The organism is Massilia sp. Masssp93 (assembly GCF_059491295.1).
In genome coordinates, this window is sequence record NZ_CP168502.1 from 230,687 (window position 1) to 454,899 (window position 224,213).

Genomic DNA, 224,213 nt, shown 5'->3' on the forward strand with positions numbered 1-224,213 from the left:
TACCTGAACGCCTCGCTGGCCGACAAGCGCGGCAACCTGTCGTGGTACGTGAACGTGACTGCCCAGCACAACCTGCGCGCAGCGACGAGCACGGAACTGGACCGGTTCACGGCGCCGGACGATACCGTCACGCTGCTGCGCGACGAAGTCGTCGCTCACCGCAACACGAACGTGATCGCCGGCGTCGCGCCGCGCCTGAACTGGCAGCTGTCCGACAACGATCAGTTGAACCTGAGCGGTAACCTGCTGGCGCAGCGCGCCGCGAGCGACGACACGAGCCTGGACACCAATCGCATCGGCGGCCTGCCTGCGCCCGACTATCTGCGCGGGCACGGGCGCAGCGATTCGTCGGGCCGCTTCGGTTCGGCGGAGCTGAACTGGGTCGCCAAACGCTGGGGCGGCAAGCTCGATGCCAAGCTGCGCGCATCGGACGCCGACTTCGGCCTGCGCACCGACCGGCTGATGGCCACGGCCGGCGACGCGCTCCGGTTCGCGCGCCTGCGCGACGGGCGCGTGCGTTTCTCGGGCGCGAGCAGCAGCGGCAAATATACGCGCAGCCTGTTCGACGGGCATGCGCTGGCGGCGGGCTGGGAAATCAGCCGCGAGGAACAGGACTCCAGGGCGCACCGGGTGGACGGCCTGGTGGGCCAGGTGCCGCTCGACTTCATCGAGGCGTTCGATCCGCGTGTGCGCCGCACGGCCGCCTTCGCGCAGGACGAATGGAACGTCACGCGGCAGTGGTCGATGTACCTGGGGGCGCGCTGGGAAGGTATCCGCACCGACAGCAGCGGTTCGGGCCTGGTCGATACCACCTCGAACGCGCACGTGCTCAGCCCCGTCGCGCAGACGCTGTACAAGTTTCCCGACAAGAGCGGGCGCCAACTGCGCCTCGCGCTGACGCACACGTTCAAGGCACCGGACACCAACCAGCTGAGCGCGCGCCGCGTCGAGACGGAAACGAACACCCGGTTCAGCGCCGACATCAGCGGCAACCCGGCCCTGCGCCCCGAGCAGGCGAACGGCATCGACGTCACCTACGAGCACTTCTGGGCGCCGGGGGCCGTGTTCTCGGTCGGCGGCTCGCAGCGCCGCATCCGCGACTACATCCGCACGATCCTCGGGCAGGACGCGAACGGCCGCTGGCTGTACCACCCGGTCAACGACGGCAACGCCGTGGTGCGCACGCTCGACGTCGAGGTCAAGTTTCCGCTGAAGGCCGTCATGCGCGCCGGCGCGGCGCCGCTCGACCTGCGCTTCAACCTGAACCGCAACTGGTCGCAGGTCGCGACCGTGCCGGGGCCGGACAACCGGCTCGACCGGCAGATCCCGCTCTCCGCCGTGTTCGGCGCCGACTACAAGAAGGAACCGTTCAGCTGGGGTATCAACCTGGCCTTTCGCGAAGGCGGCATGGTGCGCGTCTCGCAGGAGCAGAGCACGCAGCTGCAGGCGCGCCGCGACGTGGACGGCTACGTCCAGTACTCGCCGCGCAAGGGGCTCGACCTGCGGCTTTCCGTCGGCAATGCGCTGGGCGCGGACGACCTGGGTTACTCGCGCTACCGCGACGCCAGCGGCACCAGCGAAATGTGGACGCGCGGTCCGCAGTCGATCGAACTGCGCTTCAACCTCGGTATGAAATTCTGAGGGCGCAGGCTTACTGCTGCAGCGCCTTCTCGACGTCGCCCGCGATGTCTTCGGGCTTGGTCTGCGGCGCATAGCGATGCAGGACGGCGCCGTCGCGGCCGACGAGGAACTTGGTGAAGTTCCACTTGATGCCTTCCGTGCCCAGCACGCCGGGCGCCGCCTGTTTCAGGTGCTGGAACAAAGGATGCGCGGCGTCGCCGTTGACGTCGACCTTGGCGAACATCGGGAAGTTCACGCCGTAGTTCTTTTCGCAGAAGGCGCCGATCTCCGCTTCGCTGCCCGGTTCCTGGCCGCCGAACTGGTTGCAGGGGAAGCCCAGCACTTCCAGGCCGCGCGGGTGCAGCTCGCGGTACAGGGTTTCGAGGCCCTGGTATTGCGGCGTGAAGCCGCATTTGCTGGCGGTGTTGACGATGAGGAGGACCTTGCCGCGGTACTGCGCCAGGTCGACCGGCTTGCCGTCGAGGGAAGTGGCCTGGAAGTCGAACACGTTCATGGGAGTCTCCTGTAAGCTTGCGTTGAATCGAAGGCAACAGTGTAAGACAAAGGGAGGCAGCATGCAGACTAGTGCGAACATTCCCCTGGCCGTCGGTGCGCTGCTCAGCGCCGTCGCGGCGCTGCTCCACCTGGGCATCATCGCGGGCGGCCCCGCATGGTATCGCTTCTTCGGCGCGGGCGAGCGCTTCACGCGGGCGGCGGCGCAGGGCCGGCGGTATCCGACCGTCGTCACGCTGGGCATCGCCACCGTGCTGTCCACGTGGTCCGCGTATGCGCTGGCGGGGGCCGGTGTCATTGGCGGTCTGCCGTTCCTGAAAGTGGCGCTGGTGGCCATCACGGCCGTCTATCTCGTGCGTGGGGTCGCGTTCGCGCCGCTCGTTCTCGCCAAAGGCGGGGCGATCACGCCGTTCGTCGTGTGGAGTTCGGTGATCTGTTTCGGCTACGGGGTGGTGCACCTCGTCGGCCTCGTGCAGCGCTGGACGGCGCTCTGACACGATATGTCTGCGCCAGTATGCGCCGGGGTGCTTTCTGAGACGATAACGCCTGCATGACAAACGCTCGACGGAGGCTACATGGACGCAACAACGATCTGGGCACTATGCAAACCTTTGGTATGGGTTTGGCGCAAGTTGGCGGCCTTGATGAGGGCGTGGACAGTCGAGCCGATCTTTCGTCAGGCGCACGATCATCATGTCGCATTACGCCGCTGGCAACGGCGGTGGATCGAACTGGCTGATGGCGTAGCGTACAAGCTGCATACCCGGAGCAGCTTCGATGAAGCCGGTCATGTCGAGCAATCGATCCTGATACGAAACAGTGGAAAGGTGCAGGTCGACGACATGAAGTTTTGCGTCGAGGCCAGGCTCGGCATCATGTCATATCAGATACCGCTTACGGTGTACCGGTTGCAGCCTGGCCGGGTAGCGAAGCTGGCGCTGACCGGGCTACCGGTTGAGGATTTGTTCGTACATGAAGAAGGGATTTATGAGACCTACGAATCCATCCAGGTGTACCCGGTCCGGATCGTACGGGATCGCCACATCGAAGTCTACGCGACGGCCGGCATCGTCCAGAATCCGACCCACAATGATTTTCTTAACGGAGAATGGAAACGCTGGAACGGTCGCCTGTACAACACCAAGGCACTCGCGGACGCGCGGCGTGACAACCTGATCCACCTGTCCTATTCACTGTGCGGACGACATGGACTGATCGGTTTCGACGCCGGCACACTGCTGGCGCAGGCGCTGCGCACAAGGCGTTATCGGAACGTGCCTGGTGTGCTGATGTTCGGATTGGCGTCGTCTCGACCGATTCTCAATATCATTCTGTGGACCCGGCTGTTGTTGCGCATCGAGCGGATCACATTCGAGTGCGATGCCTCGATGGCGGCGGCGGCCGAACATGTGATGCACAAAGGCCAGAGCGCTGGCCCCGTTCGCGTGGTATCTCTGGAAGACGCTTCGATGACGAGCGACGGATATTAGACCAGCCCCAGCGCCTCGGTCCCCGCCGAGAAATCGCGATTCTTCGCGTGCTTGCTGTTGAGCTTGATGTTCAGGCGCAGGTCGTTCACGGAGTCCGCGTTGCGCAGCGCATCTTCGTAGCTGATCTTGTCGGCTTCGTACAGGTCGAACAGGGCCTGGTCGAACGTCTGCATGCCCAGCTCGCGCGACTTCTTCATGATCTCCTTGATCTCGTGGACTTCGCCCTTGAAGATCAGGTCCGAGATCAGTGGAGAATTCAGCAGGATCTCCATGGCGACCACGCGCCCCTTCGCTTCCTTCTTCGGAATCAGGCGCTGCGAGATCAGGCCCTTCAGGTTCAGCGAGAGGTCCATCAGGAGCTGCTGGCGGCGCTCTTCCGGGAAGAAGTTGATGATGCGGTCCAGTGCCTGGTTCGAGCTGTTCGCGTGCAGCGTGGCGAGGCACAGGTGGCCCGTCTCGGCGAACGCAATCGCGTGTTCCATCGTCTCGCGGTCGCGGATCTCGCCGATCTGGATCACGTCCGGCGCCTGGCGCAGGGAGTTCTTCAGCGCCGCCTCGAAGCTGTCCGTGTCGACGCCGACCTCGCGCTGCGTGATCACGCAGTTCTTGTGCGGGTGGACGAATTCGACCGGGTCTTCGATCGTGATGATGTGGCCGTAGCTGTTCTCGTTGCGGTAGCCGACCATCGTCGCGAGCGTCGTCGATTTGCCCGAGCCGGTGGCGCCGACCATGATCACGAGGCCGCGCTTGGTCATGATCACGTCCTTGAGCACGTCCGGCAGGTCGAGGTCCTCGAACTTCGGGATCGTCGTCGTGATCACGCGCAGCACCATGCCCACGGCACCCATCTGCATGAACGCCGAGACGCGGAAGCGTCCCAGGTCGCCCGGGCTGATGGCGAAGTTGGCTTCCTTCGACAGCTCGAAGCCGGCCGCCTGCTTGTCGTTCATGATGGCGCGCGCCAGGTCGGCCGTGTGCGACCCCGTCAGCGCCTGGCTGGACACGGGTGTCATGCGGCCGTCGATCTTCATCGCCGGCGGAAAGCCGGATGTGATGAACAGGTCGGAACCGCCCTTGCTGACCATCAGGCGCAGCAGGTCGAACATGAATTTGGAGGCCTGGTCGCGTTCCATCGTCGTGGTCTTTCGAGATTAACCTGGGAAGTTTTCGGGGATCTTGGCGGCGGCGCGTGCGGCCGCGGGCGAGATCACGTTGCGGCGCACGAGGTCCGTCAGGTTCTGGTCCAGCGTCTGCATGCCGACGTTGGAGCCGGTCTGGATCGCGGAATACATCTGCGCGATCTTCGCTTCGCGGATCAGGTTGCGGATGGCCGGCGTGCCGATCATGATCTCGTGCGCGGCCACGCGGCCGGAACCGTCCTTCGTTTTCAGCAGCGTCTGCGAGATCACGGCCTGCAGCGATTCGGACAGCATCGCGCGCACCATCTCCTTTTCCTCGGCCGGGAACACGTCGACGATACGGTCGATGGTCTTCGCGGCCGACGACGTGTGCAAGGTGCCGAACACGAGGTGGCCCGTCTCGGCGGCGGACAGCGCGAGGCGGATCGTCTCCAGGTCGCGCAGCTCGCCGACGAGGATCGCGTCCGGGTCTTCGCGCAGCGCCGAGCGCAGCGCGTTGTTGAAGGACAGCGTGTGCGGGCCCACTTCGCGCTGGTTGATCAGGCACTTCTTCGATTCGTGCACGAATTCGATCGGGTCCTCGATGGTGAGGATGTGGCCGTATTCGTTTTCGTTCAGGTGGTTGACCATCGCGGCCAGCGTCGTCGATTTGCCGGAGCCGGTCGGACCCGTCACGAGCACGAGGCCGCGCGGCCGCATCGCCAGCTCGGTAAATATCTTGGGCGCGTTCAGTTCTTCCAGCGTGAGGATCTTCGACGGAATCGTCCGCATCACGGCCGCCGCGCCGCGTTCCTGGTTGTAGGCGTTGACGCGGAAGCGCGCCAGCCCCGGGATCGCGAACGAGAAGTCGCACTCCAGCATCTCTTCGTACTGCTTGCGCTGGCCGTCGTTCATGATGTCATAGATCATGCCGTGCACGTCCTTGTGCTCCAGCGCCGGCAGGTTGATGCGGCGTACGTCGCCGTGCACGCGGATCATCGGCGGCAGGCCGGATGAGAGGTGCAGGTCCGAGGCCTTATTCTTCACCGAGAAGGCGAGCAACTCTGAGATGTCCATTTATAATCCTGTGGTGGGGGCCTCGCAAACCTGCTGCGCGTCGGATTTTCGTCCTGCGATGCTCGCCGTACCGTAAGTACGGCTGCGCTTCTCGAACGAAACTCCTTCCGCTCGCTACGGTTTTCGAGGCCCCTTTTGAAGTGCGTAGAACTGCAAAATATTTCCTGTAGAAAACCATTATGTCCACAATCGCTGGGAACTTGCAAGCTGTCGAAGCGACAATCCAGGGCGCCTGCGAGGCCGCGCATCGGCCCCGTTCCGAGGTCCGGTTGCTGGCGGTGTCGAAGATGTTTCCCCCTGAAGCCGTGCTGGAAGCGATCGACGCCGGCCAGCGCGCGTTCGGCGAAAACTATGTGCAGGAAGGCGTCGACAAAATCGCCGCTGTGGCAAAAGCGCGACCGGACCTCGTGCTCGAATGGCATTTCATCGGCCCGATCCAGAGCAACAAGACACGCTCCATCGCGGCCGGCTTCCAGTGGGTGCACACGGTCGAACGATTGAAAATCGCCCAGCGCCTGTCCGAACAGCGCCCGCCGGAACTGGGCCCGCTCGACATCTGCCTGCAAGTGAACATCAGCGGCGAAGCCACCAAAAGTGGCGTCAAGCCGGAGGAATTGCCGGACCTCGCCAAGGCCGTCGTCCAGCTGCCGAACCTGCGCTTGCGCGGCCTGATGGCGATTCCGGAACCGCAGGCCGATCCGGCCCTGCAGCGCGCGCCGTTCGCCCGCCTGCGCGCGCTCGCGCGGGACCTCGCCCGCGCCGGCATCCACCTCGACACGCTGTCGATGGGCATGTCGGGCGACCTGCAATCGGCCGTGCTGGAAGGCGCGACCATCGTGCGCATCGGCAGCGCGATCTTCGGCGCGCGCCACTACGAATAGACAAGCGCGCAACGCGCGCGCGAACACAAAGGACACCATGAAGATCAGTTTCATCGGCGGCGGCAACATGGCCACCGCCCTCATCGCCGGCCTGGCCGGCAAGGTCGCGCAAGCCGCGGACATCCACGTCGTCGATCCGAACGCGCAAGCACTGGAACGCCTGCGCACGCAATATGGCGTGACGACGTCGCCGGACATCGGTGCCACCGTCGCCGCCAGCGACGTCATCGTGCTGGCCGTGAAGCCGCAGCAGATGCGCGACGTGACCGCTCATTTGAGAACTGAGCTGCAATCGCAACCGGCGAACAAGCCGCTGCTGCTGTCGATCGCGGCCGGCATCCGCGGCGCCGACCTGTCGCGCTGGCTCGGCGGCTACGGCGCCATCGTGCGCACGATGCCGAACACGCCCGCGCTGATCGGGCAGGGCATCACGGGCATGGTGGCGATGGCCGGCACCAGCGCGCCGCAAAAGGATGCCGCGGACACCATCATGCGCGCCGTCGGCCAGACCGTGTGGCTGGACGAGGAAAGCCTCATCGATCCGGTGACGGCGGTGTCGGGCAGCGGCCCGGCCTACGTGTTCTACTTCCTCGAAGCGATGCAGCAGGCGGCCGCCGAGATGGGCCTGTCCGCGGAACAGGGCAAGGCGCTGGCACTGGCGACGTTCACCGGCGCGGCCCAGCTGGCGGCGCAGTCGGACGAACCGGTCGACGTGCTGCGCCAGCGCGTGACGTCGAAGGGCGGCACCACGCACGCCGCCATCACGAGCATGGAAGCGGCCGGTGTCAAGCAGGCAATCGTCGACGCGATGAAGGCCGCCGCCGCGCGCGGGCGCGAGCTGGGCGAGGAGATGGGCAAGGACGCCTGAGCGCAGGCCACGTGCCGTGCACCGGGCCGGCGCGAAAAGAAGTATCGTCGGGTTGCCTGCGCGCGTACGGCGCGTACGGCGCGATCGTCAAGGAGGTCAGCGACATGCACACCGACCCTGCCCGGAACACCTGGCGCTTCGCCCTCACGGCCCGGCTCCTGCACTGGATCGTGGCCGTGCTCATCGTGTGCCAGCTCGGCCTGGGCTGGACCATGATGACAATGGAGGACGACCCCGGTGCCGGCGCCCTGTTCGACCTGCACAAATCCGTCGGACTGATGGTGTTCGCCCTGGTGGCCGTGCGCCTCGGCTGGCGCCTGGCGCATCCGCCCGCGCCGCTGCCGGCAAGCGTGGCGCCGTGGGAGCGCACCCTCGCGAACCTGGTCGAATGGACGCTGTACGCCTGCCTGGTGGCGATGCCGTTGACCGGCTACCTGGGCGCGTCGCACCAGAAACATCCGCCGGCGTTCTTCGGCCTGCCGCTGCCCGCGTGGGCGGCGCCGGACCACGACCTCGCCGAACGCTTTTTCGGCATCCACGCCGTCATCGCGTGGCTCTTCGCGGCCCTCATCGTTGCGCACGTGGCGGGCGCGCTCAAGCATGCACTGATCGACAGGGATGGCGTGTTTCGCCGCATGTCGCTCGGCCGCAAGGCGCGCGGCGAACCAGGTCGGCAATGAAAAAAAACGGGAGCCGAGGCTCCCGTCGCCGGCACCGCGTCGCGGCAGTTCAGGCCCGTTTCGACTTGCGGCGGCTGCCCACCAGGCCGGCGAGCCCGAGGCCCAGCAGGGCGATACTGGCGGGTTCGGGAACGGCTTGCGTCACCACCGGCGCGCCGTACCGGAACTGCGTGCGGTTGCCATAGTTCTGGTTAACGCCCTCGGCCGTCACATCGCTGCTGAACGCGTATGCGCGGTCGAACACACCCGCGGGAAGGTAATTGGCTTCCACGCCGACGCCTTGCGCCGAACCGGAAATGCGCACGATATCCACGAGCAGGTTACCCATCGACGCATCGTAATTGAACTGGCCGTTGAAGCTGATCAGGGAACCGAAGCTGTTCGGACCGCTGAACGTTTCGGTATCGAAGACCTTGGCATCGGCACCGACGTTGCCGTCGAACGTTGCGCTCAGGCCGCCGACCGCCTTCGTCGTGGTCGACAGCGTCATGCGCCACGTCGACGTGCCGTTCCAGGACGAGCCATTGTTCGGGCTGGCGAAAAAGCTGACCTGGTCGATGCCGATCGCGCCCGACGGCAGCGCCGACGCCTTGTACACCTGCTGGTAGCGGGCGACGCACCAGAACGTGCAGTCCGACGAATAACTGCCATCGTTGGCCATGTCGCCGAGGGTCAGGACGGCGGCGTTGGCCTGGACGGCGCCGAGGGCCAGCAGGAGGGTGATTGCAACATTCTTGAGGGACATTTTTAGTTCCTTAAATTAATATTTGTTGCAATTCATTAAGCAATGTCCGTGCCATGGCTTAAAAATCAAAGGGTTATGAGATTTCTCAAAGAAAATTGAAATTTAATGTAAGAAATTTCGACATGTAATCTCGGGAGCCGCCGCCGCGCTTCTTCGCCCGCCAGCCGAGCGGGCCGACGAGGGCGATGCAACAGCAGGGCGCGCAAGTCGCGCGCTTTTTCGATGCCGAGCAAAATGTCCGTTGCGTTTTCGGAAAAATCTGGTAACGTTAACCTATTCGAACAAAAAACACGACGGAGAACAGGGAATGCCGGAGACGAAGAACAGCGGCGGCGCCGCGCACGTCACGTCGCACGACGTGGCGCGCAAGGCCGGCGTGTCGGTCATGACGGTGTCGCGCGCCATGAGCGGGGAAGGCTACGTGGCCGAGAAGACGCGCGAAAAGGTGCTGGCCGCCGCGCGCGAACTGGGTTACACGCCGAACCTGTCGGCGCGCATGATGAAGGGCAGCCGCACGAACGTGATCGGCGTGCTGGTCAACGACCTGCTGTCGACGGTGATCAACGAGATCGTCGGCGCGGTCAGCGTCAGCCTGCGCAAGTGCGGCATGGACCTGATCATCTACAACTCGATCGACGAGATCGGCGCGTCCGGCCGCAGCGGCGTGCAGCAGATGATCCGCAACCACTGCGACGGCCTGCTGTTCGTGCTGCCGCGCCTGTCGGACGGCTATATCGAATTCCTCGAGGCGAGCAGCCAGCCGACGGTCCTCGTCAACTACTGCCGCACCGATACGACCCTGCCCGTCGTCAGCGGCGCCAACTACGCGGGCGGCGTGGCCGCGGCCGAGCACCTGCTGGCGCTGGGCCACCGCCGCATCGGCTTCATCGCCGGTTCGCAGCACACGGGCCAGAGCCAGGAGCGCGAGCGCGGCTACAAGGCGGCGCTGCGCAAGGCCGGCATCCGCAGCGACCGCACGCTCGTCGCGCAGGGCGACTTCGGCCAGGGCTCCGGCTTCGAGGCGGCCGAGAAGCTGCTGCGCCTGCCGGACCCGCCCACCGCGATCTTCGCGGCCAACGACGACATGGCGATCGGCGCGATCAACGCCGCGCATTCGCTCGGCCTCGCGGTTCCGGACGACGTGTCGGTGGTCGGCTTCGACGACATCCCCGCCGCGTCGCTGCTGCACCCGCGCCTGACGACCTTGCGCCAGCCGCTGGCGGACATCAGCGCAGCCGCGGTGGCTGAACTGATCCGCCGCATCAACCACGCGGAAGGGCAGCAGCACCGCATCGAATTCCCGTGCGAGCTGGTGGTGCGCGAATCCACCGCCGCGGCACCGTTGCGCGAAGCGGCCTGACATGGACCCGCTCTCCCGCTCCCGCCGCATCGCGCGCGAACTGGCGCGCAACCGCAGCGTGTACGTGATGCTGGCGCCCGTGCTCGCGTACTTCATCGTGTTCCAGTACGTGCCGATGGCGGGCGCCATCATCGCGTTCAAGGATTTCAATCCGGCTTCCGGCATCCACGGCAGCCCGTGGGTCGGCCTGGACTGGTTCCGCCAGTTCTTCGACAGCCTGTTCGTCGGCCGCGTCATTTCGAACACCATCCTGATCAACGTGTACGATGTCCTCGTCGGCTTTCCCGCGCCGATCGTGCTGGCGCTGCTGCTCAACGAACTCACGGGCACGCGCTTCCGCCAGTTCGTCCAGACCGTCACGTACCTGCCGCACTTCATTTCCGTCGTCGTCGTCAGCGGCATGCTGCTGGACTTTTTTGCGCGCGACGGCGTGATCGGCCAGATCGTCGCGAGCCTCGGCGGCACGCCGCAGGCCGTGATGAACGATCCGGACTGGTTCCGCACGGTGTACGTCGGGTCCGAGATCTGGCAGAGCGTGGGCTGGGGCTCGATCATCTACCTGGCCGCGCTGGCGGGCATCAACCCGACCTTGTACGAAGCCGCGCGCATCGACGGCGCCAACCGCTGGCAGCGCCTGTGCCACATCACCCTGCCGGGCCTCCTGCCCATCATCGCCACCTTGCTCGTGCTGCGCCTGGGCCAGATGATGACGGTCGGCTTCGAAAAGATCATCCTGCTCTACAACCCGGCCACGTACGAGACGGCCGACGTGATCTCGACCTATGTGTACCGCCACGGCATCCTCGATGCGAACTACAGCTATGCGGCCGCCGTCGGACTGTTCAACTCCGCCGTCGCCATGGTCCTGCTGGTGGTGGCCAACAAGCTGAGCCGGCGCTGGTCCGGCACCAGCATCTGGTGATGCCATGACGACCCGAGTCCTCTCCCGTTCCGAACCCGAAGTCCGCGCCTGGCGCCCGCGCCAGGGCTGGGGTTCCGCCGCCTTCGACGCCGCCAACGCGGCCGTGCTGCTGGCGCTGTGCTTCATCACGTTCTACCCGTTCTATTACGTGCTGATCGCGTCGCTGTCCGACCCCGTCGCGCTGATGGCCAACCGCGGCTTCATGCTGCTGCCGCGCGGTTTTTCGCTGGAGGCCTTCCATCGCGTGTGGGACAACCCGATGGTGCGCAGCGGTTTCTTCAACACGCTCGTGATCGTCGTCGGCGGCACCGCGCTCAACCTCGTGCTGACCTGCTGCGGCGCATACGCCCTGTCGCGCAAGCGGCTGCCGCTGGAAAAGGCGTTCATGGTGCTGATCGTGTTCACCATGTTCTTTTCCGGCGGCCTGGTGCCCAACTACCTGCTCGTGCGCGACCTGGGCCTGCTCAATTCGCGCTGGGCCATCATCCTGCCGTTCGCCGTCAGCGCGTGGAACCTGATCATCCTGCGCGCCGCGTTCAACGCCGTGCCGAAGGATTACGAAGAGGCGGCGCGCATCGACGGCGCCGGCGACTTCACGATCCTGCTGCGCGTGTACGTCCCGCTGTGCATGCCGACCATCGCCGTCGTCGGCCTGTTCTATGCGGTCAGCCACTGGAACGGCTACTTCTATTCGATGATCTATCTCTCCGACCGCGACCTGTTCCCGATCCAGCTGGTGCTGCGCGAGATCCTTGTCTCCGGCAGCACGGATTCGATGATGACGGGCGAGGCCGTCGGCCGCGAGGCGCTGTCGAACACGATCAAGTACGCCACCGTCGTCGTGGCCACGATTCCCGTGCTGGCGGTGTACCCGTTCCTGCAGCGCTGGTTCGTGAAGGGCGTCCTGACGGGAGGGATCAAGGAATGAAAAAAGCCTGTCTTCTTGCGCTGATGCTGGTAACGTTAACGGATTGCGCGCGGTCCGCGCCGGAGCCGATCCTGCTACCGATCGTGAAGCAGCCGCTGCACCTGACGTGGTTCGCCAACTTCAACGGCAAGGCGGCCGTCTCGCTGAAGTCGTACGGCGAACAGAGCGCCTACCACGTGCTGGCGGAGCGCACCGGCATCACGGTCGATTTCCAGCATCCGCCGCTGGGCGCGGAGCGCGAGCGCTTCAACCTGCTGCTCGTGTCGGGCAACTACCCGGACGTCATCGAGGCCGACTGGTTCGGCTATCCGGGCGGATCGAGCAAGGCCTTGAAGGATGGCGTCGTCATTCCGCTCAATGACCTGATCCGCCGCTACGCGCCGAACCTGCAGGCGCTGCTCGACAAGCACCCCGAGGTCTACCGCCAGATCAGCACGGACGACGGCACGATCTACGCCTTTCCCATGCTGCGCATCGACCCGCAGGTGCGCAGCGTGTGGGGTCCGCAGGTGCGCCAGGACTGGCTCGATAAACTGGGCCTGCGGCAGCCGTCCACGATGGCCGACTGGTATCGCGTGCTGAAGGCATTCAGGACGCGCGACCCGAACGGCAATGGCCGCGCCGACGAGATCCCGTTCTCCGCGCTGACGATCCCCGGCGAGAAGACGGTGCCCGGCCTGCCGCCGCCGCTGTGGGTATTCCTCGGCGCCTTCGGCCTCGCGCCCGAGTTCTACCGCTGCGGCACGAAGGTCTGCTACAGCCCCGCGCAGCCGGCCTACCGCGACTTCCTCGCGACGATGCGCCAGTGGTATCGCGAAGGCCTGCTCGATCCAGACTACCTGGCGCAGACGGAGCGCCAGTTCGACGCCAAGATGACGAATGGCCTCGTCGGCGCGTACGCGGGCTACAACGGCAGCGGCCTGGCGCGCTTCACGGCGATGAACCGCGCGCGCTTCCCCGGCTTCAAACTGGTGGCGACGCCGTATCCGCAGGGCCCCGCGGGCAAGCGCTACGTCACGTGGCCGGAAGCGGGCGAGGAGTACATGGGCGTCGGCGCCGCCATCACGCCGAACAACCATCACGTCGTGGAGACCGTGAAATTCCTCGACTACGGCTATTCGGCGGCCGGCGGCCTGACGTTGAGCTTCGGCCGCGAGGGCGTCAGCTACACGATGGTGAACGGCGAGCCGCGCTACACGGATCTCGTCATGAAGAACCCGAAGCTGTCCGTGGCCGAGGCGATCTTCGCCCACGCCCGCCCGCAGCAAGGTCCGCTCGTGCAGGACGTGCGCTACCTGCGCCAGTTCTATTCGATGCCCGAGCAGCTGGAGGCCGTGCGCACGTGGTCCGACGCGTCGACCGAGCTGCTGCTGCCGCCGCTCGAAGTGGCGAGCCTTGACGCGCGCAAGTTCAACGCGATCATGAGCGACATGAAGATCTATGTGGCGGAGATGACGACGCGCTTCATCACGGGCCGCGAGCCGCTGGAGCACTTCGATGCGTATCGGCGCAAGCTCGACCAGGCCGGCCTACCGTTCGTCGTCGCCGCGATGCAGCGCGCGCTCGACCGCTATGACAGCAAGGCGATCCAGCCGACGCGGGAGCAACCATGACGCAAGCGCCTGCCGCTGAATTCGCGGCCCGATCTGTTAACGTTAACGGGTCCGCGCGCCGCCTCCTTTCCATACCAGTGCAAAGAACATGACGACACTTCTACTCAACGCCGCCGACCGGGACCTGTTCCGCGGCGCCCTGGACCAGGCCCTGGCCCAACTGGAGGGCACGTTGGCCGAATTCGGCGCGCGCTTCCCCGACGATACGGCGCCGCAAGACCGCTACCGGCCGCGCCGCTGGCTCGACTATCCGGACGGCGCCAACTCCGGCTGGACCACGGGTTTCTGGACCGGCATGCTGTGGCTCGCCCACGAGCTGTCGGGCCAGTCGGCCTTCCGCGCCGCCGCGCATGCGCACCTGGCGAGTTTCGAGGCGCGCCTGGAACGTCGCATCCAGATCGATCACCACGACCTGGGCTTCCTGTACATGCCGTCGTGCGTGGCGGCGTGGCGCATCCTTGGCGACGCCCATGCACGCACGGTCGCGCTGGGCGCCGCCGCCTACCTGATGCGGCGCTACCTGCCGCGCGCCGGCATCATCCAGGCCTGGGGCGACCTCGATGATCCGGCCCAGCGCGGCCGCATGATCATCGACTGCCTGATGAACCTCCCGCTGCTGCACTGGGCCGGCAGCGCCGGCGGCGACGCGCGCTACCGCGACGCCGCGCGGAGCCACCTGGAGCGCTCGCGCGACTTCCTCGTGCGCGCCGACGATTCGAGCTTTCATACGTACCACTTCGATCCGGAGACGGGCGCGCCGCTGTACGGCAGCACGGCGCAGGGCCTGGCCGACGATTCGTGCTGGGCGCGCGGGCAGGCCTGGGGCATGTACGGCTTCGCGCTGAATCACCGGCACGCGCCTGATCTCGGCCTGCTGGCGGTCGCGATGCGCCAGGCCGATTACTTCATCGCGCACCTGCCGCCGAACGGCATCGCGTACTGGGATCTCGCGTTCGGCCCGGGCAGCGGCGAACCGTGGGACAGCTCCGCCAGCGCGATCGCCGCATGCGGCCTGCTCGAACTGGCGGATCACCTGACCGGAGACGAGGCGAGTGCCGAGCGTTATCGCGCCGCGGCGCTGCACATGCTGCGCGGCCTCGTCACGCATTGTGCGGCGCGCGCGCCGGCCAGCAATGCGCTGCTGCTGCACGGCGTGTACAGCAAGCCGCACGGGCAGGGCATCGACGAACCGAGTTTGTGGGGCGACTACTTCTACCTGGAGGCGCTGGCGCGCGTGCTGCACGGCGCGAACGGCTACTGGTAGGACATACAAGGTGACATAAGAAGCGCCGCATGGCGGCAAGGGCGGGCGCGATATACCGGGCCCGGGACAGCAGTGATATCGTGGAATCCAAGACAGGAGATGGAGATGGCAGCGAATAACAAGACTTGTGATGTGCACCACCCGTTGAACCCCATGGCGATCGCCGTCGCCTGCGCCATCCTCGGCGCGACGGCCAGCGCCTCGGCGCAGACCGCGCAGACGGCGCATGACGGCCCGGCGGTCCAGCAGGTCGAAGTGACGGGCATCCGCGCGTCGAAGCAGAAGTCGCTGGAAAAGAAGCGCAACAACGACACGATGAGCGAAGTCGTGACGGCGGAAGACGTGGGCAAGATGCCCGACAAGAACGTGGCCGACGCGCTGCAGAAGCTCCCCGGCGTGAACACGCTGGCCGGCAGCGGCGGGCAGGGCGGCTACGACGAGAACGACCGCGTGAGCATGCGCGGCACGAGCCCCAGCCTGTCGCTCACGACGATCAACGGCCACTCGGTCGCGACGGCCGACTGGGACGCGAGCGACCAGCTGGCCGGCGGCGCCGGCTCCAGCGGGTCGGGCGCGGCGCGCAGCGTCAGCTTCCTGCTGCTGCCGTCCGAGATCGTCAGCCAGGTCATCGTGCACAAGAGCGCGGAAGCGGACCAGGTCGAGGGCGGCGTCGCGGGTGCCGTCGACATCATCACGCGCCGTCCGCTCGACGGCAAGAAACCCTTCAGCGCGGAAGCGAGCGTGCAGGGCGTGTATTCCGACCTGGCCGGCAAGACGAACCCGCAGCTGGCGGCCTTCCTCAACTGGACCAACGCGAACCGCACGGCCGGGGTCATGCTGCAGGTGTTCGACCAGAAGCGCAATGTGCGGCGCGACAGCCAGCAGATCACGTGGGGCCGCATCGGCGCCGCGACGAATGCGGGCAAGGCCAACGGCGGCGCGCTCGCGGGCACGCCGTTCGTCTCGGAAGTGATCGAGAGCCTGTTCCAGCAGCAGCGCAAGCGCACCGGCGGCCTGCTCGGTGCGGAGTTCAAGGTGACCGACGACTTCACGATCAACGCCGACATCTTCCGCTCCAAGCTGGACGCCAGCTACTCCAACAACCGCTTCGTCATGCGTCCCACGAACTCGATCGCCGGCGGCGTGGTGCCGACCAATGTGACCGTCGCGAACGGCGCCGTGACGTCCGCGCAGTTCGACAACACCGGCGCGGCCACGGGCACGCAACTGGAATCGCAGGTCAACCCGAGCGCCGCGTCGCGCACTGGCTATGAAAACGTCGACTTCAAATGGCGCGTCAACGACGCCCTGCGCGTGACGGGCCGCGGCGGCAGCACGAAGGCCGAGGGCGACACTTACCTGTACTGGAACTATGCGTTCCTGCCGAATACCGCGACCGGCTATGTCTACAACGGCCCGAACGATCCGGTGACGGTGCTGCTGCCGAACGGCGCGGCGGCCGCGAACCTGACGTCGAACCCCGGCAATTCCGGCGCGGACCAGAGCTACAGCCTGCAGCACAGCGAAGACCGCGAGCACTACGGCCAGCTCGACGCCGAGTACAGCTTCGAGAGCGGCTTCGTCAATAGCGTCAAGGTGGGCGTGCGCGGTTCCGATCACAAGCGCACCGGCACCCGCCCGCTGAAAGCCGGCCTGCCGGAGAACGCGGCGCAGAACGGCCAGGTGTCGGCCGCGTCGCTGCCCGTCATCGGCTGGGGCGGTGCGCAGTTCCCGTCCGACTTCGGCAGCAACCTGGGCGCGACGGGCGCCACCGGACCTTATATCTCCCCGGATGCGGTGGTGGCGTGGTCGCAGGCGAACCTGAACGCCAACGACGCCTTCAACAAGCCGGTGGCCGGCGTCTTCACCGTCAAGGAAAAAGTGAAGTCCGGCTATGTGATGGCGCGCTTCGGCAGCGACCGCTGGCGCGGTAACGCGGGCGTGCGCCTCGTGCGCACGGCAACAAGCGTGACGACGAACACGGGCCTGCCGTGCGGCGTGCCGTCGGCCACCAACGGCATCACGTACGGCAGCGCGGCACAGGCGACCGCCTGCGCGGGCTTCGTGCCCGCGGGCGGCACGCTCACGACCGGTTCACGCTTCGGCAACTTCTACACGCTGACGACGGATTCCAGTTACACCAAGGCGCTGCCCAGCATGAATCTCGTGTACGACGCGACGAAGGATCTCGTGCTGCGCACGGCGGCGGCGCGCGTGATGTCGCGTCCGGACTACAGCGCGCTCGGCGCCAGCATCAGCGGCTTCGCCTACAACCCGGCGGCGATTCCGGTGTCCACCGCGTCGGGCGGCAACGCCAAGCTCGGCCCCGTCCTCGCGAACAACTACAACCTGGGCGTCGAGTGGTACTTCCAGCCGCGCAGCCTGTTGTCGGCGCAGCTGTTCTACATCGACTTCGACGCGCTGGTCGGTGCGGGCACGTCGACGCAGCAGCTGCTCAACACGGCCGTGCCGGCGTCGCTCGGCGGGCCGCAGGTCGTGAGCACGGTGGTCAGCTCGCCGGTGATGACGACCGGACGTTCGAAGGGTATCGAATTCGGTTACGAGCAACCCGTGTGGGGCGGCTTCGGCATCCAGGCCAACTACACGTACGTCGACGCGAAAGAGGCGAGCGGCCTGCCGATGCTGGGCGCGTCGCGCAACTCGTACACGGCCGGCGGCTTCTACGAGAACGACAAGTTCAGCGCACGCCTCGTGTACTCGTGGCGCGGCGCCGCGCGCACCGGCCTGTACGGCCTGTCGCAGAACTATGCGGCGGCTTCGGGCACCGTGGCGGCCTCGCTCAACTACTCGCTGACCGAGGCGATCACGCTTACGTTCGAGGGCCTGAACCTGAACAATCCGACGCTGCGCTACTACAACGCCGCGGACGCGAACATCCCGTTCGCCGCGACGACGGCCCTGCACAGCAGCGGGCGCCAGTACTATTTCGGCGCGCGCTTCAAGTATTGAAAGGCGGGACATGGGTGATTTTCGTATCGAGGGCAACGGCTTCCTGCTGGACGGACGGCCCTTCCGGATACTGTCCGGCGCGATGCACTACTTCCGCATCCCGCCCGCGTACTGGGAAGACCGGCTGAGGAAGCTGCAAGCGATGGGCCTCAACACGGTCGAGACCTACGTCGCGTGGAACGTGCACGAGCCGCGTCCCGGCGAATTCGACTTCGACGGCATGGCGGATCTCGTGCGCTTCGTCGCGACGGCGCAGGCGCTGGGCCTGTACGTGATCGTGCGTCCGGGCCCGTTCATCTGCGCCGAGTGGGAGTTCGGCGGCCTGCCGGCCTGGCTGCTGGCGGACCCGGACATGGAGGTGCGCTGCTGTTATCCGCCCTACCTCGCGGCCGTGCGCCGGTTCTACGAAGCGCTGCTGCCACGGCTGCTGCCGCTGCAGATCCAGCGCGGCGGCCCGGTCATCGCGATGCAGGTCGAGAACGAGTACGGCAGCTACGGCAGCGACCGGGCATACCTGGCCTGGCTGCGCGACCTGATGCTGGAACTGGGCGTCGAGACGATGCTGTTCACGTCCGACGGCGCGACGGACCACATGCTCACGCACGGCACGCTGGACGGCGTGTGGAAGACGGCGAACTTCGGTTCGCGCGCGGACGGCGAGTTCGCGACGCTGCGCCGCTACCAGCCCGATGCGCCGCTGATGTGCATGGAGTTCTGGAACGGCTGGTTCGACCACTGGGGCGAGCCGCACCACGCGCGCGATGCGGAGGATGCCGCCGCCGCGCTGGACGAGATTCTCGCGGCCGGGGCGTCCGTCAACGTCTACATGTTCCACGGCGGGACGAGCTTCGGTTTCATGAACGGCGCGAACACGGACCTGGAAACGCGCCGCTACCAGCCGACGGTGAATTCGTACGACTACGACGCGCCGCTGAGCGAGGACGGCGAACCGACGCCGAAGTACCACGCGTTCCGGCGCGTGATCGGCAAGTACGTCGACCTGCCGTCGCTGGCCTTGCCGGCGCCGGTGCGGCGGCTCGACCTCGGTCCCATCCGCTTCACCGACCATGCGTCGCTGGCGGACAACGCGGCGCGGCTGGGCCCGACCATCGAAGCGGTCGCGCCGCGCTCGATGGAAGCGCTGGGCCAGGACTATGGCTACACGCTGTACCGCACCCGCGCGCGCCATCCGGCCGGCGTCGTGCGGCTGTCCGCCGAGCGCTTGCACGACCGCGCCCAGGTCTTCGTCGACGGCGTGCCGGCGGGCGTGCTGGAACGTGACGGCGACCTCGCCATCGACGTCGCGCTGCCGGACGGCGCCTGCGTCATCGAACTGCTCGTCGAGAACCAGGGCCGCGTGAACTACGGCCCGGACCTGCAGGACCGCAAAGGGCTGCTGGGCTGGGTCAGGCTCGGCATCAACAAGCTGTATCACTGGGAGATGATCCCGTTATCGTTGCGTCATCTGGACGTGTTAAGTTTTGACGCGTACGGCGGCGAACCGACGAATCGGCCGGGCTTTCACCGCGCGGCATTCGACGTGGCGGCGCCCGGCGACTGCTTCCTCGACCTGTCCGGCTGGACGAAGGGCGTGGCGTGGCTGAACGGCTTCAATCTCGGCCGCTACTGGGAGCGCGGTCCGCAGCGCCGCCTGTACGTGCCGGCGCCGCTGCTCAGGCAAGGCCGCAACGAATTGATCGTGTTCGAACAGCATGGCAGCGCGTGCCGCACGGCGGCGCTGCATGCGGACAGGGGAGAAGCATGACCAGTCTTTCACGCCGCCGCTTCCTCGGGAGCGCCACCGCCGCCGCCGTCCTCGAGGCGATGCCGCCGCTGCTGCGCGAGGCGCTGGCGGTGCCGGCGCGCCGCAAGGATGGGACGGGCGGCAGCATCGCCGACGTGCGCCACGTCGTCATCCTGATGCAGGAAAACCGCTCGTTCGACCATTACTTCGGCACGCTGGCCGGCGTGCGCGGCTTCGGCGACCGCATGACGATCCCCGTGCGCGACGGCCGCACGGTCTGGCAGCAGCACAACGGCCGCCGCATCGTGATGCCGTACCGGCTCGATGCCGGCGCCGGCAACGCGCAGCCCGCGCTGGACCTGCCGCACACGTGGCCGGACGCGCAGGCCGCCTGGGACGACGGCCGCCTGAACGCCTGGCCGCGCGCCAAGACCGATGCGGCGATGGCCTATTACACCCGCGCCGAGCTGCCCGTGCAGTTCGCGCTGGCCGATGCCTTCACCGTGTGCGACGCCTACCACTGCTCGCTGCAGGGCGGCACGAACCCGAACCGCCTGTTCATGATGACGGGGACGAACGACCCGTCCGGGCGTCACGGCGGTCCCGCCATCGACAACCGCATGGAAGGCTTCGGCCCCGTCGAGCAGGGCTTCACGTGGACCACGTACGCGGAGCGCCTGGAGGCGGCGGGCGTCAGCTGGAAGGTCTACAACGACATGGCGGACAACTACGGCTGCAATATGCTGGAGACGTTCAGAAGCTTCCGCGAAGCGCACGCCGCGCGGCCGTGTGCGCTGGCGGACAAGGGTTTATCGACGACCTTGCGCGACGCCACGCTGGATGGCCTGCGCGACGACGTCGTGAACGGCCGCCTGCCGCAGGTCAGCTGGATCATTCCGCCGCGCCTGTACAGCGAGCATCCGGGGCCGTCCACGCCCGTGCAGGGCGGCGCCTATACCTTGCAGGTGCTGGAAGCGCTGCTCGCCGACCCCGACGTCTGGAGCGGCACCGTGTTCCTGCAGATGTACGACGAGAACGATGCGTTCTTCGACCACGCGCCGCCGCCGGCGCCGCCCGCGTTCGCGCCGGACGGCACGCGCGCGGGGCTGTCGACGATCGGCTGCGCCGACGAATGCCATCGCGACGGCAGGCTGTACGGCCTCGGTCCGCGCGTGCCGATGCTCGTGATGTCCCCGTGGAGCAAGGGCGGCTGGGTGAATTCGCAGGTGTTCGACCATACGTCGATCCTGCGCTTCCTCGAAGCCCGCTTCGGCGTGATGGAGCCGAACATCAGCGCCTGGCGGCGCGCCGTCTGCGGCGACCTGACGAGCTGCTTCGACTTCGCGTCGCCCGACGCGTCGGCGCCGCGCCTGCCCGTCTATGGCACGGCGCAGGCCGACGCGGAGCGGATGCGCCAGCGCGCCACGCCCGGCATCGAGGTGCCGGCGGAGACCGCGCAGGCGGCGCCGCGCCAGGAGCCGGGCACGCGGCCGTCGCGCGCGCTGCCTTACTACCTCGAAGCGCTGGCCGAACCGCGCCCGGACGGCATCGCGCTCGCCTTCGCGAACGCGGGCACGGCCGGCGCCGTGTTCCATGTGTACGACCGCCTGCGCCTCGGCCGCATCCCGCGCCGCTACACGGTGGAGGCGGGCAAGCAGCTGGCCGACGTGTTGACCGCACCGCCCGTCGTCGCGAGCGCCGTGCCGGTCAAGGTGCCGCCGGCCGGCGCCTACGACCTGTGGATCCTCGGGCCGAACGGTTTCCATCGAGGCCTGCGCGGCACGGGCGTGCCGGCCATCCTTGTGCGGGCCATGCGCGACGGCGACCGCGTCGTGCTCGAACTGCGCAACGGCGCGGATGCCCCGCGCGAAGCGGTCCTGACGATGCTCGCGTACGCCGACCCGGCACCGCGCACGATCGCGCTGGCGGCACACGCCGTCGAACGCGTGGCGCTGCCCGGCCCGTGGTACGACGCCGTGGTGCGCAGCGGCGATGCCGCATGGCGCTTCGCCGGCCGCGTCGAGACGGGCTACGACGGCACCAGCGATCCCGCGATGACCCTCGCGTCCACTCAACCCTGGTAGCAGGAGCCAGCATGGCCGACATCCAACTGCAACACGTCCGCAAGTTCTACGACAACGGCTACCACGCCGTGAAGGATTTCAATTTGCACATCCGCGACGGCGAATTCGTCGTGTTCGTCGGGCCGTCCGGCTGCGGCAAGTCGACGACCCTGCGCATGATCGCGGGCCTCGAAGAGATCTCGGACGGCAGCCTGCAGATCGGCGGGCGCGTCGTCAACGACCTGCAGCCGAAAGAACGCGACATCGCGATGGTCTTCCAGAACTACGCGCTGTACCCGCACATGACGGTGCGCGAGAACATGGGGTTCGCCCTGAAACTCGACAAGGTGCCGAAGGGGCAGATCGCCGAGCGCGTCGACGAAGCTGCGCGCATGTTGCACCTCGACGCGCTGCTCGACCGCAAGCCGAAGGAACTGTCCGGCGGCCAGCGCCAGCGCGTGGCGCTGGGCCGCGCCATCGTGCGCAAGCCGCATGCGTTCCTGATGGACGAGCCGCTGTCCAACCTGGACGCCAAGCTGCGCGTGGAAATGCGCGCGTCGATCACGCGGCTGCACCGCAAGCTGGGCGTGACGACGGTCTATGTCACGCACGACCAGGTCGAGGCGATGACGATGGGCGACCGCATCGTCGTCATGAAGGACGGCGACATCCAGCAGGTGGCCAGTCCGCTCGAACTGTACGAGCATCCGGCCAACCGCTTCGTCGCGGGCTTCATCGGCTCGCCCGCGATGGGCTTTCTCGAAGGCCGGCTGGCGCGCGGAACGCTGGTCGGCGACGGCTTCACGCTGGCGCTGCCGGCCGCGCTGGCGGCGCATGCGGCGGCGTTCGACGGCAAGCCCGTCGCCGCCGGCATCCGGCCGGAGCACCTGGCGCTCGCGGACGACGGGATCGAGGCCGTCGTCGACGTCGTCGAAGCGCTCGGCGCGGACACGATGGTCGGCCTGCAGGTCGGCAGCCAGTCCATCGTCGCGCGGCTGGCGCCGGATGTGCGGGTGATGCCGGGCCAGCGCGTGAAGCTCGCGCCCGATCCCGCGCGCATCCACCTGTTCGACGTGGACAGCGGCGCCAACATCGGGTTGTCGGCGTCATGACGCTCGCCCTGCGCTTCCTCGCGATCGACGAAGGCCGCCAGCGCCTGCACCTGATCGACACCCGCGACGGCGCCGCCGGCTGGCAGCGCGACCTGGACCAGTATCCGCTGGCGCGCGACCTGCAGCGCATCGGCGCGGACCGCGCCCTCGTCGGCTTCGAGCGCGGCTTTGTCGAGATCGACGTCGACAGCGGCGACATCGTCCGCGTGTGCGACCGCTGGTCCGGCGTGACGGCAGCGCGCCGCCTGGACGACGGCCGCACGCTCGTCACGGGCATGAACCTGGACGGCGGAGAAAACGGCATCGACGTGCTCACACTGGACGCCGACCTGCGCGTGATCGCGACGGCGCGGCGCGAAGGCGATTACGTCCGCCTGATGCGGCCCGCGGGCGACGGCTATCTGCTGTGCACGAACGACCACATCCTCGAAACGGATGCAGCACTGCGGCCGCGCCGCAGGCTGGCCGCGCCGGGCTTCGAGCATGCGTGGATGGCCGAGCGGCTGGCCGACGGATCGACGCTCGTCGCGGCCGGCTACGGCGCGTTCATGGCGCGCTTCGATGCGGACGCGCGTCTCGTCCAGACGTTCGGCGGCAGGGACGCGGTGCCGGTGGATGTGGAACCGTTTTTCTACGCGACCTTCCAGGTGCTCGCCGACGGCCGCATCGCCGTCGCCAACTGGCAGGGACATGGGCCGGACAATGGACACAAGGGGCGGCAGCTGCTTGTGTTCGATGCGGATGGGACGCTGCTCGACACGTGGTCGGATCCCGTGCGCATTTCGTCGCTGCAGGGGTTATTGGTGCTGGCGTAAAAGCCCGCGAACCGGTAGGGTGGGCTCCCCGAGCCCACGCGTTCAACGCACGGCGGCATCGGCGCGGCGTATCCCATGCCACGTATCGTCGCGTGGGCACGGGGTGCCCACCCTACGGAACCAATGCCGTCGTTCCCGCGGCGGCGGGAACCCAAGTTCGCATCCAGAGTCGGAAAATCAGGTTACCGCCTGCGCGGGAACGACGGGTTACGCACGTTATCGATCGTCGGACCGATTCAGTGATAGACCACGTACAACACCGGCCGGTTCGCCGCCGTCGCCTCGCGCGAGCCGTAGTTCACCCACCCGTTCGCGCCGACGTTCACGGGTGAATCGACTTTAAGCGACAGCACCTTGCCCCCGCCGGCCGCCGCGACGGCCGCCGCCGTCACGTCCAGCGTGACGGCTTGTCCCGCCGCGCCGACGGCCCACGTACCGAGCACGGACGACACGCCCGGCATCGTGTTCCACGTGAGCCCGGTCTCCGTCCACGCGCTCGACGCGAGCAGCGACACGCGGTTGCTGAACGTGTTCGCGGCCCCGACGCTCGTCGGCATTAGCGCCAGCGTGGCGCCCGCAATCGTGCCGCCGATGCCGGACAGGTCGAACTTGAGCGCGGCCTGGCGCGCATAGCCCACGCCATCGTTCTTGACGACGAGCGTGTTCGCCGCGCCGAAGTTGGTGCCGGCCGCGGCGCCGTCCTGCACATACGTGTCGGCGGTGGGCGCCAGCGCGACGGTCGTTCCTTCCGCCAGCTGCACGGCGTAGCTGCGGCCGGCGGACGCGTTGACGTTCACGGTCAGCTTGATCGTGGGGTACAGCTGCGTCACCGTCACGGCCGGGTCCTTGCTGATCACCTGCCACGCGCTGCGATTGAGTTCGAGGTTGATCGTGCCCGTGTTGGCCTGCGTCGGGTCGGCGACGCCGATGTGCAGTTCCGATCCCGTGTCGCGCACGGTGACGGATGCCTTGCGGTTGCTCGTCAGGTAGGCGCCGCCGGCGTCGTTGACGGTCTTCGTCGCATCGTTCCAGAAGTTGACGCCCGTGACGCCGGCCGCCGTGTCGCGCGCGGCATGCGCATCGAGGCTGTTCTCGAGGATCGTCACCGTGGGGCTGGCCGCGAAGGCCGCCGTGCGCGCCGCCGTGTAGTTCGGCAGGATCACGTAGGCATACGATGCGTTCGTCGGCGCCGCGCCGTGGTTCAGCGCGAGGCTGAGGAAGGTGTTCGTCACTGTCGTGGCGGGGCCGCCCGTGTTGATCTGCTGCCAGCTGCCGCTGCGGGTCTCGCGCAGTCCTGCGAGGCTGACGGGGGAGGGGAACCAGTAGCCGATGTCGGTGCCGCTCACGTTGCCGGCCAGGTTCGCCCATTGCACGCTGGTCGTCGTCGCGGACCACCCGCTCGTCGTCGGCATGGACAGGCCGTTGACGGTCAGGGCGTTGTTGCCGGCCGCGTTCAGCTTGCGGTTCTCGACGATCGTCTCGACCGTGCGGCCGTCGGTGTTCGCGATGCCCGAGCCGAGCGCGATGATCTTGTCGCCGAACAGGAACCAGGACTTCTTGCCCTGCAGCGTGGAGCCGGTCACTTTCGACATCGAGAACTGCAGGCCGGCCGTCGCGTGCAGGTTGTCGACCTCCGAACCGCCGGCCCAGTTATACGTGTTCGGGTAATTGCCGAAGCTCGCCGGCGTGCCGCTGCCCGAGCCGTCCGTCGTCGTGCCGGGCAGGCGCGCCTGGTTCACCGTGGGCCAGTAGTCGCCGGAGAATTGCGTGAGGTCGTTGTTGTACACATAGGTCATGCCGGCGCCCGTCCACCAGGCCTTGATGTTCTCGCCGTTGCCGTATTCGAAGGCCGAGATGCGCGTCGAGAACAGCGACACCATGCTCGAATACCCCGCATAGCTGTGCAGCGCGCGGTCCATGCTGGCGAAGACGTGGGTCTGGATCTGCTCGGGATCGGGCGTGATGCTGCCGTCCGCGAGGATGCCTTTCAGGTTGGCGATGTCGTACAGCGACAGGCCCTTGTAGTAGTTGGCGAACGTCGTGTCGCGCTGCATCCAGTGCTTGACCGTGCCGTTGATGGCGGCGGCGTTGGCGGCCGGCGCGCCTTGCGCGAGCCGCGCCAGGGACACCGTCAGCGAGCGGCCCGCGTCGTGGTCGGTCGACGCCTGGCGCGAGATCGCGCGCCCGCGCACGGCATCCATCACGGCGCCCTGGTAGACCATCGGCTTGTAGCCGTTCGCGTACCAGTCGTAGACATTGCCCGCGTTGGCGTCCGTGACGGCCCAGGTGGACCCGTTCAGCAGGTAGTACAGGCGCGCGATGTCGGACATCAGCACGAGGCCATAGCTGCCCGTGTAGGCGACGTTCGTGTGCTGGATGAACGAGCCGTCCGCATAAAAGCCGTCGCCGCTCGTCACGTACAGGAGCGCCTGGCTGATGGCGTCGCGGCCCTGCGCGATCTTCGTGGCCGACTTGCCGATCACGCCGCGCAGCGCGACGACGGATGCCTTGTCCAGGCGGTTGGCGCCCGTCTCGACGAGCGTCGTGCCGGTGCGCCTGGTCGGGTCGGGCACGTAATAGTCGACGGCGGCGAGGTGGTTGGCGATCTGCGTGGCGGAGAGCTGGCCGTACATCAGCACCGTGATGTCGTTGAGCGCCTGCGGCGAGCCGATCTCCCAGTCCCACCAGTTGTCGTATTTCGTGATGCCGCTGCCGTAGTGGTTGGCGTTCATCCAGTCCAGCGCGGAGAGGATCGCCGTACCCAGCGCCGCGTTCCCCTGGAGCGAGGAGCCCGTCGTCGAATACGCCAGCGCCATCGCCAGCAGCCGGTTGTAGGTCTGCGTGACCGTCGTCGATTTGGTCCACGTGGCGAGGTCGCTCCACAGGTACGTGCGGCCGGACGCGGTCTGCAGCGTGTCCCAATCGCCCTGGGCGGTGCTCGTGATGGTCGCGATCTGTGCGGCGACGTCCGGGTCCGCCGTGTCGACGGCGGCACCGCCCGTGAGCTGCAGGCTCCATTTGGCGCGCAGCGTGTCGTATTCGTCGGCGGCCGCGGCTTCCAGGTGGCCGCCGCCGGACATCGATGACTGTGCGGGCGCGGCGGCGTCGTCCTGCGCGGGGCCGCCGCAGGCGCTCAAGGCAGCGGCCAGCAGCAGGAGGGGAAATCGGGTGGGCATGGCGTGGTCTCCATCGTTTGTGGTAACGTTAACGGAATGTCGCCATAAAATGATAGCCGAGCAGTTTGCATGCCCGGCCATGATATTTTTAAATCGTGGGTGGATGTGTTATGGCGTGATACGGCGGCTCAGTCGTCGAAGTCCTCGGCGAGGTTCTTCCAGCCGCGGCTCTTGGCGAACGGGGCGAATTCCTCGGGCGCCTCGAGCACGATGAGGCGGCTCTCCTGCAGGCCGGGATCGCTGTGGCCGAAGTCCGGCCCCTTGTACCCGACGGCGCGCAGGCGGTCGATGATCTGGCGTACCAGTACGGTATCCTTGTACGCGCCGGGTTCGAGCCGGGCCTTGAATTCCACGTACACGTCGATGATCCCGTAGCCCTCGTCGAAAATGCGGATCGCCTTGACGTCGAGGGTACGGCCCTGGCTGTCCCGGGCCTGGAATGGGCCGGACAGTTCAATGTCGGAATCGGTAGTCATGGAGGGAGCATACCATTCCTGGATTTTTTTTCGCAGCCCTGTCGATTTCGCGCGCGGCCGTTCGTCGTCAGGATGCAGGACCCGTCATCCAACCACTTTCCACACGAGGACATCATGAACAAGCAGATCATCTTCAACCTGCCGGTCAAGGACCTGGACCAATCCAAAGCGTTCTTTGCCGCACTGGGCTTCGGCTTCAACCCGCGCTTCAGCAACGAGAGCGCGACGTTCATGGACGTCGTGGACGACACGGTCCACGTCATGCTGATGACCGAAGCCTTCTTCAGCTCCTTCACCAACCGGCCCGCCGTGCGGGCGAAGGAGGCCAACGAGGTGATCATCTGCCTGAGCTGCGAGAGCCGGGACGAAGTGGACAGCCTGATCGCGAAGGCCACCGCCGCCGGCGCGCGCATCCCGCATCCGCCCGAAGACCACGGCTTCATGTACGACCAGGGCTTCGAGGACCTCGACGGCCATTTGTGGAATCTCGTCTGGATGGCGCCGCAGGGCTGAGCGGGCCGGAATGGTAGGATAGCGGTCCGCGCATCAACCAGAGGTAGCCATGACCGTATTCGCCATGCCCGTATTCGACGCCACCGTCATCTACGACGGCAAGGAGCTCTTCAAGGGCCGGGGTGCCGCGAGCATGTGGGCCGAAAAGCTCGCCAAGGAAATCGAAACCGCCGTCACCGTCGAGAAGATCGGCACCGGCTGGGCGTTGTGCGCCCGGCTGGACGGCGCCGACTGCCGCTGGGGCATCCTGGGCCAGCGGCTCAAGCGGCTGGACTGAATGGCCGCGCTGACGGTATCGAGGATCCTGCACGCGGGCTACGTGTTCGAATGCGGCGGCGCGCGCATCGCGTTCGACACCATCTTCGAAAACCCGTTCAGCCGCAACTGCCACGCGTTTCCGGACGTGCGCTTCGACGTCGGCCTGATCCGGCGCCAGCGCTTCGATGCCGTGTTCATCTCGCACTTCCACGACGACCACTGCTCGCTCGAGAGCCTGGACCTGCTGGACCGCGCGACGCCGCTCTACCTCTACTGCCTGTTCGACGACCTGTTCGACATGGTGCGCCAGCTGGGTTTTACCAGCGTGCACGCGCTGCGCCTGGACCAGCCGGTGGACGTCGGCCCGTTCCGGGTCGTGCCGCGCGAAGCGATGGATGCCGACGTGGACTCGATGTTCCAGGTCCGGGCCGCGGGACTGAATGTATTGAATGTGGTCGACTCCTGGATCGACGATGCGACGCTCGCGCGCCTCGTCGACGAGGCACCCTGGGACCTCGTGCTGTGGCCATTCCAGACCATGCGCGAACTCGAGGTGCTGGCGCCAACGCGCCACGCGCCCGCGCCGCCCGCGCTGCCGGACGACGCGCTGGACCAGCTGCGCGCGCTGGCGCCGCGCTATGTCGTGCCGAGTTCCTGCCAGTTCGCGCTCGAGCCGTGGTCGTGGTACAACCGCGCCTTCTTCCCGATCTCGTATGCCCGGTTCGCGCAGGAGGTCGGGGCGGCGCTGCCGCAGGCGCGGGTGGTGCGCATGGACCCCGGCGTGTCGATGCGGCTCGATGCCGACGGCTTGCATCCGGCGCCGCCGCTGGACTGGGTCATCCCGGTCGGCGACCAGGACGTCGACTACGTCTACGAAGGCAATGCGGACGCACCGCCCACGAGCGACGTCGCCCGCCATTTCCCGGCACTGACGGCAGCGCAGTGGACGCGCGTGCTGGACTACTGCCGCACCGGCGTGCCGGAGAAATATGCCGGCCTTGACGCCGCCGGCGAGTATTTCGACAGTCCCCGCATCTGGCAATTGTCGGTCCACGATCACGCGGGCGAGGTCACGCGCTTCCGCTACCGCCTGGACGGCAGCCACGCAACGCCGGTCGACGCCGCGGGCGGTCCGCTCGGCTGGGCCACCGACGTTCCCGCCGCGAAGCTGTACGCGGCGCTGGCCCTTGGCGAGTCGCTGACGTCGATGTACATGCGGATCAACGATGCCGTATTCGATGCCGGCACCGAGCGCGAACTGGCGGAGGCCGACGTGGTCGACGATCCGCTGATCCGCTGCCTGTTCAGCGACGGCTTCGGCGCCTACCAGCGCGCGCAGTTGCGGCGCCTGCTAGGCCTTACAGACTGAAACGTCTCTTACAGCGGCACCGACAGCTTTTCCCACCCTGACCTGACACACTGTGGCCATGCGTACAGACCGCGCCGGGCCGGCGCGGTAGCATCCGTCATCATTCGATCAGGAGAGAACAATGAACATCAACGTACCTGTCATGCGCATTGCCGCCATCCTCGCGCTGACCGCCGCGTCGGCGTCCGCGTTCGCGCAGAGCGCCGAATATCGCCGTGGCTACGACGACGGTTACGCGGCCGGCCAGCGCGATGCGCGCGGCGACCGCGGTCCGCATCGCGGCTGGCCCCGCGTGTTCATCGAAGACGCGGAATATGGCGCGCACGGCGCGGCGTGCGATGCGCGCCGGGCGGTGCGCGCTGAAATCGAGCGCAACCACGGCAACGTCCTGGCCGGCAACCAGCTGTGCGGCGATCCGGCGCATGGCCAGCCCAAGCGGCTGAGGATCGTCTATCGCTGCGGCGACAGCGAGGCGGTGAGGGTGGTCGCGCGCGAGAACGAGACGCTGCAGCTGAGCTGCCGGCACTGAACGGCTGAGTCTTCCTGGCCGTCGATGGCGCGGCGCGTCGACGTCAAAGTCCGACGCCCCATTGCTCGACGGTCACTTTCGACACGCGTTTTTCCGGCGTCGTGTCGACGAGAATGGCGACGTCATAGTGCGTGATAACGGATTGCGCCACGTCGTGTTCGACCGCGTAGCGTTTGAATCCCGTCCCGTTGTTCACACAGCAGACGAGCTGAAGGCCTCGGTCGGTAAAGAACTTCTCGGCAACGTCGAGCGACGTGCCCGCCGGCAGATGGCTGGCCGTCTCCGAACGCCAATAGTCGGCGCGTTCGGCCGCTTTGTGGTGGGCGCAGCCGGACAGCACGAGTGCGGCTGCCATGATGCATAGATTACGAATCATTCTTCATCCTTTCGATGTGTGCACGCCTGCTCTGGAATCCAGCTTTCTTCCTCATCCTGTTGGTCCACTTTCCAATGCAATGCATTGTCAACGGTACGTAGCGCGGCTGTCTTACCGTCGGTCTTGCCCGTCATTGGCGCATGCCTTTGGTGGCGGACTACAAAAGGGCTTCATATGACGCGGGCCACCGAGGCAATCAGGATCGCCGCCGGCACGAGCAGTGCTTGTGCCGCCACCGTGCCTGCCAATCGGCTTCCTACCAGCCAGACGACGGCCTTCCTGAACTGCCCCTCCGTCACCTTTCCTTCGACGACATCGTCGGTCATCCCGGACATGTGCGGGTCAATGAACATCGCCATCATGATCGTGGCGCCGCCGTTGACGATCGACGAGAGCGTGCTCGAGGTGACCCGAACCGATGGATCGAGGACGCCTGCATAAAGCGAAGCAAACACGCCGACCGTCCAGAGCGCCGTAGCGCCGACATTCAGGAGCGTGATCCGGCGTGAAACGCCATGTCCCGACCGGATCTCGGTGACGTTTCGCGCGGCAGGCACGGTAGCGACGTCCCGGACGTAAGAAAGACCGCCTTTAAAGAAACTGTGAAGGATCAGCTTGGGAATCGAGCGATAGACCTGGAAATGCAGCACGGCGCGGCAGAACACCCGCTGGAACGTCGGAATCAGCAGCGCACCCGCGACCGTCGCCAGGCTTGCCGACACCATCAACCAGCGAAAATCGCCCAGCAGCGTGCCGGTTGCGAGAGCGTTCAGGTTGGTCTCGACGCGCTTTGCCAGGAATGGACCAAGAAAGGAATTCGAGGTTCGGGACACGAGCATAAGAATGCTGAATAGCGCCATGGACACCGCGATCCGCTTCGTCCGTACGCCGGCAATCCGTACCGAGTAGGCGAGTGTGCCGATCAGGTGGATGACGAACGTGAGAAAGCAGATGAGGAAAAGTTGTTTGTCCATGTCTTAGTCTGTGGCGGGGAACGTAAGCCGCATCTCCATGGCAATCTTGGTTGTGAATGGACGCACGGCAGCATCGCTTTTGAACAGTAATAATTCATGCTACTTCTGGATTGGCGTCCAACCGAGTTCCGCATCGGACAGCAAACGCAGTGTGATCAACTTGTTGCTGCCACGGACAGTGGTAATGGTGTGGCCGCGCTTTTCGTTGACAACCCGCGTGAAGAACTCCTGTTCGGTAATGGGTTGAGACTTCTCGTCGAGGTAGATCGCCTTTTCGTACTGTGCGATGAGGCTCTGCTTCCAGGTTTCCATGTCAGCCATCGTCGGATGCGATGTCTCTGCGGCACGAGCAGCCGTCAGGGACCAAAAGAGGAAAGCGAAAACTAGAAACAGGTGCTTCATCAATCAAGTCCCAGGTTGTTTGCGTCGTCGAGATGTCCGTGATCCATGCTGGGCAAGCTCAGCCCAGCGGCGACGCGTCCACGCTTCAGTTCAGCGCTGCTCTTCGCCAGGTTGAGACCACGCGACCGCCCGGTAACGGCCAAGCTTAGCAGAGTCATGCGGTCAAAAAAGGCGCGCTTTCTCACGCCTGGCTCGTTTGTCTTCCTGCCGACTCCAGCGATTTACCCAGCATGGCAAATTGGCGATCCGGAAAACTCGCGAATCGTCACAGCCGTCTGCTACGGACTTTTCTTTTCGGTCCGTACCAACGCAGCGACATGCTCGAGCCGGCAGTTGTCGAGCAACGTCGTCGTCACATCGACCGGACCGTACCATTTATATACGCCGACAAAGCCGCCGGTGCGCAGGATCCACGCCTTCTTCCTGACGGTATCGAACAGGACCGAATGATGAAAGCCGTCGATGACGTGACTGGTATCCGGAATCGCGATCCGGACCAGGGATTCCCCGGCGGCCGCATCCGGCGCGTGCGCGGCCGGGATCTCGACCGTGAAGCCGGAATAGGAAATGCCGTAGCGTTCGACCAGTGCGTCCGTCATCGGGCATGCCGATGCATGGGTCGATAAACACATCGCGGTCACTGCGCACGCTAAAAATTTCATTGCTCGTCCATCCTGCACGCCAGCCAACGTACCGTAATCTTCATCATTGTGTGGAATCCTTTTACACCGTTTTTGGCACATGCAGCGCAATACCCAGCTCGCGATAAGGCCGCAGCAACGCCTCATCGGTCCCCGCCGGCACCACGATCCCGCTGATCTCGGAAAGCCCGACGATGCGATACGGCGACGCCGTCGCCAGCTTCTCCGACGACGCCAGCACGATCGTCTCGGCCGCCGCGTGGCACAGCGCGCGCTTGATGCACGCTTCCTCGTAATCCCCGGTCGACAGCCCGCTGTCCGGATGCACGCTCGTCACGCCCATGAAATAGGTGTCGGCGCGGATCTGCGCGATGGCTTCCAGCGTCGCCGCGCCCACGCCCACGGCCGAGTGCCGGAACAGGCGGCCGCCGAGCATGATGACGTCGATGTCCGGATGGTCCATCAACGCCATCGCGATCGACGGGCTGTGCGTGACGACGGTCGCGCGCAGGTGGCGCGGCAATGCGCGCACGAGCTGGGCGCAGGTGGTGCCGCCGTCGACGAACACGACCTGGCCCGGCTGCACCAGCGCGGCGGCGGTGCGGCCGATGGCCGCCTTGTCGTCCGTGGCGATGCCATGGCGCGTGGCGAAGTCCGCCAGCGCCGGACTCGTGGGCAAGGCGCCGCCGTGCACCCGCTGCAGCAGGCCTTCCTTCGCCAGTTCGCGCAGGTCGCGCCGGATCGTGTCTTCCGACACGTTCAACGCCGCGCTCATCGCCGTGGCGACGATCCGGCCGTCGCGCCGCAGGGCGTCCATCAGATACTGTTTTCGCTGGCTCGTCAGCATGCGTCCCTTTCGCCGTGCTTGACTGTGCACGATATTGCACGATAGTTTACACGAACTTCAATATCAGGAGAATATCGTGCAGGATCAAGTGGAAATCAGGCAGGTCGAGCTGCTGTCGGACGACTGGGGCGTGCTGAAAAAGACGACGTTCGCGCTGCGCACGCAGGACGGCGGCTGGGACGTGCAGACCCGCGAGACATATGACCGCGGCAACGGCGCGACGCTCTTGCTGGTCAACCGTGCGCGCCGTACCGTCGTGCTGACGCGGCAGTTCCGCCTGCCGGCCCATGTGAACGGGCACGACGGCTTCCTCGTCGAGGCGGCGGCCGGCCTGCTCGACGGCGCGAGTCCGGAAGCGCGCATCCGCGCCGAGGTCGAGGAGGAAACGGGCTATCGCGTCGGCACCGTGCGCCGCCTGTGGGATGCGTTCATGAGTCCCGGCAGCGTGACGGAGCGCCTGCACTTCTTCGTCGCCGAGTACGAGGCGCGCGACCGCATCGGGCCGGGCGGCGGCGTGGCGGAAGAGGGCGAACGGCTGGACGTGCTGGAGCTCGACATCGACGCGGCGCTGGCCATGATCGGCACGGGCATCGTCGACGGCAAGACGATCATGCTGCTGCAGTACGCGCAGCTGCACCTGTTCGCGCCGCGCGGGATGATGATCCTGGTCGCGGGGCCGTACCGCTCCGGCACGGACGGCGATCCGGCGCGCATCGCGCACAACGTGGCGGCGATGGAGGCGTGCGTGATGCCGCTGTACGAGGCCGGGCACCTGCCCGTGCTGGGCGAATGGCTGGCGCTGCCGATGGTCCGCGTGGCGGGTTCGCAGCAGCCGGGCGACGCCATATTCGACGCGATGTTCCATCCACATGCGCAGCGTTTGCTGGAACGTTGCGACGCGGTGCTGCGCATCGGCGGCGCGTCGGCGGGCGCGGACCTGATGGTAGCGACGGCGAAGCGGCTGGGCAAGCGCGTGTATGCGGCGCTGGACGAGATCCCCCGCGCGTCCGTTCAGAACGGCGTGTAATCGGCTTCCGCGGCGTTGTAGACGAGGACCTTGCCCGACGCATTGACCTGGTAGCGGTCGCGCACCGGCGCGACGTCCGGATCGCCGCCGCAGCGCTGGTCGTGGATTTCACGGGCGGCGAATTCCCATCGGTCTGCCGTGGCGTTGGCCGGGGTATCGTTCTCGTTCATGAACGTCAGGCAGTCGAGATCCTTCACGCGATGCGCCTTCAACTGCGCGACGAGCAGGTCCAGCGACTGCCGTTCCGAAATCTGCCCGGGCGCGGCGGCATGGCGCGCCGGCGTGTCCGGGGACGTGCGCGAACAGCCGGCCGACAGGACGGCCAGAACGAACAACGGCGCAGACAGGATGCGCAACACGAATGACATCGCCCGTCAGCGCCGCAGCTGCGCCACGAGCCCCAGCGCGCCGCGCGCCATCTTCCACACCGACAGCGCCGACGTGGCGACGCCGGCCAGGCGCTTGCGGCGCATGAGGACGAGTCCCAGCACGGCGCCGGCCGCACCCAGCACGAGCTTGCGGTTGGCGGCGACGTAGCCGGCCAGCGGATTGCCGGCCAGCGCTTTCGAAGGGCGCAGCGCGTCCAGCTCGTAGGCCAGGCCCACGCGCTGTTCCGCGCATTGCTCGATCAGCGCGGCGCGGCGTGCGGTGAGTTCGGACTTATTCATCGGCCGCTCCCGCGTGGTGTGCCGTGTGTTGGGCTGCCCCGTGGCGCAGGTAATCGATGTCGTTGCGCAGCTCGGCCAGGGTGGCGGACAGCAGCGGCGCCTCCGCGTTCATGCTGGCGCGCACCTTCAGCACGATGATGGCGGCCAGCGCGCCGAACAGGACGGCCATGCCGCCGACGGCTTGCAGGCGGTAGGTGTCCCAGAAGACGGCGATGACGAACAGCGCGGCCAGCAGCAGGGCGCCGGCGGCCAGGAACACGGCCAGCAGGGTCCACGCGAGGTGGCCCAGCAGGCGGCGTGCGTCTTCCTGGAATTCGACGGCGGCCAGTTCCAGGCGCGTGCCGGCCATGGCGACGAGTGTCGCCCCGATGCGGCCGGCCGTCGCGAAGAACGTCATTATTTACGGGCGATCAGCATGCCGATCACGACACCGACCGCGGTGCCGAGGCCGACTGCCTTCCACGGGTTTTCCTTGACGTATTCGTCGGTGGCCTTGGCGGCGACCTTGGCTTTTTCGACCGCGGCTTCTTCCAGGCGGATGATGTCGTCCTTGGCCTTGACGAGGGTGCGCTCGAACTTGGCCTTGGCGACCTTGAACTCTTCGCCCGTCAGGTGGCCGCTGTGGCGCAGCCAGGCTTCCGCGTCCTGGATGACGGTCTTCAGGTCGGACAGCAGCTGGTCGCGGGCGCCGGTCTGGGTCGGGATTTTTTCCATCATGGGTGAACCTCTCGTTATCGATTATGTTACGGACAATATTATCCTAATGCATAGTCTAGCGCGACGCCAGCGAACACGGCCGCACCCAACCAGTTGTTTTGGTTGAACGCGGCGAAGCATTGCATGCGGTCGCGCCCGCGGATCAGGGTGTAGTGGTAGACGGCCATCCCGGCAGCGACCGCGATGCCCGCCACGAACCACCAGCGCAGGCCCAGCATCCAGCCGCACGCCAGATCGATGCCGAGCGCCGCCGCATAGCACACCATGATGGCGAAGACGTCGTAGCGGCCGAACGTGATGGCCGACGTGCGGATGCCGATGATCAGGTCGTCGTCGCGGTCGACCATCGCGTATTCCGTGTCGTACGCGACCGACCAGAACACGTTCGCGGCCAGCAGCCACCACGCGACTGCCGGCACCTGGTCTTGCACGGCGGCGAAGGCCATCGGGATGCCGAAGCCGAACGCGATGCCGAGGTAGGCCTGCGGGATCGCGAAGAAGCGCTTGAAATACGGATAGCTGCCGGCCACGATCACGGCCACGACGGACAGTTCCTTCGTCAGCGTGTTCAGCGGCAGGATCAGCAGGAACGAGACGATCGCGAGCACGGCCGCCACCATCAGCGCTTCCCAGCCCTTGATGCGGCCGCTGGTGAGCGGACGGTCGACGGTGCGCTTGACGTGGCGGTCGAAGTCGCGGTCGGCGTAATCGTTGATCGCGCAGCCGCTCGATCGCATCAGCGCCGTGCCGACGATGAAGATGACGAGATACAGCGGATCGGGATGCCCGCCCGACGCCATCCACAACGCCCACAGCGTGGGCCACAACAGCAGCAGGATGCCGATCGGCTTGTGGGCCCGGACCAGGCGGAAATACAGCGCCAGCTTGTTCATGTCGTTCGAATTGAATAATTGAGTATCTGCAAGGTCAGGATTGTAGCCTGTCGGGGCGCGCCCGGCAGTACGGCGCCGATCGGGTGAACTCGGCGCGCGTCCGGAAACCGGTACGTAGACGATGCACAAGGCATGGCGCACGCGGGCGCTCTACGATCCGGTCTTTCGACTAAGGAGACCTCGTATGCAGTTCGCAATCATGGTGGTGCTGGCCGGAATCGGACTCGGCTGTTGTACGCTCGCGGACGCCGCCGGCCAGGCGGAGCAGGGGGAATGGACGGAGGCGCAGTCGCTGCGCGAGCTCCCCGCCGGCATCCAGGCGCTGCTGGGCGTGGGACTCGGCGCGGACGGCATCGCCGACCGGGGCGAGGATTTCAACGAAGGCGACCTCCGCGCCGACAACATGCCGACGCGCCGCTTCGCGCTCGGCATCGTCAACGGCGACACCGCCCTGGTGGCCGTGGAGCAGGGCGGCCGCGCCTATACCGTGCGCGCCGTGGAATTCAGGCAGGCCGGCACGACGTGGGACGCGGTGCGCTGCGCGTCGATGAACGAATTGCCGCGCCGCGGCGCCGAACTGGCCGACGCCTTTACCGGTCGCCATGCCGGGCATCCCGGGCCGTGCCGCGATTTCGGCATGCGGATCGCCCAGCCGGCCGGCGTATCCGCATTGCCGGCCGCCCCGGCGCGCGTCAGGCTGCGGCCTGGAGCGTGACCATCTCGACGCCGGGCAGCCCGCAGTCGGCGACGGCCTTCACGACGGCATCGATGGCGGCGCGGCGCGTAAAACTCTTGCGCCACACGATCGCGACGCGGCGCGACGGCGCCGGGTCCTGGAACGGGACGAAGGTCAGCATGCCGTGCGGGTCCTTCATGTCCGGCACGGATGCGCGCGGCAGCACGGTCAGGCCGATGCCGCTCGCGACCATGTGGCGGATCGTCTCCAGCGACGAGCCTTCGAACGTGCGCTGCATGCCGTTACCCGGCGCCGAAGAGAAGCGCGCCATCTCCGGGCAGACTTCCAGCACCTGGTCGCGGAAGCAGTGGCCGGTGCCCAGCAGCAGCATCGTCTCGCTCTTGAGGTCTTCGGCCGAGATGTCCGCGCGCGTGGCCCACGGATGGTGCTTCGGCATGGCGACGACGAACGGTTCGTCGTACAGCGGCTGCACGGCCATGCCGTGTTCCGGCAGCGGCAGGGCCATGATGGCGGCGTCCAGCTCGCCCTGGCGCAGCAGGTCGAGCAGTTTTACCGTGAAATTCTCTTGCAGCACGAGCGGCATCTGCGGCACGTGCTCGATGAGGTTTTTCACGAGCGGCGGCAGCAGGTAGGGGCCGACCGTGTAGATCACGCCCAGGCGCAGCGGGCCGGACAGCGGGTCCTTGTTCTGCTTGGCCAATTCCTTGATGGCAGCCGTCTGCTCGAGCACGCGCTCGGCCTGCGCCACGATCTGCGCGCCCAGCGGCGTCACGGACACTTCCGAGCCGCCCCGTTCGAACAGGGTCACGCCGAGTTCGTCCTCGAGCTTCTTGATGGCGACCGACAGCGTCGGCTGGGCAACGAAACAGGCTTCGGCCGCATGCCCGAAATGCCGGGCGCGCGCGACGGCGACGATGTACTTCAGTTCGGTCAGTGTCATGGGTTCTTTCTTACCAGCCGTGTTCTGGAAGACACGTTTGCCCAGGTTTTAGGCAGTCTGGCACTATTTTACCGGTAAAGCCATGGATATAATGGCCGGGCTGGCGATGTTGCCTGGCGTTAATAAAGAGGCATCCATGTCTTCGACCTTCGGCCCGGCGGAAGCCCAGGCCTATATGCACAAGCTGCTCACGGTGATGCACCACCAGGGCGGCTCCGACCTGTTCATCTCGGCCGATTTCCCGCCCAGCATGAAGCACCAGGGCGCGATGAAACCCTTGAGCAACCAGCGCCTGACGGGCGACGTCACGCGTGCGCTCGCCTTGGCGCTGATGAACGAGCGGCAACGCACCGAGTTCGAGGCCGAGATGGAGTGCAATTTCGCCATTTCCCTGCCCGGCGTGTGCCGTTTCCGCGTGAACGTGTTCGTGCAGCAGCAGAGCGTGAGCATGGTGGTGCGCACGATCGCGTCGGAAATCCCGAATTTCGAAAAACTCGACCTGCCCGAGGTGTTGAAGGACGTCGTCATGACCAAGCGAGGGCTCGTCCTCGTCGTCGGCGGCACGGGGTCCGGCAAGTCGACGACGCTGGCGGCGATGATCGATTACCGCAACAGCAATTCGGCCGGCCACATCATCACGGTCGAGGACCCGGTCGAATACGTCCACAAGAACAAGAGCTGCCTCATCACGCACCGCGAGGTCGGCGTCGACACGCTGTCCTGGCACAACGCGCTGAAGAACACGCTGCGCCAGGCGCCGGACGTGATCCTGATCGGTGAGATCCGCGACACGGAAACGATGGAACATGCCATCGCGTTCGCCGAAACGGGCCACCTGTGCCTGGGGACGCTGCACGCGAACAACGCCAACCAGACGATGGACCGCATCATCAACTTCTTCCCGGAAGAACGGCGCAACCAGTTGCTGATGGACCTGTCGTCGAACCTGCGCGCCATCGTGTCGCAGCGCCTGGTCCGCACGGAAGACGGCAAGGGCCGCAAGGCCGCCATCGAAATCCTGCTGAACACGCCGACGATCGGCGAGATGATCCTGAAAGGCAATTTCCAGAGCATCAAGGAGATCATGCACAAGTCGCGCGAACTGGGCATGTGCACGTTCGACCAGGCCTTGTTCGAGCTCTACAACAAGGGCTTCATCAGCTACGACGAAGCGATCCGCAACGCCGATTCCGCGAACGGCCTGCGCCTGCAGATCAAGCTGTCGGGCGAGCGCAAGGCGCCTGGCGAGGGCGGCGCCGCCGCGAAGCCCGCCGAGCTGTCGATGCTGATGGACGAGCCGGAAGAGGAACCGCCGGCCGCGGGGTAGAATGCACGTCATGTCTACCTTCGAACAAAAACTCTGCACCCGCGCCACCCTGCCGCAACGCATCGCCGACCTGCCGAAACCCGTCGTGCTGACGAACGGCGTGTTCGACATCCTGCACCGCGGCCACGTCACGTATCTGGCGCAGGCACGCGCGCTGGGCGCGTCGCTGGTCGTCGCGGTCAACACGGACGCGTCCGTGAAGCGGCTCGGTAAAGGCGACGACCGTCCGCTCAACACGCTGGCCGACCGCATGGCCGTACTGGCCGCGCTGGAATCCGTCAGCCTCGTCGTCGAATTCGACGAGGACACGGCGCTGGAAGTGGTCCAGGAAGCCCGGCCCGACATCTACGCCAAGGGCGGCGACTACGTCATGAGCGCCATCCCGGAAGGCAAGGCGGTGCTTGCCTACGGCGGCAAGGCCGTCGCCATCGATTTCGCGCACGACCGCTCGACGACCAAGCTCGTCGCGAAGATCCGCCAGTTCGGCTGACCTCCCGGCATCAAGCCCCGCCCGCGAACCCGTTCTGGCGCCACGCCTCGTAGACGACGACGGCCACGGTGTTCGACAGGTTCAGGCTGCGGTTGCCCGGCATCATCGGCAAGCGGATGCGCTGGGCCGGCGCGAACGATTCGCGCAGTGCCGGGTCGAGGCCGCGCGATTCCGCGCCGAACACGAACACGTCGCCCGGACGGAACGCGCAATCCGCGAACGGCGACGAGCCGTGCGTCGTCATGGCGAACATCCGGGTCGAGTCCGGCCTGGCGTCCGCCAGGAAGGCGTCCCAGTTCTTGTGGACCTTCATCGTGGCGTAATCGTGGTAGTCGAGGCCGGCGCGGCGCATCTTGGCGTCGTCCAGCGGAAAGCCGAGCGGCTCGATCAGGTGCAGCTGCGCCCCCGTGTTCGCGCACAGGCGGATGATGTTGCCCGTGTTGGGTGGGATCTCGGGTTCGACCAATACGACGTGAAACAATTGATTCTCCTTGAGTTACGGATGGGGCGGCGTGCGCGCGAACACGAAGTTCGTCACGCGCGCCGCGCCGAAGCGCTTGAACGTGGCCGCCAGTTCGCCCAGCGTGTGGCCGCTCGTCATGACGTCGTCGACGAGGCCGACGTGGCGTCCTTCGACGAGGTCCGGGTCGGCCACGGCGAACGCGTCGCGCACGTTGCGCGCCCGCGCGTCCGGCGCGACGCCCGACTGCGCGTGTGTGTCGAGCGTGCGCAGCGCCAGCGCCGGATGACATGCTACCCCGAGCGCCGCCGCCAGTGGCCGCGCGATTTCCAATGCCTGGTTGAAGCCGCGCTCGACCAGCCGGGCCGGTCCCAGCGGCACCGGGCACAGCAGGTCGGGCAGCGGCAGGCCGGGCCGGGCCAGCACGGCGTCGCGGATCCGGCGCGCGAACCACGGCGCGAGCGCGAGGCGGGCGCCGAATTTTAATTGAAGGACGAGCTGGTCGAGCGGAATCGCGTAATCGACGGCCGCGACGGTGGCGTCGAAGGCGGGTGGTTCGCGGAGGCAAGAGCCGCAGATCAAGGTCGCAACCCGATCAACGTCGTCCCCGCGCAGGCGGGGACTCAATTCTTCATGCGTACCCGGCGGCACAAACTTGGGCCCCCGCCTGCGCGGGGGCGACGGTATGTCTGCAGCATGCGTACCCGACTGCGCGAACTTGGGCCCCCGCCTGCGCGGGGGCGACGGTATGTCTGCAGCATGCGTACCCGGCTGCGCGAACTTGGGCCCCCGCCTGCGCGGGGGCGACGGTATGTCTGCAGCATGCGTACCCGGCTGCGCGAACTTGGGCCCCCGCCTGCGCGGGGGCGACGGGGTTTCTGCTGGTCGATCCATTGGTAGAGGATTCCCGCATTGCCCGCAGCGCACCGTCCGCGGCTGCGCATACGCGTCCCGGCACGCCGCGCACACGACGTCGTCGCAGCCGCCCCCGCACAGGGCGCAGACGGACGGCATCAGCACGCGCAGCAATGCGCGTGGCCAATGTCGCAGGGATGGATAACGGGTCGTCATCGTGATTTCTACCCATCATGTACACTGCCGCCATTATCCCATTCACCAGCAGTCGACAATGGTTTCGCCCCAAGCCCCCTCCAAGATGAGCGCCCCGATCGATCCGGTCCGTGTGCGCCAGCTGTTCGCCGACCCCGCCCGGGTCGCTCCCTCCGATTTCCTGCGGCGCGAGATCGCCCGTCGCATGTTCGACCGCCTCACGCTCGTCAAGACGGCGCCGCGCCAGGTGCTGGACGCCGGCTGCGGCACGGGCGTCGACATCGCCGAACTGCAAAAGCGCTATCCGGCCGCGCAAGTGCTGGGCCTGGATGCGGTGCCGGCCATGCTGGCGGCCGCCGGGGCCGCGCAGGCGCCGCGGTCGCTGCTCAGCCGTTTGCTCCCGGCCAAAGCCGGCATCGATCTCGTTTGCGGCGACTTCGGCAACCTGCCGTTCGGGCCGAACTCGCTCGACCTGGTCTGGTCGAACCTGGCATTGCACTGGCATCCCCAGCCCGACCGCGTGTTCGCCGAATGGCGCCGCGTCCTGCGCGTGGAAGGGTTGCTGATGTTCTCGAATTTCGGTCCGGACACGTTCCGTGAATTGCGCACGGCGTTCGCGGCGATGGACGAGACCCCGCACACGCTGCCCTTCGTCGATATGCACGACTTCGGCGACCAGCTCGTGGAAGCGGGGTTCACGACCCCCGTCATGGACATGGAACAGATCACGGTCACCTACGACAGCGCGGATAAATTGCTGGCCGACGTGCGCGCGTTCGGCGGCAATCCGCTGGCCACGCGCCACCGCGGCCTCGTCGGCCGGGCGGCGTGGCAGCGCATGCGCGACGCGCTCGAGGCGGGGCGCCGCGCGGACGGCAAGCTGGGGCTGACGTTCGAGGTCATCTACGGCCACGCATTCCGGCCGGCACCCAAAACGACGGCCGCCGGCGAGGCGATCATCCGGTTCCAGCCGCCCAAGCCGCGTTGAGCCTCGTCGGAACCGGCGTGCCGCGTTCCCGGCGCCCGCATGCAGCGTGTATACGATCGCGGTAATTTTCCTTGAATAAAAATTACCTGTTTCAGTATAATCAAAGACACTTTTTTCGACTGGATCAAAAAAGCGCTAAAAATTTAAGCACAAAAGCGTAAGGTCGAAGGGCATTTCGATAAATCGTCTCCAGGTTTATCGACGTGCCCGAAGGTTGGAGCATCACCCGGGGAGATCGGACAGCGTATCCGGTGTCCCCCGCAAGCAAGGTTAGAAGTCATCGCCCATCCAGGGAGCCAGACGGTTCCCGGCCGGGCGGTGTCGAGTCCCGAAGCGTCCGCCGGCGCGACGGGAAGTGGTTGCGTTTAGTTTAAAAAGGATTTCGGAACGGAAGTTGTCTTCCGTGGCCTCCTCCATGGTCACCCATAGGAGGGTCGCTTCCGTTCAAGAAATTTCTCTTCTAAAGGTGGTTGGGGACAACATGACATATGCAAAACGATTCAAAGCGTTGATGCCCGGTCTCGCGTTAGCGGTGGCCAGCATCCCGGTATTTGCGGAGCCCGGGCCCGTCGTGACCGGACGTCCGGAAGCGCTTCAGCTGAACCTGCAGCAGCCCGTCACGGGCATCGCAGCCTATATCTACAGCCTGCACAACTGGATGATGATCGTCTGCCTGATCATCTTCCTCGCCGTCTTCGGCGTCATGTTCTACTCGGTGTTCAAGCACCGCAAATCCCTCGGCCACAAAGCGGCCACCTTCCACGAATCCACGACGGTCGAAATCGCCTGGACCATCATACCGTTCCTGATCGTCATCGGCATGGCCCTGCCGGCCACGCACGCCGTCGTGCAGATGAAGGATACGTCGAACGCCGATCTCACGGTCAAGGTCACCGGCATGCAGTGGAAATGGGGTTACGACTACCTGAAGGGCGAGGGCGAAGGCGTCTCGTTCCTGTCGAACCTGGCCACGCCGCGCACCCAGGTGGGCGAACCGGGCATCGCGCCGACCGAGAAGCGCACCGAAAACTACCTGCTCGAGGTCGACAATCCCCTCGTCGTCCCGGTCGGCAAGAAGGTCCGCCTCGTGCTGACCGCCAACGACGTGATCCACTCCTGGACCATTCCGGCCTTCGCCGTCAAGCAGGACGCCATCCCCGGCTTCGTGCGCGACACGTGGTTCAAGGCCGAACAGATCGGCACGTACCGCGGCAGCTGCGTCGAGCTGTGCGGCAAGGACCACGCCTTCATGCCGATCGTCGTGAAGGTCGTCTCGGCCGACGACTACACCGCGTGGGTCAACGGCGAGAAGAAACGCATGGCCGCGCTGTCCGACGACCCGAACAAGGTCTGGACCATCGACGAGCTCAAGACGAAAGGCGAAAAAGTCTTTGCGTCCAACTGCGTGGCCTGCCACCAGGCCAGCGGCCAGGGCATCCCTGGCGCGTTCGCCCCGCTGGTCGGTTCGCCGGTCGTGCTGGGTCCGAAGGCCGCACAGATCGACGTGCTGCTGAACGGTAAGCACAGCGGCAAGTATCCGTCGGCGATGCCGTCTTGGAAGCAATTGTCGGATTCCGAGATCGCTTCCGTCATCACCTTTACCCGCAACAACTGGACCAACAAGGCCGACGAAAACATCGTCCAGCCGTCCGAGGTCCTGGCTGCGCGCGGCAAATAAGGCAGACAAGGCTCAACACGCGTTTGGATTCAAGGGACCGGGCCGTCGCGCCACCGCAAACGGCCCTTGTTGTCCCGCACGACTAGGATACTGACATGACTTCCAGCACCATCGATCACTCGCACGACCACGGCCACGATCACGCACACGACCATCCGGTCGGCCTGCGCCGCTGGCTTTTCGCCACCAACCACAAGGACATCGGTACGCTGTACCTGTGGTTCGCGTTCACCATGCTGCTCTCGGGCGGCGTGCTGGCGCTGATGATCCGCACCGAGCTGTTCCAGCCCGGCCTGCAGTTCTTCCGCCCCGAATTCTTCAACCAGCTGACCACCATGCACGGCATCGTGATGGTGTTCGGCGCGATCATGCCGGCGTTCGTCGGCTTCGCCAACTGGATGATCCCGCTGCAGATCGGCGCCTCCGACATGGCGTTCGCGCGCATGAACAACTTCTCGTTCTGGCTGCTGCCGCCGGCCGCACTGCTGCTGGCGACGTCGTTCTTCGTGCCGGGCGGCGCCACCGCGGCCGGCTGGACGCTGTACGCGCCGCTGTCGACGCAGATGGGCCCGGGCATGGACATGGCGATCTTCGCCCTGCACATCATGGGCGCGTCGTCGATCATGGGTTCGATCAACATCATCGTCACGATCCTGAACATGCGCGCGCCGGGCCTGACGCTGATGAAGATGCCGATGTTCTGCTGGACCTGGCTGATCACCGCCTACCTGCTGATCGCCGTGATGCCCGTGCTGGCCGGCGCCATCACCATGACCCTGACCGACCGCCACTTCGGCACGTCGTTCTTCAACGCCGCCGGCGGCGGCGACCCGGTCATGTACCAGCACATCTTCTGGTTCTTCGGCCACCCCGAGGTCTACATCATGATCCTGCCGGCGTTCGGCATCGTCTCGCAGATCATCCCGGCCTTCGCGCGCAAGCCGCTGTTCGGCTACGCGTCGATGGTGTACGCGACCGCGTCGATCGCGATCCTGTCGTTCATCGTCTGGGCCCACCACATGTTCACGACCGGCATGCCGGTGACGAGCCAGCTGTTCTTCATGTACGCCACGATGCTGATCGCGGTGCCGACCGGCGTGAAGGTGTTCAACTGGGTCGCCACGATGTGGAAGGGTTCGATGACCTTCGAGACCCCGATGCTGTTCGCCGTCGGCTTCATCTTCGTGTTCACGATGGGCGGCTTCACCGGGCTGATCCTGGCCGTCACGCCGATCGACATCCAGATGCAGGACACCTATTACGTCGTCGCCCACTTCCACTACGTGCTGGTGGCCGGCTCGCTGTTCGCGCTGTTCGCCGGCTTCTACTACTGGGCGCCGAAATGGACCGGCCACATGTATCCGGAAGGCCGCGGCAAGTTCCACTTCTGGAACTCGCTGATCTGGTTCAACGTGACGTTCTTCCCGATGCACTTCCTGGGCCTGGCCGGCATGCCGCGCCGCTACGCCGACTACGCCGTGCAGTTCACCGATTTCAACCAGGTCGTGTCGATCGGCGCTTTCCTGTTCGGCCTGTCGCAGGTGTACTTCCTGTTCTTCGTCGTGCTGCCGACCATCCGCGGCGGCAAGCAGGCCGAAGCGAAGCCGTGGGAAGGCGCCGAAGGCCTGGAGTGGACCGTGCCGAGCCCGGCGCCGTTCCACACCTTCGAAACCCCGCCGCTGGTGAAGTGAGGTCGTGATGAGCGACCATCGTTCGCAGCAGCAGAAGAAGGCCAACCTGCGCACGGCCCTGTGGCTGGCCGGGCTGGCGCTGTTCTTCTTCGTGATGCTGTTCGTCAAGCGCCTGTGGCTGAGCTGAGGTCGTCATGCAAGCGGAAACCAACGCAGGCCGCCACGAGGAAAGCGGCCGCCTGCGGCTAAACCGGACCACGCTCACCAAGCTGCTGGTGGTCGCGGCCATCATGTTCGGCTTCGGCTATGCCATGGTGCCGATCTACCGCCAGGTGTGCGAAGTGCTCGGTATTAACGTGCTCACGCAAAAGGACGGCACCGTGGCGCCCCCGGCCAACACCCAGGTCGACAAGGCGCGCACGGTCACCGTCGTCCTGGACGGCAACGCCCAGGGTCCGTGGCGCTTCCGCCCGACGCAGCGCAGCATCGACGTGCACCCGGGCGAGATGGCGACCGTGATCTACGAAGTCGTGAACACGCAGGCGCGCACCGTGAAGGCGCAAGCCATCCCGAGTTACGCGCCGCAGTCGGCCCAGCCGTATTTCAAGAAGGTCGAATGCTTCTGTTTCAAGGAGCAGATATTGAAACCGAACGAGGCGCGCCAGATGCCGGTCGTGTTCTTCATCGATCCGAAACTGCCGCGCGAAGTGAAGGACATCACGCTGTCGTACACGTTCTTCGAAGTCGGCGCCGTGACGGCGCAGAAGTGATATGGCAAACGACGACGATCCGCAGCACCGTCCGCCCGCACGGACGCAGACGTTCGGGGCCACGATGAAAGCCGTGTTCTGGTCGTTTTTCGGCGTGCGCAAGCGCCGCGACTACGAGCACGACGCGGCCAACCTGAATCCGGTCCACGTGATCGTGGGCGCTTTGATCGGGGTGGCGGTGTTCATCGGCATCCTGGTGCTGGTCGTGCGGATGGTCGTCGCCAAAAGTTAAAAATATATAAGCAACACGAAAGCAGGGAAGCGCAGCACCCCGGAATTCGAAACAATGCTTGATTGAGGAGATATACATGAGTTCACCCCATACCGCGCCGTACTATTTCGTCCCCGCTCCGTCCAGGTGGCCGCTGGCAGCCGGCATGTCGATGCTGTGCACGATGGCCGGCGCTTCCGGCTGGGTCAATGGCACCGCCTGGGGCCCCGGCGTCTGCACGGCCGGCATCGTCGCGATGCTGATCGTGCTGTACAACTGGTTCGGCGACGCCATCGGCGAGTCGGAATCGGGCAAGTACAACGAGCGCATCGACCTGTCCTACCGCTGGTCGATGAGCTGGTTCATCTTTTCCGAGGTGATGTTCTTCGGCGCCTTCTTCGGCGCGCTGTTCTATGCACGCACGATCTCGATGCCGTGGCTGTCCGACCTCGACCATAAAATCATCTGGCCGGATTATTCCGGCCACTGGGGCAATATCGGGCCGGCCGGCACCGTCGAGCAGTTCAGCACGATGGGCCCGTTCCCGATCCCGACGATCAACACGGCGCTGCTGCTGAGCTCGGGCGTGACCCTGACCATCGCCCACCACGCGCTGCGCGCCGGCCACCGCGCCCGCACGGCGCTGTTCCTGTTCGCCACGATCCTGCTGGGCGCCACCTTCATGGGCTTCCAGGCCTACGAATACCACCACGCCTACACCGAACTGAACCTGAAGCTGACCTCGGGCATCTACGGCTCGACCTTCTTCATGCTCACGGGCTTCCACGGCTTCCACGTGACGATGGGGGCGATCATGCTGTCCGTCGTGCTGTACCGCGTGCTGCGCGGCCATTTCACACCGGAACACCATTTCGCGTTCGAGGGCGCGGCGTGGTACTGGCACTTCGTCGACGTCGTGTGGCTGGGGCTGTATATCGTCGTGTACTGGTTGTAAATCAACCAATTTATGAACGTCGTCCCCGCGCAGGCGGGGACCGAAGTTTTTGCGTTACCTATGGCGCAAGCAAAATTGGGTCCCCGCCTCCGCGGGGACGACGTGTTTATGACGTGCTTAAAACGTGTTGATCACGTGCTTAGAACGTGTTTATGACGTGCTGACGATGCGCTTATGAATGCAGCCCTTTCGGCTGAATCCACCCCATCTTGTACGCGATCAGCACGAGCAGGAACAGCGTGATCGACAGTCCGACCCGCATCGCCAGCGCCTGGACGGTACGGTTGCTGCGGCCCTTGTCGCGCATCAGGAAGAACAGGGCGGAGGCAAGGCTGCCGATGATGAGCACGAAGGCGATGGCGACGACGATTTTCATGGGCGGCCGATGAGTTTGGTTGTTAGGGTTTCACGATCATTGTATGCGACTCCGCTTCCGTTTTAGAACCATTCCTTTCCTGGCGACGCTCGTGCTGGTCGCGCTCGGGATCGCGCTGGGCAACTGGCAGGTGCGGCGCGCGGCGGAAAAGACGGCGCTGCAGGCCCGGCTCACGCAGCGCGCCGCCCTGCCGCCCGTCGTGCTCGACGGGAACCCGGTCGACCCCGCCGCCATCGAATATCGCCGTGTCGTCGTGACGGGGGAATTCGCTCCCGACTGGCCGCTGTTCCTCGACAACCGGCCGCTCGACGGCCGCACCGGATTCGTTTTGCTGATGCCGTTTACAATAGCGGCTACCGGCAAGGTGGTCCTCGTCGCGCGGGGCTGGCTGGCGCGCGATCCTGCCGTGCACGACCGCGTGCCGCACGTGGCCGCGCCGGCCGGCCGCAGGACCATCGAGGGCCTCGCCGTGCTGCACCCGGCGCGCGTGATGGAACTCGGCAAGGCGCCGCCGCCTGAGCCCGGCGCCATCGTGCAGAACGTCGATCCGGCCGGCTTCGCCCGGGCCAGCGGTTTGAGCGTGCTGCCCGTGCTGGTCGAGCAGACGAGCGTGGACGGCACCGGCGCGCCGGCCACGGAACCCATCCGCAAATGGCCGGCCCCGGCCGTCGACGTCGACCGCAACAAGGGCTATGCCTTCCAGTGGTACGCGCTGGCGGCGATGGCTTTCTTATTCTTTGTGATGACAGGATTTCGAAGTGGAACCAAACAAGCCGGCTGACGCAGCCGCGATCCCCGCCGATGCCGCCCCCCGCAAGCGCGGGCGCCGCATGCTGTGGCTGGTGCTGGCCGTGTGCGCGGCGCCGATGATCGCCTCGTATTTCACCTACTACGTCATCAAGCCGCAGAAGCGCAACAACTACGGCACGCTGATCGACCAGCGTGCCCACCCGATCCCGGCCATGGCCACGACGACCCTCGACGGCCGCCCCCAGGCGCTGGACCAGTTCAAGGGCAAGTGGGTGATGCTGATGACGGGGCCGGGCGCCTGTCCCGACACGTGCCAGAAGGAATTGTTCGCCATGCGCCAGCTGCGCCTGATGCAGGGCAAGGACGCCGACCGCATCGAACGCGTCTGGCTCATCACCGACAAGGAACCGCTCGACACCTTGACCATCCGCGAATACGACGGCACCCACATGCTGCGCGCCGACGCCGCGACGGTGGCCGGCTGGCTGCCGGCCGACGCGGGCACGACGCCGGCCGACCACATCTACATGATCGATCCGTTGGGCCACCTGATGATGCGCTTCCCGAAGGACCCGCAGCTGCAGGAAGTGCGCAAGGTCTACAAGGACATCAACAAGCTGTTGAAGGCGTCGGCCGTCGGCTGAGTTCATCATGGAAGCCTCGAATTTCGTCCTGCTGGCCCTGACAGGCATCCTGGCGGCCAGCGTGCCGCTCGCGCTCGTGTGGACGGCGACCGGCACGAACAAATACCGCAAGCTGGCGTGGGTGATCGCCTTCTTCACGTTCGACCTGATCGTGTTCGGCGGCTTTACGCGTCTCACGGATTCCGGCCTCGGCTGTCCGGACTGGCCCGGCTGCTACGGCGAAGCGAACCCGTTCCTCGCGCACGCGCACATCGCCGCGGCCGAGGCGCTGATGCCCACCGGGCCCGTGACGACAATGAAAGCCTGGATCGAGATGATCCACCGCTTCCTCGCGATGGGCATCGGCTTCATGATCGTCGGCCTGATGGCCGCCTCCTGGCTGGAATGGCGCCGCGCCCGCGCGCGCGGGGGCAAACCCGCGCACGGCCCTCTGCTGCCGACCGTGATGTTCTTGTGGGTGTGCGTGCAGGGCGCGTTCGGCGCCTGGACCGTCACGATGAAACTGCAGCCGATCATCGTGACCCTGCACCTGCTGTTCGGCCTGACCCTGCTGGCGCTGGCCGTCTGGCTGGGCGGCCGCGAGGACAACCTGATGGCGCCGCCGCGCTTTTCTCCCGTGGCCGCGCCGGTGTCCGTGCTGCGCCGCCTGCGTCCGCTGGCGTGGCTGGCCGGCGCCGTGCTGCTGGTGCAACTGGCGCTGGGCGGGTGGGTGAGTACCAATTACGCGACACTGGCGTGCAGCGATTTCCCGCTTTGTAATGGACAAATTGTCCCAGAGATGGATTGGCAACACGGCTTCACGTTGTGGCGCGAACTGGGCAAGACGGCCGCCGGCCACTACCTGCCGTTCTCCGCGCTGACGGCGATCCACTGGGTGCACCGCAACTTCGCCCTCGTCGTCGTGCTCGTGCTGGGCTATACGGCCTGGCGCGCCTGGCGCCTGCCGGGCCTGCACGGCACGGCGCGCAACCTCGCGCTGGTGCTTGCCGCGCAGGCAACGACGGGCATCGCGACCGTGTTCCTGAACTTCCCGCTGCCGATCGCCGTGCTCCACAACGCGGGGGCGGCGGGTCTCGTCCTTCTGGTGACCATGTTAAACTACAAGGTACAGTATCAACTCGAGCTGGCGCTGCGCAGTCCACGACGTGAGGCCGCGACGTCCGCGAGCCATCCATGATTACGCAAACCGCCATCCATAAACCGTCCAGCCGCATCGCCCAGTACTGGTCGCTGACCAAGCCGCGCGTCACCCAGCTGGCCGTCTTCTGCGCCGTGATCGGCATGTTCCTCGCCACCGACGGCTTCCCCGGCTGGCACGTGCTCGTCTGGGGCACGATCGGCATCTGGCTGCTGGCCGGCGCCGCCTTCGCCGTCAACTGCCTGATCGAGGCCGAAGTCGACGCCCGCATGGCCCGCACCGCGCGCCGCGCCACCGCGATGGGCGAGCTGTCGCCCACGCAGGTCCTGATCTTTTCCGCCATCATCGGCGGCGCCGGCATGGGCGTCCTGTACACGCTGGTCAATCCGCTGACGATGTGGCTGACGTTCGTCACCTTCGTCGGCTATGCGCTGATCTACACGATCCTGCTGAAACCGAACACGCCGCAGAACATCGTCATCGGCGGCCTGTCGGGCGCGATGCCGCCGGCCCTCGGCTGGGCCGCCGTCGCGGGCGACGTGCCGATGCAGGCGTGGCTGCTGGTGCTGATCATCTTCGTCTGGACCCCGCCGCATTTCTGGGCGCTCGCGATGTACCGCCGCGACGACTACGTGCGTTCCGGCCTGCCGATGCTGCCCGTCACGCACGGCATGCAGTACACGGGCCAGCAGGTCTGGCTGTACTCCGTCGCGCTGGCCGCGTGCACCCTGTTCCCGTACGCCGTCGGCATGAGCGGCATCGTGTACCTGGCGGCGGCCGTCGTGCTGAACGCGGTCTTCCTGCGCTACGGCTGGCTGATCCACAAGCACTACAGCGACCAGGTCGCGCGCAAGGCCTTCGCCTGGTCCATCGTCTACCTGTCGCTGCTGTTCGCCGCGCTGCTCGTCGACCACTACGTGAAACAATACCTGCTGATCTGATGATGAAAAAACTGCTGCTTCCCCTGGCCGTCGCCTGCGCGCTGACCGTCTCCCTCGCCGCCTGCGACAAGCTGCCGGGCAAGCAGCAGGTCTCCTTCCAGAACACGGACGTCACCGGCCTCGATTACGCGAAAGGTTTCGCGCTGACGGACCACACGGGCAAGCCGCGCACGCTGGCCGACTTCAAGGGCAAGGTCGTCGTCGTCTTCTTCGGCTACACGCAGTGCCCGGACGTGTGCCCGACGACGATGGCGGAGATGGCGTCCGTGATGCAGAAACTGGGGCCGCTGGCCGACAAGGTGCAGGTCCTGTTCATCACCCTCGACCCCGAGCGCGATACCCAGCAACTGCTGGCCAACTACGTGCCCGCGTTCGACAAGCGCTTCATCGGCCTGCGCGGCACGCCGGAGCAAACGGCGAAGACGGCCAAGGAATTCAAGGTGTTCTACGCGAAGGTGCCGGGCACGGACCCCGGCAGCTACACGATCGACCACACGGCCGGCAGCTACGTGTTCGACCGCGACGGCCGCCTGCGCCTGTTCATCCGCCACGGCCAGGGCGCCGACCCTATCGTGCACGATCTCCGTCAGTTACTATCCTGATATCGTAAATAGCCGCATCAGGAGAGGCATGGATCGCCGACCAGGCAGAAACTATACGCGCGCCGGCGCCGTCATCCTGCTGACCCTCGGCTGCCTCTACGTCCTGCGCCCCTTCCTGGCCGCGATCCTGTTCGCGGCCGCCGTCGTCATCTCGTCCTGGCCGCTGTACCAGAAACTGCTGCTGCGCCTGCGCGGCCGGCGCACGCTCGCCGCGCTCACGATGACGCTGTCCCTCACGCTGCTCGTGATCATCCCGCTGGCGCTGGTCGCGTACAACCTCGCGGACAACGTGGCGTCGTCGTTCGACCAGATCCGCGCCGCGCTGAACCAGGGCGAGCTGCTGCCGCCCGCGTGGGTGCGCGAGATCCCGCTCGTCGGCGACCAGCTCGATAACTACCTGCGCCAGCTCGTCGCCAGCCGCGAGCGCATGATGGAGCTGGCGCGGCGCATGGTCGAACCGACCCGGCACGCGCTGCTGTCCGGCGGGTTGATGCTGGGTGCCGGCGTCGCGCAGATGAGCCTCGCCGCGTTCGTCAGCTTCTTCTTCTACCGCGACGGCGAGACGCTGACGGCCGTCATCGGCGCCGCCATGCGCCGCATCATGGACGAGGAGGCGGCCTCCGTCACGGAGATCGTCAGCCAGACCGTGCGCGGCGTGATGTACGGCCTGCTCGGCACGGCGCTGGCGCAGGCGCTCGTCGCGGCGCTCGGCTTTTCCATCGCGCGCGTGCCGGCGGTGCCGCTGCTGTCGGTGCTCGTGTTCGTGTCGTCGCTGATCCCCGTCGGGCCCCCGATCGTGTGGGGCGGGGCGGCCGTCTGGCTGTTCACGCAGGGCGAGACGGGATGGGGCATCTTCATGCTCGTGTGGGGCTTCTTCCTGATCAGCGGCGTCGACAACGTCGTGCGTCCGATGCTGATCAGCCGCGGCTCCAGCCTGCCGTTCCTGCTCACGCTCCTCGGCGTGCTGGGCGGCGTGATGGCGTTCGGCTTCGTCGGCATGTTCATCGGTCCGACCCTGCTCGCGGTGGGCTATTCGCTGATGAGCGGGTGGACTCATACGCGCGACCCGATCGTCAAGCAGGACGGCGACGGGGCCTAGCTGCTCGCGCCCTTGTGCATACCGGATCGCTTGCTTGTCGCGGCGATCATCCACATAACCCTGCCGTCGTGGACCTGGTAGGCGATCGCGTTCGGTTGCGCGTCCGCCGCACGGACGAGGGCCACGCCCGGAAAGTCCGGCAAGGGGACGTATTCGCACACGGGGTTGGCCCGCAATTCCCGTTTCGTCGGCACGATCCTGTTCTTCAGCCGGCCATTCGCGGCCGCCAGCGACATGCCGATCCTGAAATCGCCGAAGCCGGACGGGCGCAATAACGGCGCCCCATGCCCCGCTTGGCTCCAGGACATCAGCAGCATCAGCGCCCCGCGTGGATTCGAATCGCAGTCCGGATCGGCGACCCATATAATGGCTGCTCGAACCTTTTGCGAAACGACCCGATGGACCGACTGGCGCTGATGGAAACCTTTGTCTGTACCGTGGAAACCGGGTCGTTTTCCGGCGCGGCGCGGCGGCTGGGCGTGGGCCAGCCGGCCGTGTCGAAAGCGGTCGCGCAGCTGGAAGAGCGCCTGCAGGCGCGCCTGTTGTTGCGCTCCACGCGCGGCCTGACGCCGACCGAAGCCGGCCAGGCCTATTACGAGGCGGCCCTGCGCGCCATCGCGCTGGCCGACGAAGCCGACAGCGCGGCACGCGGCGCCGGCACGGCACTCGCCGGCCGGCTGCGCGTGTGCGCCGCCGTGACGTTCGCGCGCCTGCACGTGATCCCGCACCTGAAGCGCTTCCTGGACGCCCATCCGGCGCTCGACGTCGATGTCGTGCTGGACGACCGCAACATCGACCTGCTGGAGCATGGGATCGACGTCGCCCTGCGCATGGGCGACCTGGGCGACTCGTCGATGACGGCGCGCCGCATCGCCGCCGGCCGCCGCGTGGTGGTGGCGACGCCGCGCTACCTGGCCGGGCGGGGCGTGCCGCGCACGCCGGCCGACCTCGCGCACCACGACACGGTGACGTACCTGCAGGATATCGGCGCGGGCGGCACCTGGTCGTTCCGGCGCGGCGACACGGAACTGTCGGTCGCGGTCGGCGGCCGGCTGCGCGTGAGCGCGGCGGAAGGCGTGCGCGCCGCGGTGCTGGCCGACATCGGCATCGGCGTCGCGTCGGCCTGGATGTTCGGGCCCGAACTGGCGCGCGGCGACGTGACGGCGCTGCTCACCGACTGGGCCCTGCCCACGATCGACCTGTGGGCCGTGTATCCGTCCGGCCGCCTGTCCAGCGCGAAGGCGCGCGCGTTCGCCGCCTTCGTCCAGGACATCATCGAGACAGACGCTCCAGCACCGGCAGCAGGCTCTCCGGCTCCGGCCGCTGCGTATAGTCCGGATTGACCTCGGCGCAGGCGACGATCCCGTCGCGGCCGATCACATAGCGGGCCGGCATCGGCAGGGTCCATCCCGGGTCGCCGTTGAATGCGGGCAGGTCGTTCTTGAGCATCCGGTACAGGTCGACGAGATAGTCCGGCAGCGCGAAGCGCAGGCCGAATGCGGCCGCGACCTCGTTGCCGCCGTCGCTCAGGATCGGGAACGACAAGCCGTTCTGGCGCAGCGACTTGCGGCTGTTGGCGGCCGTCTGCGGCGAGATGGCGACGAGCGAGGCGCCCAGCGCGCGGAACCGCGGCAGCGTCGCCTCCAGTGCCTGCAGCTCGAGATTGCAGTACGGGCACCACACGCCGCGATAGAAACTCAGGACGAGCGGGCCGGCGGCCAGCAGGTCGCGCGACGACACCGGCTTGCCGTCCGGGTCGGGGAGCGTGAACGCGGGCGCGCGGTCGCCCGCCTTGAGCGCCCGGCCGGCCTGGCCCGAGGCGATCAGTTCGGCGGTCGCGCGTTCCATGATCGGGTGGATGTCCGGCGGCGCGAAATACGGCGCTTTGCCGGCCTTGAAGTCGGCCTTGAAGGCATCCAGTCTGGCTTGCAATGTCATGACGGTCTCCTGGTTCAAAGCGCGGGGGCGGCCGGGAAATCGACCGGCACGCCGGTCAGCGCATGCAGGTAGTTGGTGATGATCTTGTCGCCGACGGCCATCACGACGTCGACGAGATTGCCCTCGTCGTAGCCCGCGACGAAAAAGGCGTCCAGATGGTCCTGCGCGGCGCGGCCGCGATTGCGGGCGATGTCGGCCACCAGCCTGGCCAGCGCATCGAGCCGCCGGTCGAATGGCGCGGCGCCCTTGCGGATCTCGATGATCTGGTCGGGCGTGAAGCCGGCCATGCCGCCCAGGACGGTGTGGGCCGCGAGGCAGTAGGCGCACTCGTTGACCTGGCTGACGACCAGGTTGACGACTTCGCGCTCCCTGGCGTTCAGCGAGCTTGCGCCGTTTTGCAAGGCGAGATAGTTGCCGAGCGCATGGTCGGAATGCGCCAGCGTGGCGTACAGATTGGGCACCTTGCCCAGCTTGTCGTCGAGCTGTTCGAAGATGGCGCGGTTGGCCGGAGAGACGGATGCCGCGGTTGGAACGGTAAAGGTTGTCATGGTCGATCCTCGTTGGTGGTTGGGTGGTGCAACGGGATCGACTATGGGCGTTTTGCCCGGCGCGCAGTAGCCGCCGGGCGGGCATACCGCTTATTCCGCGGACAGGGGAACCAGCCGGGTCGGCCGCGCACCGGCCGTCCAGCGCGCCCGCAACCGCATGAACGGCGTCTCCACGCAGCGGTACAGCACCCAGCCGCCGGCCACGCCCGCGGCCATGGGCCGCGCAGGCGCGCGCTGGAAGTCGGTTCGGTCATGAGTTCTCGGGCAGGTCGAAGTACGGGCGGTGAACGGCCCGTCATTCTAGCTGTCGGCGGCGGGCGGCGGAACAGGCATGGCGTCGCGCAGCAATCCGGCGAGCAGGGCGCACGCGGCCTGCGCCTGCGCGGGCGGCACGTTGGTCACGCCCAGCAGCAGGCCGCCAGTCGCGGTATGTGCCTGCGTGCGCCACCACGACAGCGCCGACGGCGCCAGGCCGGCCGCGCGCGCCCGTGCGGCCAGCGCGGCATCGTCCACGCCGTCCGGCAGCGGCAGCAGCACGGACAGGCCGGCCTCCGCATGGGACAGGCCCAGGCCGCGCAGGCCGGCGCACAGCGCGGCGCGCCGTTCGCCGTACACGCGCTTCATGTGGCGCAGGTGGCGCAGGTAGTGGCCGTCGCGCAGGAATTCCTCGATCGCGAACTGGATCGCGGGCGCCGGCGCCGCCGCGCAGGCATCGGCCACGTCGGCGACGGCCGGCGCCAGCGCGGGCGGGACGACGACAAAGGCGACGCGCAAGGCCGGGCTGATGGTCTTGCTGAAGGTCCCGACGTGCAGCACGCGGCCCAGGCGGTCGCGCGCCGCCAGCGCCGGCGTCGCGCGTCCCTGCAACTGCAGTTCGCCCAGGTAGTCGTCCTCGACGATCCAGGCGTCGTGCGCCGCGGCCCAGTCGAGCAGCGCGTGGCGGCGCGCCAGCGACAAGGTCATGCCGAGCGGCGCCTGCTGTCCCGGCGTGACGACGGCCAGCGCCGCATCGCGCGCCCGCGCCATGCCGGCCGCCACGTCGAGGCCTTCGGCATCGACCGGCACCGGCGCCGGCGTCACGCCGTATTGCAGCAGCACGTCGCGCGCCGATGTGTAGCCCGGGTCCTCGACCCACGCGGTACGTCCTTCCAGCCGCAGCGCGCGTAGCGCCAGGCCGAGGGCCGCGGCATAGCCGTTCGCGACGAACACCTGGGACGGGTGGCAGGCGATGCCGCGCGCGATGCCGAGGTAGGCGGCGATGGCGGCGCGCAGACCCGGTTCGCCGCGCGGGTCCGGATATCCCAGCGGCTGCGCGGCCGCCGTGCGCGCCGCCCGCCCCATGATGCGCGACCACGTCTTAAACGGGAACACGTCCTGGCCGGGCACGCCGACCTGGAACGGGGCCGGTGCCGCGCGCCGTGCCGGCGGCGCGGCCGGGCACTCGACGGCGGGCGCGGTGCGCGCGGGCACAGGCTGACGGGCCACGCGCGTGCCGGCCGCGCCGGCCGTGACGACGAGCTGCTGGTCGCGCAGGCTGTCGTAGGCGGCGCGCACCGTGCCGCGCGCCACGCCCAGCTGCACGGCCAGGTCGTGCCAGGACGGCAGGCGGGCGCCCGGCGCGAGGCGGCCGTCGTGGATGGCGGCGCCGATCGCGGCGGCGATCTGGCTCGTGACCGGCGTGCGCGCGCTGCGGTCGATGCGGATGGCAAGGTCGTGGTCCATGCGCGAATGGTACAGCGATCCATGCAATTCTTGCGTCTTTTGCCTGATCCAAGCGGTGATTACGATGAAAGCCTCACCCATCGTCACCCATGAAGGACCGTATGACCCTCTTACGCCTCATCGCCATTGTCGCCACGCTGCTGGCCTGCGCGGCCAACGCCGCCGCGGACGACGGCGCCGCGCGCGCCGCGCGCGCGGGACAACCCCTGATCGGCCAACCCGCGCCCGCCGCCGTCCTGCGCACGCTCGACGGCGGCACCATCGACCTCGCGGCCCGCTACGGCCGCAAGCCCGTCTACCTGAAGTTCTGGGCCACGTGGTGCGTGCCGTGCCGCGAACAGATGCCGGGCTTCGAACGCATCTACCGCCAGTACGGCAAGCGCATCGACGTCATCGCCGTCAACGTGGGCTTCAGCGAGACCGAGGCGGACGTGCGCGCCTACCGCACCCGCCACGGCCTCACGATGCCGATCGCGCTCGACGACGGCAGCCTCGGACGCCGCCTGAACCTGCGCGTGACGCCGCAGCACGTGCTGATCGGCGCCGACGGCCGTATCGCCTGGGTCGGCCACCTCGATGACGCGGCCCTGCACGCCGCGCTGGACCAGGCCGCCGCCGCGCGGCCGGCCGCGGCGCACCCGGTCGCGCTGGCGCCGCAGGCGGCCGCGCCGCGCGTGTTCCGCGTCGGCGACAAGGTCGACGGCATTGCGCTGGCGACGCTCGACGGCACGCCGGCCGCCGTCGGCATGGCAGGCAAGCCCCGGGCGCTCGTGTTCTTTTCGCCTTGGTGCGAGACCTACCTGAGCGCGAGCCGCCCGGCCACCGCCCAGGCCTGCCGCCGCGTGCGCGACGATGCCACGCGCCTCGCGAAGAAGGGCGGGGTGGACTGGCTGGCCGTCGCCGCGCCGCTGTGGACGTCGCCCGCCGAGCTGGCCGACTACGGCCGCGCGCATCCCGGCACGCCGCCGCTCGCGCTCGACCGCGACGGCGCGGCGTTCGCCGCCTTCGGCATCCGCGCGATTCCCAGCGTCGTGCTGCTCGATGCGGACGGCCGCGTGGCGCGCGTGCTGGGACCCGACGAACGGGGCCTCGGCCAGGCGCTGCGCGCCATCGCCAAACGGGGCGCGCCATGATGCGCATCCGGTCCTGGTGCGTGGGCATGGCGTTGCTCGCCGCGCTGGCGGTGCCCGCGTTTGCCGCGCCCGAATTCCTCGATCCCGCGGACGCCTTCCGCATCACGGCCGCGCTGGCCGACGACCACACGGTCCTCGTCGCCGCCAGCATCGCGCCCGGCCATGCGCTGTACCGCGAACGCTTCGCCTTCAGCGCCGCCGGCGCCACGCTCGGCGCGCCGCAGTTCCCGCCGGGGCTGCGCAAGTACGATCCGATCCAGCACCGCGACGTCGAGGTGTACCACGACCGCGTGACGGTCCGCGTGCCCGTGCGGGCGGCCGGTCCTTTCACGCTCACGGTCCGTTCGCAGGGCTGTGCGGACGCCGGCCTGTGCTACCTCCCGCAGGATGCGACGTTCACGCTGCACGCCGCCTCCGCCGCCTCCGCCGCGCCGCCGCAGCGGCTGGCCGCGCAGGACCGCATCGGCCGCGCGCTGGATGACGCCAGCATCGTCGTGATCGTCCCGCTGTTCCTCGCCCTTGGCCTGGGACTGGCGTTCACGCCGTGCATGCTGCCGATGGTGCCGATCCTGTCGGCGCTCGTCGTCGGCGATGGCGGCCGCAGCGGCGGATCGCGTCGGCGCGGCCTGGCGCTGTCGGCGGCGTACGCGCTCGGCATGGCGTTGACGTACACGGCGCTGGGCGTGGCGGCCGGGCTGGCCGGCGAATCCATCGCCGGGGCGCTGCAGACTCGGTGGGTACTGGGCGCGTTCGGTGCCGTACTGGCGCTGCTCGCGTTGTCGATGTTCGGGCTGTACGACCTGCAGCTGCCGCCGGCGCTGCAGGCATGGCTGGCCGGCGCCGCCAATCGTCATCCGGGCGGCCGGTTCGCGGGCACGTTCGCGGCCGGCGCCGTGTCCGCGCTGATCCTCGGCCCCTGCGTGGCGCCGCCGCTGGCCGGGGTGCTCGTGTGGATCGGCCGCACGCGCGACGCGCTGCTGGGCGGCGTCGCATTGTTCGCGCTGGCGGCCGGCATGAGCGTGCCGCTGCTCGTCTTCGGCACGTCGGCGGGGCGCCTGCTGCCGCGGGCCGGCGCGTGGATGGGCACCGTAAAAATTCTGTTCGGCGTCGTGCTGCTGGCGACGGGCTGGTGGATCGTGGCGCCGCTGCTGCCGGCGCGCGTCGCGGCGGTTGGCTGGGCCGTGCTGGGCATCGCTTATGGGCTTTACCTGCTGCGCGGCGGCCGCTGGGCGCGCCATGCGGCGCTGGTCCTCGCGCTGGGGGCGGCGTGGCCGTTGACGTCGGCGTTCAGGGCGCCGGGCGTGGACGGCCCGCGCTTCGCACCCGTCGCCACGACGGCCGCGCTGGACGCCGCGCTGGCGGGCGGCCAGCCGGTGCTGCTCGATTTTTATGCCGACTGGTGCATCGCCTGCCGCGAGATGGAAGCGCGGACATTCAACGTGCCCGCCGTGCAGGCGCGGCTCGCCGGCGTGCGCCTGCTGCGCGCCGACGTCACCGCAGCCGGTCCGGCCGGGCGTGCGCTGCTGAAGCGCTTCGGCCTGTTCGGGCCGCCGGCCGTGCTGCTGTTCGACGGCAGCGGACGCGAGATCGCCGATGCGCGCGTCATCGGCTTCCAGGACGCGCCGGCCTTCCTGCGCACGCTCGACCGGCTCGCCGCGACCGCACCACCAACGAGGACGACACCATGAAGAAATCCGACCTGGCCAGCCTGACGGCGCTGGCCGCGCTGTGGGGCGCATCGTACCTGTTCATGCGCATGTGCGCCGGCGAGTTCGGTGCCATGACGCTGGCCGGTGCCCGCGCCGCCATCGCCGCCGTGTTATTGCTGCCGCTGCTCGCCGGGGACGCGGGCGCGCTGCGCCGGCACTGGAAACCGGTGCTGCTCGTGGGCGTGACGAATTCCGCGCTGCCGTTCGTGCTGTTTGCGCTGGCGGCGCTGGGCATCAATGCCAGCCTGTCCGCGATCTTCAACGCGGCCACGCCGCTGTACGCCGCCGTCATCGGGCGCGTGTGGCTGGGCGAAGCCATCGGCCGCGTGCGCGCCGCCGGGCTCGCGCTCGGGTTTTGCGGCGTGCTGTGGCTCGTGGCGGAAGGCGCCAGCTTCAGGCCGGGGGCCAGCGCCGTCACGACGGGATGGGCCGTACTGGCCTGCGTGGCGGCCACGATGCTGTATGCGTTTTCCGCCCATTTCAGCAAGCGTTACCTGGCCGCCGTGCCGCCGCTGGCCGTCGCCGCCGGCAGCCAGCTGGCCGCCGCGCTCGTGCTGGCGCCGTCCGCGCTCGCCCTGCATCCGCATGCGCTGCCGTCGGCCCGGTCCTGGGTTGCGCTGCTGTGCCTGGGCGTGGGCTGCACGGCGCTCGCGTACGTGCTGTTCTTCCGCCTGATTGACCGCGTGGGCGCGGCGAAGACGATGGCCGTGCCGTTCCTCGTGCCCGCGTTCGGCGTGCTGTGGGGCGTGCTGTTCCTCGGCGAGACGTTTACGACCGCGATGGCCGCCGGCAGCGCCCTGATCGTGCTGGGAACGGCGCTGGCGACCGGCGTGATCAACCCTGCGCGGCAGCGAGCAGCGCATCCGCTTCCGCGGCCCGGCGCGCGGCCGGACGCGAACTGACGCGGTCGATGTAGGCCATGACCTCGGGCAGTTCGGGCACGAGCTTGAACATCGTGGCCCAGCCGAGGGCCGTGCCCCACAGGACGTCGGCCGCGGAAAAGCGCTCGCCCAGCAGCCAGGGGCCGGCCCGCAGCTGGGCCGTCAGCGTGGCCAGCATCGTGTCGTAGTCGCCGTAGGGGCACATCATCGGCGGCGTCGGCTCGCGTTTCATGGCCAGGTCGGTGATCGCCGGCTCGAACGACGAACCGTAGAACGCGAGCCAGCGCAGGTAAGGCCCGCGCAGCGGATCGCCGGGTGCCGGCGCGAGACCGGCTTCCGGGAACAGGTCGGCGAGGTAGATGAAGATGGCCGTCTGCTCCGTGACGAGGGCGTCGCCGTGTCGGATGGCGGGCACCTTGCCCATCGGGTTGACGGCCAGGTAATCCGGCGCGCGCTGCTCGTTCTTCTTGAGGTTCAGCACGTGCAGCTCGTAGGGCGCGCCGAGTTCCTCGAGCAGGCATCGTGCGGCGCCGGAGCGGGAGTTCGGGGCGTGGAACAGGGTCAGGTTCATGGGATCCTCGTGATGGCGGTGAACCGACAGCATAGGCGGGCTTGCCGCCGCCGTCTTGGAAAAACGCGCGCTAGAATGACGCCATGACCACACCACCCACCGTCACGGACCGCGCCAAGGGCGTGGTCGCACCTGGGCTCGCCGGCAAGATGTTCCGCCTCGGGCGCTACCTGCCGCAGCCCGACCTGGCGCCTTTTCTCGACCATTACTGGGTCGTCGAATGGGACTTGCAGGGCCGGCCCGCGCACACGCAGCGCACCTTGCCTTATCCGTGCGTGCACGTCGTGTTCGATCGCGCCCGCACGGGCATCTGGGGACTGACGACGGGCTCCTTCGATTACGAGTTGAAAGGGGCGGGCAAGGTGTGCGGCCTGCGCTTCCGGCCCGGCGCCTTCCGCGCCTTCCTCTGCCGGCCGCTGCACACGATCACGGACCAGGTGCTGCCGCTGTCCGCCGTGTTCCCGTGGGACGAGGCGGCGGCGCAGGACGCCGTGCTGGACACGCCGGATGACGCCGCGATGATCGAGGCGGCGGGCGCGCTGCTGCGCCCCCATCTGCCCGCGCCCGACCCGCAGGTCGACCGGATCGCCGCCATCCTGCGCGCGGTGGAATCGACGCCCGGGCTGACCCAGGTGGAGGCGCTGGCGGCAGCGGCGCACATGAGCGTGCGCAGCCTGCAGCAGCTGTTCAGCGAGTACGTGGGCGTGAGCCCGAAGTGGGTGATCCGGCGCTTCCGCCTGCACGAGGCGGCGGACCGCCTGGCGCAAGGCGCCGCCGTCGACCTGGCCGCGCTCGCGCACGGTCTCGGTTATTTCGACCAGGCCCACTTCACGTCGGATTTCCGGCGGCTGGTGGGCAAGTCGCCGGGGCGGTATCGCGACGAAGCGCGCCAGGCGGCTGCCGGTTAATCGAGGTCGTCCTCGTCCGCCCCGCGCTCCAGCTGCGGAATCACTTTCACGAGCAGGATGCGCGGCCCGTTGGTCTTCTTGACGACGACGTCGAACCTCGGGAATTCGATGCGCTGGCCCTGCTTGGGGATGTCCCCCAGTTTGGCCATCAAGAGGCCGCCGACGGATTCGACTTCGTCCAGGCCCATCGCCTCGTTGTCGATGTCGATGCCGAGCACGCGTTCGAGCGACACGATGGGCAGGCTCGCCTTGCCGATGAAGGTGCCGTCGCCCTGCGGCAGCCAGTCGTTCTCGTTGAGGCGGAATTCGTCGCGGATCTCGCCGACGATGGCGCCCAGCAGGTTGTCGAGCGTGATGAAGCCGACGGGGCGCTTGCCCTTTTCGCCGATCAGCGCGAAGTGCGGGGCGCCGCCGCGGAACCGGCGGAACAGTTCGATCGCCGGCGTGCGCGCCGAGATCAGGTCGACGGGGCGCAGGTATTCCGTCAGGTCGTCGACGTGCTTGCCGGACTGCTCGGCGAAGAACAGATCCTTCAGGTGGATCACGCCCAGCACTTCCTCGCCGTCCGCGTCGAAATACGGGTAGCGCGAGAAGCGGTTGCGGCGCACCGTGTCGAGGTTCTGTTCGAGCGTGCGGCTGGCGTACAGCGCGCTCACCTCGTTAATCGGCCGCATCAGGTCGGCCACCGTGTGCTGGGAAAACTCCAGCGACTGCGCGAGGATGTGGCGCTCGTCGTGCGTGAAGCGCTCGCCCGGCGTGCCCGTGTTGGTGCGCAGGATCAGCTTCAGTTCATCGTTCGAATAATGCGTCTCGTGGCTGCCCACGCCGGACAGGCCGGCGACGCGCAGCACGAGGTTGGCGCTTTCGTTGAGGAGCCAGATGGCCGGGTACATGGCCCAGTAAAAGCCGTACAGCGGCACGGCGCTCCACAGGCCCACCGCTTCCGGCACGCGGATCGCCAGCGATTTCGGCGCCAGTTCGCCCACGACGATGTGCAGGAACGAGATCACGCTGAACGCGACGGCGAACGACACGCCGTGGATGATCTTGGGACTCGTCACGCCGATCAGCGCGAACACGGGTTCGAGCAGGTTCGCGAAAGCGGGTTCGCCGACCCAGCCGAGGCCCAGCGACGCGAGCGTGATGCCCAGCTGGCAGGCGGAGAGATAGGCGTCCAGCTGGCTGTGCACTTTGAACAGGATGCGTCCGCGCAGGCCGCCCGTCTTGGCGATGGCGCGTACGCGTGTCTTGCGCAGGGTGACGATGCCGAATTCGGCCGCCACGAAGAAGCCGTTCAGCGCCACCAGCAGCAGCGCGAGAACGACGAGTAATACATTTTGCATAAACGGTATGTTCGATCCAAAGGCAAAAGTCGAGCTGCATTGTAACGGTCAGGTGCCCGCCACGGTCTTTTGTGACGCCGCGAGGATGGCCTCGACCGCCGGATGCATGATCTTGCGGTCGCTCGAGATCATGTAGAACTGTTCGCGCACGCTCGGCACCGATCCCACGCGCACGGCGCCGAACTGCTCGGCCACGTCGTCCGCCAGCGCGGCCGGCGCGAAGAACAGGCCCAGGCCACGCCGGCCGAACGTGTTGAGCAGGGCGTTGTCCTCGAACTCACCGACCACGTCCGGCCGCACGTGGTGCTGCACGAACCATTCGTCGATCTTGCCGCGCAGGGCATTATTACGTGCCGGCAGCAGGAACGGCGCGCCGTTCAGATTCTGCGGGAACCCCGCGTCCGCGCCGCCGTAGCGCTGCGCGAGCGCGGGCGTGCCCACGACCACCATCTCGCTGTCGAACAGCTGGTGGCTGAACACCTTCAATGTCGCGCCGGCGCGCACTTCACGATCGGTCAGCACGACGTCCAGCTTGTGCAGCGCGAGGTCGGCCAGCAGCGCCTCGAACTGGTCTTCGTAGCAGACGATGCGCACCGGCCGGTCCATCCGCGTGACCGCTTCCAGCATGCGGTAGGCGGTCAGCTTCGGCAGCGAATCGGAGATGCCCACCGTGAGGCGGGTGCGGCCGCTGTCGAATTCGTTCAGCGCTTCCTGCATCTGCTCGCCCAGCAGGAAGATCTGGTCGGCATAACCCAGCGCCAGCCGGCCCGCCTCGGTCAGCACGAGGCGCCGGCCCTGCTGCGCGAACAGCGTCTTGCCCAGCGATTGTTCGAGCAGGGTCAGTTGCGAGCTGACCGTCTGCACGGCGAGCCCCAGGCGCTCGGCGGCGCGCGTGATGCCCCCTTCGTTGGCCACGACCCAGAAGTAGTACAGGTGGCGGAAATTGATGTCGGTTTTCATTATCACGTGAATAACGCAGGTTTTTGCGAAGTAATTCTCAAGTTATCTTCGCTTTTTCGATTGGATCATCGCCTCTACACTGCGCATTGTCAACAACATACATCCCAGAGGGGAGAAGAAAATGAAGCATTTCCGAGTGTCATTCATCGTCACGGCCTTGTGCCTGCTGGGCTCGGCCTGGTGGGGCTATTCGCACGGCGGCGTGGCGGGCGCGGTGACCGCGATGGGTATCGCTGCGATCCTGGCGGTGATGGAAGTCTCGCTGTCGTTCGATAACGCGGTGGTCAACGCGTCCGTGCTGAAAACCTGGGACCCGTTCTGGAAAAAGCTGTTCCTGGGTGTGGGCATCATCATCGCCGTCTTCGGCATGCGTCTGCTGTTCCCGCTCGTGATCGTCGCGGTGGCGGCCGACCTGGGCCTGATGGACGTGTGGAACATGGCGTTGCAGGACCCGAAGCAGTACTCGATGCACCTGACTAACCACCACGCGGAAGTGGCGGCCTTCGGCGGCATGTTCCTGCTGCTGGTCTTCCTGAACTTCCTGTTCGATGACGAGAAGGAGCACCACTGGCTCGGCCACGTCGAAGAGAAGCTCGGATCGCTCGGCAAGGTGTCGTCGATTTCCGTGATGATCGCGATCGGCGCGCTGATGGCCAGCCTGTCGCTGGTGTCGGAAGCGCAGAAGATGGTCGTGCTGATGTCGGGCCTGTGGGGCATCCTGATCTACGTCGGCGTGGACGTGCTGTCGAACATGCTGGAGAAGTCGGAAGAGGGCGGCGGCGACGTCGGCGAGATGGTCAAGCGCGGCGGTATCGGCGGCTTCCTGTACCTGGAAGTGCTGGATGCGTCGTTCAGCTTCGACGGCGTGATCGGCGCCTTCGCGATCACCAACGACGTCGTGATCATCATGCTGGGCCTCGCGATCGGTGCGATGTTCGTGCGTTCGCTGACGGTGTACCTGGTGGAGAAGGGCACGCTCGACCAGTTCGTGTACCTGGAACACGGCGCCCACTACGCGATCGGCATCCTGGCGTTCATCATGCTGGCCAGTATGAAGTTCCACGTGCCGGAGCTGGTGACGGGTCTCGCGGGTGTCGCCTTCATCGGCGCCTCGGTGTGGTCGTCGATCCGGTATCGCAGGAAGCAGGAAGCGTTGGGACTGGACCGTAAAGAGTTGGCAGCAGTGGAATGACGCAGGGTGGGCTCCCCGAGCCCACGCGGAAGCAGGCGGTACGCAAACGGCCGCGTGGGCGGAGGCCGCCCACCCTACCGGAAACGCATTCGGCCAGTGTGTAAATGAACGAAGTAGTACTTTTAACCTGAAGGAGAACCATCATGGCAATCAGTCTGCAAAAAGGCGGCAACGTCAACCTGTCGAAGGAAGCACCGGGCCTCGCGAACCTGAAACTGGGACTGGGCTGGGACGTGCGCAGCACCGACGGCGCGGCGTTCGACCTGGACGGCGTCGTGTTCCTGCTGAACCAGGCCGGCAAGGTGCGTTCGGATGCCGACTTCATCTTCTACAACAACCTGAAGTCGAGCGACGGATCGGTGGAGCACTCGGGCGACAACCGCACCGGCGCCGGCGACGGCGACGACGAGACCGTGTCCATCGATCTCACCAGGGTGCCGGCCGATGTCGACCGCGTCGTCCTCGCCGTGACGATCCACGACGGCGACGCCCGCCGCCAGAACTTCGGCCAGGTCGGCAAGGCGTTCATCCGTTGCGTGAACGGCGGGAACAACAGCGAGATCGCCCGCTACGACCTGTCCGAGGACGGTTCGACCGAATCGGCGATGATTTTCGGCGAGGTGTATCGTAACGGCGCGGACTGGAAGTTCCGCGCCGTGGGGCAGGGCTTCAACGGCGGCCTCGGCCCCCTCGCCAAGAACTACGGCGTGGCCGTTTGAACGAACCTGCATTGCCCGGGCAGCGATGCCGGGGCAATGCAGGCCCTCTTTGTTAAAGGAAGCCAGCAAAATGCCAGTGTTTACCGTGACCGGGGACGTCGATCCCTTCCTGCATGTGTCGCTCAAGCGCGGCGAAACCATCTACTGCGAATCGGATGCGATGGTCATGATGGAGTCGACGCTCGACCTCAAGGGCAAGATGAAGGGCGGCCTTGGCAGCGCGCTGATGCGCACCTTCGCCAACGGCGAGTCGTTCTTCCAGCAGCACATCGAAGCGGCCCGCGGCGACGGCGACTGCCTGCTGTCCCCCACGCTGCCGGGTGCGATGCAGGTGGTCGACTGCGGCCCGAACCAGTACATCATCAGCGACGGCGCGTTCGTCGCGGCCGCCTCCGGCGTGGACCTGCGCGTGCGCACCCAGAGCCTGGGCAACGCGCTGTTCGCCCAGAGCGGCGGCTTTTTCGTGACCGAGACCTCGGGCAGCGGACAGGTCGTCGTGTCGGGTTTCGGTTCGATGAGCGTGCTGGAGGTGGAGCCGGGCAAGGACGCGATCATCGACAACTCGCACGTCGTCGCCTGGGACAGCACCCTGCACTACGAGATCTCGATCACGACCGGCACCAGCGGCGGCTTCCTGGGCAATCTCATCAACAGCCAGACCAGCGGCGAAGGCATCGTCCTGCGCTTTTCCGGTCGCGGCAAGATTTACGTCTGTTCTCGCAACCGCACCGCATTCAAAGCCTGGATGCAGGCGCCGGGGCGCTGACGTTTTAAGAGGAGTAATGACATGGCAGTCAATTTGCAGAAGGGCCAGAAGATCTCGCTGGAGAAGGAAGCCGGCGGTGCCCTGTCCCGCGTGACGATGGGCCTCGGCTGGGACGTGGCGAAGAAGGGCGGCTTTTTCGGCTTCGGCGCGAAGAGCGAGGCGGTCGACCTCGATGCCTCCGTCGTGATGTTCGACGATGCGAACCGTCCGGTCGACGTGGTCTGGTTCCGCCAGCTCAAGAGCAAGGACGGCAGCATCACGCACACGGGCGACAACCGCACCGGTGCCGGCGAAGGCGACGACGAGCAGATCGTCGTCGACCTGCGCACGGTCCCGGCGGACGTGAAGTCGCTCGTCTTCACCGTCAACAGCTTCACGGGCCAGAATTTTTCGACGGTGCAGAACGCGTTCTGCCGCCTGTTCGACACGAACAGCGGCAAGGAGATCGCGCGCTACGACCTGTCCGTGCAGGGCACGCACACGGCCCAGATCATGGCCAAGCTGTACCGCCATAACGGCGAGTGGAAGATGCATGCGATCGGCGACAACGCCAGCGGCCGCACGTTCGACGATCTCATGCCGCTGATCGTGCCGCACCTGTAATCCTGTTTTTTTGTCGTCCCCGCGGACCAGTCTCCGTCCGCGGATCCAACGTGGGCGGCTTGGCGCCCACGCCCTTTAACGGCTCCCTCGCGGAGCCGTCTTTTTTGATATTGACGGCGATCAGCCGCCGGTTGTGCCCGCACGCGTAGATTGGGCTTCCTGTCTCATCCATTCATGGAGGAACGATGAAGCGCTACCACATCACGCTTGGCGCCGGGACCACGGCGGGAGGCACCGTCATCACTGCTTCGAGCGCGTCCACGATCAACGGTGCTGCCAAGGCGCTGGAGGGGGATGCGGTCAGTTGTCCGCGTTGTCACAGCGAAGGGGTGATCGTCTGCGACGGTCCCCGCCTCCCCGATCACTGGAACGGCAAGCGGTTCGCCCTGCAGGACGATCTGTGCGTGTGCAAGTGCGTTCCCGCGCCTCGTCTGCTGGCGATCCAGACATTGAAGTGCCAGCATGTGCAGGGAGAGCCGGACAATCCGGCCGCGCGTAACGAGCCCGTCAATGGCGTCGTTGCGGGGAGGGCGGCGGCAGAGGAAAAAGCGCCCCTTCGGCTGTTCGATGACGTGACGGGACAGCCCCATCGCAAGCGGCCATACAAGCTTGTTCTGCGGGGTGGCGGTGCGATGGCAGGCACAACCGATGACGATGGTCTCACGCAGCCTTTGACGGCTTCCGAGCGGGCGGCCGTCGTCGCATGGCATGTATCGGCACCGGCGTCGGCCTGAGCGAGGAGGCCGGCGTGCCCGATACTCCTTTTCTCCGTCAGGCCCAGGACCGGATCCCGATCGACCGGAACACGGTTCCTGTCCCTGAATGCAAGGTCAGTCCCGCGCTGAAGGGAGGGAAGGTCATCAAGGTGATCGACGTCCCTGTCCTCGGTTGTTCGGGCGTGTGGTTGCGGTGTCAAAAGGAAGCCGAGCGATGGGTGTCGGATTGCGACGGGAAAGTCCTGGCCGATCACGCGTTGCTCAATCGCCGTATCAATGCGGCCTACGCGTATTTGTACCTTGCCGATCGACGCTTCCAATGGGCCGGCCTGGCCGCCTTTGCGTCCAAACAGGTCGGATGCGGTCTGCTCCATGCGGCCGAGACGGTCAAGGTTGCCAATGCCCGCATCGGCGAGAAACCGGGCGAGGACAGCGGTGACTTCCTGGCCAAGAACATGTTCGACCTTGGTGTCGCGGTCGGTTCCGAGTTCATGGAGAAGGAACTTGCGCTCGGCAATCTCACGCTGTTCCTCGACATATATCCTCTGCACAGGTTCTACATGCTGAGGGGCATGGACGGGTTACGGAAATGCTTACGTGAGCGGAAAAATATCAGGAATCTCGTGTTCTGGCCCGAGGAAGCAAAGAAGCGGCTGGCGTTCGGGCAGTTTTTCGAAGAAATCATGGCCGGCTTTAAGCAGATAGACGAGGGCGAGATCCGTCGGAGCGTTGTAACGTTAGCCAGGCATGAACAGCTCAACATCCTTCAAAAGGTCATTTACGATGATCCGTTCACACAGAAGGTATTGGACGCAAACCAGTTTGCTTGGGTTACAAAGCTTCCGACCGGCGATTATGCGGAGATCCAGCTGACGCTGTCGGCGCAGTGTTCGGCCAAGCCGGGCTGGACACAGTGGTTCAGCAGATCGATGGATGTGCATTTATGGAATCCCGACGACAGGATAAAGTTCGTCTACCGTGCGGCGGAGGAGTTCGATGGGCTCTTGAAGGGCCGCCAACGTACTGAGGTCGAGCGGTCCATCGCGGAAATTTACATGGGCGGAGGTGTGCAATGAAGCGCGGCCTTGCTGTTCTCGCGGCCGGAATCGCGGTCTCGTGCCTTGGAACATGGTGGTACGCCCGGCCACCGGCGCCAACGTATCTCGTCTTCCAGCTTGACCAGACTTTTGAAGAGGTGGTCAAGAATTCAACCTATACGGTGTGGGAAAGGTCCAACCGTCCGGCTGAATATCCAGGCACGTTGAAAGCCGGCGCCACTTGGGTGGATCATCCGTCGGTCATCTTCAAGTTGGACGATGCGGCCAACGGCTTCTCCCTGCCGCCCACGACGTTCGGTTCGATCTCGTACATGGATAATCGTGTCCTAACGGTAGTGACAACGCCCATGCTCAAGGCGCTTCCTTACGACGATACGCTTGAGGTCCTGCAGGCGCTTCAGGATATGTTCAAGGCGAGGGGGTGGGTGCCGTGGGATGGCGATAACAGCCAGTGGTTCGACCTGTCACCACGGGGCCGGCAAAAGCTTCAGGATGAGCTTAGCAGCATGATCAGCCTGCGCGTGCCGAAGAAAAATCTCGAAATGTTTCTTAGCGTGTACTGTCATAAAAATTGCGACGACCGTCCCCAGTCGCGCTGGCTGATCAATGTCGAGATCGGCAAGAAAGAACTGTACCACTGGAACGGGGAGTAGCAAAAAATTCTTGACCCCGCCCTTTTTTCGTCCTACTGTATTACTCAATTAATACAGTAGACACCATGCCCACACACCCCGCCACCCTGTTTTCGATCGCGACCGGTTCTCCGGAACCGATCTACCGCCAGCTCGTCGAGCAGGTACGCCGCCTGTCGGCCAGCGGCCAGCTCCGGCCCGGCGACGAGATGCCGTCCGTGCGCGAGATCGCGCAGGCGCTGGCGCTGAATCCGATGACCGTCTCGAAGGCGTACGGCCTGCTCGAGATGGACGGCGTGCTCGCGCGCCGGCGCGGGCTGGGCATGGTGGTGGCCGATTCCGCCGCGCCGGCCGGGAAGGCCGATATTCTCGGCCTCCTCCGCCCCACGCTCGAACGCGCCGCCGTCGAGGCGCGCCAGCTCGAGCTCGATCCCGACACCGTCCTGTCCCTGTTCGCAACCATTCTGAAGGAAACAAAATGAGTGCCCCCATCGTTCGCATGTCTTCGGTCAGCAAGCATTTCGGCAGCCAGCGGGTGCTCGAAGGACTCGACTGGCAGATCGCGCCGGGCCAGGTGGTCGGCCTGCTGGGCCGCAACGGCGCCGGCAAGTCCACGCTGCTCGAATGCATGCTCGGGCTGCGCGAGGCCGACGGCGGCGAGGTCGCGCTGTTCGGCGAGCCCGTGGCCGCGCTGTCGGACGACGCGCGCGGACGCATCGGCTACGTCCCGCAGCGCACCGACCTGTTCGAGTGGCTCACGCCTGTGCAGATGTTCGACTATTTCAAGGCCATGTACCCGCGCTGGAACCAGGCCAAGGTCGAGGGCCTGCTGTCGCGCTGGGGCTTCGGGCCGCTGCTGCGCAACAAGCCGATCAAGCGGCTGTCCGGCGGCGAGCAGCAGAGACTCGCCATCATCCGCGCGCTGGCGCACGATCCCGAATTGCTGATCCTCGACGAACCCGTGTCCGCGCTCGACCCCGTCGGCCGGCGCGAATTCCTGCGCGAGCTGGTCGACCAGGTGATCGAGCGCGGCACGACGGTCGTGTTCTCCACGCACATCCTGTCCGACCTGGAACGCGTCGCGTTCGACCTCGCCTTCCTGAAGGACGGCCGCATCGCCCTGCAGGGACAGACGGATGCGCTGCTGGAAGGCGCGCGCCGCATCGTCGTCCCGGCCGCCGCGTTGCCGGGCGCGCCGCTGGAGGGGGAAGTGCGCCGGCGCCGCGACGGCGCGATGACGAGCGTGATCGTGCAGGCGCCGGGCGACGACGTCGCGTGTCTCGCGCGCGAGCCGGGCGTGCGCGTGGAGCCGTTGAGCCTGGAAGACCTGTATATGGAAATAATGAGCGAGGTGACGCAATGAATGCCGCGCTGCAGGACTATCGCATCATCTGGCGTGCGGCCGCGGCGCAGCGCGAGCCGGGCGCGGTGCGCACCCTGTACCTGACGTCGGGTGCCGTGGGCGCATGTGCCCTCATCCTGGCCGTGCTGGATGACCTGGGCGGCATGCAGATGCTGCACCTCTTCGTCGGCGCCGCCATGCTCGCGCTGGCGCTCGCCTGGACTTTCCTGTTCGCGCCCGGTTCCATCCGGATGAATTCGCCCATCAACGCCTGGCTGCTGCCGCGCCAGCGCCGCCGCCTCATGCAGATGACGACCGCGTACTGGCTGCTCGCCACCGCGTGCCTTGCCTTCGCCATGGGCGCGTGGTCGGCGCTGCCGCCCGTCGCCCTGGGCGTGCTCGGCCTGATGCTGCTGAGCGCCGGGAACAAGCACGTCGTGACCCTGCTCGTCGTGGGCGGCAACTGGCCCTGGCTGGCGCGCGTCGCGCTGCCGCCGGCGTGGGGCGACGTGGCGACCGGCGACGCCGCCATCGCGTTGCTGGGCGCCCTCGTCGTGCCGGCCGCCGTGTGGGGCCTGCGCTGGCTGTATCCGGCCGGCGGCGACAGATACCTGGAGCGCCGTGCCGACCAGATCAAGCGCGTGAGCCGGCTCGATTTCTGCAACGAGGACAAGCAACCCGTGCCCGAGGGCATCGCCTGGCAGGGCAATCTGTCGTTCTACCGCATCGCGTTGCGCTGCGATGCGGGAACAGGCCGGCGCAGTGCCGACCCGGCCGCCATGCTGATGCATGCGCTGGGCCCGACGGCCCACTGGACCGCCTGGATCGGCGCCATCGCCACCATCCTGCTCGTCGGTGGCGGTGCGCGCCTCGCGCTGGCGTGGACGCATGGCACGGACGTGCAGGCCCTCGTCGCCCAGATGGCGGCCGTCGGCCCGGGCCTGCTGGCGCTGGCCGTCGCATTCAGTACGGCCCAGTACGGCCAGCAACTGCGGCGCACGCGCGGCGAGCAGGCCTTGCTGCGCTTGACGCCGCTGGCCGGCGACGCCGCGCTGCTGAACCGGCGGCTCGCCACGCGCATGCTGACGCAGGCCCTCGTCATCTGGGCCGTGCTGACCGCGGCCGTGCTGGGCGTGACGTTCATCATCGGCGTCGCGCCGGACGCGCTGTTGCGCCAGCTCGGCCTGTGCTGCGTCGCCGGCCAGGCGGCGATGATGGGCCTGCTGGGCGATTACGCGTCCGACCGCGGCGGCTGGAGCGTGATGCTGGGAGTGCGCGCCGGCGCCTACGCGCTCGTGCAGGCGCTCGTCGCCGTGGGCCTCGGCCGCCTCACCGGCACGACGGCTTGGCCGTGGCTGGTCGCGATCCCGCCGGCCGTCTGCTGGGTACAATTGCGGCACGACTGGCGCCGCATGCTGGCCGCGCCGCCGGCGTTCCCGGCGGGGCGGATGGATTGATCAATGCCCGCGCTTCTGCACGAGCGCGGTGCCGGTGCCGTGCCGATGGCCTTCGCTGACGGCCGTCACGGTGCCGTCCGGATTGAACACGATGGCGTTGGCCGCGCCGATTTCTTCCGGCTTCGCTTCCCACTTGTGGCCGAATTTTTCCAGCGCCTCGGCCTGCGGCGTGCCGGGGAAGCCCGGCTCGACCGAGGTCTCCTTGTTGTTCCGTTGCGATAGCCGCGGCGCGTCGATGGCCTGGTCCATGGGCATGCCGAGGTCGACGTAGTTGACGATCGTCTGCAGCACCGTCGTGATGATCGTGGCGCCGCCCGGGCTGCCGATGGTGAACGCGGGCTTGCCGTCCTTGAAGGCGATCGTGGGCGCCATGCTGCTGCGCGGGCGCTTGCCGGCCTCCGGGATGTTCGGTGCCGGGCCGGTGAAGTCGAAGTCCGTCAGCTCGTTATTCAGCAGGAAGCCGTAGCCCGGCACGACGATGCCGCTGCCGCCCCACGATTCGATCGTGAACGTGTAGGCGACGACGTTACCCCATTTGTCGGACACCGTCAGGTGCGTCGTGTGCGTGCCCTCGCGCATGATCATGTCCTGCTGCGGACGCAGCGGGAAGCTCTTGTCGTTCTCGTACAGGAAGGCGTCGCCGGCCGGGACGACGCCGGACGCGCGGTCCGCCCGGATCAGCGAGCGGCGCTGCGCCGCGAACTGCTTCGACAGCATGCCTTCGATGGGCGCGTCGACGTATTCCGGATCGGCCACGTAGGCATTGCGGTCGGCGAAGGCGAGGCGGCTCGCTTCCAGGTACAGGTGCAGGGCGTTCGCGCGCGGCATGGATTTCAGGTCGAAGCCTTCGAGGATGTTCAGCGCCTCGGCCACCGTCACGCCGCCGCTGCTGGGCGGCGGCATGCCGTAGATATCGTAGCCGCGGTAGGTGGAGCGGATCGGCTGGCGGATGCGTACCTCGTAGTTCGCGAGGTCCGCGAGGCTCATCGTGCCGGGCCGGACCTGGCTGCCGGCCGTGACGGGCGGCCGGTTGACGGCGGCGGCGACGGCGCGCGCCAGCGGACCTTCGTAAAACGTTTTATACCCTTTCGCGGCCAGTTCCCGATACGCCTTGGCGAGGTCGGGATTCTTGACGATCGTCCCGGTCGGCAGCGCCTTGCCGTCTTTCAGGTACAGCCGGCTCGTCGTGCTGAAAATGCCGAATTTTTTCTCGTTTTCGACCATCAGCCCGTGCAGCGTCTCGTTGACCGGGAAGCCTTTTGTCGCGACCTGGATCGCGGGCGCCAGCACCTGCTTGAACGTCATGGTGCCGTAGCGCTCCAGCGCCTCGTGCCAGCCGCGCACGGTGCCCGGCACGCCGACGGACGCGCCGCTGGCGACGGCCGTGTCGAAATCGATCGGCCTGCCGTTGTCCTGGAAGACGGCGGGGCTGAACGACGCGGGCGCCGTTTCGCGGTGGTCGATCGTGATCACGCGCTTGTCCTTGGCGAGGTACACGACCATGAAGCCGCCGCCGCCGATGCCGCAGCTGAACGGATCGGTGACGCCCAGCGTGGCGGCTGCCGCGACCGCGGCGTCGACGGCGTTGCCGCCCTGGTTGAGGATGGCGAGCGCCGCCGCCGACGCCTTTTCGCTGATCGTGGCGACGGCGCCGCCGGTGCCCGTGGCGACCGGGGTCTTGGCGAGCGCGGGCGGCGGTGCCAGGACGATGGAGAGGGTCAGAGCGCAGGCGAGGGTTTTGACTGAGTGGGTCATGGCTGGCGCAGGGAGTGGGTGATCGTGGCCGTGCTCATTTCGTGCTGACCTTGAGCGTGACGGGAATGACGTCGCCGGGGCGCATGGTGCCGCCCGCGCGCGCGGGCGGGATCGCGGAGGTGTCGAGGACGATGCGGGCGCCGTGCAGCGCCGCCGGCGCGGCCGTCGGCTGGTCGGGGCCGAGCGTGAATTCTTCGATGCCGTCAGGGCCGTCGAGGAGGAAGCGGAAGATCAGCCGTCCGGCCCAGATGCAGCGCGTGTTCGCGGGGCAGCGGCTGTCGCTGTAGCTGTCGTACGTGAGGACGAGGCCGCGCGCCAGCTCGACGCGCTGCTCGGGCCGGAGCGGATACACGCCCTCGTGCAGCGGCGCGGCGGCGCACCCGGCCAGGATAGTCATCAGCAACATGGCGAACGGGCGCGGCAGCGTCATGGAGCGTCCTTGTGTACGTTTGGCCAATCATAGCAAAATCGCCAGTCGGGGCCGGCGCAATTCGGCCTCGGCCGGCGGACGTTCCCGCCACGCGCCGTTCAGTCGATCGGATAGCGGAGGAACACGGGCAGCGCTTCCGCGCGCGCGGCCCAGGCCGCCAGGCGGGGGAAGTCGGCGCTCGCGACGATCTGCGGCACCATCAACCGGACGAACGACCACGTGATGGCGGCCGTGATGGCGGCCTGGTCGAGGGCGGCGACGTCGAATGCGTCCGCTTCGGCCTCCAGCAGCCTCAATGCGGCGAGCAATTGTTCCTGCACGCGGTCGAGCCACGGCTGGTGCAGCTTTTCCGCCGGGCGCAGCGTGTGCTCGTAGACGATCTGCGCCGTCTTCTCGCACGCGGCCAGCGCCGGGCCGATGGCGCGCAGAGCCTGTGCGCGCGCGGCCGGGGCGGGCGGCAGCAGGGAGCGGCCCGTCAGCGCCTCGGCGTACTCGAGCATCAAGGTGGAATCGATCAGGAACGAACCGTCGTCCAGGACGAGCGTCGGCGCCTTGACCGTCGGATTGATCGCGGCGAATTCGTCGAAGTTGCGGAACACCGAGAGCGCCTTGTGTTCGAACGGGACGTCGAGCAGGTCGAACGAAATGGCGACGCGGCGGACAAACGGCGAATCGAGCATGCCGATGAGTTGCATGGGACCTCCTGATAGTTGCAGTTGCAGTTGCGGTTGCGGTGGTCTTTCATTCTATTGCCTTTGGGCCAATGCTGCTCGTTATGCAACTTGACTTGACGGCGGCGCCATCGCCGGTGGATATTTGAAATCGTTTTCATGAATAAGGGGGAAGCGATGGGCGACCCGATCCGTTTCGATTCCGGCGTCGCGGCAGGCATCTCGCGGCAGGCCGCGACGGCGCGGCCGGACGAGGATGCCGGCACGCGCGCGCCGCGCGTGCTCGCCATCGACCTGCTGCGCGGCCTGGCCGTGATGGGCATGGTGATGGTCGCGTACGCGGGCGGCTGGGAGCACCGCTTCACGTTCCTGACGCACGCCGACTGGCGCGGCTTCGCCATCGCCGACATGATCTTCCCGGCCTTCCTGTTCTGCGCGGGCGCCGCGCTGCCGTACGCGCTGCGGCGGCGCGCGGACCAGGGCAGAACCGCCCTCGTGGGCCACGTGCTGCGCCGCGCCGCGGCGCTCGTCGCGCTCGGCGTCGTCCTGAACCTGCTGCCCGGATTCGACTTCGCCCACGTCCGCCTGCCCGGCATCCTGCAGCGCATCGGCCTGTGCTATGCCATCGTGGGCACGGGCTGCGTGCTGGCGCTGCGCCGCGACGGCATCTCCGTGACCGTGCTGGTCGCGGCGACCAGCGCGCTGCTGGTGGGCTATGCGTGGCTGCTGCTCGCGTGGGATGCGCCCGGCTGCGGCCGCGCGTGCTTCGATTCGGCGCATTCGCTGCCGGCCGTCGTCGACCGCGCCGTGTTCGGCGTGCCGCACCTGTGGCCGTGGGGCAGGACGGGCGATATCGTCACGTACGATCCGGAAGGGCTCGTGGCCACGCTGGGCGCGCTTGTCAACGTGCTGTTCGGCGCGGCGGCGTCCGCGCTGCTCATGCGCTCGCACAGGCGCGCCACGCTGACGGTCCTCGCCGTCGCCGGCGTGGCCTGTCTGCTGGCCGGCTTCCTGCTCGATCCGCTCGTCCCCGTCGTCAAGAAGCTGTGGACGCCCAGCTTTGCCCTGCTGTCCGGCGGCTTCACGCTGCTGGCCTTGCTTGCCCTGATGCGCCTCGTGCCGCCCGGCCGCGCGGCGCCCGCGTGGGCCCGGCCGGTGCTGGCATTCGGCACCAACGCGACGCTGGCCTTCGTCGGCATCACGCTGCTCGACACGCTGCTGCAACTGCCGCTGGGCGGCGCGGGCAGCGGGCACGATCTGCTGGCGGGGCTGCTGGCGCGCGCGATCCCGCAGGCGCGGGTCGCGTCGGCCGCCTATTCGGCCTTGCTGTTGCTCGTGCTGGGCGCCGGGCTGTGGCAGCTGTACAAGCGGCGCATCGTCATCCGGATCTGAAAAACCGGCGTATGCTGGCGGTCATTCAACCGGACCGGAGGAAGGTGATGACACGTTTGACCGCAGCGGATTTCGACCCCGAGGTATTGCAGCTGTTCGATGGCTATGTGCACGGCCGCGTGTCGCGCCGCGATTTTCTGTCGCGCGCGGGCCGCTATGCCGCCGGCGGCACGACGGCCGCCACGTTGCTGGCGCAGCTGTCGCCGTCGTTCGCCGCGCCGCTCGTCGCCCCGCTCGATGCGCGCCTGAAGACCAGCTACCTGGACTTCTCGTCGCCGCAGGGCTACGGCAAGGTGCACGGCTATCTCGCCGAGCCCGCGCACATCAAGGGCAAGCTGCCGACGGTCCTCGTCGTGCACGAGAACCGCGGCCTGAACCCGCACATCGAGGACATCGCGCGCCGCATCGCGCTCGAGGGATATATCGCCTACGCGCCGGACGCGCTGTACCCGCTGGGCGGCTATCCGGGCGACGAGGACAAGGCGCGCGAACTGTTCCCCAGGCTGGACCAGGCGAAGACGCGCGCCGACTTCATCGCCGCCGCGCGCGCGCTGGCGGCGCTGCCGCAGGGGACGGGCAAGGTCGGCGTGGTGGGCTTCTGCTACGGCGGCGGCATTGCCAACTACCTGGCCACGCAATTGCCGGACCTGGCCGCCGTCGTACCGTTCTACGGCATGCAGCCGCCGGCTCTCGACGTCGCCCGCATCCGCGCGCCGCTGCTGATCCACGACGCCGGCCGTGACGAACGCATCCTGGGCGGCTGGCCCGCCTACGAGGCCGCGCTGAAGGCGAACCACGTCGATTACCAGCACTTCGTGTACGCGGGCGTGGAACACGGCTTCAACAACGATACGACGCCGCGCTACGACGCGGCGGCGGCCAGCCTGGCGTGGGGCCGGACGATGGCGTTCTTCAAGGCGAAGCTGGCGTAATGGACCGGCTGGCCGAACTGCGGGCGCTGATCGCGTCCGACGAGCGGCGCATGCAGGTGCTTTGCGCCGTGCGCGACCTCGGCCTGCCCGATTGCTGGGTCGCCGCCGGGTTCGTGCGCAACCGCGTGTGGGACCATTTGCACCGGCGCGCGACGTCGCCGCTGCCGCAGGATATCGACGTGATCTGGTTCGCGCCCGACGCGTGCGCTGCACGGCGCGATGCCGATCTGGAGGCCGCGTTGCGGAAGCGGGACGATACGCTCGCATGGTCCGTCAAGAACCAGGCGCGCATGCACGTGCGTAACGGCGATGCGCCGTATCGCTCCGCCCTCGACGCGATGCGCTTCTGGCCGGAGACGGCGACGGCCATCGGCGTCCGGCTGGGGCCACGAGGCGATATCGACGTGGCCGCGCCGTTCGGGCTGGACGATCTGTTCGGACTGGTCGTCCGGCCGACCCGGCGGTTCGTCGCGGAGAAGCATGGCGTGTATCTGGAGCGCGTCCGTGCCAAGCACTGGGCGCGTCACTGGCCGGGCTTGCGGATCGACATCACATCGATGGCAAGCGACAGTCCGATGGCGCCTGTCCCGATGAGGAACAACGGGCCGTAGTCGCCGCCGTTGTGCCCGAACAGGAACGAGAAACCCCACGCGGCCAATGCCTGGCAGACGGCGAAGGCCGCCGTGGCCGTGCGCCACGCCTGGCCCTGCCGTTGCGGCTGGCCGGGCAGCAGTTCGTGGAGGCGACCCAGCACGAGCGGCACGGTGCCGGTGACGAAGGCGCCCACGATCAGGCTCGATGCCGCCAGGGCCGCGGTCGTCGTCGCGAGCGCGGGCAGCACGACGCCGGCGGCCTGCAGCACCAGTGCGAGGCGCAGCGTACGGCCGAAGCCGATGCGGTCGGCGACGTTGCCGACGGCGATCGGCCCCACGCTGGCGCCGATGCCGAACAGCACCCAGTAAGCGGCGCCCGTGCGCAGGCCCAGGCCAAGGCCGCGGGCGATGAAGTCGACGAGGAACAGCATGTGCGGCACCCAGCCGACCGCGTTCAGCGCATAGCACGCGTACAGCGCGCGCAGGGTACCGGCCGGTGTGGAGGCCGGGGTTGCGGTCGCGGGCGCGGCGGGAGCCACATGCGGCCAGCCGCCCCAGGCCAGCGCCGTCAGCAGCAGGGCCAGCGCGCCGAGCCCGAGCCAGGCGGCGCGCAGGCCCAGTTGCAGGAGCATCGGCAGCAGCGTGCCCGATGCGACGATGCCGAGGCCGACACCCATGAAGATGATGCCGCCGACCATCCCGCGCCGCTGCGCCGGCACATGCGGCAGCACGGTCGGGGCCGCCAACACCATCAGCGCGCCGCCGGCCAGGCCGGACAGGAAGCGCCACATGAAAAACCAGGTCGCACCCGCCGGCCACGCGCAGGCGAGCAGCGAGAGACCGGTCAACAGCATCATCGAGCGCAGCGTCGCCACGGGCGAGAGCCGGGCCGCGATCGGCCGGCCCAGCAGGGCGCCGGCCAGGTAGCCGGCCAGGTTGGCGGCGCCCAGGTAGGCCGCCAGCGCCGGCGAAAACCAGTGCGCGGCGACCAGCGCCGGCAGCAGTGGCGTGTACGCGAAGCGGGCGAGGCCGATGCCGACGAGGCTGGCGGAAAAGCCGGCCAGCGCGGCATGCCAGGCGCGGACGGGACGGGCATGTTCGCCGGACCGGGCCGGGAGCGGGATCGTGTTCATGATGGGACGCGTCAAGCAGGGAGATGACTCAGCTTAGGCCATGCAAGCTATCCGTAGAAGCGAAAGTTTCGGATAGCCGTTATCTGAGATTGAGATATGTGCTAGGCTCTGTCATCGCTTGACGAGGAACCGATCATGGAACTGGCCGACCTGAAAACCTTCGAGACCGTCGCCCGCCACGGCAGCATGAACCGCGCCGCGGCCGAGCTGAACACCGTGCAGTCGAACGTGACGGCACGCATCCGCGCGCTGGAGCACGAGCTGGGCGTCGCACTGTTCCAGCGCCATGCGCGCGGCGTGTCGACGACGCCGGCCGGACAGCGCATGCTGCCGCTCGTCGGCCGCATCGCCAAGCTGATGGTGGACGTCAAAATGGCCGCGCGCGACGACGGCGAACCGGCGGGCAGCCTGGAACTCGGGTCGGTGGAAACGACGATGGCCCTGCGGCTGGCGCCCGTCCTGGCCGGCTTTGCGCGCGCCCATCCGCAAGTGCGCCTGGCGGTGCACGGCGGCACGAGCGCGGCGCTGATCGACGACGTGCTCGCCGGCCGCCTCGACGGCGCGTTCGTCGCCGGGCCGGCGGACCATCCCGACCTGCTGACGGAACCCGTGTTCAGCGAAGAACTGGTCCTTGTGACGAGCCCGGCTGTCGCATCGCCGCAGGCGCTGGCCCGGCGGCCGGACCTGCGCACGATCGTATTCCGCAGCGGCTGTTCGTACCGCCAGCGGCTGGACACGCTGCTCGCGTCGCTGGGCATCGTGGCGTCCCGGCCGCTGGAATTCGGCTCGCTGGACGCGATCCTGGCCTGCGTCGCGGCCGACGTCGGCATCACCCTGCTGCCGCGCGCCGTGGCCGCGCCTGCCGCGGCTGACGGCGGCGTCATCCTCCATTCGCTGGCGCCCGAGCTGTCCGACGTGGAAACCCTGTTCGTCCGTCGCCGCGACGCCTACGTGTCGAGCGCGCTCACGGCCTTCCTCGCGCGGGCGCATGCGCTGCCGAAAAAACAAAAGGCACCCGAAGGTGCCCTTGTCGTTGGCTGAGATGGCTTACACGTAAGCCGCCAGCGCCGTTTTCATCTTTTTCAGCGCCGCCGATTCGATCTGGCGGATGCGCTCGGCCGACACGCCGAATTCCTCGGCCAGCGTGTGCAGCGTGGCGCCCGAGCCGTCGTCGTTGGCCAGCCAGCGCGCTTCCACGATGCGGCGCGAACGCGGGTCCAGCTTGCCGAGGGCCGTTTCCAGGCCTTCCGACTGCAGGCGCACTTTTTCCTCGCCTTCCAGGACCTTGGTCGGTTCCTGCTGGTCCGAGGACAGGTAGGCGATCGGCGAGAACTTGTCGTCTTCGTCGTCGGTCGGCGCTTCCAGCGCGATGTCGCGGCCGGACAGGCGCGTTTCCATCTCGATCACTTCTTCGCGCTTGACGTCCAGCATCTTGGCCAGGTCGTCGACTTGCTGCGGCGACATGGCGTCGAGACCTTGCTTGTTGCTGCGCAGGTTGAAGAACAGCTTGCGCTGTGCCTTGGTCGTTGCAACCTTGACCAGACGCCAGTTCTTCAGGATGTATTCGTGCATCTCGGCCTTGATCCAGTGCATCGCATAGGACACGAGGCGCACACCCTGGTTCGGGTCGAAACGTTTGACGGCCTTCATCAGGCCGATATTGCCTTCCTGGATCAGGTCGGCGTGCGGCAGGCCATAGCCCAGGTAGCCGCGCGCGATCGACACGACCAGGCGCAGGTGCGACATCACCAGTTTCTGTGCGGCGTCGAGGTCATTCTTTTCCTGCAGCCGTGTTGCCAGCGAAACTTCTTCCTCGTGGGTCAGCATCGGCAGGCGGTTCACTGCCGAGATATAGGCGTCGATATTACCGAGATTGCCACTGAAACCCAGTCCCAGAGTACGACTGCCGGCCGGGACCAATGCGGATTGTGCGGACATAGTCACTCCCTCTGATTTAAGCTGCTGCATCGTCTCGCCATCTCCAGGGCCCCGGAGGCACCACTGGCTGGCTTGCGTCGGGATGCTGACGGTGCTATCAAAACCATTTCCCGCGATAGTCTGACGTTATATTAGCACTCTCTTGAGGTGAGTGCTAGGCGCCACCATATCCCTGAAGATGTGTTTAAGTTTCATTAAAGTATTGCCCGCAGGAATCGAAAAACTCGGTCGACTCAACTGTAGAGCAGGGTGCGAGCGTTTTAAATGATGCACGTCAAGCACCGCGCTCATTTCGATTGAAATCGGTAGAAGACAGGTTAGGCGACCCGTGATGCGCCTTCTGTTGGTTGGCGCACGTTGTGCTGTAGGTGGATGCCTCGCGTCCGCTGCCGGATTAGACTGGCCAGCAGCGGACGGGTTCACGGGACGGCGGCGATACAGGCCGAATTAAATTGGCTGAGCGGCAGCCCACGTTGCGGGAAGACGGTCATGACTGCCCAGCCATGGAGGAAGTTTCGGGTCCAGCCTGCCGATAACCTCAACACCTTTATCGTGTAGTTCGATGAGGGTTGGGGTCAACCAAAGTAATTGCTCGTGATGGAAAACGCGATTTCTCAACGCACGGATCTGGTTGAGTGCCGATGAAACAGCATGGCGTTGGCGCTGTGGCTTCGGGCAGCGTGGAAAAATCAGGCGCAGGTCTTTCCACAGGATGGTCTGGAACTGGACGTTGAACAGCGAACTCCAGAAACCAAAGGGTAGTTCGGCAATGATTTTATCCGGTGTAAGTGCCTCGGCCCGGCGTTGCAGTTTTACCTTTGCGTTGACTACCTCGCGGACTTGCCAGGCAAACGACGGATCGTTCGTCCAGGCTTCCCACCAGTCGGCGCGCTCGTACAGGGTTGTCAGGCACCGGTGAGTCCCGTTTTTCAGGGCGACCTCAAGTACATTCAGCATCGGCATCATCGCCTCTGCCAGCAGCATGTTGTTGACATATGCTGTTGCTGCCCTGGCTTCGTCGCCATTGCACGAGGCAAGATAACGTCGCAGCCGCGCCGCAGAGAAGTGTTTTTCGAGGTCGGTCCAGTCCATCGCGCATCATTTTTGATCATGCCTGCTCACGATGATATACTGCGGGTGCAGCCCTGAATTTGTCCTCTCCCAGCCTCCATACCGGTGATGACGCCAGGTCAGTTTTTGGTCCCGTTCTGCGGGACCACCCGGATTCGAAACAAACCCGTCCTCGTGGCGGGTTTGTTTTTTTCCAGAGCCTCCTGGTGCGTCAGCGCAACCGCGCCAGATGCCTCTGCACCGACAACATGGCGCCCACGAGCCCGAGTCCGGCACTGATCGCCAGCAGCGCCGCCATGGCCAGCGGCGGCAGCGGGGACAGCTGGAATTCCGACGCGTACAGTCGGGCGAACTCGGCGATGGCCGTGTTCAGCGGACGCAGCGCCAGCGCCACCGCCCCCAGCGCCACGGCGCCCGCGCACAGGCCCAGCAGCGCGCCCGTGTAGTAGAACGGGCGGTGGATGAAGTTGTCGGTCGCGCCCAGCAGTTTTGACACGGCGATTTCTTCGCGCTGGGTCAGCACCTGCAGCCGGATCGTGTTGAACACGACGGCGATCACGACGACGCCCAGCGTGATCGCGAGCAGCAGCAGCGCCAGGCGCAGCACGCCCAGCAGCGCGGCCAGGCGCTTGACCCAGGCCGAGTCGACCTGCACGGCATCGACGCCCGGCAGGGCGCGCATCTGGTCGGCCAGGCCGTCCACGCGCGCGGCGTCGGCGCGGCTGGTAAAGCCTTCGAGGCGCATCACGTAGCTGTCGGGCAGGGGGTTGTCGCCCAGTGTCTCGATGACGTCGGTGAGTCCGCTCTTGTCCTTGAGGCTGGCCAGCGCCTGCTCGCGCGGCACGAAGCTGACCTTCGCGTGCGTGCCGCGCAGGATCTGCTGCAGTTGCGGCGCCAGTGCCTGGGCCTGGTCGCGCGGCGTGTCGGCCTTGAGGAACAGGCTGACTTCCGGATCGACGGACAGTTCTTCCGACAGGGGCCGGACGTTGTCGAGCAGGGTCACGCCGGCGAAGGGCAGCGCGAGCGCGACGGCGACGACGAGCACGTTGAACAGGAAGCTGCCCGGCGCCTTGCGCACGTGCGACAGCGCGGCGCCGAGGGCGAAGCGGTGCTGGCGGAACCAGATGTTCATGCGCCACCTCCCGTCACATGGCCGTGTTCGAGGCGGATCACGCGCGCGGCGCTGTCCAGGATGTCGTCGTCATGGGTGGAGATGACGCAGGTCACGCCGACCGAGTGGAAGGCATGCAGTGCGCCGATGACCTTGTCGGCCGCGGCGCGGTCCAGGTTCGCCGTCGGTTCGTCGGCCAGGATGATCTGCGGGCGGTTGACGATGGCGCGCGCGATCGCCACGCGCTGCTGTTCGCCGCCCGACAATTCCAGCGGCAGCGCCAGCGCGCGTTCGAGCAGGCCGACCTTGTCCAGCGCCGCGCGGGCGCGCTGCTCGGCCTGGCCGCGGGTCGCGCCGGTGACGATCAGGGGCAGCATCACGTTGGCCAGCAGGTGGCGGTCGTTCAGCAGGCGCTGGTTCTGGAAGATCAGGCCGAGGTTGCGGCGCAGGAAGGGGATGCCGGCCCGGCGGATGCGGCCGACGTCCTGCCCGTTCACGATCACGCGGCCGGACGACGGGCGCTCGATGGCGGCGACCATTTTCATCAGGGTCGATTTGCCGGCGCCGGACGGGCCGGCCAGGTACACCAGCTCGCCCTTGGCGATGTTCAGCGACACGTCGGCGAGGGCGAGCGTGTTGGCGGAATCCGAGTACTTCTTGGAGACGGACTGGAATTCGATCATCGTGCGTTTATCCCAGCAGCGCCTCGGCGAATTCGTCGGCGCTGAAGGGTTGCAGGTCCTCCAGCTTCTCGCCCACGCCGATGAAGTACACCGGCACCGGACGGGTGCGTGCAATGGCGGCCAGGATGCCGCCTTTGGCCGTGCCGTCCAGCTTCGTGATCACGAGGCCGGTCAGCTGCAGCGCGTCGTCGAATGCCTTGACCTGCGCGAGCGCGTTCTGGCCCGTGTTGCCGTCGATGACGAGCAGGATCTCGTGCGGCGCCTCGATCATCCCCTTGCCGATCACGCGCTTGATCTTCTTGAGCTCTTCCATCAGGTGCAGCTGCGTGGGCAGGCGGCCGGCCGTGTCGACCATGACGACGTCCACGCCGCGCGCCTTGCCCGACTGGACGGCGTCGAACGCGACGGCGGCCGGGTCGCCCGACTGCTGCGAGATCACGGTGACGTTGTTTCTCTGGCCCCAGACCATCAGCTGCTCGCGCGCGGCGGCGCGGAACGTGTCGCCGGCGGCCAGCAGGACCGATTGTTCGTGGTGCTGCATGTGCTTGGCCAGCTTGCCGATGGTCGTCGTCTTGCCGGCGCCGTTGACGCCCGCGATCATCATCACGAGCGGCTCGTGGCGGCCCAGTTCGAGCGGCTTTTCCAGCGGACGCAGCAGGTCGACCAGCAGCGCCTTCAGCGCCACCTTGACGGCGGCCGCGTCCAGCAATTTGTCTTCCTTGACCTTGCGCCGCAGGTTGTCCAGCAAGAATTGCGTGGCGTCCATGCCGGCGTCCGACATCAGCAGCGCGGATTCGAGTTCCTCGTACAGGTCTTCGTCGATGCGCGCGCCGACGAACAGCAGCGACAGATTGCTCGACGTCTTGGCCAGGCCGGCTTTCAGGCGCGACATCCAGGAACGCTTCGCTTCCGCTTCGCTGACCGGGCGCTCGGCCGTTTCGGGGAACAACTGGCCTTCGTAGCCGGACGGGGCGGTTTCCAGCGGGGCGGGCGCAGCGATGCCGGGCGTGGCCACGTCGGGCGCGGCCGGCATGTCGTCGCCACCGAACAGGCGGCGCAGGAAACCCGGCTGCTCGGCCGGCGCTTCGGGTTGCGCGGCGGCGACCGGAGAAGCGGGCACCGCGGGTTCGACCGCAGCCGGCGTCTCGGCTTCAGGTTTTTTCTTTTTGAAGAAACTAAACATTGTGTATTCGGGAGGGCGGCGGATTTGCCGGAACGAGTCGCGCGTATTCTACCAGAGCGGGCCCGGTTCTCCCTGCTGGGTAACCGGAAAGCAATCCTTGCCGTCCGCTGCACGATTGTTTGATGTGCATCAGCTCTACCATATTGTGGCTAGAATACCGCTTAACAATGTCAATCCAATCACCGTGCTGGAAATGAGCGCGCAAGCGGTGTAGATTGTGAACATCCATGAAAACACGCGTCACCAAGGGACGATCGTGAACGTTTCCAAGTTTCTCAAGAGGCTCATCGCCGGCGATCACGTGGTGGGCAGCTCGGCGCCGTCGCTGCGCAACGTCGTCGTCTGGCTCTTCATCGCCCTCGTCGCCATGTTCCTCACTCACCCTTCCAGTCCGGCCAGCGTCTTCGACGCGCCCGTGCCGTGGCCCGCCGAGCTGGGCCTCGACGGCAGCCTCGGCATGTAACTGGTATCCTGTCGCCCTACCTTTGCCGTTCCGGTGGCGCCGGCGACCGCCGCGCGCACCGTCCCGCACGATGAAACACAGACTATTTCTTTTCGACCTCGACGACACCCTGCTCGATTTCAAGGCGTCCGAACAACTGTCGTTCGACCGCACGCTGCGTGCGCTGGGCCTGCACGCCCTCCCGGACGGGCTGTTCGCCCGCTACCAGGCCATCAATATGGCGCTCTGGAAAAGTTTCGAGACGGGCGCCGTCGCCAAGGACTTCCTGAAGGTCGAACGGTTCCGCAAGACGTTCCAGGAAACCGGCCTCGACCTCGATCCGGAATCGGCCAGCGGCCTGTACCTGGAATCGCTGTCGGACACCGTCGTGCTCATCGACGGCGCGCGCGAACTGTGCGCAACCCTGGCCGGCATCGGCGAAGTGGGCATCATCACGAACGGCGTCGAGCACATCCAGCACCGGCGCATCGCCAGCTCGGGACTGCGCGACCACGTGTCGTTCGTCGCCACGTCGGAAGCGTGCGGCCACGCCAAGCCGGACAGCCGCTTCTTCGACTACACGGTCAGGATGGCGCGCGCGTTTTCTCATGCGGAGACGGTCATCGTCGGCGACCGCCTCGATGCCGACATCCTCGGCGCCAACCGCTTCGGCATCGAAAGCTGCTGGTTCAATCCCGGCGGTCTCGCCAACGACACGCAGGCGCTGCCCACCTTCGAAGTGGCGCGCCTGCACGACGTCGTCCCGGCCCTGCGCGCCCTGGCGATCGCCTGAGAAAGGTCAGCCGGCCTTCGCGGCCTGCGCGTTGCGGCGGATCGTGTCCAGCGTGGCGCCCGGCGTGATCAGGTTGCCGTCGTAGCGCAGCTCGATCAGCGCCGGCAGCTTGCGGGTCCGCGTGAACTCGATGGTGCGCGCCAGGGCCGGCCCGAATTCGGCCGTCGTCGCGACCGCTTCGCCGTGGCCGCCGTACGCGTTGGCCAGCGCCGCGAAATCCGGATTGTGCAGCTGCGTGCCCGACACGCGGCCCGGATACTCGCGCTCCTGGTGCATGCGGATGGTGCCGAACATATTGTTGTTGAACACGAGGAAGATGACGCCGGCGCCGTACTGCACGGCCGTCGCCAGTTCCTGGCCCGTCATCATGAACTCGCCGTCGCCCGCGAAGGCGACGACCGTGCGCTCCGGCCGCACGATCTTGGCCGCGACGCCGGACGGCACCGCATAACCCATCGCGCCGCTCGTCGGGGCCAGCTGGGTGCGCATCGCGCCGTAGCGCCAGAAACGGTGCGCCCACGTCGCGTAGTTGCCGGCGCCGTTCGTGATGATCGTGTCGCGCGGCAGGGCCGCCTGCAGGTCCTGCACCATCTGCCACAGGTCCAGCGGCGCGCTGCCGTCCTTGAAGATGGCGGGGCGTTCCTGCCATGCGCGCAGCTCGGCCTTCGCTTCCTCGACCGTGTGGCGCCAGGCGGCGGCGTCGACCGGTTCCATCGCGGCCAGCATGCCGGCCGCCTGCGGGGCACCGGCGGCGATCATCAGCTCGGCCTGGTACACGCTGCCCAGTTCTTCCGGGTCCGGATGGATGTGCACGAGGCGCTGGCGCGGCACCGGCGACGCCAGCAGAGAATATCCACTCGTCGTCATCTCGCCCAGGCGCGGACCGAACGCGATCAACACGTCGGCGTCCTTCACGCGCGCGGCCAGCTTCGGATTGATGCCGATGCCGACGTCGCCCACGTAGTGCGGATGCTCGTTGTCCAGCAGGTCCTGGAAGCGGAACGCGCAGGCGACGGGCAGGGCGTTCGCTTCGGCGAATTTGCGTACGTCGGCGCACGCCTCGTCGGTCCACGTGCCGCCGCCCAGCAGCAGCAGCGGCTTTTTCGCGCCGGCCAGCATCGTGCGCAATGTCGCGATCTGGCCGGCCGATGGCGCGCCCTGCGTGGGCTGGTAGCGGCGCGTGTCCGCCACTTCCGCGCGCGCCACGAGCATGTCTTCCGGCAGCGCGAGGACGACGGGGCCGGGGCGGCCGCTGGTCGCGACCTGGAACGCGCGCGCCATGTATTCGGGGATGCGCTCGGCGCGGTCGATCTGCGCGACCCATTTCGCCATCTGGCCGTACATGCGGCGGTAGTCGATTTCCTGGAACGCTTCGCGGTCCATGAAGTCGGTGCCGACCTGGCCGATGAACAGGATCATCGGCGTGGAATCCTGGTACGCCGTGTGCACGCCGATGGAGGCATTGGTCGCGCCGGGGCCGCGCGTGACGAAGCAGATCCCGGGCTTGCCGGTGAGTTTGCCGTAGGCCTCTGCCATGAACGCCGCGCCGCCTTCCTGGCGGTTGATGACGAAACGGATGTTCGAATCGTGCAGCGCGTCCAGCACGTCGAGATAGCTTTCGCCGGGCACGCCGAAGGCGGTGTCCACGCCGTGGACCTGGAGCGCATCGACCAGGATCTGGCCGCCGCTGCGGGAGGGGTGCGTCATGGTGAGGTCATCCTTATCACGATGGAATCCGGGCATTCTATGCAAGTCGACCGGCACTGGCTTTTCAAATAGCGACACGACCTTTCACAAAAGGCAGCGGCGCATGGAGTACAATGGCGGCCGTGAAGCAGGCCAGGCAGCCGCTGGTCCACGCCGCAAGGTCGTGGACGGGAGGAAGGTCCGGACTCCACAGAGCGGGGTGACGGTTAACGGCCGTCCGCCGAAAGCCGGGCGCAAGCCAGGTATAAGGCGAGGAATAGGGCCACAGAGACGAGCGTATTCAGTTACGGTGAAACGCGGTAACCTCCACTCGGAGCAATTCCAAATAGGCACGCGTTGATGTTGCTCGCGGAGCGTGCGGGTAGGAAGCTTGAGCGCCGGAGTAATTCGGCGCCTAGAGGAATGGCTGTCATAGCGTCCGCAAGGGCGTTACACAGAATCCGGCCTATCGGCCTGCTTTACACATGATTCACGGCCCCGGGGAGCTCGACGACGATGCGTTACATCCTCGCCCTCGACCAGGGCACCACCAGTTCGCGCGCCATCCTGTTCGACCGCCAGGGCCAGGCCGTGCGCATCGCCCAGCAGGAATATCCCCAGCATTTTCCGCAGCCCGGCTGGGTCGAGCACGATCCGTTCGACATCTGGACGAGCCAGCTCGCCTGCGCGCGCCGGGTGCTGCTCGATGCCGGCGTCGATGCCGGTGAAGTCGCCGCGATCGGCATCACCAACCAGCGCGAGACGACCGTCGTGTGGGACCGCCATACGGGCGAGCCGCTGTGCCACGCCATCGTCTGGCAGGACCGGCGCACGGCAGCGATCTGCGACGACCTGCGCGCGGCTGGCAAGGCGCCACTCATCCAGCGCAAGACCGGGCTCGAACTCGATGCCTATTTTTCCGCGACCAAGCTGCAATGGCTGCTCACGCACGTGCCGGGCGCACGCGCACGCGCGGAGCGGGGCGAGCTGGCGTTCGGCACCGTCGACAGCTGGCTGACCTATAAACTGACGGGCCGTCACGTCACCGACACGAGCAACGCCTCGCGCACGATGCTCTTCAATATCAACAGCCTGCGCTGGGACCCGGAGCTGTTGTCCCTGTTCGGCGTGCCGGCGACTATGCTGCCGGAAGTCGTGCCCAGTTCCGGCATCGCGGCCGAATCCGATCCGTCCTGGTTCGGGCGCGCGATCCCGATCGCGGGCATCGCGGGCGACCAGCAGGCGGCCACGTTCGGCCAGGCCTGCCACTGGCGCGGCATGGTCAAGAACACCTATGGCACCGGTTGTTTCATGCTGATGCACGCGGGCGACACGCCGCCGCAATCGCATAACCGCCTGCTGGCGACCGTCGGCTGGACCATCGGCGGCCACACCGACTATCTGCTCGAAGGCAGCGTGTTCATGGGCGGCGCCACCGTGCAATGGCTGCGCGACGGCCTCGGCATTATCAGGCAATCGTCCGACGTCGAGGCGCTGGCCCTGTCGGTGCCGGACAGCGGCGGCGTGATGCTCGTGCCGGCGTTCGTCGGCCTCGGCGCGCCGCATTGGGACGCGTACGCGCGCGGCACCATCGTCGGCATGACGCGCGGGACGACGGCCGCCCACATCGCGCGCGCCGCCGTCGAAGCCATCGCCTACCAGAGCGCGGAACTGCTGGCCGCCATGCAGAAGGACGCCGACTGCGCCGTGCACGAGGTGCGCGCGGACGGCGGCGCCGCGCGCAACGACCTCCTGATGCAATTCCAGGCCGACCTGCTGGGCGTGCCCGTCGTGCGGCCGCAGGTGACGGAGACGACGGCCCTCGGCGCCGCCTGCCTGGCCGGCCTGGCGGTCGGCTTCTGGTCGTCGCGCGAGGAGATCGCGGCCGGGTGGAAGAGCGAGCGCCGCTTCGAGCCGCAGCTGCCGGCCGCGCGCCGCGCCGAGATGATGGCGCGCTGGTCGCGCGCGGTCGCGCATGCGCGCGCGTGGGCCGTGCCGGACCCGCACTGACGCCGCCCTGCCGTGCGGCCGCGCCCGTGCCGATGAGGCACAATCGGTTCGACATCGTTGGAACCGGAGGCGCCTTGAAATTCCTGAAGGGTTTCTTTTCTGCCGCGCACGCGCTGCTGGGGCTCCTGTTCGTGCTGGTCTCCGTGCTGATCACGGTGCTGGCCGTGCAAACCGGCTGGCGCGCCGTCGGTGCCGATACCGACGCGAGCGCCGAGATGGCCATCGAGGCGATCGGCCTGCTGGCCATCGCCGTCGTCTCGCTGCAGATCGCGCAAACCATCACCGAGGAAGAAGTCGTGCGCGACGCCCACATCAGCGCACCCACGCGCGTGCGCCGCTATCTGTCGCGCTTCTTGGTCGTGGTCGTCGTCGCGCTGTCGATCGAGGGCCTCGTCGGCACGTTCAAGGCCTTGCACGAGGCGCCGGAACTGCTGCCGCACGCGGCGTCGGTGCTGATCGCGGCGGGCGTGCTGCTGTCCGGCTGGGGCGTGTTCATCCGCATGAACAAGGCGGCCGAGGAGCTCGAGCCGGAGGCGATGAAAGCGGCCAAGAGTGAGGACGCGAAGGTGGACGAGTGATCTGCGTCGCAAGTGAATAAACCTATTTCGATCAATGTGAAATTGTGAGAGCTTTTCGTTCACTTCGATCGATATACTGCCGGGTAAGGTTATTTACTTTTAATCATCAAGGGTATCCAGCGCGATGCCCGCCGTATCCCTGCACCATGCCGCACGGCCCCGGTTTATCGAGAGTTTTATGTTTGCTGGGCAAATCAACCTTCCTGAAGACGCCGATTTCGAATGCCTGCTGCATCAGGTATTGGCCTGGTGGCCGGAAGAGCTGGCCGGCGACGACGGCGCCGACGCCGGCGCACGGCAATCGTCGGTCGCGCGCCTTTATGAAGCGAGCATTGCGCCGCGCGCGATCCAGTCGGCCAGCATGCTGCTGGTGCAACTGGATTGGGTCCTGTTCGGGATCGTCGTCGATTTATCGCGCAAGGTATCCCGGGTGCGCGTCAAGGATATCCGGCCGCAACTCATCAAGGATAGATTCCACGCACTGCTGACGAATATCGCATTGCCGCAACTGCTCGGCGAAAAACAGTGGGATGGGTCGTTCGAGCGCGACGAACTCGTGAACTATTTGCGGGTCGAGGACACGGCGATGCTCAGCCAGTAACTGGGCCGCAGTTGCCAATCATGAAATTCATATTGCGTTTCATATAAAATCGTTCCCGAATGACATCGATATCAACCCGTGACGCCAGCGCAGGTGTCATGGACTGACATCAAACAATGCACGGATGCAATCACGTAAGCTGCTGGTTGCTTGCCCGTTGCGGAACATATTCGTCAATCTCGGTCTCGAACAAATGGAAACGGAATGAATATCAAAAACTGGAAGATTGGAACTCGATTGGGCGGGGCATTTGCGCTGTTGCTCGTCCTGTTGGCGGCATGCATCTGGTTCGGCATTGCGAGCCTGAGGCTATTGAACGAGGGTACGTCGAGGATCGTCGGCGAGGATTATCCGAAGACCGTACTGGCCTACGAAAGCCTCGATACCGTGAACCGCAATGCCCGCGCGATGCGCAATATGCTGCTGTGGGATAAGCCCGAGGAAGTGACGCGGGAACGGCAGACCATCCTGCAGAACCGGCAGGAAAACGCCGCCAATCTCGACAAGCTGGCGGCAATGATCAAATCGGAAGAGGGCAAGGCCAGGCTGAAAGCCGTGCTGGACGCCAAGACAGTGTATCGCGCGTCGCAACAGGCTTTTCTCGACCTGATCGATGCGGGCAAAAAGCCAGAAGCGTCCACCTTGCTGCTGACGCAGGTTCGCAACGACCAGCGCACCTATTTCGATGCCGTCCGAGCATTGATCAAGCTTCAGGACGCACGTGTGCTCGACAGCGGCCGCGAGGCCGAGGAGACGTACCGGTCGACGATCACGTGGCTGCTGGGATTGGCGGCCCTGGCGCTGGTGCTCGGCACCGGCGTCGCCATCTGGATCACGCGATCGATCACGCGGCCGCTGCGGCAAGCGGTCGACGTGGCGCGCACCGTGGCCACCGGCGACCTCGGCGCCACGATCGACGTCCATTCGGCGGATGAGACCGGCCAGTTGCTGCAAGCCCTGCGCGACATGAACGAAGCGCTGGTGACAATCGTCGGTGAGGTGCGCAGCGGCACCGAAACGATTGCCTCCGCCTCGCAACAGATCGCTTCCGGCAACGCCGACCTCTCCTCGCGCACGGAGGAGCAGGCTTCCTCGCTGGAAGAAACCGCCTCGTCGATGGAAGAATTGACGTCGACCGTGAAACAGAATGCGGACAATGCGCGCCAGGCGAACCAGTTCGCCGTGTCGGCATCGGAAGTGGCGGGGAAAGGCGGGGCGGTGATGGCGGAAGTGGTCGACACCATGGGCGCTATCAACGACTCGGCGCGCAAGATCGTCGACATCATTGCGGTCATCGACGGCATCGCATTCCAGACCAATATCCTGGCGCTGAACGCGGCCGTGGAAGCGGCGCGCGCGGGCGAGCAGGGACGCGGCTTTGCCGTCGTCGCGTCCGAGGTGCGCAGCCTGGCGCAACGCAGCGCGGCCGCCGCGAAGGAAATCAAGGTGTTGATCGACAACTCCGTGGAGAAGGCCGATGCGGGCAGCCGGCTCGTGGATCAGGCCGGCACGACGATGCGGGAAGTGGTCGAGAGCATCAAACGGGTGACCGACATCATGGGCGAGATCAGCGCGGCCAGCCAGGAACAGAACGACGGCATCGGCCAGGTGCAGCTGGCGATTTCGCAGATGGACCAGACCACGCAGCAGAACGCCGCGCTGGTGGAAGAAGCGGCCGCGGCGTCCGAATCGCTGCGGGAGCAGGCGGCCAAGCTGTCGCAGACGGTGGCCGTGTTCCGGCTCGACGGTGCCCGGGGCCGGGCGGCGCAGGCTTCCGTACCGAAGTCGAACGTCACGCCCTTGAAGAAAAAACCTGTCACGGCGGCACCGGCCGAACCGTTGCGGGTGAAGCGTCTCGCCGGCGCCGGCAGGGGTGACGACTGGGAAGAGTTCTGATCGATCTCTTCAACCGGCCAGGAGCGTGCCCTTCGCCAGCATATGGAGGGTACGCACGAACAGCACGACAATTGCGATCGTCACGATGACCAGGATGACGCCGGCCAGGTCATGCAGGGCGATCGTATTTTGTGCCGCCGCGTACTTCAGGGCTGCGTTCGACAGCGCAGCCATGGGGAAGCTGATGGCCCACCATCCGGGGGCAAACGGGATCGACGGCCGGAAGATTTTGGTTGCCAGAATAATGAAAAGGAACAGGCCGACATAGAACAGCAGGGCCGCGAACGTATCGACACGCTGCACGACGTTGACATAGGCGAGAAACCCGACTTCGAACGGCGCGATGAGGATCATCATCGACGGGATCATGCCCGATGCGAGGGGCGCCCGATGTATCAGTCGCGAAAAAATCATCGTGATGAATACCGTTGCGATGACGGCGCCGACGCTGGCGGCGAACAGATTGACCTCATGTGTCCAGGCCATCGGCAGGGTTCCGCCCGCAACCGCAATGTCGAGCGTGGCAACGCCGGGGATGAGCAACGCCGGAACTGCATGGTTGCCGTCGATATTTCCCTTGAGGAGGCGGTTCAGGCTGATGCAACTCAATGCCATTGTCGAGACCGTGCCTATCGTCCAGACCATCTCCTGAAGCCATGTGCTGTAGGTCGCGATCACGGTCGACAGCAGCAGGACACCGATCGTGATCGTCCCAAAGAAATTCCCCGCCGTCGGATGCGTAAACTCGCTCGTGACGGCGGCCGGGTATTTCGCCCATTTTGCGCTGTAGCCAAGCGCCAGCGCGATGAACACAAGAATCGCCGCAATCCCGATAACGTCGGCCACGATCGGGCTGGCACCGAACGCATTCGACGCGAGCCGCCAGGCCAGCGAGAGACCCGCCAGACCCATCACGGCGCCAAACAGATTGACGGGAAGATTTTTAACCGAGCTCCGCGGGGTGATTATTGCCGGCTGGTCGCTGATACAGGTATCCATGTTGATTGTCTTTGTGAGCTGATTAATAAACGCTGTCCGATTCGGGCCGTATTGCGTCGAGCTTGACCCGCGCCAGTGCGAAGGCGTGGCGCAGCACTGCCATATCGCCGATGTGGTTCGAAAGCAGCAGTACGAGCTGGGCGTCGAGGATCCTGCTCCGGCCTTGATCGAGCCCGGCATGGGAATCGTCCAGCATGCTGTAAAACGCCGCGTAGTCGTCGAGGTTCTGACCCAGTTGCAGATTTGCTTTCATCATTCATACGGTCTCTTTCGAGTACCGCCGATCCGTGTCGATGAAGGCCAGTCTATGGACTTGCTTCGACAAAGAGAATCCCATAGCATTGAGATTCATTATTCCAATATTTGAAAGTATCGATGGATCGCCTGGAAGCCATGTCCATCCTGCTGGCCGTCGTCGATGCCGGCAGCTTGTCGGCCGCCGCACGCCGTCTCGGCACGCCGCTCCCCACGGTCAGCCGCAAGGTGGCGGAGCTGGAAGCGCATCTCCACACGCGCCTGCTCCATCGGACGACGCGGCAGCTGTCGCTGACGGAAGCCGGCGCCGCCTATGTCGCGGCATGCAGGCGCATCCTCGACGACGTCGGCGAAGCCGAGCGCATCGCAACCGGCGAGTACGCCACGCCCAAGGGGGAACTGGCGGTCACGGCACCGATCGTCTTCGGGCGCTTGCACATCGTCCCGGTGGTCGCCGAATTCCTCGCGCAGTATCCGGAAATCAGAATCAGGCTGCTGCTCACGGACCGCGTCATTCATCTGATGGAAGAGCAGGTCGATGTCGCGCTGCGCATCGGCGAGCTTCCCGACAGCACCCTGATGGCGACCCGGGTCGGCACGGTGCGCTCGGTCGTGTGCGGCAGCCCTGCCTATCTGGCGCAGCATGGTGTGCCGGCGCGGCCGGAAGAACTGGCGACGCACGACTGCATCAGTTTCGATGTGCTGGAATCCAGGCGTGCCTGGGTATTTGGCGACGGCACGTCGGCGATGGCCGTGCCGGTCGTCTCGCGCCTCGAGGTCAACACGGCAGAGGCGGCGATTGCCGCCGCGACCCTGGGTGCGGGATTGATACGCGTGCTGTCCTATCAGGTGGCGGACGCAGTCGCGGGCGGCGCGCTCGACATCGTCCTGCAGAACCACGAACCGGCGCCGCTGCCGGTCAGCCTCGTGCACAAGGGACAGACGCCGCTGCCGCGCAAGTTGCGGGCCTTTCTTGATTTTGCGGCACCGCGCCTGAGAGGCCGCATCGCGCAGGCGTTCGGCACCGCCGCGCCGCTTGCCTGAGCACCTGTGCCATCACGGCAAGCTCAAGTCCAGGCCGAGTATCCTGGCAAGGGCAAAGGTGACGACCACCAGGCCCAGGAGCGACAGCACGAAGACGGCGGCCACCTTGCCGCCCGCGCGCAGCACCGCGCGCCTCTCGTTCTCCTTCCCCTTCTTCCCTTGGTCGTAATGCCACTTGACGGCGAAGAACATCCCCGTGCCTAACACGAGAAGCTTGAACGTAACGAAGACTACAGGGATCCAATCCATCATTTGCGTATTTCCAGGCTATTACTTGACACTATCTATCGCGCGTTCCAGAACGTCGGCGACTGCATGCAAGATCGTGTTGCGGCACGTTCCGAGACATACTACTTAAAAGCAATATCCATACATCGAGACAAAATGTCCCAGTTGAAAACCATACAAGCTGAAAATTCGCCGATCTGGTTGCCGCGACTGGCCGGGAACAAAGGGCCACGTTTCTTGCAGATTGCGGATGCGTTGCAGGCGGCGGTGGTCGACGGCGCGCTGAAACCGGGCGACCGCCTGCCTCCGCAGCGCCGGCTGGCGGCACAGCTGGACGTCGACCTGACGACGATCACGCGCGCCTACGACGAAGCCAGGCGCCGCAACTTGCTGGAGGGCCGCGGCGCCCGAGGCACGTATGTCGCGGCGCCGAAAGTCGAATTGACCTCGATCCTCGACCTGAGCATGAATACCCCGCCGCCGCCGGATGGCGTGGACTTCGACGACATGTTGAAACAAGGTTTGTCTCAAGTCCTGATGAGGGCAGACAATGAATTGCTGATGACTTACCACTTGGGCGGGGGAAGCGGCTCCGACCGCAAGGCTGGCGCCAAATGGCTCGAACCGATGTTTGGACGCCTGGATCCTCGACACGTTGTCGTCTGTCCGGGTGCGCAAGCGGCGATCGCCGCATTGATCCTCGCGCTGACGAAGCCCGGCGACGTGATCCTGGCGGAGCCAACGAGTTATCCCGGCTTGCGTGCCGCGGCGACCCAGTTCGGCCGGCGCATCGTTGCGGTGGACGCGGACAGGCACGGGATGGTGCCCGGGATGTTCGAGGAAGCGTGCCTCCGGCACAAGCCTGGCCTGGTCTACCTCAATCCGACATTGCAGAACCCGACCGCCAGCACCGTTCCGGAACGCCGGCGCAAGGAGCTCGCCGGCATCGCGAAGCGCTGCCATGTCCGCATCGTCGAGGACGATCCCTACTGGCTCCTTGCCGATGCCCCGCCGCCGCCGATTGCCACGTTTGCCCCGGAACAGGTGGTCTACATCTCGACGCTGTCGAAATGCCTGACGCCCGGCTTGCGTGTCGCCTTCGTGCTCGTGCGCGACCCGCGCGAACGCGAACGTTTCCTGGTTGCGCTAAGATCGTTTGCGCTGATGGCCGCTCCCCTGACGGCCGCACTGGCCACGCAGTGGATCCTCGACGGCTCGGCCGCCGGATTGATGGAAGGTGTACGCAGCGAGGCGCGCCTGCGCCACCGGATGGCGCGGGATATCCTGGCGGGGCGGTACGGCGGCAGCGGCGACGGCCTGCACGTATGGCTCGAGTTGCCTGCGTACTGGAACGCCTCGCAGCTTGCGCGCGCAGCCGGCAGCGAGGGCATCGCGGTCACGCCAGCGGAGGATTTCGCGACCGGCAGCGAATCCGTGAATGCAATTCGGATCTCTTTGGGCAGCATCAAGGACCGTGGACGCTTGCAGGCGGGTCTTCAACGGCTGTCCCGTCTGCTTGCGCGGCGGCCGGGTCCATGATTCGCGCCTGCCCATCCCGCCCGTAGCATCGATCCCGGCCGTCAAAGGACGATCCGGACGTGCGCGCAGACGCGCGTGGCGTACTGACGTACTAGAACCCGATCCGCCCCTTGCCCGGCACCGCCTTGAGCCGGATATCGTCGACAATGACGTGCGCGCGCCCGTCCGCCACCGCGTAGCCGAGCCCATCCAACAACGTCTTGCGCAGGTCGCGCGGCGATACGCCAGCGAGTTTGTCCAGCACCACGTCCCCGAGCAGCGGATCGAACGCGGCCAGGTTCAGCTCGCGCAGCAGCCCGGCGTACATGCGCTGGGCGATGCCGGCCGCCTGCTCGGGTGTCGGCTTCGGCACCTCGTAGACGGCCATCCGGTTCAGCAGCGGGTGCGGGATGCCTTCGGTGGAATTGGCCGTGAGCACCCAGAAGATTTGCGACGCGTCGATGTCGACGTCGATGAATTCGTCGCGGAAGGCGCTGGCCGTTTCCGGTTCCAGCAGCTGGTACAAGGCCGCGAGCGGGTCGGATTGCGAGGAGCCGGTCGCCTTTTCCACTTCGTCCAGCACGATCACGGGGTTCGCGAACTGGCCGCGCACGAGGCGCTCGGCCACCTTGCCGCACTTGGCGCCGCGCCAGCTGGCCGAGCTGCCCGTGATGACGAAGCCGGCCGACAGGGCGTTCATGCTGATCAGTTCGCAGTCCGTCTGCATGACTTTCGCCAGGCGCTTGGCGAAATGGGTCTTGCCCACGCCCGGGCCGCCCAGCAACAGGATCGGCATGACGTTGAACCCTTTATCGCCGGCATGGGCCAGGCGCAAGTAGCGCGAAAGGTCGTCCAGCACTTCGTCGAAATTGGGACATTCCTCGAACAGCGGGTCGAGGGCGTCGATGGAAGAGGGCGTGGTGACGAAACGTTCGGGGCCGGTCTCGAGCATGCGTTCGTACAAGGCTTCGAGTTCGGGCGAACGTCCGCGGCTGCGGTCGAGCGCGCCTTGCACCTCGTTGAGGTCGTACATGGTGCGGCTCCGGGCCAATGTGATGCTCATGGCGTTCTCCTGCGCGATAGTGCGGACTCACTTATAATGCCGGCTCCCCAAAACCGCCAAGTGAGCCGAAACGGCTGGGTGATCGCCTTCGCCTTATCCTAATCCTCCCTGCATCGAACCGCAATTTCCTGTCGTGCTAGACGTGTTGCAATATGGCAACCTACCGACAGTCAAGACTTATCCTTTATCAAAGGTAAAACACATGTGTGCAGATGAGGTAGCACATGCATTGTTTTACCTAAGTGTCTAATTTTGCTCGATATTTTTACTTGAGGTTGCGTCAAGTAAGTTCGCTAAGTCATTGGTTTCATTGGCAATTTCGCCGTTTTCTAAACGTGAATTCGCTTGACCACAGACAACGCTTCCTCTAAAGTGGGAAACGGTGGCAAAAAGTGCAGTTTTGTGGGAGATCGGTGGATCTCCCGGCGCCCAAAATAATCAGACTGATAACTCTCCAAAACTAGGTACAACGTGTTTCAGGGCGCGTCAGCGATCAATCTCGATGCAAAAGGACGGATGTCAATACCGGCCAAGCATCGTGACGCCTTGATGCAGCAATGTGAAGGCCGTATGACGCTCACGAAACACCCGCATGGTTGCCTGTTGTTCTTCCCGCGCCCGGTGTGGGAAGAGCATCGCGAACAGATCGCCGCCTGGCCGATGTCGGCGCGGGCGTGGCAACGCATTTTCCTGGGGAACGCCTGCGATGTCGAGATGGACGGCGCGGGTCGGGTGCTTATTTCGCCCGAATTGCGCAATGCAGTTGGTTTGGAGAAAGAGGTCATGATGCTCGGGATGGGAACCCATTTCGAGATCTGGGACGCCGCCAAGCTGGCAGAAAACGAGGCCGACGCCGTCGCGGGCGGTATGCCCGATGTCCTTTCCAATTTCTCCTTCTAAGGCGCCGCATGAATGTGACTCAGCCGGTGCCCGGTTTGCAGCATCGTACGGTGCTGCTGGATGAAGCAGTCGATGCGCTGGCCCTCGAGGGCGCGCGCGCTGCGGGTATTTATATAGACGGCACGTTCGGCCGCGGCGGTCATAGCCGGCTGATCCTGTCGAAACTGGCGCCCGAGGGGCGCCTGGTCGGTTTCGACAAGGATCTCCAGGCAATCGCGACGGCCGGACAGATGAACGATCCGCGCTTTTCGATCGTGCACGACAGCTTCGCGACGATGGTCGACGCGATGGCGGCACGGGGCGTGCACCAGGTCGACGGCATCCTGCTGGACCTGGGCATCTCGTCGCCCCAGGTGGACGACGCGAGCCGGGGCTTCAGCTTCCGCAACGACGGTCCCCTGGACATGCGGATGGATACGACACGTGGCATCTCCGCCGCCGCATGGCTGGCCGAGGTGCCGGAGAGACAACTGGAAAAGGTGATTCGCGATTATGGGGAAGAACGGTTTGCTTTTCAGATTGCAAAGGCGATTGTTGCTCGCCGGGCAGTCGAACCAATTTCAAGCACACGACAGCTTGCCGCAATCGTGGCAAACGCGGTCAAAACCCGGGAGAAAGGCAAGGATCCGGCAACCCGCACCTTTCAGGCTATCCGGATTTTCATCAATCAAGAGCTTGAGGACCTTGAAGCAGGTTTGAAGGCCGCCTTCGAACTGCTGGCGCCCGGCGCTCGCCTGTCCGTGATCAGCTTCCACTCGCTGGAAGACCGGATGGTCAAGCAGTTCCTGGCGTCCAAGGCCAAGGTCGAGCAACCGGACCGCCGGTTGCCGATCCGCGCCGTCGATCTGCCCCAGCCCTTGATGAAGTTGATCTGCAAAACCAAACCCTCGGACCTCGAGGTCGCGGCCAATCCGCGTGCCCGCTCGGCGGTGCTGCGCGTGGCCGAACGCCTGGGAGCGCGCGCATGACGGGCAAGATCAACGTCGTGCTGACCGCGCTCCTGGTCGGTTGCGCGCTGTCGGTCGTGAATGCGCGCTACCAGCGCAATCACCTGATCAACGATATCGAGAAGCTGGCGACTCAGCAGCGCCAGCTCGAGATCGACTGGGCCCAGCTCCAGCTCGACCAGTCCACCCTCGGCAAGAACGAGCGCATCGAACAGATCGCGCGCGCCGAGTTGAACATGGCGCCCCTGAGCCCGGCTCGTACCCAATACCTGACGGAAGGCGGCAAATGAAGGCCGGCGCCAACGGTTCCCGCGTCGCCGCCGCCAAGGGCGTGGCGTTCTCCAAGAGCCCCGTGCTGGCCGTGCGCCTGCCGGACTGGCGTTCGCGCGTGGTCCTGTTCGTGCTGTTCGCCGCGTTCTTCGCGCTGGCCGGACGCGCGCTGTGGCTGCAGGGCGTCTCCAACCAGTTCCTGCAGAAGCAGGGCGCGAGCCGCTACGAGCGCACGCTCGAACTGCCGGCCACGCGCGGCAAGATCTTCGACCGCAACGGCATCGTGCTCGCGTCGTCGCTGCCGGTGAAGGCCGTGTGGGCGATTCCCGAAGACGTCAAGCAATCGCCGCCGGACAAGCTGCGCGCACTGGCGCAGCTGCTCGACATGCCGCAGGCCGACCTGCTCAAGAAGCTCGATTCGGACCGCACCTTCGTCTACCTGAAGCGCCAGGTCGAAATGGACGTCATCGCCAAGATCGAAAAGCTCGGCATCGACGGCATCGACACCCGCAAGGAATACAAGCGCTACTACCCGCAGAACGAGGTGATGGCGCACATCGTCGGCTTCACGAACGTCGAGGACGCGGGCCAGGAAGGCATCGAACTCGCCCAGCAGAAGAACCTCGTGGGCCAAACGGGCAGCCGGCGCGTGATCAAGGACCGCCTGGGCCGCATCGTCGAGGACGTGGGCCTGTCGCGCGAGCCGCACGACGGCAAGGACATCACGCTGTCGGTGGATTCCAAGCTGCAGTACATCGCCTACAACAGCGTCAAGGAAGCGGTGGAGAAGTTCCATGCCAAGGCCGGCGCCGCCGTCGTGCTGGACGTGCACACGGGCGAAGTGCTGGCGCTCGCCAACTGGCCGACCTACAACCCGAACGACCGCTCGCACCTGACCGGCGAGCAGCTGCGCAACCGCGTCATCACCGACACGTTCGAGCCGGGTTCGACGCTGAAACCGTTCACCGTCGCGCTGGCGCTGGACAAGGGCCTGATCAAGCCGACCACGCTGTTCGATACGGGCAGCGGCCGTTACCAGACCGGCGGCCACACGATCCGCGACACCCATCCGCACGGCGTCATCGACGTCAGCACCATCATCCAGGTGTCGTCCAATATCGGCACCACCAAGATTTCGGAACTGCTGTCGGCGCAGGAGATGTGGGAGATGTTCACCAAGGTCGGCTTCGGCCAGGCGCCGCGCTTCGGTTTCCCGGGCGCCGCCGCCGGCCGTGTACGTCCCTACAAATCCTGGCCTATCGTGGCCAAGGCCAATATGTCGTTCGGCCAGGGCATCTCGATGTCGCTGCTGCAGCTGGCGCGCGCCTGGCTGATCTTTGCGCGCGACGGCGACATCATTCCGCTGTCGTTCCAGAAGGTGACGGACAAGCCGGTCGGCCAGCAAGTCATCTCGCCGAAAACGGCCGCGCAGATCCGCACGATGGTCGAATCGGTGGTGAGTCCGGAAGGCACCGCGCCGCAGGCGCAGATCGCCGGTTACCGCGTGGGCGGCAAGACCGGAACCGCGCAAAAGGTCATCAACGGCCGCTACTCGCAGACCCACTACGTCGGTAACTTCGCCGGCATCGTGCCGATGTCGAACCCGCGCTTCGTGATTGCCGTGATGATCGACGATCCGCAGGGCGCTGGCCACGTCGGCGGCGTCGTCGCCGCGCCGACCTTCGCGACACTCGCAGCAAACGCGCTGCGGGCCGCCAACATACCGCCCGATTCATCGGTCACCGACATCATCATTCCTGAACATCCTCTCGAGGAGAGCAATTGATGGCCGAGACGCCGAACATCGTCGAATGGATGCAGGCCGCCGCACCGGGCGGCCGTCTCGTTTCCGACTCGCGCCGCGTGCGCCGCGGCGACGTGTTCTTCGCCTATCCGGGCGAAGCCTCTGATGGCCGCCGTTTCATCCGCGCCGCCGTCGACAACGGTGCCGCGGCGGTCGTGTACGACGGCCGCGATTTCACGTTCGACGAGGCGCTCGCCGTGCCGCACCTGGCCGTGCCGGACCTGAAGCGGAACGCCGGCCCGATCGCGCATGCGTGCTACGGCGCGCCGGATGCGGCCATGTTCACCGTCGGCGTCACGGGCACCAACGGCAAGACGTCGTGCGCGCTGTGGACGGCGCAGGCGCTGGCCGCCCTCGGCGAGACGGGCGCGGTCGTCGGCACGCTCGGCGTGGGCCTCGTGCGCGGCCGCGCCGAGCCGGAATTCGACGCGACCGGCTACACGACGCCGGACGCCGTGCTGCTGGCGACGGAACTGGCGCGCCTGCGCGACGCGGGCGCGACGTCGCTCGCGATCGAAGTGTCGTCGATCGGCCTCGTCGAACACCGCACGGCCGGCATGCACTTCGACGTGGCCGTGTTCACGAACCTCACGCGCGACCACCTCGACTACCACGGCGACATGGACGCCTACGAGGCCGCCAAGCGCCGCCTGTTCGACTGGCCCGGCCTGAAAACCGCCGTCGTCAACCTGGACGACGACGCCGGTGTGCGCATCGCGCGGCACCTGCGCGCCACCCGGCCGGAGGTGGCCGTGATCGGCTACACGCTGCGTGCCGTCCACGAACAGCCGGCGTTGGACGGCGTCGCCGTGCTGCGCGCATCGAACCTGCGCAGCCGCCCGAACGGCAGCGAATTCCATATCGAATCGCCGTATGGCAGCGCCGTCGCCCGCACGCACATGGTCGGCCACTTCAACGCCAGCAACGCGCTCGCCGTGCTGGGCACGCTGCTGGCGAAGGGCGTGCTGTTGCGCGCCGCGCTCGACGCCATCGAGGCGCTCGTGCCGGCCCCGGGCCGCATGCAGCAGATCGGCGGCCATGATGCGCCGATGGTCGTGATCGACTACGCGCACACGCCGGACGCGCTGGAAAAGACCCTGGAAGCGCTGCGCCAGGTCGCGCAGGAGCGCGGCGGGGCGCTGTGGTGCGTGTTCGGCTGCGGCGGCGACCGCGATCCGGGCAAGCGCCCGCAGATGGGCCGCATCGCGCAGATGGCGGGACACGTGCTGGTCACGAGCGACAACCCGCGCAGCGAGGAGCCGCGCGCCATCATCGACCAGATCGTGGCCGGCATGGACCCGCACCACCCGACGTCGACGTACCAGGCCGTCGAGGACCGCGCCGCCGCGATCCTGTCGGCCGTGAAGCATGCCGCCAAGCCGGACGTGATCCTGCTGGCGGGGAAGGGCCATGAGCCGTACCAGGAAATCAAAGGCCGGAAGATTCCATTTTCCGATGCCGACCACGCCGCGCTGGCGCTGACCGCGCGGCTCACGATGATGAGGACTGTTTGATGATTCGTGGTTCGCTGGACCAAATCGCGGCGTCGATCGAGGGCGCGCACGTCACGCGCGACGCTTATTTCCAGGGCGTCTCGACCGACAGCCGGCAACCGGTGCCGGGGTCGCTGTTCGTCGCCCTGCGCGGCGAACGCTTCGATGCCCACGACTTCCTCGGCCAGCTGGTCGACAAGCCGCTGGCGGCCGTCGTCGTGGAAAAGCTGCCCGAACACTATCCGCTGCCGGCCGTCGTCGTGCCGGACACGCTGGCCGCGCTGGGCCGCATCGGCAACTTCTGGCGCCGGCGCTTCGCGATTCCCGTCATCGGCGTCACCGGCAGCAACGGCAAGACGACGGTCAAGGAAATGATCGCGTCCATTCTCGCGGCCGCATTTGGTGCCGACGCGCGCCTGGCCACGCAGGGCAATTTGAACAACGAGATCGGCGTGCCGCTGACCGTGACGCGCCTGAACGACACGCACAAGGCCGCCGTCGTCGAACTGGGCATGAACCACCCGGGCGAGATCGCGCGCCTGGCCGCCATCGCCGAACCCACCGTCGCGCTGGTCAACAACGCGCAGCGCGAGCACCAGGAATTCATGCACACCGTGGAAGCGGTGGCGCGCGAGAACGGCGCCGTGCTGCAGGCGCTGCCGGCGGACGGCGTGGCCGTGTTTCCGGGCGATGAAGAGTACACGGCGCTGTGGCGCGAACTGGCGGGCGAGCGCGACGTGCTGACGTTTGGCCTGACGGATGCCTGCGACGTGCGGGCGACGTACACGGTGACGGAGTTCGGCAGCGAACTCAGTGTCACGTCGTTCCCGCGCAGGCGGGAACCCAAGATTGCCGGCGCGGCCGCTCACGTAACATTGGATCCCCGCCTTCGCGGGGACGACGTTCTGGAGGCGCAGGGCGCAACCGAGCCATTGCGGTTCACGATCAATCTTGCCGCCGCCGGCGTCCACAACGTCCGCAACGCGCTGGCCGCCATCGCCTGCGCGCGCGCGGCCGGCATTCCCGTCGACGCCATCGTGCGCGGCCTGGAAGCGTTCGCGCCCGTCAGCGGCCGCCTGCAGCGCAAGCAGGCCGTGAGCGGCGCCACCGTCATCGACGACAGCTACAACGCCAACCCCGACTCCGTGCGCGCCGCCATCGACGTGCTGGCGCAATATGCCTCCCCGCGCATCCTCGTGCTGGGCGACATGGGCGAGGTTGGCACGCAAGGACCTGAGTTTCACCAGGAAATCGGTGCCTACGCCGCAAGCCGCGGCATCGACACCGTGCTCGCGACCGGCGACCTGGCTCGCCATCTGGTCGGATCGGGAGCGCAACACTACGAGCAGTTCGACGAATTATTGGCAGCACTGGATCAAAGACTGGGCAGCAAATCTGACGCAACTGTGTTGGTGAAGGGCTCGCGCTTCATGAAGATGGAACGCGTGGTCCAACACCTGATCGCATCAACCAACACCGGCAAGGAAGCCCACTAGACTTATGCTGCTTTGGCTCGCACAATATTTTCAGGACTATCTCGGTCCGCTGCGCGTTTTTAACTACATCACGTTCCGCGCCGTGTTCGCGACCATCACCGCGATCAGCATCGGCATGCTGTGCGGTCCGGCCGTGATCCGCAAGCTCACCGAGATGAAGGTCGGCCAGGCCGTGCGCACGTACGGTCCGCAGACCCACCTGTCCAAGCACGGCACCCCGACCATGGGCGGCGTCCTCGTGCTGATCGCCATCGGCGTCTCCACGCTGTTGTGGTGCGACCTGTCGAACCGCCTGATCTGGCCCGTGCTCGTTGTGACGCTCGGCTTCGGCGCCATCGGCTGGGTCGACGACTACCGCAAGGTCGTCTACAAGGACCCGGAAGGCATGCGCTCGGGCGAGAAGTATTTCTGGATGTCGCTGATCGGCATCACGTCGTCGCTGTACCTGGCGTTCTCGGTCTCGGCCGCGACGCCGTGGGAAGTGTGGCAGCTGTTCTTCGCCTGGGTGCAGTCCGGCTTCTCGATGGACCTGCCGCCCAAGGCCGACCTGATCGTCCCGTTCTTCAAGACCATCAGCTATCCGCTCGGCGTGTGGGGCTTCATCGCGCTCACGTACTGCGTGATCGTGGGCGCCTCGAACGCCGTCAACTTCACCGATGGCCTCGACGGCCTCGCCATCATGCCGACCGTGATGGTGGGCGGCGCGCTGGGCCTGTTCGCTTATCTGACCGGTAACGCGACGTATTCGAAATACCTGTTCATCCCGCACATCCCGGGCGCCGGCGAACTGCTGATCTTCTGCGGCGCGATGGCGGGCGCGGGCCTGGCCTTCCTCTGGTATAACGCGCACCCCGCGCAGATGTTCATGGGCGACGTCGGCGCGCTGGCGCTGGGCGGCGCGCTCGGCACCATCGCCGTCATCGTGCGCCAGGAAATCGTCCTGTTCATCATGGGCGGCGTGTTCGTGGCCGAGACGCTGTCCGTGATCATCCAGGTCAGCTGGTTCAAGTACACGAAGAAGAGATATGGCACGGGACGCCGCGTGTTCCTCATGGCGCCGCTGCACCACCATTTCGAACAGAAGGGCTGGAAAGAGACCAAGGTTGTCGTGCGGTTCTGGATCGTGACGATGATCCTGGTGCTGGTCGGCTTCTCCACCCTCAAGCTGCGCTGACGACGAACCCATGATGAACTACGAAGGCAAAACCGCACTGGTACTGGGGCTCGGCGAATCGGGCCTGGCGATGGCGCTGTGGCTCGCGCGCTCGGGCGCCCGCGTGCGCGTGGCCGACACGCGCGCAGAACCGGCTCGCCTGCCGGCACTGCGCGCGGCCGTGCCGGATGCGGACTTCGTCGCCGGACCGTTCGCCGCGGGCCTGCTGGACGGCGTCGACTTCGTCGCCGTCAGTCCCGGCCTCGCGCCGAACCGCGAACTGGCCGAGATCGCGCCGGCGGCCGCCGCGCGCCAGGTGCCGCTGTGGGGAGAGATCGAGCTGTTCGCGCAGGCGCTCGCCGCGCTCGAGGCGCAGCAGGGGTACGCCCCGAAGGTCATCGCCATCACGGGCACGAACGGCAAGACGACGGTCACGAGCCTGACCGGTTTGCTGTGCCGCCGCGCCGGCCTCACGACGAAAGTCGCGGGCAACATCAGCCCGGCCGCGCTGGACGTGCTGCGCGAAGTCATCGACGCCAACGAGCTGCCGCAGGCCTGGGTGCTGGAACTCTCCAGCTTCCAGCTGCACACGACGTACAGCCTGAATCCCGACGCCGCCACCGTCCTGAACATCACCCAGGACCACCTCGACTGGCACGGCAGCATGGCCGCGTATGCCGACGACAAGGCCCGCATCTTCGGCGCCGACACGATCCGCGTGCTGAACCGCGACGATGCCGTGGTGATGGGCATGGCGGCGCCGGGTGCGGCGGTGACGACGTTCGGCACCGGCGAACCGGATGCGCCGGGCAGCTTCGGCCTCGTGAACGAACGGGGCGTGCTGTGGCTGGCGAACGCGAATCCGGGCGAAGAACCGGAAAAGAAGCGCAAGAAGAACGAACCGGCCGAACCGGCCGGGATCACGCTCAACCGCCTGATGCCTGCCGACGCGCTGCACATCCGCGGCCTGCACAACGCGTCCAACGCGCTGGCCGCGCTGGCGCTGTGCCGCGCCGTCGGCCTGCCGCTGGCGCCGCTGCTGCACGGCCTGCGCGAATACCAGGGCGAGCCGCACCGCGTGGAGCTCATCACGAGCATCGCCAACGTCGAGTACTACGACGACTCCAAGGGCACCAATGTCGGCGCTACCGTCGCCGCGCTCGAAGGCCTGGGCAAGACGTTCGGCGAGACGGAACGCCAGATCCTGCTGATCGCCGGCGGCGACGGCAAGGGCCAGGATTTCAGCCCGCTCGCGGGTCCGTGCTCGCGCTACGTGCGCGCCGTGCTCCTGATCGGCCGCGACGCGCCCGCCATCCGCGCCGCGCTCGAACCCTCCGGCGTCCCGTGCTTCGACCTCCCGGGCCTGCCGGAAGCCGTACGTCGCGCGAGCGGCCTGGCAAAGTCCGGCGACGTCGTGCTGCTGTCGCCCGCCTGCGCGAGCCTGGACATGTTCACGAACTACGCGCACCGCGCCCAGGTCTTCATCGACGCCGTGCGCGACATCGCACTCGAAAACGGGCAGGAGATCTGATGCCGTTCCAGATTCCATTCAAGTTCGGCGGTTCGGCGAGCGACGCGACGATCGCGACGCGCGCACGGCCGTCGCGCATGATGGAGTACGACCAGCCGCTCGTCTGGGTCGTGCTGCTCATGATGCTGTTCGGGATGGTGATGGTGTATTCGGCGTCGATCGCGTTGCCGGATTCGCCCAAGTTCGCCTACCTGCAGGGCAAGAACAACTACTTCCTGATGCGCCAGGCCGCGTTCATCGTCGTGTCGATGGTGGTCGGCCTGTTCGTGTTCCGCGTCCCGGTCGCGACCTGGCAGCGGTTCGCGCCGCTGATGTTCGTCGGCACGCTCGTGCTGCTGGCGCTCGTGCTGGTGCCGGGCCTGGGCCACTCGGTCAACGGCGCCCGCCGCTGGCTGCCCCTCAAGATCATGCAGTTGCAGCCGTCCGAGATCATGAAGGTCGTGTCCGTGCTGTACGCGGCCGACTTCACGGTGCGCAAGCAGCAGTACATGCACAAGCTGACGAAGGGCTTCATGCCGATGGCCGCCGCGATGGCGCTGGTCGGCGCGCTGCTGATGCTGGAGCCCGACCTCGGCGCGTTCGGCGTCGTCGTCTGCATTTCGATGGGCATCCTGTTCCTGGGCGGCTTCAACATGATCTGGTTCGGCGGCATCGGCGCCGTCCTCGTGCTCGTGTTCTCGACCATCATCGCGCTGTCGCCGTTCCGCCGCGCGCGCATGTTCGCGTACATGAACCCGTGGGAAGAAGGCAATGCGCTGGACAAGGCATACCAGCTGACGCACTCGCTGATCGCGTTCGGCCGCGGCGAGATCTTCGGCGTGGGCCTGGGCGGCAGCGTGGAAAAGCTGCACTACCTGCCGGAAGCGCACACCGACTTCATCATGGCCGTCATCGGCGAGGAGCTCGGCCTGGTCGGCGTGCTCGTCGTGATCGGCCTGTTCTACTGGCTCGTCAAGCGCGCCTTCGACATCGGGCGCCAGGCCATCGCGCTGGAACAGCACTTTGCCGGCCTCGCCGCGAAAGGGATCGGCATCTGGCTCGGCGTGCAGGTCTTCATCAACATGGGCGTGAACCTGGGCCTGCTGCCCACCAAGGGCCTGACCCTGCCGCTGATGAGCTACGGCGGCTCGGGCATCCTGTTCAACTGCGTGGGCCTCGCGATCCTGCTGCGCATCGATTACGAAAACCGCGTCAAGATGCGGGGAGGCCGCCAATGAGCACGCCGAAAAGACTGATGATCATGGCGGCCGGCACCGGCGGCCACATCTTCCCCGGCATCGCCATCGCACAGTCGATGCGCGAGCGCGGGTGGGAAGTCTCGTGGCTCGGCACGATGCACGGCATGGAGCGCGACATCGTGCCGAAGCACGGCATCGCCATGGACAGCATCGATTTCGCCGGCATGCGCGGCAAGGGCATCGCGCACACGGTGTCCGGCGCGTTCAAGCTCGTCGCCAGCTTCGCGTCGTGCCGCAAGTACCTGGCATTGCGCAAGCCCGACGTCGTGCTGGGCATGGGCGGCTACGTGACGGTGCCGGGCGGGATGATGGCGCGCGCGCGCGGCGTGCCGCTGGCGCTCGTGAACGCGGATGCGGCCTTGCTCCTGTCGAACAAGACGCTGACGCCCATCGCGCAACGCGTGCTGTTCGGCTTCCCGGCCGATTTCGGCAAGGCGGCCGGCAAGGCCGTCGTCACGGGCAATCCGGTGCGCAAGGAGATCCTCGACATGCCGTCGCCGGGCCACCGTTTCGCCGGCCGCAGCGGCCCGTTGAACCTGCTCGTGGTCGGCGGCAGCCTCGGTGCGAAGGTCCTCAACGACAGCGTGCCGGCCGCGCTGGCCCTGATCCCGGAAGGATTGCGTCCGGTGGTCACGCACCAGTCGGGCAAGAAGAACATCGACGCGCTGCGCGCCGCGTACGCGCAGGCAGGCGTGAAGGCGAACGTGGTCGACTTCATCGACGACATGGCGGCGGAATACGCGAACGCGGACCTCGTGATCTGCCGCGCGGGCGCCATCACCGTCTCGGAACTGACGGCGGCCGGCGTCGCGAGCGTGCTCGTGCCGTTCGTCGCCAGCACGACGAGCCACCAGCGCGACAACGCGACCTGGATGGCGGGGCAGAAGGCGGCGGTGCATCTGCCGCAGGGCGAACTGAATCCGCAGCAGCTGGCTAGGCTGCTGCAAACGACCACCCGCGACGACTGCCTGGCGATGGCCGAGGCGGCGCAGGCGGTGGGGCGGCGCGACGCCAATGCGGCGATCGCGCAAGTACTTGAAACACTGGCGAACGGCGGACAATGAAACACAAGATCAAACACATTCACTTCGTCGGCATCGGCGGCAGCGGCATGAGCGGCATCGCGGAGGTGCTCCTGAACCTCGGCTACAAGGTGTCGGGCTCGGACCTCGCGTCGAACGCGGCCAGCCAGCGCCTGCAGGAACTGGGCGCCAACGTGCGCATCGGCCACGCGGCGTCGAACATCCTGGGCGCCGACGCCGTCGTGACGTCCACCGCCGTCAACGAAGCGAATCCGGAAGTCGTCGCCGCGCGCGCCGCGAAAGTGCCGATCGTCCCGCGCGCCATCATGCTCGGAGAGCTGATGCGCCTGAAGCGGGGCATCGCCATCGCCGGCACGCACGGCAAGACGACGACGACGAGCATCGTCGCGTCCGTGCTCGCGCAGGGCGGCCTCGATCCGACGTTCGTCATCGGCGGACGCCTGAACAGCGCCGGCGCCAACGCCAAGCTGGGCACCGGCGAATACATCGTGGCCGAGGCGGACGAGTCGGACGCATCGTTCCTGAACCTGTCGCCGATGATCGAGGTGATCACCAACATCGACGCCGACCACATGGACACGTACGAGCACGACTTCGAAAAACTGAAGGGCGCGTTCGTCAACTTCACGCACCGCCTGCCGTTCTACGGCCGCGCCATGATGTGCATCGACGATGCGAACGTGCGCGCGATCCTGCCGCAGGTGACCAAGCCGGTGACGACGTACGGCTTTTCGGAAGACGCCGAAGTGCGCGCCCTGAACGCGCGCGCCGAGGGCATCCGGATGCATTTCACCGTGCGCCAGCAGGGCTATCCGGACACGGAATTCGTGCTGAACCAGCCGGGCATGCACAACGTGCTGAACGCGTGCTCGGCGATCGCCATCGCGCGCGAGATCGGCGTGCCGGACGAAGCGACGGCGCAGGGCCTGCGCGAATTCAACGGCGTCGGCCGGCGCTTCACGCGCTGGGGCGAAGTCGAACTGCCGCAGGGCGGCAGCTTCACCCTCGTCGACGACTACGGCCACCATCCGGTGGAAGCCCAGGTGACCCTGGCCGCCGCGCGCGCCGCGTATCCGGGCCGCCGCCTCGTGCTGGCGTTCCAGCCGCACCGCTATTCCCGCACCCGCGACCTGTTCGAGGACTTCGTGAAGGTGCTGGGCGCGCCGGACGTGCTGCTGCTGGCCGAGGTGTATCCGGCGGGCGAGGCGCCGATCGTGGCCGCGGACGGCCGCGCGCTCGCGCGTGCGCTGCGCGCGGGCAGCCAGATCGAACCGATCTTCGTGGAAGCGATCGCCGACATGCCGGCGACGATCCTCAAGGTGGCGCGCGACGGCGACGTCGTGCTCACCATGGGCGCCGGTTCCATCGGCGGGGTCCCCCAACAACTGACATCGAATCAAAAGGTGGCATCGTGAGTATGACAGACACCGAAGCGAAGGCGCTCGGCAAGGTGGGCGTGCTGTTCGGCGGCCGGTCCGCCGAGCGCGAGATCTCGCTCATCTCGGGCAGCGGCGTGCTGCAGGCACTGCAATCGAAAGGCGTCGACGCCCACGCGTTCGACCCGGCCGAGCGCTCGCTGGCCGAGCTGGCGGCGGAAAAATTCGACCGCGTGTTCATCGCGCTGCACGGCCGTTTCGGCGAGGACGGCACCCTGCAGGGCGCGCTGGAACTGCTCGGCATTCCCTACACGGGCAGCGGCGTGATGGCGTCTTCCGTCGGCATGGACAAGATCACGACCAAGATCGTGTGGCTGGCCGCCGGCGTGCCGACGCCGAAGTACATGACGATCGGTGCCGATGACCGCGTCGACGCCGACGGCATCGTCGCGGCGCTCGGCCTGCCGCTGATCGTCAAGCCGCCGCTGGAAGGCTCGACGATCGGCATCACCAAGGTCAGCGCCGCCGCCGAGCTGCAGGCGGCCGTCGACCTGGCGCGCCAGTACGACAAGGCGGTGCTGGTCGAGCAGTTCATCCAGGGCCGCGAATTCTCGGTGCCGGTGCTGGGCGCCGGCGCCACCGCGCGCGCGCTGCCGATCGTGGAGATCGTCGCGCCCGAAGGCAATTACGACTACCAGAACAAGTACTTCACGGACGACACGAAATATCACTGCCCGGCGCCGCTCGACGCGGCGACGACGGCCGCGATCCAGGCCCACGTGGTGGACGCCTACCGCGCCCTCGGCTGCGAAGGCTGGAGCCGCATCGACGTACTGCTGCGCGCGTCGGACAACCAGCCGTTCCTGCTGGAGGTGAACACGTCGCCCGGCATGACGACGCACTCGCTCGTGCCGATGGCGGCGCGCGCCGAGGGTACGAGTTACGAAGACCTGTGCGTGGATATCCTGCGCTCCGCCAGCCTCAAGGCCGGCCAGGCGAAGAAAGCATAAAAGGACTAGGGAAGCAACATGTGGCATGACGTGCGAGCTCTGAACGCAACCGCCGGCGCGATCACCGCGCTGACGGTGCTCGCCTGCGTGGGATCGGGATTGTGGTGGCTGTCGCAGCGCCCGATGTTCACCCTGCGCGAGGTGCGTGTCGAGAGCATGTACGGGCTGGACCTGCAGCACGTGAACGAGCTGACGGTGCGTAATGGCGTGCTCGGAAAGATCAACGGCAACTTCTTCACGACCGATCTCGAACAGGTACGCACGATCTTCGAGTCGGTGCCGTGGGTGCGCAAGGCCAGCGTGCGCCGCGAGTGGCCGAACGAGTTGATCGTGCAGGTGGAAGAGCACGAGGCGCTCGGCACCTGGGGCGAGGATGGCCGGCTGCTGTCGGTGAAGGGCGAGGTGTTCACGGCCAACCTGGCCGAGGCCGACGAGGACCACGCACTGCCTGCCTTCGGCGGTCCGGCCGGCAGCGAAAAGGAAGTGCTGACGCGCTTCGCGGAACTGCGCGGCTGGTTCGCGCCGATCCGCCTCGTGCCGGAGTCGATCAGCCTGTCGAACCGCTACGCCTGGACGGTCAGGTTGAACAACGGGATGAGCGTGGAGCTGGGGCGCGAGAAGGACAAGGACACGCTGCACACGCGCGTGCAGCGGCTGGTGAGCATTTACCCCCAGCTGGTGGCGAGGCTGCAGGAAGGGCGCATCGATACGATCGACATGCGCTATCCGAACGGCCTGGCCCTGTCCTCCGCGGCGCTCACCATCCCGGCGGATGCGACCAAGCCCGTGAAGGCGGCGGTGAAGAAGAAAACAAGTACCAAAACAACAAAGCAGATCTAATTTAAGCAGGCGACAGCAAACATGACAAAAGACGCGAAGAACCTGATCGTCGGCCTCGACATCGGCACCTCGAAGGTGGTGGCGGTGGTGGCCGAAGTGATGGCCGATGGGCGCCACGAGGTGATCGGACTCGGCCAGCACGAGTCCAAGGGTCTGAAGAAGGGCGTTGTCGTCAACATCGAAGCGACCGTCGAATCGATCCAGCGCGCGCTCGAGGAAGCGGAGCTGATGGCCGACTGCAAGATCCGCAACGTGTACGCGGGGATCGCCGGCAGCCATATCCGCTCGTTCAATTCGAGCGGCATGGTCGCCATCAAGGACAAGGAAGTGACGGCCACGGACGTGGCGCGCGTGATCGAGACGGCCAAGGCCGTGAACATCCCGACCGACCAGCAGCTGCTGCACACGGTGCCGCAGGAATTCATCGTCGACAACCAGGAAGACGTGCGCGAGCCGATCGGCATGAGCGGCATCCGCCTCGAGGTGCGCGTGCACATCGTCACCGGTGCGGTGTCCGCGGTCCAGAATATTGTAAAGTGCGTGCGCCGCTGCGGCCTCGAGGTCTCGGACCTGATCCTGCAGCCGATGGCGTCGGCCGATTCGGTGCTGACGAACGACGAGAAGGAACTGGGCGTCGTCCTCATCGACATCGGCGGCGGCACCACCGACATCGCGGTCTTTTCGGACGGCGCGATCCGGCACACGGCCGTGCTTCCCATCGCCGGCGACCAGATCACGAGCGACATCGCGATGGCCCTGCGCACGCCGACGGGCGAGGCGGAAGAGATCAAGATCCGCTACGGCGTGGCCAAGCAGGTGCTGGCCGATCCGGGCGAGACGCTGGAAGTGCCGGGCCTCGGCGACCGCGGTCCCCGTTCGCTGTCGCGCCAGGCGCTGGCCGCCGTGATCGAGCCGCGCGTGGAAGAACTGTTCGCGATGGTGCATCAGGTCGTGCGCGAGTCCGGCTACGAGGGCGTGCTCTCGTCGGGCATCGTGCTCACGGGCGGGTCGTCGATCATGCCGGGCATGATCGAGATGGCGGAAGACATCTTCTTGAAGCCGGCGCGCCTTGGCACGCCGGAGTATCGCGGCCAACTGGCGGACGTCGTGCGCAGCCCGCGCTATGCGACGGTCCTCGGTCTGCTGCTGGAAGCGAAGAAACAGTACCTGCGCGGACACATCGTCACGCGCCAGGACGGTTCGGTGAAGGCGGTCTGGCAGCGAATGAAAGAATGGTTCCTAGGGAATTTCTAGAGACCGAAAAAGCGGCGGCGCGTTGTGGAGGACGTAAACACAACGCGGGAGAGGCTTTTCGGGAGTGTAGTAACAGCTGGTAACGGTTTTGCTTGGTAACGGACACGAAACATTTTTAAAATAGTGGCACGTTTCCAATCTCGAGTTCTGACGGCGTTCGTGAGAATTCGGGCTTGGAAACGGCTCATCGAGATTAGGAGTTCATCATGGAGTTCGATATGGTCGATAACGCAGCATTGGGCACGGTCATCAAGGTCGTCGGCGTTGGCGGCGCGGGTGGCAATGCGGTCCAGCATATGATCAACAAGGGCGTGTCCGGCGTGGAGTTCATCGCCGCCAACACCGACGCCCAGGCACTGGCCGCATCCGGCGCCCACAACATCATCCAGATCGGCGAGTCCGGCCTGGGTGCGGGCATGCGTCCGGAAATCGGCCGCCAGCTCGCCGAGCAATCGCGCATGCGCATCGAGGACGCGCTGCGCGGCGCGCACATGGTGTTCATCGCCGCCGGCATGGGCGGCGGCACGGGCACTGGCGCCGCGCCGATCGTCGCGGAAGTCGCCAAGAGCCTGGGCGCGCTGACCGTGGCCGTCGTCTCGAAGCCGTTCTCGTACGAAGGCCAGAAGTGCATGGACGTCGCCGAAAACGGCCTGAACGAACTGACCAAGCACGTCGACTCGCTGATCGTCATCCTGAACGAAAAACTGGAAGACATCTACGAAGACGAATCGATGCTGGACTGGATGAAGCATGCGGACGATGTGCTGAACAACGCCGTCGCCGGTATCGCCGAGATCATCAACGTCCCGGGCCACATCAACGTCGACTTCAACGACGTCAAGACCATCATGAGCGAGCAGGGCAAGGCCATGATGGGCACGGCCACCGCGTCGGGCGTGGACCGCGCGCGCATCGCCGCCGAACAGGCCGTCGCGTCGCCGCTGCTGGACGGCATCGACCTGTCGGGCGCCAAGGGCGTGCTGGTGAACGTCACCGCGTCGCGCAGCCTGAAAGGCAAGGAGATCAAGGAAGTCATGGCCGCCGTGCGCGCCTTCGCGGCACCGGACGCCGCGATCGCACAGGGCATCGCCTACGACGACGAGATGGGCGACGAGCTGCGCGTGACCGTCGTCGCGACGGGCCTGGGCAAGAACAAGGCCAGCATCTCGCTGGTGCAGCCGCAGCAGGTACTGCGCACCGGCACGTACGGCGCGCCGATGATGTCCGGCACTCCGGGCGTAACGGCCGGCGTGACCATGGGTGCGGCCAGCGGTGCCGGCGCGATGGACGGCATGAAGCAGCCGGCCGTGTGGCGCCGCGAGCAGGCGTCCGAGCAGGTGCGCGCGATGCAGAACAACGGTGTCGAGACCTACGACATCCCGGCGTTCCTGCGCAAGCAGGCCGACTGAGTAGCAGACTCCAACGCCGGCTGACCACCGGCGCTCCATGATGCGGGGCCAGGCTGTTCCAAGCAGCCTGGCCTTTCGTTTTTAAACCGGGGTCAGAGCCCGAATTTTGGAAATGGCCCGATGGCTGTTGCCAAAAAAAGGGCTCTGACCCCGGTTTTGTTTGGTTCAGGCATACTTGCGGGTTCTGAAAACTTGAAAGGAACACCACCATGACCATCCAGATCGGCGACCGCCTGCCCGCAGGCTCCCTGCAGGAATTCATCGACGTCGCGACCGAAGGCTGCGCGCTCGGCCCGAACACGTTCGACGTGGCCGACCTCACCCGCGGCAAGACCATCGCCATCTTCGGCCTGCCGGGCGCCTTCACGCCGACCTGCTCGGCCCAGCACCTGCCCGGCTACATCCAGCTGGCCGACCAGCTCAAGGCCAAGGGTGTCGACGAGATCTGGTGCATCTCGGTCAACGACGCGTTCGTGATGGGCGCGTGGGGCCGCGACCAGAAGGCCACCGGCATCGTCCGCATGATGGCCGACGGCAGCGCCGCGTTCACCAAGGCGCTGGGCCTGGAATTCGACCTCGTCGCCAAGGGCTTCGGCGTCCGTTCCCAGCGCTACTCGATGCTCGTGCAGGACGGCGTCGTCAAGCAGCTGAACGTGGAAAGCGGCGGCTTCGACGTGTCGTCGGCCGAGACGCTGCTGAAGCAACTGGGCTGATCCGGGTGAGCCGGCTGGCGGGGAATATGCGCAGCATCCGCGCGATGCTGGTCTGCGTCGCCATGTTCTCGATCATGGACATGACGATGAAGCTGCTGTCCGCGCACTTCCCGCCGATGCAGGTGGCGGCGATCCGCGCGCTGTCCGCGCTGCCGCTCGTCGGCGCCTATCTATTCTGGCGCGGCGGCCAGCGCTCGCTGCTGCGCATCCGCTGGCCGCTGCACCTGCTGCGCGGCGCGATCGGCATCGCGATGCTGGCGCTGTTCACCTACGGCCTCAAGACGCTGTCGCTGGCCGAGGCGTATTCGATTTTTTTCGTCGGCCCGATCCTGATCACGGCGCTGTCCGTGTTCGTGCTGGGCGAGCGCGTGAACGGGGCGCGCTGGATCGCGATCGCCGTCGGCATGGCCGGGGTGCTCGTCGTGCTGCGGCCGACCGGCGCCGGCTTCTTCACGCTGGGCGGACTGGCCGTGCTGGCTTCGGCCGTGTGCTATGCGGTGTCGGCCGTTGCCGGCCGCGTACTGGCGCGCACCGACCGCGGCGAGCACATGATGTTCTGGCTGATGGTCCTGATGGCCATCGGCGCGACGCCGCTGGCCGCGCCCCACTGGGTGCCCGTCCAGGCCGGGCACTGGCTGCTGATCCTGGCGCTGGCCGTCAGCGGTTTTTTCGGCCAGCTGGCGCTGACGGAAGCGTTCAGCCATGGCGAAGCATCGGTCGTGGCGCCGTTCGAGTACACGGCGCTGGCGTGGGGCGTGGCCATCGACTGGCTGATGTGGAAAACCTTGCCGGATGAATATACTTTGCTGGGCGCCGCCATCATCATCGGCAGCGGCCTGTACCTGATCCGCCACGAATCCGTGCATGCGGAGGCCGAGCATCCGTGAAAACGTGGTGTTCCTGCCACCGCCCCGCGGGGGCCGCCGGCAGGCTCGAAAGCCCTACGATATAATCGAACGATGCTCAAACAACGAACCATCAAACAGCTGGTGCGCACGACAGGCGTCGGCCTGCACTCCGGGACCAAGGTCGAGCTGACCCTGCGTCCGGCGGCCGCCGATACGGGCATCGTGTTCCGCCGCGTCGACCTCGACCCCGTCGTCGAGTTCCCGTCGAATGCCGACATCGTGGGCGATACCCGCATGGCGTCGGTGCTCACGCAGGGCAATGCGCGCGTCTCGACCGTCGAGCACCTGATGTCCGCCTGCGCCGGTCTCGGCATCGACAACCTGTACGTCGACGTCACGGCCGAAGAGATCCCGATCATGGATGGTTCGGCCTCGTCGTTCGTGTTCCTGCTGCAGCAGGCGGGCGTGCAGGAGCAGGCCACGCCCAAGAAATTCATCCGCGTGCTGAAACCCGTGGAAGTCCGCCAGGGCAGCGGCGCCGGCGAGAAATGGGCGCGCCTGAGCCCTTACGACGGCTTCAAGCTCGACTTCTTCATCGAATTCAACCACCCGGCCGTGGACGGCACGACGCAGCGCGCCGTCGTCGACTTCGGCAAGGTCTCGTACGTGCACGACGTGGCGCGCGCCCGTACGTTCGGCTTCATGCAGGACGTGGAAAGCCTGCGCGGCATGGGCCTGGCGCGCGGCGGCTCGCTGGAAAACGCGATCGTGATGGACGAATACCGCATCCTGAACGCGGACGGCCTGCGCTACGAAGACGAGTTCGTGCGCCACAAGATCCTCGACGCGATCGGCGACCTGTACCTCGTCGGCGCGCCACTGCTGGCCAGCTACGAGGCGCACAAGTCGGGCCACGGCCTGAACAACCTGCTGCTGCGCGAACTGCTGGCGCAGCCGGAATCCTACGAGATCGTGTCGTTCGACGCGCAGGAGCGGGCGCCCGTGTCGTATGAGGCACAGATGGAAAGGGAGTGGGCGCTGACGTAAGTCGCCGCCTTTTACCTTGACCGTAGCTCAAAACAACGTCGTTCCCGCGCAGGCGGGAACCTAATTTACGCTAGCGCTGCGCTAACGCACTTGGATTCCCGCCTGCGCGGGAATGACGGTTTTAAAGGTAACGACAGCGTTCGAGACAACGACGTTATGACTTCTTCCTTCTCTCCGCCAATCTTCTGATCGCCGCGATCAGCGCCGCATTCTGCTGCGTCTCCGGCAACGTTTCTCCCAGCTGCTCGAACGCTTCCACCGCCGTTGGCGGCAAGGTCAGCGACGACGGCTTCAATTCCTCGCGCACCGGCACGTTGGGCCGCATCTGGATCTTGATGCGCATGTTGTCCACCTGCCATCCCTTTTTCTGCAAGCCCGCCTGCAGCTTGGGCAGCTGCTGCTTGAGCTTGGCCGCGACGGCCGAGGAGGGCACGGCGAGGGTCAGGGTCGCTTCCTGGAACGACAGCACGTCGCAGCCGGCGTACATCGGCGGCAGGATCGCCTTGACGTCGCGCTGCAGGTTGCCCACGCGCAGGGCGGTCGGCATCAGCGCGGCGAGGCGGTCGTTGGAGCGCAGGAAATCGGTGGCGACGAACGACGTCTTGCGGTCGCGGGTGCCGTAGATATGGAAGGGACGCTGCTTGTTCGTGGACTGCATGCTCGGAACATACCACAGCCGCGGGCCATGCCGCGAGCAATCGTGCGCGATTGATGCAATCGAATGCAAACTGATAACAATTTTTGCCAGCCGCACTTGTGATCCGCCCGGCGGACCCCAAGTGTGGCCGCATCGCATGATAAAATCGGTGGCTTTTTGCCATTGGCGCTCTCGGGGCGATATGTTTTTGTTATCATCCTGGGCTCCTCGGACCCTTTTCGCGGCGTACTTTTGAAGAACACAGCATGTCATTCCTGACCAAGATTTTCGGCAGCCGTAACCAGCGTCTGCTCAAGCAATACCAAAAATCCGTGCGCGACATCAACGCGCTCGAGCCGCAGATGGAAGCGCTGTCGGATGCCGATCTCCAGGCAAAGACGAACGAATTCAAGCAACGCGTAGCCGGGGGCGCCAGCCTGGACGACATCCTCGTGGAAGCCTTCGCCGTCTGCCGCGAAGCCGCCAAGCGCGTCATGAAGATGCGCCACTTCGACGTGCAGCTGGTCGGCGGCATGGTCCTCCACTACGGCAAGATCGCCGAGATGGGCACGGGCGAGGGTAAAACGCTGATGGCGACCCTGCCCGTCTACCTGAACGCGCTGTCCGGCAAGGGCGTGCACGTCGTGACCGTCAACGATTACCTGGCCCAGCGCGACGCCGAGCAGATGGGCCGCCTGTACGGCTGGCTCGGGTTGACGACGGGCGTGAACCTGTCGCAGATGGATCACGACAGCAAGCAGCAAGCCTACGGTTCCGACATCACCTACGGCACCAACAACGAATACGGCTTCGACTACCTGCGCGACAACATGGTGTACGACGTGCGCGAGCGCGTGCAGCGCGGCCTGAATTTCGCCGTCGTCGACGAAGTCGACTCGATCCTGATTGACGAAGCGCGTACCCCGCTGATCATTTCCGGCCAGGCCGAGAACCACACGGAGCTGTACCACAAGATCAACGAACTCCCGCCGATGCTCACGCTGCAGATCGGCGAGGAGACCCCGGACGGCAAGGGCCAGATCGAAGTCCCGGGCGACTACACGAAGGACGAGAAGGCGCACACCGTGCTGCTGACCGAGGCCGGCCACGAGAAGGCCGAAGCCATCCTGACGAAGATGGGCCTGCTGCCGGAAGGCGCGTCGCTGTACGACGCCGCCAACATCACGCTGATCCACCATCTGTACGCTGCCCTGCGCGCGCACGTGCTGTACCACAAGGACCAGCACTACGTCGTGCAGAACGGCGAGGTCGTGATCGTCGACGAATTCACGGGCCGCCTGATGACGGGCCGCCGCTGGTCCGAAGGCCTGCACCAGGCCGTGGAAGCGAAGGAAGGCGTGCGCATCCAGAACGAGAACCAGACGCTGGCCTCGATCACGTTCCAGAACTACTTCCGCATGTACGCCAAGCTGTCCGGCATGACCGGTACGGCGGACACGGAAGCCTACGAATTCCAGGAGATCTACGGCCTGGAAACCGTCGTCGTCCCGCCGAACCGTCCGTCCCAGCGCAAGGACCGCCAGGACCAGGTCTACAAGACGGCCGACGAAAAATACCAGGCCATGCTGAACGACATCCGCGACTGCTACGAGCGCGGCCAGCCGGTCCTCGTCGGCACGACGTCGATCGAGAACTCGGAACTGTTGTCCGGCATCCTGACCAAGGCGGGGCTGCCGCACAACGTGCTGAACGCGAAGCAGCACGCCCGCGAGGCGGAGATCATCGCGCAGGCGGGCAGCCCGAAGATGATCACCATCGCCACCAACATGGCGGGCCGCGGTACCGACATCGTCCTGGGCGGCAACGTCGAGAAGCAGATCCAGCTCATTGAAGCCGGTTCCGAGGCCGACGGGGCGTCGGCGCAAGAGCAGAAGGCCGAGCAGGCCGCCAAAATGCGCGCGGAATGGCAGTCGCTGCACGACCACGTCGTCGCGCAGGGCGGCCTGCACATCATCGGCACCGAACGCCACGAATCGCGCCGCGTCGACAACCAGCTGCGCGGACGTTCCGGCCGCCAGGGCGACCCGGGTTCGTCGCGCTTCTACCTGTCGCTGGACGACCCGTTGCTGCGCATCTTCGCGGGCGACCGCGTGCGCGCCGTGATGGACCGCCTCAAGATGCCGGAAGGCGAACCGATCGAGGCGGGCATCGTGACCCGCTCCATCGAAGGCGCCCAGCGCAAGGTCGAGGCCCGCAACTTCGACATCCGCAAGCAGCTGCTGGAATACGACGACGTCGCCAACGACCAGCGCAAGGTGATCTACACCCAGCGTAACGAACTGCTGGAAGCGGCCGACATCTCCGAGCTGATCGCATCGCTGCGTACCGGCGTGTTCACCGACGTCGTGCGCGCCCACGTGCCGGCGGAGTCGGTGGAAGAGCAGTGGGACATCCCCACGCTCGAGCGCGTGCTGGCCGACGAATGGTCGCTCTCCCTGCCGCTGGCGCAGATGCTGGAGGACGAGCCCAACCTGAACGACGACGACATCCTCGAGCGCGTGCTGGCGGCCGCGGAAAGCTCGTACGAGGCGAAGGTCGGCATCGTCGGCAAGGAAGCGTTCGGCGGCTTCGAGCGCAACGTCATGCTGCAGAATATCGACACGCACTGGCGCGAGCACCTGGCCGCGCTGGACCACCTGCGCCAGGGCATCCACCTGCGCGGCTATGCGCAGAAGAACCCGAAGCAGGAGTACAAGCGCGAAGCGTTCGAGCTGTTCGGCGCCATGCTGGACCAGATCAAGAACGAAGTGATCCGCACCATCATGACCGTCCGCATCCAGACCCGCGAAGAAGTCGAGGCGGCGGAAGCGGCCATGCAGGCGGCCGCGGCGCACCTGGAAAACGTCAACTACCAGCACGCCGACTTCGATCCGACGGCCGCGCCGGAAGAGCTGATGGCGCCCCTCGCGGTGACCCCGGGCACCACGGCGATGGCGGACGATCCGTCCACCACCTACCTGGGCATGAAGGTCGGCCGCAACGACCCGTGCCCGTGCGGCAGCGGCAAGAAGTTCAAGGCTTGCCACGGCAAGCTGGCGTAAGCAAGCGGACGAACGGTAAAAGCGGCGGGAGCGATCCCGCCGCTTTTTTTGTGTCCGGCGCAGGAGACGGCTTTTGCAATTTGATAGCAAAAAACAACAAAAATTAACTGTAAGTATCTTTGTTGATATTTATCAATTAAAATTGATTTTTATAAATACGAGTCGAGATGAACCAGGGTGCGGCTCCCCGCTATCAAATAACGACGAAGGAAACAGATGGCAAAGAACCTCACCGCAGCACTGGCCCTGATGGGCGCGACGGCCGCGGCCGGCGCCACGCCCGTCACCGTCACGGAAACGATCAGCCTGTCGCAGCTGTTGTCCGGCAACTCGACGAACATCGCGTTCAACCTCAACGCCCAACTGGCTGCCGCCGGCCAGGGGCTGGGCGACATCCTGTCCGGCGACCTGGTGGTCTTCGGCTATTCCGACGCGCAATACAACACGACGCAGGCCGATCCGTACAGCGGTTACGCCACGACCGGCGTCGAGGGCTACCATTCGTACTCGGTACCCTACACGTATTCCTACTATGTCTCCTGCTCGTACTGGAGCTGGAGCTGCAACCACACCGCGTACGCGACCGGCTATTACCAGGTCGGCGTGACGGACTACAATGCCGCCGCCACGCGCACCGTCGAGCACATCGACTCGGTGGCCGATACGATGGTGGTGGCGGCGGGCACGACCAGCGCCAGCGGCAGCGCCTCCACCCACACGACGCGCGACGGCGGCTACAGTGGCTCGCAATACGTGGGCACCAGCGGCGATTACTACAACGGTTACACCTATCTCTACAACCGCGACCACGACGTGTACGACGCCATCGCCGGCGACCTGTCGGCGACGCTGCACCTGGACGTCGCCGCGCTGTCCGACCTGAACCAGGACGGCATCCTGGCGCCGACCGTCAGCGCCACGCTGGGTGGATTCCACCTGACGTCGGCCACGCTGACCGTGTTGTCGGAAGTCGTCGAGCGCTCCGAGGTGCCGGAACCCGCTACGCTGGGCCTGTTCGCCGTGGCCGCCGCCGGCGCCACCGTCGCGCGCCGCCGCCGCAAGAAATGACGCTCGATCCGCAGCTGTTCGCCCTCAATCCGGCCGCGCAGCTGAAGGTCGAGACGACGCCGGCCGGCGTGCCCGTCCTGATCGTCGACGATTTCTACGCCGATCCGTTCGCGGTGCGCGCCGCCGCGCTCGGGGGGCAGTTCGATGCGTCGATCGCCTATTACCCGGGCATGCACAGCCGGATCGACGCCGCCAGCACGCGCGACCTGTTCGCCACGCTGGTCCGGATGCTTGCGCTGCTGGGCGACGTGCGCGCGCAGCCCGAATATTTCTGGACCGATTTCTCGATCGTCACGACGCCGGCGTCGCAGATGCTGGCGAAGCAGAAGCATCCGCACATCGACCCGACGCCGCTGGCCGGCCTCGTGTACCTGAACCACGACTTCGAAGTCGGCACCTGCTTCTTCCGCCACCAGCCGACCGGCCTCGCCGTCATCCGCACGCCCGAGGAATCGCGCCAGTACGGCGAATGGATGGAAGCCTACGGCGAGCAGTGCCAGCCCGCGACCTATGCGGTCGGCGACGACGGCGTATGGGAGCGCCTGTACCGGATACAGGGCCGCTTCAACCGTTTCGTGATGTATGCCGGGAACGCGTTCCACTCGATCGACATGCGCGACGTGGCCGCCAACCCGACGCTCGCCCAGGCCCGCCTGACCCAGCGCCTGTTCCTGGGCCAGCTCGACAACCCCGCGTCAACCTGATCCGCTCCATCATGTCCTATCAATCCATCGCAATCGTCGGCGGCGGCACCGCCGGCTGGCTGGCCGCCTGCTACCTGCAGCGTGCCCTCAACGGCAATCCCGCGCATCCGGTCCGGATCACGCTCATCGAGTCGCCCGACGTGGCGGCCATCGGTGTCGGCGAGGCGACCGTTCCCACGCTGCGCATGATGCTGCGCACGATCGGCATTCCGGAAGCGGCGCTGTTCGCCTCGGCCGAGGCGACGCTCAAGAACGGCATTCGCTTCGTCGGCTGGCACGACGGCACGGACAGCTTCGACCACCCGTTCGACATGCCGATCGTGGCCGATGGCTACTCGACGATGACGCACTGGCTGAACCTGAAGCAGCGCGGCCTGACCCGCCAGCCGTTCGGCGAGGCCGGCGTCGTGCAGCCCGCGCTGATGGACGCGCTGCGCTCGCCCAAGCTGATGTCGTCGGCACCGTACGAGGCGCCGGTTCCGTATGCCTACCACCTCGACGCCGTGCTGCTCGCGCGCCTGCTGCGCGACACGGCGAAGGAACGCGGGGTGGTGCACGTGGAAGGCACCGTCGAGCAGGTGGATGTGGACGAGACGGGCATCCGCGCCGTCTGCCTCGCGGACGGCACGCGCCACGCGGCCGACCTGTTCGTCGACTGCACCGGCTTCGCCTCCCTCCTGTTGGGCAAGACGCTGGACGTGCCGTTCCACTCGTATGCCGACACGCTGCTGTGCGATCGCGCGCTGGCCTGCCCGGTGGCGCACGAGGCGTCCGACGCGCCGCTGCGCAGCCACACGGTGGCGACGGCGCAGGACGCCGGCTGGACGTGGGACATCGAACTGCAAACGCGCAAGGGCACCGGCTACGTGTACTCGTCGCGCCACTGCAGCGACGACGAAGCGCTGGCGACGCTGCGCCGCTACAACGCGGGCCGCACGGAACTGGCCGAGCCGCGCCTGCTGCGCATGCGCGTCGGCCGCCACACGCGCATGTGGGAAAAGAACTGCCTGGCGTTGGGACTGGCCGGCGGCTTCATCGAACCGCTCGAATCGACGGGCATCTACCTGATCGAATACGCGCTGCAGATGTGGCTCGACTACCTGCCCACGCCCGCCGGCGCGGCGCCGATGCGCGACCGCTACAACATGCTGATGGCCGAGCATTACGACGAATTGCATGACTTCGTGCTGGCGCACTACGTGCTCTCGGCGCGCCGCGATACCGCGTTCTGGCGCGCCTGTACGGAAGAGGTGAAGGTGTCCGACCGGCTGGCCGCGCTGCTGGCGCTGTGGAAGCACAAGCTGCCCGGCACCGCCGATATCGATGCCCGGCGCCAGGTCCTGTTCGGACCGCACAACTGGTTCTTCATCCTGGCCGGGCAGCGCTGCCTGCCCGAACACGGGATCGGGCAGATGCCGTACATCGCGCCCGAGCGCAGCCAGGCGGCGCTCGCGCGCATCGCGGAGATCCGCAAGGCCGCCGTGAGCCAGTCGCCGTCGATGCGCGAGTACGCGCAAAAGATCCGTGCGGCGGCGGCCAACGCGCCGCGCCGCTAGTTCGCCGGCACGGCGCGTCCATGACCATTTGGTAATCTTGGCATGACGTGCCGGGCGGGCCGGGCCCGGTTGCGCTAGGATGTCGCTCGATATCCCATCCGGAGCCCGCATGACACCGACATCCGCCCCGCACGCAGCGCACGCCCGCGACCTCGCCAAGGTCCCGGCCATGACACTCGGCTTCTGGATCATCAAGATCCTCGCGACGACGCTCGGCGAGACCGCGGGCGACGCCGTGACGATGTCGATGGAACTGGGCTACCTGGCCGGCACCGCGATCTTCGCGGCGCTGCTGGCCGTCATGCTGAGCGCGCAGATCCGCGCCAACCGCTTCCACCCGCTGCTGTTCTGGGCCGTGATCGTCGCCACGACGACGGTCGGCACGACGCTCGCCGACCTGTGCGACCGCTCGCTGGGCATCGGCTACCTCGGCGGCTCGACCCTGCTGGCCGCGCTGCTGGCTGCGACGCTGTACGCCTGGCACCGCACGCTCGGGTCGGTGTCGATCAACCGGCTCGATACGCGCGACGCCGAGGTGTTCTACTGGATCACGATCCTGTTTTCCCAGACCCTCGGCACGGCGCTCGGCGACTGGGTCGCCGATCCGGACACCGGCTGGGGCCTCGGTTATGGCGGCGGCGCGGTGCTGTTCGCGGCGGGACTGGCCGTCGTGCTCGCGCTGTACTTCTGGACGCGCACGTCGCGCACCGCGCTGTTCTGGGTCGCGTTCATCCTCACCCGGCCGCTGGGGGCGACGGTCGGCGATTTCCTCGACAAGCCCGTCGCGGACGGCGGCCTCGCGCTGAGCCGCTACACGGCGTCCGCGGCCCTCGTCGCCGGCATGCTGCTGCTCGTGCTGCTGTTGCCCCAGCGCGCGGAGCGGATCGCGCGCCCGGTGCCCGGCGACGAGCCGCGCAGTTGAGCCGCGCGGTTAAGCCGCGCAGTCAAGCCGGATCGTTGCCGTCCTTGACGGCGGCAAGCCGCTGCGCCTGCATGACCTTGCGCAGCCAGTCCACGCTCTCGCCGCCGATGCCCGATCCCATGCGCAGCAGGGGTTCGGTCGCGCTGGCGGCGCGGAAGGCGTCGATGTCCTGCTGGTCGCGGCCGACCATGTCGTGGAACAGGTCCATCCACTGGCGCGCGAGCTCGCGCGCCCGCGGCCCGGCCGCATCGGGATCGGCCTTCATCTCGGCCTGCATCCGCGCGATCAGGGGCGTCCACTCGTGGCCGCGGGTCGCGTAGTGGCGCCGCATGCGCTCGACGACTTCCGGCCGCACATATTTTGCCCACGTCTCCAGCTTCAGTTCACCGATGGCGGCGTGCACGTAGTGCATCACGGACGCCGGCATGCCGACGGCGTCCAGCTCGCGCTCGACCATCATGTTGAGTTTCGCCGTCAGCGCCGGGTCGTTCCCGGTGTCGCGCGCAAACGCCTGCAGCCAGCGCAGGGCGAAGGCCCTGGCGGCGTCGGCATCCGGCGGGACCTGCGAGTCGATCAGGCCGCGCGCCTGTTCGACCATGCCCTGCCACTGGGCCTTCGCGGCATCGTTGCCGAGCAGCGGCAGGCGGTCCAGTTCCTCCTTGGTGAAATAGCGTTCGTACACGTTCGTCATGTCCATGGTGTTCTCCAGTGTGGTGAGCCACGTGGACAGGTCCGGCGCGCTGCCGCGCACGAGTTGCGCGCGCACGCGCAGCAGCTGGTCGCGCAGCCGCGTGGCTTCCGCCATGCGGACTTCGAGCGCGGCCAGCTGGCGGTCGACGATCGCCAGCGGCTCGCCGGCCGGACTGTCCAGCGTGAGGCCGATGTCGGACAGGCTCAGGCCGAACGCGCGCAGGGCCTGGATACGGTGCAGGCGTGCCACGTCGTCGCGGTCGTAGAGCCGGTAGCCGGCATCGGAACGCGCCTGGGGACGGAGCAGGCCGATGCTGTCGTAGTGGTGCAGCGTGCGCACCGTCAGGTTGGCCAGGGCGGCCAGCTCTCCCACTTTCAGCATCGTTCGTCTCCGTTCTTCGGCGTGGGGACAGTCTCGAGGCTCACGTGACGTCAGGGTCAAGGTTTTTCGCGTCGCGGAAGCTGCGCTCTTCGTGCCACAGGGTCACGAACAGGGTCATCACGACGGGGCCGACGAACAGGCCGATGAGGCCGAGCGTCTCGACCCCGCCGAGGATGCCCAGCAGGACGGCGATGAACGGCAGTTGCGTGGCGTTGCCGATCATCGCCGGGCGCACGAAATGGTCGGCCACGAACAGGATGATGAAGCCCAGCACGAGGATCGCGATCGCGGCGATCGTCGCGCCCTGCCAGGCCAGCAGGCCGGCGGCGGCGCAGAACGCGAGCGGGGCGCCGAACGGGATGATGGCGAGGACGCCCGACGCCGCGGCCCACAGCACGGCCGACGGCAGCCCCGCGAACTGGTAGCCGATGCCCAGCAGGACGCCTTCCGCGAGGCCGACGAGCACGAGGCCGTTGACGGTGGCGCGCACGGCGACGGGCACCTTCAGCGAGAACAGCGTCCAGCGCCGCACGCCGATCAGGTCGGCGCCGATGGCGTCCGTCTGGCGCTGCAGGGCGGTGCCGTCCTTGTAGAAGAAGAACAGGCAGAGGAAGGCGAACAGCATGTCGACCAGGCGGTGCATGACGCCGCTGCCGACCCGCTTGAGCACTTCGCTGGCCGTCTGCATGCGGCCGACGGAGCCGTCCTGCAGCAGGTGCGCGAGGCCGTGCGGCTGGCCGAGTGTGGCCAGCCACCAGTTGTAGACGGCGTCGCCGGCGAACGGAATGCGGTGCAGCCACTCCGGCGCGGCCAGGCCCTCGGTGTTGGCGCTGGCGACCATCTGCGCCAGCGCCGGCGCCTGGCGCGCGGCCTGCGTGACGCCCAGCGCGAGCGGGATGATGAAGACGATTGCGGCGGCGATGGTGACGAGGGCCGCCGCGAGGATGGTGCGGCCGCCCAGCGCGGTGCGGACCCGCACGTACAGCGGCCACGTGGCGATGCACAGGATGGCGGCCCACAGCAGCGGCAGGATGAAGCGCTGCGTCACGAGCAGGGCGAACAGGACGATCGCCAGCGAAAAGCAGGCGCTCAGCACATCGCGTTGGTTGTCGGTCATGGCTTCTCCGGTGGATGGAACATCTTACCAAAACGGCATCGCCGGATGGGTGGTGTTGCCGATTATCAATTGGCCGACTTAAGTGTGTATTAACAGATGAGCCGTCGTTCCCGGGCCGTCGGTACGCAAGCAAACTGGGCGCCCGCCTGCGCGGGGGCGACGTATGCACCGGCGGACCGTGCCTGTCTCCCGCAGGCGGTACAATACCGGACCTTCTTTCCATCCTTTCATTAGAGAACGCCATGGCCGTCAATTCCCCCCTGCCCGTCGCCGCCGACCTGAAACCCGTCGCCGGCATCGAACTCGGTTACGCCGAAGCCGGCATCAAGAAGCCGAACCGCAAGGATGTGCTGGTGATGAAGCTCGCCGAAGGTGCGACCGTCGCCGGCGTGTTCACCAGGAACCGCTTCTGCGCGGCGCCGGTCCAGGTGAGCAAGGCGAATCTGGCGGCGGTGAAGGCCGGGGGCAAGCCGATCCGCGCGCTGGTGGTCAACACGGGCAACGCGAACGCGGGCACCGGCGAGCCGGGCCTCGCGAACGCGCAGGCCACGTGCGCCGAAGTGGCGCGCCTGCTGGGCCTCGACGCGCAGCAGGTGCTGCCGTTCTCCACGGGCGTGATCCTGGAACCGCTGCCGGTGCAAAAGATCGTCGCGGGCCTGCCGGCCGCGATCGCGAACCTGAAGGCCGACAACTGGTTCAACGCGGCCGAAGCCATCATGACCACGGACACCCAGCCGAAAGCGGCGTCGGTCACGACGACGATCGCCGGCCACGCGGTCACGATGACCGGCATCAGCAAGGGCGCCGGCATGATCAAGCCAAACATGGCGACGATGCTGGGCTACCTGGCGTTCGATGCGAAGGTGGCGCAGCCGGTGCTGGACGAACTGGTGAAGTACGCGGCCGACCGCTCGTTCAACAGCATCACCATCGACGGCGACACGTCGACCAACGATTCCTTCATCCTCGTCGCCACGGGCGCGGGCACGCTCGTCGTCGATTCGACCGACAGCCCGCACTACGCGGCGCTGCGCGACGCCGTCAGCGGCATCGCGCGCCACCTGGCGCAGCAGATCATCCGCGACGGCGAAGGCGCCACCAAGTTCATCACCATCACGGTGGAGCAGGGCCGTGACATGGAAGAGTGCCGCAAGATCGCCTACGCCATCGCCCACTCGCCGCTCGTGAAGACCGCGTTCTTCGCGTCCGACCCGAACCTGGGCCGCATCCTGGCCGCCATCGGCTACGCGGGCGTCGACGATCTCGACACGGCAAAGCTCGACCTGTACCTGGACGACGTGCTGGTCGCCAAGGCCGGCGGCCGCAACCCGGACTACAAGGAAGAGGATGGCCAGCGCGTGATGAAGAAGGCCGAGATCCTCGTGCGCGTCGTGCTCGCGCGCGGCGAGCTTGACGCTACCGTGTGGACCTGCGACCTGTCGCACGACTACGTCTCGATCAACGCCGACTACCGTTCCTGAGCCGATGAACCAGCTGGATAACTTCCTGCACCGCGCCGAAGCCCTGCTGGCGCGCGTGGAGGCTTTGCTGCCGCCCGCCGCGCCGCGCGATCCGGACTTCCGGCACGGCTATGCCTACCGCTGGCGCAAACGCGCGGGCAGCGGCAACGTCAAATACCTGCAGGCGGTGACGCACGCGTCGACCATCCGCCTCGCCGACCTGCAGCACATCGGCCCGCAGAAGGACCAGATCGAGCAGAACACGCGCCAGTTCGTGGCCAAGCGCCCGGCCAACAACGTCCTGCTGACGGGCGCGCGCGGCACCGGCAAATCGTCGCTCATCAAGGCGTGCCTGAACCAGTTCGCCCAACAGGGCCTGCGCCTGATCGAAGTCGACAAGGCCGACCTGGCCGACCTGCCGGACATCGTCGACCTGGTCGCCGGCCGGCCGGAGCGCTTCGTGATCTTTTGCGACGACCTCAGTTTCGAAGAGGGCGAAGCGGGCTACAAGGCGCTCAAGGTGGCGCTGGACGGCAGCATCGCGGCACAGTCCGACAACGTGGTGATCTACGCGACGTCGAACCGCCGGCACCTGATGCCGGAAAGGATGTCGGACAACGCGAGCTACAAGCACACCGACGACGGCGACCTGCATCCGGGCGAGACGGTCGAGGAAAAGATCTCGCTGTCGGAGCGCTTCGGCCTGTGGCTGTCGTTCTATCCGTTCAAGCAGGACGACTACCTGGACATCGTCGGCCACTGGCTGGCGAGCTTCGGCTGCACGCCGGCGCAGATCGCCTCCGCGCGCGGCGACGCGCTGCGCTGGGCGCTGGGCCGCGGCTCGCGCTCGGGCCGCGTGGCCTGGCAGTTCGCCAAGGACTACGCCGGCAAGCTGCCGCCGGCGCCGGCACAGGAACAGGTCGATGCCTGAGGCGCGCATCGATATCACCTCGAAGCCGGTGGACGTCGCCGTGGGCGTGCTGATGCGCCCGAACGGCGACGTGCTCCTGGGCCAGCGCCCCGACGGCAAGCCGTATGCCGGCTACTGGGAATTCCCGGGCGGGAAAGTCGAGCCGGGCGAGGACATCTTCCATGCGCTGCAGCGCGAGTTCGTCGAAGAACTGGGCGTGAACGTGATCTCGGCCGAGCCCTGGTGCTGCGTCGAACACGTGTACGAGCATGCGCACGTGCGGCTGTACTTCTACATCAGCCGCGAGTGGGAAGGCGAACCGCAAAGCCTGGAGGGGCAGGCGTTCGCGTGGCAGGGCGCGTATGCCGTCAGCCCCCTGCTGCCGGCCACCATTCCGTTGCTGGCATGGCTGGACCAGGTGCGGTATCCCGCGCAGGGGACGGCCGCGGGCTAGTCGCCCACCGGATCGAGCAACATCGGTCCGCACGACTCGCCCTGGCAACCGTAGCCGACGATCTGGCCGCGCTCGTTGATGGCCTGCGGGTAGACGAACGTCAGGCCGGCCGCCGGATCGATCAGGTCATTCAGGTTGTGCGATCCCTTGCCGGGTTCGTAGAGAAAGCCGCCGGGCGCCGTCTGCACGCTGCCCACCACCTGGCCGCGGTTGTTGATGCCGCGCGCATCCGAGGGGAGGTCGGACAGGACGTGCATGCCGTCCGCGTCCCACAGGACGGCGCGGTAGCCCTCGGCGCCGCCGTTGTCGCGCTCGATGAATCCCACCGTCTGGCCGCGCGCGTTCACCCTGGCCGCGTGGCTGCTGTGCTCGGGCGGCGTGGGGAGCGCGGTCAGCGTGTCGCGCCGGGCGCTGAAGGCCAGCACGCGGAACTGGCCGAACGGCGTTGCCTGGTCGGTCGTGGACGAGCCGACGACCTGGCCGCGGTTGTCGATGCCGGCGCCGACGCTGGCGCGGACCGTCTGGCCGAGCGTGCCGAGGTCGCGCACCGTGCCCTGCCGGATGACGTAGGCCATGGCGTCGCCGAGGCGGTCGCTGTAGGACCCGACGATGTCGCCGGCGTCGTTGATGTCCATGGCGGTCGACGACGCGTGCACGGCCACCGGCAGTTCGTGCGCCGCACCGTCGACGAACACGACGGCACGGCGGCGGTCGGTGTCCACGTCATAGGAACTGCCGACGACCTCGCCTTTCTCGTTGATGCTTTCGGGCTCGGCATATTCGTCGCCCGGCAAGGGCTGCAGGGCGATCAGCCGGCCGTCCCGCCAGCAGAACGCGCCCGGGCTGCCGCTCGCGGTGCCGCAAATCGTTCCGCTGTTGTTGATCATCTTGGCGACGCCGGAGCCCTGGCCCGGCGTGAATGGCACCAGCACGACCGGTTCGTAGCGATATCCGGGCGCGGCGTGTGTGGAGAGCGGCAGGGCGGCGGCGGCGCCGAGCAGCAGGCTGGACAGGGTTCGACGGTGCGGCATGGAGACCTCCGGTGCGGTGAGTTGACGGAGGCCCAGAATAGGGGCCAGCGGGCCCGCATTCCTTGATATCGCTTAAGAATGATGCTCGCAGGAAACTTTGGAGCGGCCCGCGCGGCTATTCGCGCCGTATCGCTTCCCGCCGCCTGATGCGCTCCGTGGCCGCGGCCGCGCGCAGTGCGCAGGAAAAGCCCTTGCAAGGGGCGAGATGGCGCTGGTAGAAACGGATCGCGGCCTGCGCCGGCGTGGCCTTCACGTGTGCAGGATCCGTCCGCCCGCGAACGACCAGTTTTCCCAGTTCGTCTCCTTGAACACGACCATCACGTTTTCCGGATCGAAGCCGGATGCGCGCAGGTGGTCCATCAGCTCGGCCAGCAGCTTCTTCTTGACCTTCACGCTGCGCCCGACCGACCAGACGATCTCGATCAGCACGAAGTCGTCCGTGCGCGTCGTCGTGACGTCGGGGTAGTGGCTGTCGTAGCGGAAGTCGGCCGCGTCCAGTTCCAGCACGCGCTGGAACCGGTCGGTGTCGGGCACGCCGGTCGCGACGAGCGCGGCGTGGACGGCGGCGAACACCTTGTCCTTGAACTCGGCGGTCTTGGGCTTGCGGACGGTGAGCGTGACGAACGGCATGCGGAACCTCCTCGGTAAGCGCTTATTCCTTCGAGACGGAATCGTCGTCGGCGTCACCGGGCGGCGCGCCGGGGATGGTGTACTTCTCTTCGGCCCAGGCGCCCAGGTCGATTTGCTTGCAGCGATCGGAACAGAACGGGCGGAACTTGTTGGCCTCCGTCCATTCGACCTTCTTGCCGCAGGTGGGGCAGGATACGACGGTCATGGTGTGCTTCAAAAAAAATCGGTGATCAGAAATTGCAGAGCGTGAGCTCGAACGGGACGTCTTCTTCCAGCGGCTTCGGCTTCAAATCGCCGCCCTGGGTCGTGAAGCGCACCCACAGCATGTACTTGTTGGCGGAGATCTCGGGAATCGCGCCCAGCGCGTCGTCCACGGACAGGCGCAGCATCTGGTAGACCTTCCCCTGCAGCATCTGCTGGTAGCTGCCGGCCGCGGCGATCATCTTGACGGGGCCGCCGGAATCGCGCAGCAGGCGCAGCACGAGGGCCAGCGCGTCGAACAGGGGCGCCAGCGGGGCGAACCAGGCCGTGATGTCGGCGTAGCGCTGTTCGGCCGGGCGCCGCTGCCACGCGTAATAGGACGGAAGATCGAATTCGCAGGCGCCGCCGGGGATGATCGTGCGGCCGCGGATGCTCATCAGCCATTCGTTATCGCGCACGTTCTGGCCCGTCTTGCCCTGGGCGGTGACGAGGGCGTTGCTGACGGCGTCGAGCTCGGCCAGCACCGCGTCGAGCGCGTCCTTGGCGACGGCGGGATTGCTGCGGTAGCCCAGCAGGCTTTGCTTCTGGCGTTCCAGCTCTTGCAGCAGGTCGGACTTGAGGTCCGCGCGGCCCGCCACTTCCAGCATGTCGAAGATCGTCGCGAGCGCGACATGGTGCTGCAGAGGATGGTCCTGCGCTACAAAGAATTTGAACTTCTCGTACAGGTCCTCCAGCCGCAACAACGTGCGTATGCGCTCGTTGAATGGGTATTCGTAGACGATCAAAATGACATCCTTAAGAATGTAGGCTGGCAACCACGTGATTCTGAACCATGATGCACAAAATTACAAACGCTGGCTTGGTTGTCCTGCCAATTTTTCCGCTTCGTCAAGATAAAACCGGTGCAGGCGCTCGACTTGCGGCAGCAGCGCGTCGACGCCGGCGTCGTTGAGGATCACGTCGTCCGCTTCTTCCAGCCGGCGCGCGCGAGAGACCTGGGCCGCCATGATGGCGCGGACCTGTTCTTCCGCCAGCCCGTTGCGGGCCATCACGCGCGCGATTTGCGTCGCTTCCGGACAGTCGATCGCGAGCACGCGCGCCACGCGTTCGCGCCACGTGCCCGATTCGATCAGCAGCGGCACGACGAAGATCGTGTACGGACCGCCGGCGAGCAGCGCGGCCGCGGCCGTCGCTTCACGGATGCGCGGGTGCAGGATGGCTTCCAGGCGGGCGCGCGCATCCGGATCGGAAAATACGAGGGCGCGCATCTTCGCGCGGTCGAGGGCGCCGTCCGGCGTGGCGAAATCGGGACCGAAGGCGTCGATCAGCGCCGGCATCGCGGCGCCGTGCGGGGCCGTCAGGCCGTGGGCGATCCGGTCGGTGTCGATGACGGCGGCGCCGCGCGCGCCGAACAGGTCGGCCACGGTCGTCTTGCCGCAGCCGATGCCGCCGGTGAGGCCCACCGCGAAACGGGGGGCGGATCGAGGAGTTGAAACGGCCGAGCCTGGTGTGTGCATGCGTACCTCGGGCCTGGCCGGGAGGCTAGGCCAGGAAACCCTGCGCGTAGCGGGTCAATGGTGTTCCGTACAAGAGTGCGATCATACCAGCCGCCGCGAGGTAGGGGCCGAACGGGATCGGATTATTGCGGTCGCGCCGCGCGAACACGATCAGGCCGATGCCGACGATGGCGCCGACGACGGACGACAGGATGATGATGGTCGGCAGCATCGTCCAGCCCATCCACGCGCCCAGCGCGGCGAGCAGCTTGAAGTCGCCGTAGCCCATGCCTTCCTTGCCCGTGGCGAGCTTGAACAGCCAGTACACGGCCCACAGCGATACATAGCCGGCCATCGCGCCGATGACGGCGTCGCGCAGCGGGACGATGGTGCCGTCCAGGTTGATGAGCAGGCCCAGCCACAAGAGCGGGTAGGTGAGGTCGTCCGGCAGCGTCTTCGTGTCGTAGTCGATCAAGGTCATCGAGATCAGGAAGTACGCGAACACGAGGCTCGCCAGGCCCAGCCAGCCGCTGCCAAAATGCCAGATCAGCACGGCCGACAGCAGGCCCGTGACGGCTTCCACGACCGGATAGCGCGGCGAAATCGGCGCCTTGCACGCGCTGCACTTGCCGCGCAAGAACAGCCAGCTGACGATGGGGATGTTTTCCAGCGCCGTGATCCGGTGGCCGCAATGGGGGCAGGCGGAGCGGGGCACCATCAGGTTGAAGCGGTCCGGGTGCGGCAATTCCTTGCCGGCCTCGTGCGCGATGTAGTTGTCGAGTTCGCGCTGCGCCATCACGGGCAGGCGGTACACGACCACGTTCAGGAAGCTGCCGATCAACAGGCCGAATAGAAGAGCGGCGAGGGTCGCGGCGAGGGTCGCCGGGGCGGCGAAGAGCAGGATTTCCGGTGACATGATGCTCCGATGGGTGGCTGATTCCGTGAATCAACTATTCTAGGGGTTTTCCCGCCATTTGGGCAGCGTCATGACGCGTCGCCGCCACGGGTGGCCGCCGACCCCGGCCATCGCCCCGCATTAGTCGCGGTCCGTGCACCTGGCCGCGCCGGGCGCGCGCCGGAACAGCCAGAAATGTTCGTGGCCGTCGGCCGGGCGGGCGCCGTCCCAGGCCGGTTGCCACGATCCCGCGTCGCTGCAGTGCGGCAGCCGGCCTTCCGGATTCTCCAGCAGGATCTGCGTGCAGGCGGATGACGCCTGCGTCTCGAGCCGTTCCGTGACGATGCCGTCGTAGTAGCGCAGCATGGCGCGCTCGCTTTCGGCGACGCCGTAGCTCGCCACGCAGCCGGGGCCGAGCGCGGGCTGGAGCGAACCGAAAACTTCGCGATAGGATTTCACGTCGTCGGCCCACGGCATGAACAGCGCCGCCGCGAGCAGCCAGCACAGCGCGATCCCGGTCACCCACGTCTGTAACGCCGCCTGGCGCCGTGGGTAAAACGCCATGAGCCAGGCCGCGCCCGCCGTCGCGGCCAGCGCGCAGGCGAGCGCCGCAACGTCCACGTGCCGGTCGGGATGCTGCGGCAGCAGCTCGGCGAGCGCGTGCAGCCGCAGCGGATCGTGCGTCAGCACGATATACGCCCACGCGAGCCAGAGCGCGGCGGCGATGCCCCCGAACAGCACGCGCGCGCCCACGCACCACGCGAACTCCACGCGCGGCGCGAGCGTGAGCGCGCAGCGCGCGCCGAGCAGCGCCAGCGGCGGCAGCAGGGGCAGCGCGTAGCCGTCGCGGGCGGAGGCCGCGGCGACCAGCACGCCGAAGACGACCGCGGCGAACACGGCGGCCGACTGCATGCGCTCGTCCGTGCGCCACGCGCCCCGTCCGCGCCACAGTGCGAGCAGGGCGAGCGGCGCGGCCGGGAACGTGATCCACCACAGGTTCTTCGCCCAGAACCCGGGATCGTGCGCCGCGCCCAGCACCGGCACGGAAAACCCCACGAAGCGGCCGATGTTGTTCGTCCAGAGCCAGTCGTGGAACAGGTGCGGCGAACGCAGCCAGAGCGCGGCCGGCCATAAGGTGAGCCACGGCAGCGCGGCCAGCAGCGCGACGAGCACCGTGCGCGCATAGGCGCGCGCGCGCCAGCGCGCAAAGCACAGCGGCAGCAGCACGGCGGCGAGGCCGAACACGCCGGGCGCGAGCAGGCCCTTGGCGAGGAAGCCGATGCCGACGCCGGTGCCGACCTGCAGGCCGCTGGCGCCGGGCCGCGTGCGCCAGCGCGGCAGGCCCGCCATGCCGATGGCGATCCCGGCGAGCAGCGCCGTGTCGGTCAGCATCAGGTGCGAAAACGCGGCCATCCCGAAGCAGGCGAGCAGCACGAATACGGTGGTGCGCCCGAACTGCGCATCGGCCCAGCGCCGGCCGCACTGCGCCATGGCCGCGCAGGCCAGCAGGACGAACGCGCCGGTGGCCAGGCGCGCGCCGTCGGCCAGCGGCAGCACGGGCGACGTCAACGTCGCGAGCGCGCCCGCGACCCAGTAGAACAGCGGCGGCTTTTCCATGAACGCCTCGCCCGCCATCCTGGGCACGACCGCGTCGCCGGTCGCCAGCATAGTGCTCACGATGTCCGCGATATACGTCTCGTCCTGTTTCCACGGTTCATGGCCGACGAGTCCGGGCAGGACGTACAGGCCGAGCAGGACGACGAAGGTCCAGGTGCGGGTGCCGAGCACGAAGCGGCGCGCGAGGTCCGGCGCGGACGCGGGGCGCGCCGGTGCCGTGCCGGTACGCAGCAACGGGCCGATGTCGTCGAGGTCGGGCGGTGTGCTGGACATGGCGGCGTTCCTACCGCGGCGCACGACGGCGCACGGCGCGCAGGATGGCGCCCGGGTGTTGCGGCGGCACCCCATCGTTCGGCGCATGCGGCAGTAACCGGCGGCCCGCCTGTTCGTCCAGGAACGACTGCGGCTGTTCCATGACCGTTCCCATGTATGTACAACGCTTGCAAATGATAGCTCTGCGCCAGGCGCGCACACGTTACGGTTTGGTCATTTTTTCGTGTTGCCATGGCGTGTGGGAATATGATGCGGCTCGTCCGTGGAGGACGACGTTCGCAAATCCTTTGGAGAAACCATGAAAAGACATCTCGTATTCCTGCTCGGCGCATTGACGGCAGCCGCGGCATTTGCCCAGACGACCGTGCCGAATCCGCTCGCACCGGATGCGGCGCCACATGCCGCGAGCCACGGCGCTCCCGCCGCCGCGAAGTCGTCGAAGACGGCGCCGGCAGCAAAGGAACAGGCGCCCGGCGGCGGCGCGGGCAAGGTCTGGGCGAACAGCTCCAGCAAGGTCTACCACTGCGCAGGCGACAAGTACTACGGCAAGACCAAAAAGGGCGAATACCTGACGGAAGCCGACGCCAAGGCGAAGGGCTACCACGGCGTGGGCGGCAAGGCCTGCGCGAAATAAAACCTACCCTCATCGCTCATTGGCGAAGGCCAGCGCACCCACCGCCGCAAGGACGAATGCGATGCCGGCCAGTTGCCGCCATCCCACCGGCTCGCCCAGCAGCAGGGCGGCGAGCAGCAGCGCGGCGACCGGTGCCAGCGCCGTGAACAGCGCCGCTTCCGTCGCGCCGACCCGGGCCGTCCCCGCGTACCAGAGCAGGAAGCCGCCGACGGTCGGCAACAGCGCGTAATAGCCGACGGCGAGCAGGGCGGACGACGCGACAGGGGCGGTCCACGCCGCTTCCGCCAGGGCGAACGGCAGGGAGGCCGCCAGGCCGATGGCGCTCATCAGCGTCGACAGGGCGAGGGGCGGCACGGCGACGCGCAAGCGCTTGTTGAGCAGGATGAAGCAGGCTTCGCACAGCACGGCGCCGAACACGAGCGTATTGCCGGACATCGAACCGGCCGCGCTGCCGGCCGGTTGCCGATGCAGCACGAACAGCCCGGCGCTCGCCAGCGCGATGGTGGCGAGCAGCATGGGCCGCGGCCGTTCGCCGAGCAGGGCCATGGCGACGACGGTCGCGACGACAGGCAGCGTGCCGAGGATGACGCCGGCGTCGGCCGCCGACGTGGCGCGCAACCCCGCCATCAGCAGCGCCGTGTACCCGGCGGTGCCGGCCAGTCCCTGCAGGACGAGGATCGCCCCGTCGCGCCTGCCGGGGCGCGGCACGGGCGTGCCGGTCACGCGCAACAGCACGAGAAAACAGGGCAGGGCGAGCGCGAAACGCAGGGCCGTGGCCGTGAACGGTGGCAGGGCGCCGGCGGCGATCTTGCTGGCCACGACGGTGCTGCCGACGAGCAGCATGGCCAGCGCCAGGTACACATAGCCAAGGGTTTTATCGGACACGACGTTCTCCTTTCGGTGACAGGGAACGCACGATAGCCGCCGGCGCGGCGCCGGTATTGAACGAAATTGCGGGCGGTGTTACGCCAGTGCCGCCGCGTAGGTGCCGGGCGTGACGCCGTAGGTGCGGATGAAGATGCGCGTCATGTGGCTCTGGTCGGCGAAGCCGCTGGCCGCCGCGGCGTCCGCCAGCGCCGCGCCGCGCGCGAGCAGGGCGCGCGCCGCATCGATGCGGCGCTGGATCAGGTAGGCATGGGGCGTCAGCCCGGTCGCGCCGGCGAACTGGCGCACGAGTTGAAAGCGGCTGAGCCCGCAGACGCCGGCCAGGTCGGCGAGACGCCATGCGGTAGCGGGCGCATCGTCGATCATGGCCCGCGCATGCGCGATCGCGGCCGTGGCCGGCGTCCGCCGCGATCGCGCGCCATCGTCTCGCAGGCCGTGCAGTAGTTCCAGCAGCAACTGCTCGCGCAACAGGCTTGCCGAGTCGCCGCCGCCGCGCGCGGTGACGGCCGCGTAGAGGCGGTGAAAACAGGCGGCCAGCGCCGCATGGCGGGCAACCGGGTCATGGAAAGCGTACTCATGGCTGGCGCCTTCGCTCAGGTCGGCTGCCGTGGCACTGGCGAGCGGCTGAGGGAGGTACAGCATGCGCCATGCCCGGGGCGCGCCGCCGAGAGGGGCGCCATCGTGCACTTCGCCCAGGTTCACGGTGATGATGTCGCCCGCCAGTGCCTCTACCTGGCCGCGCCCGCTGCTCGAGGTCTGGCCGCCGGCCAGCATGATGCCGACGCCGAACTGTTCATGGCTGTGTCGGGCGAACACATGATCGCTGCGCGCTTCCACGGCATCCACGCCCGGCAGCGCGGAACGGATGATCGTGAAATCGGCAGGCTTTCCGGACCTGGGCATGGCGTTCCTCGTCGACGCGGATGGGCGGAACGCCGAGTTTAAGGGCGAAGTTGCCGCCGAGGCAAGGCGGCGGGCCGTACATGTCCCGCCATCAGGCTGCCTGTGGCGGTGGCCGATGGGCGATGGATATCGATGGCCGCGGCCATCGCCCGATAGCCTGCGTCGCCCGGATGCAAATGATCGCCCGAATCGAACGCAGCCCGCAGGCGGCGCGGGTTGGACGGGTCGCGCAGGACGGCATCGAAGTCGACGACGGCATCGAACGCGCCGGCCGTGCGGATCCACTGGTTCAGTTGCTGGCGCAGGCGGTCCTTTTCAGGACTGTAGTGGCCGGCGTACGGCGTGCCGGCGAGGGCGCCCTCGAACGGCGGCAGCGTGCCCGCCGTCACGCGCACGCCGCGCACGTGGGCCGCTGCGACCAGTTGCTTGTAGGCGGCCGTGAGCTCATCCAGCGTGGCGGCGCGCTCGCCTGGTGCGAACGGGCTGCCCGGCCAGCCGATGTCGTTAATGCCGAGTAAAACGATCACGTCCGACACGCCGGGCTGGCCGAGCACGTCGCGCCCGAAGCGGACGACGGCGCTCTGCCCCATGCCGTCGCGCGCCAGCCTGCCGCCCGAGATACCCGCATTGGCGACGGCGATGCCGTGCTGTGCCAGCCGTTCCGCGAGAAGGTCGGGCCAGCGGCGATCCGCATCCGGCGTCGACCCGTTGCCGTCCGTGATCGAATCGCCGACGGCGACGACGGTGCGGCCTGGCGTTGCCGCCTCGACCATGACTGCGTTCAGGAACAGGCGTCCTCCGAAGCGGCTGGTGACGCCGCCCATGGTGACTTGCACAGTCTGCTGCGCCCCCCAGTGAAAGCTGGCGATGGGCGTGGATGCGGGTAGCCGGGTCGTCACGGCCAGCCGGGACAGCGGCCGCACGGGCATGGCGACGGGATCGCTCGTCACCGTGGCGCCCGGCGCGATGGCGACGCCCGGCTGGCCGGAAAACGTCAGCGTCCGGCTGTTGGTTGCGTCGTCGGCCGGCCCGACGCGCACGGCGCCGAGTTTGACCGGCTCGCGGCCGAACCGGTTCGAGAACACGAGCCGGATGCGTTGTCCGCCGGCGCTGAGGCGGACGGTTTCGCGCAGGGTGGCGTCGTCGAGGCGGGCCGGGACGTTCATCGGCAGTGTGAAACTGCTGTCCCAGGCGGGTTGCGGCGCCGCGTACCACGACGTGAGCCAGTGGTCGCCCGCCAGCGCGGGTTGCGATTCGAATGCCAGGGCGAGGGTGAGTGCCGCGAGCGGCTTGTGTCGGGTCATGGTGAGCTCCTTTGGATGAGCGCTCACGATAGGTCATTCTGGAACGGCGAAGAAGATGGTAGGATCTTGGAACACTCATTCCAATATGGAATAAATACGATGGACACCCTGCACGCGATGCGCGTCTTCGTGCGCACCCTGGAACTGGGCAGCCTCTCGGCGGCAGCGCGCGAATTCGGCACGACGCAGCCCACCGTCAGCAAATGGCTGGCCCAGCTGGAGCGGCAATTGCGCGTGCGCCTGTTCGAGCGCAGCACGCGCGGCCTGTCGCCGACCGAGCAGGGCCAGCGTTTCCACGCCGACGCCCGACGGGTGATCGAGCAATTCGACGCGGCCGTGGGCGCCGTCCAGGGCATGACGGGGCAGGCGGCGGGACTGTTGCGGATCAACGCGCCCGTCGCGCTGGGCCAGTTCCGCATCAACGCGATGGTGCAGCAATTCATGGCCAACCACCCCGCCATCGACGTCGAGCTGATCCTGAACGACCGCTTCGTCGACCTCGTCGAGGAAGCCGTCGACGTCGCGTTCAGGCTGGGCGGCGCCTTGCCGCCGGAGGCGATCGGCCGGCACCTGGCGACGGTGCCGCGCTTTTTGGTGGCGGCGCCGACGTATCTCGCGCGGCGCGGCGTGCCGGTTGTCCCGGACGCGTTATCCGCGCACGACTTCGTGCGCTTTGCCTGGACGCCGGGCAATACGGTGGACTTGTTCCGCGGCGACGAACAGGCGCGGCTGCCGGTGTCGAGCCGCTTCCGTGTGAACAATGCGCTGGCGATACGCGAGGCGCTGGTGCTGGGCAGCGGGATCGGCGTGTGTCCGGACTGGCTGGTCCGCGATTTGCTGGACAGCGGAGAACTGGTGCGGGTGCTGGACGGGTGGTCGGCGCGGGCGCAGGATTTATACCTGCTGTATCCGTCGCGGCAGTTTCAGCCGCTGCGGACCAGGCTGTTCATCGACTTCGCCGTCGCGCAGTTCGATGGGTTGGCGGGGTTCGAGCGGCGTCAGGGATGAAGCGGGCTGTTCGGCTTGATGCGTGCCTGCCGGACCGGCGTCCGGCTTCTCGTGACGAACTTCCTGAGTTTTGGAAACACCAGCGAGCGTTCCCCGCAGTCGCTGCACAGGATGTGCTCGCTGCTCCACAGGATGCGCATCAGGGGCGTACGCGCGATCCGGCGTATGTAGGTGGAACCGCATTCGGGGCAAGAGGGCATGAGATTTACCGATAAGTTGTGAACATTCGTTCTCAACTTATCAGCCATTGCCTTGTAGCACAGTGCGGTAGCTCACAATGGGAGCAATCCTTGGCGCACCGGCGTTCAGTTGCTCGCCCCTCCGTTACACCACCGAGCCCAGCTTGAAGATCGGCAAATACATCGCGATGACCAGACCACCGATCAGCACGCCCAGCACGACCATGATCAGGGGCTCCATCAGCGACGACAGCGCCTTGACGGCCTCGTCCACTTCTTCCTCGTAGAAGTCCGCCACCTTGCCGAGCATGCCGTCCAGCGCGCCGGATTCTTCGCCGATGGCGACCATTTGCGTGACCATATTCGGGAAGACATTGGCGTTCTGCATCGCGGCCGTCAGGCTCGTGCCCGTGCTGACTTCCGTCTGGATCTTTTTCGTCGCGTCCAGGTAGACGTTGTTGCCGGACGCGCCGCCGACCGAGTCCAGCGCTTCGACGAGCGGGACGCCGGCCGCGAACATCGTCGCCAGCGTGCGGGTCCAGCGGGCGATCGTGGCCTTGCGTATTACTTCGCCGAAGATGGGGAGGCGCAGCAGCACGCGGTCCATGAACTGCTGCATCTTGAGCGACCGGCGCCAGGACTGGAAGAAGAAGTACAGGGCGCCGAAGATCGAGCCGAAGATGATGTACCACCATTGCACGACGAAGTCGGAGATGCCCATCACGATCAGCGTCGGCGCCGGCAGGTTCGCGCCGAAGCTGGAGAACACGGATTTGAACGCCGGCACCACCCAGATCATGATCACGGCCGTGACGATGAAGGCGATCGCCATGATCGCGCACGGGTACATCAGCGCACCCTTGATCTTGCTCTTCAGCGCGAGCGTCTTTTCCTTGTAGATCGCGAGGCGGGTCAACAGGTCTTCCAGGATACCCGCCTGCTCGCCGGCGCCGACCAGGTTGCAGAACAGCGGGTCGAAGTACAGCGGGTATTTGCGGAAGGCGTTGTTCAGGCTGGTGCCCGTCTCGATGTCGGCGCGCAGGTCCATGATCAGCTTCGACATGGACGGGTTCGCGTGGCCCTTGCCGACGATGTCAAACGATTGCAGCAGCGGCACGCCGGCCTTCATCATCGTGGCCAGCTGGCGCGTGAACAGGGTCAGGTCCTTGTCCTGGATCTTCTTGCCGCTGCGATAAGCCTTCTTCTTGACCTTGGTGACCATGATGCCCTGGCGGCGCAAGGTCACGTTCACGATGGTCTCGCCGCCGGCGCGCATTTCGCCGCGCACGGTCTTGCCGGTCTTGTCCTTGCCTTCCCAGGCGAAGATGTGTTCCTTGACTTGCGCGCTTGCGCCGCGGCGTGCCGGGACGGATGTCGTTGCCATGTTGAATCCTTATTCGTTCGTGCAGCCGAGCACTTCCTCGAGACTGGTGAGGCCCTGCCTGACCTTCATGAGGCCGGACCGGCGCAGCGAGTTCACGCCGTCCGCCTCGGCCTGGGCGGCAATCTGCATCGCGTTGCCGTGGCCCAGGATCAGGGCTTCGATCGCCGGCGAGATCGGCATGAGCTGGTAGATGCCCACGCGGCCCTTGTAACCGGAGCCGAGGCAGCGCTCGCAGCCGACGGGGCCGTAGGGTTTCCAGTCGCCGTCCAGGTCGCCGTCGCGGAAGCCCGCCGCCTTCAACGTGTCGCGTCCGATGTCGAGCGGCTGCTTGCACGTGCACAGGCGGCGCGCGAGGCGCTGGGCGGTGATCAGGATGACGGACGACGCGATGTTGAACGGCGCCACCCCCATGTTCATCAGGCGCGTCAGCGTCGACGGCGCATCGTTCGTGTGCAGGGTGGAAAAGACCATGTGACCCGTCTGCGCGGCCTTGATCGCGATGTCGGCCGTTTCCAGGTCGCGGATCTCGCCGACCATGATGATGTCCGGGTCCTGGCGCAGGAAGGCTTTCAGCGCGATGGGGAAGGTCAGGCCCGCCTTTTCGTTGACGTTGACCTGGTTCACGCCCGGCAAGTTGATCTCGGCCGGGTCTTCCGCCGTCGAGATATTGATGCCAGGCTTGTTCAGCAGGTTCAGGCAGCTGTACAGCGACACGGTCTTGCCGGACCCCGTCGGGCCCGTCACGAGCACCATGCCGTACGGGCGCGTGATCGCATCGATCAGGATGGCCTTCTGGTCGGGGTCGTAGCCGAGCGCGTCGATGCCCATCTGGGCCTGCGTCGCGTCCAGGATACGCATGACCGTCTTTTCGCCGAACAGGGTCGGCAGCGTGCTGACGCGGAAGTCGATCGTCTTCGTGGGCGACAGCACGAGGCGCATGCGGCCGTCCTGCGGCACGCGCTTTTCCGAGATGTCGAGCTTGGCCAGCACCTTGATGCGCGAGACGAGCTTGTCGCGGATCGACAGCGGCGGCGCCAGGTGGTCGCGCAGCACGCCGTCCACGCGCAGGCGGATGCGGTACTGCTTTTCGTAGGGCTCGAAGTGGATGTCGGACGCGCCCAGCGTGATCGCGTCCATCAGGACCTTGTTCAGGAAGCGCACGATGGGCGCGTCCTCGACCTCGGCGGCGGCCGCTTCCGATGCCTGCGTCTGCTGCGGCTCGTCCTCGGCGAACTCGATCTCGCCTTCGTCGCCGACCAGCTCGCTCAAGTCCTGCTCGGCGCTCTTGGAGAGATTCGCCAGCAGGGCCAGCAGGGCGTCGTGGGCGACGATCACCGGCTCGACCGTCGATTCGCTCTGGAACTTGATCTGGTCTAAGGCCTGGGTATTCGTCGGGTCCGACAGTGCCACCGACATCTTGTTGCCGCGCCGTGCCAGCGCGACGACGCGCTGGGCCTGCATCAGCTTGGCGTCGATGGCGTTGACGGGCAGCGACTCGAGACTGAAGGTGGCGAGATCGAGGAGGGGATAGCCGAAGGTTTCGGCGCAAAAGGCGGCCAGGGAACGCGCGTCGACGGCGCCGGCACCCAGCAGGGTGTCGATGAAACCGGCCTTGTCGGCCGACGCCTTCTTTTGCAGCGTGTCCGCCTGGGGCAGCGTCAAGCGTCCCGCCTGCACGAGGGCACGCGCCAGCCCGGGCAACGCAGTGCCAGGGGTGGTGTTGGGGAGGACTGCTGCCATATGATCAGGGTCGGAAGGACGACAAGAAGCCGGGCAGGACGGACGGCCCCGGCGGATGGTCTCGATGATGCCCGTAGGCATCTAATCGGTCAAGACTTTGTCGTGGGGAAAGATGCGTGCATACCACGTGGACGAAATGGTATGTGCGACCTAGGCAATGTCGGGTGAACAACATCGTTATTCCTCGTGCAAGGACGTGGGCAAACCGCCGGATCGTGGCCGGCGGCGCTCGGCCGGCCAAGCCCGATCAGGCTGCCAGCCAGCGTTTGACCGCGACCGGCCGCAACAGTTTCACGACCTTGATGGCCTGATTCTGCACTTGCACGACTTCGATCACACACTGACCGATCTTGAGGGCGATGGGGAATTCCGGGATTTCCTGCAACTGTTCCAGCAGCAGGCCGTTGACGGTCTTGGGGCCGTCGAGGGGCAGGTCGAGACCCAGCTTTTTATTGATGTCGCGCAGCGGCGTCGTGCCTTCGAGCAGGACTTCGCCCTGGGCATTCCACGCCATCGCATCGCTGCGCGCGGCGCCCGGTGTGGACGTCGTGAAGTCGCCGATCATTTCCTCGATGATGTCTTCGAGCGTGACGAGACCCTGCACCTCGCCGTATTCGTCGACGATGATGCCGAGGCGCTCCTTGTTTTCCTGGAAATACTGGAGCTGCGTGAAGACGCCCGTGTCTTGCGGGATGAAATAGGGCTCCGTCAACAGTTCGCGGAAGTGCTCGATCGTGAGGTCGTCTTCCTCGTTCAGCAGCGCGACGGCCTTGCGCACGTGCAGGATGCCAACGATGCGGTTGATCTCGCCTTCGTACACGGGCAGCTTGTTGTGGTAGCACGTGGTCAGCTCGGCCTTGATGTCCTCGACGGGCAGCGCAAGGTTCAGCGCCTCGATCTGGGGGCGCGGTGTCATGATGTCTTCGACGGATATCTTTTCGAGGTCGAACAGGTTCAGCAGGATGCTCTTGTGCTTTTGCGGGATATAACTGCCCGCTTCCAGCACGACGGAGCGCAACTCTTCCGGCGACAGGCGCTGCTGGGCATCCGCATGGCCGACGCCCGCGGTGCGGATGTGCAGCAGGCGCAACAGGCCTTTCACGAACAGGTTGACGAACCAGATGGCCGGCTTGGCCACCTTCATCAGTGGCCGCAGCACATAGCTCGAGCCGAGCGAGATGCGTTCCGGGTAGGTGGCGCCGATGATCTTGGGCGAGATCTCCGCGAACACGATCAGCAGGAATGCGACGACGGCCGTGGCGACCGTGATCACGCTTTCGGCGTGGCCGAAGAACAGGATCGCGATCGCGGTGACGAGCGCCGTCGCCATCGCATTGATCAGCGTATTGGCGATGAGCACGAGGGACAGCAGCTTGTCCGTGCGGTCCAGCAGCCACAACGTGGTGATGGCGCCGCGGTGGCCCCGTTTCGCAAGATGGCGCAGGCGATATTTATTCGCCGCCATCAGGGCGGTTTCCGCCATCGCGAAGAAGGCCGAGCAAAGGATCAGGAGGGCGAGTGCGAGAATGAGCACCCAAAGTGGTACGGTTTCCAAGGATCACCGTCAAGAATCGTCGGGAAACTGGCGAGGCCAGCGCAGAGGCCGATTCTAAGTCAAGGGGAGGGGGCTTGCAAGTTTGGCCAGACAGGCGCGGTCGACGGGTTCAGGCTGTCGACCATCGAACTGGGGATCAGGATGGTCGCGCCGCGCTCCTTCGTCGTTTCATAGATGATGTTCATCGCCCGCAACTGCAGGGCGGCCGGATGGCCGGCGTACATGTCGGCCGCTTCCACGAACTTCCCGGCGATGGCGGCTTCGGCGGAGCCGAGGATGACCCGCGCCTGCTTCTCGCGTTCGGCCTGGGCCTGGCGCGACATGGCGTCCTGCAGCACGACGGGAATAGCGACGTCGCGGATTTCCACCGAACCGACGGAGATCCCCCACGGCGCCGTCTTCCGGCCGATCGATTCCTTCAACTGCGCGTCCGCCTCCTTGCGCTCGGACAGCAGCGCCGTCAGCATCGACAGGCCGATCATTTCCCGCAGCGACGTCTGGGCCACCCGGTCGATCGCCTCGCGGTAATTCGTGATCGCCAGCGCGGCTTTCTCGGCATCGTGCACGTGCCAGAAAATGATGGCGTCGACGTTGACCGGGACGGTGTCCTTGGTCAACGCCTGTTCGGCGTTGAAGGCGGTGGTCTGGATGCGCCCGTCGATGACGGCAACCACGTTATCGATGATGGGAACGATGGCGAACAGGCCGGCGCCCCTGACGCTGTGGAGTTTACCCAGCCTCAGGATGACGAATTTTTCCCACGTATTCGCCATCTTCAGCGAGAACGCAATAATCGCGGCAAGGACCAGGAACGGCAATCCGAGCAGTGGATTGACCCAGTAGGTGAGGACTGCGCCAACGGCGAGGCTGACGGAGACCAGGAATGATGTGACCGGATTCATGATGGCGATGGCCGGCGCTTGATCATCCAAGCATACGCCGAATTCGGGCAAGGTGCGCGCTTGCCCGTCCCGGATCGATACGGTCGAGAATGCGCGTCAGGCTACGGGAATTTTTTTGCTTTTAATCAAGATCATTGCCCTCCTGTTGAGTACCTTAACCGACGGAAATCTGATACCTGATAAACATCGGAGGTGCTGCATGGATGGGAGCCAAGCGATCGCGGCGGGCGCTGCGCTGTCGGTGTTCAGTCTCGGTGCGCAGCACGACCGCCTGATGCGCCTGGACTTCCCCTGCAACGATGGACCGGAAGCGATCCTCCTGCCGAACCGGATGACCGCGCGCGAAGAAGTCTCCCGCTGCTTCCGCGTCGAGGTTGAGCTCCTGTCGGACGACGCCCGGATTCCCCTGAAGGCGATGATGGCCAGGATGGTGACGATTTCCGTCGTGCGCGAAGACGGTTCCCTGCGCTACTTCAATGGGTACGTCACCGAATTCCGCTTCGTGCGTGCAGACGGCGGCTTCGCGTTCTACCGCATGGTGCTGGAACCGTGGCTGGCATTCGCCAAGCTGCGCAAGGACAACGTGTCGTTCCACGGCAAGAGCGTCATCGAATTGACCGAACTCACGTTCGCGCATTACCGCCAGGCCGACTGGCGCACGCACATGATCGACGCCGATCCGCGGATGACCTGCGCGAACCAGTACGACGAGACCGACTACAACCATCTGCATCGCCGCTGGGAGGCGCTCGGGCTTACGTACCATTATGAGCACCGGGCAGATGGGCACACACTGTGGCTCTACGACAGGAGTACGCTCGTGCGGCCCATCGATCCGACCGGGATCGACGATTCCGGCGAAATCCCGTTCCGCGACAAGGCGGGTTCGCTCGAGGACGATGGCATCCGCGAATGGAGTCCCGTGCGCCGCATCGGTTCCGGCCAGACGACCCTGGCAAGCTTCGATTACAAGAACCCGATTGTGCAGCGTTCGACCGCCGAATCCCTCAACAACCAGGGCGACATCTTTCCGTACGAAGTCTACGAAAACACCGGGTCGTACGGTTTCCGGACCCACGACGATGGCGAAAAACTCGCCTACCGGCGCATGGGCGAGCGCGACGCGAACACCCAATATTTCGAAGCGCGAGGCAACGATCGCACCGCCCAGCCGGGCCGCTGCTTCAAGCTCGGCGGCCACTTCAGCGCCGAGCTGCAAGTCCCCAAATGGGGCGAGGCGCCCCATCCGAGCATTGGCGACCGCGACTACCTGATCCTGTCCGTCGACCACGAGGCCAGCAATAATTACCAGGCCGGAGCGGGTGCGCCGTCGAACTACGAAAACACGTTCCGCTGCGTGCGCAAGGATATTCAGTGGCGCCCGGGACGCCACTACAACAGCCAGCCCTGCACCTATCCCGGCATCCAGACGGCGATTGTGGTCGGGCCTGACGGGGCCGAGATCCATACCGATGGCTACGGACGTGTCAGGGTCCAGTTCCACTGGGACAGGCTGGGCAATTACGACGAGAACAGCTCTCCGTGGCTGCGCGTCATGTCGCCGGGCGCGGGCAACCAGTTCGGGAACATTCGCCTGCCGCGGGTCGGCGAGGAAGTGGCGGTGGTCTTTCTGGACGCGAACATCGACCGTCCCGTCATTCTCGGAGCGCTGTATAACTACACGCATATGCCGCCGTGGAAGTTGCCGGGACAGCAGGCCTTGTCCGGGCTGCGCAGCCGGGAATTGGGCGGTGCCACTCGCGGCAATCACCTGATCCTTGACGACACGGCCGGCAAGATCCAGGCGCAGCTGAAAAGCGATCACCAGTGTAGTCAACTGTCGCTCGGTCACATTACCCGTATCGAGGACACGTCCGGCCGGAAAGATCCTCGCGGCGAAGGGTGGGAGCTTCGTACTGACGGCCATGGCGTCGTGCGTGCGACACAGGGCATGCTCATCTCCACGGAAGCACGCCCGAACGCCGCGACCTACATCAAGGATATGGGCGAAACGATTCAACGGCTGTCGACAGCCGCTGACCTGCAGGAGCAGTTGGTTGGGATGGCGCAGCACTATGGCGCTCAAGAAAAGCAGGAGCCTCAGCAAGGGGATGCGGTCGAAGACCTCAAATCCCAGAACCAAGGCATTCGGGGCGGCGGCAAAGGAGCGTCTCCTGAATTGTCCGAGCCGCATTTGGTCGTCGCCAGTCCGGCCGGCATCGAACTCACCTCGGCCCAATCCACCCACATTGCCAGCAACCGCCACACCGCCATCACCAGCGGCAAAAGCCTGTCGATTGCCAGCGTCGACGGCCTGTTCGCGAGCATCGGCAAGACATTCCGTCTGTTCGTGCACAAGGCTGGCATGAAACTGATTGCCGCGGCCGGGAAGGTATCCGTGCAGGCACAAGACGATGACGTCGAGATCATTGCCAACAAGGTGCTTCGGCTCTTGAGCGAATCGGACTGGGTCGATATCCGGGGCAAAAAAGGCGTGCGGCTGCACGGCGGCAATCACATGCTCGAGATCAGCGATCAAACGCAGTTCTTCACGTCGTCGCCTGTTCTCTTTCACGGCAATCTGGAGACGCTGGCGCCGAAGAGTGTTTCACAAGCATTCAACGAGAAACCGGCGGGTTATCACTTTGACCAAGAGGTGAACTTCCTCCAGGTGGATGGTACGCCAGCGAAAGACGTTGCCTATGAACTGGTAAGGGATGACGAAACGGTCGCTGGCGGCAAGACCGACGCCAGCGGCAGCACCGGACTGCAAAAAGCCGCAGGAATGGACAGCTATACGATTCGATGGAAAGGTGAACTGCCATGAGCGACAACAGCAATCTCAATGAGCGCGGCAACCATCAGGGAGAATTTACCCAAGGCGTCGGTGGCTGGGCAGAATATACGGTTCATATGACCGAAACCGCAGATAAGACCAGGCACGATGTCACAGTCCCTCCCGGAAAAATAATTCCTGTCATTTTTCTTCCAGGCGTCATGGGCAGCAATTTGCGCATGACTAAAAACAGGCAGGATCAACTGAAACGTCCGGATAACCGGGCATGGCGTCCGGATGATTTAGTGGACCTGTCCGGCAACTACGAGGTTGCCAGAAAAACAGGCATGGGCGGGTGGTTTAGGAATGCATCGCCGGCGCAACGCCAACTGGACTTTGATCCTGAAAATACGGAAGTGGAGTATTACCACTTCACCGAGAGCAAAGAGCGCTTTGATCCGGAAGGAAAAGAAACTCTAGAGGCGGATGCACGCCACCAGAATGTCCCCGACGGTCTTGCACCGATTGCACCGCTGATGGGCTATCGCCGTATCCAATCAATATCGCAGGCCAACCCGAATCTTGTCTCGGCACACAAACGCCAGATGCCGGCCCAGATTGCTCGTTGGCGCGGCTGGAGCGAAGTGCTTTTCGCCGGGCCTTACGGTCAGATGTTGCGGACGGCAGAACTGCTTCTCAACAATATGATCGTAAACGGACAGTTGAACCCAACGTGGTTGCCGGCTCTCGCCGACCCGAAAACATTTGGTGCCGCATCAGGAGCGGCAATTAAAGAGAAAGACATAAAAAAGATTTGCAATTGCTGGTACCCAGTACATGCGATGGGATACAACTTCCTGAAGAGCAACGGAGAATCAGCCGTTGTCATCGCCAATCGAATACGCGGATTGGTCCTCGGCTACCAAAAGCGTGGCTTCAAATGCGATGAGGTCATCATCGTTACACACAGCATGGGAGGCATCCTTGCACGCGCGTTGATCCATCCCAAGTATGGAAAGCTGCTAAACGACCAGACGGTGAAAGTCTTGGGCATGTACCACAGTGTCATGCCGACATTGGGCGCTGCCGCCGCGTACCGACGCATGCGTTTCGGTTTCCAGGAAAAAGAAGGGCTCAAGGCACAGTACTTTGCTGAGGTCATCGCTATCGACGGTCAACATGCGACGGCGATTCTTGCCAATACTCCCGGTCCGCTGGAATTGTTGCCTGCGGCCGGGTATGGCAAGGATTGGCTGAAGGTCGTGGATGGATGCGGTAGGACGATTCGCAGCTGGCCTCAAGGCGAGGAAAATGCACTCGACAGCATTTACCTTCAGCCGCAAGAAAATTGGTGGCGCCTCATTAACCCAGATTGGGTAAATCCAGGCAATGTTCTATTTCAAGATGGAGGTGGCTTAGCCAACGTGGGTAGACGTTTAGCCAACGCAACTGCCTTCCTCGATTCCATCGAAACGACATTTCATCCGACACATTGTTATGCCAGTTATTGCGCATCGGATGAGCACAAAAGCTATGGCAATCTGGTTTTCAAGGTCATAAATCCAGAGGTCTGGGATAGCCGAACAATTAACTTGCCCTCAGTCGACACATGGAAACTTTTGAGTGACGATAAGAAAGGAACTTTGACGGTACAAGCGGGAAAAAGGGTGTTGACGCTGAAATTGCAGCCGATGGATGCGGCTGGCGACGAGACGGTGCCTGCCGAACGCTCGGCACGCAAGATTATTGGCACGCTATTCCCCCATGGAAGCTCCAAAGGGAGCGGCTATGAGCATCAAGGCAGTTACGCCGATCCGAATGTACTGACGTCGATGTTGTATTCCGTCGTGAAGATCGCCGGAACTGCGAAGTGGGGATGATTATGTGTACGAACAGCCGGACCACGGTGGCGAAATGCTGCTTCGTTTTGATACTGGCGACGTCGCTTGTCGCCTGCTCGAAGAAATTTGCTTATAAGGAGCGTGCCGTGCCCGAAACTGTTGCGTTGAGTCCAAGGTTGAAAAACCTGTTCAAAGAAACCAAACTTGTGTGCTTTGGCCGATATGCGCTGATGGTTCCCAAAGAAGCGCAAGTGATATGGGGGGATTTTTCATTTCCTTCCAGAATCTATCTCTTTGAAGGAAGTCGAGAAAAAATCAAAGAAAAAGTTGCTCTGGATATTGCTAAAATAAAACGTGCCGATGAAACCGCGGAGGTCGTCCGTAATGCCCCAGGACCAATCGAAGATAGTTGGCAATTCCGTTATTACGAGGATAAATCGGCAAAAAGATTTAATCTTTATCTTTTTAATACCTATATTAATAAAGGTAATATTATTTTCCTTTTGCGCGGTGGCGTCGATCCCGACACCAAACAAACCGAGGAACAAGCGGTAGCACAGGAGGCCAGCCGGGCAAAGAGCCTGCGCTTGCGAACAGAAGATGACATCCCATCCGAAGAAGGCTATTGCATCGAACACGGCTTCATGGCCAGTTCCTTTTATGGCGACCAAGAAATGATCAGTGCCGGCATTTATCTTCCCAGCCTGCCCGACGTGACCTTTTCGATCAGCTCGAACAAGGACGCATATTCCGACTATCCCAAGGAGGAATTCGCGCGAATCAAAGTGGAAGAACTGTCCTTGCTTGCCCGCATCCGCCAGGCACAGGAGCAACAGGGGAGCAACTATCCGGACCGGACCCTTCTGCGCGAAGGTAAGCGGGACGTGCAGCACTGGCACGGCGAAGAATCCCTCATCCGCAGGCCCGACGGCACCCATGATTTCGAGTGGGGTTTCGTGGGCACGCCGAAAGATGTCGCCAACCCGCCGGAGTTTGGCGCCGCCATGTTCACCAAGGTCGAGCACAACACGGTTGGCGCCGCCAAGGCCGCGTCGCTGAGCGACGACGAGGCGGTCGCGCTGTGGGACAAACTGCTCTCGGGCCTGAAATTCCGCGTCAAAGTCCCTGGTGCGCCGGAGGGTTCGTACTACCTTCCTGAGAAAAAGAATCCGAGCCCGGCAGGAGGGTAATCGGCTTTTTTATTCATCAGCATCCGAAATGGCACATTGTCCACAGCTGCATTGAAAACAAAGGGAGCGGCTATGAGCATCAAGGCAGCTACGCCGATCCGAATGTACTGACGTCGATGCTGTACTCCGTTGTAAAGATCGCTGGGACTGCGAAATGGAATTGAATATGCGCGCAAACAACCGGACCTTGTTGGCCGCACGCTGCTTCTCTTTGATACTGGTGTTGTCACTTGTCGCTTGCTCGAAGAAATATACTTACAAGGAGAATGGCATGCCTGAAACTGTCGCATTGAGCCCCCGGCTGAAGAATCTTTTCAAAGACACCAAGCTTGTGTGTTTTGGTCGATATGCCCTTGTCGTCCCCAAGGAAGCACAGGTGGTATGGGGTGAGCCCTCTTTTCCTTCCAAAATCTACATATACCAAGGCAATCGGGGAGCAATCAAGGATAAGGTTGATCAAGATATTGCAAAAATAAAACGCGCCGACAAGACCGCAGAGATCACCTATAGCAAACCCGGACCAATTGAAGGGAGCTGGCAGTTCCGCTATTTTGACAGTGAAGAAGCAAAAGAGCTTAATCTTCATTTTTTTAACACATATATCAATAAGGAAAATTTAATTTTTCTTTTGCGCGGATCGGTAAGAAAAGGAAAAAGCGAAGACGAAGCGGCGGCGCAGCAGGCCAGCCGGGCAAAGAGCCTGCGCTTGCGAACAGAAGATGACATCCCATCCGAAGAAGGCTATTGCATCGAACACGGCTTCATGGCCAGTTCCTTTTATGGCGACCAAGAAATGATCAGTGCCGGCATTTATCTTCCCAGCCTGCCCGACGTGACCTTTTCGATCAGCTCGAACAAGGACGCATATTCCGACTATCCCAAGGAGGAATTCGCGCGAATCAAAGTGGAAGAACTGTCCTTGCTTGCCCGCATCCGCCAGGCACAGGAGCAACAGGGGAGCAACTATCCGGACCGGACCCTTCTGCGCGAAGGTAAGCGGGACGTGCAGCACTGGCACGGCGAAGAATCCCTCATCCGCAGGCCCGATGGCACCCATGATTTCGAGTGGGGTTTCGTGGGCACGCCGAAAGATGTCGCCAACCCGCCGGAGTTTGGTGCCGCCATGTTCACCAAGGTCGAGCACAACACGGTTGGCGCCGCCAAAGCCGCGTCGCTCAGCGACGACGAGGCGGTCGCGCTATGGGACAAACTGCTCTCGGGCCTGAAATTCCGCGTCAAAGTCCCTGGTGCGCCGGAAGGTTCGTACTACATACCGCCAGGTAAAACCGACACTGCCGCTGCTGGCCAGTGATGGTCGAAGCGCAAACGCTGCTCGGGAACAAACAGGACAAACATGAAGCATCAAGGACGCGGTGTCATTCGCCTCAACGATAAAACCGATCACGGCGGTCAGGTCATCAGCGCAAGCTCGGGTACGACCGTGATGGGCGTGGTCGCGGCGCTTCAAGATGACATGACGTACTGCCCCAAGTGCAAGGGCAATTTCGCGATCAAGCCGGACGGTGCCGGGGCCCGGCACCAAGGCAAGCCGTACGCCTATGACGGGGACGAGACCGAATGCGGCGCCCGGTTGATAACCTCGTTATGACCAGCATCACAAGGTAACCGGGGTTGCAAACTCACCGGTCTCCGCGGGCGTGAGAGCGCTCATGCCTGCGGATCCTGCGCTTGCCGAGGCGGCAGGGTGATTGCGTTCAGCCCCGCGCGAGCGCCAGCCGTCCGTGGCCGGCCGGTGCGCCGAGCGCGTGTCCGGCCGTCAGCTTGAACTGCGCCAGCGCGCCCGACAACTGTTCCGTCTGCTCCGCCAGCGATTCCGCCGCGGCCGACGCTTCCTCGACCAGGGCCGAGTTCTGCTGGGTCATCTGGTCCATGTCGTCGATGGCGCGCCCGATCTGCTCGATGCCTTCGGCCTGGCGCTGGCCCGCGACGCTGATCTCGGCCATGATGTCGTGCACCTTGCGGACCGAGGCGACGATCTGTTCCATCGTCGTGCCCGCTTCGTCGACGAGCGCGCTGCCGGCGTCGACCTTGGCGACGGAGTCGCCGATCAGCTGCTTGATTTCCTTGGCCGCGGCGGCCGAGCGCTGCGCCAGGTTGCGCACCTCGCCCGCGACGACGGCGAAGCCGCGGCCCTGCTCGCCCGCGCGGGCCGCTTCCACGGCCGCGTTCAGGGCCAGGATGTTCGTCTGGAACGCGATGCCGTCGATCACGGAAATGATTTCGACGATCTGCTTGGCGGACGCGTTGATGGCGCCCATCGTGCTCACCACGTTGCCGACCACTTCGCCGCCGCGGGTGGCGATGTCGGTGGCCGAGACGACGAGCGAGTTGGCCTGGTTCGTGTTGGCGGCGTTCGTGCGCACGGTTTCCGTCAGCGATTCGACGGCACGCGTCGTGTGCTCCAGGCTGCCCGCCTGCGATTCCGTGCGGCTGGCCAGGTCGGCGTTGCCGCTGGCGATTTCGGCGCTGGCCGTGGCGATGGTCTCGGCCGACGTCTTGATGCCGGATACCATCGTTGCCAGGCGCGTGCGCATTTCCTGCAGCGCGGCCAGCAGGCTGTGCTGGTCACCGGCGTCGAGGCGGATCTCCATCGACAGGTCGCCGGCCGCGACTGCACGCGTGATCTCGCGCGCGTATTCCGGTTCGCCGCCCAGCTGTTGCCAGATGGTGCGGATGACGAACCACGACACGCCGATGAGGGTCGCGATCACGATCAGCGCCGTGAGAATGGTGACGGACAGCACGCGGCGCACGCTCGACGCGCTTTGTGCGATGCCGTCCTTGAATTGTTGCTGGGCCTGCTCGTTGAACTTGGCGACGTCGGCGTTGAGCACGGTCAGCGCGCTCTGCATGCGCTGCACGGTGGCCTGCGGGTCGCCCTTCTCGAGTTCCAGCATGATCTTGGCGGCCGAGAGGGCCGGCGCATAATAGTCCTCGAATTCCTTCGAGAGGCGCTTGCCGGTTGCATCCATGCCCGGAATCCTGGTGACTTCGGCCAGTTTGGCGCGGACCTTGTTCGCCTGTTCGCCGATCTGGGGGACGCGGGCCTTGTCGCCTTCGGAAACGGCATCGCGCAGACCGTCGGTGATGCCCTGCAGGTCGGCCGTCAGCGCCTTCGCCGTGCCCAGCGCCGGGTAATCGACGGCCTCGGTCGTGTGGATCGAGTCCAGGGCGCCGCTGGCGATGCTGGCGGAAACCGCCACGCCGAGGCCGAAGATGATGGTCGAGATGACCGGGAGTGCCCAGATCTTGCGCTTGATGCTCATGATGCCGTTTCCTCTGAATTCAACAGCCCGCCGCCGGGCAGGCCGGGGGCGGGCGGGTGGATGGTGACGCTTACGGTGTGTAGATCACTTTGACCGTGGCGTCGACCGCGCTCTTTTCGATGTAGCCGATGGCCTTGGGGTCGCTCGCCACCATCTTCTTGACGGCGGCGCTGTCCGCGGCTTCCTTGGGCATCGTGGCCTTGCCGGTGAACACCAGCTTGGACCACAGGGACTTGACCTGGGACGCGTCCTTGTCCGTCACCTTCTTGTAGAACTCGGCGCGGACCGGGGTGCCTTCCGGCTGGTCGATCGGGCTCATGGCGCTCGACCGGCCCAGGAAAAACTGTGCGACCTGGTCTTTCGTCATCGACGACTCGGCCGCCTTGGGATTCGCCACGACCACGACCTCCGCCATGGCCGGCAGGGTGAGCAGCAGTGCGGCGGCGGCGATGCCTGTCTTGATCAGATGTTTCATCGACCTCTCCTTAGAACACGAAGTCGAGCGCGACGGCGCCGACGTTGACCGGACCGTGGAAGCCCGGCTGTGCGTTGATCAGCAGGCCGCTCGCCTGGTTCGGGCGCACGTGGTCGAACTGCACCTTCAACGCCAGCGAACGGTAGAAGTCCCAGCGCACGCCGATCGTGTCGGTCTGCTGCTCGCCCTGGCTCACGCCGGTGTAGCGCAGGCTCGAGACGATGCCGGACAGCGCGGCCAGCGTCGGCGTGCACGCGGCCGGGTAGCCGGCCGGGCAGGCCGCCGGCATGTCGTTGTTGACGCTGCCGTCGATCGTCAGCCGGGCGTGGCTGTAGTACGGCAGGAACTTGCCGATGCGATAGCCGCCCATCACGTACCACGACGTCGTGTCGTTGATGTAGCTGTCGGTCTTGCGCTTCGCGTACTCGCTCTGCACGACGACGTCGTTCCAGTCGAGGGTCGCGCCGAGGGACGTGAACGAGGCCTTCTTGTCGTGCACGTCGATGTCGGAGGCGAGCTGGGCCGCCTGCGGGATCCGGTAGCCGGCGCCGACGGCGTTCAGCGAGTTCAGCAACGTCGTCAGCGACGTCGAGCCGTTCAGCGTCAGGCGACCGTCGACGCGGCCGAAGCGCACCGTCAGCGGGCCGTGTTCGGCCACGAGGTTCAGCGCGGTCAGGCGGTGGCCGTCCAGGCTGGGACCGCCGGCGATGTCGACCTTGCTCTTGCCGACGGCGAACTGGGCGGTGTACGTCGTGTCGCCATAGCTGTGCTGCCAGGTGACGTCGGCGCCGTCGACCGTGTTGAACAGCATCTGCGAATACATCTCGGCCGGCGGACGGAGCATCGTGTTGGCGTAGCCGACGTTACGGTAGTCCGAAATCATGAACGCCGGTACGCCCATGCGGCCGACGCGGATCGCCACGTCGTCCGAGACCCTGGCCTTGGCGAAGGCCCAGGCCAGCTCGGCGCCGAAGTCGTCCTGCGCGTCCTTGCGCACGAGGCCCTGGCCCGTGACGGACAGCCAGCTGTTGACGGCGTAATCGGCCTGCACACCGAAGTTGGAGTCGACGCCGGTGGTGACGTCCTTGGTGGCGCCGCTGGCCTGGTTCGGACGGGCGAACTCGGCTTTGTCGGTATTGTTCCAGGTAAGGGCACCGGTGCCGAAGCCGCTGATGCGGACGGCGGAAGCGTTCTGCGCGAATGCGCAAGGCGCGGCAAAAGACAAGGCGAGCGCACTCGCGATGATGCGTTTTTTCATGGGATTGACCTGCTGAAGACTGCGGGTGGACGGTTTTTGTTATAGAGACACTACCGAGGCGATGGGCTGGGCCGCGTAACGAATCTGTAATAAATTGTAGAGCGGCCAGAAAAAATGCTGCAAGGAAAATACGCGAATAATCACTCTACTCTAGAGATCAACGCCATCTTTTGTTGCAGCAATCTGACAGCGAGCGCTATCAGATTTAAATGATGTTTTTAATTCCACCAGTGCGACGTCGTGCCGGCTTCCGGCAGGCGCGCCTGCCTGGCCTCGTGCACGATGCCGGCCTCGACGGCCTGTTCGGCCGTGTAGATGCGGGAGCAGGCCGTCAGGTAGGACCGGATGTCGTGGGCATCCGGCGCGCCGCGGGTGGCGTCCTCGAAGATGGCGGCGTAGCGCTCGGCGTCGAAGTCGAGGCAGTCGCGCCATTCGGAAATGCGGCCATGGTCCGCCGCCACGAGGTTGCCGAAGCCCCAGTGCAGGGGATGGATGAGGAAGCGCGTGCCTGGGCAGGCGTAACGTTGCGTCCCGGCCAGGAAGATCGCCACGCCGACGGATTCCACGCTGCCCACGTTCCACGTCGTCAGCGGCAGCGGCAACGATTTCAGGAAGTAGTACAGGGCGAAGCCGGCCGTCATGTTGCCGCCTTCCGTCGACATGTGCAGCTCGATCTCGGTCGCGCCGCTCTGCAGCGCCTGCAGGCACAGGTTGCGCACGGTGCACGCCGAGTTCGCGTTGATCGGTCCGATGAAATGAACGATGTGCAATGCCATGAAGCCTCCCGGTGACGGCTCAAGCATAGCAAGTTTCGCAATGTTGGCTCGTTCCGCATTGCGTGCCGCGGACAGGACGGGCATGCTAGGGACGGACGCCGCGCAGGCGCGCACTTCGATATTTAAAATATCTGATATTCAAAATCGATATTCCGATATATCCGGCCCGACCCCCGGTGCTAATCTTGTAGCCAGTCAGTCATATTTTCACAGTGTCCTTTCCGAACCGAGGCGATGATGTCCACTCCGATCCGATTTTTCTACCGCGGCGCCGTCCATGAAGTGAACGACGTCGCGCCGACGCAGACCATCCTGCAGCACCTGCGCGAGGACTTGCACTGCACCGGCACCAAGGAAGGCTGCGCCGAAGGCGACTGCGGTGCCTGCACCGTCGTGCTCGGATCGCTCGAAAACGGCGAGCTGCAGATGCGGTCGGTGAATTCCTGCATCCAGTTCACGCCCACGCTGGACGGCAAGGCCTTGTTCACCGTCGAGGACCTGGCGCAGAAGGACGGTGCGCTGCACCCCGTGCAGCAGGCCCTCGTCGAATGCCACGGTTCGCAATGCGGCTTCTGCACGCCGGGCTTCGCCATGTCGCTGTGGGGCCTGTACCTCAAGCAGGAAGGCCGCGAGCCGAGCCGCTGCCAGATCGACGATACCCTGTCCGGCAACCTGTGCCGCTGCACGGGCTACCGTCCCATCATCGACGCCGCCAGGCGCATGGTGACCCTGCCGCCCGCCGAGTTCGACCGCGAGCTTGTGGCCGAACAGCTGCGCGCCCTGCAGCGCGACGCCGGCGCCACCTACACCTACGAAGGCCAGACCTTCCACGCGCCGCGCACGATGGACGAACTGGTCGCCGTGCGCGCCGCGCATCCGAAGGCGACGATCCTGGCCGGTTCGACCGACGTCGGCCTGTGGGTCACGAAGCAGATGCGCGAACTGACCGACATCATCTACCTGGGCCACGTGGCCGAGCTGAAGACCCTGCGCGAGCAGGACGGCTTCATCGAGATCGGCGCCGGCATCTCCCTCGAGGACGCGTACGCCGCCATCTGCAAGCATTACGACGCCGAGCTGGGCGAGTTGTGGCAGCGCTTCGCGTCGCTCCCGATCCGCAATGCGGGCACCCTGGGCGGCAACGTCGCCAACGGCTCGCCGATCGGCGACTCGATGCCGTGGCTGATCGCGCTCGGCAGCGAACTGGTGCTGCGCGGACCGGACGGCGAGCGCACCATGCCGCTCGAAAGCTTCTACCTGGGCTACCAGGTCAAGGACTGGCGCGACGGCGAATTCGTGCAGGCCGTGCGCGTGCCGCTGCCGCGCAAGAACGTGGCGTTCCGCACCTATAAGCTGGCCAAGCGCTTCGACCAGGACATCTCGGCCGTGTGCGCCGCCTTCGCCTTCACGCTGGACGACGGCGTCGTGGCCGATGCGCGCATCGCGTTCGGCGGCATGGCCGCGACGCCCAAGCGCGCGGCGCAGGCCGAGGCAGTATTGAATGGCCGCGCCTGGGACGAGGCCGCGCTGAAGGAAGCGATGGAAGCGCTGGCGCGGGATTACGCGCCGCTGTCCGACATGCGCGCATCGAGCGCCTACCGCATGAAGACCGCGCAGAACCTGCTGCGCCGCTACTGGCTCGAAACGCGCAAGGACAATCCGCTGCCGACTTGCGCAGTCAACCCGTTCGCGAAGGCAGGAACGAAAAGCGCAACGACATCCGCCACCGACGCAGTGGCCTGAGGAGAACATCATGAACGACGCAGGATCCCCCGCACTGACCAAGGCCGCCTGGGCGCAGGTCGGTCTCGGAAAAGCACATGAATCGGCCCGGCTGCACGTGCTCGGCCAGGCCGACTACACGGACGACATCCCCGAGGTGCGCGGCACCTTGCACGCCGCGCTCGGCCTGTCGAGCAAGGCGCATGCGCGCATCGTCGACATCGACTTCGCCGGCGTGCTGGCCAGCCGCGGCGTGCGCGCCGTGCTCACCGCCAAGGACATCCCCGGCACCAACGACTGCGGTCCCATCATCCACGACGATCCGATCCTCGCGGATGGCCTCGTGCAGTACATCGGCCAGCCGATCTTCGTCGTCATCGCCGACAGCCACGACCTGGCACGGCGCGCCGTCCGCAAGGTCAAGGTCGAGTACGAGGAACTGCCCGCGATCCTGACCCCGCAGGCCGCGCGCGCAGCCGGCTCGTTCGTGCTGCCGCCGATGCGCCTGACGCGCGGCGACGCCGAGACCGCGTTCGAGCGCGCGCCGAACCGCGTGAAGGGCGAGCTGCACGTCGGCGGCCAGGAGCAGTTTTACCTGGAAGGCCAGATCGCGTACGCCATCCCGCAGGAAAACGACGGCATGCTCGTGCTGTGCTCCACGCAGCACCCGAGCGAGATGCAGCACGTCGTGGCGCATGCCTTGAACCTGCATTCGCACAACGTCGTCGTCGAGTGCCGCCGCATGGGCGGCGGCTTCGGCGGCAAGGAATCGCAGTCGGCGCTGTGGGCCGCCTGCGCGTCGATCGCGGCGAAGCGCCTGAACCGCGCCGTCAAATTGCGCGCCGACCGCGACGACGACATGATGGTCACCGGTAAGCGCCACTGCTTCCACTACCTGTACGAAGTGGGCTACGACGACAGCGGCCGCATCGTCGCGGCGAAGGTCGACATGGTGAGCCGCGCCGGCTTCTCGGCCGACCTGTCCGGCCCCGTTGCTACCCGCGCCATCTGCCACTTCGACAACACCTATTACCTGTCCGACTGCGACATCCGCGCGGCGGCCGGCAAGACGAATACCCAGTCGAATACGGCGTTCCGCGGCTTCGGCGGTCCGCAGGGCGCCATCGCGATCGAGTACATCATCGACGAGATCGCGCGCAACCTGGGCCAGGATGCGCTCGACATCCGCAAGCTGAATTTCTACGACAAGATCGACCGCAACGTCACGCCGTACGGCCAGCCCGTCGTCGACAACGTGATCCACGAACTGGTGGCCCAGCTGGAAGAGACGAGCGAATACCGCGCGCGCCGCCAGGCCGTCGAGGCGTACAACAGCACGAGCCCCGTGCTGAAGAAGGGCCTCGCGCTGACGCCGCTGAAATTCGGCATCGCCTTCAACGTCACGCACCTGAACCAGGCCGGTGCGCTCGTGCACGTGTACGTGGACGGCTCCATCCTCGTCAACCACGGCGGCACGGAGATGGGGCAGGGCGTCAACACCAAGGTGATGCAGGTCGTGGCGCACGAACTGGGCGTCGATCTCACCCGCGTGCGCATCGCCGCGACCAATACGAGCAAGGTCGCCAACACGTCGGCGACGGCCGCATCGACGGGCGCCGACCTGAACGGCAAGGCGGCCCAGGACGCGGCCCGCCAGATCCGCGAACGCCTCGCAAGCTTCGCCGCCAGGCAGTACGGCGGCGCCGCCGGCGACGTGCGCTTCGTCGCCGACACCGTGTTCGCGAACGGCCAGGAAATCCCGTTCGGGGAACTGGTCGCCAAGGCCTACCTGGCCCGCGTGCAGCTGTGGTCGGACGGCTTCTACGCCACGCCGAACCTGAGCTGGGACCCGAAGTCGATGACCGGCAATCCGTTCTTCTACTTCGCATACGGCGCGGCCGTGTCGGAGGTCGTCGTCGACACCCTGACGGGCGAATGGAAACTGCTGCGCGTCGACGCGCTGTACGACGCCGGCAACTCGCTGAACCCCGCGATCGACATCGGCCAGGTCGAAGGCGCCTTCATCCAGGGCATGGGCTGGCTGACGACGGAAGAATTGTGGTGGAACGGCCAGGGCAAGCTGATGACGCACGCGCCGTCGACCTACAAGATCCCGGGCGTGTCGGACTGCCCGGAAGACTTCACCGTGCGCCTGTTCGAGAACCGCAACGTGGCCGATTCGATCCACCGCTCGAAAGCCGTCGGCGAGCCGCCGCTGCTGCTGCCGTTCTCCGTGTTCCTCGCGATCCGCGACGCCATCTCGGCCGTCGGCGGGCACAAGGCGAATCCGCCGCTGCGCGCGCCGGCGACGAGCGAGGCGATCCTCGACGCCGTCTCCTTCGTCGAACACGCCGTGCAGGAATCCCGGGCGGCCTGACATGGACGACTGGCTCATCCCCACCGCCCAGCGGGCCGTGCTGATCACGGTCGCGAAGGCCGACGGTTCCGTGCCCCGCGAACCGGGCGCGCGCATGCTGGTCGACGCGTTCAGCCAGTGGGGCACCGTCGGCGGCGGTCACCTGGAACTGCGCGGCGTCGAGACGGCGCGCGCCATGCTGCAAAGCGGTGAAGCGCGCCGGCTGGAACGCTTCCCGCTCGGCCCCAGCCTTGGCCAGTGCTGCGGCGGGGTCGTGCACCTCGCGTTCGAGCTGGTCGACCGCGCGCACTGCGCGGAGCTGGCCGCGCGCCGCCACGAGGATTGCTGGCGCGTCGTTGCGCTGGATGGTGAGCCGGACCTGGCGCTCGTCGACGCGCTGGGCCACAACCTCCAGCGCAGCGGCGGCCGCTATCCCGATTTCGAGCGCAGCGGCGGCACCCGCGTGCTGCTGGACGGGGACAACCGGCGCTGGCTGGTCGACCACGTCCCGGCGCCGCGCGCGCACGTGATGCTGTTCGGCGCCGGCCACGTGGGCGCGGCCATCGTGCGCCTGCTGGCGGACCTGCCGTGCCGCGTGACGTGGGTCGACGAACGCGAGGACATGTTTCCGCCCGTGGCGCCGCCCAACGTCGTCGTCGAAGCGACCGACATGCCGGAAGTCCTGGCGCGCCAGGCCGCCCCCGGCACGTGCTTCCTCGTCATGACGCACAACCACGCGCTGGACCAGCGCCTGACCGAAGCGATCCTCAGACGGCCCGCGCACCGGGACTGGTTCGGCCTGATCGGATCGGATACCAAACGCAAGCAGTTCGAGCACCGCCTGCGCGACCGCGGCATCGCGCGCGCGCGCCTGGACGACATGGTGTGCCCGATCGGCGTCCCCGGCATCAAGGGCAAGGAGCCCGCCGTGATCGCCGTCTCCGTCGTCGCGCAACTGCTGATGGTCTGGGAGGCGGCGGCCAGGTCCGCCCACCCCGCGACCGCAACCCCCGCCTTACTGGAACAAGACTAAGATGTCCAACGATACCCGCAACGTGCAGGCCTACCGAGCAAGCCTGCTGCACTTCCACGCCGATCCGGCGCTGCTTGACAACGCCCACGCGTGGCACGAGGATGGCCTGCTCGTCGTCGAAAACGGCCGCGTGCTCGCCGCCGGCGACTACGACAAGCTGGCGCCGACGCTGCCGCCCGGGACAGGCATCGTCGACTACCGCGGCCAGATCATCACGCCCGGCTTCATCGACACGCACCTGCACTTCCCGCAGACCGACATGATCGGCTCGCCCGCGCCGGACCTGTTGCCGTGGCTGGAGAACTACACGTTCCCGACCGAGCGCCAGTTCTCCGACCCCGTGCACGCGCGCACCGTCGCCGAGTTCTTCCTCGACGAGCTGCTGCGCAACGGCACGACGACGGCGCTGGTCTACTGCACGGTGCACAAGGAATCGGTCGACGCGTTCTTCGAGGCCAGCGCCGCGCGCAACCTGCGCATGGCCGGCGGCAAGGTGCTGATGGACCGGAACTGCCCGGACTTCCTGCGCGACACGGCCGACCTGCGCGACAGCGAAGACCTCATCAAACGCTGGCACAACAACGGCCGCGCGCTGTACGCGATAACGCCGCGCTTCGCGCCCACGTCGACCCCGGCCCAGCTGGGCGCCGCGGGCGAACTGGCGCGCGCGTTCCCGACCACGTACATCCAGACCCACGTGTCGGAAAGCCGCGACGAATGCGCGTGGGTGCAGGGCCTGTTCCCGGACCGCCGCAGCTATCTGCAAGTGTACGAGCACTATGGCCTGATGCGGCCGCGCGCCATGTTCGGCCACTGCATCTGGCTGGACGACGTCGACTTCGCGCTGATGGCCGATACCGGCTCCGCGATCTCGCACTGCCCGACGTCGAACCTGTTCCTGGGCAGCGGCCTGTTCGACGTCGCCAAGGCCGACGGCGTGAAGGCCCACGTGTCGCTCGGGACGGACGTCGGCGCCGGCACGTCCTTCTCGATGTTGCAAACAATGAATGAAGCGTATAAAGTTGCGCGATTGAAAGGCAGCTATCTCCCGGCCCTGCGCATGTTCTATCTCGCCACGCTGGGCGCCGCGCGCAGCATGCAGCTCGAAGGGACGATCGGCAATTTTGCCGCCGGTACCGAGGCCGACTTCATCGTCCTCGATCCGAAGGCGACGCCGCTGCTGGCGCGCCGCACGGCGAACAGCGATTCGCTCGAGGAAAACCTGTTCGCGCTGGCCCTGCTGGGCGACGACCGTGCCATCCGCGCGACGTATGCGGCGGGTAAGCGGGTGCACGAGCGGGCGCAGTAATTCGAGCACGCGGAACCGCGTTATCACGTCGTTCCCGCGCAGGCGGGAACCCGAGTTTCGTGCGCAGACACTGCGCAAACTTGGGCCCCCGCCTTCGCGGGGGCGACGGTTTTTCGGTTCAGCGGTTGGAGACGGGCTGCCACCGATCACTCACCAGCCGAGACCGATATGACAAAAGTCCTTAGCAGCAGCCTGCTGATCACCCTGGCGGCCCTCGCGGCCACCGCTTCCGCGCGCCCCCCGGCATCCGGCCCCAACGAAGCGGCCACGGCGCGCCACTACGCCGCCCTGATCGCGGGCCCCGAGCCCAAGACGGCGGAACTGGTCCTGTTCTTCTCGCAGATGCCCAAGGGCGGCGACCTGCACCACCATTATTCCGGCGCGATCTATGCCGAGACCTATGTCGACTGGCTGGACAAGCAGGGCGCGTGCGTCAACAAGCTGACCTACCGCATCGAGACGGACAAGAGCGTCGTCGAATCCGAGCGCGCCAAGCAGCCGAAGGACCGCACGTGCCTGTCGGGTGCCGACGTGTACGCCGACGACGCCACGTGGCGCGAGCTGCTGCAGCACTGGTCGAGCAAGGATTTCAACAACCACGGCGCGATCCAGCCGCCGCCCGACCGCCAGTTCTTCCAGACCTTCGGCTACTTCGGCCCCGTCTCCGACCACAACTTCCACGAAGGCCTCCTCGAGCTGAAGAACCGCGCGCTCGCCGAGAACGTCGGGTACATCGAGACGATGTTCAAGAGCCCGGACACGATCTCCGACCCCGAGTTCGACAAGCGGGCCTGGGACACCGCGCGCGACGACGCGAAATTCGCACAGTTGCTGGACACCGCGCGCCAGAAGCTCGACGCCACCCCGGCCTTCAAGGCGTCGGTCGACGGCTTCGTCAAGACGGTCAACGACGCGGCGCAGGGCATCGACGACGACAACTTCACGATGCGCTACCAGACCTACGTCGTGCGCCTGTTCTCGCCGTCGCGCGTGTTCTCGTCCATGCTGGCCGCGTTCGAGGCCGCCGCGCGGGGCGGCAAGATCGTCGGCGTGAACATCGTGGGCCAGGAAAGCCAGATGGTGTCGATGCGCGACTACACGCTGCACATGCAGATGTTCCGCTTCCTGAAGAAGGTCTACCCGAAGGTCAACGTGGCCATGCACGCGGGCGAGCTGGCGCTGGGCGACGTGCCGCCGGAAGACCTCAAGTACCACATCGACCAGGCCCTGAACGTGGCGGGCGCGCAGCGCATCGGCCACGGCATCGACCTCGCGCACGAGACGAACGCCGTCGGCATCATGAAGACGATGCGGGAGAAAAACATCCCGGTCGAGATCAACCTGACGTCGAACGCCTTCATCGAGGGCGTGCAGGGCCAGAACCACCCGATCACGCTGTACCGCAAGTATGGCGTGCCGTACGTGATCTCGACCGACGACGCCGGCGTGACCCGCCACAACCTGGCCCACGAGTACGTGCTGTTCGCCAGCCGCTACAAGCCGAGCTACGCGGAAGTGAAGAAGGCGTCGTACAACAGTATCCGCTACGCCTTCCTGCCGGACGCCGACAAGGCGCGCCTGACGCGCCAGCTCGATGCCCGGTATGCGCGCTTCGAGGCGGACGTCGTGGCGCTCGACCGCACCGTCGTGAAGCACTGAACGCCGCGGTCATTTCCCTCCTGCCGGCGGCGGCTCCGCCGCCGGTTGTTCTCCCAGGCGCATATGCATATGCCGCCTCTGTGGCCAACTCGCTACAAATCCCCCGATTTCTCGTGTCGTTTGCCTAAAAAACAAGCGAAAGAATTTCATTAGAGAATGGCGCATTTATAATCCCGCCGTGTCTGATCCTGAGGGAAAAGGCAACCTGCACGCGATGTCATGCCCGTTTTTTAAGCGACTTATACGCGCAAGCTATAAATTCAAAAAAGAAAACGTATTTGTCTCGATAAGAGCCTTCATGCATATTGGTCTTTTATTAATGCAACGGCCAAGAAATAGAGCGGATTCCGGTGTAATAGCCTGGAAACAATAAGCCGCTAGACTCGCGTGCGCTGCCTTTTGTTGGTGCATTGTCATCCACAAATGCATCGACAAAACAGCAGTTCGACCGGATACAGACTGGCCGTCATGAGCTGGCCGGTCCGAGAGTTTGCAGTACTCGAGGGGGGAACACCGTTCCCAACCATAAAATCAAGTCTATTTGGGGTTAATCAATGATCTATCAAAAACGGATCCAGCTGACCAAGCTGGCGCTGGCTCTGTCGATTGCGCTCGCGGGTGCGCCGGCCCTGGCGCAGAACACGACGTCGGCTGTCGGCGGCCGTATCTCGAGCGCGGATGGCCGACCGGCCGCCGGCGCGTCGGTGCAAATCATCCACACCGAATCCGGTTCGGTCAGCAACGTCGTCGCCGACGCCGAAGGCCGCTACATCGCGCGCGGCCTGCGTACCGGCGGTCCGTACACGATCATTATCACCAAGGACGGCGTCACCGAAAAACGCGAAGGCATCTATCTGCAACTGGCGGAAACCGCCACCGTCGACGCCACCGTCGGCGCGCCGATGCAGACCGTGACCGTCGCCGGCAACCGCGCCCGTTCCGACATTTTCAGCCGCTCCAACATGGGCGCCGGCACCGCGATCAGCAACACCCAGCTGCAGATCCAGGCGTCGATCAACCGCAACCTGCAGGACTACGCCCGTGCCGATCCGCGCGTCTCGCAGACCGACAAGGAACGCGGCGAACTGTCCGTCGCCGGCCAGAACTCGCGCTACAACTCGATCACCGTCGACGGCGTGAACGTGAACGACACGTTCGGCCTGGAAGCGAGCGGCAGCCCGACCGCACGCCAGCCGATCTCGATCGAAGCGATCCAGTCGACGCAGGTGAACGTCGCCAACTACGACGTCACGCAGAAGGGCTACACCGGCGGCAACATCAACGCCGTCACCAAGTCCGGCACGAACCAGTGGAAGGGCGGCGTGTACTACGTGTACCGCGACGACCGCCTGGCCGGCCAGCGCTACAACTCGGCCAACGACACCTATTCGGATCCGGTGCCGTTCAAGGAAACGACCAAGGGCGTGTGGGCGAGCGGCCCGCTCGTCGAGGACAAGCTGTTCCTGTACGCGCTGTCGGAAGAAACCAACTCCTCGCGCAACGCGCCGGACTTCGGCCCGATCGGCTCGAGCAACGGCACGACGGTCGCCATCACGCCGGCCGAAATCGCCGCCGTGCAGAACATCATGAAGAGCCAGTACGGCGTCAATGCCGGCGGCCTGGCGCAGGGCGGCGGCAACTTCGTCTCGCGCGAGCAGATGCTCAAGGTCGACTGGAACATCAGCGACAACCAGCGCGCCAACATCCGCTACCAGCGCACGACGCAGGCCGAGCCGCAGTACTCGCTGTTCAGCGCCACCGGCCTGAGCCTGGATTCGGCGTACTACTCGCAGGGCAAGCAGATCGAGACCACCGTGGCCCAGCTGTTCTCGGACTGGACCCCGACCTTCTCGACCGAACTGAAGGCGTCGTCGCGCAACTACGACTCCGTCCCGACCAACAACACGACCCTGCCGACCATCGGCGTGCAGTTCACCGGCGCCGTGCCGGCCGGCACCCCGAGCGGCGTGACCACGGGTAGCCGCACCATCAACCTGGGTACGGACAACTCGCGCCACATGAACTCGCTGCGTACCCGTACGCAGGACTACTACGCGGGTGCCAACTGGACGCTGGGCGACCACGAACTCAAGTTCGGCGCGGACTACCAGAAGAACAAGATCTACAACGCGTTCCTGCAGAACGTGTACGGCAACTACACCTTCGGTTGCGACAACAGCCTGAGCTACTCGTTCGGCAGCATCAACTGCAACACCGCGTCGCAAGCCCAGGTCGAAGCCGCCGTGCTGGAAAACCTGCGCACGGGCCGCTTCACGTCGTACACGCTGCAGGTGCCGGCACCGGGCTTCACGCTGAACGACGCCGTCGCCGGCTTCAACATGACGAACACGGGCCTGTTCCTGCAGGATACGTGGAACGTCAACCGCCAGCTGACCCTGAACTACGGCTTCCGCGTGGATGACGTGGGCGTCGGCGGCCAGCCGGTCGCCAACCCGAGCGTGGCGCAAGCCGTGGTGCTGCACCCGAACGGCCGCCAGACCGGCGGCTTCGGCTACAACAACCAGCAGACGATCGACGGCACCAAGCTGTTCCAGCCGCGCTTCGGCTTCAACTACAACTTCGACACGCCGCGCCGCATGCAGCTGCGCGGTGGCGCCGGCCTGTTCCAGGGGGCCGCCATGAGCGTGTGGCTGGCCAACCCGTTCCAGAACACCGGCATGACGACCCAGCAGATCACCTGCTCGGCCACCAGCAACACGAAGTGCCCGCCGACGGCCACCGGCACGTTCAGCACCGACGTCAACAACCAGCCGCGCCTGGGCGGCTCGACCCCGCCGATCGCCAACGTCGACCTGCTGGATCCGAACCTGAAACAGCCGTCGATCTGGAAAGCCAACCTCGCGTTCGAAACGGAACTGCCGTGGTACGGCCTCGTCGCCGGCGCCGAGCTCCTGTACGCCCACACCAAGGACGGCATCTACTTCCAGAGCCTGAACCTGGGCACGTCGACCCGCACCGCGCCGGACGGCCGCCAGATGTTCTGGAACGCCGGCGGCCTGGACGCCAATTGCTGGAGCGTGGGTAACAACTCGGTCAGCACCAAGAAGGGCTGCACGAACACGACCAAGTCGCTGTCCAACTCGGCCTTCGGCAACGTGATCAAGGTGACCGGCACCGACAAGGGCGAGACCCGCGTGTCGACCCTGTCGCTGTCGTACCCGATGACGAAGGGCTTCGGCTGGTCGGTCGCGGCGAGCCACACCTACGCGACGGAAGTGTCGAACCTGACGTCGTCGACGTCGGGCTCGAACTTCAACGCCCGTTCGATCTACAACCCGAACGAAGACGTGGCCGCGAACTCGGCCTACCTGGTCAAGAACCGCATCAACGCGCTGCTGAACTTCGAGAAGGCGTTCTTCGGCACCTATAAAACCCGCTTCGGCGTGTTCTACGAAGGCCGTTCCGGCAAGCCGTACAGCTGGACCTTCAAGAACGACATGAACGGCGACGGCGTCAGCGGCAACGACCTGCTGTACATCCCGAAAGCCTTCGGTTCGGGCGAGGTCGTGTTCGCTGGCGATACGGCGACCAACCACGCCAACGAGCAGCGCTTCTGGGACGTCGTCAACGCCAACAAGGCCCTGCGCAGCGCGGCCGGCAGCGTCGTGACCCGCTACAGCGACTTCTCGCCGTGGACCAACAGCTTCGACCTGCGCCTGAGCCAGGAAATCCCCGGCATGTTCAAGCGTAACAAGGCGTCGATCTCGTTCGACATCCTCAACTTCGGCAACCTGCTGAACAAGAAGTGGGGCCACATCAACGAAGCGCCGTTCTTCTCGTCGGGCGGCCAGACCCGCGGCTTCGTCGACTACGCCGGCCTGGATGCGAACGGCCACTACGTGTACGCGGTCCGCTCGTCGGTCGATCCGCTGCAGATCCGCCAGGTCAAGGGCGAGTCGCAGTGGGCGGCACAGGTCACCGTCAAGTACGAGTTCTGACCCGGACGCGGCCTGACGCAACGAAGACGGCCGGTGGCGACACCGGCCGTTTTTTTCTTGTCGTATCGCCGCCCGTAAAGACCAGCGCGGAGATACCGCATGCCATAATCGATGGCTGTTTTTACGCATGACAAAAGGCTTCACATGATCGTTTCCCGTCCACTGGCCCTGGCCGTCGCGCTGCTGGTGTCCGGCTGCGCCGGCACGCCGTACGGGCCGGCCGCCGGAACGCCGCACCGCCCCATCGAGATCAACCTCGTCGCGCTGAACGACTTCCACGGCAATCTCGAACCCAGCAAGTACACGTACACGCCGCCGGGTTCGACGCAACCGCGCACCATCCAGGCCGGCGGCATCGACGTGCTGAAAGGCGCGCTGGACGCGTTCCGCAAGGACGACCCCGACCTGCTGTTCGTCGCGGCCGGTGACCTCGTGGGCGCGAGTCCGGCCGTGTCGTCGATGTTCGCGGACGAGCCGAGCATCGTGGCGATGAACCGCATGGGGCTCGTCGCCAGCTCGCTCGGCAACCACGAATTCGACCAGGGGCCGAAGGAACTGCTGCGCCAGCAGCACGGCGGCTGCGATTCGCCGCGGCCGGCCAAGGCCTGCCGGCTGTCGCCCGACTTCAAGGGCGCCGGTTTTACTTACCTTGCCGCCAACGTCGTCGACGCGCAGACGGGCAAGACCCTCGTGCCGGGCTGGCGCATCGTCGACGTCAAGGGCGTCAAGGTCGGCCTGATCGGCGCGGTGCTGCACGATCTCGCCTCCGTCACGGTCGCCTCGTCGATCAAGGGCCTGGCCGTCAACGACGAAGCGGCGTCCATCAACGCCGTGCTGCCCGCGATGCGGGCGCAGGGCGCCCAGGTGTTCGTCGTGCTGATCCACGAAGGCGGTTTCGCCGACCAGCCGTACGACAAGGCCGATTGCGACACCTTGCACGGTCCCATCGTCGCCATCACCAGGAAGCTCGACCCGGCCATCCGCCTCGTCATCAGCGGCCATTCGCACACGGGTTATCTGTGCAAGGTGGACGGGAAGGTCGTCACGCAGGCCGACGCCTACGGCCACCTGCTGTCGCGCATCCGCCTGCGCCTCGACCCGGCCACCAAGGCCGTCGAGGACATCCAGGTGCGCAACGTGGTGATGGCACCGGATGCGTTCAAGCCCGATCCCGGCCTGGCCGCCTACCTGGCCGACGTGCGCGCGCAGAGCCGCGCGGTGCTGGGCAAGCCGGTGGCGCGCATCGCGGCGTCGGTCTCGCGGCACGAGGCGCCGTCGGGCGAATCGGCATTGGGGGACGTGATCGCCGACGCGGCCGTCGCCGCCACGCGCGACCAGGGCGTGCAGATCGGCTTCATGAACCCCGGCGGCATCCGCAAGGACCTGGAAGCGGGCGCGGGCGGCGTCGTGACGTTCGGCCAGGCGCAGGCCGTGCTCCCGTTCGGGAACACGCTCGTCGTGATGGACCTCACCGGCGCCCAGCTGCGCCGCGTGCTCGAACAGCAGTGGGACCGGCCGGCGTCGTCCGAGCCGTCGATCCTGGCCGTGTCGGGCAGCCTGGCGTACGACTGGGACGGCACGCAACCGCCCGGGCGCCGCGTGACGGGCGTGAAGGTCGATGGCGCGCCGCTCGACGACGGCAAGACCTATCGCGTGGTGGCCAACAACTTCCTGGCCGAAGGCGGCGACAACATCCCGATGTTCGCCAGGGGCACGCGCCGCGTCGAGACGGGCCTGCGCGACCTCGACAGCCTGATCGCGTATTTGCAGAAGCATCCGGAGCTGGGGGCGACGAGCCTGGCCGCACCGCAGCGCATCCACAAGGTGCGCTAACGATATGAACGAAAATTGTAGGGTGGACACCCCGTGCCCACCAAACCGTATAAATAGTATGGACGAGAAAGCCTCATGAATAAAATCGCATGCATCGTGGCGCTGGCCGGCGCCTTCGTGTCGCTGGACGCGGCCGCGTGGGGCACGGACGGCCACCGCGCCGTCGGCGCCATCGCCGACAAGCTGATCAAGGGCACGCACGCGGAGGCCGAGGTGAAGGCGCTGCTGCTGCCGGGCGAATCGCTGGCGGCCGTCTCCACCTGGCCCGACTGCGTGAAGGGCAACTGGTGTGGTCCGCAGACGCCGGAAATGATCGAGTACGTGAACGCCAACCCGAAGCACAGCGAGTACCACTACACCGACGTGCCGTTCCAGCTCGACCACTACCACGACGGCGCCGCCGGCACGGCCGACGACGACATCGTGCAGACCCTGAAGGAAGCGATCGCCGTCCTGCAGGGCAAGGACACCCCGGCCACCAACCCGCACAAATTCACGAAGCGCCAGGCGCTGATCCTCGTCACCCACCTGGCCGGCGACATCGTCCAGCCCCTGCACGTGGGCGCCGCCTTCGTCGACAAGGACGGGCGCTTCGTCGTGCCGAAGACGAAGGCCGAGATCGACGAGACCGTCGTCTTCGATTCGCGCGGCGGCAACAACTTCCTGATGGACGACGCGAAGATCGAGCAGATGTCCGCCAACCTGATCCCGCCGGGCGAGCCGAAGCCCGTCAAGCCGGGCGTGCCGAAGGCGCTGACGAAGCCGTTCCACTCGTACTGGGACAGCACGACGGTCGACTACGCGTTCCGCCGCATCCGCACGAAGACGCCGGAGCAGTTTGCCCAGGCCGTCATCGACGGCAAGCCGACCGTCGCGCACAACACGGGCGATCCTGTGACGTGGCCGTACCAATGGGCGGACGATACGCTGGCCGTGTCGAAGGTGGCGTTCGCCGGCGTCACCGCGGGAAAAATCGTGCCGCAGGTGGGCAAGAAGGGCGAGACCTATTACACGTGGACGCTGGAAGTGCCGAACGATTACCCCGTGCCCAGTTCGGCGCTCGCGAAGACGCAGATGATCAAAGGCGGCTACAACCTGGCCGAATTGTTGAAGGCGATCTGGCCGTAACCCCGGTGCCATCCCTTCGCGAACCGCCGCGTGCTCATGAGGCCGCGGCGGTTTTTTTCATGGCGCCGCGCGCCGCGCGGGGGCCGCTGCCGTTAGAATCTGCCGCAACTCATTCCGGACCACTCCCATGCTTCGTCTCGCCTTGCCTTTACCTTTGCTCCTCGCGCTGCCGGCGCTGGCTGCCGAACCCGATGCCCGCAACCTGCCCCTGTGGGAAGCGGGCGTGGGCGCGGCCGCGTTCAGCACGCCCGCGTATCCGGGCGCGTCCGACCGCAGCAACCGCTTCGTCGCGTTGCCGTTTCTCCTGTACCGCGGCAAGGTCCTGCGCGCGGACCAGGGCGGCGTCGGCGCGCGCCTGCTGGACACGGACAAGGTCGAATTCGACGTCGGCTTCGCCGCCGCGCTGCCCGCGCATTCGAAGGACGTGGCGGCACGGCGCGGCATGCCCGACCTCGGCACGCTCGTCGAATTCGGCCCGCGCGTGAAATACAAATTCGCCGACCTGGGCGAGGCGGGGCGGTTGCGCTTCGAGCTGCCGCTGCGCGCCGTCATCGAAGGGCGCGGCGGCCTGCGCCGCCAGGGCTGGACGACCGAGCCGCGCTTCGTGTGGGAACGGCGCGGCGATGCGGGGCGCTGGACGGTGGAAGCGCAGCTGGGCGCCTTGTTCGGCGATGCGCGCATCCACCGCTATTTCTACGACGTCGCGCCGCAGTACGCGACGGCGGACCGGCCGGCGTACCGGGCGGACGGCGGGTTGATGCTCGTGCGGACGGGCGTGTTCGGCACGTACCGGATCGATCCGGACGTGCGCGTGTTCGGGTTCGTGCGGCTGGACAGCTATGCGGGGAATGCGAACAAGGACAGTCCGTTGTTCGAGAAGACGAGCGGGGCGTCGGCGGGCGTGGGGTTTGCGTGGACGTTGGCGAGGTCGAGCCGGCGCGCGAACGAATGACCTCGTTGGGTGGGCACCCTGTGCCCACGCGGATGTTTGGATTACACGAACGTTACGCGCGGGCTCGTTTCATTTGAGGCCCCGGCCTCAAATGCCCGCCCCACGCCTGCCGATGCTGCTTAACGAGATTTCACGAACGGCTTGCCGATCGCCTTCGGCGCGACCGACTTGGCCATCAGGCCGGCCAGCACGACCACGGTGACGATGTACGGAATCGCCTGGATCAACGACCCGGGCAAGCGGCCGACGACGGGAATGTCGACGCCTTCGAGCTGGATCTGGATCGCGCCGAACAGGCCGAACATCAGGCAACCGAGCACCGTGTGCAGCGGGCGCCAGTTGCCGAAGACGAGCGCCGTCAGCGCCAGGTAGCCGGCGCCGGCCGACATGTCGCGCAAAAAGAAACCGCTCTGGACCAGGGTCAGGTACGCGCCCGAGAAGGAGCACAGCACGCCCGCCACGAACATGGCGAGGTAGCGCGTGCGTTCGACCGAGACGCCGGCCGCATCGGCCGCGTGCGGGTTCTCGCCGCAGGCGCGCAGGCGCAGGCCGAAGCGGCTGTGGTACACGACCCAGTGCACGACCGGCAGCAGCAGGAACGCGACATAGACCAGCACCGACTGCCCGCCGATCAGGTGGCCGTACAGCCAGCCGATGACGGGGATGTGCTCGAGGGCCGCCGTGCCGGGCAGGGTCACGTCGAGCAGGCGCGCGTTGCGCAGGTCGGGCGTACGGCCGCCCTGCTGGAAGAAGAACTGCGCGAGCACGAACGTCAGGCCGCTCATGGCGATGTTGATCGCGATGCCGCACACGAGCTGGTTGCCCTTCTGCGTGATCGACACGAACGCCTGCACCATCGCGAGGGCGACGGACACGCCCATGCCGGCGAGGATGCCGTACCACGGATTCTGCGTGACGTAGGCGACGGCGGCCGACGCGAACGCCGACGCGAGGATCTTGCCCTCGAGGCCGATGTCGACGACGCCCGAGCGCTCGGCGAACAGGCCGGCCAGCGCGGCGAACATCAGCACGGGCGCGTTGCGGACCGTGGAGACGATGATGCTGGCGATGTGGAAGTCTTCCATTCAAGCCCCCTTGTCGGTACGGGTCAGGTTGATCAGTTTCAGGATGGCCGGGGCGTAGAAATTCTCCATCGCGCCGCAGAACAGGATGATCAGGCCCTGGATGAAGATGAACGTCTCCTGCGGGATGTTCGGCTTTTCCAGCGACAGGTCGAAGCCGCCCTGGATCAGCGCGCCGAACAGCACGGACGACAGGAAGATGCCGACCGGATGCTGGCGGCCCATCAGCGCGATGGCGATGCCCACGAAGCCGGCGCCGGCGGGGAAGTTCAGGCTCAGGTAGTGCGTGGAACCCATCACGGAGTTGACGGCGCCGAGGCCGGCGAGGGCGCCCGACACGAGCATCGTGACGATGATCGTGCGGCTGATTTTCACCCCCGCGTAATGCGCCGCGTTGGCGTTCAGGCCCGTCGCGCGCAGCTGGTAGCCCCAGCCCGAACGCCACACCATCACGCCGTAGATCACGAGCGCGAGGATCGCGAGGAGGAAGCTGATGTTCAGCGGCGTGTCGCCCAGCACCGGCAGGAGCTTGTTCAGCAGGGGCAGGGCGGCGCTGTCGGCGAACACGCGCGAGGCCGGGTTCTGCTGGCCGTCCGGGATCAGGTACTTGACGATCACGAAGTTCATCAGGCTCGCGGCGATGAAGTTGAACATGATCGTCGTGACGACCACGTGGCTGCCGCGCTTCGCCTGCAGGTAGCCCGGGATGAAGGCCCACAGGGCGCCGAAGACGGCGGCGCCAATCATCGCGATCGGGATCATCAGCCAGCCGGGCAGGTGGCCGTCGAGCGCCAGCACGGCCCAGGTCAGGCCCAGGCCGCCGACGTACATCTGGCCTTCGGCGCCGATGTTGAAGAGGCCCGCCTGCATCGCGATCGACACGGCGAGGCCCGCGAAGATGAAGGTGCTCGCGTAGAACAGCGTGTACGCGAGGCCTTCCGGATCGAGGATGGCGCTGTCGACGAGGATGCCCAGCGATGCCGACGGGCTCTCGCCCAGCAGGTGGATCACGAGCGCCGCCACGAGCAGCGCCGACATCAGGTTCAGGACGGGCAGGACGAAACCCGTGGCCCAGCGTGGGAGTTCGGTCTTTTTCATAGTCAGGACTTGTGCATGCCGCCCATCAGCAGGCCGATGCGGGTGGTGTCGAATTCGTCGATGGGGAGGATGCCGGCGATGCGGCCGCCGCACATCACGATGATGCGGTCGGCGAGCGCGCGCACCTCTTCCAGTTCCACCGACGACAGCAGGATCGCCACGCCTTCGTCGCGCAGGCGCAAAAGCTGCGTGTGGATGCTTTCGATGGTGCCGATGTCGACGCCGCGCGTCGGCTGGCCGACCAGCATCAGCTTCGGCTTCGCGGCCACTTCGCGCGCGATCACGACCTTCTGCTGGTTGCCGCCCGACAGAAGGCCGATGCGCAGGTCCGGATTGTTCGGCCGCACGTCGAACGCCGTCATCAGGTGCGCGCAGCGCTGCGCGATTTTTTTATGGTCGAACAGGCCCCAGCGGTTTTTCACGTCGTCCTGGTAGCCGAACACCGTGTTCTGCATGACGGAGAAATCCTTGATCACCCCGTCGCGCAGGCGGTCTTCCGGCACGTGGCCGATGCCGAGCGCGCGGAACGTGGCCGGCAGGCCGTCCGCGTTCGTGCGGCCGCCGTACGGCAGCTCGCGGCCGAGGAAGTCGACGCGGCCGGCGGTGGGCAGGCGCATGCCGGACAGGATCTCCAGCAGCTCGCTCTGGCCATTGCCCGACACGCCCGCGATGGCGACGACCTCGCCCGCGCGCAGCGTAAAATCGATGTCGGACAGCAGGGCGACGCCGTTCGCGTCCTTCAGCTGCAGGTTCGCCACCTTCAGCACTTCGGCGCCCGGATTGAACGGCGCGCGCGGCAGCTCGCTCTGGATCGGGCGGCCGACCATCATGTTCGCCAGCTGCTCCTTCGACGTCTCCGCCGTCTTCACCGCGCCGACGACGCGGCCCGCGCGCATCACCGTCACCTCGTCCGTGATCTCCATGATCTCCTGCAGCTTATGGGTGATCAGGATGATGGTCTTGCCCTGGTCCTTGAACAGCCGCAGGATCTCGAACAGCGACGCCGTCTCCTGCGCGGTCAGCACCGCGGTGGGTTCGTCGAGGATCAGGATGTCGGCGCTGCGGTAGATCTGCTTGAGGATTTCCACGCGCTGCTGCGCGCCGACGGACAGGTCGTGGACCGTCGCGAGCGGATCGACGTCGAGGCGGTAGCGGTCGCAGATCTCGCGCAGCTTCGCTTCCACGGCGCCGCGCCTGGCGGCCAGCTTGAAGCCGCCTTCATTGCCCAGCATGACGTTGTCGAGGACGGTCATGTTCTCGACGAGCATGAAGTGCTGGTGCACCATGCCGATGCCGAGCGCGATCGCCTCGTGGCTCGTGCGGATGTCGCGCGCCTGGCCGTCGACCAGGACCTGGCCGCTGTCGGCATTGTAGTAGCCGTACAGGATGCTCATCAGGGTCGACTTGCCGGCGCCGTTTTCTCCGATCACGCCGTGGATCGAGCTCTTGGCGATCGAGAAGCTGACGTCGGCATTCGCCTGCACCGCCCCGAAGGCTTTGCTAATGTTGCGAAATTCTACGGCTGACTGCATAGCGGTCCGTTTTCGGTAGACAGAGTAAAAGGGGAGGCATTCATCTAAAAGCGCGCCGCGCCGGCTTCGAACCGGCGCGGCGCGCTTTCATCTTCCAACAATTCGATACGTTACTGCGGGCAGGAACCGGCCGCGCGATAGTCGACCACCTTGACCTTGCCGGCGATGATGTCGGCCCGCGCAGCCATCACGCGTTTTTCGATCTCGGGGGTGACGACCATGCGGTTGTCCTTGTCGAGCACCCAGTCCACGCCGCCTTCCTTGAGGCCTTCGTACGTGATGCCGGACGTGAACTGGCCGTTGCGGGCTTTCATGAAGGCTTCGTAGGCGGCGTTGTCGACGCGCTTGACCATCGACGTCAGCATGGTGCCCGGGTACAGATAGTTCTGGTTCGAGTCGACGCCGATCGCCAGCTTGCCCTTTTCCTTGGCCATCTGCAGGGCGCCCATGCCGGACCCGCCGGCCACGGCGAACACGACGTCGGAACCGCGGTCGAACTGGGCGCGCGCCAGCTCGCCGCCCTTGGCCGGGTCGTTCCAGGCCGCGCTCGTCGTGCCGACCATGTTCTGCAGCACCTGGACCTTCGGATTGACCACTTTCGCGCCCTGCTCGTAGCCGCAGGCGAACGCGCGGATCAAGGGGATGTCCATGCCGCCGACGAAGCTGATCGTCTTGGTCTTCGAGGCCATGGCGGCGGCGACGCCGACGAGATAAGAGCCTTCCTGCTCCTTGAACAGCACGGAATTGACGTTCTTGCCCTGGGCATTGCCGTCGATGATGACGAAGTGCACGTTCGGGTATTCGGCCGCGATCTTTTGCACGGGCTGCGTCTGCGAAAAGCCGATCGAGACGATCAATTGCAGCTTCTTGCGGGCGAGGGCGCGCAGGACCTGCTCGGCCTGGGTATCGTAGTTCGCCTGGGCTTCAAACACCTTGAGGCCGGTTTCCTTCATGAACCGCATCACGCCTTCGGAGGCGGACTGGTTGAAGGACTTGTCGAACTTGCCGCCGGCATCGTAGACGATCGCGAGCTTCGCGCCGGCCATGTCGGCGCTGGCGCTGGCGCTGATGCACAGCGCCGCGATCGTCATACAAATATGCTTGAATTTCATCGATTTGGCTCCTGAATCCCGTATTGTACCGGCGCAACGGCTGTGCTGGGAGGGGGGATTTTCGGAACTATGCATCAGCCCGTTTATTCGTGGCAAATACGATTTTACTTAGTAATTTATATGGCAAAAATATAAATGAGCACAGGTCCAGTCGGTTTCTTGTAGAAAACCACGGGGCTCATTGTTTGGCGAGCGGAAGCGCGGGCGCAACGGGCAGGGCGGCGACGGCTGCCACGGCCACCGCGGCCGGGGCCGTCACGGCCGGGACGACGATGTCGGCAACGGCCGGGGACGGGATCGCGGTCGGGGCGGGGGCGAACTGCGACGTGAGGAAACGGGCGATGCGCGCCTGGGTGTCTTCCAGGTACGGGATGTTCAGGTGGTCCGAATCGGGCACGGTCTCGTCCGCGATCAGCTGGGCCAGCTTGGAAACGAGCTGGTCGGTGTGCGAATGGGGCACGATGTCGTCGCTGGCCGCGCGCAGCACGAAGGTCGGCGCCTTGAGCGTGGGCGCGTACTTGATCGACTCGAAGCGGTGGCGCAGCATGTATTCGATCGGCATCACGCGGAACTTGCGCTTGGCGAGCGCGAGGATCGAGTCGTACGGTGTGATCAGCACGACGGAGTGCACGGGCCGCTCCTTCGCCACCTGCACGGCCACACCGGAACCGAGGCTGCGGCCGACGACGGCGATGCGGCGCGGATCGACGTGATGGTGCGCGGCCATCCAGTCGAACAGCATGCAGGCATCGTCGACCATGTGCGCTTCGGCCGGGTCGCCGTGCGAGTCGCCATAGCCGCGGTAATTCACGGCCAGCACAGCCATGCCAGGAAAGAGCTTGCCGGCATCGCGCACGACCCAGGACACTTCTTCGGAGCGCCCGCCAAAATAAATGACGGCGGGACGCGAGCCGGGCATCGGCGGCGTCATCAGCCAGCCGGACAGCCGCGTGCCGTCCTTGGCGCGCAGCACCACGGGCCGGGTGCGGTGGCCGCTGCTGCGCGGATGCAGCACTTCGCGCTCGACGGTGGGATTGAACACGAGACGGCGCTGGTTCGCGGCGACCGCGGCCGTGAGGCCCAGCCACAGCATGCTGGCAAAGCCAGCCATACCCGCCGCCAGTTTTTTATGTGTGCTCATGTATACAGTCTACCTCTGCCTGCCGGATTATTCTGTGCGCTGCCCATCAAATGCGTCTTCATTATGGTACGGATGCATGAAGAGTAGTTTCGCTGCAACAACCTGTTACAGCGCCGGCGTTGCCGCGGCGGGGACGGCTTTGTTAGGCTGTTTACGAACAGAGAACGCGGAGCGCACATGAGGTGGAAAACGGTCGTGCCGGCGGTTGCCGTGCTGGGCCTGGTCGTCGTGTTGGTGCTGCCGGTGTGGCGACCGGCGCCGCCGGGCACGCCTGCGCCGGCCGCCGTGCCTGCGCAGGCGGCGTCGACGGCGCCCGCGGCAACGGGTGCGACGGGTGCAACGGGGCCGGCATGGTTGTCCGGCCTGGGCGAACTGGCCCCGCTACCCGAGGCGGCCCCACCGGAACCGCTGGCGCGGCGCATCGAGCGCCTGGCCGCGACCGGCGATCCGCAAGACGCGTTTCAGGCCTGGTGGCTGTTGCACTCGTGCGTCGTGCTCGAGCGGACCGGGCACTTGCCCGCGCGCGAAGGCACGGACCGGGAAGCGCTCGCCGACCCCGCACATGCCTGCGCGACCTTGAACGAACGAAGGAAGATGGCTCGCATCGACCACCTCGAGCGCGCCGCGCGCGCGTTTGTTCCCGGCGCGCTGGCGGAACTGGTCGAAGAGGGCCCGTTCGGCGACCCGACCGCCCTCACGACGCGCCCCGACGATCCGCTCGTCAAGGCGTGGAAGGCGCGCGTCAACGGGATGCTGGACGAGCGGGCCGAGCAGGGTTACTGGTCCAGCCTGTACCAGGTGTTCACCGGTTTCTGGTTCGGGCATCCCGCCATCGCGGCCGACCGGCAGAGCGCGCTGGCCTACGGCATGGCGCTGCGCGACATCATGGTCAAGCTGGACGGCGTGCCCGAGCAGCAGGCCATTCCGTTCAACGGTCCCTTCCTCGACGAGATCGGTGCCGGCCTGACGCCCGCCGAGAAAGCCCGTGCCCAGGCGCGCGCCGATGCGATCGTCGCCCGTGCCGCGGACCAGCGCGGACGGAGCGGTTCGACGCCGCGCTGAGGCTGGCCCGGCCGGGGCACGAAGGCATTGCAAATCGAATATCGGTCGAAGAGAAAAAGTAATTGGTCAAGGCTATGTATTTCATTCTACGATGAACGGTTCCGTGATTTGGTTATCGATCACAAATCATTCCCGACGGTCATCGAAAAGAACGAATACATGCGAATCCTGAAATTTGCCGCCGGCCTGGCGATCACGCTGGCGTTCATGTCGAGCGGAGTGCTGCCCTCGGCATGCGCGCAGGCGATCCCGAAAGCCGCCACGCGCGCCATCCCGGTCCGGCCGGAAGGACCCTGCGATCTCTACGCGAAGGCCGGCGCGCCCTGCGTCGCCGCGCACAGCAGCACGCGCGCGCTCTACGCGGCGTACGACGGGCCGCTGTACCAGGTCATGCGCCAGTCGGACGGAAAAACGCTCGACATCGGCGTCGTGCAACCCGCGCGCCTGCCGGTTCCCGATGCCGGCGGTTACGCGAACGCGGCGGCGCAGGACGCGTTTTGCGCCAATACCTATTGCTGGATCACGGTGCTGTACGACCAGTCTGGCAAGCGCAATCACCTGGTGCAGGCGCCGCGCGGCACGTGGACGGGGCCCGCGCTGGGCGGCATGGACAATCTGCCGCTGGCGGACCTGGCGCCGGTCACGGTCATGGGACACAAGGTCTACGGTGTGTATATCGCGCCGGGCATGGGCCTGCGCCTGAACGACACGAAGGGCGTGCCCGTCGATGACCAGGCGGGCGGGCAATATGCCGTCATCAACGGCTATCACTACAATCAGGATTGCTGCTTCGACTACGGCAACGGCGAGATCGACAGCATCGACGACGACAACGGCACGATGGAGGCGATCTATTTCGGCAACGCGACCGGGTGGTATCGTGGCAGCGGACCCGGGCCCTGGGTGATGGCCGACCAGGAAAACAATCTTGTCGGTTGCGTCAACGATGACAAATCGAAGCTGTGCGGCGGCGTGCCCACTCTCGGCGCGCGCTTCATCACCGCCGTCACGAAAGGCAAGCCCGGACATTGGGCGACGCTGGGCGGCGATGCCCGGCGGGGGCAGCTTGCCGTCATGTACGAAGGCCGCCGGATCGATGCGTCGTACGATCCCATGCGCAAGCAGGGCGCCGTCATTCTCGGCAATGGCGGCGACAACAGCGCCGCGTCGCAAGGCACGTTCTACGAAGGTGCGATGACGGCACCGCGCACGTATCCTTCCAACGACACGGACCAGCTGGTCGCGCACAACGTGGCGGCCGCCCGCTACGACGTAGCGACCGTCAGTGTCGGGACCCAATCCGTTGCCGACGCGCCGTCCGGCCTGCACGCCTTCGCGCCGCTGGAATCCCGCGACCTGACGGTCACGTTCACGAATACGACCGGCCACCCCGTCCAGGGCGCCACGCTGTCGATGGCGGTGCCGACGGGCTGGCGCGCCGGCGTGGCCGGCACGGCGCAGGCGGCGAAAATTTTTCCCGATGCGATCGCGCCCGGGGCAAGCGTGCACGCCGTCTTCACGGTCAGGTCCGGCGCCGCCCCGTTCAACGGTGACCTGAATGGCATGGCAACCTGGACGGAACCCGCGAGCCACGCACGACGCACCGCTTCGGCCGTCGCGAAAGTCCGCAACGTCGCGCCCGTGAAGATCAACGAATTCCGCCTGAGCGACGGTGCGAGCAACAACCCGACCAATGCCTTCATCGAGTTGTACAACGCCGGTGCGCAAGCGGTCGATATCTCGAACTGGACCTTCGCCCAGCACGCGGCGCGCGAGGCGCTGTTCTCGGCGGTGAAGATTCCTGCCGCTACCACGCTGGCGCCGCATGGCTTCTATGTACTGGGCCTGTCCGATTCGGGCCTCGTGCTGCCCGCCACGCCTGGCGACACGACCATCCACGTGCGAAATGTCGACGGCATCAAGCCGGGCGACACCGTCGTCGTCGGCAGCGGGCATGACCGGGAAATCCGCAAGGTCGTCCGGGTCGGCACGCCGGCTGGCGAGGCGACACCGCTGTGGCAGCCGCTTCCCGATGGCCCCATCATCACCATCCCGGCCGGCTCCACGAGCGTCCCGGTGACGACCACCGAAGGGTTCGCCGTCGGCGATACGCTGGCCCTCGGCTACGGCACCACGTATCCCGTCGTCGGGCGCGCGACCGAACACTATGAGAAAGTGACCATTACCGGCGTCGGCACGGCGGGCAACCAGGCGTGGCTCGGTCTCGATGCGGCGGCGGGTTCGACCACGATCCAGGTGACGTCGACCAATGGCATCGCGGTCGGCGACAAGATCCGGCTCGACATCGACAGTGTCGATCACGGCATCGATATCGTCACCGTCAGGAACGTGGGCACCGCCGCCCGGCGCACCAGCCTGGCCCGCGATGCCGCTGCCGGCGCCACGACGATCGTCGTGCATGGCGCGTTTGGTTTCCCGGTGAGAAAGAACATCGATTACACCCCCGGAAAAGCCGTGATCGGCGCGCCCGGCAATCTCGAAACCGTCGACATCGTCGGCGTCGCTGGCCAGCCGGGAGCCGATCTCACGCTGACGATTTCGCCGGCACTCGGCAAGCGCCATGCGGCCAGCGAACCGTTCGTTGAGCCGGGCACGGGCCTCGAACTGGCGGCGCCGTTGAAGTACGGCCATGCCGCCAACCTGCCGTTCAGCGTGCGCGGTACCGGCATCAGCTTCAGTCCCGCCACCCGCCATGCGCACTCGAGCAACGAACCCGTGCGCCCGGCCGGCAGCGGGATCGTGCTGGACCGCGCCCTGGCCCGTGCCCACGACACGGATGCCGTGGTGCGGGTGGACACCGTGACCAGCGCGGGATTCCAGGGCAAGCCGGACCAATGGTTTGGCGGCCCCGAATTATCGCGGGAAGCGGGCAGCATGGTGCTGCGCGATGCGGCGGGACATGTGGTCGACAGCCTGAACTACGGCGGCATCGTCGATCCGTGGGCATCCGCTGGCTTTCGCGGGGCCGCCGGCAAGGACGCCACCTGCTACGCGGGCGCGCCTGGCATCCCCGGCGCGCGTGCCGAGCGGCGCGACCTGCCGGGCATCCCGTCCAGCGGCCACCTCGGCCAGATCGATGCGACCCAGGGCAGCACGAGGCGTTATCCGGACGGCCAGGACAGCGATAACGATTGCACGGATTTCGTGACGTCCGACTCGGTCAGGACAGGCGCGGCGGTTGCGGGATCGACGACCGTCAAGGCCGTCACGGTCACGCACGTTTCGCCGGGCCAGACCGTCGTCCTGGATGCGGGCGCCAATGCCGAGACCCTGACGGTCGCAACGGTCGGTTCGCCCGGGATCACCCGTGCGTCGGCACCGGCGGACAAGGGCGCCACCGTCGTCCGCGTCGACGACCCGCGCCAGTTCGCGGTCGGCCAGGCGGTGGTCATCGGCAGCGGCGCAGATGAAGAAAAGGGTGTCGTCGCGGCGGTGGATACGGCGTGGCGGGCAGGCAAGCTGACGCTCGAGGCGCCGCTGGCGCTCGCCCATGATGCCGGAGCCAGCGTGGCGGGCACGGGCATTGCCTTCACCGGCCCGCTCGCCAAATCCCATCCGGCGGGCACGGTGATGACGCCGGCGGGTGAACTTGCGACGCCAGGCGCGGCCAACAGCGGTGTCGGCCGCGGGCCCGGGAAGTGATCGTCGTGCTGGCGTGAGGGGCGGTCTCGTTGCTCGCGGATGACGAGGTCGCGCCGGACCGATTAAGATGTTCAGTATCGTCATTTTGATGGAGACATGCCGTGCACTTCCTGCTGATCTATGACCTGGCGCCCGACTACCTGGAGCGCCGCGGCGAATTCCGCGACGAGCACCTCAAGCTGGCCTGGGCGGCCCAGGAGCGTGGCGAGATCGTCATTGCCGGCGCGCTGGCCGATCCGGCCGACCGGGCCGTGCTGCTGTTCAGCGGCGAATCGTCGGAAGCCGCCGAGCGCTTTGCCCGTGCCGATCCTTACGTCGTCCACGGCCTCGTGCAGCAATGGCACGTGCGGCCGTGGGTCACCGTCGTCGGCAAGGATGCGAGCAATCCCGTTCGCCCGGACTGAATCACTTCGCCGGTGACAGTTTCACGACGAGGTTGTGTGTCGTGAGCGCGATCGAGCGGTCGGGGGCCAGCGTCACGCCGATCGGCCGGTCCAGGCCGCCGGGCAGGGCGCCGAGGACGATGCCGGCGTGGCCGGGCACGCCGGCCACGGTGCTCGTCACGTTGTCCAGGTTGATGCGGCGGATGGTCGAGTTGCCGGTGTCGGCGATGTATAAATCGTTGCCGTCGACCGTGATGCCGCTCGGCGCGCACAGGCGCGAGACGCCCGGGCTGCCGTCGACGGCGTCGCACCGCCCCGCCTGGCCCGCCAGCGTGGATACGATGCCCTTGTCGTTCACCATGCGGATCGTCGAGTTGCCCGTGTCGACGACGTAGACATTGCCCCAGTTGTCGACGCCCACGTCCTGCGGGTCGCAGAACTGCGCCTGCCCGCCGCTGCCGTCGCGGCTGCCGCACACGCCCGGCGTGCCGGCCACGGTCGTCACGTTGCCCGCGGAATCGATGCGGCGCAGCATGTGGTTGCCGGTATCGGCCACCCACAGGTTGCCCTGGCGGTCGAGCGCGATGCCCCGCGGCTTGCAGAAGCGCGCCGTGGCGCCCCGGCCATCCGCGCTGCCGCACGTGCCGTTGCCGGCGATGGTCGTCGTCGTGCCGTCCGGCGCCACGCGGCGGATGACGGCGTTGCCGCTGTCCGTCACGTACAGGTTGCCGTCGGCATCCGCGACGAGCCGGCTCGGGTCGTTGAAGCGGGCCGCCGCGCCGGCCCCGTCCGCATAGCCGACGGCGCCGCGCGTGCCCGCCAGCGTCGTCACGACGCCCCGGGGCGAGATCTTGCGCACGGTGGCGCTGGGGCTTTCGGCCACGTACAGGTTGCCGGCCGCGTCCGCCGCAATGCCCTGCGGCGCGTTGAAGCGCGCGGCGCCGCCGGTGCCGTCCTGCGAGCCCGCGCATTGGCCGCAGATGTCGCCCGCGATCGGGAACAGGCCGGTCGCGCCCTGCGGCCGGTCGGGCCAGCTGGGCCAGTCGGGGTGGTCGGGCCACGGGTGGTCATCCTCGTGATACCAGCTGATCCCGATGCCGACGTCGCCGCCGCATCCGCCCACGCCCAGCAGCAGGCAGGCGGTCAGCAGGAACAGGCGTACTGCGCGTTCGATGGCTGTCATGGCGAAACCCCGGATGGAAACGGGATCGAGCTTACCGCGCACCGTCCGGCGTGCCATGCGTGTGCGCAAAACGCGCCGGCCGCTCATGTGCAGGTCGGGTTCTCGTCGCGTTGATGCGACGGCGTGTCCGCATGCGGCGCACGCGAACGGCGCAGATCACATAGCGCCAACCGATCCGTGAACAGCCGAACGAACGAAACGCTCGGCGGGACCGCTTCGGCCCGGCCGGTCCCGCTCCGAAGCAGGCGGTCAATGATGGCAACATCCCCCACGCGAATCGCGCGTGGGGGACGGATGCGTCATTTCGACTGCTGTACCTTTGCCACCAGCGCCCCCACGACCTGGAGGGTTTCCTGGAACAACTGCTGCTGATCCCGCGTGTGCGTTGCCTCAGCCACCTGTCCTGGCGAGATCACGTACTTGCCGTCGACCACGACGGTCGGCGTGGAATCGATTTTGTAGTTGTTGCTGACGATGCCGGGCAGGCGGTTGAGCATCGTCCTTACGCCGAACGAGTTCCAGGTGTCCATGAACTTGCCCTTGTCGATGCCCGGCAGGCCGTAGGCCACGCCGAGGAGCTCCTGCTCGGTCAACGTCTCCGACCGCTTGCGTCGCACGATGTCGCCCACGGCGTCCAGTATCTTGGCCTGGTACGCTTCGCTCTTCCCCATCGCCTGCAGCGTCAGGAACAGATGCGTTTCGGGATCGTTGGCGCCCTGGTACGGTAAATGGATGCGCTTGAAGATGATGTTGTCGCCCTCCTTCTTGACCCATTGCTCCAGGACGGGTTCCAGCGCGTGGCAGTACGGGCAGTGGTACATGAAGAACTCGATGACTTCGACCTTTTTGCCGGCCGTCTGGCTCGGCTGCGGCACGGGCAGCACCGTGTACTCGGCACCTTGCTTGGGGTCGCTCGGCGACGCAAACGCAGTCGTAACGACCAGGCTGGCGGCGACAATGGCAAAACGCAGGAAGCGCATAAAGATCCTTGTTGAAATGATTGGGTGAAAGAACGCCAGCGGAGTATACCAACGGGCGCGGTGCCTGGCTCGGACAACGCACCGGCCCGCCGGTGACCGCGCCGGCGCGCAGACCCACTGGCCGGCGACCTGGCGCATGCTGCCGTTCAGCCGGTTCCACACGTTGATCACCGAGATCCGCACGACGAGATCCGCACGACGAGGTCCGCGAGCGCGCGTTCGTCGTAGTGGCGGGCCGCTTCGTCCCAGACTGCGTCGGGCACGGGATCGGCGCGGTCGGCCATGCGCGTCACGCATTCGGCCAGGGCCAGCGCCGCGCGCTCGGCGTCGCTGAAGTAAGGCGTGTCGCGCCATGCGGCCACGGCGAACAGGCGCTCGTCGGTCTCGCCGGCGCGCTTCATCATGCGCGGGTGCATGTCGCAGCAGACGCCGCAGCCGTTGATCTGGCTGGCGCGCAGGTGGACCAGGTCGCGCGTCCTGGCCGGCAGGCCGCTGTCCTTGACGGCATTGCCCAGCGCTGCGGAGCGACGTCGCCAACCTGCCCGGCTGGCTGACCACGGTCGTCGCGCGCATCTGCCTGGACACGCTGCGCGCCCGGACCGCCCGTGCCGAAGAACCGATCGATCCCGACTTCGACCTGGCGTCCGACGCCGACCCGGAACACGACATCATGCTGGCCGATGCCGTCGGCGTGGCGATGCTCGTGGTCCTCGATCGCCTGTCGCCATCCGAACGACTGGCTTTCGTGCCGCACGACCTGTTCGACCTGCCGTTCGAGGACATCGCGCCGATCCTGGACAAGTCGCCCGACGCAGCCCGTCAACTGGCCAGCCGTGCGCGCCGGCGCGTGCGCGGCGCGGAAGCCGACCGGGCGACCGCCGACCGCCAGCGGATCATCGAGGCCGAAGGATCGGCATTTATGTTTTTACACAGCCTGGGCCGAACCCGGCCGTTCGGCTCAGCATGGCAGGTTGCCGAGCTGGAAAAGTCGCGGACTGTCACGACAGGCCGCTGCCGACCCGAAGCGGACATCCCCACGCGATCAGTTTCCAATCTCTTTCGTTGGCTTCGGATGAGATTGTCTTGGGCGTATCTGTGCGCGCACCGCGGCGTTCACTGGCGCCCCTGCCACACCCATTTCAGGCCGCGAAGATAGCTTTCGGGCTTGACGGTGCCGTGGTCCGTTCCCTCCACCGTATAGCTCTGCAATTCCAAGCCCTTGTAGCCGTGTGTTCCGATCTGTTTTTCGAATAGTTCGATCGGTCCCCGGAACTGGACGGGTTCGAGCGAACCGGCCGAAATGAACATGCGCGCCTTGAGCGGCCGATTCTGCTTGGCGAATGCTTCCTCCAGCTTGAACAGCGCACCGTTATCCCAGACGACGGCCGGGCTCACGGCGACATACCCGTTGAAGAAATCCGGATCTTTCAACGCGGCGCCCAGCGCAAACAGGCCACCCAGCGAAGCCCCGACGAGGACGCGGTTGGTCTGGTCGGCGCGGTAGGTGGTTTCGATTAGCGGCGCGGCTTCCTTGCGGATGAAGTCGAGGAACTGGTCGCCCTTGCCCGATCCGGCGGCCCCTGCCATCGCCGTGTACGTGTAGTCGTGCATGCGTTCGACGTTGTAGTCGGTGCCGTCGGGATAGGACAAGCCCACCATGATGCACTCGGGCATCATCTTGTCGTAGACAAGGCTGCCGTGCAGGGCGGACATCAGCGGCACGTCCCAGTAGGCATCGAGGAAGTAAAGCACCGGGTATTTCTTGCCCGGACTCCAAGAGTAGCTGTCCGGCAGCATCACGATCAGCTCGTGCGCCTTGCCGGTGATCTTTGATTGCACAGTCACGATTTGGGTGTTCCGTAGCACGACGTGGCGCGGCTCGGGGTCGGCAGCGCAGGCCAGCGTGGTGACTGAAAACGCCAAGGCGAAGGGGAGGAGCCAGTTTCTTATCATCGAGATGTCCTTCATTTCCATACCTTGATGGCCTACCAACCGAAGCCCGTAGGACGAGGTGCCTCGGCTTTGACGCCTTGAGCTTGAAGTCGCGAATGATGCCAATATGCGGCATCAGCGCCGAGCCGCTGCTTCGTCTCGGATCTGGATAAGTTGAATAGTTTGAAGTTGAAGGTTGTTACAGTTCGCATTGATGACCTTAAACGATACAACGTAAGTTCATGACCTCGCCCTACACACACTTAGGACCGCTCGACCACCGTCTGCTTGTGGCCGACCTCGGCCGTTCAAGCCAGCATAGCATCTTGCCGAGCTGGAAAAGTCACGAACGGTCACAACAGGCCGGAACCGACCCGAAGCGGACTGTCAAAAGCTGCGTTAGGACTAACTAACCCGTCATTGAGATGATGCGGAAGAATTATCTGGCGGCAAGCAAAATGGCCAGACAGTCCGAAGGAACAAAACCAATGCAGGTACTAGCAGTAAGTATCCTGCTGGATGCATCTCTTGATGGCTAGAATCCATTAGTAGACTAAAACCTGCTAGTGACGGTACTGCCAAGAGAAGACCGGCGACGACTCGATGCGCTATCCACCCTCCGACCTTCTTCCAAAGTATTCCTACGTAGAGGAAGCCTGAAGCTAGTACACAAGCGACGAATGGTACAGCGAGCAATTCAGACAATGTTGTTACCGTGTCACTCGGCGCGGCGCCTCCTAGGAAGGCTAACGGAACGCTGATAACAATAATGAGGCAACCCATGGTAAGCGACAAAAAGTTGCAAGCTGGCTACAATTACTCGGTCTGGTTTCATTTTTATGAGTGTACAAACTCAACGTCGATCGGAAAGTGACGGACTGCTTGTTGCCGATCTCCGCCGTTCAGTGTACGTCAACTAGCGATCATGGATAGCCGAAGTGAGTCAGCCTAAGGCAGCCGTTGCTCCGGGTGCAAGCAAGGGTTCTGTTCGGCGTTCTTATCCGTGAGTTAAGATTCCGCACGCACCCACAACCGCTGGAGACTCATGCAATCCGCTGTCAACCTGTGGCCGCTGCTCGGCATCGCCGCCGTCGCTGCCGGATTCCTGTTGCGCGCCAATCCGGTGCTCGTCGTGGTCGTGGCTTGCGGGGTGACCGGCTGGGCCGCGCACCTGCCCGTGATGCACCTGCTGGAATCGCTCGGCACCGCGTTCATCAAGACCCGCAACCTGCCGCTGATCCTGCTGCTGCCGCTGGCCGCGATCGGCCTGCTGGAACGGTTCGGCCTCAAGGAGCACGCGCAGGCCAGCATCGCGCGCATCCGTTCGGCCACGACGGGGCGCCTGCTGACGGTGTACCTGCTGGCGCGCGAAATCGCCGCCGCGTTCGGCCTGACGAGCCTGGGCGGCCATCCGAACATGGTGCGCCCCCTCGTCGCGCCGATGGCCGAAGCGGCGGCCGAAGCGCGCCACGGGCACTTGCCGGAACCGCTGCTCCAGCACATCCGCGCGATGAGCGCGGCCACGGACAACGTCGGCCTGTTCTTCGGCGAGGACGTGTTCGTCGCGTTCGGCGCCATCGTGCTGATGCAGACCATCCTCAAGGCCGAGGGCCTCGACGTCGATCCGATCCGGATGGCGCTGTGGGGCATCCCGACCGCGGTGACGGCCTTCGTCATCCACGCCTGGAACCTGCGCCGGCTCGACGCGCGCATCCGCCGCGAGGCGGTGCGCGAGGTTGCCCCGTGATCGTCTCGCTCGACTTTTTCTATGTGCTGGTCGGCCTGCTGTTCGCGGCGACGGCCGTCATGACCGTGCGCGACGCGACCAATCCGCGCCGCTTCACGACGGCGCTGTTCTGGGGCCTGTATGCGCTCGTCTACCTGCTGGGCGAGCGCCTGCCGCCGGCCGCGGCGGGCGTGCTGATGATCGCGATGGCCCTCATCGCCGGCTGCGGCCTCGTGCGCCCCGGCAGGGCAAGCGTCCTGCCGGAAGAGGCCAGGTTATCCAGCGCGGCGCGGCTGGGCAACCGGCTGCTCGTGCCGGCGCTGGCGATTCCCGTCGTGACGATGTTCGGTTCCGTCGTGCTCAAGGACGTCCACGTCGGCCTCGCTGTCCTGCTGGACCCCAAGAACCTGACGCTCGTGAGCATGGGCTGCGGCAGTATCGTCGCGCTGGCGCTCGCGTGCGCGCTCACGCGCGCGACGCCGCTGCAGGGCGTGCGCGAGGCGCGCCGGCTGATCGACGCGATGAGCTGGGCCGTCGTGCTGCCGCACATGCTGGCCGTGCTCGGGCTGCTGTTTGCCGAGGCGGGCGTGGGCAAGGCCGTGGCCCACGTCGTGACGAGTTATCTGCCGCTCGATTCGCGCCTGCTGGCCTGCGCCGCGTTCTGCGTGGGCATGGCATTATTTACCGTCGTGATGGGCAACGGCTTCGCCGCGTTCCCCGTCATCGCGGGCGGCATCGGGATTCCCGTCCTGGTCGGGGTGTACCGTGCGAATCCGGCCGTGATGGCGGCGATCGGCATGTTCAGTGCCTATTGCGGCACGCTGATGACGCCGATGGCGGCGAATTTCAATATCGTGCCGGCGGCGCTGCTCGACCTGCCCGATAAAAATGCCGTGATCAAGGCCCAGTTGCCGACCGCGCTGCCGCTGCTGGGCGCGAATATCGTTTTGCTGTACTTCCTGATGTATCGATGAGGCGACCATGACCGCACCCACCCCCCAAGCTTCCGCCAAGACCGTCCTGCTGACCGGGTTCGAACCCTTCAACGGCGCCACCATCAACCCGTCGTGGGAAGCCGTGCGCGCGCTGGACGGCTGGTCCGGGCCGGGCTTTTCCGTCGTCGCGCGCCAGCTGCCGTGCGTGTTCGGCAGCGCGCGCGACGTCCTGCGCGACGCCGTCGCCGGGGTCAAGCCCGACATCGTGATCGCCGTCGGCCAGGCCGGCGGCCGCTCCGAGATTTCGCTGGAGCGCGTGGCCATCAACGTCGACGACGCATCCATCCGCGACAACGCAGGCAGCCAGCCCGTCGACACGCCCATCGTGGCGGACGGGCCGGCCGCGTATTTCAGCACGCTGCCCGTCAAGGCCATCGTGAAAGCGCTGCGCCTGCGCGGCTTTCCGGCCGGCGTGTCGCAGACGGCCGGCACCTTCGTGTGCAACCACGTGTTCTATGGGCTGATGCACGCCGCGGTGGGACAGCCGCTGAAGGCCGGCTTCGTCCACGTGCCGTTCCTGCCGGAGCAGGCCGCGGACCGGCCGGAGCGGCCGCCGTCGATGGCGCTGCGCGATATCGTCGATGCGCTGCGCATCGCGGTCGAGGTGGCGGTGGTCACGGACGCCGATACGCAAGAGGCGGGCGGCGCGACGCATTGACACCGCGGGTCACGGGACGGCGCGCGCCACGTCCTCGATCACGTCCATCAACCAGTGCAATGCCGCGTCGTCGTCGCGCCGTGCATGCCACCCCATCGAGACGGTGAAGCGTTCCAGCGTGACGGGCACCGCGCTCGACGCCAGCAGGCCCGCCGCGGCCCAGCGGTCGGCCAGCACCTCCGGGACCGTCGCCACGATGGCGCTCGCACCGAGCACGCCGGGCACCGACGAGAAGCGCGGTGTCGTATAGCGCACGTCGCGGCGCAGCCCGAGCCCGGCCAGCACCGCGTCGGTCGGGCCCTCGACGGCGCCCCTGTAGCTCACCAGCAGGTGCGGCACCGCGACGTACTGCGCCAGCGTCACGTCGCCCTTGAACGGCAACTGGCGCGGGTCGTAGACGCAGCGGAATCCCATCTCGCGCAGCGTCCGCTGGTGCTGCCAGCGCGGGCCGGGACGCATGGACGCCACGCCGAGTTCGATCTCGTCCTTGTCCAGCATGTCGCTGATGGCGAACGGATTGCTTTCCTTGAGCACGATGCGCACGCGCGGTGCCAGCCGGCGCACGCGTGCGAGCAGGGCGGGCACCAGCCAGTGCTCGACCCAGTCCGGCATGCCGACGACGAACAGCCGCTCGGCGCTGGCCGGGTCGAAGGCCGGCGGTACGGCGATCGCCTTTTGCAGCATCGTCACGGCCGGCGTGATGGCGGCTTCCAGTTCGAGTGCACGCGGCGTCGGTTCCATGCCGCGCGTGCCGCGCACGAGCAACTCGTCGCCGAACAGCTGGCGCAGGCGCGCCAGCGCGCCGCTGACGGCCGGCTGGCCGAGGAACAGTTTGTGGGCGGCGGCAGACACGCTGCGCTCGCGCATCAGCACGAGGAACGTCACCATGAGATTCAGGTCGACGCCTCTGAAATCATTTTCACTGATTCCCATAATCTTGATAATCGATTTGATTGATGTAGTGCGCTATTGGATCATGGATGCATCGTTCAACGCCAGAGGAGTCCACCATGACCAAGCTTTCGCAAATCCTGCCACCCCTGTTCCTGACCGCCTCGGCGCTGCTGGCAACGCCTGCCTGGCTGCCGGCGGCGCACGCTGCCGCGCCCCAGGTGCGCACCCAGGCGCCGGGTTTTTATCGTGTCCTGCTCGGCGACGTCGAGATCACCGCGCTGTCGGACGGCACCGTGACCATCCCGCTCGACAAGCTGTTGACGGGCACCGGCGCGGCCCACGTGAAAGACGTCCTGGCCAGCCACCATCTCGGCACGCAGGTCGAGACGTCGATCAACGCATTCCTCGTCAACACCGGCGAGCGGCTGGTGCTCATCGACACCGGAGCCGGCACCAGCTTCGGGGCGCACGGCGGCCACCTGGCGGACAGCATCCGCGCCGCCGGCTACCGGCCGGAAGACGTCGACACCGTGCTGCTCACGCACATCCACGGCGATCACTCGAACGGCCTGACGGTCGACGGCAAGGCCGTGCTGCCCAATGCGGAAGTGGTCGTGGCGAAGCACGATGCCGACGCCTGGCTCGATCCGGCCAACCGCACCAGGGTGCGTCCGGAAAGCGTCCACGTCATCGACGAGGCGTTGGCGGCGTTCGCGCCTTACCGGCAAGCGGGCCGGGTCCGGACCTTCGACGGTCCCGGCGAGGTGGTGCCCGGCATCCGGGCGGTGCCGGCACCGGGGCATACGCCGGGCCATACCATGTACGAATTGACGGCCGGCGGCCAGACGATCCGCTTCGTGGGCGACACGCTGCATGCGAAGGACGTGCAGATGGCTGAACCGCAGGTGACGATCCAGTTCGACGAAGACCCGAACGCGGCGCGGCGCCAGCGCGCCGCCGTGTTCGCGGATGCGGCCGCGCGCGGGGTCATCGTGGCCGCGGCCCACGCGCCGTTCCCCGGCCTGGGCTACATCGAGCGCAGCGGCAGCGGCTATGCGTGGGCGCCGCTGAACTACAGTTCCCTGCGCTAGCGCCTTACTCGCCCGCGGGATTCAGGATCTTGAGGAACGCCCGCACCACCGGCGCATCGTCCTGCGTCGGATAGGTGATGTACAGATTGGCCGACGGCGGGTTCGTGCGCACCGGCAGGAAGCGCACGCCCGGCCAGCCGATGCGGCTCGTCGTCGACGGCATCAGCGCCACGCCCAGTCCCGCGCCGACCATCGCCAGCAGGGTCTGCGGCTCGGCGGCCTCCTGGAAGATCGTCGGCTGGAAGCCCGCGTTGACGCAGCACTGGATCAGGTAGCGCGGTTCGGCCGATTGGTCCAGGTGCAGGGTCAGCATGGGTTCGTGCGCGATGTCCATCAACTCGATGGCGTCCTGCTGCGCCAGCGGGTGCTGCGCGTTCATGGCCACGCACACTTCCTCGCGGAAGCACAGTTCCTGGCGCAGGCCGGCGTTCCTCAGCACGTCTTCGTCGATCCTGGGCTCGCGCCAGAAACCGACGTCGATCTGGCGCCCGCGCAGCGCGTCCCACTGGTCGTTCGGCCCCAGTTCGTGGATGGTCCACGTCACGCGCGGGAACTGGCTCTGGAACTGTTCCAGCAGGCCCGGGATCGGCCCCCACATCGCCGAGCCGACGATGCCCACGCGCAGGCGGCCCACCTCGCCGCGGTCGATCTGGCGGATCGTGTCGATGGTCATGCGCATGCGGCCCAGCAGGTCGGCCGCCTCCTGCATCAGCGCCTTGCCGGCGACGGTCAATTCGAAGCTGCGCGTCGTGCGCGCGAACAGGCGCACCCCGAGCTCGCTCTCCAGCTTCATGATCTGCTGCGACAGTGGCGGCTGCGATATGTGCAGGCGTTCGGCGGCGCGGCTGAAGCTTTTTTCTTCGGCCACCGCCAGGAAGTATTTCAGTTGCTTCAGGTCGATCGACATAGGGCCTCGCTCGTCGTCAGGCGCGTGCCGTGGCGTGCAGCGCCACCGCCAGGCGGGCGCCGGCGAGGGCGTTGTTCTTCACCAGCGCGATGTTGGTGGCGAGGCTGCGGCCGCCCGTCAGGTCCTTGATGCGGGCCAGCAGGAACGGCGTCACGGCCTTGCCTTTCACGCCTTGCGCGCTTGCCTCGCCCAGCGCCTGGGCGATGATGCCGTCGATCTCGTCGTTGCGCATTGCGGATTCCGCCGGCACCGGATTGCTGACGACGACGCCGCCCGTGAGCCCCAACTGCCACTTGGTGCGGATGAAGCGGGCCTGCTGCTCCGGCGTGTCGAGCTGGAAGTCGGCGTCGAAACCGGAGTCGCGCGTGAAGAACGCGGGAAAGCCCGGCTGGCCGACGCTGACCACCGGCACGCCGTGCGTCTCCAGGTATTCCAGCGTGAGGCCGATGTCGAGGATGGATTTCACGCCCGCGCACACGACGGCGACGTTGGTGCGCGCCAGTTCCTGCAGGTCGGCGGAGATGTCGAAGCTCGTCTCCGCGCCGCGGTGCACGCCGCCGATGCCGCCCGTGACGAACACCTCGATGCCGGCCAGCGCCGCGCAGATCATCGTGGCGGCGACCGTCGTCGCGCCCAGCTTTTTCTCGGCCAGCACGTAGGCCAGGTCGCGCCGGCTCACCTTCAGCGCGTCCGGCGCATTGCCCAGCCGTTCGAGCTGGCTGTCGGCCAGGCCCACGCAAATTTTGCCGTCGATGAGGGCGATGGTTGCCGGTGTCGCGCCGGCGTCGCGGATCACCTGCTCGACCTCGCGCGCCGTCTGCACGTTCTGCGGATACGGCATGCCGTGCGAGATGATCGTCGATTCGAGCGCGACGACGGGCTTGCCGGCCGCGCGCGCGGCCTGCACTTCGGGGGAAAACTGGAGGAAGGCTTGCATGTTCAGTCCTGTGGAAGCGGATGTTCGGTTGAAACGGCGGCGAGGCTGTCCGGCCCCAGGCCGGGGTGCACGGTCTCGGGCACGCCCAGCGTGAGGGCCGACAGATGCAGCCCGCGCCGGCAGGCCAGCACGAGGTCGTCGGCACCGTCGTCCTGCACGAGCGACCAGCAGACGGCCGCGGCGAACGCGTCGCCGGCGCCGGTCACGTCCACGACGTCGGCAGGGGCGGCGGGCAGGTCGACGATCCGCTCGCCCGCGGTGGCGAGGACGCCGCGCGCGCCGCGCGTGACGACGAGGTCGCGCGCGCCCTGGGCCCGTACCTCGCGCATCGCCTGTGCGATCGCGGCATCGTCCGCGAGCGGACGCCCGACCCGGGCCGCCAGCTCGCCGGCGTTCAGGATCAGGAGGCGCACGCCGGACAGGTCCGCGGGCAGGCGCGCCATCTTCGGTTCGGACACGGCCACCAGCACGAGCGGCGTGGCGTGGCGGCGGGCCTGGACGGCGAGGGCGGCGACGGTGTCCCGCGGCAGGTTCAGGTCGGCCACGACGAGGGCGGCGCCCGCGAGCTGCGCCTGGCGCGCGTCGACGAAGGCGGGAGCCAGGCGGTCGTACAACGCCATGTCGGCCAGCGCGACGACCATCTCGCCGTCGCGGTCCAGCACGGCCGTGTACGTGCCGCTGCAGCAGCCGGACAGGCGCAGGGCGCCGCGCACGTCGATGCCGAGATCCTCGGCGTGGGCGAGCAGGGCAGTGCCGGAAGTGTCGGCGCCGATGGCCGTCAGCAGCGCGACCGTCGTGCCCAGCCGCGCGAGGTTCTCGGCGATGTTGCGCGCCACGCCGCCGAACGATTCGCTCTGGCTGGCCGGGTTCGAGGTGCCCAGCGCGAGGGCGCCGGTCGAGCGCAGCTTGCGGTCGAGGTTCGCCGCGCCCACGCACACGACGGGGCGGTGGTCCGGCAGCACGTAGGCGCGCCCGAGCAGCCTGCGCTCGCGGATCAGGCCCGCGATATAGCCGGCGACGGCCGAGCGCGACAGGCCCAGCTCGTTGGCGAGCTCTTGCTGCGAAATGAACGGGTTCGCGCGGATGGCCTCGTACAGCTGTTGTTTCTTGGACGATTCGGTCACGATGGAAAATGGGTTAAACTTTTGTTTTTAATCTTAAACATATGTTTGGTCGAGGTCAACGTGCATGCGGAAAGTCTAGCGCGAATTTATTCTGCGAAGATATAAATCGAACAGAAAAATGGTATTTGCCAACACAATCGACATTCATGCATAGTTGCCACATTTCGGTGCAGCCGCCGGCCCAATTCTCGATCAGAGCGCGACAATGACTACTCACTCCTTCAGCAACACTCCCTTCGAAGCCGCCGACGTCATCCGCGCCCGCAAGCCGGGCTTCACGCCGCGCGTGGCCCTGATCCTCGGTTCCGGCCTCGGCGTGCTGGCCGAGCAGATGACGGATGCGGTCGCGATCAGCTATGCCGACCTGCCGGGCTTCCCGATCAGCACCGTGCACGGCCACGCGGGCGAGCTGGTACTGGGTACGCTGGCCGGCGTCCCGGTCGCGTGCATGAAGGGCCGCGGCCACTTCTACGAAGGATATGGACCGGGCGTGATGACGTCGGCCGTGCGCACGTTCAAACTGATCGGCTGCGAACTGCTGTTCGTGACGAATGCCGCGGGCTCGCTGCGTGCCGAAGTGGACGCCGGCAGCGTCGTCGTGCTGACCGACCATATCAACCTGCTGCCGGGCAGCCCGATGGCCGGCCCGAACGACGAACGCTTCGGCCCGCGCTTCTTCAGCATGGCCAACGCGTACGACGCCGGCATGCGCGACCTGGTCAAGGCCACGGCGGCCGAGAAGAACATCACGCTGAACGAAGGCGTGTACCTGGCCTGCCCGGGCCCGAACTTCGAGACGGCCGCCGAAATCCGCGCGTTCAAGGCGCTGGGCGCGGACGTCGTCGGCATGTCCGTCGTGCCGGAAGTGATCGCGGCGCGCCACTGCGGCCTGAAGGTCGCGGGCATGTCCGCCATCACCAACCTGGCCGAGGGCCTGACCCCGTTCCCGCTGTCGCACGAGCAGACGCTGAAGTATGCTGCGATTGCGGCCACGGATATGGTCGCGCTGATCCACGGGTTTATCGAACGACTGGGACAAACGGCTCAATAAACACGTCGTCCCCGCGCAGGCGGGGACCCAAGTACCGCATGCGTTCCGATAACGCGTGCAAATTGGACCCCCGCCTGCGCGGGGGCGACGGGACAAGGGATAACTTTATGTCACGCGCATTCATCCTCCTGCTGGACTCCTTCGGCCTCGGTGCCTTGCCCGATGCCGACAAATACGGCGACGCGGGCGCCAACACCCTCGGCCACATCGCGAAGTGGGCGCTCGATGCGGGCAAGCCGATGGCGCTGCCGAACCTCGAAGCGATCGGCCTCGGCGCCGCCGCGCACAAGGCGAGCGGCGCATGGCCGGCCGGCTTCGACAAGCGCGACGGCTTCACCGGCGCGTGGAGCGTCGCGCGCGAGCGCTCGACGGGCAAGGACACGCAGAGCGGCCACTGGGAAATCGCCGGCGTGCCCGTGCTGTTCGACTGGGGCTACTTCCCGAAGACCGTCCCCACGTTCCCGCAAGCGCTGACCGACAAGCTGGCCGGGATGACGAACGTGCCGGGCTGGCTGGGCAACTGCCACGCATCCGGCACGACCATCATCACGGAACTGGGCGACGAACACGTCGCGACGGGCAAGCCGATCATCTATACGTCGGCCGACTCGGTGATGCAGATCGCCGCGCACGAGGAACACTTCGGCCTGGAGCGCTTGTACGCCGTGTGCGAAGCCGCGTACGAACTGGTCAAGCCGTACAATATCGGCCGCGTGATCGCGCGTCCGTTCACGGGCGCCAACGGCAACTACAAGCGCACGAGCAACCGCCACGACTACGCCGTGCCGCCCGTCGCGCCCACGTTGCTCGATCACGTGAAGGATGCCGGCGGCGAGGTGATCGCGCTGGGCAAGATCAGCGACATCTTCGCGGGCCAGGGCGTCACGCAACTGATCAAGGGCGCGGACAACATGGCGTTGTTCGACCGCCTGCTGGAAGTGGTCGATACCGCGCCCGATAAATCGCTCACGTTCGTGAACTTCGTCGACTTCGACATGCACTTCGGCCACCGCCGCGACGTCGCCGGTTATGCGAACGCGCTGCACGAGCTGGATGCTCGCCTGCCGGACTTCGTCGCCAGGCTGAAAGAGGGCGACCTCGTCGTCATCACGGCGGACCACGGCTGCGACCCGACGTGGCCCGGCTCCGACCACACGCGCGAACACATCCCGATGCTGTTCTTCGGCCCGGCCGCGCCCGCGCGCGAGCTGCCCGTGTCCGACACGTTCGCCGACATCGGCGCCACGCTGGCGCACCACCTCGGCGTCCAACCCCTTGCCAACGGAACCGCTTTGCTATGAGCCCGAACCTGGATTTTCAACGTAACACGGCCATCGAGCTGGACCTGGGCTGGATCAACCACCTGAAGGTCAACCGCAACGCCGCCGACCGCCGCGCCGCCAGCCTGGCGAACCGCCGCACGGTCAAGAAGGAGTACCAGGCCGCGTGGCTGATCCGCGCCATCGAGTGCATCGACCTGACCACGCTGTCGGGCGACGACACGCCGGGCCGCGTCGAGCGCCTGTGCCGCAAGGCCATGCGCCCGCTGCGCGCGGACCTGATGCAGGCACTGGGCCTCGACAACCTGACGACAGGCGCCGTGTGCGTGTACCACGAGATGATCCAGCCGGCCGTGCACGTGCTGCAGGGCCGCCTGCCGATCGCCGCGGTGTCGACCGCGTTCCCGGCCGGCCTCTCCAGCCTGGAAACGAAGATCCGCGAGATCGAACTGTCCGTGGCCGCCGGCGCCACCGAGATCGACATCGTGATCACGCGCCAGCACGTCCTGACCGGGAACTGGCAGGCGCTGTACGACGAGATGCTCGCCTACCGCCAGGCGTGCGGCGAGGCGCACGTGAAGGCGATCCTCGCGACGGGCGATCTCGTCACCTTAGAGAACGTAGCAAAAGCATCGTGGGTCTGCATGATGGCAGGCGCCGATTTCATCAAGACATCGACCGGCAAGGAAGGTGTGAATGCGACCATTCCCGTGTCGCTGGTGATGGTACGCGCGATCCGCGAGTACTACGAACGCACCGGCTACAAGGTCGGCTACAAGCCGGCCGGGGGTGTGTCCTCCGCCAAGACGGCACTCCAATACCTGACCGTGATGAAGGAAGAGCTGGGCAACGAATGGCTGCAGCCGCACCTGTTCCGCATCGGCGCATCGAGCCTGCTGACCGACATCGAGCGCCAGCTCGAACATTACGTCACCGGCAGCTACTCGGCGGCCCATCGCCACGCGCAACCTTGAACCGACAACGGATGATTCGCCATGCCCACAATTAAAGAGATTCTTCAGACCATGGATTACGGCCCCGCACCCGAGAGCACCAAGGAAGCGCAAGCGTGGCTGGAGTCGCATGGCCGCCGTTTCGGCCTGTTCGTCGACGGCGCCTGGACGGACGCGAACGAGACCTTCGGCTCGTTCAACCCCGCCGACGGCAGCGAGCTGGCGCAGGTGACGCAGGCCGCACAGGCCGACGTGGACCGCGCCGTCGATGCCGCGCGCCGCGCGCAGCCGGGCTGGGTCGCCATGGGCGGCCACGGCCGCGCGAAGGTGCTGTACGCGCTGGCGCGCCTGCTGCAGAAGCATGCGCGCCTGTTCGCCGTGCTGGAAACCCTGGACAACGGCAAGACCATCCGCGAGACGCGCGACGCCGACCTGCCGCTGGCCGCCCGCCACTTTTATCACCACGCCGGCTGGGCCCAGCTGCAATCGGAAGAATTCGCGGACTACCGCGCCGTCGGCGTCGTGGGCCAGATCGTGCCGTGGAACTTCCCGCTCCTGATGCTGGCATGGAAGATCGCACCCGCGCTCGCCGCCGGCAATACCGTCGTGTTCAAGCCGGCCGAGTTCACGTCCTTGACCGCGCTGCTGTTCGCCGAGATCTGCCAGCAGGCCGGCGTGCCGGCGGGCGTCGTCAACATCGTCACGGGCGATGGCCGCGTGGGCGAGGCGATCGTCAACCATCCGGGCATCGACAAGCTCGCGTTCACCGGTTCGACGGAAGTCGGCCGCATCATCCGCAAGGCCACGGCCGGCACGGGCAAGAAACTGTCGCTGGAACTGGGCGGCAAGTCGCCGTTCATCGTGTTCGACGACGCCGACCTCGATGCGGCCGTCGAAGGCCTCGTCGATTCGATCTGGTTCAACCAGGGCCAGGTCTGCTGCGCCGGTTCGCGCCTGCTCGTGCAGGAAACCGTCTACCCGCGCTTCATCGACAAGGTCAAGGCGCGCATGCGCAACCTGCGCGTCGGCTCGCCGCTGGACAAATCGAACGACATCGGGGCGCTGGTCGACCCGGTGCAGCAGCAGCGCATCCACGGCCTCGTCGAATCCGCGCGCGCCGAAGGCTGCGAGATCTGGCAGCCGGAAGCCGAGACGCCGCAAGCCGGCGCATGGTATCTGCCGACCCTGATCACGGGCGCGTCGACGTCCGCCGTCGTCGCGCAGACGGAGATCTTCGGACCGGTGCTCGTCGCGTCGAGCTTCCGCACGCCGGGCGAGGCCGTGCAGCTCGCGAACAATACCGTGTACGGCCTCGCGGCCTGCGTGTGGAGCGAATCGATCAGCCTCGCGCTCGACGTCGCCCCGCAGATCAAGGCCGGCGTCGTGTGGATCAACACGGCGAACCAGTTCGATGCCGCGTGCGGCTTCGGCGGCTACAAGGAATCGGGCTTCGGCCGCGAGGGCGGCAAAGAGGGCATGTACGAGTACCTGATGCCGCTGGCGGAAGATGCCCGTCCCGCGGCACCGGTCCTCGCCGCTCAGTTGAAGCAAACTGGGAAAGTGAAGCTGGCCGCCGGCGACAGCCCGTTCGCCGTCGACCGCACCGCCAAGCTGTACATCGGCGGCAAGCAGGCGCGCCCGGACGGCGCGTACAGCCGCGCGATCGCGGGCGCGAACGGCGAGTTCCTGGCCGACGTGGGCGAGGGCAACCGCAAGGACATCCGCAACGCCGTGGAAAGCGCGCACAAGGCGGCCGGCTGGTCGAAGGCCACTGCGCACAACCGCGCGCAGGTGCTGTACTACATCGCCGAAAACCTGGCCGTGCGGGCCGACGAATTTGCCGCGCGCATCACCGCGCAGACGGGCGCCAAGGATGCCGCGCGCGAAGTGCAGGCATCGATCGAGCGCCTGTTCTACTGGGCCGCATGGGCCGACAAATACGACGGCCAGGCGCACCAGCCGCCGATGCACGGCATTACCGTCGCGCTGAACGAACCGGTGGGTGTGATCGGCATCGTGTGCCCGAACGAGAACCCGCTGCTGGGTTTCATCTCGCTCGTCGCGCCGGCGCTGGCGCTGGGCAACCGCGTGATCGCGGTGCCGTCGGAAGCGCATCCGCTCTCGAGCACGGACCTGTACCAGGTGCTGGACACGTCCGACCTGCCGGGCGGCGCGCTGAACATCGTCACCGGCAGCCACGACGAACTGGCGCGCACGCTGGCGTCGCACTTCGACGTGGATGCCGTGTGGCGCCACGACGGGTCGGCGGACGGCTGCGCGGAAGTGGAGCGCCTGGCGGCGGAATCGCTGAAGCGCACGTGGACGGGCGGCGCGAAAGGGCGCGACTGGTTCGATGCGAAGCAGGCATGCGGGCGGACGGTGCTGCAGCATGCGAGCCAGGTGAAGAACGTGTGGATTCCGTACGGCGTTTAAAGCCTGGAACCCCAAAATCCCGTCGTTCCCGCGCAGGCGGGAATCCAAGTTTTGCGCGCTGAGCCAGCGTAAATTGGGTTCCCGCCTCCGCGGGAACGACGTTTTGAAGACAGCATTTGAATCGGGATAAACTATGTTCCTCCCCCAGGAAATCGTCCGCAAAAAACGCGACGGCGGCACCTTGACCCCGGAAGAGATCCGCTTCTTCGTGCGCGGCATCCCCGACGGCAGCGTCACCGAAGGCCAGATCGCCGCGCTCGCGATGGCCGTCTACTTCAACGACATGACGATGATTGAACGTGTCGCCTTCACGCTCGCGATGCGCGATTCCGGCCAGGTGATGGAGTGGAAGTCGCTGAACCTGCCCGGCCCCGTCGTCGACAAGCACTCGACGGGCGGCGTCGGCGACGTCGTCTCGCTGATGCTCGGCCCGATGGTCGCCGCGTGCGGCGGCTTCGTGCCGATGATATCCGGCCGCGGCCTCGGCCACACGGGCGGCACGCTCGATAAATTCGATTCGATCCCCGGCTACTGCACCGTGCCGGATCCGGAACTGTTCCGCAAGATCGTCAAGGACGTGGGCGTCGCCATCATCGGCCAGACCGCACAGCTGGCGCCGGCCGACAAGCGTTTCTACAGCATCCGCGACACGACGGCGACCGTGGAATCCGTCGCCATGATCACCGGCTCGATCCTGTCGAAGAAGCTGGCGGCGGGCCTGGATGCTCTCGTCATGGACGTCAAGGCCGGGAGCGGCGCGTTCATGCCGACCTACGAAAAATCCGTCGAGCTGGCAGAATCCATCGTCCACGTCGGCAACGGCGCCGGCACGCGCACGTCCGCGATCCTGACCGGCATGAACGAGTCGCTGTGCCCGGCGGCGGGCAATGCCGTCGAGGTGCGCGTCGCGATCGACTACCTGACCGGCAAATCGCGTCCCGCGCGCCTGCACGAGGTGACGATGGCGCTGTGCGCCGAGATGCTCGTCATTTCCGGGCTCGCGGCCAGCGACACCGAAGCGCGCGCAAAACTGCAGCAGGCGCTCGATTCGGGCGAGGCGGCCGAGCGCTTCGCGCGCATGGTGGCCGCGCTGGGCGGCCCGGCCGACCTGATGGACAATCCGGATGCGCACCTGGCGACAGCACCGATCGTCGTGCCCGTGCCCGCGCTGGAAGGCGGCTACGCGTCCGCGACGGATTGCCGCGGCCTGGGCCTGGCCGTCGTCGGACTGGGCGGCGGCCGCATCCGGCCGCAGGACCCGATCGACTTCGCCGTCGGCCTGACGGACCTCGTCGAGCTGGGCACGTGGATCGACGCCGGCCAGCCGCTCGCGCTCGTGCACGCACGCACGCAGGACGCCGCCGAACGCGCCGTGCGCGAAGTGCAGGCGGCATACCGCATCGCGGCCGAACGGCCGGCGGCGCAGCCGATGATCTACAAGACGATTCGGCCTTAAGACGACAACATCAACCGTCGCTCCCGCGGAGGCGGGAGCCTGATCTTGCTTGCGTTTCGATAGTGCTGGCAGAACTTGGGTCCCCGCCTTCGCGGGGACGACGCTCCGGGGAGCTACCCATGAAATACGAAAAACTGATCGACGAAGCCCGCGCCGCGCGCGAACTGGCCTACACGCCTTACTCGCGCTTCAAGGTGGGCGCCGCGCTCGAAACCAGGGATGGCCGTGTGTTCCGCGGTTGTAACGTCGAGAACGCGTCCTACGGCCTGTGCAACTGCGCGGAGCGCACGGCGTTCTTCTCGGCCATCGCCCACGGCTATGCGCCGGGCGACTTCGCGGCGCTGGCCGTGATCGGCGACACGGACGGCCCCATCGCCCCGTGCGGCGCCTGCCGCCAGGTGATCCTGGAACTGGGCGGCAACGACCTCCCCATCGTGCTCACGAACCTCAAGGGCGACGTGCTGGAAACGACGGCCGCCGCGCAATTGCCGAACGCGTTCGGCGGCTGGGACCTGAAGCAGTGAGCCTGGCGGGCGATTCAGCGCCCGTTAAGCCAACCGGATTCGGATGCTGGCAAACTTGAATTCAGGGACACGCCCACAACATGTGGGCTATCCGGTCATTCAAAGGAGCAGACGTCATGAGCCCGCAAGATTCGCAGATGTTGAACGATTTCCTGAACCAGCTGGTCCAGGCACATGGCATCCAGAAGGACCCTGAAGCGGATGCCCTGATCCAGCGCGCGGTCGCCCAGCAGCCGGACGCCGCCTATCTGCTGGTGCAGCGCGCCTTGCTGCTCGACCAGGCGCTGAAGAATGCCAAACAGCGCGTCGCCGGCCTGGAGAGCCGGCTGGACCAGCAGCATTCCGGCCAGCAAGGTAGCGGCGAATTCCTCGACGCCAATTCCTGGGGCAATAGCGGCAGGACGCAACCGGCCCAGTCCTACCAGCGCGACACCCAGCAGCCTTATCAATCCCAGCCGCAATATCAACCGCAGTATCAGCCGCAATATCAGCCGCAGTACCAGTCGGCGCCGTCGTCCGGCTTCTTGCGGGGCGGTTTCGGCGGCACGCTGGGCTCGATCGCGGCGACGGCGGCGGGCGTGGCGGCCGGCGGCTTCCTGTTCCAGGGCCTGGAAAACATGTTTGGCCACCACGGCGGCGGCAACCGCCTGCTGGACAGCGACGATCCATCCAACAACCTTTTCAACGACCAGTCCGGCAGTTCGCTGGCCGACCAGGCGGGCGTCGGTGATGTCGACCGGGTGCTGGACAATGGCACGTCGTCCGAAGGATTGTTCGACAGCAGCGTCGACAATGGCAGCCTGGACGGTGGACAGGGGTTCTTCGACGGGGATGGATCGGACGAAGGGTTGTTCAGCTGAGCTCGGTTGCCGGCACGGGCACTCACGCCGCGCCCGCGCAAATTACGTCGCACCCGCGCAAAATACGTCGCACCCGCGCAAAATTACGTCGCCCCCGCGCAAAATTACGTCGCCCCCGCGCAGGCGGGGGCCCAAGTTCAGCGTCCCGACTGCTCGAGCAAATTGGGTTCCCGCCTGCGCGGGAACGACGCCCTTGACCGCCGGCACAGGCGCTGACGCCGCGTCCGCGCCAGCTACGTCGCCTCGCCAACCCCGTCGCCCCCGCGCAGGCGGGGGCCCAAGTTCAGCGTCCTGACTGCTCGAGCAAATTGGGTTCCCGCCTGCGCGGGAACGACGCCCTTGACCGCCGGCACAGGCGCTGACGCCGTGTCCGCGCCAGCTACGTCGCCTCGCCAACCCCGTCGCCCCCGCGCAGGCGGGGGCCCAAGTTCAGCGTCTCGACTGCGCAAGCAAATCGGATTCGCGCCTGCGCGGGAACGACGCCCTTGACCGCCGGCACAGGCGCTGACGCCGCGTCCGCGCCAGCTACGTCGCCTCGCCAACCCCGTCGCCCCCGCGCAGGCGGGGGCCCAAGTTCAGCGTCCTGACTGCTCGAGCAAATTGGGTTCCCGCCTGCGCGGGAACGACGCCCTTGACCGCCGGCACAGGCGCTGACGCCGCGTCCGCGCCAGCTACGTCGCCTCGCCAACCCCGTCGCCCCCGCGCAGGCGGGGGCCCAAGTTCAGCGTCTCGACTGCGCAAGCAAATCGGATTCGCGCCTGCGCGGGAACGACGCTGCTGATGGCGTCACGAGCCCGATCTGAACAAATCCTCCGGCTTCCACGGATCATACGTCCCGACGTTCCACACATGGCCCTCGGGATCGCGGCACATGAAGCCGCGGCTGCCGAATTCCGTGTCGGCCGGTTCCTGCAGGATGACGGCGCCGGCATTGCGCGCGCGCTCGCACACGCGGTCGGCGTCGTTCACCTGCAGGTAGACGGTCTGCGTCTGGCGGCCCTTGATCTCGTCCGGCTGCACGAGCACCTTGCCATATTCGCCTTCCTCGCTGACCGAGCCCAGCATGATCATGCCGTCGCCGAGCGTCAGTTGCGCGTGGGCGATGGCGCCGTCGATGCCGGGCACGGCGACCTGGCACGCGAAGCCGAAGACTTCGCACAGCCAGTCGATGGCGGCCGGGGTGTCGCGGTAGCGCAGGCAGGGGATGGCGAGCGAGGGCATGGCGGGCTCCTGTCGGGTCGACGAGCCTCCATGCTAGCAGCAGAAGACGAGAAAATGCGCCGATTCACATCTGCTGGAACAGATAGCTGTGATTGCGGCTGACTTCCAGCTCGCCCGGATAGCCGCGCACCTTCAGCATCTGGCGCCCGCGCAGGTCGCGCTTGACCTCGGCGATGGCGTCCACGCGCACGAGCGTGGAGCGATGGATGCGCCAGAACTCGTCCGGGTCGAGCTCGTCCAGCAATTCCTTCAGTGTCTTGCGAATCAGAAATTCCGCGCCGACCGTCTGCACCCGTGTGTATTTTTCGTCGGACTGGAAGAACAGCACCTCGCGCGTGCTCACCATGCGCAGGCTGGAGCCGACCTGGGCCTGGATCCAGCGCAGGTAGGCCGGCTTGTCCGGCTTGCCCTTGTTTTCCAGCAGCGTGGTCAGCCTGGCCAGTTGCTGGCCGATGTCTTGCGGCGGTGCCGCATCGGCGCCGTTCTCTGCCCTTGCGCGCGCGCGCAGGCGCGCCTGCAGGCGTGCGCACGTGGTCGCGAGCCGCTCGGCGGACACGGGTTTCAGGAGGTAGTCGAGCGCGCCCTGTTCGAACGCGTCCAGCGCGTACTGGTCGTAGGCCGTGGCGAACACGATGTGCGAACGCTCGTACAGCCGGCGCGCCGCCTCGATGCCGGACAGTCCCGGCATGCGGATGTCGAGGAAGGCGATGTCGGGCCGGTGCCGTTCGCCCAGCTCGACGGCTTCCACGCCGTTCGCCGCCTCGGCCACGATCTGCAATCCCGGCCACGCGACCGCGAGGCGCGCGCGCAGCAGGTCGCGCATGGGCGCCTCGTCGTCGGCGACCAGCGCGGTGACGGGGCGTTCTTCAGGCTTCATGCGTCCTCCATCATCTTGTAGGGGAGCCGGATCGTGGCGCAGGCGCCGCCGCCCGGCGGGGTCATGATGTCCAGTGCGGCATCCGCGCCGTACAGCAGTTGCAGGCGCTCGCGGATGTTGGCGAGGCCGACGCCGTCGTCCGCGTGCGGGTCGATGCCGACGCCATCGTCGCACACTTCCACGTGCAGGTCTGCCCCCACGACATGCGCGCGCACGGCGACGGTGCCGCCTTCGATCTTGGGTTCCAGGCCGTGCTTGATGGCGTTCTCGATCAGCGTTTGCAGCATCATCGGCGGGAACGGCGCGCTGCCGAGGAAGTCGGGCACGTCGAAGCGCACCTGCAGGCGCTCTTTCATCCGCGCCTGCATGATGGCCAGATAGGCCCGCGATAGCTCGACCTGCTTGCCGAGCGTGGCGCCGCCGCGCTGGCGCATCTGCGGCAAGGTCGAGCGCAGGTAGTCGATCAGGTGGGCGTGCACGCGCGCCGCTTCCTGTGGGTCGGTCTCGATCAGCTGGCCGATCAGGGCCAGCGTGTTGAACAGGAAGTGCGGCTCGACCTGCGCCTGCAGCGCGGCCATCTGCGCTTCCATCAGGCGGCGTTCCAGCGTCGCCACGTTGGCCTGCGCCGTCGCCTCGCGCGCCGTCAGTTCGGCCTTGCGCTTGCCGCCCGCCAGCACCTTGACGGCGAACGAGATGAAGATGTACCAGACCCCCGGCTCGGGCGTGTTCAGCATCCCGAAGAAGATCAGCACGAAGAACCACGTGAGGAACAGCTGGCGCCACTCGACGACGGCGAGCCAGTCGAAAAAGCGCCACCACAGCTTGCTGGCTTCGTTGAAGGCGTCGCGCACGAAGTCGAGTACGCGGTTGATGTCGCTGGCGCGCATGCCGTTCCCCTGCTTATTGCTTGCCGTAGGGTTCGCGGTGCGTGCGGCGGTGGTCGACGGCGAACGCCCCGATGACGACCTTGAGGCCCATGAACAGGACGAACAGGAACAGGGCCAGCGGCAGGAGGCTGATCACGAAGGCGAGGGCGATGCAGCAGGCCAGCATCGCCGGCCACGGCATGGCGGCGATGGTGCGGGCGCCGCGGCGGCACGCGCGGACGATGTCGTGGGCGATGTCTTCCATCGTGGCGGCGAATTCGCGGAAAGCGGTCTTGTTCATGATGACTCCTGTGACGTGACGTGTTGCGATGGAGTCACTCTACATCCGTGGCGACCGGGTGACCACAGTGTGTCGACGAACTGCCGAAAATGCAGGATGACTGGTCGTGCGGCCGGATGGGCGGGGCGTCTGGACCGGGCGGCGCCGGCGTACTATGATGCCGTTCATGAAATATCGATGCCCCCGCCGGGCGCGCCGCACGCCATGAGCCGCACCGGCCGCCTGTTCCAACTGATGGATGCCCTGCGCGGCCACCGCCGCCCGGTGACGGCCAGCGCCCTGGCCGACCGCCTCGGCGTGTCCGAGCGCACCATCTACCGCGACATCCAGACCCTCGCGCAGCTGGGCGCGCCCGTCGACGGCTCGGCGGGCGTCGGCTACCTGCTGCGCACCGGGTTCTTCCTGCCGCCGCTGATGTTCGACGCCGACGAACTGGAAGCCCTCGTGCTGGGCGCGCGCTGGGTGCGCCAGCAGGGCGACCCGGCGCTGTCCGCCGCGGCCGACCGCACGCTGGCCAAGATCGCCACCGCCACGCCGCGCGACCTGCGCGACCACATGGCCGAGACGAGCCTGTGGGTGCCGGCGTTTCCGGCCGCGGTGCCGGTCGAGGCGTTCATCCAGCCCACGCGCGAGGCGATCCGGCGCCAGTGCAAGCTGCGCATCGCCTACCGCGACGAGCGCGATACGGCGACGGAGCGCATCGTGTGGCCGTTCGCGCTCGCCTTTTTCGAGGGCAAGCGGGTCATGGCCGCGTGGTGCGAACTGCGCGCCGCGATCCGCCACTTCCGCGTCGACCGCATCGTACGGGTGGAGGCGAGCACGGAACGCTATCCGTCGCCGCGCCATCAGCTGCTGCGGCGCTGGCGGCAGGAGTACGACATTCCCGAGTACTCCTGACAGAATCTGTCAGGGCAGGGTCTTAACATCGTTGCATCCACTCACGCACAGGAGACGACCCATGCAGCTCTACTACAATCACTATTCGTCCAATACCCGCCGTGTGCTGCTGGCGGCCGACCATCTCGGCGTCGCGTTCGATCTCGTCGAGATCAACCTGGCCAGCCAGGACGACCGCCGCCGCCTCGGCGAAGTCAATCCCAACAGCAAGCTTCCGGTGCTGATCGACGGCGACTTCATCCTGTGGGAATCGTGCGCGATCATGCAATACCTGGCCGACGGCACGCCGGGCCAGACCGTGTGGCCGCAGGCGCGCCGGGCGCGGGCCGACGTGACCCGCTGGATGTTCTGGGCGTGCCAGCATTTCGCCCCGGCCATCGGCGTGCTCACGTGGGAACACATCTGGAAGAAATTCGTCACGGGCCTCGATGCCGACGCAAACGAGGTGGCGCGCGGCGAATCCGACCTGGCCGACACGGCCCGCGTGCTCGACGGGCACCTGGCCACGCGCCACTGGCTCGTCGGCGACGCCGTGACGCTGGCCGACTTCGCCGTCGTGGCGCCGCTCATGTACAAGGACAAGGCGCGCCTGCCGCTGGACGACTATCCGCACCTGCTGGCCTGGTTCGGGCGCGTGCAGGCGCTGCCGGCGTGGCGCAACACCGAGCACGCCTGGTAATCGCGTCAGGCGGGCCTGGCCTGCCGCCCCGCCACCGCGGCGATCCCCGCCGCGACGACGTTGAAGGCCGCGCTGGCCAGGATCGGCAAGGTATAGCTGCGGCTCGCGTCGAACAGGTAGCCGGCCGCGGTGGGGCCGACGAGCGTACCCACCGCGACGCTCGTGTACAGCACGCCGATGATGCTGCCGACCTGGCGGCTGCCGAACAAGTCCGTCACCACGGGCGGCATGATGGCGACCCAGCCGCCGTAGAACAGGCCGAACAGCAGCGCGAACCCGGCCAGCGTCGCGAAACCTGTCGCGGCGGCCCATATTGCCAACGCCGCGGCCATGCCGCCGAACATCGCCAGCAGGAAGGCCTGGCGCCCGATCCGGTCCGCGAGCCCGCCGAGGAAGAAGCGGCCCACCGTGCTGCCGACGCCGATCGCCCCCAGCAGGTACGCGGCGTCCTTGCGGCCGATCCCGTGGTCCAGCGCATACGGCACCAGGTGGACGAACGGCACGAACACGCCGAACGAGCAGACCAGGCAGGCCGCATACAGCAAGGCGAACTGCCGCGACCTGACCGCGTCGCGCAGCGGCATGCCGCCACCGCCGCCGGCGGCCGCGGATGCGCCGTCCGGTAAGGCGCCCTTGTCCGCGGGATCGTTTGCGATGAACCAGGCCATGCCGACGCCGACGATCGCCGCGCCGCACCCGAGCGCCACGTAGGCGGTCCGCCATCCCAGCGCGTCGATCAGCGCCGTCGCGAGCGGCGGCATGACCAGCGTGCCGACGCCGATGCCGCTGACCGCCAGGCCCGACGCGAAGCCGCGGCGCTTGACGAACCAGCGCTGCACCGCGCCGAGCGCGGGAACGTAGGCGCAGCCGATGCCCAGGCCGACGCCGAGGCCGTAGGCGGCGTACACGGTCGTGAGGCTGTGCGCCACGCCGGCCAGCGCCAGGCCGGCGCCCACCAGCAGCATGCCGAGCATGGCCAGGCGTTGCGCGCCCCAGCGGTCCGCGAGCGGGCCGCTGACGACGCCGAGCGAAAAGTACAGGAATCCCGCCAGCGAAAACACGATCGAGACGGACCCGCGCGACGCCTCGAAATCGTGCTGCAGGGCGGGCACGAATGCGCTGAACGTGTACGCGCAGCCGAAACCGACGAAACACACCGCGAACGCCGCCGCGACGACGACCCAGCCGTAGAAGATGCGCGGCCCCATGCTACATCTCCGGATGGCGCCGATGCCACGACGTCCGCGCCTGGAACGCGGCGCCGGCCCGCACGAGCGCATCCTCGCGCCAGCGGGGCGCCGCCAGCTGAATACCGACCGGCATGCCGTGCGCAGTGAAGCCGCCCGGCAGGGTGAGCGTCGGATGGCCGGACATGTTGAACGGGCAGGTGTAGCGCTGCAGTCTGGCGATGAGGTCCGGCTGCGCGCCCAGCGTCCGGATCTGCGCGAGCGTGAGCGGCGCGAACGGCTGCACCGGCGTGAGCAGGACGTCGACCGTTGCCATCACGCGATCGACGCGGCCGCGGAACGCCGCGCGCCGCAGCAGGATGGCCTGGTAATCGGTGCCCGACAGCGCCAGGCCCGCATCGATGACCGCCGCGAGGACGGCGCCGTAATCGTCCTGCATGGCGCGATAGCGGGCCTGGTGCGCCACGGCCGCCTCCACGGCGCAGGTCGGCACCCAGTCGGCGATGGCCTGTGCCACGGCGGGGAAGCGGACGTCGACGATCTCCGCATCCAGCGCCGCGAATGTCGCGAGGGCGTCGGCGAGGACCTGGCGCGTGCCGTCGTCCACGTCATCGCGATTCCACGCCGCGTCGACGCCGATGCGAAAGCCTGCAAGACCGGCACCGGCACCGGCGCCGGCTGCGGCGGCGAAGTCCGGGACCGGGGCCAGCGATGCGGTCGGGTCGTCCGGATCGGCGCCCGCGATGGCGCCGAGCAGGATGCCCGCATCGACGGCGCTGCGCGCCATGGTCCCGACGTGGTCCAGCGACGCCGCCAGCTCGGCCGCGCCGTGGCGGCTCACGCGTCCCCACGTCGGCTTCAGGCCGGTCAGGCCGTTGGCGGCGGATGGCCAGCGGATCGAGCCGCCGGTGTCGGAAGCCAGCGAACCATACGCCATGCCCGCCGCGACGGCAACGCCGGAACCGCTCGACGAGATGCCCGGCCAATGGTCCGCCCGCCACGGATTGCGCGGCGGGATGACGCGCGGGTGGTGGTCGGAGTACGCGCCTTCGGTGAGCTCGGGTTTGCCGATGAGGACCGCACCGGCCTCTTTCAGGCGCCGCACGACCGTCGCATCGCGGCCGGCCGCGGGCTGGCTGCGCAGCCGCATGCCGGCCCGCGTCGGCCAGCCTTCGATGTCGAACAGGTCCTTCACCGCGACCGGCACGCCGTGCAGGGGGCCGCGCCATCCGCCTGCCGCGATCTGCCTGTCGGCCGCCGCGGCCTGTGCGAGCGCGGCGTCGGCCATCACCTGGGCGTACGCATGCAGGTCGCCGTCCAGCGCCGCGATCCGATCGAGCAGCGCCCGCGTCACGTCCCGGGACGATACGCTGCCGGTCCGGATCATGCCCGCGAGCTCGCCGATGTCGAGGTAGTGCAGGGGGCGTGCGGGTTCGGTCATGTGTTCTCCTGTAGGATGATGATATAGTTTTACTTCACCCACTCTATCCGCCGCCCGCACTACGAACAACCGAGTTTTCCTGCCCGATTTAATTTAGAATTTCTAAATGATGCGTGACCCTGTCCCTCCCTTGAAGTCGCTGCGCGCATTCGAAGCCGCGGCGCGCCACCTGTCCGTGAAAGCCGCGGCGGAGGAGTTGTGCGTGACCCCGGGCGCGGTGAGCCAGCTGGTCCGCCAGCTGGAGGCGCACCTGGGCGTGCAACTGTTCGATCGGGTCAACCGGGGGATCTTGCTGACCCAGGCGGGCCGCGACTACCTGCCGCCCGTCCGCAACGCCTTCCGCCAGATTGCGCAGGCCACGCAGCGCCTGGTCGAATCCGTGGATGCCGGCACGCTGACGCTGAGCGTCACGCCGTTCTTCGCGTCCGCGTGGCTGATGCCGCGCCTGCAGCGGTTCCGCGACCTGCATCCGGGCATCGACCTGCACATCGTCACCAGCACCGCGCTCGCCGATTTTTCACGCGACGGCGTGGACGCCGCCGTCAGGCACGGCGCCGGACGCTATCCGGGCTTGCGGAGTTATCGCGTCGCATCCGTCGAGATCGTGCCGGTGGCCGCGCCGTCCCTCGTCGCACGCCACGGCTTGCCCGCGGCACCCGCGGCGCTGACGCGCTGGCCGCATGTCCATGACGCCGAACGCAAGGGGTGGAGCCTGTGGTTCCAGGCGAACGGCGTGGACGACGTCGGACTGCCGCGCGGCCCGTCGTTCGACGATTCCAGCCTGCTGCTCGGCGCCGTGCTGGCCGGGCAGGGTGCCGGCCTGCTGCCGGCCGCCATGGTGGCGCACGAGGTGGGCGCAGGGCGCCTGGTCAGGCTGGCGCAACCGGCGCACATGGAGACGTTCGCTTACTACCTGGTCTATCCGGAGGCGCGCCAGGACAACCCGAAGGTGGCCGCCCTGCGCGACTGGATTCTGTCGGTGGAATAGGGGGATCACCCGTTCCAGTACCGGCGCAGCAGGCCGTAATACACCGTATCGGCCGGTTCGCCCTGCACGATCCACCGTTCCGGCATGAAGCCTTCCTTGCGGAACCCGAGCTTTTCCAGCACCCGCGCCGAGGCGGCGTTGCGCGGGTCGACGTCGGCCTCGATGCGGTTCAGGTCGAGCGCCGCGAAGCCGTGGTTCAGCAGCGCCCGCAGCGCCTCGCTGACGTAGCCGGCGCCCCAGTGGGCACGGGCCAGCGCATAGCCCAGTTCGCAGCGCCGGCTGCCGTCCACGAAGCGGTGCAGGCTGGCGTTGCCGATCAATTCTCCCGTGCCGGCCAGCGCGATACCGAGGCGCAGTCCGCTGCTGTCGGCATACGCGGCCTGCGTGGCGGCGATGTGGTCGCGCGACTGGTCCAATGACGTCCACGGGCCGCTGCTCCAGTAGCGCGCCACGTCCGGATCGGAAAACACGGCGTAGTGCGCGTCGACGTCGCGTTCATCCATCCAGCGCAGCTTCAGGCGCGCCGTGCACAATTCGATGGGGCTCAAGGTGGGCATGGGTTCTCCTGGAGGCCGACGGCGGCGAGCACCATGCCCGTGATCAGGCGTTCGGCGTCGTCGAAGTCGGACGGTTGCAGCGAATCGCGGTCGAGCACGAGCGTCATCTGGGCGGCGAAATCGGCGTACGACTGCGTCATGGCCCAGACGGCGAACAGCAGGTGGGTGGCATTGACGGGCGCGATTTTTCCTTCCGCGATCCAGCGCTCGAACACGGCGATGTCGGCGCGCAGCAGCGGGATCACGCGGCGCCGGATCTGGTCGGCGTACAGCTTGGCGCCGCCGATCACTTCCATCGCATACACGCGCGAGGCGAGCGGCTGCTCGCGCGAGAATTGCAGCTTCGCGCGCACGTAGGCGCGCAGGACGTCGCCCGGGTTCCCGGCCGGATCGGCCAGGCTGGCCATGCGCGCGAGCCAGTCGTCCAGCACGTTGTCGAGCACGCGCTGGTACAGGGCCTGCTTGGTCGTGAAGTAGTACATCAGGTTCTGCTTCGACAGGCCCGCGCGTTCGGCGACGGTCGCGATCGACGTGCCTTCGTAGCCGCATTCGGCGAACAGGCGCACGGCCTCGCCCAGGATCGCGGTTTCGACCCGGTCTCTGTGACTGACGCGGTGCCCGACGCGGCGCTTGACGGCGGCGGGGCTCATGGTGGTGCTCATGGCGGATCTCCTCGGATCGAACGCAGGAAGTCGAGCAGGACGGGCTCGAAGGCATAGGCGACGTTGAAGCGGAACCACGCGCTGGCGGGCGGCTGCAGCGTGAAGAATTCGCCCGGCGCCAGCAGGATGCCGGCGCGCAGCGCGCGTTCGGCGATGGCGCGGCCGTTGCGGCGCGCGTCCGGCCCGGGTTGCGTCCACCCTGCGCTGACGAACATGCCGCCGCGCGGCCTGGCCAGCGGGACGAGGCCGGCGTCGCCGAGGCGTTCCAGCGCCCGTTCGCGCGCGCCGTCGAGCTGCAGCACGAGGCGCTCGACCTGCTTGCGGTAGGCGCGGCTGCTGACGGCGTCGTACACGGCGCGCTCGTTCACTTCGGACGTCGTGAGGCCGGTGAGCATCTTGACCCGCACCAGTTCCGGCAGCAGCGAGGCGGATGCGCAGATCGACCCCACGCGCAGCACCGGCGACAGCGTCTTGGAAAAGCTGCCGATGCGGATCACGCGGCGCAGCCCGTCCATCGCGGCCAGCGACGACTCGCCGCGCGCCGCCAGTTCGCGGTAGATGTCGTCCTCGACGAGCCAGAAATCGAATTGCTCGGACAGCGCCAGCAGCCGGTGCGCCTGCGCCTGTGACAGCGACGTGCCGAGGGGATTCTGCAGCACCGTGTTGACGAACATGAGCTTGGGCTGGCGCGCCTGCGCCTCGCGCGCGAGGACTTCCATGTCCAGGCCGTGCGCGCCGCGCGGGATGCCGACTGCCTCGCAGCCGTGGTGGCGCACGAGCGCGAGCAGGTTGCCGTAGCCGGGATCTTCGACGAACACGACGTCGCCCGGCCGCGTGAGCGTCCGCAGCACGAGGTCGAACGCGTGGGTGGCGCCGTGCGTCAGCAGGATCTGCTCGGGCTCCACCGCGCACAGCTCGCCCGACAGCGTGGCCGCGAGATGCTGGCGCAGGCTGGGAAAGCCGAGCGGGTGGCCGTACCCGCGCAGGCGGCCGGCCGGGATCTTCATCGCGTGGCGCACGGCATCGAGGATCGTCGATTCGCCATACCACTCGGGCGGCAGCCAGCCGGCGCCGACGGGCAGCGCATCCGACTGGCCGGAATACAGGTCGGGCGTGAGCGTGTCGACGACGCTGGCCGCCGCGGGCAGGCAGGCCTGTTGCGCCGGGGCGTCAAGGCCGCGCGCGACAAAAAAGCCGGACCCGCGGCGCGACGAGAGCAGGCCCAGATGCAGCAGGCGGTCATACGATTCGACGACCGTGAAGGTGCTGACGCCGTTCACTTTTGCGAATTGTCGAACCGACGGCATCTTGGTCCCGGCGGGCAGCGTGCGCCGATTTACCATCCCGGCGATGGCCGCGACGATCTGGTCGACCAGGCTGCCGCGGCGCTGGCGGTCGATCGCCAGCACGGGCCACCCGGACCCGTCGCCGCTGCCGTTCTTTTCCGTTGCTTCCATCGCCACTCCATCGCGCTACACTCAAAACTGTGCAGGTTATGCTACCAGTACGGTTGGCCGTATTTGCAGATTGTGTATATGTGCCACAGTTGTCCTGCTGTCTATTATTGCATCATTGTTTTTGCCAGTTGGTAAATTTTTGCGCGCATGCTTGCACGCCAACGGACCGCAAACGTCCGCGTGGGCACAGGGAGCCCACCCTACCGACATGATTGCCGTAGGGTGGGCTCCCCGAGCCCACGCGAAATGCCAACGAGCCGTGGACGTACGTGCGGGCGTTTGCCAACCCGCAATTGAATTCACAAGGGGAGTCGCATGAACGAGTCTAGACCCGAATCGATGTCATCCTTCTGGATGCCATTCACCAACAACCGCGATTTCAAGGCGCACCCGCGCCTGCTCGTCTCGGCGCAAGGAATGTATTACAAGGACGTCGACGGCAACGCCGTGCTGGACGGCACCGCCGGCCTGTGGTGCGTGCCCTGCGGCCACGCGCAGCCGAAGATCGTCGCCGCCGTCAGCGAGATGGTCGGCCAGCTCGACTTCGCTCCCACGTTCCAGATGGGCCACCCGGCCGCCTTCGACCTGGCGGAACGCCTGATGGACTATACGAACCACAAGTTCGGCCACGTGTTCTACACCAATTCCGGATCGGAAAGCGTAGATACCGCCCTCAAGATCGCACTCGCCTACCACAAGGCGCGCGGCGAGGGCGGGCGCACCCGGCTGATCGGGCGCGAGCGCGGCTATCACGGCGTCGGCTTCGGCGGCCTGTCCGTCGGCGGCATCGGCCCGAACCGCAAGTCCTTCGGCCCGCTGCTGCCGGGCGTGGACCACCTGCCGCACACGCACAACCTCGCGCAGAATGCGTTCGCGCGCGGCGAGCCGGAACACGGCGCCGAGCTGGCCGACGAGCTGGAACGCATCGTCGCGCTGCACGACGCCTCGACGATCGCCGCCGTCATCGTCGAACCCGTCGCGGGCTCCACGGGCGTGCTGGTGCCGCCCAAGGGCTACCTGAAACGCCTGCGCGAGATCTGCAGCAAGCACGGCATCCTGCTGATCTTCGACGAAGTGATCACGGGTTTCGGCCGCCTGGCGACGCCGTTCGCCGTCGACTACTTCGACGTCGAACCGGACATGATGACGACGGCGAAAGGCCTCACGAACGGCGTCGTGCCGATGGGCGCCGTGTTCTCGAAAAAATTCATCCACGACGCCTTCATGGACGCGCCGGCCGGCATCGAGCTGTTTCACGGCTATACCTATTCCGGCCACCCGCTGGCGTGCGCCGCGTCGATCGCGACGCTGGACGTCTTCAAGGAGCAGGGCGTCCTGGAAAACGCCAGGGCCCTGCAGCCGTACTGGGAAGACGCCGTGCACAGCCTGCGCGGCCTGCCGCACGTGATCGACATCCGCACCATCGGCCTCGTCGCCGGCATCGAGCTCCAAAGCATCCCCGGCAAGGTGGGTGCCCGCGCCTTCGCCGCGTTCAAGCAGGCGTTCGCGGACGGCATCCTGATCCGCACGACGGGCGACACCATCGCGCTGTCGCCGCCGCTCGTGCTGGAGAAAAAACATATCGACGAACTGCTCGGCAAGCTGGCCGCCGTCCTGAAGAACCTCGACTGAAACCTCGACTGAAAGAGACCATGGAAACGATCAATCACTTTATCGGCGGCCGCGTGACGGAGGGTGGCAGCAGGTTCGCCGACGTCTACAACCCGGCGCTGGGCGAGCCCTGCGCGCGCGTGGCGCTCGCGAGCGGCGACGACGTGGGCGCGGCCGTCGCCGCGGCGGCGCAAGCCTTTCCCGCCTGGGCCGCGACGCCGCCGCTGGCCCGCGCCCGCGTGCTGTTCAACTATCTGCAACTGTGCCAGCGCCACACGGACGAATTCGCGGCGCTGGTCGTGCGCGAACACGGCAAGACCTTGCCCGACGCGCGCGGCGAAGTCGCACGCGGCATCGAGGTCGTCGAATTCGCGGTGGGCATTCCGCACCTGCTCAAGGGCGAATTCACGGACCAGATCGCGCGCGGCATCGACGCGTGGTCGATGCGCCAGCCGCTGGGCGTCGTTGCCGGTATCACGCCGTTCAACTTCCCGGTGATGGTGCCGATGTGGATGTTCCCCGTCGCCCTTGCGTGCGGCAATACGTTCATCCTGAAACCGTCCGAGCGCGATCCGTCGGCGTCGCTGCTGCACGCGCGGCTGCTCAAGGAAGCGGGCCTGCCGGACGGCGTGTTCAACGTCGTGCAGGGCGACAAGGGCGCGGTCGACGCGCTGCTGGATCACCCGGACATCCAGGCCGTCAGCTTCGTCGGCTCGACGCCGATCGCGGAGTACATCTATGCCCGCGGCAGCGCCGCCGGCAAGCGCGTGCAGGCGCTGGGCGGCGCCAAGAACCACATGGTCGTGATGCCGGACGCCGACATGGACATGGCCGTCGACGCGCTGATCGGCGCCGCCTACGGCTCGGCCGGCGAGCGCTGCATGGCGATCTCGGTGGCGGTGGCCATCGGCGACGCGGGCGATGCATTGGTCGCGCGGCTGGCCGAGCGCACGCGCGCCCTGAAAATCGCGGACGGCATGGCGGACGGCGCCGAGATGGGGCCGGTCGTCACGCTCGCGGCCAAGCAGCGCATCGAAAAGCTGATCGGCGAAGGCGTGGAGCAGGGCGCGACCCTGGTCGTCGACGGCCGCGGCTTCACGGTGCCGGAGCGCGCCAATGGCTTCTTCGTGGGCGGTACCCTGTTCGACCACGTGACGCCATCGATGTCGATCTACCGGGAAGAAATCTTCGGGCCCGTGCTGTGCGTCGTGCGCCTGCCGGACGTCGGCAGCGCTTTGGCCCTCATCAACCGCAACGAGTACGGCAACGGCGTCGCCGTGTTCACCCGCGACGGCGGCGTGGCGCGCGAGTTCGTGCGCCAGGTACAGGTGGGCATGGTCGGCGTGAACGTGCCGCTGCCGGTGCCGATGGCGTTCAGCAGCTTCGGCGGGTGGAAGAAAAGCCTGTTCGGCGACCACCACGCGTACGGGCCGGAGGGCGTGCGGTTTTATACGCGGCACAAGGCCGTCATGCAGCGCTGGCCGAATACGGCCAGCAGCGGGGTGGAGTTCGCGTTCCCGCAAATGAAATGAACCGTCGTCCCCGCGCAGGCGGGGACCCAAGTTCGCAGCATCTCGACAGCGCTTGCAAAATTGGGCCCCTGCCTCCGCAGGGGCGACGTTGGTTGAGTCTCCACGTATAAAAGGGATGCCAAATGATCGAGTCACTCCACCACCTGCCGCCCGCCACCGGCACGCACGGTGCCTTGTCCGAGCGCTTCACGGACCTCGCGCCGGCGCTGACGGCGCGCCAGGCCGCCATCGAAAGCGCCCGCTGCCTGTACTGCTATGACGCGCCCTGCACCCGCGCCTGCCCGACGGGCATCGACGTCGCGAGCTTCATCCGCAACATCCACGAAGGCAATGTGGAGGGCGCCGCCGTCAACATCCTCAAGCAGAACATCTTCGGCGGCAGCTGTGCGCGCGTGTGCCCGACCGAGATCCTGTGCGAGGACGCCTGCGTGCGCAACCACGACGCCGAAGGCCAGCCCGTGAAGATCGGCCTGCTGCAGCGCCACGCCATCGACACCGCGCAGTTCGCCGACCACCCGTTCCAAAGGGCGCCGTCGACCGGCAGGACCATCGCCGTCGTCGGTGCCGGCCCGGCCGGGCTGTCGTGCGCGCACCGGCTGGCGATGCTGGGCCATGACGTCGTCGTGTTCGAAGCGCGCGAGAAAGCCGGGGGCCTCAACGAATACGGCATCGCCAAGTACAAGCTGCCGGGCGACTTCGCGCGGCAGGAGGTCGACTTCCTGCTGTCGATTGGCGGCATCGAGATCCAGTACGGCC

214 protein-coding genes, 1 other RNA gene and 1 pseudogene (2 of these 216 running past the window's edge) are annotated in these 224,213 nt (G+C 66.4%); 128 read left to right on the forward strand and 88 right to left on the reverse strand.

Annotated features, from left to right (window positions below; all coding sequences use genetic code 11):
- Positions 1-1,641, forward strand: partial view of a TonB-dependent receptor plug domain-containing protein gene (locus ACEN9Q_RS01030; RefSeq protein ID WP_495627060.1) — the 3' portion only. The gene continues 534 nt to the left of window position 1, outside the view; the window shows 1,641 of its 2,175 coding nt (coding positions 535-2,175); the start codon falls outside the window, past its left edge; it ends in the stop codon at positions 1,639-1,641.
- A 10-nt stretch (positions 1,642-1,651) separates the two neighbouring features.
- Here ACEN9Q_RS01030 and ACEN9Q_RS01035 read toward each other — a convergent pair whose 3' ends face one another.
- The gene (locus ACEN9Q_RS01035) at positions 1,652-2,134 is read right to left on the reverse strand and encodes a glutathione peroxidase (RefSeq protein ID WP_056447789.1); all 483 of its coding nucleotides are present in this window, start codon (positions 2,132-2,134) and stop codon (positions 1,652-1,654) included.
- Between the two features lie 61 nt (positions 2,135-2,195).
- Here ACEN9Q_RS01035 and ACEN9Q_RS01040 point away from each other — a divergent pair, with 61 nt between their 5' ends.
- Complete coding sequence (locus ACEN9Q_RS01040; protein WP_495627061.1) at positions 2,196-2,627, forward strand: hypothetical protein; 432 nt, start codon at positions 2,196-2,198, stop codon at positions 2,625-2,627.
- 81 nt (positions 2,628-2,708) lie between these two features.
- The gene (locus ACEN9Q_RS01045; protein ID WP_495627062.1) at positions 2,709-3,623 is read left to right on the forward strand and encodes a hypothetical protein; all 915 of its coding nucleotides are present in this window, start codon (positions 2,709-2,711) and stop codon (positions 3,621-3,623) included.
- On the opposite strand, the gene ACEN9Q_RS01050 is transcribed toward ACEN9Q_RS01045, so the two are convergent.
- Positions 3,620-4,756, reverse strand: coding sequence for a PilT/PilU family type 4a pilus ATPase (locus tag ACEN9Q_RS01050; protein WP_056447786.1), 1,137 nt, complete (start codon positions 4,754-4,756; stop codon positions 3,620-3,622). The genes ACEN9Q_RS01045 and ACEN9Q_RS01050 overlap by 4 nt on opposite strands.
- 18 nt (positions 4,757-4,774) lie before the next feature.
- Complete coding sequence (locus ACEN9Q_RS01055) at positions 4,775-5,818, reverse strand: type IV pilus twitching motility protein PilT (protein WP_056447783.1); 1,044 nt, start codon at positions 5,816-5,818, stop codon at positions 4,775-4,777.
- A gap of 179 nt (positions 5,819-5,997) precedes the next feature.
- Between ACEN9Q_RS01055 and ACEN9Q_RS01060 the strand changes: the two genes are divergently transcribed.
- The 3 genes from ACEN9Q_RS01060 to ACEN9Q_RS01070 all read left to right on the forward strand — a co-directional run bounded on the left by ACEN9Q_RS01060 (position 5,998) and on the right by ACEN9Q_RS01070 (position 8,247).
- The gene (locus ACEN9Q_RS01060; protein ID WP_495627063.1) at positions 5,998-6,699 is read left to right on the forward strand and encodes a YggS family pyridoxal phosphate-dependent enzyme; all 702 of its coding nucleotides are present in this window, start codon (positions 5,998-6,000) and stop codon (positions 6,697-6,699) included.
- Positions 6,700-6,736: 37 nt separating this feature from the next.
- Complete coding sequence (proC, locus tag ACEN9Q_RS01065) at positions 6,737-7,567, forward strand: pyrroline-5-carboxylate reductase (RefSeq protein ID WP_495627064.1); 831 nt, start codon at positions 6,737-6,739, stop codon at positions 7,565-7,567.
- A gap of 104 nt (positions 7,568-7,671) precedes the next feature.
- The gene (locus tag ACEN9Q_RS01070; RefSeq protein WP_495627065.1) at positions 7,672-8,247 is read left to right on the forward strand and encodes a cytochrome b; all 576 of its coding nucleotides are present in this window, start codon (positions 7,672-7,674) and stop codon (positions 8,245-8,247) included.
- A 49-nt stretch (positions 8,248-8,296) separates the two neighbouring features.
- Here ACEN9Q_RS01070 and ACEN9Q_RS01075 read toward each other — a convergent pair whose 3' ends face one another.
- Positions 8,297-8,992, reverse strand: coding sequence for a PEP-CTERM sorting domain-containing protein (locus ACEN9Q_RS01075; protein WP_495627066.1), 696 nt, complete (start codon positions 8,990-8,992; stop codon positions 8,297-8,299).
- Positions 8,993-9,299: 307 nt separating this feature from the next.
- Between ACEN9Q_RS01075 and ACEN9Q_RS01080 the strand changes: the two genes are divergently transcribed.
- From ACEN9Q_RS01080 to ACEN9Q_RS01125, 10 genes are all read left to right on the forward strand, one after another.
- Positions 9,300-10,352, forward strand: a complete 1,053-nt coding sequence (locus ACEN9Q_RS01080) for a LacI family DNA-binding transcriptional regulator (RefSeq protein ID WP_495627067.1) — start codon at positions 9,300-9,302, stop codon at positions 10,350-10,352.
- 1 nt (position 10,353) lies between these two features.
- Entirely contained in the window at positions 10,354-11,274 is a 921-nt protein-coding gene (locus tag ACEN9Q_RS01085) for an ABC transporter permease (RefSeq protein WP_495627068.1), read from the forward strand.
- Positions 11,275-11,278: 4 nt separating this feature from the next.
- Positions 11,279-12,202: a carbohydrate ABC transporter permease gene (locus ACEN9Q_RS01090; RefSeq protein WP_082548271.1), complete on the forward strand. Its 924-nt coding sequence runs from the start codon at positions 11,279-11,281 to the stop codon at positions 12,200-12,202.
- Complete coding sequence (locus ACEN9Q_RS01095; protein ID WP_495627069.1) at positions 12,199-13,815, forward strand: extracellular solute-binding protein; 1,617 nt, start codon at positions 12,199-12,201, stop codon at positions 13,813-13,815. The genes ACEN9Q_RS01090 and ACEN9Q_RS01095 overlap by 4 nt, the downstream gene beginning before the upstream one ends.
- An 88-nt stretch (positions 13,816-13,903) precedes the next feature.
- A complete protein-coding gene (locus ACEN9Q_RS01100) occupies positions 13,904-15,079 on the forward strand; it encodes a glycoside hydrolase family 88 protein (RefSeq protein ID WP_495627070.1) in 1,176 nt (391 codons plus the stop codon).
- Between the two features lie 105 nt (positions 15,080-15,184).
- On the forward strand, positions 15,185-18,049 hold the full coding sequence (locus tag ACEN9Q_RS01105) for a TonB-dependent receptor (RefSeq protein ID WP_495627071.1): 2,865 nt from the start codon (positions 15,185-15,187) through the stop codon (positions 18,047-18,049).
- Positions 18,050-18,059: 10 nt separating this feature from the next.
- The gene (locus tag ACEN9Q_RS01110; RefSeq protein WP_495627072.1) at positions 18,060-19,814 is read left to right on the forward strand and encodes a glycoside hydrolase family 35 protein; all 1,755 of its coding nucleotides are present in this window, start codon (positions 18,060-18,062) and stop codon (positions 19,812-19,814) included.
- A complete protein-coding gene (locus ACEN9Q_RS01115; protein WP_495627073.1) occupies positions 19,811-21,877 on the forward strand; it encodes a phosphocholine-specific phospholipase C in 2,067 nt (688 codons plus the stop codon). The genes ACEN9Q_RS01110 and ACEN9Q_RS01115 overlap by 4 nt, the downstream gene beginning before the upstream one ends.
- Positions 21,878-21,888: 11 nt before the next feature.
- Positions 21,889-22,968 (forward strand): ABC transporter ATP-binding protein, encoded by a 1,080-nt coding sequence (locus ACEN9Q_RS01120; protein WP_495627074.1) that lies wholly within the window; start codon positions 21,889-21,891, stop codon positions 22,966-22,968.
- Entirely contained in the window at positions 22,965-23,783 is an 819-nt protein-coding gene (locus ACEN9Q_RS01125; RefSeq protein WP_495627075.1) for a hypothetical protein, read from the forward strand. Before ACEN9Q_RS01120 ends, ACEN9Q_RS01125 begins: the two co-directional genes overlap by 4 nt.
- Before the next feature lie 236 nt (positions 23,784-24,019).
- Here the strand turns inward: ACEN9Q_RS01125 and ACEN9Q_RS01130 are convergent, their stop codons facing one another.
- Positions 24,020-26,959, reverse strand: a complete 2,940-nt coding sequence (locus ACEN9Q_RS01130; protein WP_495627076.1) for a polysaccharide lyase family 8 super-sandwich domain-containing protein — start codon at positions 26,957-26,959, stop codon at positions 24,020-24,022.
- 128 nt (positions 26,960-27,087) lie between these two features.
- The gene (locus ACEN9Q_RS01135; RefSeq protein WP_056447741.1) at positions 27,088-27,435 is read right to left on the reverse strand and encodes a hypothetical protein; all 348 of its coding nucleotides are present in this window, start codon (positions 27,433-27,435) and stop codon (positions 27,088-27,090) included.
- A 114-nt stretch (positions 27,436-27,549) separates the two neighbouring features.
- Between ACEN9Q_RS01135 and ACEN9Q_RS01140 the strand changes: the two genes are divergently transcribed.
- The 4 genes from ACEN9Q_RS01140 (at position 27,550) to ACEN9Q_RS01155 (ending at position 30,104) form a co-directional block, all read left to right on the forward strand.
- Positions 27,550-27,948: a VOC family protein gene (locus tag ACEN9Q_RS01140; RefSeq protein ID WP_495627077.1), complete on the forward strand. Its 399-nt coding sequence runs from the start codon at positions 27,550-27,552 to the stop codon at positions 27,946-27,948.
- A gap of 49 nt (positions 27,949-27,997) precedes the next feature.
- A complete protein-coding gene (locus ACEN9Q_RS01145) occupies positions 27,998-28,225 on the forward strand; it encodes a hypothetical protein (RefSeq protein ID WP_495627078.1) in 228 nt (75 codons plus the stop codon).
- On the forward strand, positions 28,226-29,575 hold the full coding sequence (locus ACEN9Q_RS01150; RefSeq protein ID WP_495627079.1) for an MBL fold metallo-hydrolase: 1,350 nt from the start codon (positions 28,226-28,228) through the stop codon (positions 29,573-29,575).
- 121 nt (positions 29,576-29,696) lie between these two features.
- Positions 29,697-30,104 (forward strand): hypothetical protein, encoded by a 408-nt coding sequence (locus ACEN9Q_RS01155; protein WP_495627080.1) that lies wholly within the window; start codon positions 29,697-29,699, stop codon positions 30,102-30,104.
- A gap of 43 nt (positions 30,105-30,147) precedes the next feature.
- Here ACEN9Q_RS01155 and ACEN9Q_RS01160 read toward each other — a convergent pair whose 3' ends face one another.
- The 6 genes from ACEN9Q_RS01160 to ACEN9Q_RS01185 form a co-directional block, all read right to left on the reverse strand.
- Complete coding sequence (locus ACEN9Q_RS01160; RefSeq protein WP_495627081.1) at positions 30,148-30,459, reverse strand: hypothetical protein; 312 nt, start codon at positions 30,457-30,459, stop codon at positions 30,148-30,150.
- Between the two features lie 17 nt (positions 30,460-30,476).
- Positions 30,477-30,614: a hypothetical protein gene (locus ACEN9Q_RS01165; RefSeq protein ID WP_495627082.1), complete on the reverse strand. Its 138-nt coding sequence runs from the start codon at positions 30,612-30,614 to the stop codon at positions 30,477-30,479.
- Between the two features lie 36 nt (positions 30,615-30,650).
- Complete coding sequence (locus tag ACEN9Q_RS01170) at positions 30,651-31,454, reverse strand: lipid II flippase Amj family protein (RefSeq protein WP_056447727.1); 804 nt, start codon at positions 31,452-31,454, stop codon at positions 30,651-30,653.
- 99 nt (positions 31,455-31,553) lie between these two features.
- On the reverse strand, positions 31,554-31,856 hold the full coding sequence (locus ACEN9Q_RS01175) for a hypothetical protein (RefSeq protein ID WP_056447725.1): 303 nt from the start codon (positions 31,854-31,856) through the stop codon (positions 31,554-31,556).
- A 278-nt stretch (positions 31,857-32,134) separates the two neighbouring features.
- Positions 32,135-32,455: a hypothetical protein gene (locus ACEN9Q_RS01180; protein WP_056447721.1), complete on the reverse strand. Its 321-nt coding sequence runs from the start codon at positions 32,453-32,455 to the stop codon at positions 32,135-32,137.
- Between the two features lie 124 nt (positions 32,456-32,579).
- Positions 32,580-33,344, reverse strand: coding sequence for a DeoR/GlpR family DNA-binding transcription regulator (locus ACEN9Q_RS01185; protein ID WP_495627083.1), 765 nt, complete (start codon positions 33,342-33,344; stop codon positions 32,580-32,582).
- Between the two features lie 73 nt (positions 33,345-33,417).
- Between ACEN9Q_RS01185 and ACEN9Q_RS01190 the strand changes: the two are divergent.
- Positions 33,418-33,987 (forward strand): annotated as a pseudogene (locus ACEN9Q_RS01190) (NUDIX domain-containing protein); the annotation flags it as partial.
- A 368-nt stretch (positions 33,988-34,355) separates the two neighbouring features.
- On the opposite strand, the gene ACEN9Q_RS01195 reads toward ACEN9Q_RS01190, so the two are convergent.
- From ACEN9Q_RS01195 to ubiA, 5 genes are read right to left on the reverse strand one after another with little or no spacing between them, the layout of a single operon-like run.
- Positions 34,356-34,739 (reverse strand): hypothetical protein, encoded by a 384-nt coding sequence (locus tag ACEN9Q_RS01195; RefSeq protein WP_495627084.1) that lies wholly within the window; start codon positions 34,737-34,739, stop codon positions 34,356-34,358.
- A 6-nt stretch (positions 34,740-34,745) separates the two neighbouring features.
- Positions 34,746-35,039, reverse strand: a complete 294-nt coding sequence (locus ACEN9Q_RS01200) for a hypothetical protein (protein ID WP_056447715.1) — start codon at positions 35,037-35,039, stop codon at positions 34,746-34,748.
- Complete coding sequence (locus ACEN9Q_RS01205; RefSeq protein WP_495627085.1) at positions 35,032-35,436, reverse strand: phage holin family protein; 405 nt, start codon at positions 35,434-35,436, stop codon at positions 35,032-35,034. The genes ACEN9Q_RS01200 and ACEN9Q_RS01205 overlap by 8 nt, the downstream gene beginning before the upstream one ends.
- Positions 35,436-35,756: an ElaB/YgaM/YqjD family protein gene (locus ACEN9Q_RS01210; RefSeq protein WP_056447712.1), complete on the reverse strand. Its 321-nt coding sequence runs from the start codon at positions 35,754-35,756 to the stop codon at positions 35,436-35,438. The genes ACEN9Q_RS01205 and ACEN9Q_RS01210 overlap by 1 nt, the downstream gene beginning before the upstream one ends.
- Before the next feature lie 38 nt (positions 35,757-35,794).
- Positions 35,795-36,649: a 4-hydroxybenzoate octaprenyltransferase gene (gene ubiA, locus ACEN9Q_RS01215; RefSeq protein WP_495627086.1), complete on the reverse strand. Its 855-nt coding sequence runs from the start codon at positions 36,647-36,649 to the stop codon at positions 35,795-35,797.
- A 184-nt stretch (positions 36,650-36,833) separates the two neighbouring features.
- On the opposite strand from ubiA, the gene ACEN9Q_RS01220 reads away from it, so the two are divergent.
- Positions 36,834-37,364: a hypothetical protein gene (locus ACEN9Q_RS01220; RefSeq protein WP_495627087.1), complete on the forward strand. Its 531-nt coding sequence runs from the start codon at positions 36,834-36,836 to the stop codon at positions 37,362-37,364.
- Here the strand turns inward: ACEN9Q_RS01220 and ACEN9Q_RS01225 are convergent.
- The gene (locus ACEN9Q_RS01225; protein ID WP_056447704.1) at positions 37,342-38,286 is read right to left on the reverse strand and encodes a hydrogen peroxide-inducible genes activator; all 945 of its coding nucleotides are present in this window, start codon (positions 38,284-38,286) and stop codon (positions 37,342-37,344) included. The two genes, ACEN9Q_RS01220 and ACEN9Q_RS01225, sit on opposite strands and share 23 nt — an antisense overlap.
- 136 nt (positions 38,287-38,422) lie before the next feature.
- Between ACEN9Q_RS01225 and ACEN9Q_RS01230 the strand changes: the two genes are divergently transcribed.
- Both ACEN9Q_RS01230 and rfaE2 read left to right on the forward strand, forming a co-directional pair.
- Positions 38,423-39,613, forward strand: a complete 1,191-nt coding sequence (locus tag ACEN9Q_RS01230) for a PilT/PilU family type 4a pilus ATPase (protein ID WP_322404074.1) — start codon at positions 38,423-38,425, stop codon at positions 39,611-39,613.
- Positions 39,614-39,623: 10 nt separating this feature from the next.
- A complete protein-coding gene (rfaE2, locus tag ACEN9Q_RS01235) occupies positions 39,624-40,103 on the forward strand; it encodes a D-glycero-beta-D-manno-heptose 1-phosphate adenylyltransferase (protein WP_056448231.1) in 480 nt (159 codons plus the stop codon).
- Positions 40,104-40,113: 10 nt separating this feature from the next.
- On the opposite strand, the gene trmL is transcribed toward rfaE2, so the two are convergent.
- Both trmL and ACEN9Q_RS01245 read right to left on the reverse strand, forming a co-directional pair.
- Positions 40,114-40,584 carry a tRNA (uridine(34)/cytosine(34)/5-carboxymethylaminomethyluridine(34)-2'-O)-methyltransferase TrmL gene (trmL, locus tag ACEN9Q_RS01240; RefSeq protein ID WP_495627088.1) on the reverse strand — a complete coding sequence of 157 codons (471 nt, stop codon included), beginning with the start codon at positions 40,582-40,584 and terminating at the stop codon, positions 40,114-40,116.
- 15 nt (positions 40,585-40,599) lie between these two features.
- A complete protein-coding gene (locus ACEN9Q_RS01245; RefSeq protein ID WP_495627089.1) occupies positions 40,600-41,145 on the reverse strand; it encodes a ComF family protein in 546 nt (181 codons plus the stop codon).
- A gap of 547 nt (positions 41,146-41,692) precedes the next feature.
- Here ACEN9Q_RS01245 and ACEN9Q_RS01250 point away from each other — a divergent pair.
- The 7 genes from ACEN9Q_RS01250 (at position 41,693) to ACEN9Q_RS01280 (ending at position 47,846) form a co-directional block, all read left to right on the forward strand.
- A complete protein-coding gene (locus tag ACEN9Q_RS01250; protein ID WP_495627090.1) occupies positions 41,693-42,601 on the forward strand; it encodes a methyltransferase domain-containing protein in 909 nt (302 codons plus the stop codon).
- Positions 42,602-43,082: 481 nt separating this feature from the next.
- Complete coding sequence (coxB, locus tag ACEN9Q_RS01255) at positions 43,083-44,279, forward strand: cytochrome c oxidase subunit II (RefSeq protein WP_056447697.1); 1,197 nt, start codon at positions 43,083-43,085, stop codon at positions 44,277-44,279.
- A gap of 95 nt (positions 44,280-44,374) precedes the next feature.
- Positions 44,375-45,970 (forward strand): cytochrome c oxidase subunit I, encoded by a 1,596-nt coding sequence (gene ctaD / locus ACEN9Q_RS01260; RefSeq protein WP_495627091.1) that lies wholly within the window; start codon positions 44,375-44,377, stop codon positions 45,968-45,970.
- Positions 45,971-45,977: 7 nt separating this feature from the next.
- On the forward strand, positions 45,978-46,097 hold the full coding sequence (locus ACEN9Q_RS01265; protein WP_229412838.1) for a cytochrome oxidase small assembly protein: 120 nt from the start codon (positions 45,978-45,980) through the stop codon (positions 46,095-46,097).
- A 7-nt stretch (positions 46,098-46,104) separates the two neighbouring features.
- Positions 46,105-46,680, forward strand: coding sequence for a cytochrome c oxidase assembly protein (locus ACEN9Q_RS01270; RefSeq protein ID WP_056447692.1), 576 nt, complete (start codon positions 46,105-46,107; stop codon positions 46,678-46,680).
- Position 46,681: 1 nt separating this feature from the next.
- Positions 46,682-46,912: a DUF2970 domain-containing protein gene (locus ACEN9Q_RS01275; RefSeq protein WP_056447690.1), complete on the forward strand. Its 231-nt coding sequence runs from the start codon at positions 46,682-46,684 to the stop codon at positions 46,910-46,912.
- Between the two features lie 76 nt (positions 46,913-46,988).
- Positions 46,989-47,846 (forward strand): cytochrome c oxidase subunit 3, encoded by an 858-nt coding sequence (locus ACEN9Q_RS01280; protein ID WP_056447688.1) that lies wholly within the window; start codon positions 46,989-46,991, stop codon positions 47,844-47,846.
- 172 nt (positions 47,847-48,018) lie between these two features.
- Here ACEN9Q_RS01280 and ACEN9Q_RS01285 read toward each other — a convergent pair whose 3' ends face one another.
- Positions 48,019-48,222: a twin transmembrane helix small protein gene (locus tag ACEN9Q_RS01285; protein ID WP_056447686.1), complete on the reverse strand. Its 204-nt coding sequence runs from the start codon at positions 48,220-48,222 to the stop codon at positions 48,019-48,021.
- A 43-nt stretch (positions 48,223-48,265) separates the two neighbouring features.
- On the opposite strand from ACEN9Q_RS01285, the gene ACEN9Q_RS01290 reads away from it, so the two are divergent.
- Genes ACEN9Q_RS01290 through ACEN9Q_RS01315 form a run of 6 tightly spaced genes read left to right on the forward strand, consistent with a single transcriptional unit; the run spans position 48,266 to position 53,396 of the window.
- A complete protein-coding gene (locus tag ACEN9Q_RS01290) occupies positions 48,266-49,003 on the forward strand; it encodes an SURF1 family protein (RefSeq protein WP_495627092.1) in 738 nt (245 codons plus the stop codon).
- A gap of 49 nt (positions 49,004-49,052) precedes the next feature.
- Positions 49,053-49,616 carry an SCO family protein gene (locus ACEN9Q_RS01295; protein ID WP_157202091.1) on the forward strand — a complete coding sequence of 188 codons (564 nt, stop codon included), beginning with the start codon at positions 49,053-49,055 and terminating at the stop codon, positions 49,614-49,616.
- Between the two features lie 7 nt (positions 49,617-49,623).
- Entirely contained in the window at positions 49,624-50,793 is a 1,170-nt protein-coding gene (locus ACEN9Q_RS01300; RefSeq protein ID WP_495627093.1) for a COX15/CtaA family protein, read from the forward strand.
- Positions 50,790-51,695, forward strand: coding sequence for a heme o synthase (gene cyoE, locus ACEN9Q_RS01305; RefSeq protein ID WP_056447678.1), 906 nt, complete (start codon positions 50,790-50,792; stop codon positions 51,693-51,695). Before ACEN9Q_RS01300 ends, cyoE begins: the two co-directional genes overlap by 4 nt.
- A gap of 2 nt (positions 51,696-51,697) precedes the next feature.
- Positions 51,698-52,297, forward strand: coding sequence for an SCO family protein (locus ACEN9Q_RS01310; RefSeq protein ID WP_056447676.1), 600 nt, complete (start codon positions 51,698-51,700; stop codon positions 52,295-52,297).
- 28 nt (positions 52,298-52,325) lie between these two features.
- On the forward strand, positions 52,326-53,396 hold the full coding sequence (locus ACEN9Q_RS01315) for an AI-2E family transporter (RefSeq protein WP_495627094.1): 1,071 nt from the start codon (positions 52,326-52,328) through the stop codon (positions 53,394-53,396).
- Here the strand turns inward: ACEN9Q_RS01315 and ACEN9Q_RS01320 are convergent.
- The gene (locus tag ACEN9Q_RS01320) at positions 53,393-53,704 is read right to left on the reverse strand and encodes a hypothetical protein (RefSeq protein WP_495627095.1); all 312 of its coding nucleotides are present in this window, start codon (positions 53,702-53,704) and stop codon (positions 53,393-53,395) included. The genes ACEN9Q_RS01315 and ACEN9Q_RS01320 overlap by 4 nt on opposite strands.
- A gap of 90 nt (positions 53,705-53,794) precedes the next feature.
- On the opposite strand from ACEN9Q_RS01320, the gene ACEN9Q_RS01325 reads away from it, so the two are divergent.
- Positions 53,795-54,739, forward strand: coding sequence for a LysR family transcriptional regulator (locus tag ACEN9Q_RS01325; protein ID WP_495627096.1), 945 nt, complete (start codon positions 53,795-53,797; stop codon positions 54,737-54,739).
- Here ACEN9Q_RS01325 and ACEN9Q_RS01330 read toward each other — a convergent pair.
- From ACEN9Q_RS01330 to pdxR, 4 genes are all read right to left on the reverse strand, one after another.
- Positions 54,669-55,334 carry a peroxiredoxin-like family protein gene (locus ACEN9Q_RS01330; RefSeq protein ID WP_495627097.1) on the reverse strand — a complete coding sequence of 222 codons (666 nt, stop codon included), beginning with the start codon at positions 55,332-55,334 and terminating at the stop codon, positions 54,669-54,671. The genes ACEN9Q_RS01325 and ACEN9Q_RS01330 overlap by 71 nt on opposite strands.
- Before the next feature lie 14 nt (positions 55,335-55,348).
- On the reverse strand, positions 55,349-55,882 hold the full coding sequence (locus tag ACEN9Q_RS01335) for a carboxymuconolactone decarboxylase family protein (protein WP_495627098.1): 534 nt from the start codon (positions 55,880-55,882) through the stop codon (positions 55,349-55,351).
- 90 nt (positions 55,883-55,972) lie between these two features.
- Positions 55,973-56,098 (reverse strand): hypothetical protein, encoded by a 126-nt coding sequence (locus tag ACEN9Q_RS01340; protein WP_495627099.1) that lies wholly within the window; start codon positions 56,096-56,098, stop codon positions 55,973-55,975.
- An 84-nt stretch (positions 56,099-56,182) separates the two neighbouring features.
- Positions 56,183-57,604, reverse strand: a complete 1,422-nt coding sequence (pdxR, locus tag ACEN9Q_RS01345) for a MocR-like pyridoxine biosynthesis transcription factor PdxR (protein ID WP_495627100.1) — start codon at positions 57,602-57,604, stop codon at positions 56,183-56,185.
- A 101-nt stretch (positions 57,605-57,705) separates the two neighbouring features.
- On the opposite strand from pdxR, the gene ACEN9Q_RS01350 reads away from it, so the two are divergent.
- From ACEN9Q_RS01350 to ACEN9Q_RS01360, 3 genes are read left to right on the forward strand one after another with little or no spacing between them, the layout of a single operon-like run.
- The gene (locus ACEN9Q_RS01350; RefSeq protein WP_495627101.1) at positions 57,706-58,737 is read left to right on the forward strand and encodes a TlpA family protein disulfide reductase; all 1,032 of its coding nucleotides are present in this window, start codon (positions 57,706-57,708) and stop codon (positions 58,735-58,737) included.
- The gene (gene dsbD, locus ACEN9Q_RS01355) at positions 58,734-60,425 is read left to right on the forward strand and encodes a protein-disulfide reductase DsbD (protein WP_495627102.1); all 1,692 of its coding nucleotides are present in this window, start codon (positions 58,734-58,736) and stop codon (positions 60,423-60,425) included. Before ACEN9Q_RS01350 ends, dsbD begins: the two co-directional genes overlap by 4 nt.
- Complete coding sequence (locus ACEN9Q_RS01360) at positions 60,422-61,348, forward strand: DMT family transporter (protein ID WP_495627103.1); 927 nt, start codon at positions 60,422-60,424, stop codon at positions 61,346-61,348. The genes dsbD and ACEN9Q_RS01360 overlap by 4 nt, the downstream gene beginning before the upstream one ends.
- On the opposite strand, the gene ACEN9Q_RS01365 is transcribed toward ACEN9Q_RS01360, so the two are convergent.
- A complete protein-coding gene (locus tag ACEN9Q_RS01365; protein WP_495627104.1) occupies positions 61,281-61,898 on the reverse strand; it encodes a glutathione S-transferase family protein in 618 nt (205 codons plus the stop codon). The genes ACEN9Q_RS01360 and ACEN9Q_RS01365 overlap by 68 nt on opposite strands.
- An 83-nt stretch (positions 61,899-61,981) precedes the next feature.
- On the opposite strand from ACEN9Q_RS01365, the gene ACEN9Q_RS01370 reads away from it, so the two are divergent.
- The gene (locus tag ACEN9Q_RS01370) at positions 61,982-62,806 is read left to right on the forward strand and encodes a DUF6597 domain-containing transcriptional factor (protein ID WP_495627105.1); all 825 of its coding nucleotides are present in this window, start codon (positions 61,982-61,984) and stop codon (positions 62,804-62,806) included.
- Here the strand turns inward: ACEN9Q_RS01370 and ACEN9Q_RS01375 are convergent.
- On the reverse strand, positions 62,803-64,149 hold the full coding sequence (locus ACEN9Q_RS01375) for a hemolysin family protein (protein ID WP_495627106.1): 1,347 nt from the start codon (positions 64,147-64,149) through the stop codon (positions 62,803-62,805). The genes ACEN9Q_RS01370 and ACEN9Q_RS01375 overlap by 4 nt on opposite strands.
- Before the next feature lie 48 nt (positions 64,150-64,197).
- The gene (locus ACEN9Q_RS01380; RefSeq protein WP_056449536.1) at positions 64,198-65,109 is read right to left on the reverse strand and encodes a LysR family transcriptional regulator; all 912 of its coding nucleotides are present in this window, start codon (positions 65,107-65,109) and stop codon (positions 64,198-64,200) included.
- Positions 65,110-65,230: 121 nt separating this feature from the next.
- Here ACEN9Q_RS01380 and ACEN9Q_RS01385 point away from each other — a divergent pair, with 121 nt between their 5' ends.
- The 10 genes from ACEN9Q_RS01385 (at position 65,231) to ACEN9Q_RS01430 (ending at position 73,594) form a co-directional block, all read left to right on the forward strand.
- Positions 65,231-66,301, forward strand: coding sequence for a DUF475 domain-containing protein (locus tag ACEN9Q_RS01385; RefSeq protein ID WP_495627107.1), 1,071 nt, complete (start codon positions 65,231-65,233; stop codon positions 66,299-66,301).
- A 143-nt stretch (positions 66,302-66,444) separates the two neighbouring features.
- Entirely contained in the window at positions 66,445-67,020 is a 576-nt protein-coding gene (locus ACEN9Q_RS01390; RefSeq protein ID WP_056449543.1) for a TerD family protein, read from the forward strand.
- A gap of 70 nt (positions 67,021-67,090) precedes the next feature.
- Positions 67,091-67,786, forward strand: coding sequence for a TIGR00266 family protein (locus tag ACEN9Q_RS01395; protein ID WP_056449545.1), 696 nt, complete (start codon positions 67,091-67,093; stop codon positions 67,784-67,786).
- 21 nt (positions 67,787-67,807) lie between these two features.
- Positions 67,808-68,389 carry a TerD family protein gene (locus ACEN9Q_RS01400; RefSeq protein WP_495627108.1) on the forward strand — a complete coding sequence of 194 codons (582 nt, stop codon included), beginning with the start codon at positions 67,808-67,810 and terminating at the stop codon, positions 68,387-68,389.
- A 185-nt stretch (positions 68,390-68,574) separates the two neighbouring features.
- A complete protein-coding gene (locus ACEN9Q_RS01405; RefSeq protein ID WP_495627109.1) occupies positions 68,575-69,123 on the forward strand; it encodes a PAAR domain-containing protein in 549 nt (182 codons plus the stop codon).
- On the forward strand, positions 69,093-70,181 hold the full coding sequence (locus ACEN9Q_RS01410) for a DUF2515 family protein (protein ID WP_495627110.1): 1,089 nt from the start codon (positions 69,093-69,095) through the stop codon (positions 70,179-70,181). The genes ACEN9Q_RS01405 and ACEN9Q_RS01410 overlap by 31 nt, the downstream gene beginning before the upstream one ends.
- The gene (locus ACEN9Q_RS01415) at positions 70,178-70,816 is read left to right on the forward strand and encodes a hypothetical protein (protein WP_495627111.1); all 639 of its coding nucleotides are present in this window, start codon (positions 70,178-70,180) and stop codon (positions 70,814-70,816) included. The genes ACEN9Q_RS01410 and ACEN9Q_RS01415 overlap by 4 nt, the downstream gene beginning before the upstream one ends.
- A gap of 65 nt (positions 70,817-70,881) precedes the next feature.
- On the forward strand, positions 70,882-71,277 hold the full coding sequence (locus ACEN9Q_RS01420; RefSeq protein ID WP_495627112.1) for a GntR family transcriptional regulator: 396 nt from the start codon (positions 70,882-70,884) through the stop codon (positions 71,275-71,277).
- Positions 71,274-72,158, forward strand: coding sequence for an ABC transporter ATP-binding protein (locus tag ACEN9Q_RS01425; RefSeq protein WP_495627113.1), 885 nt, complete (start codon positions 71,274-71,276; stop codon positions 72,156-72,158). Before ACEN9Q_RS01420 ends, ACEN9Q_RS01425 begins: the two co-directional genes overlap by 4 nt.
- Positions 72,155-73,594 (forward strand): hypothetical protein, encoded by a 1,440-nt coding sequence (locus tag ACEN9Q_RS01430; protein WP_495627114.1) that lies wholly within the window; start codon positions 72,155-72,157, stop codon positions 73,592-73,594. The genes ACEN9Q_RS01425 and ACEN9Q_RS01430 overlap by 4 nt, the downstream gene beginning before the upstream one ends.
- On the opposite strand, the gene ggt is transcribed toward ACEN9Q_RS01430, so the two are convergent.
- The 3 genes from ggt to ACEN9Q_RS01445 all read right to left on the reverse strand — a co-directional run bounded on the left by ggt (position 73,595) and on the right by ACEN9Q_RS01445 (position 76,474).
- Positions 73,595-75,349: a gamma-glutamyltransferase gene (gene ggt / locus ACEN9Q_RS01435; RefSeq protein ID WP_495627115.1), complete on the reverse strand. Its 1,755-nt coding sequence runs from the start codon at positions 75,347-75,349 to the stop codon at positions 73,595-73,597.
- 34 nt (positions 75,350-75,383) lie between these two features.
- A complete protein-coding gene (locus ACEN9Q_RS01440; protein ID WP_495627116.1) occupies positions 75,384-75,779 on the reverse strand; it encodes a hypothetical protein in 396 nt (131 codons plus the stop codon).
- 98 nt (positions 75,780-75,877) lie between these two features.
- Positions 75,878-76,474 (reverse strand): glutathione S-transferase, encoded by a 597-nt coding sequence (locus tag ACEN9Q_RS01445; RefSeq protein WP_056449685.1) that lies wholly within the window; start codon positions 76,472-76,474, stop codon positions 75,878-75,880.
- A gap of 135 nt (positions 76,475-76,609) precedes the next feature.
- On the opposite strand from ACEN9Q_RS01445, the gene ACEN9Q_RS01450 reads away from it, so the two are divergent.
- Genes ACEN9Q_RS01450 through ACEN9Q_RS01460 form a run of 3 tightly spaced genes read left to right on the forward strand, consistent with a single transcriptional unit; the run spans position 76,610 to position 79,385 of the window.
- Positions 76,610-77,842, forward strand: a complete 1,233-nt coding sequence (locus ACEN9Q_RS01450) for an acyltransferase family protein (RefSeq protein ID WP_495627117.1) — start codon at positions 76,610-76,612, stop codon at positions 77,840-77,842.
- A 47-nt stretch (positions 77,843-77,889) separates the two neighbouring features.
- Positions 77,890-78,774, forward strand: a complete 885-nt coding sequence (locus tag ACEN9Q_RS01455) for a dienelactone hydrolase family protein (RefSeq protein ID WP_495627118.1) — start codon at positions 77,890-77,892, stop codon at positions 78,772-78,774.
- Positions 78,774-79,385 (forward strand): nucleotidyltransferase family protein, encoded by a 612-nt coding sequence (locus ACEN9Q_RS01460; protein ID WP_495627119.1) that lies wholly within the window; start codon positions 78,774-78,776, stop codon positions 79,383-79,385. The genes ACEN9Q_RS01455 and ACEN9Q_RS01460 overlap by 1 nt, the downstream gene beginning before the upstream one ends.
- Here the strand turns inward: ACEN9Q_RS01460 and ACEN9Q_RS01465 are convergent.
- On the reverse strand, positions 79,298-80,500 hold the full coding sequence (locus ACEN9Q_RS01465) for a YbfB/YjiJ family MFS transporter (protein WP_495627120.1): 1,203 nt from the start codon (positions 80,498-80,500) through the stop codon (positions 79,298-79,300). The two genes, ACEN9Q_RS01460 and ACEN9Q_RS01465, sit on opposite strands and share 88 nt — an antisense overlap.
- 135 nt (positions 80,501-80,635) lie before the next feature.
- Between ACEN9Q_RS01465 and ACEN9Q_RS01470 the strand changes: the two genes are divergently transcribed.
- Positions 80,636-81,541, forward strand: coding sequence for a LysR family transcriptional regulator (locus ACEN9Q_RS01470; RefSeq protein ID WP_495627121.1), 906 nt, complete (start codon positions 80,636-80,638; stop codon positions 81,539-81,541).
- A gap of 6 nt (positions 81,542-81,547) precedes the next feature.
- Here ACEN9Q_RS01470 and rpoH read toward each other — a convergent pair whose 3' ends face one another.
- The 5 genes from rpoH to ftsY all read right to left on the reverse strand — a co-directional run bounded on the left by rpoH (position 81,548) and on the right by ftsY (position 86,486).
- Positions 81,548-82,438: an RNA polymerase sigma factor RpoH gene (gene rpoH, locus ACEN9Q_RS01475; protein ID WP_056449573.1), complete on the reverse strand. Its 891-nt coding sequence runs from the start codon at positions 82,436-82,438 to the stop codon at positions 81,548-81,550.
- 447 nt (positions 82,439-82,885) lie between these two features.
- Complete coding sequence (locus tag ACEN9Q_RS01480; protein WP_495627122.1) at positions 82,886-83,530, reverse strand: hypothetical protein; 645 nt, start codon at positions 83,528-83,530, stop codon at positions 82,886-82,888.
- 190 nt (positions 83,531-83,720) lie between these two features.
- The gene (gene ftsX, locus ACEN9Q_RS01485) at positions 83,721-84,641 is read right to left on the reverse strand and encodes a permease-like cell division protein FtsX (RefSeq protein ID WP_056449578.1); all 921 of its coding nucleotides are present in this window, start codon (positions 84,639-84,641) and stop codon (positions 83,721-83,723) included.
- Positions 84,638-85,303, reverse strand: a complete 666-nt coding sequence (locus ACEN9Q_RS01490; RefSeq protein WP_322402633.1) for a cell division ATP-binding protein FtsE — start codon at positions 85,301-85,303, stop codon at positions 84,638-84,640. Before ACEN9Q_RS01490 ends, ftsX begins: the two co-directional genes overlap by 4 nt.
- A 7-nt stretch (positions 85,304-85,310) precedes the next feature.
- A complete protein-coding gene (ftsY, locus tag ACEN9Q_RS01495) occupies positions 85,311-86,486 on the reverse strand; it encodes a signal recognition particle-docking protein FtsY (RefSeq protein ID WP_495627123.1) in 1,176 nt (391 codons plus the stop codon).
- A gap of 256 nt (positions 86,487-86,742) precedes the next feature.
- Between ftsY and ACEN9Q_RS01500 the strand changes: the two genes are divergently transcribed.
- Positions 86,743-86,949 (forward strand): hypothetical protein, encoded by a 207-nt coding sequence (locus ACEN9Q_RS01500; protein ID WP_157202127.1) that lies wholly within the window; start codon positions 86,743-86,745, stop codon positions 86,947-86,949.
- 70 nt (positions 86,950-87,019) lie between these two features.
- Entirely contained in the window at positions 87,020-87,721 is a 702-nt protein-coding gene (locus ACEN9Q_RS01505; RefSeq protein WP_495627124.1) for a YjjG family noncanonical pyrimidine nucleotidase, read from the forward strand.
- A gap of 6 nt (positions 87,722-87,727) precedes the next feature.
- Here the strand turns inward: ACEN9Q_RS01505 and ACEN9Q_RS01510 are convergent, their stop codons facing one another.
- A complete protein-coding gene (locus tag ACEN9Q_RS01510; RefSeq protein WP_495627125.1) occupies positions 87,728-89,428 on the reverse strand; it encodes a thiamine pyrophosphate-binding protein in 1,701 nt (566 codons plus the stop codon).
- A gap of 124 nt (positions 89,429-89,552) precedes the next feature.
- On the opposite strand from ACEN9Q_RS01510, the gene rnpB reads away from it, so the two are divergent.
- The 5 genes from rnpB (at position 89,553) to ACEN9Q_RS01535 (ending at position 94,492) form a co-directional block, all read left to right on the forward strand.
- Positions 89,553-89,892, forward strand: an RNA gene (gene rnpB, locus ACEN9Q_RS01515) — RNase P RNA component class A.
- 31 nt (positions 89,893-89,923) lie between these two features.
- The gene (glpK, locus tag ACEN9Q_RS01520) at positions 89,924-91,417 is read left to right on the forward strand and encodes a glycerol kinase GlpK (RefSeq protein WP_495627126.1); all 1,494 of its coding nucleotides are present in this window, start codon (positions 89,924-89,926) and stop codon (positions 91,415-91,417) included.
- 74 nt (positions 91,418-91,491) lie between these two features.
- Positions 91,492-91,995 (forward strand): hypothetical protein, encoded by a 504-nt coding sequence (locus tag ACEN9Q_RS01525; RefSeq protein ID WP_056449590.1) that lies wholly within the window; start codon positions 91,492-91,494, stop codon positions 91,993-91,995.
- A 124-nt stretch (positions 91,996-92,119) separates the two neighbouring features.
- Positions 92,120-92,596 (forward strand): hypothetical protein, encoded by a 477-nt coding sequence (locus ACEN9Q_RS01530; protein ID WP_495627127.1) that lies wholly within the window; start codon positions 92,120-92,122, stop codon positions 92,594-92,596.
- Between the two features lie 204 nt (positions 92,597-92,800).
- The gene (locus ACEN9Q_RS01535; RefSeq protein ID WP_495628903.1) at positions 92,801-94,492 is read left to right on the forward strand and encodes a methyl-accepting chemotaxis protein; all 1,692 of its coding nucleotides are present in this window, start codon (positions 92,801-92,803) and stop codon (positions 94,490-94,492) included.
- Positions 94,493-94,501: 9 nt separating this feature from the next.
- Here ACEN9Q_RS01535 and ACEN9Q_RS01540 read toward each other — a convergent pair whose 3' ends face one another.
- Positions 94,502-95,491, reverse strand: coding sequence for an SLAC1 anion channel family protein (locus tag ACEN9Q_RS01540; protein ID WP_495627128.1), 990 nt, complete (start codon positions 95,489-95,491; stop codon positions 94,502-94,504).
- Between the two features lie 22 nt (positions 95,492-95,513).
- Positions 95,514-95,747 carry a DUF2783 domain-containing protein gene (locus tag ACEN9Q_RS01545; RefSeq protein WP_495627129.1) on the reverse strand — a complete coding sequence of 78 codons (234 nt, stop codon included), beginning with the start codon at positions 95,745-95,747 and terminating at the stop codon, positions 95,514-95,516.
- 119 nt (positions 95,748-95,866) lie between these two features.
- On the opposite strand from ACEN9Q_RS01545, the gene ACEN9Q_RS01550 reads away from it, so the two are divergent.
- Positions 95,867-96,790, forward strand: a complete 924-nt coding sequence (locus tag ACEN9Q_RS01550) for a LysR family transcriptional regulator (RefSeq protein ID WP_495627130.1) — start codon at positions 95,867-95,869, stop codon at positions 96,788-96,790.
- Positions 96,791-96,802: 12 nt separating this feature from the next.
- Here the strand turns inward: ACEN9Q_RS01550 and ACEN9Q_RS01555 are convergent, their stop codons facing one another.
- On the reverse strand, positions 96,803-97,042 hold the full coding sequence (locus ACEN9Q_RS01555) for a hypothetical protein (RefSeq protein WP_056449598.1): 240 nt from the start codon (positions 97,040-97,042) through the stop codon (positions 96,803-96,805).
- Positions 97,043-97,174: 132 nt separating this feature from the next.
- Between ACEN9Q_RS01555 and ACEN9Q_RS01560 the strand changes: the two genes are divergently transcribed.
- Positions 97,175-98,557, forward strand: a complete 1,383-nt coding sequence (locus ACEN9Q_RS01560) for an aminotransferase-like domain-containing protein (RefSeq protein ID WP_495627131.1) — start codon at positions 97,175-97,177, stop codon at positions 98,555-98,557.
- A 91-nt stretch (positions 98,558-98,648) separates the two neighbouring features.
- Here the strand turns inward: ACEN9Q_RS01560 and ACEN9Q_RS01565 are convergent, their stop codons facing one another.
- On the reverse strand, positions 98,649-99,599 hold the full coding sequence (locus ACEN9Q_RS01565) for an AAA family ATPase (protein WP_495627132.1): 951 nt from the start codon (positions 99,597-99,599) through the stop codon (positions 98,649-98,651).
- A 471-nt stretch (positions 99,600-100,070) separates the two neighbouring features.
- Here ACEN9Q_RS01565 and mraZ point away from each other — a divergent pair, with 471 nt between their 5' ends.
- The 18 genes from mraZ to lpxC all read left to right on the forward strand — a co-directional run bounded on the left by mraZ (position 100,071) and on the right by lpxC (position 119,971).
- Positions 100,071-100,499 carry a division/cell wall cluster transcriptional repressor MraZ gene (mraZ, locus tag ACEN9Q_RS01570; protein WP_056449603.1) on the forward strand — a complete coding sequence of 143 codons (429 nt, stop codon included), beginning with the start codon at positions 100,071-100,073 and terminating at the stop codon, positions 100,497-100,499.
- An 8-nt stretch (positions 100,500-100,507) separates the two neighbouring features.
- Positions 100,508-101,467: a 16S rRNA (cytosine(1402)-N(4))-methyltransferase RsmH gene (gene rsmH, locus ACEN9Q_RS01575; RefSeq protein WP_056449605.1), complete on the forward strand. Its 960-nt coding sequence runs from the start codon at positions 100,508-100,510 to the stop codon at positions 101,465-101,467.
- Complete coding sequence (ftsL, locus tag ACEN9Q_RS01580) at positions 101,464-101,736, forward strand: cell division protein FtsL (RefSeq protein WP_495627133.1); 273 nt, start codon at positions 101,464-101,466, stop codon at positions 101,734-101,736. Before rsmH ends, ftsL begins: the two co-directional genes overlap by 4 nt.
- Positions 101,733-103,502, forward strand: coding sequence for a peptidoglycan D,D-transpeptidase FtsI family protein (locus ACEN9Q_RS01585; protein ID WP_056449609.1), 1,770 nt, complete (start codon positions 101,733-101,735; stop codon positions 103,500-103,502). Before ftsL ends, ACEN9Q_RS01585 begins: the two co-directional genes overlap by 4 nt.
- A complete protein-coding gene (locus tag ACEN9Q_RS01590) occupies positions 103,502-105,034 on the forward strand; it encodes a UDP-N-acetylmuramoyl-L-alanyl-D-glutamate--2,6-diaminopimelate ligase (protein WP_495627134.1) in 1,533 nt (510 codons plus the stop codon). Before ACEN9Q_RS01585 ends, ACEN9Q_RS01590 begins: the two co-directional genes overlap by 1 nt.
- 2 nt (positions 105,035-105,036) lie before the next feature.
- Positions 105,037-106,509 (forward strand): UDP-N-acetylmuramoyl-tripeptide--D-alanyl-D-alanine ligase, encoded by a 1,473-nt coding sequence (locus ACEN9Q_RS01595; RefSeq protein WP_495628904.1) that lies wholly within the window; start codon positions 105,037-105,039, stop codon positions 106,507-106,509.
- A 4-nt stretch (positions 106,510-106,513) separates the two neighbouring features.
- Positions 106,514-107,683, forward strand: coding sequence for a phospho-N-acetylmuramoyl-pentapeptide-transferase (gene mraY, locus ACEN9Q_RS01600; RefSeq protein ID WP_056122815.1), 1,170 nt, complete (start codon positions 106,514-106,516; stop codon positions 107,681-107,683).
- 13 nt (positions 107,684-107,696) lie between these two features.
- Entirely contained in the window at positions 107,697-109,193 is a 1,497-nt protein-coding gene (gene murD / locus ACEN9Q_RS01605; protein WP_495628905.1) for a UDP-N-acetylmuramoyl-L-alanine--D-glutamate ligase, read from the forward strand.
- Positions 109,193-110,410, forward strand: coding sequence for a putative lipid II flippase FtsW (gene ftsW / locus ACEN9Q_RS01610; protein WP_056449616.1), 1,218 nt, complete (start codon positions 109,193-109,195; stop codon positions 110,408-110,410). The genes murD and ftsW overlap by 1 nt, the downstream gene beginning before the upstream one ends.
- Positions 110,407-111,495, forward strand: a complete 1,089-nt coding sequence (gene murG / locus ACEN9Q_RS01615) for an undecaprenyldiphospho-muramoylpentapeptide beta-N-acetylglucosaminyltransferase (protein WP_495627135.1) — start codon at positions 110,407-110,409, stop codon at positions 111,493-111,495. The genes ftsW and murG overlap by 4 nt, the downstream gene beginning before the upstream one ends.
- Positions 111,492-112,889, forward strand: coding sequence for a UDP-N-acetylmuramate--L-alanine ligase (murC, locus tag ACEN9Q_RS01620; RefSeq protein WP_056449620.1), 1,398 nt, complete (start codon positions 111,492-111,494; stop codon positions 112,887-112,889). The genes murG and murC overlap by 4 nt, the downstream gene beginning before the upstream one ends.
- Before the next feature lie 2 nt (positions 112,890-112,891).
- On the forward strand, positions 112,892-113,860 hold the full coding sequence (locus tag ACEN9Q_RS01625) for a D-alanine--D-alanine ligase (RefSeq protein WP_495628906.1): 969 nt from the start codon (positions 112,892-112,894) through the stop codon (positions 113,858-113,860).
- 18 nt (positions 113,861-113,878) lie between these two features.
- Positions 113,879-114,700, forward strand: coding sequence for a cell division protein FtsQ/DivIB (locus ACEN9Q_RS01630; RefSeq protein ID WP_495627136.1), 822 nt, complete (start codon positions 113,879-113,881; stop codon positions 114,698-114,700).
- Between the two features lie 21 nt (positions 114,701-114,721).
- Positions 114,722-115,954 (forward strand): cell division protein FtsA, encoded by a 1,233-nt coding sequence (gene ftsA, locus ACEN9Q_RS01635; RefSeq protein ID WP_056449626.1) that lies wholly within the window; start codon positions 114,722-114,724, stop codon positions 115,952-115,954.
- Between the two features lie 206 nt (positions 115,955-116,160).
- Positions 116,161-117,363 carry a cell division protein FtsZ gene (gene ftsZ / locus ACEN9Q_RS01640; RefSeq protein ID WP_056449628.1) on the forward strand — a complete coding sequence of 401 codons (1,203 nt, stop codon included), beginning with the start codon at positions 116,161-116,163 and terminating at the stop codon, positions 117,361-117,363.
- Positions 117,364-117,572: 209 nt separating this feature from the next.
- Positions 117,573-118,076 carry a peroxiredoxin gene (locus ACEN9Q_RS01645; RefSeq protein ID WP_056449630.1) on the forward strand — a complete coding sequence of 168 codons (504 nt, stop codon included), beginning with the start codon at positions 117,573-117,575 and terminating at the stop codon, positions 118,074-118,076.
- Positions 118,077-118,102: 26 nt separating this feature from the next.
- Positions 118,103-118,963: a DMT family transporter gene (locus ACEN9Q_RS01650; RefSeq protein WP_495627137.1), complete on the forward strand. Its 861-nt coding sequence runs from the start codon at positions 118,103-118,105 to the stop codon at positions 118,961-118,963.
- Between the two features lie 72 nt (positions 118,964-119,035).
- On the forward strand, positions 119,036-119,971 hold the full coding sequence (gene lpxC, locus ACEN9Q_RS01655; protein ID WP_056449632.1) for a UDP-3-O-acyl-N-acetylglucosamine deacetylase: 936 nt from the start codon (positions 119,036-119,038) through the stop codon (positions 119,969-119,971).
- Positions 119,972-120,125: 154 nt separating this feature from the next.
- On the opposite strand, the gene ACEN9Q_RS01660 is transcribed toward lpxC, so the two are convergent.
- On the reverse strand, positions 120,126-120,629 hold the full coding sequence (locus ACEN9Q_RS01660; protein WP_056449634.1) for a DciA family protein: 504 nt from the start codon (positions 120,627-120,629) through the stop codon (positions 120,126-120,128).
- Between the two features lie 245 nt (positions 120,630-120,874).
- Between ACEN9Q_RS01660 and secA the strand changes: the two genes are divergently transcribed.
- The 5 genes from secA (at position 120,875) to ACEN9Q_RS01685 (ending at position 127,920) form a co-directional block, all read left to right on the forward strand.
- Positions 120,875-123,670, forward strand: a complete 2,796-nt coding sequence (gene secA, locus ACEN9Q_RS01665; protein ID WP_056449636.1) for a preprotein translocase subunit SecA — start codon at positions 120,875-120,877, stop codon at positions 123,668-123,670.
- 216 nt (positions 123,671-123,886) lie between these two features.
- Positions 123,887-124,738, forward strand: a complete 852-nt coding sequence (locus ACEN9Q_RS01670) for a PEP-CTERM sorting domain-containing protein (protein WP_056449637.1) — start codon at positions 123,887-123,889, stop codon at positions 124,736-124,738.
- Entirely contained in the window at positions 124,735-125,442 is a 708-nt protein-coding gene (locus ACEN9Q_RS01675) for a DUF6445 family protein (protein WP_495627138.1), read from the forward strand. Before ACEN9Q_RS01670 ends, ACEN9Q_RS01675 begins: the two co-directional genes overlap by 4 nt.
- A gap of 11 nt (positions 125,443-125,453) precedes the next feature.
- Positions 125,454-126,998, forward strand: coding sequence for a tryptophan halogenase family protein (locus ACEN9Q_RS01680; protein ID WP_056449639.1), 1,545 nt, complete (start codon positions 125,454-125,456; stop codon positions 126,996-126,998).
- A gap of 109 nt (positions 126,999-127,107) precedes the next feature.
- Positions 127,108-127,920: a COG4705 family protein gene (locus ACEN9Q_RS01685; RefSeq protein WP_495627139.1), complete on the forward strand. Its 813-nt coding sequence runs from the start codon at positions 127,108-127,110 to the stop codon at positions 127,918-127,920.
- Positions 127,921-127,942: 22 nt separating this feature from the next.
- Here ACEN9Q_RS01685 and ACEN9Q_RS01690 read toward each other — a convergent pair whose 3' ends face one another.
- A complete protein-coding gene (locus ACEN9Q_RS01690) occupies positions 127,943-128,992 on the reverse strand; it encodes a MerR family transcriptional regulator (RefSeq protein WP_495627140.1) in 1,050 nt (349 codons plus the stop codon).
- A 40-nt stretch (positions 128,993-129,032) separates the two neighbouring features.
- Entirely contained in the window at positions 129,033-130,109 is a 1,077-nt protein-coding gene (locus ACEN9Q_RS01695) for an AI-2E family transporter (protein WP_056449646.1), read from the reverse strand.
- A gap of 242 nt (positions 130,110-130,351) precedes the next feature.
- On the opposite strand from ACEN9Q_RS01695, the gene argJ reads away from it, so the two are divergent.
- Genes argJ through ACEN9Q_RS01710 form a run of 3 tightly spaced genes read left to right on the forward strand, consistent with a single transcriptional unit; the run spans position 130,352 to position 132,933 of the window.
- Positions 130,352-131,590 (forward strand): bifunctional glutamate N-acetyltransferase/amino-acid acetyltransferase ArgJ, encoded by a 1,239-nt coding sequence (argJ, locus tag ACEN9Q_RS01700; RefSeq protein ID WP_495627141.1) that lies wholly within the window; start codon positions 130,352-130,354, stop codon positions 131,588-131,590.
- Between the two features lie 4 nt (positions 131,591-131,594).
- A complete protein-coding gene (locus ACEN9Q_RS01705) occupies positions 131,595-132,500 on the forward strand; it encodes an ATP-binding protein (protein WP_495627142.1) in 906 nt (301 codons plus the stop codon).
- Positions 132,493-132,933 carry an NUDIX domain-containing protein gene (locus ACEN9Q_RS01710; protein ID WP_056449650.1) on the forward strand — a complete coding sequence of 147 codons (441 nt, stop codon included), beginning with the start codon at positions 132,493-132,495 and terminating at the stop codon, positions 132,931-132,933. The genes ACEN9Q_RS01705 and ACEN9Q_RS01710 overlap by 8 nt, the downstream gene beginning before the upstream one ends.
- Here ACEN9Q_RS01710 and ACEN9Q_RS01715 read toward each other — a convergent pair.
- The 9 genes from ACEN9Q_RS01715 to ACEN9Q_RS01755 form a co-directional block, all read right to left on the reverse strand.
- Entirely contained in the window at positions 132,930-133,964 is a 1,035-nt protein-coding gene (locus tag ACEN9Q_RS01715; RefSeq protein ID WP_495627143.1) for a hypothetical protein, read from the reverse strand. The two genes, ACEN9Q_RS01710 and ACEN9Q_RS01715, sit on opposite strands and share 4 nt — an antisense overlap.
- A 115-nt stretch (positions 133,965-134,079) precedes the next feature.
- Positions 134,080-134,217, reverse strand: coding sequence for a hypothetical protein (locus ACEN9Q_RS01720; RefSeq protein ID WP_495627144.1), 138 nt, complete (start codon positions 134,215-134,217; stop codon positions 134,080-134,082).
- Positions 134,214-134,594: a tautomerase family protein gene (locus ACEN9Q_RS01725; RefSeq protein WP_056449655.1), complete on the reverse strand. Its 381-nt coding sequence runs from the start codon at positions 134,592-134,594 to the stop codon at positions 134,214-134,216. The genes ACEN9Q_RS01720 and ACEN9Q_RS01725 overlap by 4 nt, the downstream gene beginning before the upstream one ends.
- Positions 134,595-134,616: 22 nt before the next feature.
- Entirely contained in the window at positions 134,617-134,799 is a 183-nt protein-coding gene (yacG, locus tag ACEN9Q_RS01730; RefSeq protein WP_056449657.1) for a DNA gyrase inhibitor YacG, read from the reverse strand.
- A gap of 25 nt (positions 134,800-134,824) precedes the next feature.
- The gene (gene zapD / locus ACEN9Q_RS01735) at positions 134,825-135,580 is read right to left on the reverse strand and encodes a cell division protein ZapD (RefSeq protein WP_056449660.1); all 756 of its coding nucleotides are present in this window, start codon (positions 135,578-135,580) and stop codon (positions 134,825-134,827) included.
- A 60-nt stretch (positions 135,581-135,640) separates the two neighbouring features.
- Positions 135,641-136,312: a dephospho-CoA kinase gene (gene coaE, locus ACEN9Q_RS01740; RefSeq protein WP_056449662.1), complete on the reverse strand. Its 672-nt coding sequence runs from the start codon at positions 136,310-136,312 to the stop codon at positions 135,641-135,643.
- A 25-nt stretch (positions 136,313-136,337) separates the two neighbouring features.
- Positions 136,338-137,207 (reverse strand): prepilin peptidase, encoded by an 870-nt coding sequence (locus ACEN9Q_RS01745; protein WP_495627145.1) that lies wholly within the window; start codon positions 137,205-137,207, stop codon positions 136,338-136,340.
- Positions 137,208-137,327: 120 nt separating this feature from the next.
- Positions 137,328-139,076, reverse strand: a complete 1,749-nt coding sequence (locus ACEN9Q_RS01750) for an ArnT family glycosyltransferase (RefSeq protein ID WP_495627146.1) — start codon at positions 139,074-139,076, stop codon at positions 137,328-137,330.
- A gap of 10 nt (positions 139,077-139,086) precedes the next feature.
- Positions 139,087-139,218, reverse strand: a complete 132-nt coding sequence (locus tag ACEN9Q_RS01755) for a hypothetical protein (protein ID WP_267874983.1) — start codon at positions 139,216-139,218, stop codon at positions 139,087-139,089.
- Positions 139,219-139,374: 156 nt separating this feature from the next.
- Here ACEN9Q_RS01755 and ACEN9Q_RS01760 point away from each other — a divergent pair, with 156 nt between their 5' ends.
- Entirely contained in the window at positions 139,375-139,710 is a 336-nt protein-coding gene (locus tag ACEN9Q_RS01760) for a hypothetical protein (protein WP_495627147.1), read from the forward strand.
- Between the two features lie 9 nt (positions 139,711-139,719).
- Here ACEN9Q_RS01760 and ACEN9Q_RS01765 read toward each other — a convergent pair whose 3' ends face one another.
- The 3 genes from ACEN9Q_RS01765 to ACEN9Q_RS01775 form a co-directional block, all read right to left on the reverse strand.
- A complete protein-coding gene (locus tag ACEN9Q_RS01765; RefSeq protein ID WP_495627148.1) occupies positions 139,720-140,595 on the reverse strand; it encodes a DMT family transporter in 876 nt (291 codons plus the stop codon).
- A gap of 78 nt (positions 140,596-140,673) precedes the next feature.
- Positions 140,674-141,498, reverse strand: coding sequence for an AraC family transcriptional regulator (locus ACEN9Q_RS01770; RefSeq protein WP_495627149.1), 825 nt, complete (start codon positions 141,496-141,498; stop codon positions 140,674-140,676).
- A 38-nt stretch (positions 141,499-141,536) separates the two neighbouring features.
- Entirely contained in the window at positions 141,537-142,802 is a 1,266-nt protein-coding gene (locus tag ACEN9Q_RS01775) for an SGNH/GDSL hydrolase family protein (RefSeq protein WP_495627150.1), read from the reverse strand.
- A 99-nt stretch (positions 142,803-142,901) separates the two neighbouring features.
- Between ACEN9Q_RS01775 and ACEN9Q_RS01780 the strand changes: the two genes are divergently transcribed.
- Positions 142,902-143,810, forward strand: a complete 909-nt coding sequence (locus ACEN9Q_RS01780) for a LysR family transcriptional regulator (RefSeq protein WP_495627151.1) — start codon at positions 142,902-142,904, stop codon at positions 143,808-143,810.
- Positions 143,811-144,134: 324 nt separating this feature from the next.
- Here the strand turns inward: ACEN9Q_RS01780 and ACEN9Q_RS01785 are convergent, their stop codons facing one another.
- The 4 genes from ACEN9Q_RS01785 to ACEN9Q_RS01800 all read right to left on the reverse strand — a co-directional run bounded on the left by ACEN9Q_RS01785 (position 144,135) and on the right by ACEN9Q_RS01800 (position 149,570).
- On the reverse strand, positions 144,135-145,373 hold the full coding sequence (locus ACEN9Q_RS01785; RefSeq protein ID WP_056449678.1) for a type II secretion system F family protein: 1,239 nt from the start codon (positions 145,371-145,373) through the stop codon (positions 144,135-144,137).
- A 9-nt stretch (positions 145,374-145,382) separates the two neighbouring features.
- Positions 145,383-147,113: a type IV-A pilus assembly ATPase PilB gene (gene pilB, locus ACEN9Q_RS01790; protein ID WP_495627152.1), complete on the reverse strand. Its 1,731-nt coding sequence runs from the start codon at positions 147,111-147,113 to the stop codon at positions 145,383-145,385.
- A 247-nt stretch (positions 147,114-147,360) separates the two neighbouring features.
- A complete protein-coding gene (locus tag ACEN9Q_RS01795) occupies positions 147,361-148,668 on the reverse strand; it encodes an HlyC/CorC family transporter (protein WP_056449683.1) in 1,308 nt (435 codons plus the stop codon).
- A gap of 59 nt (positions 148,669-148,727) precedes the next feature.
- Positions 148,728-149,570 (reverse strand): slipin family protein, encoded by an 843-nt coding sequence (locus ACEN9Q_RS01800; RefSeq protein ID WP_495628907.1) that lies wholly within the window; start codon positions 149,568-149,570, stop codon positions 148,728-148,730.
- 199 nt (positions 149,571-149,769) lie between these two features.
- On the opposite strand from ACEN9Q_RS01800, the gene ACEN9Q_RS01805 reads away from it, so the two are divergent.
- The 5 genes from ACEN9Q_RS01805 to ACEN9Q_RS01825 all read left to right on the forward strand — a co-directional run bounded on the left by ACEN9Q_RS01805 (position 149,770) and on the right by ACEN9Q_RS01825 (position 156,986).
- On the forward strand, positions 149,770-152,397 hold the full coding sequence (locus ACEN9Q_RS01805) for a type VI secretion system Vgr family protein (protein WP_495627153.1): 2,628 nt from the start codon (positions 149,770-149,772) through the stop codon (positions 152,395-152,397).
- Positions 152,394-154,226: an esterase/lipase family protein gene (locus ACEN9Q_RS01810; RefSeq protein ID WP_495627154.1), complete on the forward strand. Its 1,833-nt coding sequence runs from the start codon at positions 152,394-152,396 to the stop codon at positions 154,224-154,226. Before ACEN9Q_RS01805 ends, ACEN9Q_RS01810 begins: the two co-directional genes overlap by 4 nt.
- Positions 154,227-154,228: 2 nt before the next feature.
- Entirely contained in the window at positions 154,229-155,377 is a 1,149-nt protein-coding gene (locus ACEN9Q_RS01815) for a T6SS immunity protein Tli4 family protein (RefSeq protein ID WP_495627155.1), read from the forward strand.
- A gap of 154 nt (positions 155,378-155,531) precedes the next feature.
- The gene (locus tag ACEN9Q_RS01820; protein ID WP_495627156.1) at positions 155,532-156,689 is read left to right on the forward strand and encodes a T6SS immunity protein Tli4 family protein; all 1,158 of its coding nucleotides are present in this window, start codon (positions 155,532-155,534) and stop codon (positions 156,687-156,689) included.
- Between the two features lie 42 nt (positions 156,690-156,731).
- Positions 156,732-156,986 carry a PAAR domain-containing protein gene (locus ACEN9Q_RS01825; RefSeq protein ID WP_056444740.1) on the forward strand — a complete coding sequence of 85 codons (255 nt, stop codon included), beginning with the start codon at positions 156,732-156,734 and terminating at the stop codon, positions 156,984-156,986.
- A 106-nt stretch (positions 156,987-157,092) separates the two neighbouring features.
- Here ACEN9Q_RS01825 and ACEN9Q_RS01830 read toward each other — a convergent pair whose 3' ends face one another.
- The 4 genes from ACEN9Q_RS01830 to ACEN9Q_RS01845 form a co-directional block, all read right to left on the reverse strand.
- A complete protein-coding gene (locus tag ACEN9Q_RS01830; RefSeq protein ID WP_495627157.1) occupies positions 157,093-158,664 on the reverse strand; it encodes a methyl-accepting chemotaxis protein in 1,572 nt (523 codons plus the stop codon).
- A gap of 70 nt (positions 158,665-158,734) precedes the next feature.
- Positions 158,735-159,139 carry a type 2 periplasmic-binding domain-containing protein gene (locus ACEN9Q_RS01835; RefSeq protein WP_056444743.1) on the reverse strand — a complete coding sequence of 135 codons (405 nt, stop codon included), beginning with the start codon at positions 159,137-159,139 and terminating at the stop codon, positions 158,735-158,737.
- 10 nt (positions 159,140-159,149) lie between these two features.
- On the reverse strand, positions 159,150-160,397 hold the full coding sequence (locus ACEN9Q_RS01840) for a hypothetical protein (RefSeq protein WP_495627158.1): 1,248 nt from the start codon (positions 160,395-160,397) through the stop codon (positions 159,150-159,152).
- A 218-nt stretch (positions 160,398-160,615) separates the two neighbouring features.
- Positions 160,616-161,173: a ClpP family protease gene (locus ACEN9Q_RS01845; RefSeq protein ID WP_495627159.1), complete on the reverse strand. Its 558-nt coding sequence runs from the start codon at positions 161,171-161,173 to the stop codon at positions 160,616-160,618.
- A 237-nt stretch (positions 161,174-161,410) separates the two neighbouring features.
- Here ACEN9Q_RS01845 and xdhA point away from each other — a divergent pair, with 237 nt between their 5' ends.
- From xdhA to ACEN9Q_RS01890, 9 genes are all read left to right on the forward strand, one after another.
- Complete coding sequence (gene xdhA / locus ACEN9Q_RS01850) at positions 161,411-162,916, forward strand: xanthine dehydrogenase small subunit (protein ID WP_495627160.1); 1,506 nt, start codon at positions 161,411-161,413, stop codon at positions 162,914-162,916.
- A gap of 10 nt (positions 162,917-162,926) precedes the next feature.
- Complete coding sequence (gene xdhB, locus ACEN9Q_RS01855) at positions 162,927-165,272, forward strand: xanthine dehydrogenase molybdopterin binding subunit (protein ID WP_495627161.1); 2,346 nt, start codon at positions 162,927-162,929, stop codon at positions 165,270-165,272.
- Position 165,273: 1 nt separating this feature from the next.
- Positions 165,274-166,284 carry a xanthine dehydrogenase accessory protein XdhC gene (gene xdhC, locus ACEN9Q_RS01860; protein WP_495627162.1) on the forward strand — a complete coding sequence of 337 codons (1,011 nt, stop codon included), beginning with the start codon at positions 165,274-165,276 and terminating at the stop codon, positions 166,282-166,284.
- 1 nt (position 166,285) lies between these two features.
- Positions 166,286-167,593: a guanine deaminase gene (gene guaD / locus ACEN9Q_RS01865; RefSeq protein ID WP_495627163.1), complete on the forward strand. Its 1,308-nt coding sequence runs from the start codon at positions 166,286-166,288 to the stop codon at positions 167,591-167,593.
- A 168-nt stretch (positions 167,594-167,761) separates the two neighbouring features.
- Positions 167,762-169,252, forward strand: coding sequence for an adenosine deaminase family protein (locus tag ACEN9Q_RS01870; RefSeq protein WP_495627164.1), 1,491 nt, complete (start codon positions 167,762-167,764; stop codon positions 169,250-169,252).
- A 554-nt stretch (positions 169,253-169,806) separates the two neighbouring features.
- Positions 169,807-173,211 carry an outer membrane beta-barrel protein gene (locus ACEN9Q_RS01875; RefSeq protein WP_495627165.1) on the forward strand — a complete coding sequence of 1,135 codons (3,405 nt, stop codon included), beginning with the start codon at positions 169,807-169,809 and terminating at the stop codon, positions 173,209-173,211.
- 144 nt (positions 173,212-173,355) lie between these two features.
- Positions 173,356-175,044 (forward strand): bifunctional metallophosphatase/5'-nucleotidase, encoded by a 1,689-nt coding sequence (locus tag ACEN9Q_RS01880; protein ID WP_495627166.1) that lies wholly within the window; start codon positions 173,356-173,358, stop codon positions 175,042-175,044.
- Positions 175,045-175,119: 75 nt separating this feature from the next.
- Positions 175,120-176,172 (forward strand): S1/P1 nuclease, encoded by a 1,053-nt coding sequence (locus tag ACEN9Q_RS01885; protein ID WP_495627167.1) that lies wholly within the window; start codon positions 175,120-175,122, stop codon positions 176,170-176,172.
- Between the two features lie 127 nt (positions 176,173-176,299).
- The gene (locus tag ACEN9Q_RS01890) at positions 176,300-177,124 is read left to right on the forward strand and encodes a MipA/OmpV family protein (protein WP_495627168.1); all 825 of its coding nucleotides are present in this window, start codon (positions 176,300-176,302) and stop codon (positions 177,122-177,124) included.
- 119 nt (positions 177,125-177,243) lie between these two features.
- Here ACEN9Q_RS01890 and ACEN9Q_RS01895 read toward each other — a convergent pair whose 3' ends face one another.
- From ACEN9Q_RS01895 to ACEN9Q_RS01915, 5 genes are all read right to left on the reverse strand, one after another.
- Positions 177,244-178,209: an ABC transporter permease gene (locus tag ACEN9Q_RS01895; RefSeq protein WP_495627169.1), complete on the reverse strand. Its 966-nt coding sequence runs from the start codon at positions 178,207-178,209 to the stop codon at positions 177,244-177,246.
- Positions 178,210-179,304: an ABC transporter permease gene (locus ACEN9Q_RS01900; RefSeq protein ID WP_056444782.1), complete on the reverse strand. Its 1,095-nt coding sequence runs from the start codon at positions 179,302-179,304 to the stop codon at positions 178,210-178,212. It abuts the gene before it with no gap.
- A gap of 2 nt (positions 179,305-179,306) precedes the next feature.
- Positions 179,307-180,836 (reverse strand): ABC transporter ATP-binding protein, encoded by a 1,530-nt coding sequence (locus tag ACEN9Q_RS01905; protein ID WP_495627170.1) that lies wholly within the window; start codon positions 180,834-180,836, stop codon positions 179,307-179,309.
- Positions 180,837-180,946: 110 nt separating this feature from the next.
- Positions 180,947-181,948, reverse strand: a complete 1,002-nt coding sequence (locus tag ACEN9Q_RS01910; RefSeq protein WP_056444788.1) for a BMP family lipoprotein — start codon at positions 181,946-181,948, stop codon at positions 180,947-180,949.
- A 178-nt stretch (positions 181,949-182,126) separates the two neighbouring features.
- A complete protein-coding gene (locus ACEN9Q_RS01915; RefSeq protein ID WP_056444791.1) occupies positions 182,127-183,089 on the reverse strand; it encodes an alpha/beta hydrolase in 963 nt (320 codons plus the stop codon).
- A gap of 177 nt (positions 183,090-183,266) precedes the next feature.
- Between ACEN9Q_RS01915 and ACEN9Q_RS01920 the strand changes: the two genes are divergently transcribed.
- From ACEN9Q_RS01920 to ACEN9Q_RS01930, 3 genes are all read left to right on the forward strand, one after another.
- Entirely contained in the window at positions 183,267-184,151 is an 885-nt protein-coding gene (locus ACEN9Q_RS01920) for a hypothetical protein (protein ID WP_495627171.1), read from the forward strand.
- A 159-nt stretch (positions 184,152-184,310) separates the two neighbouring features.
- On the forward strand, positions 184,311-187,814 hold the full coding sequence (locus tag ACEN9Q_RS01925; protein WP_495627172.1) for an arabinofuranosidase catalytic domain-containing protein: 3,504 nt from the start codon (positions 184,311-184,313) through the stop codon (positions 187,812-187,814).
- A 101-nt stretch (positions 187,815-187,915) separates the two neighbouring features.
- On the forward strand, positions 187,916-188,218 hold the full coding sequence (locus tag ACEN9Q_RS01930; RefSeq protein WP_495627173.1) for a YciI-like protein: 303 nt from the start codon (positions 187,916-187,918) through the stop codon (positions 188,216-188,218).
- 1 nt (position 188,219) lies between these two features.
- Here the strand turns inward: ACEN9Q_RS01930 and ACEN9Q_RS01935 are convergent, their stop codons facing one another.
- The 3 genes from ACEN9Q_RS01935 to ACEN9Q_RS01945 all read right to left on the reverse strand — a co-directional run bounded on the left by ACEN9Q_RS01935 (position 188,220) and on the right by ACEN9Q_RS01945 (position 190,875).
- Positions 188,220-189,380: an SMP-30/gluconolactonase/LRE family protein gene (locus ACEN9Q_RS01935; RefSeq protein WP_495627174.1), complete on the reverse strand. Its 1,161-nt coding sequence runs from the start codon at positions 189,378-189,380 to the stop codon at positions 188,220-188,222.
- 299 nt (positions 189,381-189,679) lie between these two features.
- Positions 189,680-190,360, reverse strand: a complete 681-nt coding sequence (locus ACEN9Q_RS01940) for a thiol:disulfide interchange protein DsbA/DsbL (protein ID WP_495627175.1) — start codon at positions 190,358-190,360, stop codon at positions 189,680-189,682.
- A 167-nt stretch (positions 190,361-190,527) separates the two neighbouring features.
- On the reverse strand, positions 190,528-190,875 hold the full coding sequence (locus tag ACEN9Q_RS01945) for a carboxymuconolactone decarboxylase family protein (protein WP_495628908.1): 348 nt from the start codon (positions 190,873-190,875) through the stop codon (positions 190,528-190,530).
- Positions 190,876-191,030: 155 nt separating this feature from the next.
- On the opposite strand from ACEN9Q_RS01945, the gene ACEN9Q_RS01950 reads away from it, so the two are divergent.
- Positions 191,031-191,516 carry a sigma factor-like helix-turn-helix DNA-binding protein gene (locus ACEN9Q_RS01950; protein WP_495627176.1) on the forward strand — a complete coding sequence of 162 codons (486 nt, stop codon included), beginning with the start codon at positions 191,031-191,033 and terminating at the stop codon, positions 191,514-191,516.
- On the opposite strand, the gene ACEN9Q_RS01955 is transcribed toward ACEN9Q_RS01950, so the two are convergent.
- Positions 191,474-192,328, reverse strand: coding sequence for an alpha/beta hydrolase (locus ACEN9Q_RS01955; protein ID WP_162251913.1), 855 nt, complete (start codon positions 192,326-192,328; stop codon positions 191,474-191,476). The two genes, ACEN9Q_RS01950 and ACEN9Q_RS01955, sit on opposite strands and share 43 nt — an antisense overlap.
- 1,009 nt (positions 192,329-193,337) lie before the next feature.
- On the opposite strand from ACEN9Q_RS01955, the gene ACEN9Q_RS01960 reads away from it, so the two are divergent.
- The 3 genes from ACEN9Q_RS01960 to pcp are packed head-to-tail and all read left to right on the forward strand — an operon-like array spanning position 193,338 to position 195,671.
- Positions 193,338-194,039 (forward strand): DUF969 domain-containing protein, encoded by a 702-nt coding sequence (locus ACEN9Q_RS01960; protein WP_495627177.1) that lies wholly within the window; start codon positions 193,338-193,340, stop codon positions 194,037-194,039.
- Positions 194,036-194,992, forward strand: a complete 957-nt coding sequence (locus ACEN9Q_RS01965; RefSeq protein WP_495627178.1) for a DUF979 domain-containing protein — start codon at positions 194,036-194,038, stop codon at positions 194,990-194,992. Before ACEN9Q_RS01960 ends, ACEN9Q_RS01965 begins: the two co-directional genes overlap by 4 nt.
- Before the next feature lie 7 nt (positions 194,993-194,999).
- Positions 195,000-195,671, forward strand: a complete 672-nt coding sequence (gene pcp / locus ACEN9Q_RS01970; RefSeq protein WP_495627179.1) for a pyroglutamyl-peptidase I — start codon at positions 195,000-195,002, stop codon at positions 195,669-195,671.
- Between the two features lie 9 nt (positions 195,672-195,680).
- Here pcp and ACEN9Q_RS01975 read toward each other — a convergent pair whose 3' ends face one another.
- Positions 195,681-196,604, reverse strand: a complete 924-nt coding sequence (locus ACEN9Q_RS01975) for a LysR family transcriptional regulator (RefSeq protein ID WP_495627180.1) — start codon at positions 196,602-196,604, stop codon at positions 195,681-195,683.
- Between the two features lie 77 nt (positions 196,605-196,681).
- On the opposite strand from ACEN9Q_RS01975, the gene ACEN9Q_RS01980 reads away from it, so the two are divergent.
- On the forward strand, positions 196,682-197,656 hold the full coding sequence (locus ACEN9Q_RS01980) for an MBL fold metallo-hydrolase (RefSeq protein WP_495627181.1): 975 nt from the start codon (positions 196,682-196,684) through the stop codon (positions 197,654-197,656).
- Between the two features lie 4 nt (positions 197,657-197,660).
- Here the strand turns inward: ACEN9Q_RS01980 and ACEN9Q_RS01985 are convergent, their stop codons facing one another.
- From ACEN9Q_RS01985 to ACEN9Q_RS01995, 3 genes are read right to left on the reverse strand one after another with little or no spacing between them, the layout of a single operon-like run.
- The gene (locus ACEN9Q_RS01985; RefSeq protein ID WP_056444827.1) at positions 197,661-198,563 is read right to left on the reverse strand and encodes a LysR family transcriptional regulator; all 903 of its coding nucleotides are present in this window, start codon (positions 198,561-198,563) and stop codon (positions 197,661-197,663) included.
- A gap of 16 nt (positions 198,564-198,579) precedes the next feature.
- Entirely contained in the window at positions 198,580-199,500 is a 921-nt protein-coding gene (locus ACEN9Q_RS01990) for a pseudouridine-5'-phosphate glycosidase (protein WP_495627182.1), read from the reverse strand.
- Between the two features lie 2 nt (positions 199,501-199,502).
- Positions 199,503-200,624 carry a carbohydrate kinase gene (locus ACEN9Q_RS01995; RefSeq protein WP_495627183.1) on the reverse strand — a complete coding sequence of 374 codons (1,122 nt, stop codon included), beginning with the start codon at positions 200,622-200,624 and terminating at the stop codon, positions 199,503-199,505.
- 205 nt (positions 200,625-200,829) lie between these two features.
- Here ACEN9Q_RS01995 and xapA point away from each other — a divergent pair, with 205 nt between their 5' ends.
- The 7 genes from xapA (at position 200,830) to ACEN9Q_RS02030 (ending at position 209,181) form a co-directional block, all read left to right on the forward strand.
- Positions 200,830-201,675 (forward strand): xanthosine phosphorylase, encoded by an 846-nt coding sequence (xapA, locus tag ACEN9Q_RS02000; RefSeq protein ID WP_056444836.1) that lies wholly within the window; start codon positions 200,830-200,832, stop codon positions 201,673-201,675.
- A 107-nt stretch (positions 201,676-201,782) separates the two neighbouring features.
- Positions 201,783-202,976, forward strand: a complete 1,194-nt coding sequence (locus tag ACEN9Q_RS02005; protein ID WP_495627184.1) for a phosphopentomutase — start codon at positions 201,783-201,785, stop codon at positions 202,974-202,976.
- Positions 202,973-203,929, forward strand: a complete 957-nt coding sequence (gene deoC, locus ACEN9Q_RS02010; protein ID WP_056444841.1) for a deoxyribose-phosphate aldolase — start codon at positions 202,973-202,975, stop codon at positions 203,927-203,929. The genes ACEN9Q_RS02005 and deoC overlap by 4 nt, the downstream gene beginning before the upstream one ends.
- Positions 203,930-203,950: 21 nt before the next feature.
- Positions 203,951-206,341, forward strand: coding sequence for an aldehyde dehydrogenase family protein (locus tag ACEN9Q_RS02015; RefSeq protein WP_495627185.1), 2,391 nt, complete (start codon positions 203,951-203,953; stop codon positions 206,339-206,341).
- Positions 206,342-206,474: 133 nt separating this feature from the next.
- Positions 206,475-207,797 (forward strand): thymidine phosphorylase, encoded by a 1,323-nt coding sequence (deoA, locus tag ACEN9Q_RS02020; RefSeq protein ID WP_495627186.1) that lies wholly within the window; start codon positions 206,475-206,477, stop codon positions 207,795-207,797.
- 119 nt (positions 207,798-207,916) lie between these two features.
- Entirely contained in the window at positions 207,917-208,321 is a 405-nt protein-coding gene (locus tag ACEN9Q_RS02025; RefSeq protein WP_056444850.1) for a cytidine deaminase, read from the forward strand.
- Between the two features lie 116 nt (positions 208,322-208,437).
- Positions 208,438-209,181 carry a DUF2076 domain-containing protein gene (locus ACEN9Q_RS02030; RefSeq protein WP_495627187.1) on the forward strand — a complete coding sequence of 248 codons (744 nt, stop codon included), beginning with the start codon at positions 208,438-208,440 and terminating at the stop codon, positions 209,179-209,181.
- Positions 209,182-209,967: 786 nt separating this feature from the next.
- On the opposite strand, the gene ACEN9Q_RS02035 is transcribed toward ACEN9Q_RS02030, so the two are convergent.
- The 4 genes from ACEN9Q_RS02035 to ACEN9Q_RS02050 all read right to left on the reverse strand — a co-directional run bounded on the left by ACEN9Q_RS02035 (position 209,968) and on the right by ACEN9Q_RS02050 (position 212,446).
- Positions 209,968-210,402, reverse strand: coding sequence for a VOC family protein (locus ACEN9Q_RS02035; protein ID WP_495627188.1), 435 nt, complete (start codon positions 210,400-210,402; stop codon positions 209,968-209,970).
- 64 nt (positions 210,403-210,466) lie between these two features.
- The gene (locus tag ACEN9Q_RS02040; protein WP_495627189.1) at positions 210,467-211,279 is read right to left on the reverse strand and encodes a LytR/AlgR family response regulator transcription factor; all 813 of its coding nucleotides are present in this window, start codon (positions 211,277-211,279) and stop codon (positions 210,467-210,469) included.
- Positions 211,276-212,166, reverse strand: coding sequence for a sensor histidine kinase (locus ACEN9Q_RS02045; RefSeq protein ID WP_495627190.1), 891 nt, complete (start codon positions 212,164-212,166; stop codon positions 211,276-211,278). The genes ACEN9Q_RS02040 and ACEN9Q_RS02045 overlap by 4 nt, the downstream gene beginning before the upstream one ends.
- 13 nt (positions 212,167-212,179) lie before the next feature.
- The gene (locus tag ACEN9Q_RS02050; protein WP_495627191.1) at positions 212,180-212,446 is read right to left on the reverse strand and encodes a hypothetical protein; all 267 of its coding nucleotides are present in this window, start codon (positions 212,444-212,446) and stop codon (positions 212,180-212,182) included.
- A gap of 177 nt (positions 212,447-212,623) precedes the next feature.
- On the opposite strand from ACEN9Q_RS02050, the gene ACEN9Q_RS02055 reads away from it, so the two are divergent.
- Together ACEN9Q_RS02055 and ACEN9Q_RS02060 are read left to right on the forward strand one after the other, a co-directional pair.
- A complete protein-coding gene (locus ACEN9Q_RS02055; RefSeq protein WP_495627192.1) occupies positions 212,624-213,343 on the forward strand; it encodes a helix-turn-helix transcriptional regulator in 720 nt (239 codons plus the stop codon).
- A gap of 61 nt (positions 213,344-213,404) precedes the next feature.
- Positions 213,405-214,022: a glutathione S-transferase family protein gene (locus tag ACEN9Q_RS02060; RefSeq protein ID WP_495627193.1), complete on the forward strand. Its 618-nt coding sequence runs from the start codon at positions 213,405-213,407 to the stop codon at positions 214,020-214,022.
- A 5-nt stretch (positions 214,023-214,027) separates the two neighbouring features.
- On the opposite strand, the gene ACEN9Q_RS02065 is transcribed toward ACEN9Q_RS02060, so the two are convergent.
- On the reverse strand, positions 214,028-215,230 hold the full coding sequence (locus ACEN9Q_RS02065; protein ID WP_495627194.1) for an MFS transporter: 1,203 nt from the start codon (positions 215,228-215,230) through the stop codon (positions 214,028-214,030).
- A gap of 1 nt (position 215,231) precedes the next feature.
- Positions 215,232-216,650: an amidase gene (locus ACEN9Q_RS02070; protein WP_495627195.1), complete on the reverse strand. Its 1,419-nt coding sequence runs from the start codon at positions 216,648-216,650 to the stop codon at positions 215,232-215,234.
- Positions 216,651-216,756: 106 nt separating this feature from the next.
- On the opposite strand from ACEN9Q_RS02070, the gene gcvA reads away from it, so the two are divergent.
- Positions 216,757-217,638 carry a transcriptional regulator GcvA gene (gene gcvA / locus ACEN9Q_RS02075; RefSeq protein WP_495627196.1) on the forward strand — a complete coding sequence of 294 codons (882 nt, stop codon included), beginning with the start codon at positions 216,757-216,759 and terminating at the stop codon, positions 217,636-217,638.
- 5 nt (positions 217,639-217,643) lie between these two features.
- Here the strand turns inward: gcvA and ACEN9Q_RS02080 are convergent, their stop codons facing one another.
- The 3 genes from ACEN9Q_RS02080 to ACEN9Q_RS02090 are packed head-to-tail and all read right to left on the reverse strand — an operon-like array spanning position 217,644 to position 220,314.
- Positions 217,644-218,195, reverse strand: a complete 552-nt coding sequence (locus ACEN9Q_RS02080; RefSeq protein WP_495627197.1) for a GNAT family N-acetyltransferase — start codon at positions 218,193-218,195, stop codon at positions 217,644-217,646.
- The gene (locus ACEN9Q_RS02085) at positions 218,183-218,857 is read right to left on the reverse strand and encodes a TetR/AcrR family transcriptional regulator (RefSeq protein WP_495627198.1); all 675 of its coding nucleotides are present in this window, start codon (positions 218,855-218,857) and stop codon (positions 218,183-218,185) included. Before ACEN9Q_RS02085 ends, ACEN9Q_RS02080 begins: the two co-directional genes overlap by 13 nt.
- Positions 218,854-220,314, reverse strand: a complete 1,461-nt coding sequence (locus tag ACEN9Q_RS02090; protein WP_495627199.1) for an aminotransferase-like domain-containing protein — start codon at positions 220,312-220,314, stop codon at positions 218,854-218,856. Before ACEN9Q_RS02090 ends, ACEN9Q_RS02085 begins: the two co-directional genes overlap by 4 nt.
- Positions 220,315-220,629: 315 nt before the next feature.
- Between ACEN9Q_RS02090 and aptA the strand changes: the two genes are divergently transcribed.
- The 3 genes from aptA to ACEN9Q_RS02105 form a co-directional block, all read left to right on the forward strand.
- The gene (aptA, locus tag ACEN9Q_RS02095) at positions 220,630-221,946 is read left to right on the forward strand and encodes an omega-aminotransferase AptA (RefSeq protein ID WP_495627200.1); all 1,317 of its coding nucleotides are present in this window, start codon (positions 220,630-220,632) and stop codon (positions 221,944-221,946) included.
- Between the two features lie 20 nt (positions 221,947-221,966).
- On the forward strand, positions 221,967-223,457 hold the full coding sequence (locus tag ACEN9Q_RS02100; RefSeq protein WP_056438700.1) for a CoA-acylating methylmalonate-semialdehyde dehydrogenase: 1,491 nt from the start codon (positions 221,967-221,969) through the stop codon (positions 223,455-223,457).
- A gap of 122 nt (positions 223,458-223,579) precedes the next feature.
- Positions 223,580-224,213: the 5' end (the start) of an NAD(P)-dependent oxidoreductase gene (locus ACEN9Q_RS02105; RefSeq protein WP_495627201.1), read on the forward strand. Its footprint extends 731 nt past the window's final position; the window shows 634 of its 1,365 coding nt (coding positions 1-634); it begins with the start codon at positions 223,580-223,582; the stop codon falls past the right edge of the window.

Bases quoted from the DNA above. Each gene is read 5' to 3' on its own strand.
- ACEN9Q_RS01035 (WP_056447789.1), bottom strand. From the start codon at position 2,134: ATGAACGTGTTCGACTTCCAGGCCACTTCCCTCGACGGCAAGCCGGTC.
- ACEN9Q_RS01040 (WP_495627061.1), top strand. From the start codon at position 2,196: ATGCAGACTAGTGCGAACATTCCCCTGGCCGTCGGTGCGCTGCTCAGC.
- ACEN9Q_RS01045 (WP_495627062.1), top strand. From the start codon at position 2,709: ATGGACGCAACAACGATCTGGGCACTATGCAAACCTTTGGTATGGGTT.
- ACEN9Q_RS01050 (WP_056447786.1), bottom strand. From the start codon at position 4,756: ATGGAACGCGACCAGGCCTCCAAATTCATGTTCGACCTGCTGCGCCTG.
- ACEN9Q_RS01055 (WP_056447783.1), bottom strand. From the start codon at position 5,818: ATGGACATCTCAGAGTTGCTCGCCTTCTCGGTGAAGAATAAGGCCTCG.
- ACEN9Q_RS01060 (WP_495627063.1), top strand. From the start codon at position 5,998: ATGTCCACAATCGCTGGGAACTTGCAAGCTGTCGAAGCGACAATCCAG.
- proC (WP_495627064.1), top strand. From the start codon at position 6,737: ATGAAGATCAGTTTCATCGGCGGCGGCAACATGGCCACCGCCCTCATC.
- ACEN9Q_RS01070 (WP_495627065.1), top strand. From the start codon at position 7,672: ATGCACACCGACCCTGCCCGGAACACCTGGCGCTTCGCCCTCACGGCC.
- ACEN9Q_RS01075 (WP_495627066.1), bottom strand. From the start codon at position 8,992: ATGTCCCTCAAGAATGTTGCAATCACCCTCCTGCTGGCCCTCGGCGCC.
- ACEN9Q_RS01080 (WP_495627067.1), top strand. From the start codon at position 9,300: ATGCCGGAGACGAAGAACAGCGGCGGCGCCGCGCACGTCACGTCGCAC.
- ACEN9Q_RS01085 (WP_495627068.1), top strand. From the start codon at position 10,354: ATGGACCCGCTCTCCCGCTCCCGCCGCATCGCGCGCGAACTGGCGCGC.
- ACEN9Q_RS01090 (WP_082548271.1), top strand. From the start codon at position 11,279: ATGACGACCCGAGTCCTCTCCCGTTCCGAACCCGAAGTCCGCGCCTGG.
- ACEN9Q_RS01095 (WP_495627069.1), top strand. From the start codon at position 12,199: ATGAAAAAAGCCTGTCTTCTTGCGCTGATGCTGGTAACGTTAACGGAT.
- ACEN9Q_RS01100 (WP_495627070.1), top strand. From the start codon at position 13,904: ATGACGACACTTCTACTCAACGCCGCCGACCGGGACCTGTTCCGCGGC.
- ACEN9Q_RS01105 (WP_495627071.1), top strand. From the start codon at position 15,185: ATGGCAGCGAATAACAAGACTTGTGATGTGCACCACCCGTTGAACCCC.
- ACEN9Q_RS01110 (WP_495627072.1), top strand. From the start codon at position 18,060: ATGGGTGATTTTCGTATCGAGGGCAACGGCTTCCTGCTGGACGGACGG.
- ACEN9Q_RS01115 (WP_495627073.1), top strand. From the start codon at position 19,811: ATGACCAGTCTTTCACGCCGCCGCTTCCTCGGGAGCGCCACCGCCGCC.
- ACEN9Q_RS01120 (WP_495627074.1), top strand. From the start codon at position 21,889: ATGGCCGACATCCAACTGCAACACGTCCGCAAGTTCTACGACAACGGC.
- ACEN9Q_RS01125 (WP_495627075.1), top strand. From the start codon at position 22,965: ATGACGCTCGCCCTGCGCTTCCTCGCGATCGACGAAGGCCGCCAGCGC.
- ACEN9Q_RS01130 (WP_495627076.1), bottom strand. From the start codon at position 26,959: ATGCCCACCCGATTTCCCCTCCTGCTGCTGGCCGCTGCCTTGAGCGCC.
- ACEN9Q_RS01135 (WP_056447741.1), bottom strand. From the start codon at position 27,435: ATGACTACCGATTCCGACATTGAACTGTCCGGCCCATTCCAGGCCCGG.
- ACEN9Q_RS01140 (WP_495627077.1), top strand. From the start codon at position 27,550: ATGAACAAGCAGATCATCTTCAACCTGCCGGTCAAGGACCTGGACCAA.
- ACEN9Q_RS01145 (WP_495627078.1), top strand. From the start codon at position 27,998: ATGACCGTATTCGCCATGCCCGTATTCGACGCCACCGTCATCTACGAC.
- ACEN9Q_RS01150 (WP_495627079.1), top strand. From the start codon at position 28,226: ATGGCCGCGCTGACGGTATCGAGGATCCTGCACGCGGGCTACGTGTTC.
- ACEN9Q_RS01155 (WP_495627080.1), top strand. From the start codon at position 29,697: ATGAACATCAACGTACCTGTCATGCGCATTGCCGCCATCCTCGCGCTG.
- ACEN9Q_RS01160 (WP_495627081.1), bottom strand. From the start codon at position 30,459: ATGGCAGCCGCACTCGTGCTGTCCGGCTGCGCCCACCACAAAGCGGCC.
- ACEN9Q_RS01165 (WP_495627082.1), bottom strand. From the start codon at position 30,614: ATGACGGGCAAGACCGACGGTAAGACAGCCGCGCTACGTACCGTTGAC.
- ACEN9Q_RS01170 (WP_056447727.1), bottom strand. From the start codon at position 31,454: ATGGACAAACAACTTTTCCTCATCTGCTTTCTCACGTTCGTCATCCAC.
- ACEN9Q_RS01175 (WP_056447725.1), bottom strand. From the start codon at position 31,856: ATGAAGCACCTGTTTCTAGTTTTCGCTTTCCTCTTTTGGTCCCTGACG.
- ACEN9Q_RS01180 (WP_056447721.1), bottom strand. From the start codon at position 32,455: ATGACGGACGCACTGGTCGAACGCTACGGCATTTCCTATTCCGGCTTC.
- ACEN9Q_RS01185 (WP_495627083.1), bottom strand. From the start codon at position 33,344: ATGCTGACGAGCCAGCGAAAACAGTATCTGATGGACGCCCTGCGGCGC.
- ACEN9Q_RS01195 (WP_495627084.1), bottom strand. From the start codon at position 34,739: ATGTCATTCGTGTTGCGCATCCTGTCTGCGCCGTTGTTCGTTCTGGCC.
- ACEN9Q_RS01200 (WP_056447715.1), bottom strand. From the start codon at position 35,039: ATGAATAAGTCCGAACTCACCGCACGCCGCGCCGCGCTGATCGAGCAA.
- ACEN9Q_RS01205 (WP_495627085.1), bottom strand. From the start codon at position 35,436: ATGACGTTCTTCGCGACGGCCGGCCGCATCGGGGCGACACTCGTCGCC.
- ACEN9Q_RS01210 (WP_056447712.1), bottom strand. From the start codon at position 35,756: ATGATGGAAAAAATCCCGACCCAGACCGGCGCCCGCGACCAGCTGCTG.
- ubiA (WP_495627086.1), bottom strand. From the start codon at position 36,649: ATGAACAAGCTGGCGCTGTATTTCCGCCTGGTCCGGGCCCACAAGCCG.
- ACEN9Q_RS01220 (WP_495627087.1), top strand. From the start codon at position 36,834: ATGCAGTTCGCAATCATGGTGGTGCTGGCCGGAATCGGACTCGGCTGT.
- ACEN9Q_RS01225 (WP_056447704.1), bottom strand. From the start codon at position 38,286: ATGACACTGACCGAACTGAAGTACATCGTCGCCGTCGCGCGCGCCCGG.
- ACEN9Q_RS01230 (WP_322404074.1), top strand. From the start codon at position 38,423: ATGTCTTCGACCTTCGGCCCGGCGGAAGCCCAGGCCTATATGCACAAG.
- rfaE2 (WP_056448231.1), top strand. From the start codon at position 39,624: ATGTCTACCTTCGAACAAAAACTCTGCACCCGCGCCACCCTGCCGCAA.
- ACEN9Q_RS01250 (WP_495627090.1), top strand. From the start codon at position 41,693: ATGGTTTCGCCCCAAGCCCCCTCCAAGATGAGCGCCCCGATCGATCCG.
- coxB (WP_056447697.1), top strand. From the start codon at position 43,083: ATGACATATGCAAAACGATTCAAAGCGTTGATGCCCGGTCTCGCGTTA.
- ctaD (WP_495627091.1), top strand. From the start codon at position 44,375: ATGACTTCCAGCACCATCGATCACTCGCACGACCACGGCCACGATCAC.
- ACEN9Q_RS01265 (WP_229412838.1), top strand. From the start codon at position 45,978: ATGAGCGACCATCGTTCGCAGCAGCAGAAGAAGGCCAACCTGCGCACG.
- ACEN9Q_RS01270 (WP_056447692.1), top strand. From the start codon at position 46,105: ATGCAAGCGGAAACCAACGCAGGCCGCCACGAGGAAAGCGGCCGCCTG.
- ACEN9Q_RS01275 (WP_056447690.1), top strand. From the start codon at position 46,682: ATGGCAAACGACGACGATCCGCAGCACCGTCCGCCCGCACGGACGCAG.
- ACEN9Q_RS01280 (WP_056447688.1), top strand. From the start codon at position 46,989: ATGAGTTCACCCCATACCGCGCCGTACTATTTCGTCCCCGCTCCGTCC.
- ACEN9Q_RS01285 (WP_056447686.1), bottom strand. From the start codon at position 48,222: ATGAAAATCGTCGTCGCCATCGCCTTCGTGCTCATCATCGGCAGCCTT.
- ACEN9Q_RS01290 (WP_495627092.1), top strand. From the start codon at position 48,266: ATGCGACTCCGCTTCCGTTTTAGAACCATTCCTTTCCTGGCGACGCTC.
- ACEN9Q_RS01295 (WP_157202091.1), top strand. From the start codon at position 49,053: ATGCTGTGGCTGGTGCTGGCCGTGTGCGCGGCGCCGATGATCGCCTCG.
- ACEN9Q_RS01300 (WP_495627093.1), top strand. From the start codon at position 49,624: ATGGAAGCCTCGAATTTCGTCCTGCTGGCCCTGACAGGCATCCTGGCG.
- cyoE (WP_056447678.1), top strand. From the start codon at position 50,790: ATGATTACGCAAACCGCCATCCATAAACCGTCCAGCCGCATCGCCCAG.
- ACEN9Q_RS01310 (WP_056447676.1), top strand. From the start codon at position 51,698: ATGAAAAAACTGCTGCTTCCCCTGGCCGTCGCCTGCGCGCTGACCGTC.
- ACEN9Q_RS01315 (WP_495627094.1), top strand. From the start codon at position 52,326: ATGGATCGCCGACCAGGCAGAAACTATACGCGCGCCGGCGCCGTCATC.
- ACEN9Q_RS01320 (WP_495627095.1), bottom strand. From the start codon at position 53,704: ATGTCCTGGAGCCAAGCGGGGCATGGGGCGCCGTTATTGCGCCCGTCC.
- ACEN9Q_RS01325 (WP_495627096.1), top strand. From the start codon at position 53,795: ATGGACCGACTGGCGCTGATGGAAACCTTTGTCTGTACCGTGGAAACC.
- ACEN9Q_RS01330 (WP_495627097.1), bottom strand. From the start codon at position 55,334: ATGACATTGCAAGCCAGACTGGATGCCTTCAAGGCCGACTTCAAGGCC.
- ACEN9Q_RS01335 (WP_495627098.1), bottom strand. From the start codon at position 55,882: ATGACAACCTTTACCGTTCCAACCGCGGCATCCGTCTCTCCGGCCAAC.
- ACEN9Q_RS01340 (WP_495627099.1), bottom strand. From the start codon at position 56,098: ATGGCCGCGGGCGTGGCCGGCGGCTGGGTGCTGTACCGCTGCGTGGAG.
- pdxR (WP_495627100.1), bottom strand. From the start codon at position 57,604: ATGGACCACGACCTTGCCATCCGCATCGACCGCAGCGCGCGCACGCCG.
- ACEN9Q_RS01350 (WP_495627101.1), top strand. From the start codon at position 57,706: ATGACCCTCTTACGCCTCATCGCCATTGTCGCCACGCTGCTGGCCTGC.
- dsbD (WP_495627102.1), top strand. From the start codon at position 58,734: ATGATGCGCATCCGGTCCTGGTGCGTGGGCATGGCGTTGCTCGCCGCG.
- ACEN9Q_RS01360 (WP_495627103.1), top strand. From the start codon at position 60,422: ATGAAGAAATCCGACCTGGCCAGCCTGACGGCGCTGGCCGCGCTGTGG.
- ACEN9Q_RS01365 (WP_495627104.1), bottom strand. From the start codon at position 61,898: ATGAACCTGACCCTGTTCCACGCCCCGAACTCCCGCTCCGGCGCCGCA.
- ACEN9Q_RS01370 (WP_495627105.1), top strand. From the start codon at position 61,982: ATGACCACACCACCCACCGTCACGGACCGCGCCAAGGGCGTGGTCGCA.
- ACEN9Q_RS01375 (WP_495627106.1), bottom strand. From the start codon at position 64,149: ATGCAAAATGTATTACTCGTCGTTCTCGCGCTGCTGCTGGTGGCGCTG.
- ACEN9Q_RS01380 (WP_056449536.1), bottom strand. From the start codon at position 65,109: ATGAAAACCGACATCAATTTCCGCCACCTGTACTACTTCTGGGTCGTG.
- ACEN9Q_RS01385 (WP_495627107.1), top strand. From the start codon at position 65,231: ATGAAGCATTTCCGAGTGTCATTCATCGTCACGGCCTTGTGCCTGCTG.
- ACEN9Q_RS01390 (WP_056449543.1), top strand. From the start codon at position 66,445: ATGGCAATCAGTCTGCAAAAAGGCGGCAACGTCAACCTGTCGAAGGAA.
- ACEN9Q_RS01395 (WP_056449545.1), top strand. From the start codon at position 67,091: ATGCCAGTGTTTACCGTGACCGGGGACGTCGATCCCTTCCTGCATGTG.
- ACEN9Q_RS01400 (WP_495627108.1), top strand. From the start codon at position 67,808: ATGGCAGTCAATTTGCAGAAGGGCCAGAAGATCTCGCTGGAGAAGGAA.
- ACEN9Q_RS01405 (WP_495627109.1), top strand. From the start codon at position 68,575: ATGAAGCGCTACCACATCACGCTTGGCGCCGGGACCACGGCGGGAGGC.
- ACEN9Q_RS01410 (WP_495627110.1), top strand. From the start codon at position 69,093: ATGGCATGTATCGGCACCGGCGTCGGCCTGAGCGAGGAGGCCGGCGTG.
- ACEN9Q_RS01415 (WP_495627111.1), top strand. From the start codon at position 70,178: ATGAAGCGCGGCCTTGCTGTTCTCGCGGCCGGAATCGCGGTCTCGTGC.
- ACEN9Q_RS01420 (WP_495627112.1), top strand. From the start codon at position 70,882: ATGCCCACACACCCCGCCACCCTGTTTTCGATCGCGACCGGTTCTCCG.
- ACEN9Q_RS01425 (WP_495627113.1), top strand. From the start codon at position 71,274: ATGAGTGCCCCCATCGTTCGCATGTCTTCGGTCAGCAAGCATTTCGGC.
- ACEN9Q_RS01430 (WP_495627114.1), top strand. From the start codon at position 72,155: ATGAATGCCGCGCTGCAGGACTATCGCATCATCTGGCGTGCGGCCGCG.
- ggt (WP_495627115.1), bottom strand. From the start codon at position 75,349: ATGACCCACTCAGTCAAAACCCTCGCCTGCGCTCTGACCCTCTCCATC.
- ACEN9Q_RS01440 (WP_495627116.1), bottom strand. From the start codon at position 75,779: ATGACGCTGCCGCGCCCGTTCGCCATGTTGCTGATGACTATCCTGGCC.
- ACEN9Q_RS01445 (WP_056449685.1), bottom strand. From the start codon at position 76,474: ATGCAACTCATCGGCATGCTCGATTCGCCGTTTGTCCGCCGCGTCGCC.
- ACEN9Q_RS01450 (WP_495627117.1), top strand. From the start codon at position 76,610: ATGAATAAGGGGGAAGCGATGGGCGACCCGATCCGTTTCGATTCCGGC.
- ACEN9Q_RS01455 (WP_495627118.1), top strand. From the start codon at position 77,890: ATGACACGTTTGACCGCAGCGGATTTCGACCCCGAGGTATTGCAGCTG.
- ACEN9Q_RS01460 (WP_495627119.1), top strand. From the start codon at position 78,774: ATGGACCGGCTGGCCGAACTGCGGGCGCTGATCGCGTCCGACGAGCGG.
- ACEN9Q_RS01465 (WP_495627120.1), bottom strand. From the start codon at position 80,500: ATGAACACGATCCCGCTCCCGGCCCGGTCCGGCGAACATGCCCGTCCC.
- ACEN9Q_RS01470 (WP_495627121.1), top strand. From the start codon at position 80,636: ATGGAACTGGCCGACCTGAAAACCTTCGAGACCGTCGCCCGCCACGGC.
- rpoH (WP_056449573.1), bottom strand. From the start codon at position 82,438: ATGTCCGCACAATCCGCATTGGTCCCGGCCGGCAGTCGTACTCTGGGA.
- ACEN9Q_RS01480 (WP_495627122.1), bottom strand. From the start codon at position 83,530: ATGGACTGGACCGACCTCGAAAAACACTTCTCTGCGGCGCGGCTGCGA.
- ftsX (WP_056449578.1), bottom strand. From the start codon at position 84,641: ATGAACATCTGGTTCCGCCAGCACCGCTTCGCCCTCGGCGCCGCGCTG.
- ACEN9Q_RS01490 (WP_322402633.1), bottom strand. From the start codon at position 85,303: ATGATCGAATTCCAGTCCGTCTCCAAGAAGTACTCGGATTCCGCCAAC.
- ftsY (WP_495627123.1), bottom strand. From the start codon at position 86,486: ATGTTTAGTTTCTTCAAAAAGAAAAAACCTGAAGCCGAGACGCCGGCT.
- ACEN9Q_RS01505 (WP_495627124.1), top strand. From the start codon at position 87,020: ATGAAACACAGACTATTTCTTTTCGACCTCGACGACACCCTGCTCGAT.
- ACEN9Q_RS01510 (WP_495627125.1), bottom strand. From the start codon at position 89,428: ATGACGCACCCCTCCCGCAGCGGCGGCCAGATCCTGGTCGATGCGCTC.
- glpK (WP_495627126.1), top strand. From the start codon at position 89,924: ATGCGTTACATCCTCGCCCTCGACCAGGGCACCACCAGTTCGCGCGCC.
- ACEN9Q_RS01530 (WP_495627127.1), top strand. From the start codon at position 92,120: ATGCCCGCCGTATCCCTGCACCATGCCGCACGGCCCCGGTTTATCGAG.
- ACEN9Q_RS01535 (WP_495628903.1), top strand. From the start codon at position 92,801: ATGAATATCAAAAACTGGAAGATTGGAACTCGATTGGGCGGGGCATTT.
- ACEN9Q_RS01540 (WP_495627128.1), bottom strand. From the start codon at position 95,491: ATGGATACCTGTATCAGCGACCAGCCGGCAATAATCACCCCGCGGAGC.
- ACEN9Q_RS01545 (WP_495627129.1), bottom strand. From the start codon at position 95,747: ATGATGAAAGCAAATCTGCAACTGGGTCAGAACCTCGACGACTACGCG.
- ACEN9Q_RS01550 (WP_495627130.1), top strand. From the start codon at position 95,867: ATGGATCGCCTGGAAGCCATGTCCATCCTGCTGGCCGTCGTCGATGCC.
- ACEN9Q_RS01555 (WP_056449598.1), bottom strand. From the start codon at position 97,042: ATGATGGATTGGATCCCTGTAGTCTTCGTTACGTTCAAGCTTCTCGTG.
- ACEN9Q_RS01560 (WP_495627131.1), top strand. From the start codon at position 97,175: ATGTCCCAGTTGAAAACCATACAAGCTGAAAATTCGCCGATCTGGTTG.
- ACEN9Q_RS01565 (WP_495627132.1), bottom strand. From the start codon at position 99,599: ATGAGCATCACATTGGCCCGGAGCCGCACCATGTACGACCTCAACGAG.
- rsmH (WP_056449605.1), top strand. From the start codon at position 100,508: ATGAATGTGACTCAGCCGGTGCCCGGTTTGCAGCATCGTACGGTGCTG.
- ftsL (WP_495627133.1), top strand. From the start codon at position 101,464: ATGACGGGCAAGATCAACGTCGTGCTGACCGCGCTCCTGGTCGGTTGC.
- ACEN9Q_RS01585 (WP_056449609.1), top strand. From the start codon at position 101,733: ATGAAGGCCGGCGCCAACGGTTCCCGCGTCGCCGCCGCCAAGGGCGTG.
- ACEN9Q_RS01590 (WP_495627134.1), top strand. From the start codon at position 103,502: ATGGCCGAGACGCCGAACATCGTCGAATGGATGCAGGCCGCCGCACCG.
- mraY (WP_056122815.1), top strand. From the start codon at position 106,514: ATGCTGCTTTGGCTCGCACAATATTTTCAGGACTATCTCGGTCCGCTG.
- murD (WP_495628905.1), top strand. From the start codon at position 107,697: ATGAACTACGAAGGCAAAACCGCACTGGTACTGGGGCTCGGCGAATCG.
- ftsW (WP_056449616.1), top strand. From the start codon at position 109,193: ATGCCGTTCCAGATTCCATTCAAGTTCGGCGGTTCGGCGAGCGACGCG.
- murG (WP_495627135.1), top strand. From the start codon at position 110,407: ATGAGCACGCCGAAAAGACTGATGATCATGGCGGCCGGCACCGGCGGC.
- murC (WP_056449620.1), top strand. From the start codon at position 111,492: ATGAAACACAAGATCAAACACATTCACTTCGTCGGCATCGGCGGCAGC.
- ACEN9Q_RS01625 (WP_495628906.1), top strand. From the start codon at position 112,892: ATGACAGACACCGAAGCGAAGGCGCTCGGCAAGGTGGGCGTGCTGTTC.
- ACEN9Q_RS01630 (WP_495627136.1), top strand. From the start codon at position 113,879: ATGTGGCATGACGTGCGAGCTCTGAACGCAACCGCCGGCGCGATCACC.
- ftsA (WP_056449626.1), top strand. From the start codon at position 114,722: ATGACAAAAGACGCGAAGAACCTGATCGTCGGCCTCGACATCGGCACC.
- ftsZ (WP_056449628.1), top strand. From the start codon at position 116,161: ATGGAGTTCGATATGGTCGATAACGCAGCATTGGGCACGGTCATCAAG.
- ACEN9Q_RS01645 (WP_056449630.1), top strand. From the start codon at position 117,573: ATGACCATCCAGATCGGCGACCGCCTGCCCGCAGGCTCCCTGCAGGAA.
- ACEN9Q_RS01650 (WP_495627137.1), top strand. From the start codon at position 118,103: ATGCGCAGCATCCGCGCGATGCTGGTCTGCGTCGCCATGTTCTCGATC.
- lpxC (WP_056449632.1), top strand. From the start codon at position 119,036: ATGCTCAAACAACGAACCATCAAACAGCTGGTGCGCACGACAGGCGTC.
- ACEN9Q_RS01660 (WP_056449634.1), bottom strand. From the start codon at position 120,629: ATGCAGTCCACGAACAAGCAGCGTCCCTTCCATATCTACGGCACCCGC.
- secA (WP_056449636.1), top strand. From the start codon at position 120,875: ATGTCATTCCTGACCAAGATTTTCGGCAGCCGTAACCAGCGTCTGCTC.
- ACEN9Q_RS01670 (WP_056449637.1), top strand. From the start codon at position 123,887: ATGGCAAAGAACCTCACCGCAGCACTGGCCCTGATGGGCGCGACGGCC.
- ACEN9Q_RS01675 (WP_495627138.1), top strand. From the start codon at position 124,735: ATGACGCTCGATCCGCAGCTGTTCGCCCTCAATCCGGCCGCGCAGCTG.
- ACEN9Q_RS01680 (WP_056449639.1), top strand. From the start codon at position 125,454: ATGTCCTATCAATCCATCGCAATCGTCGGCGGCGGCACCGCCGGCTGG.
- ACEN9Q_RS01685 (WP_495627139.1), top strand. From the start codon at position 127,108: ATGACACCGACATCCGCCCCGCACGCAGCGCACGCCCGCGACCTCGCC.
- ACEN9Q_RS01690 (WP_495627140.1), bottom strand. From the start codon at position 128,992: ATGCTGAAAGTGGGAGAGCTGGCCGCCCTGGCCAACCTGACGGTGCGC.
- ACEN9Q_RS01695 (WP_056449646.1), bottom strand. From the start codon at position 130,109: ATGACCGACAACCAACGCGATGTGCTGAGCGCCTGCTTTTCGCTGGCG.
- argJ (WP_495627141.1), top strand. From the start codon at position 130,352: ATGGCCGTCAATTCCCCCCTGCCCGTCGCCGCCGACCTGAAACCCGTC.
- ACEN9Q_RS01705 (WP_495627142.1), top strand. From the start codon at position 131,595: ATGAACCAGCTGGATAACTTCCTGCACCGCGCCGAAGCCCTGCTGGCG.
- ACEN9Q_RS01710 (WP_056449650.1), top strand. From the start codon at position 132,493: ATGCCTGAGGCGCGCATCGATATCACCTCGAAGCCGGTGGACGTCGCC.
- ACEN9Q_RS01715 (WP_495627143.1), bottom strand. From the start codon at position 133,964: ATGCCGCACCGTCGAACCCTGTCCAGCCTGCTGCTCGGCGCCGCCGCC.
- ACEN9Q_RS01725 (WP_056449655.1), bottom strand. From the start codon at position 134,594: ATGCCGTTCGTCACGCTCACCGTCCGCAAGCCCAAGACCGCCGAGTTC.
- yacG (WP_056449657.1), bottom strand. From the start codon at position 134,799: ATGACCGTCGTATCCTGCCCCACCTGCGGCAAGAAGGTCGAATGGACG.
- coaE (WP_056449662.1), bottom strand. From the start codon at position 136,312: ATGCACACACCAGGCTCGGCCGTTTCAACTCCTCGATCCGCCCCCCGT.
- ACEN9Q_RS01745 (WP_495627145.1), bottom strand. From the start codon at position 137,207: ATGTCACCGGAAATCCTGCTCTTCGCCGCCCCGGCGACCCTCGCCGCG.
- ACEN9Q_RS01750 (WP_495627146.1), bottom strand. From the start codon at position 139,076: ATGTCCAGCACACCGCCCGACCTCGACGACATCGGCCCGTTGCTGCGT.
- ACEN9Q_RS01755 (WP_267874983.1), bottom strand. From the start codon at position 139,218: ATGGAACAGCCGCAGTCGTTCCTGGACGAACAGGCGGGCCGCCGGTTA.
- ACEN9Q_RS01760 (WP_495627147.1), top strand. From the start codon at position 139,375: ATGAAAAGACATCTCGTATTCCTGCTCGGCGCATTGACGGCAGCCGCG.
- ACEN9Q_RS01770 (WP_495627149.1), bottom strand. From the start codon at position 141,498: ATGCCCAGGTCCGGAAAGCCTGCCGATTTCACGATCATCCGTTCCGCG.
- ACEN9Q_RS01775 (WP_495627150.1), bottom strand. From the start codon at position 142,802: ATGACCCGACACAAGCCGCTCGCGGCACTCACCCTCGCCCTGGCATTC.
- ACEN9Q_RS01780 (WP_495627151.1), top strand. From the start codon at position 142,902: ATGGACACCCTGCACGCGATGCGCGTCTTCGTGCGCACCCTGGAACTG.
- ACEN9Q_RS01785 (WP_056449678.1), bottom strand. From the start codon at position 145,373: ATGGCAACGACATCCGTCCCGGCACGCCGCGGCGCAAGCGCGCAAGTC.
- pilB (WP_495627152.1), bottom strand. From the start codon at position 147,113: ATGGCAGCAGTCCTCCCCAACACCACCCCTGGCACTGCGTTGCCCGGG.
- ACEN9Q_RS01800 (WP_495628907.1), bottom strand. From the start codon at position 149,570: ATGAATCCGGTCACATCATTCCTGGTCTCCGTCAGCCTCGCCGTTGGC.
- ACEN9Q_RS01805 (WP_495627153.1), top strand. From the start codon at position 149,770: ATGGATGGGAGCCAAGCGATCGCGGCGGGCGCTGCGCTGTCGGTGTTC.
- ACEN9Q_RS01810 (WP_495627154.1), top strand. From the start codon at position 152,394: ATGAGCGACAACAGCAATCTCAATGAGCGCGGCAACCATCAGGGAGAA.
- ACEN9Q_RS01815 (WP_495627155.1), top strand. From the start codon at position 154,229: ATGTGTACGAACAGCCGGACCACGGTGGCGAAATGCTGCTTCGTTTTG.
- ACEN9Q_RS01820 (WP_495627156.1), top strand. From the start codon at position 155,532: ATGGAATTGAATATGCGCGCAAACAACCGGACCTTGTTGGCCGCACGC.
- ACEN9Q_RS01825 (WP_056444740.1), top strand. From the start codon at position 156,732: ATGAAGCATCAAGGACGCGGTGTCATTCGCCTCAACGATAAAACCGAT.
- ACEN9Q_RS01830 (WP_495627157.1), bottom strand. From the start codon at position 158,664: ATGAGCATCAAGCGCAAGATCTGGGCACTCCCGGTCATCTCGACCATC.
- ACEN9Q_RS01835 (WP_056444743.1), bottom strand. From the start codon at position 159,139: ATGAAACATCTGATCAAGACAGGCATCGCCGCCGCCGCACTGCTGCTC.
- ACEN9Q_RS01840 (WP_495627158.1), bottom strand. From the start codon at position 160,397: ATGAAAAAACGCATCATCGCGAGTGCGCTCGCCTTGTCTTTTGCCGCG.
- ACEN9Q_RS01845 (WP_495627159.1), bottom strand. From the start codon at position 161,173: ATGGCATTGCACATCGTTCATTTCATCGGACCGATCAACGCGAACTCG.
- xdhA (WP_495627160.1), top strand. From the start codon at position 161,411: ATGTCCACTCCGATCCGATTTTTCTACCGCGGCGCCGTCCATGAAGTG.
- xdhB (WP_495627161.1), top strand. From the start codon at position 162,927: ATGAACGACGCAGGATCCCCCGCACTGACCAAGGCCGCCTGGGCGCAG.
- xdhC (WP_495627162.1), top strand. From the start codon at position 165,274: ATGGACGACTGGCTCATCCCCACCGCCCAGCGGGCCGTGCTGATCACG.
- guaD (WP_495627163.1), top strand. From the start codon at position 166,286: ATGTCCAACGATACCCGCAACGTGCAGGCCTACCGAGCAAGCCTGCTG.
- ACEN9Q_RS01870 (WP_495627164.1), top strand. From the start codon at position 167,762: ATGACAAAAGTCCTTAGCAGCAGCCTGCTGATCACCCTGGCGGCCCTC.
- ACEN9Q_RS01875 (WP_495627165.1), top strand. From the start codon at position 169,807: ATGATCTATCAAAAACGGATCCAGCTGACCAAGCTGGCGCTGGCTCTG.
- ACEN9Q_RS01880 (WP_495627166.1), top strand. From the start codon at position 173,356: ATGATCGTTTCCCGTCCACTGGCCCTGGCCGTCGCGCTGCTGGTGTCC.
- ACEN9Q_RS01885 (WP_495627167.1), top strand. From the start codon at position 175,120: ATGAATAAAATCGCATGCATCGTGGCGCTGGCCGGCGCCTTCGTGTCG.
- ACEN9Q_RS01890 (WP_495627168.1), top strand. From the start codon at position 176,300: ATGCTTCGTCTCGCCTTGCCTTTACCTTTGCTCCTCGCGCTGCCGGCG.
- ACEN9Q_RS01895 (WP_495627169.1), bottom strand. From the start codon at position 178,209: ATGGAAGACTTCCACATCGCCAGCATCATCGTCTCCACGGTCCGCAAC.
- ACEN9Q_RS01900 (WP_056444782.1), bottom strand. From the start codon at position 179,304: ATGAAAAAGACCGAACTCCCACGCTGGGCCACGGGTTTCGTCCTGCCC.
- ACEN9Q_RS01905 (WP_495627170.1), bottom strand. From the start codon at position 180,836: ATGCAGTCAGCCGTAGAATTTCGCAACATTAGCAAAGCCTTCGGGGCG.
- ACEN9Q_RS01910 (WP_056444788.1), bottom strand. From the start codon at position 181,948: ATGAAATTCAAGCATATTTGTATGACGATCGCGGCGCTGTGCATCAGC.
- ACEN9Q_RS01915 (WP_056444791.1), bottom strand. From the start codon at position 183,089: ATGAGCACACATAAAAAACTGGCGGCGGGTATGGCTGGCTTTGCCAGC.
- ACEN9Q_RS01920 (WP_495627171.1), top strand. From the start codon at position 183,267: ATGAGGTGGAAAACGGTCGTGCCGGCGGTTGCCGTGCTGGGCCTGGTC.
- ACEN9Q_RS01925 (WP_495627172.1), top strand. From the start codon at position 184,311: ATGCGAATCCTGAAATTTGCCGCCGGCCTGGCGATCACGCTGGCGTTC.
- ACEN9Q_RS01935 (WP_495627174.1), bottom strand. From the start codon at position 189,380: ATGACAGCCATCGAACGCGCAGTACGCCTGTTCCTGCTGACCGCCTGC.
- ACEN9Q_RS01940 (WP_495627175.1), bottom strand. From the start codon at position 190,360: ATGCGCTTCCTGCGTTTTGCCATTGTCGCCGCCAGCCTGGTCGTTACG.
- ACEN9Q_RS01950 (WP_495627176.1), top strand. From the start codon at position 191,031: ATGCTGGCCGATGCCGTCGGCGTGGCGATGCTCGTGGTCCTCGATCGC.
- ACEN9Q_RS01955 (WP_162251913.1), bottom strand. From the start codon at position 192,328: ATGAAGGACATCTCGATGATAAGAAACTGGCTCCTCCCCTTCGCCTTG.
- ACEN9Q_RS01960 (WP_495627177.1), top strand. From the start codon at position 193,338: ATGCAATCCGCTGTCAACCTGTGGCCGCTGCTCGGCATCGCCGCCGTC.
- pcp (WP_495627179.1), top strand. From the start codon at position 195,000: ATGACCGCACCCACCCCCCAAGCTTCCGCCAAGACCGTCCTGCTGACC.
- ACEN9Q_RS01975 (WP_495627180.1), bottom strand. From the start codon at position 196,604: ATGGGAATCAGTGAAAATGATTTCAGAGGCGTCGACCTGAATCTCATG.
- ACEN9Q_RS01980 (WP_495627181.1), top strand. From the start codon at position 196,682: ATGACCAAGCTTTCGCAAATCCTGCCACCCCTGTTCCTGACCGCCTCG.
- ACEN9Q_RS01985 (WP_056444827.1), bottom strand. From the start codon at position 198,563: ATGTCGATCGACCTGAAGCAACTGAAATACTTCCTGGCGGTGGCCGAA.
- ACEN9Q_RS01990 (WP_495627182.1), bottom strand. From the start codon at position 199,500: ATGCAAGCCTTCCTCCAGTTTTCCCCCGAAGTGCAGGCCGCGCGCGCG.
- xapA (WP_056444836.1), top strand. From the start codon at position 200,830: ATGACTACTCACTCCTTCAGCAACACTCCCTTCGAAGCCGCCGACGTC.
- ACEN9Q_RS02005 (WP_495627184.1), top strand. From the start codon at position 201,783: ATGTCACGCGCATTCATCCTCCTGCTGGACTCCTTCGGCCTCGGTGCC.
- deoC (WP_056444841.1), top strand. From the start codon at position 202,973: ATGAGCCCGAACCTGGATTTTCAACGTAACACGGCCATCGAGCTGGAC.
- ACEN9Q_RS02015 (WP_495627185.1), top strand. From the start codon at position 203,951: ATGCCCACAATTAAAGAGATTCTTCAGACCATGGATTACGGCCCCGCA.
- deoA (WP_495627186.1), top strand. From the start codon at position 206,475: ATGTTCCTCCCCCAGGAAATCGTCCGCAAAAAACGCGACGGCGGCACC.
- ACEN9Q_RS02025 (WP_056444850.1), top strand. From the start codon at position 207,917: ATGAAATACGAAAAACTGATCGACGAAGCCCGCGCCGCGCGCGAACTG.
- ACEN9Q_RS02030 (WP_495627187.1), top strand. From the start codon at position 208,438: ATGAGCCCGCAAGATTCGCAGATGTTGAACGATTTCCTGAACCAGCTG.
- ACEN9Q_RS02035 (WP_495627188.1), bottom strand. From the start codon at position 210,402: ATGCCCTCGCTCGCCATCCCCTGCCTGCGCTACCGCGACACCCCGGCC.
- ACEN9Q_RS02040 (WP_495627189.1), bottom strand. From the start codon at position 211,279: ATGAAGCCTGAAGAACGCCCCGTCACCGCGCTGGTCGCCGACGACGAG.
- ACEN9Q_RS02045 (WP_495627190.1), bottom strand. From the start codon at position 212,166: ATGCGCGCCAGCGACATCAACCGCGTACTCGACTTCGTGCGCGACGCC.
- ACEN9Q_RS02050 (WP_495627191.1), bottom strand. From the start codon at position 212,446: ATGAACAAGACCGCTTTCCGCGAATTCGCCGCCACGATGGAAGACATC.
- ACEN9Q_RS02055 (WP_495627192.1), top strand. From the start codon at position 212,624: ATGCCCCCGCCGGGCGCGCCGCACGCCATGAGCCGCACCGGCCGCCTG.
- ACEN9Q_RS02060 (WP_495627193.1), top strand. From the start codon at position 213,405: ATGCAGCTCTACTACAATCACTATTCGTCCAATACCCGCCGTGTGCTG.
- ACEN9Q_RS02065 (WP_495627194.1), bottom strand. From the start codon at position 215,230: ATGGGGCCGCGCATCTTCTACGGCTGGGTCGTCGTCGCGGCGGCGTTC.
- ACEN9Q_RS02070 (WP_495627195.1), bottom strand. From the start codon at position 216,650: ATGACCGAACCCGCACGCCCCCTGCACTACCTCGACATCGGCGAGCTC.
- gcvA (WP_495627196.1), top strand. From the start codon at position 216,757: ATGATGCGTGACCCTGTCCCTCCCTTGAAGTCGCTGCGCGCATTCGAA.
- ACEN9Q_RS02080 (WP_495627197.1), bottom strand. From the start codon at position 218,195: ATGCCCACCTTGAGCCCCATCGAATTGTGCACGGCGCGCCTGAAGCTG.
- ACEN9Q_RS02085 (WP_495627198.1), bottom strand. From the start codon at position 218,857: ATGAGCACCACCATGAGCCCCGCCGCCGTCAAGCGCCGCGTCGGGCAC.
- ACEN9Q_RS02090 (WP_495627199.1), bottom strand. From the start codon at position 220,314: ATGGAAGCAACGGAAAAGAACGGCAGCGGCGACGGGTCCGGGTGGCCC.
- aptA (WP_495627200.1), top strand. From the start codon at position 220,630: ATGAACGAGTCTAGACCCGAATCGATGTCATCCTTCTGGATGCCATTC.
- ACEN9Q_RS02100 (WP_056438700.1), top strand. From the start codon at position 221,967: ATGGAAACGATCAATCACTTTATCGGCGGCCGCGTGACGGAGGGTGGC.